General features: G+C 55.5%; 229 protein-coding genes and 2 tRNA genes (1 of these 231 running past the window's edge). 125 read left to right on the top strand and 106 right to left on the bottom strand.

Going from position 1 to position 227672, the window contains the following annotated elements; genetic code table 11:
* The 5 genes from ACR0AK_RS14405 to ACR0AK_RS14385 form a co-directional block, all read left to right on the top strand.
* A protein-coding gene (locus ACR0AK_RS14405) for an ABC transporter permease (protein ID WP_170565271.1) crosses the window boundary here: on the top strand, positions 1-507 show its 3' portion. 471 nt of this gene lie to the left of the window's left edge; the window shows 507 of its 978 coding nt (coding positions 472-978); its start codon lies beyond the left edge, outside the window; its stop codon occupies positions 505-507.
* Entirely contained in the window at positions 504-1454 is a 951-nt protein-coding gene (locus ACR0AK_RS14400; RefSeq protein ID WP_170565268.1) for an ABC transporter permease, read from the top strand. The genes ACR0AK_RS14405 and ACR0AK_RS14400 overlap by 4 nt, the downstream gene beginning before the upstream one ends.
* 4 nt (positions 1455-1458) lie before the next feature.
* Positions 1459-3168: an ABC transporter ATP-binding protein gene (locus tag ACR0AK_RS14395; protein ID WP_170565265.1), complete on the top strand. Its 1710-nt coding sequence runs from the start codon at positions 1459-1461 to the stop codon at positions 3166-3168.
* Positions 3169-3299: 131 nt separating this feature from the next.
* Entirely contained in the window at positions 3300-6563 is a 3264-nt protein-coding gene (locus tag ACR0AK_RS14390; protein WP_480793810.1) for an adenylate/guanylate cyclase domain-containing protein, read from the top strand.
* Between the two features lie 16 nt (positions 6564-6579).
* Positions 6580-7743, top strand: coding sequence for a hypothetical protein (locus tag ACR0AK_RS14385; RefSeq protein WP_480793809.1), 1164 nt, complete (start codon positions 6580-6582; stop codon positions 7741-7743).
* Here the strand turns inward: ACR0AK_RS14385 and ACR0AK_RS14380 are convergent.
* On the bottom strand, positions 7740-11378 hold the full coding sequence (locus ACR0AK_RS14380; RefSeq protein ID WP_480793808.1) for a flavoprotein: 3639 nt from the start codon (positions 11376-11378) through the stop codon (positions 7740-7742). The genes ACR0AK_RS14385 and ACR0AK_RS14380 overlap by 4 nt on opposite strands.
* A 418-nt stretch (positions 11379-11796) precedes the next feature.
* Here ACR0AK_RS14380 and ACR0AK_RS14375 point away from each other — a divergent pair, with 418 nt between their 5' ends.
* Both ACR0AK_RS14375 and amaB read left to right on the top strand, forming a co-directional pair.
* The gene (locus ACR0AK_RS14375; RefSeq protein WP_480793807.1) at positions 11797-12903 is read left to right on the top strand and encodes a saccharopine dehydrogenase family protein; all 1107 of its coding nucleotides are present in this window, start codon (positions 11797-11799) and stop codon (positions 12901-12903) included.
* 18 nt (positions 12904-12921) lie between these two features.
* The gene (amaB, locus tag ACR0AK_RS14370; protein WP_438826368.1) at positions 12922-14418 is read left to right on the top strand and encodes an L-piperidine-6-carboxylate dehydrogenase; all 1497 of its coding nucleotides are present in this window, start codon (positions 12922-12924) and stop codon (positions 14416-14418) included.
* 34 nt (positions 14419-14452) lie between these two features.
* Here amaB and ACR0AK_RS14365 read toward each other — a convergent pair whose 3' ends face one another.
* Positions 14453-16030, bottom strand: a complete 1578-nt coding sequence (locus tag ACR0AK_RS14365) for a DUF5928 domain-containing protein (RefSeq protein WP_480793806.1) — start codon at positions 16028-16030, stop codon at positions 14453-14455.
* A gap of 144 nt (positions 16031-16174) precedes the next feature.
* On the opposite strand from ACR0AK_RS14365, the gene ACR0AK_RS14360 reads away from it, so the two are divergent.
* Positions 16175-16993 carry a sulfotransferase family protein gene (locus tag ACR0AK_RS14360; protein ID WP_170565243.1) on the top strand — a complete coding sequence of 273 codons (819 nt, stop codon included), beginning with the start codon at positions 16175-16177 and terminating at the stop codon, positions 16991-16993.
* Between the two features lie 8 nt (positions 16994-17001).
* Here the strand turns inward: ACR0AK_RS14360 and ACR0AK_RS14355 are convergent, their stop codons facing one another.
* Both ACR0AK_RS14355 and ilvD read right to left on the bottom strand, forming a co-directional pair.
* Complete coding sequence (locus tag ACR0AK_RS14355) at positions 17002-17451, bottom strand: NUDIX hydrolase (RefSeq protein ID WP_480793805.1); 450 nt, start codon at positions 17449-17451, stop codon at positions 17002-17004.
* A gap of 111 nt (positions 17452-17562) precedes the next feature.
* Positions 17563-19395: a dihydroxy-acid dehydratase gene (gene ilvD / locus ACR0AK_RS14350; protein ID WP_480793804.1), complete on the bottom strand. Its 1833-nt coding sequence runs from the start codon at positions 19393-19395 to the stop codon at positions 17563-17565.
* A 106-nt stretch (positions 19396-19501) separates the two neighbouring features.
* Here ilvD and ACR0AK_RS14345 point away from each other — a divergent pair, with 106 nt between their 5' ends.
* The 4 genes from ACR0AK_RS14345 (at position 19502) to ACR0AK_RS14330 (ending at position 22494) form a co-directional block, all read left to right on the top strand.
* Complete coding sequence (locus ACR0AK_RS14345) at positions 19502-20065, top strand: helix-turn-helix domain-containing protein (protein ID WP_480793803.1); 564 nt, start codon at positions 19502-19504, stop codon at positions 20063-20065.
* 26 nt (positions 20066-20091) lie between these two features.
* A complete protein-coding gene (locus ACR0AK_RS14340) occupies positions 20092-20361 on the top strand; it encodes a CBU_0592 family membrane protein (RefSeq protein WP_480793802.1) in 270 nt (89 codons plus the stop codon).
* A 94-nt stretch (positions 20362-20455) separates the two neighbouring features.
* On the top strand, positions 20456-21310 hold the full coding sequence (gene sseA / locus ACR0AK_RS14335; protein ID WP_058273039.1) for a 3-mercaptopyruvate sulfurtransferase: 855 nt from the start codon (positions 20456-20458) through the stop codon (positions 21308-21310).
* On the top strand, positions 21310-22494 hold the full coding sequence (locus ACR0AK_RS14330) for an amino acid aminotransferase (protein WP_480793801.1): 1185 nt from the start codon (positions 21310-21312) through the stop codon (positions 22492-22494). The genes sseA and ACR0AK_RS14330 overlap by 1 nt, the downstream gene beginning before the upstream one ends.
* Positions 22495-22563: 69 nt before the next feature.
* Here ACR0AK_RS14330 and ACR0AK_RS14325 read toward each other — a convergent pair whose 3' ends face one another.
* Both ACR0AK_RS14325 and ACR0AK_RS14320 read right to left on the bottom strand, forming a co-directional pair.
* The gene (locus ACR0AK_RS14325; RefSeq protein WP_480793800.1) at positions 22564-23874 is read right to left on the bottom strand and encodes an ammonium transporter; all 1311 of its coding nucleotides are present in this window, start codon (positions 23872-23874) and stop codon (positions 22564-22566) included.
* 33 nt (positions 23875-23907) lie between these two features.
* The gene (locus ACR0AK_RS14320; protein ID WP_058273036.1) at positions 23908-24246 is read right to left on the bottom strand and encodes a P-II family nitrogen regulator; all 339 of its coding nucleotides are present in this window, start codon (positions 24244-24246) and stop codon (positions 23908-23910) included.
* A gap of 259 nt (positions 24247-24505) precedes the next feature.
* On the opposite strand from ACR0AK_RS14320, the gene ACR0AK_RS14315 reads away from it, so the two are divergent.
* The gene (locus ACR0AK_RS14315) at positions 24506-26692 is read left to right on the top strand and encodes a transglycosylase domain-containing protein (RefSeq protein ID WP_480793799.1); all 2187 of its coding nucleotides are present in this window, start codon (positions 24506-24508) and stop codon (positions 26690-26692) included.
* Between the two features lie 48 nt (positions 26693-26740).
* Here ACR0AK_RS14315 and leuB read toward each other — a convergent pair whose 3' ends face one another.
* The 7 genes from leuB to ACR0AK_RS14280 all read right to left on the bottom strand — a co-directional run bounded on the left by leuB (position 26741) and on the right by ACR0AK_RS14280 (position 32993).
* Positions 26741-27844, bottom strand: a complete 1104-nt coding sequence (leuB, locus tag ACR0AK_RS14310) for a 3-isopropylmalate dehydrogenase (protein ID WP_480793798.1) — start codon at positions 27842-27844, stop codon at positions 26741-26743.
* A gap of 166 nt (positions 27845-28010) precedes the next feature.
* A complete protein-coding gene (locus ACR0AK_RS14305) occupies positions 28011-29042 on the bottom strand; it encodes an endonuclease/exonuclease/phosphatase family protein (protein WP_480793797.1) in 1032 nt (343 codons plus the stop codon).
* Complete coding sequence (locus ACR0AK_RS14300) at positions 29039-29869, bottom strand: hypothetical protein (RefSeq protein ID WP_170565215.1); 831 nt, start codon at positions 29867-29869, stop codon at positions 29039-29041. The genes ACR0AK_RS14305 and ACR0AK_RS14300 overlap by 4 nt, the downstream gene beginning before the upstream one ends.
* Positions 29870-30198: 329 nt before the next feature.
* Positions 30199-30804, bottom strand: a complete 606-nt coding sequence (gene leuD / locus ACR0AK_RS14295) for a 3-isopropylmalate dehydratase small subunit (RefSeq protein ID WP_170565212.1) — start codon at positions 30802-30804, stop codon at positions 30199-30201.
* 42 nt (positions 30805-30846) lie between these two features.
* Complete coding sequence (locus ACR0AK_RS14290) at positions 30847-31401, bottom strand: HdeD family acid-resistance protein (RefSeq protein WP_480793796.1); 555 nt, start codon at positions 31399-31401, stop codon at positions 30847-30849.
* A gap of 37 nt (positions 31402-31438) precedes the next feature.
* The gene (gene leuC / locus ACR0AK_RS14285) at positions 31439-32842 is read right to left on the bottom strand and encodes a 3-isopropylmalate dehydratase large subunit (protein ID WP_480793795.1); all 1404 of its coding nucleotides are present in this window, start codon (positions 32840-32842) and stop codon (positions 31439-31441) included.
* Between the two features lie 43 nt (positions 32843-32885).
* The gene (locus tag ACR0AK_RS14280; protein ID WP_082025160.1) at positions 32886-32993 is read right to left on the bottom strand and encodes an isopropylmalate isomerase; all 108 of its coding nucleotides are present in this window, start codon (positions 32991-32993) and stop codon (positions 32886-32888) included.
* Positions 32994-33094: 101 nt separating this feature from the next.
* Here ACR0AK_RS14280 and ACR0AK_RS14275 point away from each other — a divergent pair, with 101 nt between their 5' ends.
* From ACR0AK_RS14275 to ACR0AK_RS14260, 4 genes are all read left to right on the top strand, one after another.
* Positions 33095-34447: a mechanosensitive ion channel family protein gene (locus ACR0AK_RS14275; protein ID WP_480793794.1), complete on the top strand. Its 1353-nt coding sequence runs from the start codon at positions 33095-33097 to the stop codon at positions 34445-34447.
* Positions 34448-34611: 164 nt separating this feature from the next.
* A complete protein-coding gene (gene rsfS, locus ACR0AK_RS14270; RefSeq protein WP_058276550.1) occupies positions 34612-34971 on the top strand; it encodes a ribosome silencing factor in 360 nt (119 codons plus the stop codon).
* A 44-nt stretch (positions 34972-35015) separates the two neighbouring features.
* Complete coding sequence (gene rlmH, locus ACR0AK_RS14265; protein WP_480793793.1) at positions 35016-35486, top strand: 23S rRNA (pseudouridine(1915)-N(3))-methyltransferase RlmH; 471 nt, start codon at positions 35016-35018, stop codon at positions 35484-35486.
* 1 nt (position 35487) lies between these two features.
* The gene (locus ACR0AK_RS14260) at positions 35488-35973 is read left to right on the top strand and encodes a flavodoxin family protein (RefSeq protein ID WP_480793792.1); all 486 of its coding nucleotides are present in this window, start codon (positions 35488-35490) and stop codon (positions 35971-35973) included.
* Here the strand turns inward: ACR0AK_RS14260 and ACR0AK_RS14255 are convergent, their stop codons facing one another.
* The gene (locus ACR0AK_RS14255) at positions 35974-36321 is read right to left on the bottom strand and encodes a hypothetical protein (RefSeq protein WP_480793791.1); all 348 of its coding nucleotides are present in this window, start codon (positions 36319-36321) and stop codon (positions 35974-35976) included.
* A gap of 35 nt (positions 36322-36356) precedes the next feature.
* A complete protein-coding gene (locus tag ACR0AK_RS14250) occupies positions 36357-37067 on the bottom strand; it encodes a DUF599 domain-containing protein (protein ID WP_480793790.1) in 711 nt (236 codons plus the stop codon).
* An 81-nt stretch (positions 37068-37148) separates the two neighbouring features.
* On the opposite strand from ACR0AK_RS14250, the gene ACR0AK_RS14245 reads away from it, so the two are divergent.
* The 7 genes from ACR0AK_RS14245 to ACR0AK_RS14215 all read left to right on the top strand — a co-directional run bounded on the left by ACR0AK_RS14245 (position 37149) and on the right by ACR0AK_RS14215 (position 45166).
* On the top strand, positions 37149-38597 hold the full coding sequence (locus tag ACR0AK_RS14245; RefSeq protein WP_480793789.1) for an FAD-linked oxidase C-terminal domain-containing protein: 1449 nt from the start codon (positions 37149-37151) through the stop codon (positions 38595-38597).
* A gap of 25 nt (positions 38598-38622) precedes the next feature.
* Positions 38623-39723, top strand: coding sequence for an FAD-binding protein (locus ACR0AK_RS14240; RefSeq protein WP_480793788.1), 1101 nt, complete (start codon positions 38623-38625; stop codon positions 39721-39723).
* 4 nt (positions 39724-39727) lie between these two features.
* Positions 39728-41044 carry a glycolate oxidase subunit GlcF gene (gene glcF / locus ACR0AK_RS14235; RefSeq protein ID WP_480793787.1) on the top strand — a complete coding sequence of 439 codons (1317 nt, stop codon included), beginning with the start codon at positions 39728-39730 and terminating at the stop codon, positions 41042-41044.
* A gap of 118 nt (positions 41045-41162) precedes the next feature.
* Positions 41163-41957, top strand: coding sequence for a trypsin-like serine peptidase (locus ACR0AK_RS14230; RefSeq protein ID WP_254453112.1), 795 nt, complete (start codon positions 41163-41165; stop codon positions 41955-41957).
* Positions 41954-42769 carry a trypsin-like serine peptidase gene (locus ACR0AK_RS14225; RefSeq protein ID WP_480793786.1) on the top strand — a complete coding sequence of 272 codons (816 nt, stop codon included), beginning with the start codon at positions 41954-41956 and terminating at the stop codon, positions 42767-42769. Before ACR0AK_RS14230 ends, ACR0AK_RS14225 begins: the two co-directional genes overlap by 4 nt.
* A 122-nt stretch (positions 42770-42891) precedes the next feature.
* On the top strand, positions 42892-43359 hold the full coding sequence (locus ACR0AK_RS14220; protein WP_170565179.1) for an Hsp20 family protein: 468 nt from the start codon (positions 42892-42894) through the stop codon (positions 43357-43359).
* A gap of 229 nt (positions 43360-43588) precedes the next feature.
* On the top strand, positions 43589-45166 hold the full coding sequence (locus ACR0AK_RS14215; RefSeq protein ID WP_480793785.1) for a sulfatase-like hydrolase/transferase: 1578 nt from the start codon (positions 43589-43591) through the stop codon (positions 45164-45166).
* Positions 45167-45277: 111 nt separating this feature from the next.
* Here ACR0AK_RS14215 and ACR0AK_RS14210 read toward each other — a convergent pair whose 3' ends face one another.
* Both ACR0AK_RS14210 and ACR0AK_RS14205 read right to left on the bottom strand, forming a co-directional pair.
* Positions 45278-47461, bottom strand: coding sequence for an esterase-like activity of phytase family protein (locus ACR0AK_RS14210; protein WP_480793784.1), 2184 nt, complete (start codon positions 47459-47461; stop codon positions 45278-45280).
* 128 nt (positions 47462-47589) lie between these two features.
* A complete protein-coding gene (locus ACR0AK_RS14205) occupies positions 47590-49065 on the bottom strand; it encodes an NAD-dependent succinate-semialdehyde dehydrogenase (RefSeq protein ID WP_480793783.1) in 1476 nt (491 codons plus the stop codon).
* Between the two features lie 285 nt (positions 49066-49350).
* Between ACR0AK_RS14205 and ACR0AK_RS14200 the strand changes: the two genes are divergently transcribed.
* The 9 genes from ACR0AK_RS14200 to ACR0AK_RS14160 all read left to right on the top strand — a co-directional run bounded on the left by ACR0AK_RS14200 (position 49351) and on the right by ACR0AK_RS14160 (position 57133).
* Entirely contained in the window at positions 49351-50430 is a 1080-nt protein-coding gene (locus tag ACR0AK_RS14200; protein WP_170565170.1) for a coiled-coil domain-containing protein, read from the top strand.
* An 8-nt stretch (positions 50431-50438) separates the two neighbouring features.
* Positions 50439-50771, top strand: a complete 333-nt coding sequence (locus ACR0AK_RS14195) for a hypothetical protein (RefSeq protein WP_480793782.1) — start codon at positions 50439-50441, stop codon at positions 50769-50771.
* On the top strand, positions 50768-51886 hold the full coding sequence (locus ACR0AK_RS14190) for a hypothetical protein (protein ID WP_480793781.1): 1119 nt from the start codon (positions 50768-50770) through the stop codon (positions 51884-51886). Before ACR0AK_RS14195 ends, ACR0AK_RS14190 begins: the two co-directional genes overlap by 4 nt.
* A gap of 22 nt (positions 51887-51908) precedes the next feature.
* Positions 51909-53840 (top strand): AAA family ATPase, encoded by a 1932-nt coding sequence (locus tag ACR0AK_RS14185; RefSeq protein ID WP_480793780.1) that lies wholly within the window; start codon positions 51909-51911, stop codon positions 53838-53840.
* Complete coding sequence (locus tag ACR0AK_RS14180; protein WP_480793779.1) at positions 53837-54196, top strand: hypothetical protein; 360 nt, start codon at positions 53837-53839, stop codon at positions 54194-54196. The genes ACR0AK_RS14185 and ACR0AK_RS14180 overlap by 4 nt, the downstream gene beginning before the upstream one ends.
* A 116-nt stretch (positions 54197-54312) precedes the next feature.
* A complete protein-coding gene (locus ACR0AK_RS14175; RefSeq protein WP_480793778.1) occupies positions 54313-54876 on the top strand; it encodes a hypothetical protein in 564 nt (187 codons plus the stop codon).
* Positions 54873-56210, top strand: a complete 1338-nt coding sequence (locus ACR0AK_RS14170; RefSeq protein ID WP_480793777.1) for a DUF6638 family protein — start codon at positions 54873-54875, stop codon at positions 56208-56210. Before ACR0AK_RS14175 ends, ACR0AK_RS14170 begins: the two co-directional genes overlap by 4 nt.
* Positions 56211-56477 carry a hypothetical protein gene (locus tag ACR0AK_RS14165; protein ID WP_480793776.1) on the top strand — a complete coding sequence of 89 codons (267 nt, stop codon included), beginning with the start codon at positions 56211-56213 and terminating at the stop codon, positions 56475-56477.
* A gap of 11 nt (positions 56478-56488) precedes the next feature.
* Positions 56489-57133 (top strand): DUF1523 family protein, encoded by a 645-nt coding sequence (locus ACR0AK_RS14160; RefSeq protein WP_480793775.1) that lies wholly within the window; start codon positions 56489-56491, stop codon positions 57131-57133.
* Positions 57134-57194: 61 nt separating this feature from the next.
* Here the strand turns inward: ACR0AK_RS14160 and ACR0AK_RS14155 are convergent, their stop codons facing one another.
* The 6 genes from ACR0AK_RS14155 to ACR0AK_RS14130 form a co-directional block, all read right to left on the bottom strand.
* On the bottom strand, positions 57195-58289 hold the full coding sequence (locus ACR0AK_RS14155) for a flagellar basal body P-ring protein FlgI (RefSeq protein WP_480793774.1): 1095 nt from the start codon (positions 58287-58289) through the stop codon (positions 57195-57197).
* Positions 58286-59293: a flagellin gene (locus ACR0AK_RS14150; protein WP_480793773.1), complete on the bottom strand. Its 1008-nt coding sequence runs from the start codon at positions 59291-59293 to the stop codon at positions 58286-58288. The genes ACR0AK_RS14155 and ACR0AK_RS14150 overlap by 4 nt, the downstream gene beginning before the upstream one ends.
* A 2-nt stretch (positions 59294-59295) precedes the next feature.
* The gene (gene flgK / locus ACR0AK_RS14145; RefSeq protein ID WP_480793772.1) at positions 59296-60747 is read right to left on the bottom strand and encodes a flagellar hook-associated protein FlgK; all 1452 of its coding nucleotides are present in this window, start codon (positions 60745-60747) and stop codon (positions 59296-59298) included.
* 34 nt (positions 60748-60781) lie between these two features.
* A complete protein-coding gene (locus tag ACR0AK_RS14140; protein WP_282120925.1) occupies positions 60782-62077 on the bottom strand; it encodes a flagellar hook protein FlgE in 1296 nt (431 codons plus the stop codon).
* A gap of 98 nt (positions 62078-62175) precedes the next feature.
* Complete coding sequence (locus tag ACR0AK_RS14135; RefSeq protein WP_480793771.1) at positions 62176-63012, bottom strand: flagellar motor protein MotB; 837 nt, start codon at positions 63010-63012, stop codon at positions 62176-62178.
* A gap of 87 nt (positions 63013-63099) precedes the next feature.
* On the bottom strand, positions 63100-64434 hold the full coding sequence (locus tag ACR0AK_RS14130) for a FliI/YscN family ATPase (protein WP_480793770.1): 1335 nt from the start codon (positions 64432-64434) through the stop codon (positions 63100-63102).
* A gap of 86 nt (positions 64435-64520) precedes the next feature.
* Here ACR0AK_RS14130 and ACR0AK_RS14125 point away from each other — a divergent pair, with 86 nt between their 5' ends.
* The 9 genes from ACR0AK_RS14125 to ACR0AK_RS14085 are packed head-to-tail and all read left to right on the top strand — an operon-like array spanning position 64521 to position 69089.
* Positions 64521-64907 (top strand): FlgB family protein, encoded by a 387-nt coding sequence (locus ACR0AK_RS14125; RefSeq protein ID WP_480793769.1) that lies wholly within the window; start codon positions 64521-64523, stop codon positions 64905-64907.
* A gap of 12 nt (positions 64908-64919) precedes the next feature.
* Positions 64920-65306, top strand: coding sequence for a flagellar basal body rod protein FlgC (flgC, locus tag ACR0AK_RS14120; RefSeq protein ID WP_480793768.1), 387 nt, complete (start codon positions 64920-64922; stop codon positions 65304-65306).
* A gap of 11 nt (positions 65307-65317) precedes the next feature.
* A complete protein-coding gene (fliE, locus tag ACR0AK_RS14115) occupies positions 65318-65608 on the top strand; it encodes a flagellar hook-basal body complex protein FliE (RefSeq protein ID WP_170565121.1) in 291 nt (96 codons plus the stop codon).
* 4 nt (positions 65609-65612) lie between these two features.
* Positions 65613-65885 (top strand): flagellar biosynthetic protein FliQ, encoded by a 273-nt coding sequence (locus ACR0AK_RS14110; protein ID WP_480793767.1) that lies wholly within the window; start codon positions 65613-65615, stop codon positions 65883-65885.
* Positions 65885-66595, top strand: coding sequence for a flagellar hook-basal body complex protein (locus ACR0AK_RS14105; protein ID WP_480793766.1), 711 nt, complete (start codon positions 65885-65887; stop codon positions 66593-66595). Before ACR0AK_RS14110 ends, ACR0AK_RS14105 begins: the two co-directional genes overlap by 1 nt.
* Before the next feature lie 21 nt (positions 66596-66616).
* The gene (gene flgG, locus ACR0AK_RS14100) at positions 66617-67402 is read left to right on the top strand and encodes a flagellar basal-body rod protein FlgG (RefSeq protein ID WP_480793765.1); all 786 of its coding nucleotides are present in this window, start codon (positions 66617-66619) and stop codon (positions 67400-67402) included.
* The gene (gene flgA / locus ACR0AK_RS14095) at positions 67402-67818 is read left to right on the top strand and encodes a flagellar basal body P-ring formation chaperone FlgA (protein ID WP_170565111.1); all 417 of its coding nucleotides are present in this window, start codon (positions 67402-67404) and stop codon (positions 67816-67818) included. The genes flgG and flgA overlap by 1 nt, the downstream gene beginning before the upstream one ends.
* Positions 67818-68549, top strand: a complete 732-nt coding sequence (flgH, locus tag ACR0AK_RS14090) for a flagellar basal body L-ring protein FlgH (protein ID WP_480793764.1) — start codon at positions 67818-67820, stop codon at positions 68547-68549. Before flgA ends, flgH begins: the two co-directional genes overlap by 1 nt.
* 12 nt (positions 68550-68561) lie before the next feature.
* Positions 68562-69089, top strand: a complete 528-nt coding sequence (locus ACR0AK_RS14085; RefSeq protein WP_480793763.1) for a flagellar basal body-associated protein FliL — start codon at positions 68562-68564, stop codon at positions 69087-69089.
* A 36-nt stretch (positions 69090-69125) separates the two neighbouring features.
* On the opposite strand, the gene ACR0AK_RS14080 is transcribed toward ACR0AK_RS14085, so the two are convergent.
* The 8 genes from ACR0AK_RS14080 to ACR0AK_RS14045 all read right to left on the bottom strand — a co-directional run bounded on the left by ACR0AK_RS14080 (position 69126) and on the right by ACR0AK_RS14045 (position 76144).
* Positions 69126-69470, bottom strand: a complete 345-nt coding sequence (locus ACR0AK_RS14080) for a hypothetical protein (RefSeq protein WP_480793762.1) — start codon at positions 69468-69470, stop codon at positions 69126-69128.
* Entirely contained in the window at positions 69470-70555 is a 1086-nt protein-coding gene (gene flhB / locus ACR0AK_RS14075; protein ID WP_480793761.1) for a flagellar type III secretion system protein FlhB, read from the bottom strand. Before flhB ends, ACR0AK_RS14080 begins: the two co-directional genes overlap by 1 nt.
* A complete protein-coding gene (locus ACR0AK_RS14070) occupies positions 70552-71325 on the bottom strand; it encodes a flagellar biosynthetic protein FliR (protein ID WP_480793760.1) in 774 nt (257 codons plus the stop codon). The genes flhB and ACR0AK_RS14070 overlap by 4 nt, the downstream gene beginning before the upstream one ends.
* The gene (flhA, locus tag ACR0AK_RS14065) at positions 71322-73409 is read right to left on the bottom strand and encodes a flagellar biosynthesis protein FlhA (RefSeq protein ID WP_480793759.1); all 2088 of its coding nucleotides are present in this window, start codon (positions 73407-73409) and stop codon (positions 71322-71324) included. The genes ACR0AK_RS14070 and flhA overlap by 4 nt, the downstream gene beginning before the upstream one ends.
* 9 nt (positions 73410-73418) lie before the next feature.
* Entirely contained in the window at positions 73419-74108 is a 690-nt protein-coding gene (locus ACR0AK_RS14060) for a transglycosylase SLT domain-containing protein (protein WP_480793758.1), read from the bottom strand.
* A 73-nt stretch (positions 74109-74181) separates the two neighbouring features.
* The gene (locus tag ACR0AK_RS14055) at positions 74182-74658 is read right to left on the bottom strand and encodes an Lrp/AsnC family transcriptional regulator (protein ID WP_480793757.1); all 477 of its coding nucleotides are present in this window, start codon (positions 74656-74658) and stop codon (positions 74182-74184) included.
* A complete protein-coding gene (locus tag ACR0AK_RS14050) occupies positions 74645-75877 on the bottom strand; it encodes an MFS transporter (RefSeq protein ID WP_480793756.1) in 1233 nt (410 codons plus the stop codon). The genes ACR0AK_RS14055 and ACR0AK_RS14050 overlap by 14 nt, the downstream gene beginning before the upstream one ends.
* Before the next feature lie 3 nt (positions 75878-75880).
* The gene (locus tag ACR0AK_RS14045; protein ID WP_480793755.1) at positions 75881-76144 is read right to left on the bottom strand and encodes a metal-sensing transcriptional repressor; all 264 of its coding nucleotides are present in this window, start codon (positions 76142-76144) and stop codon (positions 75881-75883) included.
* A 134-nt stretch (positions 76145-76278) separates the two neighbouring features.
* Here ACR0AK_RS14045 and ACR0AK_RS14040 point away from each other — a divergent pair, with 134 nt between their 5' ends.
* From ACR0AK_RS14040 to ACR0AK_RS14010, 7 genes are all read left to right on the top strand, one after another.
* Entirely contained in the window at positions 76279-76893 is a 615-nt protein-coding gene (locus ACR0AK_RS14040) for a ribonuclease D (protein WP_480793754.1), read from the top strand.
* Positions 76890-77852, top strand: a complete 963-nt coding sequence (locus ACR0AK_RS14035; protein ID WP_480793753.1) for a KpsF/GutQ family sugar-phosphate isomerase — start codon at positions 76890-76892, stop codon at positions 77850-77852. The genes ACR0AK_RS14040 and ACR0AK_RS14035 overlap by 4 nt, the downstream gene beginning before the upstream one ends.
* A 14-nt stretch (positions 77853-77866) precedes the next feature.
* On the top strand, positions 77867-78466 hold the full coding sequence (gene lptC, locus ACR0AK_RS14030) for an LPS export ABC transporter periplasmic protein LptC (protein ID WP_480793752.1): 600 nt from the start codon (positions 77867-77869) through the stop codon (positions 78464-78466).
* Between the two features lie 3 nt (positions 78467-78469).
* Complete coding sequence (locus ACR0AK_RS14025; RefSeq protein WP_170565077.1) at positions 78470-78961, top strand: LptA/OstA family protein; 492 nt, start codon at positions 78470-78472, stop codon at positions 78959-78961.
* Positions 78961-79719 carry an LPS export ABC transporter ATP-binding protein gene (lptB, locus tag ACR0AK_RS14020; RefSeq protein ID WP_170565074.1) on the top strand — a complete coding sequence of 253 codons (759 nt, stop codon included), beginning with the start codon at positions 78961-78963 and terminating at the stop codon, positions 79717-79719. Before ACR0AK_RS14025 ends, lptB begins: the two co-directional genes overlap by 1 nt.
* Before the next feature lie 253 nt (positions 79720-79972).
* Positions 79973-80536, top strand: coding sequence for a ribosome hibernation-promoting factor, HPF/YfiA family (gene hpf / locus ACR0AK_RS14015; RefSeq protein WP_058273067.1), 564 nt, complete (start codon positions 79973-79975; stop codon positions 80534-80536).
* 60 nt (positions 80537-80596) lie between these two features.
* Positions 80597-81061 (top strand): PTS sugar transporter subunit IIA, encoded by a 465-nt coding sequence (locus tag ACR0AK_RS14010; protein WP_170565071.1) that lies wholly within the window; start codon positions 80597-80599, stop codon positions 81059-81061.
* Between the two features lie 67 nt (positions 81062-81128).
* Here ACR0AK_RS14010 and dalA read toward each other — a convergent pair whose 3' ends face one another.
* Complete coding sequence (dalA, locus tag ACR0AK_RS14005; RefSeq protein ID WP_170565068.1) at positions 81129-81644, bottom strand: divisome-associated lipoprotein DalA; 516 nt, start codon at positions 81642-81644, stop codon at positions 81129-81131.
* 169 nt (positions 81645-81813) lie between these two features.
* Here dalA and ACR0AK_RS14000 point away from each other — a divergent pair, with 169 nt between their 5' ends.
* Complete coding sequence (locus ACR0AK_RS14000; RefSeq protein WP_480793751.1) at positions 81814-82413, top strand: L,D-transpeptidase; 600 nt, start codon at positions 81814-81816, stop codon at positions 82411-82413.
* Positions 82414-82552: 139 nt separating this feature from the next.
* The gene (locus tag ACR0AK_RS13995) at positions 82553-82735 is read left to right on the top strand and encodes a hypothetical protein (protein ID WP_010442520.1); all 183 of its coding nucleotides are present in this window, start codon (positions 82553-82555) and stop codon (positions 82733-82735) included.
* Positions 82736-82811: 76 nt separating this feature from the next.
* Here ACR0AK_RS13995 and hemH read toward each other — a convergent pair whose 3' ends face one another.
* Both hemH and ACR0AK_RS13985 read right to left on the bottom strand, forming a co-directional pair.
* Positions 82812-83861 (bottom strand): ferrochelatase, encoded by a 1050-nt coding sequence (gene hemH, locus ACR0AK_RS13990; protein ID WP_480793750.1) that lies wholly within the window; start codon positions 83859-83861, stop codon positions 82812-82814.
* A 57-nt stretch (positions 83862-83918) separates the two neighbouring features.
* Positions 83919-84749 carry a methyltransferase domain-containing protein gene (locus tag ACR0AK_RS13985; protein ID WP_480793749.1) on the bottom strand — a complete coding sequence of 277 codons (831 nt, stop codon included), beginning with the start codon at positions 84747-84749 and terminating at the stop codon, positions 83919-83921.
* Positions 84750-84765: 16 nt separating this feature from the next.
* Between ACR0AK_RS13985 and ACR0AK_RS13980 the strand changes: the two genes are divergently transcribed.
* From ACR0AK_RS13980 to ACR0AK_RS13965, 4 genes are read left to right on the top strand one after another with little or no spacing between them, the layout of a single operon-like run.
* Positions 84766-85494 carry a ComF family protein gene (locus ACR0AK_RS13980; RefSeq protein WP_480794520.1) on the top strand — a complete coding sequence of 243 codons (729 nt, stop codon included), beginning with the start codon at positions 84766-84768 and terminating at the stop codon, positions 85492-85494.
* 37 nt (positions 85495-85531) lie between these two features.
* Positions 85532-85789 (top strand): glutaredoxin 3, encoded by a 258-nt coding sequence (gene grxC / locus ACR0AK_RS13975; protein WP_170565054.1) that lies wholly within the window; start codon positions 85532-85534, stop codon positions 85787-85789.
* Positions 85789-86619, top strand: coding sequence for a carbon-nitrogen hydrolase family protein (locus tag ACR0AK_RS13970; RefSeq protein ID WP_480793748.1), 831 nt, complete (start codon positions 85789-85791; stop codon positions 86617-86619). Before grxC ends, ACR0AK_RS13970 begins: the two co-directional genes overlap by 1 nt.
* Positions 86620-86633: 14 nt before the next feature.
* A complete protein-coding gene (locus tag ACR0AK_RS13965; protein ID WP_170418232.1) occupies positions 86634-87074 on the top strand; it encodes a MarR family winged helix-turn-helix transcriptional regulator in 441 nt (146 codons plus the stop codon).
* Between the two features lie 105 nt (positions 87075-87179).
* Here the strand turns inward: ACR0AK_RS13965 and ACR0AK_RS13960 are convergent, their stop codons facing one another.
* Together ACR0AK_RS13960 and ubiG are read right to left on the bottom strand one after the other, a co-directional pair.
* The gene (locus ACR0AK_RS13960; RefSeq protein ID WP_480793747.1) at positions 87180-87638 is read right to left on the bottom strand and encodes a hypothetical protein; all 459 of its coding nucleotides are present in this window, start codon (positions 87636-87638) and stop codon (positions 87180-87182) included.
* Between the two features lie 125 nt (positions 87639-87763).
* Positions 87764-88510, bottom strand: coding sequence for a bifunctional 2-polyprenyl-6-hydroxyphenol methylase/3-demethylubiquinol 3-O-methyltransferase UbiG (gene ubiG, locus ACR0AK_RS13955; protein WP_480793746.1), 747 nt, complete (start codon positions 88508-88510; stop codon positions 87764-87766).
* A gap of 48 nt (positions 88511-88558) precedes the next feature.
* On the opposite strand from ubiG, the gene pip reads away from it, so the two are divergent.
* The 9 genes from pip (at position 88559) to aspT (ACR0AK_RS13910) (ending at position 99151) form a co-directional block, all read left to right on the top strand.
* A complete protein-coding gene (gene pip / locus ACR0AK_RS13950; RefSeq protein WP_480793745.1) occupies positions 88559-89536 on the top strand; it encodes a prolyl aminopeptidase in 978 nt (325 codons plus the stop codon).
* Positions 89533-90354 (top strand): ABC transporter substrate-binding protein, encoded by an 822-nt coding sequence (locus ACR0AK_RS13945; RefSeq protein ID WP_480793744.1) that lies wholly within the window; start codon positions 89533-89535, stop codon positions 90352-90354. Before pip ends, ACR0AK_RS13945 begins: the two co-directional genes overlap by 4 nt.
* A 93-nt stretch (positions 90355-90447) precedes the next feature.
* Positions 90448-91275 carry a hypothetical protein gene (locus ACR0AK_RS13940; RefSeq protein ID WP_480793743.1) on the top strand — a complete coding sequence of 276 codons (828 nt, stop codon included), beginning with the start codon at positions 90448-90450 and terminating at the stop codon, positions 91273-91275.
* An 18-nt stretch (positions 91276-91293) separates the two neighbouring features.
* Positions 91294-91464: a hypothetical protein gene (locus tag ACR0AK_RS13935; RefSeq protein ID WP_480793742.1), complete on the top strand. Its 171-nt coding sequence runs from the start codon at positions 91294-91296 to the stop codon at positions 91462-91464.
* Between the two features lie 164 nt (positions 91465-91628).
* Entirely contained in the window at positions 91629-92219 is a 591-nt protein-coding gene (gene rimP, locus ACR0AK_RS13930; protein WP_170565030.1) for a ribosome maturation factor RimP, read from the top strand.
* The gene (gene nusA, locus ACR0AK_RS13925) at positions 92219-93832 is read left to right on the top strand and encodes a transcription termination factor NusA (RefSeq protein WP_170565028.1); all 1614 of its coding nucleotides are present in this window, start codon (positions 92219-92221) and stop codon (positions 93830-93832) included. The genes rimP and nusA overlap by 1 nt, the downstream gene beginning before the upstream one ends.
* 22 nt (positions 93833-93854) lie before the next feature.
* The gene (locus ACR0AK_RS13920) at positions 93855-94478 is read left to right on the top strand and encodes an RNA-binding protein (RefSeq protein ID WP_170565024.1); all 624 of its coding nucleotides are present in this window, start codon (positions 93855-93857) and stop codon (positions 94476-94478) included.
* Between the two features lie 8 nt (positions 94479-94486).
* A complete protein-coding gene (gene infB / locus ACR0AK_RS13915; RefSeq protein WP_170565022.1) occupies positions 94487-96964 on the top strand; it encodes a translation initiation factor IF-2 in 2478 nt (825 codons plus the stop codon).
* Between the two features lie 486 nt (positions 96965-97450).
* Positions 97451-99151: an aspartate-alanine antiporter gene (gene aspT, locus ACR0AK_RS13910; RefSeq protein ID WP_480793741.1), complete on the top strand. Its 1701-nt coding sequence runs from the start codon at positions 97451-97453 to the stop codon at positions 99149-99151.
* Positions 99152-99154: 3 nt separating this feature from the next.
* Here the strand turns inward: aspT (ACR0AK_RS13910) and aspT (ACR0AK_RS13905) are convergent, their stop codons facing one another.
* The 8 genes from aspT (ACR0AK_RS13905) to ACR0AK_RS13870 form a co-directional block, all read right to left on the bottom strand.
* Positions 99155-100828: an aspartate-alanine antiporter gene (gene aspT / locus ACR0AK_RS13905; RefSeq protein WP_480793740.1), complete on the bottom strand. Its 1674-nt coding sequence runs from the start codon at positions 100826-100828 to the stop codon at positions 99155-99157.
* Between the two features lie 29 nt (positions 100829-100857).
* Positions 100858-102489 carry a bifunctional aspartate transaminase/aspartate 4-decarboxylase gene (locus ACR0AK_RS13900; RefSeq protein ID WP_480793739.1) on the bottom strand — a complete coding sequence of 544 codons (1632 nt, stop codon included), beginning with the start codon at positions 102487-102489 and terminating at the stop codon, positions 100858-100860.
* Between the two features lie 309 nt (positions 102490-102798).
* Positions 102799-103626: an alpha/beta hydrolase gene (locus ACR0AK_RS13895; protein WP_480793738.1), complete on the bottom strand. Its 828-nt coding sequence runs from the start codon at positions 103624-103626 to the stop codon at positions 102799-102801.
* Between the two features lie 23 nt (positions 103627-103649).
* The gene (locus tag ACR0AK_RS13890) at positions 103650-103904 is read right to left on the bottom strand and encodes a tryptophan 2,3-dioxygenase family protein (RefSeq protein WP_480793737.1); all 255 of its coding nucleotides are present in this window, start codon (positions 103902-103904) and stop codon (positions 103650-103652) included.
* 45 nt (positions 103905-103949) lie between these two features.
* Positions 103950-104978: an L-threonine 3-dehydrogenase gene (gene tdh / locus ACR0AK_RS13885; RefSeq protein WP_480794519.1), complete on the bottom strand. Its 1029-nt coding sequence runs from the start codon at positions 104976-104978 to the stop codon at positions 103950-103952.
* Positions 104979-104997: 19 nt separating this feature from the next.
* Positions 104998-105948: a PLP-dependent cysteine synthase family protein gene (locus ACR0AK_RS13880; protein WP_480793736.1), complete on the bottom strand. Its 951-nt coding sequence runs from the start codon at positions 105946-105948 to the stop codon at positions 104998-105000.
* On the bottom strand, positions 105948-107132 hold the full coding sequence (locus tag ACR0AK_RS13875) for a glycine C-acetyltransferase (RefSeq protein ID WP_480793735.1): 1185 nt from the start codon (positions 107130-107132) through the stop codon (positions 105948-105950). The genes ACR0AK_RS13880 and ACR0AK_RS13875 overlap by 1 nt, the downstream gene beginning before the upstream one ends.
* A 110-nt stretch (positions 107133-107242) precedes the next feature.
* Positions 107243-107806 carry a helix-turn-helix domain-containing protein gene (locus ACR0AK_RS13870; RefSeq protein ID WP_170564999.1) on the bottom strand — a complete coding sequence of 188 codons (564 nt, stop codon included), beginning with the start codon at positions 107804-107806 and terminating at the stop codon, positions 107243-107245.
* 118 nt (positions 107807-107924) lie between these two features.
* Here ACR0AK_RS13870 and ACR0AK_RS13865 point away from each other — a divergent pair, with 118 nt between their 5' ends.
* Entirely contained in the window at positions 107925-109100 is a 1176-nt protein-coding gene (locus tag ACR0AK_RS13865) for an acetyl-CoA C-acyltransferase family protein (protein ID WP_480793734.1), read from the top strand.
* Between the two features lie 96 nt (positions 109101-109196).
* Here the strand turns inward: ACR0AK_RS13865 and ubiB are convergent, their stop codons facing one another.
* Both ubiB and ubiE read right to left on the bottom strand, forming a co-directional pair.
* Positions 109197-110726, bottom strand: a complete 1530-nt coding sequence (gene ubiB / locus ACR0AK_RS13860) for a 2-polyprenylphenol 6-hydroxylase (protein WP_480793733.1) — start codon at positions 110724-110726, stop codon at positions 109197-109199.
* Positions 110726-111478, bottom strand: coding sequence for a bifunctional demethylmenaquinone methyltransferase/2-methoxy-6-polyprenyl-1,4-benzoquinol methylase UbiE (ubiE, locus tag ACR0AK_RS13855; protein ID WP_170565284.1), 753 nt, complete (start codon positions 111476-111478; stop codon positions 110726-110728). The genes ubiB and ubiE overlap by 1 nt, the downstream gene beginning before the upstream one ends.
* A 165-nt stretch (positions 111479-111643) precedes the next feature.
* Between ubiE and ACR0AK_RS13850 the strand changes: the two genes are divergently transcribed.
* The 7 genes from ACR0AK_RS13850 (at position 111644) to recF (ending at position 118901) form a co-directional block, all read left to right on the top strand.
* Positions 111644-112324: a hypothetical protein gene (locus tag ACR0AK_RS13850; protein WP_480793732.1), complete on the top strand. Its 681-nt coding sequence runs from the start codon at positions 111644-111646 to the stop codon at positions 112322-112324.
* Positions 112282-113133, top strand: coding sequence for a bifunctional DNA-formamidopyrimidine glycosylase/DNA-(apurinic or apyrimidinic site) lyase (gene mutM / locus ACR0AK_RS13845; RefSeq protein ID WP_480793731.1), 852 nt, complete (start codon positions 112282-112284; stop codon positions 113131-113133). The genes ACR0AK_RS13850 and mutM overlap by 43 nt, the downstream gene beginning before the upstream one ends.
* Before the next feature lie 66 nt (positions 113134-113199).
* Positions 113200-113976 carry an enoyl-CoA hydratase gene (locus ACR0AK_RS13840; protein WP_480793730.1) on the top strand — a complete coding sequence of 259 codons (777 nt, stop codon included), beginning with the start codon at positions 113200-113202 and terminating at the stop codon, positions 113974-113976.
* Positions 113977-114208: 232 nt separating this feature from the next.
* Entirely contained in the window at positions 114209-114472 is a 264-nt protein-coding gene (gene rpsT / locus ACR0AK_RS13835) for a 30S ribosomal protein S20 (protein ID WP_170351928.1), read from the top strand.
* Positions 114473-115011: 539 nt separating this feature from the next.
* Entirely contained in the window at positions 115012-116397 is a 1386-nt protein-coding gene (gene dnaA / locus ACR0AK_RS13830) for a chromosomal replication initiator protein DnaA (RefSeq protein WP_480793729.1), read from the top strand.
* Positions 116398-116622: 225 nt separating this feature from the next.
* Entirely contained in the window at positions 116623-117744 is a 1122-nt protein-coding gene (gene dnaN, locus ACR0AK_RS13825; protein WP_170564977.1) for a DNA polymerase III subunit beta, read from the top strand.
* A 59-nt stretch (positions 117745-117803) separates the two neighbouring features.
* Positions 117804-118901, top strand: a complete 1098-nt coding sequence (recF, locus tag ACR0AK_RS13820; protein WP_170564974.1) for a DNA replication/repair protein RecF — start codon at positions 117804-117806, stop codon at positions 118899-118901.
* On the opposite strand, the gene ACR0AK_RS13815 is transcribed toward recF, so the two are convergent.
* Positions 118898-119464: a carboxymuconolactone decarboxylase family protein gene (locus tag ACR0AK_RS13815; protein WP_480793728.1), complete on the bottom strand. Its 567-nt coding sequence runs from the start codon at positions 119462-119464 to the stop codon at positions 118898-118900. The two genes, recF and ACR0AK_RS13815, sit on opposite strands and share 4 nt — an antisense overlap.
* Positions 119465-119562: 98 nt before the next feature.
* Between ACR0AK_RS13815 and ACR0AK_RS13810 the strand changes: the two genes are divergently transcribed.
* Positions 119563-120135 carry a TetR/AcrR family transcriptional regulator gene (locus ACR0AK_RS13810; protein ID WP_480793727.1) on the top strand — a complete coding sequence of 191 codons (573 nt, stop codon included), beginning with the start codon at positions 119563-119565 and terminating at the stop codon, positions 120133-120135.
* Between the two features lie 125 nt (positions 120136-120260).
* Positions 120261-122678 carry a DNA topoisomerase (ATP-hydrolyzing) subunit B gene (gene gyrB, locus ACR0AK_RS13805; RefSeq protein WP_170564964.1) on the top strand — a complete coding sequence of 806 codons (2418 nt, stop codon included), beginning with the start codon at positions 120261-120263 and terminating at the stop codon, positions 122676-122678.
* 352 nt (positions 122679-123030) lie between these two features.
* On the opposite strand, the gene ACR0AK_RS13800 is transcribed toward gyrB, so the two are convergent.
* The gene (locus ACR0AK_RS13800) at positions 123031-123987 is read right to left on the bottom strand and encodes a helix-turn-helix domain-containing protein (protein WP_480593641.1); all 957 of its coding nucleotides are present in this window, start codon (positions 123985-123987) and stop codon (positions 123031-123033) included.
* A 107-nt stretch (positions 123988-124094) separates the two neighbouring features.
* Here ACR0AK_RS13800 and ACR0AK_RS13795 point away from each other — a divergent pair, with 107 nt between their 5' ends.
* From ACR0AK_RS13795 to ACR0AK_RS13780, 4 genes are all read left to right on the top strand, one after another.
* Positions 124095-124250, top strand: a complete 156-nt coding sequence (locus ACR0AK_RS13795) for a plasmid mobilization protein (RefSeq protein WP_170680733.1) — start codon at positions 124095-124097, stop codon at positions 124248-124250.
* 14 nt (positions 124251-124264) lie between these two features.
* Positions 124265-125938: a sulfatase-like hydrolase/transferase gene (locus tag ACR0AK_RS13790; RefSeq protein WP_480593643.1), complete on the top strand. Its 1674-nt coding sequence runs from the start codon at positions 124265-124267 to the stop codon at positions 125936-125938.
* A 95-nt stretch (positions 125939-126033) separates the two neighbouring features.
* Positions 126034-126771, top strand: a complete 738-nt coding sequence (locus ACR0AK_RS13785) for a hypothetical protein (protein ID WP_480593645.1) — start codon at positions 126034-126036, stop codon at positions 126769-126771.
* Between the two features lie 33 nt (positions 126772-126804).
* On the top strand, positions 126805-127620 hold the full coding sequence (locus tag ACR0AK_RS13780; RefSeq protein WP_480585028.1) for a hypothetical protein: 816 nt from the start codon (positions 126805-126807) through the stop codon (positions 127618-127620).
* A 267-nt stretch (positions 127621-127887) separates the two neighbouring features.
* On the opposite strand, the gene ACR0AK_RS13775 is transcribed toward ACR0AK_RS13780, so the two are convergent.
* Positions 127888-128709 carry a hypothetical protein gene (locus ACR0AK_RS13775; protein ID WP_170746949.1) on the bottom strand — a complete coding sequence of 274 codons (822 nt, stop codon included), beginning with the start codon at positions 128707-128709 and terminating at the stop codon, positions 127888-127890.
* Positions 128710-128833: 124 nt separating this feature from the next.
* On the opposite strand from ACR0AK_RS13775, the gene ACR0AK_RS13770 reads away from it, so the two are divergent.
* Genes ACR0AK_RS13770 through ACR0AK_RS13755 form a run of 4 tightly spaced genes read left to right on the top strand, consistent with a single transcriptional unit; the run spans position 128834 to position 134198 of the window.
* Complete coding sequence (locus tag ACR0AK_RS13770) at positions 128834-129487, top strand: hypothetical protein (protein ID WP_480793726.1); 654 nt, start codon at positions 128834-128836, stop codon at positions 129485-129487.
* Positions 129484-131436, top strand: a complete 1953-nt coding sequence (locus ACR0AK_RS13765; RefSeq protein WP_170408649.1) for a Mu transposase C-terminal domain-containing protein — start codon at positions 129484-129486, stop codon at positions 131434-131436. Before ACR0AK_RS13770 ends, ACR0AK_RS13765 begins: the two co-directional genes overlap by 4 nt.
* Entirely contained in the window at positions 131417-132397 is a 981-nt protein-coding gene (locus tag ACR0AK_RS13760) for a TniB family NTP-binding protein (protein WP_170790470.1), read from the top strand. Before ACR0AK_RS13765 ends, ACR0AK_RS13760 begins: the two co-directional genes overlap by 20 nt.
* Positions 132369-134198, top strand: a complete 1830-nt coding sequence (locus ACR0AK_RS13755; RefSeq protein WP_170790469.1) for a TniQ family protein — start codon at positions 132369-132371, stop codon at positions 134196-134198. The genes ACR0AK_RS13760 and ACR0AK_RS13755 overlap by 29 nt, the downstream gene beginning before the upstream one ends.
* Here the strand turns inward: ACR0AK_RS13755 and ACR0AK_RS13750 are convergent.
* Positions 134195-137563: a DEAD/DEAH box helicase family protein gene (locus ACR0AK_RS13750; RefSeq protein WP_480793725.1), complete on the bottom strand. Its 3369-nt coding sequence runs from the start codon at positions 137561-137563 to the stop codon at positions 134195-134197. The genes ACR0AK_RS13755 and ACR0AK_RS13750 overlap by 4 nt on opposite strands.
* Before the next feature lie 431 nt (positions 137564-137994).
* Between ACR0AK_RS13750 and ACR0AK_RS13745 the strand changes: the two genes are divergently transcribed.
* From ACR0AK_RS13745 to ACR0AK_RS13720, 6 genes are all read left to right on the top strand, one after another.
* Positions 137995-138816, top strand: coding sequence for a prephenate dehydrogenase (locus ACR0AK_RS13745; RefSeq protein WP_331252663.1), 822 nt, complete (start codon positions 137995-137997; stop codon positions 138814-138816).
* Between the two features lie 258 nt (positions 138817-139074).
* Complete coding sequence (locus tag ACR0AK_RS13740; RefSeq protein ID WP_480794518.1) at positions 139075-140817, top strand: sigma-54-dependent Fis family transcriptional regulator; 1743 nt, start codon at positions 139075-139077, stop codon at positions 140815-140817.
* A gap of 148 nt (positions 140818-140965) precedes the next feature.
* A complete protein-coding gene (locus ACR0AK_RS13735) occupies positions 140966-142765 on the top strand; it encodes an NAD(P)/FAD-dependent oxidoreductase (protein WP_170790466.1) in 1800 nt (599 codons plus the stop codon).
* Between the two features lie 387 nt (positions 142766-143152).
* Positions 143153-144712, top strand: coding sequence for an acetolactate synthase large subunit (locus ACR0AK_RS13730; RefSeq protein WP_170790465.1), 1560 nt, complete (start codon positions 143153-143155; stop codon positions 144710-144712).
* A gap of 449 nt (positions 144713-145161) precedes the next feature.
* Positions 145162-145419: a YjhX family toxin gene (locus tag ACR0AK_RS13725; protein WP_170790464.1), complete on the top strand. Its 258-nt coding sequence runs from the start codon at positions 145162-145164 to the stop codon at positions 145417-145419.
* 9 nt (positions 145420-145428) lie between these two features.
* Positions 145429-145962 carry a GNAT family N-acetyltransferase gene (locus tag ACR0AK_RS13720; RefSeq protein WP_170790463.1) on the top strand — a complete coding sequence of 178 codons (534 nt, stop codon included), beginning with the start codon at positions 145429-145431 and terminating at the stop codon, positions 145960-145962.
* A gap of 73 nt (positions 145963-146035) precedes the next feature.
* Here ACR0AK_RS13720 and ACR0AK_RS13715 read toward each other — a convergent pair whose 3' ends face one another.
* The 4 genes from ACR0AK_RS13715 to ACR0AK_RS13700 form a co-directional block, all read right to left on the bottom strand.
* Positions 146036-146605, bottom strand: coding sequence for a carboxymuconolactone decarboxylase family protein (locus tag ACR0AK_RS13715; RefSeq protein WP_142639617.1), 570 nt, complete (start codon positions 146603-146605; stop codon positions 146036-146038).
* 137 nt (positions 146606-146742) lie between these two features.
* Positions 146743-147228, bottom strand: a complete 486-nt coding sequence (locus tag ACR0AK_RS13710; protein WP_480793724.1) for a YHS domain-containing (seleno)protein — start codon at positions 147226-147228, stop codon at positions 146743-146745.
* A 48-nt stretch (positions 147229-147276) separates the two neighbouring features.
* Positions 147277-148143 (bottom strand): cysteine hydrolase family protein, encoded by an 867-nt coding sequence (locus tag ACR0AK_RS13705; protein WP_480793723.1) that lies wholly within the window; start codon positions 148141-148143, stop codon positions 147277-147279.
* 161 nt (positions 148144-148304) lie between these two features.
* A complete protein-coding gene (locus ACR0AK_RS13700) occupies positions 148305-149315 on the bottom strand; it encodes an AraC family transcriptional regulator (RefSeq protein WP_170790460.1) in 1011 nt (336 codons plus the stop codon).
* 194 nt (positions 149316-149509) lie between these two features.
* On the opposite strand from ACR0AK_RS13700, the gene ACR0AK_RS13695 reads away from it, so the two are divergent.
* Entirely contained in the window at positions 149510-150382 is an 873-nt protein-coding gene (locus ACR0AK_RS13695) for a bile acid:sodium symporter family protein (protein ID WP_170790459.1), read from the top strand.
* A gap of 521 nt (positions 150383-150903) precedes the next feature.
* Here ACR0AK_RS13695 and ACR0AK_RS13690 read toward each other — a convergent pair.
* A complete protein-coding gene (locus ACR0AK_RS13690; protein ID WP_170790457.1) occupies positions 150904-151485 on the bottom strand; it encodes a TetR/AcrR family transcriptional regulator in 582 nt (193 codons plus the stop codon).
* A gap of 124 nt (positions 151486-151609) precedes the next feature.
* Between ACR0AK_RS13690 and ACR0AK_RS13685 the strand changes: the two genes are divergently transcribed.
* From ACR0AK_RS13685 to ACR0AK_RS13675, 3 genes are all read left to right on the top strand, one after another.
* Positions 151610-152200: a YceI family protein gene (locus ACR0AK_RS13685; RefSeq protein WP_170790456.1), complete on the top strand. Its 591-nt coding sequence runs from the start codon at positions 151610-151612 to the stop codon at positions 152198-152200.
* Between the two features lie 65 nt (positions 152201-152265).
* Positions 152266-152805 (top strand): luciferase domain-containing protein, encoded by a 540-nt coding sequence (locus tag ACR0AK_RS13680; protein ID WP_170790455.1) that lies wholly within the window; start codon positions 152266-152268, stop codon positions 152803-152805.
* A gap of 478 nt (positions 152806-153283) precedes the next feature.
* Positions 153284-154648 (top strand): alpha/beta fold hydrolase, encoded by a 1365-nt coding sequence (locus ACR0AK_RS13675; RefSeq protein WP_480793722.1) that lies wholly within the window; start codon positions 153284-153286, stop codon positions 154646-154648.
* Between the two features lie 361 nt (positions 154649-155009).
* On the opposite strand, the gene ACR0AK_RS13670 is transcribed toward ACR0AK_RS13675, so the two are convergent.
* The 8 genes from ACR0AK_RS13670 to ACR0AK_RS13635 form a co-directional block, all read right to left on the bottom strand.
* Entirely contained in the window at positions 155010-155606 is a 597-nt protein-coding gene (locus tag ACR0AK_RS13670; protein WP_480793721.1) for a hypothetical protein, read from the bottom strand.
* 4 nt (positions 155607-155610) lie between these two features.
* Entirely contained in the window at positions 155611-155799 is a 189-nt protein-coding gene (locus tag ACR0AK_RS13665) for a hypothetical protein (protein WP_480793720.1), read from the bottom strand.
* Positions 155799-156113 (bottom strand): hypothetical protein, encoded by a 315-nt coding sequence (locus ACR0AK_RS13660; RefSeq protein ID WP_480793719.1) that lies wholly within the window; start codon positions 156111-156113, stop codon positions 155799-155801. The genes ACR0AK_RS13665 and ACR0AK_RS13660 overlap by 1 nt, the downstream gene beginning before the upstream one ends.
* Complete coding sequence (locus ACR0AK_RS13655) at positions 156113-156265, bottom strand: hypothetical protein (protein WP_480793718.1); 153 nt, start codon at positions 156263-156265, stop codon at positions 156113-156115. The genes ACR0AK_RS13660 and ACR0AK_RS13655 overlap by 1 nt, the downstream gene beginning before the upstream one ends.
* Complete coding sequence (locus tag ACR0AK_RS13650) at positions 156258-156422, bottom strand: hypothetical protein (RefSeq protein ID WP_170334772.1); 165 nt, start codon at positions 156420-156422, stop codon at positions 156258-156260. Before ACR0AK_RS13650 ends, ACR0AK_RS13655 begins: the two co-directional genes overlap by 8 nt.
* Positions 156415-157476 (bottom strand): hypothetical protein, encoded by a 1062-nt coding sequence (locus ACR0AK_RS13645; protein ID WP_480793717.1) that lies wholly within the window; start codon positions 157474-157476, stop codon positions 156415-156417. The genes ACR0AK_RS13650 and ACR0AK_RS13645 overlap by 8 nt, the downstream gene beginning before the upstream one ends.
* Complete coding sequence (locus ACR0AK_RS13640; protein ID WP_480793716.1) at positions 157466-157627, bottom strand: hypothetical protein; 162 nt, start codon at positions 157625-157627, stop codon at positions 157466-157468. The genes ACR0AK_RS13645 and ACR0AK_RS13640 overlap by 11 nt, the downstream gene beginning before the upstream one ends.
* 19 nt (positions 157628-157646) lie before the next feature.
* Positions 157647-157740: transfer RNA gene (locus ACR0AK_RS13635), tRNA-OTHER, on the bottom strand.
* 465 nt (positions 157741-158205) lie between these two features.
* Between ACR0AK_RS13635 and ACR0AK_RS13630 the strand changes: the two genes are divergently transcribed.
* The 3 genes from ACR0AK_RS13630 to ACR0AK_RS13620 all read left to right on the top strand — a co-directional run bounded on the left by ACR0AK_RS13630 (position 158206) and on the right by ACR0AK_RS13620 (position 161566).
* The gene (locus tag ACR0AK_RS13630) at positions 158206-159180 is read left to right on the top strand and encodes an adenylate/guanylate cyclase domain-containing protein (RefSeq protein WP_480793715.1); all 975 of its coding nucleotides are present in this window, start codon (positions 158206-158208) and stop codon (positions 159178-159180) included.
* Positions 159181-159444: 264 nt separating this feature from the next.
* Positions 159445-160680 carry an adenylate/guanylate cyclase domain-containing protein gene (locus tag ACR0AK_RS13625; RefSeq protein WP_480793714.1) on the top strand — a complete coding sequence of 412 codons (1236 nt, stop codon included), beginning with the start codon at positions 159445-159447 and terminating at the stop codon, positions 160678-160680.
* Positions 160681-161116: 436 nt separating this feature from the next.
* Complete coding sequence (locus ACR0AK_RS13620) at positions 161117-161566, top strand: DUF411 domain-containing protein (protein ID WP_170791779.1); 450 nt, start codon at positions 161117-161119, stop codon at positions 161564-161566.
* Between the two features lie 72 nt (positions 161567-161638).
* On the opposite strand, the gene ACR0AK_RS13615 is transcribed toward ACR0AK_RS13620, so the two are convergent.
* The 3 genes from ACR0AK_RS13615 to ACR0AK_RS13605 all read right to left on the bottom strand — a co-directional run bounded on the left by ACR0AK_RS13615 (position 161639) and on the right by ACR0AK_RS13605 (position 163406).
* A complete protein-coding gene (locus tag ACR0AK_RS13615; protein ID WP_214648147.1) occupies positions 161639-162286 on the bottom strand; it encodes a periplasmic heavy metal sensor in 648 nt (215 codons plus the stop codon).
* Between the two features lie 74 nt (positions 162287-162360).
* Positions 162361-162849 (bottom strand): RidA family protein, encoded by a 489-nt coding sequence (locus ACR0AK_RS13610; RefSeq protein ID WP_170791780.1) that lies wholly within the window; start codon positions 162847-162849, stop codon positions 162361-162363.
* A gap of 140 nt (positions 162850-162989) precedes the next feature.
* Positions 162990-163406 carry a MerR family transcriptional regulator gene (locus ACR0AK_RS13605; protein WP_170520077.1) on the bottom strand — a complete coding sequence of 139 codons (417 nt, stop codon included), beginning with the start codon at positions 163404-163406 and terminating at the stop codon, positions 162990-162992.
* Between the two features lie 74 nt (positions 163407-163480).
* Between ACR0AK_RS13605 and ACR0AK_RS13600 the strand changes: the two genes are divergently transcribed.
* Positions 163481-164125, top strand: a complete 645-nt coding sequence (locus ACR0AK_RS13600) for a cation efflux transmembrane domain-containing protein (RefSeq protein WP_170734126.1) — start codon at positions 163481-163483, stop codon at positions 164123-164125.
* Positions 164126-164362: 237 nt separating this feature from the next.
* On the opposite strand, the gene ACR0AK_RS13595 is transcribed toward ACR0AK_RS13600, so the two are convergent.
* Both ACR0AK_RS13595 and ACR0AK_RS13590 read right to left on the bottom strand, forming a co-directional pair.
* Positions 164363-165139 (bottom strand): 2-keto-4-pentenoate hydratase, encoded by a 777-nt coding sequence (locus ACR0AK_RS13595; RefSeq protein ID WP_170791781.1) that lies wholly within the window; start codon positions 165137-165139, stop codon positions 164363-164365.
* Positions 165140-165348: 209 nt separating this feature from the next.
* On the bottom strand, positions 165349-165969 hold the full coding sequence (locus ACR0AK_RS13590) for a cysteine hydrolase family protein (RefSeq protein ID WP_480793713.1): 621 nt from the start codon (positions 165967-165969) through the stop codon (positions 165349-165351).
* Between the two features lie 286 nt (positions 165970-166255).
* Here ACR0AK_RS13590 and ACR0AK_RS13585 point away from each other — a divergent pair, with 286 nt between their 5' ends.
* Positions 166256-166741, top strand: coding sequence for a GNAT family N-acetyltransferase (locus ACR0AK_RS13585; RefSeq protein ID WP_170791783.1), 486 nt, complete (start codon positions 166256-166258; stop codon positions 166739-166741).
* 475 nt (positions 166742-167216) lie between these two features.
* On the opposite strand, the gene ACR0AK_RS13580 is transcribed toward ACR0AK_RS13585, so the two are convergent.
* From ACR0AK_RS13580 to ACR0AK_RS13560, 5 genes are all read right to left on the bottom strand, one after another.
* Entirely contained in the window at positions 167217-167984 is a 768-nt protein-coding gene (locus ACR0AK_RS13580) for a DUF302 domain-containing protein (RefSeq protein ID WP_480793712.1), read from the bottom strand.
* A gap of 106 nt (positions 167985-168090) precedes the next feature.
* The gene (locus ACR0AK_RS13575) at positions 168091-168465 is read right to left on the bottom strand and encodes a DUF4345 domain-containing protein (protein ID WP_480691591.1); all 375 of its coding nucleotides are present in this window, start codon (positions 168463-168465) and stop codon (positions 168091-168093) included.
* A 235-nt stretch (positions 168466-168700) separates the two neighbouring features.
* Entirely contained in the window at positions 168701-168997 is a 297-nt protein-coding gene (locus ACR0AK_RS13570; RefSeq protein WP_480793711.1) for a hypothetical protein, read from the bottom strand.
* A gap of 922 nt (positions 168998-169919) precedes the next feature.
* The gene (locus ACR0AK_RS13565) at positions 169920-171464 is read right to left on the bottom strand and encodes a ShlB/FhaC/HecB family hemolysin secretion/activation protein (protein ID WP_170334787.1); all 1545 of its coding nucleotides are present in this window, start codon (positions 171462-171464) and stop codon (positions 169920-169922) included.
* A 219-nt stretch (positions 171465-171683) separates the two neighbouring features.
* Positions 171684-172616 (bottom strand): SdiA-regulated domain-containing protein, encoded by a 933-nt coding sequence (locus tag ACR0AK_RS13560; protein ID WP_170334789.1) that lies wholly within the window; start codon positions 172614-172616, stop codon positions 171684-171686.
* Positions 172617-172797: 181 nt separating this feature from the next.
* Between ACR0AK_RS13560 and ACR0AK_RS13555 the strand changes: the two genes are divergently transcribed.
* Positions 172798-173556, top strand: coding sequence for a DUF4956 domain-containing protein (locus ACR0AK_RS13555; protein WP_170520100.1), 759 nt, complete (start codon positions 172798-172800; stop codon positions 173554-173556).
* On the opposite strand, the gene ACR0AK_RS13550 is transcribed toward ACR0AK_RS13555, so the two are convergent.
* The 8 genes from ACR0AK_RS13550 to ACR0AK_RS13515 all read right to left on the bottom strand — a co-directional run bounded on the left by ACR0AK_RS13550 (position 173557) and on the right by ACR0AK_RS13515 (position 178894).
* On the bottom strand, positions 173557-174498 hold the full coding sequence (locus tag ACR0AK_RS13550) for a metallophosphoesterase family protein (protein ID WP_480793710.1): 942 nt from the start codon (positions 174496-174498) through the stop codon (positions 173557-173559). It abuts the gene before it with no gap.
* Complete coding sequence (locus ACR0AK_RS13545; protein WP_480793709.1) at positions 174488-175921, bottom strand: hypothetical protein; 1434 nt, start codon at positions 175919-175921, stop codon at positions 174488-174490. The genes ACR0AK_RS13550 and ACR0AK_RS13545 overlap by 11 nt, the downstream gene beginning before the upstream one ends.
* Positions 175922-175940: 19 nt before the next feature.
* Positions 175941-176573: a hypothetical protein gene (locus ACR0AK_RS13540; protein ID WP_480793708.1), complete on the bottom strand. Its 633-nt coding sequence runs from the start codon at positions 176571-176573 to the stop codon at positions 175941-175943.
* A gap of 132 nt (positions 176574-176705) precedes the next feature.
* Entirely contained in the window at positions 176706-176879 is a 174-nt protein-coding gene (locus ACR0AK_RS13535; RefSeq protein ID WP_480691601.1) for a hypothetical protein, read from the bottom strand.
* 42 nt (positions 176880-176921) lie between these two features.
* Complete coding sequence (locus ACR0AK_RS13530; RefSeq protein WP_480793707.1) at positions 176922-177227, bottom strand: hypothetical protein; 306 nt, start codon at positions 177225-177227, stop codon at positions 176922-176924.
* A 52-nt stretch (positions 177228-177279) separates the two neighbouring features.
* Positions 177280-177894 (bottom strand): hypothetical protein, encoded by a 615-nt coding sequence (locus tag ACR0AK_RS13525; RefSeq protein WP_170575347.1) that lies wholly within the window; start codon positions 177892-177894, stop codon positions 177280-177282.
* A gap of 55 nt (positions 177895-177949) precedes the next feature.
* On the bottom strand, positions 177950-178249 hold the full coding sequence (locus tag ACR0AK_RS13520; RefSeq protein ID WP_480793706.1) for a hypothetical protein: 300 nt from the start codon (positions 178247-178249) through the stop codon (positions 177950-177952).
* Positions 178250-178594: 345 nt separating this feature from the next.
* Positions 178595-178894, bottom strand: a complete 300-nt coding sequence (locus tag ACR0AK_RS13515) for a hypothetical protein (protein WP_058282225.1) — start codon at positions 178892-178894, stop codon at positions 178595-178597.
* 571 nt (positions 178895-179465) lie between these two features.
* Between ACR0AK_RS13515 and ACR0AK_RS13510 the strand changes: the two genes are divergently transcribed.
* The 9 genes from ACR0AK_RS13510 (at position 179466) to ACR0AK_RS13470 (ending at position 185349) form a co-directional block, all read left to right on the top strand.
* Complete coding sequence (locus tag ACR0AK_RS13510; RefSeq protein ID WP_480793705.1) at positions 179466-179981, top strand: DUF805 domain-containing protein; 516 nt, start codon at positions 179466-179468, stop codon at positions 179979-179981.
* A 73-nt stretch (positions 179982-180054) separates the two neighbouring features.
* On the top strand, positions 180055-180825 hold the full coding sequence (locus ACR0AK_RS13505; RefSeq protein ID WP_480793704.1) for a hypothetical protein: 771 nt from the start codon (positions 180055-180057) through the stop codon (positions 180823-180825).
* Positions 180826-180862: 37 nt separating this feature from the next.
* Positions 180863-181345 (top strand): hypothetical protein, encoded by a 483-nt coding sequence (locus ACR0AK_RS13500; RefSeq protein ID WP_480793703.1) that lies wholly within the window; start codon positions 180863-180865, stop codon positions 181343-181345.
* A gap of 384 nt (positions 181346-181729) precedes the next feature.
* Complete coding sequence (locus ACR0AK_RS13495; protein ID WP_170564961.1) at positions 181730-182113, top strand: nuclear transport factor 2 family protein; 384 nt, start codon at positions 181730-181732, stop codon at positions 182111-182113.
* Positions 182114-182249: 136 nt separating this feature from the next.
* Positions 182250-182753 (top strand): aggregation factor core, encoded by a 504-nt coding sequence (locus tag ACR0AK_RS13490; RefSeq protein ID WP_170564958.1) that lies wholly within the window; start codon positions 182250-182252, stop codon positions 182751-182753.
* A 13-nt stretch (positions 182754-182766) separates the two neighbouring features.
* Positions 182767-183219 carry a TspO/MBR family protein gene (locus tag ACR0AK_RS13485; RefSeq protein ID WP_480793702.1) on the top strand — a complete coding sequence of 151 codons (453 nt, stop codon included), beginning with the start codon at positions 182767-182769 and terminating at the stop codon, positions 183217-183219.
* Between the two features lie 65 nt (positions 183220-183284).
* Complete coding sequence (locus tag ACR0AK_RS13480; RefSeq protein WP_480793701.1) at positions 183285-183785, top strand: CIA30 family protein; 501 nt, start codon at positions 183285-183287, stop codon at positions 183783-183785.
* A 259-nt stretch (positions 183786-184044) separates the two neighbouring features.
* Entirely contained in the window at positions 184045-184215 is a 171-nt protein-coding gene (locus tag ACR0AK_RS13475) for a hypothetical protein (RefSeq protein ID WP_159453907.1), read from the top strand.
* 366 nt (positions 184216-184581) lie between these two features.
* Entirely contained in the window at positions 184582-185349 is a 768-nt protein-coding gene (locus ACR0AK_RS13470) for a hypothetical protein (RefSeq protein ID WP_480793700.1), read from the top strand.
* Positions 185350-185386: 37 nt separating this feature from the next.
* On the opposite strand, the gene ACR0AK_RS13465 is transcribed toward ACR0AK_RS13470, so the two are convergent.
* The 5 genes from ACR0AK_RS13465 to ACR0AK_RS13445 form a co-directional block, all read right to left on the bottom strand.
* A complete protein-coding gene (locus ACR0AK_RS13465; RefSeq protein ID WP_480793699.1) occupies positions 185387-185836 on the bottom strand; it encodes a MarR family winged helix-turn-helix transcriptional regulator in 450 nt (149 codons plus the stop codon).
* Positions 185826-186926: an Acg family FMN-binding oxidoreductase gene (locus ACR0AK_RS13460; RefSeq protein ID WP_480793698.1), complete on the bottom strand. Its 1101-nt coding sequence runs from the start codon at positions 186924-186926 to the stop codon at positions 185826-185828. The genes ACR0AK_RS13465 and ACR0AK_RS13460 overlap by 11 nt, the downstream gene beginning before the upstream one ends.
* Before the next feature lie 215 nt (positions 186927-187141).
* The gene (locus ACR0AK_RS13455) at positions 187142-187819 is read right to left on the bottom strand and encodes a GntR family transcriptional regulator (RefSeq protein ID WP_480793697.1); all 678 of its coding nucleotides are present in this window, start codon (positions 187817-187819) and stop codon (positions 187142-187144) included.
* Positions 187816-188847 carry a Gfo/Idh/MocA family protein gene (locus tag ACR0AK_RS13450; protein ID WP_480793696.1) on the bottom strand — a complete coding sequence of 344 codons (1032 nt, stop codon included), beginning with the start codon at positions 188845-188847 and terminating at the stop codon, positions 187816-187818. The genes ACR0AK_RS13455 and ACR0AK_RS13450 overlap by 4 nt, the downstream gene beginning before the upstream one ends.
* Positions 188844-189932, bottom strand: a complete 1089-nt coding sequence (locus tag ACR0AK_RS13445) for an isocitrate/isopropylmalate dehydrogenase family protein (protein ID WP_480793695.1) — start codon at positions 189930-189932, stop codon at positions 188844-188846. The genes ACR0AK_RS13450 and ACR0AK_RS13445 overlap by 4 nt, the downstream gene beginning before the upstream one ends.
* 135 nt (positions 189933-190067) lie before the next feature.
* Here ACR0AK_RS13445 and ACR0AK_RS13440 point away from each other — a divergent pair, with 135 nt between their 5' ends.
* The 7 genes from ACR0AK_RS13440 to otnC are packed head-to-tail and all read left to right on the top strand — an operon-like array spanning position 190068 to position 196391.
* Positions 190068-191075 (top strand): Bug family tripartite tricarboxylate transporter substrate binding protein, encoded by a 1008-nt coding sequence (locus tag ACR0AK_RS13440; protein ID WP_480793694.1) that lies wholly within the window; start codon positions 190068-190070, stop codon positions 191073-191075.
* Positions 191076-191132: 57 nt separating this feature from the next.
* Positions 191133-191882, top strand: coding sequence for a hypothetical protein (locus tag ACR0AK_RS13435; protein ID WP_480793693.1), 750 nt, complete (start codon positions 191133-191135; stop codon positions 191880-191882).
* 4 nt (positions 191883-191886) lie between these two features.
* Entirely contained in the window at positions 191887-193398 is a 1512-nt protein-coding gene (locus ACR0AK_RS13430) for a tripartite tricarboxylate transporter permease (RefSeq protein ID WP_480793692.1), read from the top strand.
* Positions 193398-193685 carry a putative quinol monooxygenase gene (locus ACR0AK_RS13425; RefSeq protein WP_480793691.1) on the top strand — a complete coding sequence of 96 codons (288 nt, stop codon included), beginning with the start codon at positions 193398-193400 and terminating at the stop codon, positions 193683-193685. Before ACR0AK_RS13430 ends, ACR0AK_RS13425 begins: the two co-directional genes overlap by 1 nt.
* Positions 193682-194479, top strand: a complete 798-nt coding sequence (locus ACR0AK_RS13420) for an N-acyl homoserine lactonase family protein (protein ID WP_480793690.1) — start codon at positions 193682-193684, stop codon at positions 194477-194479. Before ACR0AK_RS13425 ends, ACR0AK_RS13420 begins: the two co-directional genes overlap by 4 nt.
* A complete protein-coding gene (gene otnK, locus ACR0AK_RS13415; protein WP_480793689.1) occupies positions 194476-195753 on the top strand; it encodes a 3-oxo-tetronate kinase in 1278 nt (425 codons plus the stop codon). The genes ACR0AK_RS13420 and otnK overlap by 4 nt, the downstream gene beginning before the upstream one ends.
* Positions 195750-196391 (top strand): 3-oxo-tetronate 4-phosphate decarboxylase, encoded by a 642-nt coding sequence (otnC, locus tag ACR0AK_RS13410; RefSeq protein ID WP_480793688.1) that lies wholly within the window; start codon positions 195750-195752, stop codon positions 196389-196391. The genes otnK and otnC overlap by 4 nt, the downstream gene beginning before the upstream one ends.
* 447 nt (positions 196392-196838) lie before the next feature.
* Here the strand turns inward: otnC and ACR0AK_RS13405 are convergent, their stop codons facing one another.
* Entirely contained in the window at positions 196839-197714 is an 876-nt protein-coding gene (locus ACR0AK_RS13405) for a LysR substrate-binding domain-containing protein (protein ID WP_480793687.1), read from the bottom strand.
* A gap of 121 nt (positions 197715-197835) precedes the next feature.
* On the opposite strand from ACR0AK_RS13405, the gene ACR0AK_RS13400 reads away from it, so the two are divergent.
* Both ACR0AK_RS13400 and ACR0AK_RS13395 read left to right on the top strand, forming a co-directional pair.
* Positions 197836-198585, top strand: coding sequence for an SDR family oxidoreductase (locus ACR0AK_RS13400; RefSeq protein ID WP_170564916.1), 750 nt, complete (start codon positions 197836-197838; stop codon positions 198583-198585).
* Between the two features lie 15 nt (positions 198586-198600).
* On the top strand, positions 198601-198990 hold the full coding sequence (locus ACR0AK_RS13395) for an ectoine synthase (RefSeq protein ID WP_170564912.1): 390 nt from the start codon (positions 198601-198603) through the stop codon (positions 198988-198990).
* A 196-nt stretch (positions 198991-199186) separates the two neighbouring features.
* Here the strand turns inward: ACR0AK_RS13395 and ACR0AK_RS13390 are convergent, their stop codons facing one another.
* From ACR0AK_RS13390 to ACR0AK_RS13335, 12 genes are all read right to left on the bottom strand, one after another.
* Positions 199187-200743 (bottom strand): ATP-binding protein, encoded by a 1557-nt coding sequence (locus tag ACR0AK_RS13390; RefSeq protein WP_170564909.1) that lies wholly within the window; start codon positions 200741-200743, stop codon positions 199187-199189.
* Entirely contained in the window at positions 200737-201420 is a 684-nt protein-coding gene (locus ACR0AK_RS13385; RefSeq protein WP_480793686.1) for a response regulator transcription factor, read from the bottom strand. Before ACR0AK_RS13385 ends, ACR0AK_RS13390 begins: the two co-directional genes overlap by 7 nt.
* Complete coding sequence (locus tag ACR0AK_RS13380; RefSeq protein WP_480793685.1) at positions 201395-201577, bottom strand: hypothetical protein; 183 nt, start codon at positions 201575-201577, stop codon at positions 201395-201397. The genes ACR0AK_RS13385 and ACR0AK_RS13380 overlap by 26 nt, the downstream gene beginning before the upstream one ends.
* Positions 201574-203658: a VIT and vWA domain-containing protein gene (locus tag ACR0AK_RS13375; protein ID WP_480793684.1), complete on the bottom strand. Its 2085-nt coding sequence runs from the start codon at positions 203656-203658 to the stop codon at positions 201574-201576. The genes ACR0AK_RS13380 and ACR0AK_RS13375 overlap by 4 nt, the downstream gene beginning before the upstream one ends.
* Positions 203655-205109, bottom strand: coding sequence for an exosortase T (xrtT, locus tag ACR0AK_RS13370; protein ID WP_480793683.1), 1455 nt, complete (start codon positions 205107-205109; stop codon positions 203655-203657). The genes ACR0AK_RS13375 and xrtT overlap by 4 nt, the downstream gene beginning before the upstream one ends.
* A 383-nt stretch (positions 205110-205492) precedes the next feature.
* Positions 205493-206620, bottom strand: a complete 1128-nt coding sequence (locus ACR0AK_RS13365; protein ID WP_480793682.1) for a saccharopine dehydrogenase family protein — start codon at positions 206618-206620, stop codon at positions 205493-205495.
* Positions 206617-207318 (bottom strand): DUF4166 domain-containing protein, encoded by a 702-nt coding sequence (locus ACR0AK_RS13360; RefSeq protein WP_480793681.1) that lies wholly within the window; start codon positions 207316-207318, stop codon positions 206617-206619. Before ACR0AK_RS13360 ends, ACR0AK_RS13365 begins: the two co-directional genes overlap by 4 nt.
* Before the next feature lie 42 nt (positions 207319-207360).
* The gene (locus ACR0AK_RS13355; RefSeq protein WP_480793680.1) at positions 207361-207924 is read right to left on the bottom strand and encodes a GbsR/MarR family transcriptional regulator; all 564 of its coding nucleotides are present in this window, start codon (positions 207922-207924) and stop codon (positions 207361-207363) included.
* Positions 207925-208101: 177 nt separating this feature from the next.
* Positions 208102-209496: an alpha/beta fold hydrolase gene (locus ACR0AK_RS13350; protein WP_170564884.1), complete on the bottom strand. Its 1395-nt coding sequence runs from the start codon at positions 209494-209496 to the stop codon at positions 208102-208104.
* Between the two features lie 82 nt (positions 209497-209578).
* On the bottom strand, positions 209579-209944 hold the full coding sequence (locus ACR0AK_RS13345) for a cupin domain-containing protein (protein WP_170564881.1): 366 nt from the start codon (positions 209942-209944) through the stop codon (positions 209579-209581).
* Positions 209945-210016: 72 nt separating this feature from the next.
* Positions 210017-211549 (bottom strand): phospholipase D family protein, encoded by a 1533-nt coding sequence (locus ACR0AK_RS13340; protein WP_170564878.1) that lies wholly within the window; start codon positions 211547-211549, stop codon positions 210017-210019.
* Between the two features lie 145 nt (positions 211550-211694).
* A complete protein-coding gene (locus tag ACR0AK_RS13335) occupies positions 211695-211910 on the bottom strand; it encodes a hypothetical protein (RefSeq protein WP_170564876.1) in 216 nt (71 codons plus the stop codon).
* 270 nt (positions 211911-212180) lie between these two features.
* On the opposite strand from ACR0AK_RS13335, the gene ACR0AK_RS13330 reads away from it, so the two are divergent.
* Positions 212181-213080 carry an autotransporter domain-containing protein gene (locus ACR0AK_RS13330; RefSeq protein WP_480793679.1) on the top strand — a complete coding sequence of 300 codons (900 nt, stop codon included), beginning with the start codon at positions 212181-212183 and terminating at the stop codon, positions 213078-213080.
* 66 nt (positions 213081-213146) lie between these two features.
* On the opposite strand, the gene ACR0AK_RS13325 is transcribed toward ACR0AK_RS13330, so the two are convergent.
* The gene (locus tag ACR0AK_RS13325) at positions 213147-214163 is read right to left on the bottom strand and encodes a Fe(3+) ABC transporter substrate-binding protein (RefSeq protein WP_170564870.1); all 1017 of its coding nucleotides are present in this window, start codon (positions 214161-214163) and stop codon (positions 213147-213149) included.
* Positions 214164-214434: 271 nt separating this feature from the next.
* Here ACR0AK_RS13325 and ACR0AK_RS13320 point away from each other — a divergent pair, with 271 nt between their 5' ends.
* Together ACR0AK_RS13320 and ACR0AK_RS13315 are read left to right on the top strand one after the other, a co-directional pair.
* Positions 214435-215646 (top strand): GTP-binding protein, encoded by a 1212-nt coding sequence (locus ACR0AK_RS13320; protein WP_480793678.1) that lies wholly within the window; start codon positions 214435-214437, stop codon positions 215644-215646.
* Positions 215643-216296 (top strand): DUF1826 domain-containing protein, encoded by a 654-nt coding sequence (locus ACR0AK_RS13315; RefSeq protein WP_480793677.1) that lies wholly within the window; start codon positions 215643-215645, stop codon positions 216294-216296. The genes ACR0AK_RS13320 and ACR0AK_RS13315 overlap by 4 nt, the downstream gene beginning before the upstream one ends.
* 106 nt (positions 216297-216402) lie before the next feature.
* On the opposite strand, the gene ykgO is transcribed toward ACR0AK_RS13315, so the two are convergent.
* Both ykgO and ACR0AK_RS13305 read right to left on the bottom strand, forming a co-directional pair.
* Positions 216403-216528: a type B 50S ribosomal protein L36 gene (gene ykgO / locus ACR0AK_RS13310; protein WP_005648635.1), complete on the bottom strand. Its 126-nt coding sequence runs from the start codon at positions 216526-216528 to the stop codon at positions 216403-216405.
* Positions 216529-216618: 90 nt separating this feature from the next.
* Positions 216619-216693, bottom strand: a tRNA-Val gene (locus ACR0AK_RS13305).
* A gap of 149 nt (positions 216694-216842) precedes the next feature.
* Between ACR0AK_RS13305 and ACR0AK_RS13300 the strand changes: the two genes are divergently transcribed.
* The gene (locus tag ACR0AK_RS13300) at positions 216843-217703 is read left to right on the top strand and encodes an N-formylglutamate amidohydrolase (RefSeq protein ID WP_170564860.1); all 861 of its coding nucleotides are present in this window, start codon (positions 216843-216845) and stop codon (positions 217701-217703) included.
* A gap of 2 nt (positions 217704-217705) precedes the next feature.
* Here ACR0AK_RS13300 and ACR0AK_RS13295 read toward each other — a convergent pair whose 3' ends face one another.
* Positions 217706-218959 carry a DNA polymerase IV gene (locus ACR0AK_RS13295; RefSeq protein ID WP_480793676.1) on the bottom strand — a complete coding sequence of 418 codons (1254 nt, stop codon included), beginning with the start codon at positions 218957-218959 and terminating at the stop codon, positions 217706-217708.
* A gap of 87 nt (positions 218960-219046) precedes the next feature.
* On the opposite strand from ACR0AK_RS13295, the gene ACR0AK_RS13290 reads away from it, so the two are divergent.
* Complete coding sequence (locus ACR0AK_RS13290; RefSeq protein ID WP_480793675.1) at positions 219047-219454, top strand: NUDIX domain-containing protein; 408 nt, start codon at positions 219047-219049, stop codon at positions 219452-219454.
* Between the two features lie 263 nt (positions 219455-219717).
* Here ACR0AK_RS13290 and pyrF read toward each other — a convergent pair whose 3' ends face one another.
* Complete coding sequence (gene pyrF / locus ACR0AK_RS13285) at positions 219718-220422, bottom strand: orotidine-5'-phosphate decarboxylase (RefSeq protein WP_170564851.1); 705 nt, start codon at positions 220420-220422, stop codon at positions 219718-219720.
* A 148-nt stretch (positions 220423-220570) separates the two neighbouring features.
* Here pyrF and ACR0AK_RS13280 point away from each other — a divergent pair, with 148 nt between their 5' ends.
* Positions 220571-220891 (top strand): hypothetical protein, encoded by a 321-nt coding sequence (locus ACR0AK_RS13280; RefSeq protein ID WP_170564848.1) that lies wholly within the window; start codon positions 220571-220573, stop codon positions 220889-220891.
* Positions 220892-221018: 127 nt separating this feature from the next.
* A complete protein-coding gene (clpB, locus tag ACR0AK_RS13275; protein ID WP_480793674.1) occupies positions 221019-223637 on the top strand; it encodes an ATP-dependent chaperone ClpB in 2619 nt (872 codons plus the stop codon).
* Between the two features lie 63 nt (positions 223638-223700).
* On the opposite strand, the gene ACR0AK_RS13270 is transcribed toward clpB, so the two are convergent.
* Both ACR0AK_RS13270 and ACR0AK_RS13265 read right to left on the bottom strand, forming a co-directional pair.
* A complete protein-coding gene (locus tag ACR0AK_RS13270; RefSeq protein ID WP_480793673.1) occupies positions 223701-224627 on the bottom strand; it encodes a class I SAM-dependent methyltransferase in 927 nt (308 codons plus the stop codon).
* Between the two features lie 130 nt (positions 224628-224757).
* Positions 224758-225573 (bottom strand): cyclase family protein, encoded by an 816-nt coding sequence (locus ACR0AK_RS13265; protein ID WP_170564839.1) that lies wholly within the window; start codon positions 225571-225573, stop codon positions 224758-224760.
* Between the two features lie 334 nt (positions 225574-225907).
* Here ACR0AK_RS13265 and msrP point away from each other — a divergent pair, with 334 nt between their 5' ends.
* Positions 225908-226810, top strand: coding sequence for a protein-methionine-sulfoxide reductase catalytic subunit MsrP (gene msrP / locus ACR0AK_RS13260; protein ID WP_480793672.1), 903 nt, complete (start codon positions 225908-225910; stop codon positions 226808-226810).
* A gap of 4 nt (positions 226811-226814) precedes the next feature.
* Entirely contained in the window at positions 226815-227429 is a 615-nt protein-coding gene (gene msrQ, locus ACR0AK_RS13255; RefSeq protein WP_480793671.1) for a protein-methionine-sulfoxide reductase heme-binding subunit MsrQ, read from the top strand.
* The last annotated feature ends 243 nt before the right edge of the window (positions 227430-227672 follow it).

Below are 227672 nucleotides of genomic sequence, written 5' to 3'. Positions count from 1 at the left end.
CTAGACCTCTTACCCAGCTTCGGGAGGGGCGAAACCGTTATGATTGGCAACTGGTCCACCGGCTTCTTGACGACTTCTGGTCTCAAGGCGCTGATTTTGCCTGCGATTACGCTGGGTCTGTATCAGATGACGCTGATCATGCGGCTGGTGCGGTCGGAAATGCTTGAGGTTCTGCGTGCCGATTACGTCCGGTTCGCCCGCGCCCGCGGGTTGTCGGATCGTGTAATCAACTTCCGCCACGCGTTGAAAAACACCATGGTTCCGGTGATCACGATTACAGGTCTGCAGTTGGGCTCGATCATCGCGTTCGCCATCATCACCGAGACGGTGTTCCAATGGCCCGGTGTTGGCCTGCTGTTCATCAACGCGATCCAGTTTGTCGATATCCCCGTCATGGCCGCTTATCTGATGCTGATTTCGGTCATGTTCGTCTCGATTAACCTGATCGTTGATCTTCTTTACTATGCCATTGACCCGCGCCTGCGTGTCGACGCGAGGGCCACATGACCGATACCATCGAAACCCCTTCCGCCCCCACCAAGTCGCGTTTCTCTAAGTTCTGGGACGGCGATTTTGCCTGGTCGTTCCGGCATTCGCCGGTTGCGATCATCGCCTCTTTAGTGGTGCTGGTCCTTGTTCTGTCGGCTGTTTTTGCGCCACTGATTGCACCGTACAACCCGTTCGACCCAGCGTCGCTGAACCTGATGAACGGGTTTACACCTCCGGGCACACCAAACGCCTTTACTCAGGACACGTTCCTGTTGGGCACCGACGATCAGGGGCGGGACGTTTTCTCAACCATCCTATACGGTATGCGTATATCGCTGTTTGTCGGTGTGTCGGCGGTTCTGCTTGCGATGATCATCGGTATCGTTCTTGGCCTTGTTGCTGCGTATTTTGGGGGCTGGATCGAAACGCTGATCATGCGGGTTGCGGATGTGCAGCTGACTTTCCCTGCGATCCTGGTGGCGATGTTGATCTTTGGGATCGCCAAGGGCGTAACACCCCCGGAATACCGCAATGAGATGGCGATCTATGTTCTGATCATCGCGATCGCGCTGTCCGACTGGGTGCAGTTCGCCCGTGTGGTGCGCGGTGCCGCGCTGGTGGAAAAGAACAAGGAATACGTTCAGGCGGCGCGTCTGATTGGCCGCGGTTCGTTCCCGATCATGTTCCGCCACATCTTGCCCAACGTTCTCAGCCCGGTTCTGGTGATCGCCACGATCTCGCTGGCGCTGGCGATTATTGCCGAGGCAACGCTCAGCTTCCTGGGTGTGGGTGCGCCTCCGACGCAACCATCGCTGGGTACACTGATCCGCATTGGGCAGGGCTTCCTGTTCTCGGGTGAGTGGTGGATCCTGTTCTTCCCGGCCTGCACCCTTCTGGCGCTGGCCCTGTCTGTAAACCTGCTGGGCGACTGGCTGCGCGATGCGCTGAACCCAAAGCTGCGGTGATTACATGAGCCTTCTGACAATCAATGACCTGACGGTCGAATTCCCGACGCGCCGCCAATTGTTCACCGCCGTGGACCATGTGGACCTGTCCGTTGAACCGGGCGAAATCCACGGTCTGGTGGGTGAATCCGGTGCGGGTAAATCTACTATCGGTGCGGCCATCATGGGTCTGCTGGACCGGCCCGGCCGGATTGCCAGCGGCACCATCAAGCTGAGCGGCGACGAGATCAGCGGTCTGGATGCCGACGCGATGCGCGGACTGCGTGGCAAAAAGATTTCGATGATCTTTCAGGATCCGCTCACATCGCTAAACCCGCTGTTCACCGTGCGCGAACAGCTGACCGAGACGATTCAGGCCCATCTGGGCGGCACGGATGCCGAGGCGAACCAGCGCGCCCGTGACCTGATCGACCGGGTTGGTATTCCTGATCCGGACACGCGGCTGGACCAGTATCCGCACCAGTTCTCGGGCGGGATGCGGCAGCGTGTTGTGATCGCTCTGGCGCTTTGCACCGAGCCGGACGTGATTATCGCGGACGAACCGACGACTGCGTTGGACGTGTCCGTTCAGGCGCAGATCCTGGACCTGATCAAGGAACTGGCGCAGGAACGTCAGGTCGGCGTAATTCTGATCACCCACGACATGGGCGTGATTGCAGATACCACGGATAAGGTGACGGTTATGTATGCGGGCAAGGTGGTAGAGACCGGCCCGACCTCGCAGGTCATGGGCCAGCCAACGCACGAATATACCAAATCGCTGATCGCCGCGGTTCCGCGTCCGACCCTGAAACTGCACCGCTTCCCGCAGATCAGCTATGGAGGGCGCGAGACCCGGTTCGCTGTCGAAGATATGGCCCGTCACTGGCCCAAGGTGGACAACGACACCAGCAAACCGGTGTTCGAAATTCGCAACCTGACCAAGAAGTTCCTGCAGCGCAAAGGCCTGCTGCCTTGGGACCGCACCTATTTCACCGCCGTTGACGACGTAAGCTTCGACATTCGTGCAGGTGAGGTATTCGGCGTCGTGGGTGAATCCGGCTCGGGTAAATCCACGGTCGCTCGGATGATTGCGGGGCTCTACCCGGTTGACGGAGGCACGATCACTTTTGACGGACAGGTGGTCAGTGATCTGACGAACAGAGCTGCTCTGGATGCGTATCGCAAGAATATCCAGATGATCTTCCAGGATCCTTATTCATCTTTGAACCCTCGGATGCGGGTAGATGATATCGTGGCCGAACCAATCCGCCACCACAAACTGATGGAAGGGGCCGATGTAAAACGCCGCGTGGACGAATTGCTGGATCAGGTTGGGCTGGGGCATGAGGCCGGGCTGAAATTCCCGCACGAATTCTCAGGCGGTCAGCGGCAGCGTATTTCGATTGCTCGTGCTTTGGCGACACAGCCGCGGTTCTTGATCTGTGACGAACCGACCAGCGCGTTGGACGTGTCCATCCAGGCGCAGATCCTGAACATCCTGAAAGACCTGCAGGAACATCTGGGCCTGACCCTGCTGTTCATCAGCCACGACCTACCGGTGGTGCGCCAGATGTGCGACCGGGTGGCTGTGATGAAACAGGGCAAGGTGGTTGAGCTTCAGGAAACCAACGCGCTTTTTGCCAACCCACAGACCGAATATGCAAGCGAGTTGCTGCGGCTGATGCCAAAACTGGACGATCTGTCGACTGACGGATTGGAGGCCGAGGTCTAGTTCCAAAACCCAATTGCCCGCCGCTCGGGCAATTGGATGTACATAAACATTAAAATATTCAAACTTTGCAGACTCATCCGGGTTTTTTGTGCTACGTCTGTCTTTGGAGTTGGGGGCTTCAGAGGGGCGACATGTCTCAGGACCTTAGGGACTGGCTAAGCGCACTTGGACTATCTGACTACGCGCAAGCCTTTTTGGATAACAAAATTGATTTTGGAATTTTACCCGATCTGACGGGTGAAGACCTGATCGAAATCGGAGTCACTGCTGTCGGCGATCGCCGACGGCTTTTGCGCGCGATTGCCGAACTTGAGACGGTCGAAGTAGTTCAGCCCTATGAACCGGACGATCCGCTGGAGCCTGCAAAGCGGCAGGTGACCGTCATGTTTGCTGACCTGACCGGATTTACCCGGTTGACCAGCGAACTGGATGCCGAAGACATGCATGCGCTGCTGAACGCGTTTTTCACCAAGGTGGACAAGGTCGTCGAAAAGTACGGCGGCCGGATCGACAAGCATATTGGCGATGCGGTTATGGCTGTGTTTGGCGCGCCGATCTCGCACACTAACGATACCGAACGGGCCGCCCGGGCCGCGCTGGAAATTCACGCGGTCCTGCCCAGCCTGACCCCTCCGCTGACCTGCCATATCGGGATTGCGTCAGGGCAGGTGATTGCCAGTACGACAGGCAGTCAGGCCCATACGGAATACACGGTGACCGGTGATGGTGTGAACCTTGCGTCGCGTATCACCGATCTGGCAGCGCCTGGTGAGACTTTGGTCTCTCACGATATTCAGCGTGCGTTAGGGCCGCTTTTTGTCGGCCAATCGATGGGCGAAAAGGCGATCAAAGGTCTCAATGATCCGGTCGAATTGTGGCGACTGGACAGGATGGCGCGAAACATACGGTCACGCCGGCATCGTTTTGTGGGCCGTGAACGAGAGCTATCTCTGTTTTCGGCAACGTTCGATCGATGTCAGCGGCACGGCAAGGGCGAGGTTCACATTATTCTGGGTGAGCCGGGCATCGGCAAAACCCACCTGTCTGAACAGGTGGCTGAGCTGGCGCACAGCCTCTCTTATTCCATCCATAACGGTGTGGTCATGGATTTCGGTGCGCGCGAGGGGCATTCGGCCATCCAATCGGTGACACGCAGTATTCTGGGGTTGGAGCCGACGGACGATATGGAAACCTGTGCATCCGTCGCGAAGGATGCAATCGGCAAGGGATGGGTGACAGCGGCGAACGCCGCGCATCTGAATGCATTGTTGGAGCTTGAGCAGGACCCAGGCCTGGCAGAGGTTTATGCGGTGATGGACAATGCAACCCGGCTACGCGGCCGGCGTCAGGTCATCGACGATTTGATTTCAGCCCGCAGTCAGGAAACGCCCCTGTTGATCCATATCGAGGACATCCATTGGGCCGCACCCGAGATCCTGACCGCGTGCGCCCATATCGCAGCGATGACGCGGGACCTGCCCTGCGTGTTACTGATGACCAGTCGCGTGGAAGGCGATCCCATCGACCGCGAATGGCAACTTGCAACGGACGGTGCCTTAATTTCCAAGCTGGAACTGGCGCCGATGGGGGACGAACACGCCCGAAAGCTGGTCGAAGAATTTACCGGGATCGACCCGGAGCTATTGGACGCTTGCGTGAAACGTGCCGGAGGAAACCCGCTGTTTCTTGAGCAGCTGTTGCGCAATATCGATGTCCTGAAACAGGAATCTGTTCCCGGCAGCATTCAGGGCATCGTTCAGTCCCGTTTGGATTCACTGGATCGGACCAGCCGAACATCGATTCAAGCTGCCTCGGTACTGGGGCAGAGATTTTCGCCCGAGGTGCTGAACTTCCTTTTGGGTGAAGGGCATCTGGATACCTCGACCCTGATCAGGTCGGCCCTGATACGCGAGGCAGAGGCCGATCTGATGTTTGCCCATGCGCTAATCCGCGACGGGTCTTATGCGACATTGGTGAAATCGGAACGCGCGCGACTGCATCGTCAGGCCGCGAAATGGTTCGAGGACCGTGATGCCACTCTGAGGGCGAAGCATCTAGATCGTGCGGGCGCGACCAATGCCGCCCAGGCTTATCTGGAAGCCGCGGAAAACTTGATCCAGGCATTTCAGTTCGACGACGCCAGCACGTTGATCGAACGGGCTTTGGAACTGCCCGCGCCCGCTGGCGTACGCTTTGATTTGTTCTGCGCCCGCGGTGAGACGCACCGGTTACAGGGTCTGTCGGATGATGCGCTGCGTGAATTCAAGGAAGCTGCGGACCTGGCCGAGACGGATGAACAAGTCTGTCGGGCCCAAATTGGTCTGGCTCAAGCTGCGCGGCAGGCCAGCCTGTATCAGGAAGCGCTTGAAAGTCTGGATATTGCAGAGGCGGCTGCGGAACGCTGCGGATCCGACCGCGACATTGCCCAGATAAACTATGTGCGTGGCAATGTGTACTTCCCTTTAGGTCAGGTGCAAAAGGCGCTCGAGAGCAACGAAACGGCTCTAACACTGGCCAGAAAGCTTGAATCCGCGCGGCTTGAGGTCGGCGCGCTCAGTGGATTTGGTGATGCCAACTTCATGAATGCCACGATGCAGACCGCGACGGGATTCTATACTCAGGCAGTCGAGCGGGCGCGGGAAAAGGGGTTGGTTCGTGATTTGGCCGCGAACCTGCATAATCTGAGCGTCGCGCGCAGCTATACAGGCGATGTGGCGCAGGGAAAGCTGGATGCGCAGGAAGCCATTGAGGTGTCTCAGAAGTATTTCGCCTTTGTCCCGGAATGCGTGGCGCAGACCTGTTTGGGCGTTGCGCACACCTTTTTGGGGGAGCTGGACCAAGCATTAGACTCTTTTACTCTCTCAGCGGAAATCGCAAACCGCGTTGGCGCAAAACGCCTCGAGGCGCAGGCGCTGGAACATCTTGCGCGCTCGCAAGTGTATGCCGGGCAACTGGAACTGGCACGTGAAACGGGGCGTCGCGCAGTCGAAATTGCCCTTGAACACGGCCGGAATTTTGTCGGGCCAAAGGCGCTGTCCGCCCTGGCTATGGCCGAAGAAGACCCCGCAGCCCAGGATGAGCATCTGAAACGTGGCGAGAAGATCATCGCAGAAGGTTGTGTTGGCCACAGTCACCTGCATTTCTACACGGATGCCGTCGTCGTCATGCTGGCACGCAAGCAGTGGGACGAAGCCATCCGATACGCAGATGCCCTGGCCGCATTCACAGCGGATGAGCCATTGCCGATGGTAGATTTGTCGATCCTGCAGGCCCGAACACTGGCAGAATGCGGGGGTTGGGGCATTCCTTTAGCATCGCATGAGTGCGTCGGCGAACTGAAGGCGCGGTTTCACGACCTGGGCATCAAACAGTCGTTGGTCGGGCGACTGAACTAATCAGGCGAGGGGCTGAATGAGCATAGAAAAGAAAGTCTGGCTGATTTCGGGTTTGATCACGCTGGGCCTAGCCCTTCTTCTTATAAAACTCTGGATTGATCTTAACCATTTTGACGAGGACCCGACGCAGTTGCCGGATCAGGCGTCCGTCGACGCGTATCTGCAAAACCTTCCCAATTTGCCAGAGTATCAAGTCAGGACTGGCATCTTTATCAAGTCCTTCAGCTTCACAGGTGCAAGTGACGTCCATATCAGCGGCTATATCTGGCAGCACTATGAGGAGGGTGTACATGACGCCATCAAACCCGCCCCTGGCGAAGTGGGTTTCATCCTGCCGGAAGCTGCCGAGGCGGCGAATGGCCTGATTGAAGAGGCGTACAGGATTGATCAGGATGGTTCCGAGCTGATCGGTTGGTACTTTGAACAGACCTTGCGCCAGACCTTTGACTACACCAGCTACCCGTTCGACCACAAAACCGTCTGGGTTCGTTTCTGGCCGGGCGGGTTTGACGTAAATGTGGCTCTAATACCTGACTTTTCGGCCTATCCGGCTACGGGGCCGGATGACATTTTTGGTATCGATAGCCAGATCGTCCTGGGAACTTGGGAGCGTGAAAACACCTATTTCGACTATCGTCTTTCCAATCTGGATACGACGCTGGGCATCGGTCAGAACGAGTTTCAGACGAACCTGCCCGAGCTGCATTACAACTTTGTCATCAAACGAAACTTTGCGAATGCCTTTATCGTCCACATGATTCCGCTGATCGTAGTGACGATGTTGCTGTTCGGGGCTGCCATGATCGTCACACGCCGCCCTGATCTGGTCGAACGGCACGATTTCAGCACGTCCAGCGTCATCGGCACATGCTCGGTCCTGTTTTTCGTGATCCTGCTGGCGCATGTGCAATTGCGCGAAGGCTTCGCCGGATCTCCTGTGATCTACATGGAATCGTTCTTTTTCCTGATGTACTTCCTGCTGCTGGCCGTGTCGGTAAACACCTACTTATTTGCGGCCGAGGCTGTGCCGTCCCTGTGGTTCATCCACTATAAGGACAACCTGATTCCCAAGGCCGCATTCTGGCCTTTTGTCCTTTTGTGCATGGTGATCATCACGGCCTACAACCTCAGCCTCAAGGAAAGCCCCGAGGAAGAGGTCGTGATACAAGCTCAAAACTAGGCGGGCGGCTGCCATCCGGGTTTTGGCGTGCCTGTGGCCATGTCCAGCGTGTATTCCCTGACAATACCGGCGGTGCCTTGCTCTAGCTGATCCAAATATTTGGTAGGCTGAGCGATCACGTAGGCATATGCGGGTTTCATCACACCGTCGATCAGCACGTTGATCCGCTTGCGAACGTAAACATTATCCGGTGATCCGGGTCCGTGAAACCCTTCGAGCTTGTCGAGCTCTTTCATACCGGAGGAGGTCACCCGATACACTTCTCCGTGGATCGGCTTGCCGCGCCCCTTCTGGTCGACCAGCGTGGCCATCCGATGCAGGTATCCACAGTTTGGATTGTCGCAATGGGGCTCATGCGGCACGATCAGGGGCATTCGCTGCCGGGTTACCGCCTCACCGACGAAATCGTCCAGCACGTTTGTGTGGGCTTCGTGGTTCGGGAAGCCTTTCTTCAACGAGCCATAGGTGAAGTAGAGATAGGTGCGTTCACGATCATCAACGACATCGTCTTCGCTCTCTTCCTCGATCTCCGTCAGGGTGTGGCTGTTGGCCCAGTCATCCAGCATGGCCAGAACTTTTTTTGAGATTTTGGCTTGCTTGACGTCCCCGGAGTTTTTGGGACTTTGCAGGAAGTGGATGCAAGAACTTGCGTCGATGCCATCTGCGGCCAGCAGAGTTTTGACCATTTCAACCGAGTTGTTCATCACTGCCACGTGCAGGCTGGTAAACCCGTGATCGTTGGTTGCGTTCACATTGATGCCGCGCCTTATCAGTTCTTGTGCGGCCTCAATGTCAGGTTTGCCCAAGTCCTTTCCGTTTTCATGCAACTCACCTTCGCCGCCAGCAGCGAAATGCAGCAACGTATCGCCATTGTGCTCATCCACAATGTCGATCCCGGCCATACCGCTTTCGATCGCGTCGAAAACACGGCGCCACTGCGCGAACTCATCCGATGCGGCGGCTTCTTGCGCCCATTTGCAGATATTGTGTTCCTGATCGGCCAGTTCCTCAAAAGCTTCGTCCAGAACTTCCATGATCTGGTCCGGGGTCGCCATCATGCCTATCCCCATCATGCCATTTGATAGCCGTCCTTTGCGGGGACCGACCAGATCAACACCCAGATCGCGCAGTTTCTCGACATTCCTTTGGGTCGTGACATTGTTCCACATATTGGTGTTACACGCCGGGCAAAGGATCGCCGGTTTGTTCCGGTACTGCCAGGCCACAAAGACCGAGGTCAGCAGGTTGTCGGCAATCCCGTTGGCGATCTTACCCATCGTGTTGCAGGTCACGGGTGCCACGATCACGCAATCAGCCCAGTCACACAACGCAAGGTGCGACGCGCGTAGAGGCATGCCGAACTTGGTATAGCGGAAGTTCCATTCGTCATCGTCGCGGTAGTAGTCGTTGTGCGAGATGTAGTCCTCGACCTTTTCGGGCTCATATCCCCTTTCAATCTCTACATCCGCTTCGATCTCAATATCGCGAAAGAACTTTTCAGCAGACACGGAAGGGATCAGTTTCACATTGTGACCGGCATCGGTGATTTTCTTTATCAGCTGCGGCACCTTGTCTGCCGCCGATGACCCGCAGGCACACAGCAATACGTTGCGCTTTTCGCTGGGCGCATCGGTCAGACCGCCTTTGGGATAGCCAAAGATGTTCTTGTCTAGGCTGGGGGATTCATGACGCAACAGAACCGGCAGCCCCGCTTTTTGCACTTCCCTTTGAAACTCACCTTTCAGGATACTGTCCACAATGTCGTTTCGCCGGCCCAGACAAACGCCATTGAAAAACAGATACGGAACAGTTTCCTTGCCGGTCCGAGCGATCAGTTGCCGGCGCATTTTCATGACATTTGCGCCATGCCCCTCAACATCAATCAGTTTTATGTCGGTGATGCCTATGTTGGCCAGAATGCTGCTCAGCATGTAGGACCAGGGGTCTTCATCCGCATAAAATAGAACAAGTGGATTGTTTTTGACGATCTGGTCTACATCGCTGGGGTCTTCGGGCGGATCATGTTTTTCGATCACCAACAAGGCGGGGTCGTTAAGGTCCCGAAGACCGCGGAATAAATGCCCGCGCGGCGCTTGCCAAACCTGTGAGGTCGCGGGGCTCATGTCCACAACCGTCACCATATCGGTTGCTTCTTTGTACGCGATACACAGGCACCAGAATTCTTCTAACAGAGCCGTTTCACGGTACGCATTCTTAGGGGGGCGAATGACCTCAGATCCCAGGACCTTATTGAAATCAATATTGATCATCAGATGACGAAGATCTTTGTGTTCGTTCAGACTTTGCAATTGGTGGTGGAACCAGTCTTCGGGTGAACTGACGCTTTTGTCCGAGCGATTGGCGTAGCTGCGGAAAGTGCTGCCCAGATGCACGTCCGGTTCCTGACTGAGGTAGCGCTGCGCCATCGCGTGCATTTCGTGGGCTGTCGACACACGGCTAAGCGCTTCGGCCAAATCGGTTTGCGTCGCCCTCAGTAGTTTGTCTTCGTCGACCTGTTCATCCCCAAGGATGGCTAGGCTTTCAGCAAGTACGCCCATCGAATTCATGTTCGGGCTGGCCCGCCTGAACAGGTTGCGCCGCCTTTTGGGGTCCTTGGCCAGGTATTCCGTGCTGTCGACGTAATTGCAGTCCTGCTTCAAAGTTTGCAGGTACGTTTTGACAGCGTCCCGTGCTGAGAACCGCAACATCCCCCGTGATCGCATCGAGGTCCCGTCCCGGTCCGTCATCCCGGCCCACAACCGATCGATGGTTGTCACCCATAGCTTGCCGTACTTTTCCGGGTGAACGTCCATCATATGCACAAGGCCGGTGCTTGGGTTGCACTTTGCGATAATGGCAAAATGGCCACCCGGCATGTTTTCCTTGCCATGTGCGACGCCGACTTGAAAGTTCGCCACAAGGATATCGTTCTTTCCACCCAGCCGATTGGATTCGTCTATTGCCTCAAGCAACAGATCCACGGATGTCGTGGCCTCATCCATGAAATAGGCCTGAACCTGAATGACATCGCGCAGGTCCTGCGTATGGATGAATGTGCAGGCGACATCAAAAAGTTCGCCCAGCGATATTCCGTCGTTTACGACAAACGACGTTGGCAAGCCGCATTCGCGAAAGATGTCGTTGACTTCGTAGCTGAATCCAAGCGCTGACATGCTAAGGGCTGCAGCAGTCACGCTGCAGCAATTGATCGGTTGTTGATAGTTCTTCAGATGCACACTGACCAAATCGCCGAACAGCGTATCTTTGCAGGCATCCTTGATCTTTTCCGGGATTGCTTTCCATTGATGTACGGACAGATAGGCCAACCTGGTGCCCGGAGTGGCCAGAGCCTGCAGGCTGACGGGAATGTCTTCTATTTCAAGATGTTCTTCATAAAAATAATCCCCAGTGTCTGCTGTCGCCAGAACCGCTTTGTCCTGCCTTAGCTGGACCAGACCGCTAAGAACCACGAACATCCCCCGAGAAGGCAAAATTGTTTCTTCGGATACTTCGTAAAACTCGAATTTCGAATGAATAACCGATGGATCCTGCGCTGGCAGGACTTCGTCTATCAATTTCAGATCTTCATGGGTTGGGTTGAATGATTTAGAGCTTTCAATTGGATCTTTAGGCACGCCTTGTCCCCCCCTGAACTTCGCCGTGAAAATTGTCAAAAACCCAACGCATTGTCTTGGTCGTTGCGCAGGCACCCATCAGTCAAATGGAATGATAAGGCCGGTCTGACGTAATTTCCTGCGCTGGGCGGGCCGCTTGAACACATTGATATGCGCGAACAAAATGGCCCAATTGAGCGTACTGTATAATATTTGAATATAAAAATCACTGACGTTGTTAGCTTGGTCAATGGTGTTGCCGCCAAAGGGTGGTCGCATAGGTCATCGACCGGCATAAATAGGACGGCCTAAGGATCAAGTGACAAAATGACAAATTAGTTGTCATTACGACGAATCTAACATCGATTTCGTCAAGATTGCCCCTGCTTTTCGGACAGACGCGGCCTCATACTTTCTAAAACGAAAGAGGAGGCGCGTTTTGAGCTGGAACATTTGTGTCATCGGAGCAGGCAAGATCGGTCAGATGATCGCGACCCTGCTGAAGTCATCGGCCAACTACTCGGTCACGGTGGCTGATCGGGATTTGGCCGCTTTGTCGGCGCTGAATAAGCAGGGCGTTTCGACTCGTCAGATCGATGTGGATGATGATGCCCAGCTTGCCCAAGGACTGACCGGGTTCGATGCCGTGATCTCGGCCGCTCCGTTCTTTTTGACGCCCAAGATCGCCAAGGCGGCCAAGATCGCTGGCGCGCATTACTTTGACCTGACCGAAGATGTCGCGGCCACGAATGCCGTACGCGAACTGGCGCAGGACAGTGAAACGGCATTCATGCCGCAATGTGGCCTGGCGCCGGGTTTTGTTGGCATCGCAGGGGCATCACTGGCAGCAGAGTTCGATGAAATCGACAGCCTGCATATGCGGGTGGGGGCGCTGCCGCTCTATCCGACCAATGCGTTGAAATACAATCTGACCTGGTCGACGGATGGTTTGATCAACGAATACTGCAATCCCTGCGATGCCATCGTAAACGGTGAACGGGTCAAGACCGCTCCGCTGGAAGACTACGAACTGCTTGGTCATGACGGGGTGGAATACGAATGCTTCAACACGTCCGGTGGCTTGGGCACCTTGCCCGAAACGCTGGACGGCAAGGCGCGGGCGGTGTCTTACCGTTCGATCCGGTATCCGGGTCATTGCGACATACTCAAACTGCTTCTCAAGGACCTTGGGCTGGAGCACCGCCGCGATCTGTTGAAGGACATTTTTGAAACTGCGCTCCCGCGCACGGATCAGGATGTGGTGCTGGTCTATTGCACGGCAAAAGGCATGATCGACGGCGCGCTGCGCGAGAAGTCCCTGATCAACAAAAGCTTTGCCCGCACGATCAACGGACAGGTCTGGAGCGCAATTCAGGTCACCACAGCCGCAGGCGTTCTGGGTGTGGTTGATCTGATGCGGACCGGCGCACTGCCTGCGAAGGGCTTTGTCCGGCAAGAACAAGTGAACCTGTCCGATTTCCTCAATACCGAATTTGGCCGGCTCTATCGCGCCGGCGACGTAACCGAACAGAACAAGGCGGCCTGAGATATGAAAGACATCGTGATGACATCCCAAACCACCCTCGCAAATCTGGATCTGACCGAGGCCGAACTGTCGGGCGGCACACTTAAGGTCACTTCACCGATTGATGGCAGTCTGCTGGCAGAGGTGCATGAAACCCCGGTAGCGGACATGGGTGCCATCTTTGCCCGGTCAAAGGCGGCCTTCAAAGCGTGGCGAACAGTCCCGGCCCCGCGCCGCGGTGAACTGATCCGATTGCTGGGTGAGGAATTGCGCGCAGCAAAAGACGATCTGGGCGCTCTGGTAAGCTGGGAAGCCGGTAAGATCACATCCGAAGGCCTGGGTGAAGTGCAAGAGATGATCGATATCTGCGACTTTGCCGTGGGTCTTTCACGCCAATTGTATGGTCTGACCATTGCGTCCGAACGCCCCGGTCACCGGATGATGGAAACATGGCACCCGGCAGGCCCGGTAGGGGTGATTTCGGCCTTCAACTTCCCTGTTGCTGTGTGGTCGTGGAACGCCGCTATTGCGTTGGTGTGCGGTGACTCGGTGATTTGGAAACCGTCCGAGAAGTCCCCGCTGACCGCGATGGCGTGCCAGAAGATTTTTGAACGTGCGCTGGCACGGTTTGGTGATGCGCCGGACAACTTGTTGCAGACCCTGATCGGCGGTGCGGCGCTGGGCGAAGCTCTGGTGGCCAGCGAAGATGTTCCGGTCATCTCTGCCACGGGTTCCACGCGCATGGGCCGCGCAGTTGCGCCTATCGTGGCGCAGCGCTTTGGCAAGTGCATTCTGGAACTGGGCGGCAACAACGCAATGATCGTTGGCCCGTCGGCCGATCTGGAAATGGCTGTCCGCGCGATTGTGTTCTCTGCTGTCGGCACGGCTGGTCAGCGCTGCACCACGCTGCGCCGCCTGATCGTACATAACTCGATCCGCGAAGAATTGGTTGGCCGTCTGAAAAAAGCCTATGCAGGCTTGCCCATCGGCAACCCGCTGACCGAGGGAACGTTGGTCGGCCCGTTGGTCGACGAAGCCTCGGGCGCGGCAATGACCGCAGCGTTGGAGGCGGCCAAAGCGGAAGGCGGAACAGTGCACGGTGGTCGTCGCGTGACCGAAGGGGTGCCAGACGGCGTCTATATGGAGCCTGCCATTGTCGAAATGCCCGGCCAGACCGCGGTGGTGAAAACCGAAACGTTTGCACCGATCCTGTATGTCATGGGCTATGACGATTTCAACGATGCGCTGGATATCCAGAATGACGTACCGCAAGGGCTGTCGTCTTGCGTGTTCACCCTGAACATGCGCGAGGCCGAGCAGTTCCTGACTGCAGCCGGGTCGGATTGCGGTATCGCCAACGTAAACATCGGCCCCTCGGGTGCCGAGATCGGCGGCGCCTTCGGTGGTGAAAAGGAAACCGGCGGTGGGCGGGAAAGCGGCTCGGACGCGTGGAAAGCCTATATGCGACGTCAGACCAATACGGTGAACTACTCAGCCGAGCTGCCTTTGGCACAGGGCGTCAAGTTTGACATCTGAACTATTGACCGGCGGCGTGTTGGTGCGTCGCCGGTTAATCTGCAAAAAGATAATCAAGGCTCATGATGGCTTGCGCCTTGTCCAGCGTCACCCCTAGAAACTCGGCAATGGCGGTCTCATTCTCAATGCGCGCGCTGGTTTCACGAATGCGCAGGTAACCGTCGAACTCTGCCTCGCGGATCAGTTCGGATTCGTGCGCCAGCGAACTGCGCAGCGTAGGGATTAGACGGGCCACGGTTTCCCGAGGGCTGTTTTCCCCGGCCAGACCCACACGGCGCGCGTGCCCGATTAAATAATCGTCAGAATACTCGCACTCGATTTCCAGAATATGGCTGCGGGCCTGAACCGAACAGAAATCCCGAATGATATCCAGATTTGCGGGATCCACGCACAGGACCAACTTACCGGATTCAAAGCTTTCAAACAGCATGCGCGCCACCGCGCGCCTGTGCCGCGTGCGCTTAGCCAGAGATGTTTCAATGCCACCCAGATCGGGCAGGGCCGTGTCTTCTTCGTTGAACAGATACTCCACGCACGGAATGTCGGTTTCCGAGACGATCTGGTCCACCAGCCGCTTGGCGACGTGCCACTTCTTGGACACGATCAGAAACACTTCGCGTTCGGGGCCAAGCGAATTGCCCGCTTCCCAGAAGCGCTGCGCGTAACGTCGCCCGACCCGACCGCGCCCGGTCAGAAAGCTGTACAGATTACGCCCTTCATCCGAGATATGAAACGTCATCCCTTCGGTTGCATACATCTGCCCCAGCCTGTCTTTCAGTTCGTAGGCTTCGGGGCTGATCTTGCGAGCGAACAGATAGTCTTGCGCCAGCAGCAAGTCATAGTGATCGTTGTAGAACGTCACCGGCATTCCGTAGTCCGAGAACATCAGGAAAGTAGGTGTGCGATTGTCAATCTCGGTCTTGGGGATCAGATGGCGGACAAGTGTCTGAAAAAAGGTCTCGTCCGGAATCCAGGTGGTCGAAAAAAACCTTTTCACATCCGGACGCTTTTTCAGGAACTCCAGGATCATTTCGATAGTCCTGCGGCGCAGGCACCACCATTGGCTGCCTATCATGATCTGAACGTCTGACGGAACCTCACGTGTCAAACCGAACCATTTTTGCAGATTGTAAGAGCCATAAAACAGCTTGGCCTGCGTGCGTTCGTTGAAATAATGCCGATAGATCAGACGATCCTCGACCATACCGGTCTTGATCCAGTTGCTTTCCAGGAAATCGTGACTTTCGATGAAGTCCACATCGTGTTGGTTCAGAAAGTCGTGGATGAATTCCGCCGATTTGATCGGCATGCAGTCACCCGACACCATGTAAAAATGGGTGGCACGAGGAAACGCATCCACAGCGGCCTGCAAAGCATTCAGCGTGGCCTGAACCAGTGACCATGCCCCCCATCCGCATTTGATGCGCTTTTTTGCAAAGGTCACATTGGGGTTGTTTTTCAGGGCCTCGCGGATCCGCGCGTAGGCTGTCGCACTGGCCCGCGCATCAAAATGGATCGCCATACAATCCCCGGCGGCGGTCAGTTGCTCAGCCTGTGCGATGATCGCATCAGGGTCTTTGTGACATAGCAATATGTAGGCAATTCTTGCCATTTCGGCCTATTGTTTTCCGTTTTTGCCCATTTGCAACCGTGATACTTAGGATGAGCGATTGAATAAACAGAATATTTTTGGTTTTTTGGTTTCAAATGCTGGCGCGTCATATTTGAGACCAGATCGGCAAAGGAGGCACAGCAGATGGGTTTTCCCGGTACATGGATGACCGAAAGCGAAAGCATGGTTTACCGTGTGGTGCCGAAATGCGCCTGCTCGACCATTGGCCAGATCATGTTTTATTCCGATCACGGGCAGTTTTTTGATGGTGATATCCACGACGCAAAAGACGGGATGCACAAATGGGCATTTGGACCCAGTCAGGAGCAGATCTCGGGAAATGTCCGAAATCACAAGTCATTGGCCTTTACTTGCGTACGCAATCCCTACACCCGAATTCTGAGCTCGTTCTTCGACAAGATCTGCGGCATTCAGCGCAACGGCAAGCGGTACCGGGGCAATCTGGTGCCCACGCTTATCTATAATTACGGGATCGAAGTTGGCGGCGACGATGGCAAGGGGGAGTTCGATCAGATCGCCAGCTTTCGCAGGTTTCTGTTGTTTGCGCGCGATACGATCCGTTGGCGCCGTCCGATGGACCCTGATATCCACTGGTCGGCCATGTCCGGCCATGTGTCGACCTTCATCGTGAATGGCGGACAGTACGATCAGATTTTCTGGACTGAACAGTTCAATGAAGGAATGCAAAGTGTCCTTGATCGGCTAGAAACACCTCACGCCGTGAACCTGTCCGAGATCCCGCGTTTCAACGAATCCGAGGGACACGGACCTAAACGCGCGCACCCGGTTGAGGATTACTTTGACGACTTGTCGATGCATCTTGTCTACGAAATCTACAAGCACGATTTCGAGCTGTTCAAATACGATTTTGAGAACCCAGCGAACAAAATGCCGATTGGTGAGATTGATCTGGACGAGGTTCACGCCAAACTGGGCGATTGACTAAGGCGTCAGCGATTAATCAGGCGTCCTTTCAAGCCAGTTGGGAAAAGCTCCGGACCGCCGATATCCAGAGCATCCAGGCTGAACCAACGCGCCGTCCAACTCAGGCCGTCGTCTTCTGAAAATGAAATCGGCGCGTCCGGCCGGTTCAAAAGTTCGGGACACTGAATATCAGCCACAAAGATAATCTCATGCCCATGATGGCCTTCATGCCGGTAGAGGTTCTCGATCACCAGCGGCTGCCCACTGATTTCAATTGTCACATCAAGCTCTTCCTTGAACTCACGTTTCAGAGCATCATGCCATGTTTCGCCGAATTCGACCGATCCGCCTAGTGGACGCACGCCCTTGATGTGACCGCTGTCATCCGGAACTTCCGCTGCGAGGAGTTTGTTCCCACGCCAATGCAAGCCGATGGCTTTAACGCAAATACTGTTATGCGGGCGCCAGAATGTCATTTTTCTCACCGATTGAGCTGTGGATATTTTTGAATGAAAAAAAGGCCCCGCTAACCGTGTTAGCGGGGCCTGTGAAGCTATTGGAATTTTTACGGCTTGGAAACCACTTCGTCACACTTGACGTACGGCACCTTTCGCAGCGCTTGTCGCCAGCTTGGCATAGGCTTTAAGCGCGGTGGACACCTTGCGCTTGCGTGGTGCCGCGGGGACCCATCCTTTTTCTTCCTGCTCTTCGCGTCGCGCGGCTAATTCTTCGTCAGACACGGCCAGATGAATGGTCCGGTTTGGGATGTCGATCTCGATCTTGTCGCCTTGCTTGACCAGCCCGATCTCACCACCTTCTGCCGCTTCGGGCGAAACGTGGCCAATCGACAAGCCTGATGTACCGCCCGAAAAGCGACCGTCGGTCAGAAGCGCGCATGCTTTACCCAGACCTTTGGATTTCAGATAGGACGTCGGATACAGCATTTCCTGCATCCCCGGACCACCACGCGGGCCTTCATAGCGGATCACCACCACGTCGCCCTCTTTGACCTTGCCGGTCAGGATGTCGTTGACCGCCTGATCCTGGCTTTCGCATACATAGGCCGAGCCAGTGAAAGTCAGGCTGTTGGGATCGACGCCTGCTGTTTTCACGATACAGCCATCTCGCGCGATATTACCGAACAGAACCGCCAGGCCGCCATCTTGGCTGAAGGCGTGTTCCTTGGACCGGATCACGCCACCTTCGCGGTCGGTGTCCAGTTCTTTGTAGCGGTTCGACTGGCTGAAGGCCTGTGTCGTGCGTACGCCGCCCGGCGCGGCCTTGAACAGGTCCTGCGCCGCCGGGTTGTTGGCAACTTTGATGTCCCAGTTCGCAATCGCCTCACCCATTGTGCCTGAGTGTACGGTGCTGCAGTGTTCGTGCAGCAGTCCGGCCCGGCTAAGCTCGCCTAGGATCGAGAAGATGCCACCGGCGCGGTGCACATCCTCCATGTGAACGTTTTCGGTGTTGGGCGCGACTTTACAGAGACACGGCACCTGACGGCTCAGGCGATCCATGTCGGACATGGTGAAATGCACCTCACCCTCATGCGCGATGGCCAGCAGGTGCAAAACCGTGTTGGTCGAACCGCCCATGGCAATATCCAGCGACATCGCATTCTCAAACGCGTCGAACGTTGCGATTTCGCGTGGCAGGAAGCCTTTTTCGTCCAGATCATAGTGCCGTTTGGTGATCTCAACGATCCGGCGACCGGCCTCAAGGAACAGCTCTTTTCGGTCAGCATGCGTTGCAAGCGTGGAACCGTTGCCCGGCAGGGCCAGTCCCAGAGCTTCGGCCAGACAATTCATCGAATTTGCCGTGAACATACCCGAGCATGACCCGCAGGTGGGGCAGGCGTTTTCTTCGATATGCTGGACCTGCTCGTCGGTGAACCTATCGTCGGCGGCAGCGACCATCGCATCCACAAGGTCGATCTTTTTGGTATCCAGATCCGCGATGTCGATCTTGCCGGCCTCCATCGGGCCGCCCGAGACAAAGATTGCCGGGATGTTCAGGCGCATGGCGGCCATCAGCATACCGGGGGTGATCTTGTCGCAGTTCGAGATACAGACCATCGCATCGGCGCAGTGCGCATTGACCATGTATTCGACCGAATCTGCGATCACCTCACGCGAGGGCAGCGAATACAGCATCCCGTCATGGCCCATGGCGATGCCGTCATCCACCGCGATGGTGTTGAACTCTTTCGCAACACCGCCTGCGGCCTCAACCTCGCGCGCGACCATCTGGCCCAGATCCTTCAGGTGCACGTGGCCAGGCACAAACTGGGTGAACGAGTTGACGATGGCGATGATCGGTTTGCCGAAATCGTCGTCACCCATACCGGTGGCGCGCCATAGGCCGCGGGCACCGGCCATGTTGCGGCCATGGGTTGAGGTTCTGGATCGGTACATTGGCATGATGCTGTTTCCCTTTTGCCCCGGTTGCGATATTCGGGATGCGTACGTTATAGCGCACGTATCACATGTGCGCTATAACGCACAAGGGGATTCGAGAGACGACAAGATGGCACCGGACGAAATTACGCTGAAACTAAGGGATGTGCGGGCGGCCTCGGGGCTGAGCCTGTCCAAGGTTGCCGACATGACCGGGGTCAGCAAGGCCATGTTGGGCCAGATCGAGCGCGGCGAATCCAGCCCGACCATCGCGACCCTGTGGAAGATCGCAAAAGGGTTCCAGTTGCCGCTGAGTGCCCTGATCGGGCCTGCTGCGATGCGCGATCCGACTGATGCCGATGTATTCCGCACGGTGACCTTCCCGGGCAGCATCGAAGTCAAGATTGTCTTTCCCTACGATCCAGCACTTGGGGCTGAGACCTTTCATGTCGAGCTTTCGCCAAACCAGAGCCATGAATCGGCTGCTCATGCGACTGGGGTAACCGAAGAAGTGTTCGTTCTGAACGGAACGCTGGACGTTCTGCGTGACGGTGACTGGGTACCGCTACAGGCTGGGCAGGGGCTGCGGTTTGCCGCCGACCTACCGCATGGCTACCGGGCCGGGGCAACCGGCGCAGCCTTTCTGAATATGCATCACTACGGACAACCGGCGAACGCGGCGCCGGGCGCCTGATCTCAATTACCATTCGGAGGCAGGCAATGGCCGCTTTTCTTGATAGTCTGACGTTGGCTGATGCTGTCGGATCCTTCGGTGCTATGGTCGTCGTGGCTGCTTATTTCGCGACACAAATGCGGATGATGAACTCCGACGATCTGGCCTTTCCGATCCTTAATCTGGCCGGGTCCGTTCTGATCGTCTATTCGCTGCTGCAGAACTTCAATCTGGCTTCAATGCTCATCGAGTGCTTTTGGATCGTGATCAGCATCATTGGGATAATCCAGTTCATCAGATTGCGGCGCGCCGGTTGAATGCGACCTGATCTGGAATGGTAGCGCCATCCAGTCTTGAACCCGCATGCGCGCGCGTATAGGGACAAACCAAGCGCGTTTAGGGGAGACTTTGATGCAGGACGATCCGAAAACCCTCGTTTCTACCGAATGGCTTGCCGCCCATCTCAAGGACCCGGATCTGCGGGTGCTGGACGGGTCGTGGTATCTGCCTCAGCAAGGGCGGGACGCAAAGGCCGAATATGACGCGGCCCACATCCCCGGTGCGAGGTTCTTTGATATTGATGACATCTCGGACCACCGCTCGGACTTGCCGCATATGGCGCCACCGGTTGAAAAGTTCATGTCCCGCCTGAGGGCGATGGGCGTGGGCGACGGCCATCAGGTTGTCGTCTATGATGGGGCCGGTTTGATGTCTGCCGCCCGTGTATGGTGGTTGTTCCGGTTGATGGGGCAGGAAAACATCGCCGTTCTGGATGGTGGTCTGCCGAAATGGCAGGCCGAGGGACATGAGATCGAAGATCTGCCGCCGGTGATCCGCGACCGCCACATGACCGTCCGGGTCCAAAACCATCTGGTCCGTGACGTCACGCAGGTATCTGCCGCCGCCAAGCTGGGAGATCATGAGATCATCGACGCACGCTCTGCCGATCGTTTTGCCGGAACCGGAACGGAACCGCGTGAAGGTCTGCGAACGGGCCGCATTCCCGGATCGCGCAACGTGCCTTTTGGCACTTTGCTGAACAAGAATGGCACGATGAAATCCCCCGAGGAATGCCGCGCCATCTTCGAGTCCGCAGGTGTGGATCTGTCGAAACCAGCCATCACATCCTGCGGGTCGGGTGTGACCGCCGCAATCCTCAGCCTTGCGCTTGAACGCATGGGCAAGAAAGACCACTCGCTTTATGACGGCTCCTGGGCTGAATGGGGTGCCTTCCCGACCCTGCCCGTCGCAACCGGAGAGAACTGATGTTCGAAAACCTCAAACCGCAGCCTGCCGACAAGATTCTGGCGCTGATGCAGGCGTATCGCGAAGACCCGCGCGATCAAAAGATCGACCTGGGTGTTGGCGTCTACAAAAATGCCGAGGGCGTGACCCCGGTGATGCGTGCGGTGAAAGCGGCCGAAAAGCGCATCCTGGAAGAGCAAGAGAGCAAGGCCTACACCGGATTGGCGGGCGACCCGGCTTATGCCGATGCGATGATTGGCCTGATCCTGGGCACCTCGGTTCCGCGCGGCAACATCGCTGCCGTGGCGACGCCCGGCGGAACCGGTGCCTGCCGTCAAGCATTTGAGATGATCCGCATGGCCAACCCCTCGGCCCGCGTGTTCGTGTCGAACCCGACATGGCCCAACCACCTGTCGATCCTGAACTATCTGGGGATAGAGACAGTCCAATACCGGTATTTCGACGGTGAAACCCGTGGGGTCGATTTCGACGGCATGATCGAGGACCTGAAAACCGCGAATGCGGGCGACGTGATCCTGCTGCACGGTTGCTGCCACAACCCGACCGGTGCCAACCTGAACATGGTGCAGTGGCAGGAGGTCGTGAACCTGATCAACGAGCGCGGCCTCGTGGCAATGATCGATATCGCCTATCAGGGCTTTGGCGACGGATTGGAAGAGGATGCGCAGGCGACCCGCCTGGTGGCCTCGTCGGTCAAACGTTGCCTGATCGCAGCGTCCTGCTCTAAGAATTTCGGTGTCTACCGCGAGCGGACCGGCCTGTTGATGGCGATCAGTGATGACCCGGCGCAGACAGCCTTGAACCAGTCCACGCTGGCATTCCTGAACCGTCAGAACTACTCGTTCCCGCCGGATCACGGCGCGCGGGTCGTGACGACGATCCTGAACGACGAAGCCCTGCGCGCTGACTGGGCGGCTGAGCTGGAAGAAGTGCGCCTGTCCATGCTGGGCTTGCGCCAACAACTGGCAGACGAGCTGCAGGCCCAAAGTGGGTCAGACCGTTTTGGGTTTGTGGCACAGCACCGCGGCATGTTCTCGCGTCTGGGGGCGGCACCTGAACTGGTCGAAAAGCTGCGCGCGGATCACGGCATCTACATGGTTGGTGACAGCCGGTTGAACATTGCTGGTTTGAACGCGACGACGGTTCCGATTCTGGCTAAGGCGATCGTTGACGTCGGTGTCTGATATAATCCAATAAATCAGAAAACCCGGGCGCGAACGCCCGGGTTTTTTTTGTTTTCGAGTGGCAGGCTATTAGCCTTTCGAAAACTCTGGATAAGCTTCCATACCCAGTTCTGCCATGTCGAGGCCGTTGATCTCGTCTTCTTCGCTGACGCGGATGCCGACCGTCGCCTTCAGAATTGTCCACAGGATCAACGCGCCAACAAATGTGAACACACCGTAAGCTACGATACCGGTCAGCTGTGTGATCAGGTTTGCTTCGCCGTAGAAGATCACGGCGATGGTGCCCCAGATGCCTGCGAACAGGTGAACCGGGATGGCACCGACAACGTCGTCGATCTTGAACTTGTCCAGCATCGGAACCGCGAAGACCACGATGATGCCGCCAACTGCGCCGATCCACAGCGCTCCGAACAGGCTCGGGGCAAGTGGTTCTGCGGTGATCGAGACCAGACCGGCCAGCGCGCCGTTCAGCACCATGGTCAGGTCAGGTTTCTTGTACAACACCTGCGTCATGATCAGGGCTGCGATAGCACCAGATGCGGCGGCCATGTTGGTGTTGGCAAAGATGCGGGACACGTCGGATACGTCTCCCACAGTGCCCATTGCAAGCTGCGAGCCGCCGTTGAAGCCAAACCAACCCAGCCACAGGATAAACGTACCCAGGGTTGCCAGCGCCAGATTCGAGCCGGGCATCGGGTGAACTTTGCCGTCTTTGTACTTGCCAATGCGGGGGCCAAGGATCAGGCAGCCCGCCAGAGCGGCCCAGCCACCGACCGAATGCACAACTGTCGAACCGGCGAAGTCGGAAAAGCCCATGGCATCCAGCCAGCCGCCGCCCCATTTCCAGGAACCGGAGATCGGGTACATGATACCAGTCAGAACGATCACGAATATTAGGAAGGGCCACAGCTTTATGCGCTCGGCCACGGCGCCGGACACGATGGACGCGGTTGCCGCCACAAAGACCAGCTGGAAGAAGAAGTCCGAACCGATAGACGCGTAGTCTAACGCCGCGTCTGCGGGCGCAACACCCACGGCATCAAGCACGGTCGGACCGCCAAGGGCAAAGAAACCATTAAAGTCGCCTGGATACATCGTGTTGAAGCCGACCAGCCAGTACATGATCGCGGCAATCGAAAACAGCGCGATGTTCTTGATCATCTGCATGGCGACGTTCTTGGAACGCACCAGACCGCCCTCGAGCATGGCAAATCCTGCAGCCATGAAGAAGACAAGGAAGCCTGCCATCAGGAACAGCAGGGTGGTAAAAATATACTGGGTGTGCAGCGCAGCTTCGCCCTCGGCGGCCTCTTGCGCCAGACCCATCTGCGGCAGCACGACAAGCGCGGCGGCAGGGATGAGAGATTTCATCAGGTTCATGTGACTTCCTCGAATGTATGTGAGTGGCGACGCTTACAGCGCCTCTTCGTTCGTTTCCCCGGTCCGCACGCGCAGGGCCTGCTCGACATCGAGGACGAAAATCTTGCCGTCACCGATCTTGCCGGTTTTGGCGGTTTTGGTGATGGTTTCGACGATCTGGTCGGCCATCGTGGCAGGTACCACAATTTCCAGTTTGATCTTGGGCACGAAGTTCACCGCATACTCGGCCCCGCGATAGATTTCAGTGTGACCCGATTGCGAGCCGAAGCCCTTGATCTCGGTCACCATCATGCCGCGCACGCCGGCCTCGGTCAGTGCCTCACGCACCTCCTCAAGCTTGAACGGCTTTATTGTTGCAATGATCAGTTTCACGTCTTTCCCCTCTTCCTGTCCGGCGGGACCGGCTTGTTTGCACCTGCAGAAAAAGAGCGTGACTGACCGTCGTAAGAAACGGTATGGGCGGCCGAACGCAGGGGAAATTGGGGGTCAGGTGCACAATTTTTGCACAAAAAAGCGCTTCTGCCCGATTTATAGGCAGGTTATGGAGGCGGCATAGGGGAAATTCATACCTCTACTTCATGTCTATGGCAGGGTATGGTGCCTCAAAACGATAACCGGGCAGAGTTTGAGCATGACTGAGTCCAAGCGCCGCAAGACATCGCTTGTTGCGGACAAAAGATACCCTTCCAAAGGGCGCAAACCCGCGACCACAAAGCGGACGACAAAGCCCGCTGGCAAGAAGGCGACGGCGCGCAAGACGTCGACTCGCAAAACCGCCCGGAAAAAAACCCGTAAATCGTCCGGTGGCGGCGGAGGATTCTTTCGACGTCTTTTCCGTTGGTTGTGGCGACTGATCTGGGGCGTGACCTGGCGGGTGGGCGCGGTGGCCGCCATGCTGTTGGCTTTGGCGGTCGGTGTTGTCTACTCCTCACTCCCAGATGTCGATGCCTTGCTGGACGGCCGTGCGCGCGGGTCGGTGACCCTGTTGGATCGGGATGGCAAGGTCTTCGCCTGGCGCGGTGATCAGTTCGGTGGTGTCATCACGGCCGATACCGTATCGCCCCATCTGAAGAACGCGGTCGTCGCGACCGAGGATAAACGATTCTATCGCCATTTCGGCGTCAGTCCGCGCGGCGTCGCGAGCGCCGTACGCATCAACCTGAGCGAAGGACGCGGGCCGCTGTCCGGGCATGGCGGTTCGACCATCACGCAGCAAACCGCAAAGCTTTTGTGCCTAGGCGTGCCTTATGAACCCAGTGAATGGGAGTCCGAGGCGGCGTATGAGGCGGATTGCCGCCAGGGCTCGTTGTGGCGCAAGGCCAAGGAAGCCGTCTATGCGATGGCGATGGAGGTCAAATACTCCAAGGATGAGATCCTGACCATCTACCTGAACAGGGCCTTCCTCGGTGCGGGTGCGCGTGGATTCGAGGCCGCAAGCCAGCGCTATTTCGGGATGTCGGCGGCTGAGGTCAGCCCGTCACAGGCCGCTATGCTGGCTGGTTTGTTGGTCGCGCCGACGCGCTATGCCCCGACGAACAACTTGAAACGCTCACAGGACCGGGCGCAGTTGGTGGTTGGCCTGATGGAGGCGCAGGGATACCTGACCGCGGCGCAAGCCAGCAGCGCACGCAACAATCCCGCGCAATTGTCCGAAGCGGCTGCCGCGCGTGCCGGCGGTTACTTCGCTGACTGGGTAATGGCCAGCGGGCCCGAGTTCTTTACACGCAACACAACCGAGGATGTGGTGATCCGTACCACGCTGGATCAGCGTATCCAGAAATCAGCCGAAGAGGCGTTGCAGTTCATCTTTCAGGAGAAAGTCCGCGAAGGTTCCAAGGCTCAGGCCGCGATCGTGGTGATGTCAGCGGATGGGGCCGTGCGTGGAATGGTCGGTGGGCGAAAAACACGCGTGTCCGGTGCCTTCAACCGGGCCACGCAGGCGCTGCGGCAAACGGGATCATCATTCAAACCCTTTGTTTATGCCACTGCGCTGGAGCTTGGCTATTCGCCATTGGATACGGTCGTAGATGAACCCTACTGCGTGAATATTCCGGGGTCCGGTCAGTGGTGCCCCAAGAACTACACTAACAAGTTCTATGGGCGCGTCACGCTGGCGGACGCCTTAAAGAACTCGCTGAACATCCCAGCGGTGAAAGTGGCTGAGATTGCTGGGTTGGACAATGTCCGCACCGTGGCCAGCGAGTTTGGCATCGATAGCGATCTGGCGCAGGGCCCCGCATTGGCGCTGGGCGCGTCGGAAAGCACGCTGATCGAGATGACGGGGGCCTATGCGGGTATCCTGAACGGCGGCTCGGCGGTGGAACCCTATGGGCTGACGGAATTGAAGCTGTTGGGTGATCAAACCCCGGTCATGGTTACGACAACGGGCATTGGTGAGCGGGTCATCAACGACAAAGCCGCTAAGCAACTGACGTGGATGATGGCGCGTGTCGTGTCCGAAGGCACTGGCGCGCGCGCTCAGTTGCCCGGATGGCAGGTCGCGGGAAAGACAGGGACGACTCAGGCCGCCCGCGATGCCTGGTTCATCGGTTTTACGGCAGACTACGTGACGGGCATCTGGATGGGGTATGACGACAACACCCCATTATCCGGTGTGACCGGAGGCGGGTTGCCGGCAGAAATCTGGAAAGAAACCATGTTGCGCGTGACCGAAGGCATGACACCGACGCCGTTGCCGATGCTGGCCCCGGACCCACCGGTCAGAACAGCGCAACCTCAGCAACAGCGTCGAAAGAACCAAACCGGGTTGGACCGGGCCATCAACAATCTGCTGAACAACATTTTCGGTGGAAATTAAAAAAGGCGGTGCGCTGGGCACCGCCTTTTGAATTGAATGAGCGTCTGATCAGAGGCTGTCGTCAAGGGCGGCCAAAATCGCATCACCCATCTCCGTGGTCGAAACTGGCGTGACGCCTTCATCTGCCAGCAGGTCGCCTGTGCGAACACCGTCGGCCAGCACTTTCTCGATCGCAGCTTCAAGACGATCTGCTTCTTCAAGCTGATCAAAGCTGTAGCGCAGCGCCATGGCGAAGCTGAGGATACAGGCGATTGGGTTAGCTTTTCCCTGACCGGTGATATCCGGGGCAGAGCCATGGACGGGTTCGTACATCGCCTTGGGACGGCCGTTCGCCATCGGAGCACCCAAGCTGGCCGAAGGCAACATACCCAGCGAGCCGGTTAGCATCGCGGCGCAATCCGACAGGATGTCGCCGAACAGGTTGTCGGTCAGGATGACGTCGAACTGTTTGGGCGCACGCACCAACTGCATCGCACCATTGTCGGCATACATATGGCTCAGCTCTACCTCTGGGTATTCCTTGGCCACACGTTCTACGACCTCGCGCCACAGGATGCCGGATTCCATGACATTGGCCTTCTCCATCGAGCAGACCTTCTTGCCCCGGCGCATCGCCAGTTCAAAGGCCGAGCGCGCTGCGCGTTCGATCTCGGATTCAGTATAGCGCTGGGTGTTGATGCCAACACGCTCATTGCCTTCCTCAAAAATGCCCCGCGGCTCTCCGAAATAGACGCCCGAGGTCAGCTCGCGCACGATCATGATGTCGAGGCCGGCAACGATATCTTTCTTCAGCGACGAGAAATCGGCCAGCGCGTCAAAGCACTGGGCCGGGCGCAAATTGGAGTACAGGTCCATTTCTTTACGCAGGCGCAGCAGACCACGCTCAGGCTTGAGGCTGAAATCCAGATCGTCGTATTTCGGGCCGCCAACGGCACCCAGAAGAACCGCGTCAACCTCTTGCGCTTTGGCCATGGTCTCGTCGGACAAAGGCTTGCCATGCGCGTCATAGGCCGCACCGCCAACCAGATCCTCGCTCACGTCGAATTCCAGGCCGCGTTTCGCGCCGAACCAATCGATGACTCTGCGCACTTCGGCCATGACTTCGGGGCCAATTCCGTCTCCGGGCAGGATGAGGAGCGAGGGGTTGGACATGAAGGATCTCCTTGCGTTTTACAGCACAGGCCCTAGCGCCTGTGCGGCATCGGGTCAATGAGACGATCTCGCCTGAGGGCAAGGAAAATACAGGTTTGTTTCCGTTAGCGTCTGAAAATTGCGCCGGGCCTGTTTGTCAGGCCAGAACAAGGCGCACGCCGCCGTATCAGCGCGGTAATTTCAGGTCGACCCAGATCAGCCGGTGACGACTGGCAGTTTCCGCAGTTTTGCGTTCATTGGTGCCTGCGGCAGGCCAGTGCACACCTGAATCTGCCACCTGCCAATGCGCGGACGGCAGGACATAATCAACCCGCATCGCGCCAACCGCTTTCCAGACCACTGTCGTCAACTCACCTGAAGGACTTTCAGGTGAAGGGTCCTGAACGCGCGGGTCATTCAAAAGGTTTCGGATCGCTTCTTTTCGCCCATCGCCCCGTTCTGGGTCCAGATTGACATCCCCGGCGATGACAAACGGGCCACTGGGTGCGCGCCCGACATCCCCGTCCAACACTGCAGACCAGAGGCGAATCTCATCCCGGTTTCGCAGACCGTTGCGATCCTCGGGCCCGTCAAACACGGGGGGTGAGGCATGAAAGGTCAGCAAATCCAGCGGCCCCCGGGGAGTTTCGATGGGCACAACCCAATGAGCTACCGAAGACAGTCGCTGAACGTTTTGGGCCTGTTCTGATGGGAAGGGCGCCGTGCCGCGGTGGGGAAGTTCAGCGCCGGGAAGGTCCCGCCATAACAAATCTGAATGGTCCTGAACCTGATCCAAAGCGATAGGATAACGGGACATTACAGCCAGGCCACCCTGACCGGTGAATCGCCCCCAGCCCTGTGCGTCGCCGGGGCCACTGGTGCGGCCGTCTCCGTCCATATCCAGCTTCGTTTCCAGACCGGAATTTGGCTGACCTGCGAACGTGTAGGTATAGTCTAAACCGGCTTCGCGTAACCGACTTGCCAGGGCTGCAAGCGCCTGCCCCTCAAAATCCCAGTCGATACCCTGCAGCGCAATGATATCGGGACGAGTTTGCGCCAAAACCCCGATGACTGCCGTAACCTGATCATCTCCGCGGCGAATATCCCGCAGCAGCAACCCCGGTCCATCGCGGCTGAGTTCTGTGTTGTAGGTGGCAATACGGATCGTCTCTGCCTGCGCCATAACGGGCAACAGAAGCAGGATTATGATGCGGATCATGCGGTCTGGGTAGACTCGGCTGTGGAATAAGCGCGCCGCTTCTCGACGATCAGGTTGGCAATTCGCAGGGTTGCCATGCCACGCATGATCATGCTGGCTGGCAGGAAAGCCCAAGCGCTGAGCGTCCAGATCAGTGTCTGAGGATTGCTCAGTGAGATCGGCTCGGCATAGTCGGTCAACAGTTTGATCAGCGCCGGGATCAGGAACGGCAGCAGGATACCGATACAAATGTTCAAACGCCCGTCGCGCTGCAGTCGCGTGACCACGTCACCGCCTTTGGTCGGGTCGAACAGAGGTAGATTGGTCCAGACATTGAATGCGCCGTTCCCGGTTGGCCAACCGCGCACTTTCACCGCATAGGCAAAGCTGGCAATCGTCACCAATGCAGCGACATATGCGACGCTGGCGGAAATGCGAACCAGTTCGATCAATGGTGTACTTGCATCCGCCGGCAGCATCAGGATGATCAGTCGAACCGGCGAATAGGGAAAGTCGACCACATTCGCGACACCCACACCAAAGGAATAGAATGTCGTCGTCAAAGTAGTCGGCGTATAGGCGTTCTTGCAGATGAGTGTCAGGAACGTGATCATCGACATCAGCCCGACAAAGCGCAAACGGTTCACAGGCGGTGCATCACGGAATTCGATAAAGCTGGGAAAGGCAGAGTTATATTCGGCGAACGTCAGGAAAAACGCGAGAATGGCGAGAAAGACGACAATCTCGGTCCCATTCGTAGACGATACAGGCAGGTACAACGCGGGCGTCAGCACCATAAGTGCGACCAATATTCCCCGAATCGCCGCCCCTGTTGTGCGCGCAATCACTATCCAAACCCTTTCAAACCGGATTGACCGCTTCTTTGACGGTTTCGTCCCAACTTGTGCCCGACAATTAATTTTCTACGGGTGCCTCTTTAATCGCCAACACTGACGATAAGCGGCATTCCGCTCAAGCCAAGCTGCAGAAAACACGTGATTTCGGGCAAAAAGATGGCGAAACTGGTGCGCCTTTGCATCATTTTCGTCGCAAATTCGGCGTGCATCACAAGGTCGACACTACATGTTGTGGTTGTTGGATTGATAACCCCAAGAATGCGAGCGGGGCCGCCAAGGCGACCCCGATAGGTTGAGTATCCACAGATTCGTTCTTGGAATCAGACCCAGGGGCGAGCCTGGCTTGCGTGATCCTCAAACTTGTCGATGTGGTGATCTTTCTCCATCGTCAGGCCGATATCGTCCAGACCGTTCAGCAGACAGTGCTTACGGTGAGGGTCGATGTCGAACTCGATCACAACGCCATCCGAGGTGGTGATCTGCTGATCTTCCAGATGAACGGTCATGCGGGCGTTTTCGCCCTTATGTGCGTCATCCATCAGAATAGCGTGATGTTCCTCTTCCACCACGATGGGCAGGATGCCGTTCTTGAAGCAGTTGTTGAAGAAGATGTCGGCAAAGCTGGTCGAGATCACGACTTTGATGCCGAAATCCTTGATTGCCCATGGCGCGTGTTCCCGCGATGAGCCACAGCCGAAATTGTCGCCTGCAACCAGAATCTCAGTCTGGCGATAGGCGGGCTTGTTCAGAACGAAATCCTCGTTCTCGCCGCCATGATCGTGATAGCGCATCTCGTCAAACAGCACGACGCCAAGGCCGGACCGTTTGATGGTTTTCAGGTGCACTTTCGGGATGATCATATCGGTGTCGATATTGATCAGCGGCATTGGGGCGGCCACCCCGTGGACTTTGTCGAACTTTTCCATGTCTACACTCCTGCGGGAGAGGGCCGCGCCCATGCCCCGCGTTTAAGCTTCTTTCGCTTCAGTTGTTGCGTCGTTTGGTGCGTTTCTGATGAAGAGCGCCATGAAGACCAATCCGAACCCGTTGAACAGCATCTCAATGCCCAGGAAAATGCCCAGAATGCTGAGCAGCACCTGAGGATCGCTTCCTACATATGTCCAGATGATACCGGCAAGGACGATCGACAAGATGCCCGAGACCATCGTGGGCCAGAAAAACTGTGTTCCTTTCATCTGGAACGACAGAATAACCCGCGCGATGCCGCCTGCCATGAACAGGATCAGCATCACGGTCGCCAAGGTCAGGGTTCCCTGCAACGGGTGGTCCAGGAAGGACCAGCCCAGAAACAGCATCACCGCACCCATGATGAGTGACAGAATTTTGTTGCCGGTGCCTTCAACCGTAAAGCCGCCAACAACCTGCAGCGCGCCTGATATCAGCAGCAACACACCGGTTACCACCGTCACCGCGACGGACGCCACAACTGGCGCGCCCAGTACAAAGATACCGAACGCTATGGATAGTAGCCCCAGCAGGAGCCATTTGACCCAGTCACTCATGTTTTCAATCCCTCAAATATCTAGATATGAGTGGACCTTACATCAATTCACGGACGTCTGTCAGCCGTCCTGTGATTGCCGCCGCGGCAGCCATCGCCGGGCTCAGCAAATGGGTGCGTCCGCCCCGGCCCTGACGGCCCTCGAAGTTGCGGTTCGAGGTCGCGGCACAGCGTTCGCCCGGCTGCAACTGATCCGGATTCATTGCCAGACACATCGAGCATCCCGCCAGACGCCATTCGAACCCGGCTTCTTTGAAAATCTCGGCCAGACCTTCTTCTTCGGCCTGCGCGCGGACCAAACCTGAACCTGGCACGACCATGGCGCGCATGCCGTCCTTGATCTTTTTGCCCTTCAGGATTTCAGCTGCAGCGCGCAGGTCTTCGATACGGCCGTTGGTACACGAGCCGATGAAAACAGTGTCGATCTCGACGTCGCTCAGCTTTTGACCGGCTTCCAGACCCATGTACTCGATCGAACGGCGGGCCGCGTCGACCTTGCCGCCTTCGAAATCTTCGGGCTGCGGGACGGTTGCGGTGATCGGCAACACGTCTTCGGGGCTGGTGCCCCAGGTGACGACCGGTGCGATGTCTTCGCCGCGCAGCGTGATGACCTTGTCGAAATGGGCGTCTTCGTCGGTGAAAAGCGTTTTCCACCACGTCAGAGCAGCTTCCCACTGGGCACCCTTCGGGGCATGTGGGCGACCTTTGACGTATTCGAAAGTGGTTTCATCAGGCGCAATCAGGCCTGCGCGGGCGCCGCCTTCGATCGCCATATTGCAGACGGTCATGCGGCCTTCCATCGACAGATCGCGGATCGCTTCACCGCAATATTCGATGACATAGCCGGTGCCGCCAGCAGTGCCGGTCTCGCCGATAACGGCAAGAGTGATGTCCTTGGCGGTCACACCCGGCTGCAATTTGCCGGTGATTTCCACCTTCATGTTCTTGGACTTCTTCTGGATCAGGGTTTGCGTGGCCAGAACATGCTCAACCTCGGACGTGCCGATGCCGTGGGCCAGCGCACCAAACGCGCCATGGGTGGCGGTGTGGCTGTCGCCGCAAACAACGGTCATGCCGGGCAGGGTCCAGCCTTGTTCGGGGCCGACGATGTGCACGATGCCCTGACGCACATCATTCACCGGGTAATAGTGAATGCCGAAATCCTTGGCGTTCTTGTCCAGTGCTTCGACCTGAATGCGCGATTCGGGGTTTTCGATGCCGTTCACGCGATCGGCTGTTGTCGGCACGTTGTGGTCTGGTACCGCAATGGTCTTTTCCGGTGCGCGCACCGGACGACCCGCCATGCGCAGCCCTTCAAAGGCTTGCGGGCTGGTCACTTCGTGAACCAGATGGCGGTCGATATAAAGCAGGCAGGTGCCATCATCGGCTTCGTGCGCGACATGGGCATCCCAGATCTTGTCATAGAGTGTTTTGGGGGACATCGGTCCTCTCCCGTATGTAATGAGAAATAGCTGGCGAGGTGGCTTAGGCCGCGGATAGGCGGGCCAGAACCGTGCGGGCAGCCCCAAAGAACCGTTCGCGCAGACGCGCGCGGTCTTCCAGATTCTGTTCTTGGGCCACATTGAGTCTCATGCGCTCCAGATATAACGGGGTTTGCCGTCAATCAAGGTTCAATCCCGCACCGGGCTTGCATCGCGCCGCATCGCTGTCCAAGCTGAGGTCAGGAGACGTGCATGAACCAAGACCTGATCCCCAGTTCGCTGTCGGACCTTTATGAAAACATGATCGCGGGATTTTCCGTTCAGTTCGCCAAACTTGCCGATCTGATTGTCACTCCGGGCTGGCGGCGGCACCAGTTGGTCATCATCCTCGTTCTCTGGGCTTTGGCATATGTGTTGAAATTGGTCACGCAACACCGGTGGGAGACCTGGGCACGTGCCCGGACCGGCTGGCCAAAGTGGCGGCTGCGCATTCTGGTACAGCTGATGCAGCGCCTGACGTTGGTCTATTTCGTTTTGTTGTCCTGGGCGCTGTACCTGATCATGCAGAATGTGACCTGGCCGTCGCACAGTTACATAATCGGCGTGATCGCGACCTTGGCCGCCGCATGGCTGGCGATTGCGCTGGTGGCCCGACTGGTGCGTAACCGCACGCTGCGGCGGATCTTCAAATGGGCAATGTGGGTCTATGCAACGCTGGTTGCGCTGAATTTGACGGATGACGTGGCCGAGTTTTTGGACGGCGTCGCAATTTCCATCGGTGATCTGCACATCTCGGCGCTGGGGATACTAAAGGCCATACTGTTAATTGGCGTGCTGCTGACGCTGGCCCGTATCGGGACCCGCACGGCAGAGCGGGGATTGCAGAGGAATGACGACATCACGCCTTCGATGCAGGTTCTGTTGGCCAAAGGCATTCAGGTTCTGCTCTATGGTGCTGTCTTTATGGTGGCTATTCGCACCCTGGGGTTCGACCTGACCGGCATCGCACTGTTGTCAGGTGCGATCGGTGTGGGCATCGGGTTTGGCTTGCAAAAGGTTGTGTCGAACCTGATTTCCGGAATCATCATCCTGATGGATCGCTCGATCAAACCGGGCGACGTGATCTCGTTGGGCGATACCTTTGGTTGGATCAATGCGCTTGGCGCGCGCTATGTATCAGTGGTCACCCGAGATGGGCGTGAATACCTGATCCCGAACGAAGACCTGATTACCAATCAGGTGGTGAACTGGTCGCATTCGGACCGGTATGTGCGTCTGGATCTCGATTTTGGCACCAGCTACGACGACGATCCGCATGAGGTGCGCGCCACGGCGATACGGTCGGTCAAAACAGTGAAACGTGTTCTCAGCGGGGGGTCGCATGAGCCGGTCTGCCATATCACCGGGTTCGGCGACAGCAGCGTGGACTATGTGTTGCGGTTTTGGATCAGTGATCCGACCAAGGGGCTAACCAACATTCGGGGCAATGTTTACCTCGCCCTCTGGGACGCCTTCAAGGCCGAGGGGATATCGATTCCCTTCCCTCAGCGCGAGGTTCGGTTGCTGTCGGACGGCGCAGACTCGCAACAGATCGACAAAGAGTGAGCGCCTGTGCGGCACCTAAAGCGCCCGTTCATTGAAATGTTGCATTCCCCTTGTTACCTTATTAGTACCCCTGCGCCGGGGTTTGGCGGCGCGCAGCAAAGGAGGACTATGTCCTGTCTCTACATACCCAGGCGGGTTTGCCCGCCGATGACGGGGCCGGTGTAATGGCCCACTCTCAGTCAATCAGCGACAAGCTGCTTGAACGTATCCTTTCCTCACTTTCCGATGACAAGGCCGAAGACGTCGTGCAGATCAACCTGCAAGGCAAATCCTCGGTTGCGGATCACATGGTGATTGCCTCGGGTCGCTCGACCCGTCAGGTCTCGGCCATGGCGGAAAAATTGACGGATCGCATCAAGCAGGAATTCGGTTTCACCTCGAAGGTTGAAGGCAAGGATGCCGGCGACTGGGTGTTGATCGATACGGGTGACGTGATCGTCCATATCTTCCGCCCCGAAGTGCGTGAATTCTATCAGCTGGAAAAGATGTGGCTGCCTCAGGGCGGCAGCGCCTCGGCGAACTGAGGCGCCATCCCGGCCTGCATTAACAGGCCGGCGGCGAGAGAAATATGCGTATAAGCATTTGTGCGGTCGGGCGATTGCGTGCCGGACCGGAGAAGACCCTGCTTGACGATTACCTGACCCGATTTGACCGGACCGGCCGCGCGCTGGGCCTTGGTCCCGCACGTGTGATCGAGGTTGAAGACAAGAAAAACGCAGGTATGGGCGCCGAGGGTTCGCTGCTGCGCAAGGCGCTGCCAAAAGGGGCTGTGATATGCACGCTGGACGAACGAGGGCGGGTGATGTCCTCGCCTGATTTTGCTAAGAAACTGGGTGCCTGGCGTGACGCCGGACGGCAGGATCTGGCGCTGATCATTGGCGGAGCCGACGGAATAGACCCTAATTTGCGGGCTGAGGCTGATTTTTCCATCTCATTCGGATCGATGGTCTGGCCCCATATGCTTGTCCGTGTGATGTTGGCCGAGCAACTTTATCGGGCCGCGACCATTCTGTCCGGCGGCCCTTATCACCGGGTCTGAAATGGCGCAGCTTTTGATCGTCTACCATTCGCGCACGGGCGGTGCCCGCCAGATGGCTCAAGAAGCCGCAGCAGGCGCGCGCGACGAGGCGGAAACCATCCTAAAAACTGCGGATCACACAACGCCTGAGGATTTGCTGGGTGCGGATGGGTATATCTTCTGTGCGCCCGAGAATCTGGCTGCGATTTCAGGCTTAATGAAAGAGTTCTTCGATCGTTGCTATTATCCTGTATTGGGCAAGATCGAAGGACGGCCATATGCGCAGATGATCTGCGCTGGGTCCGACGGTGAGAATGCAGCCCGTCAAACCGCGCGCATTGCAACCGGTTGGCGTTTGAAGGAAGTTCAGCCTCCGCTGATTGTCTGTACCCATGCGCAGACGCCCGAAGCTATTCTGGCTGAAAAAACCATTCCGCAGGATCAACTAGTTCAATGCCGCGATATCGGTGCCGCGTTGGGCGCCGGTCTGGCGCTGGGCGTTTTCTGATCAGTTCAGCGTGACCAGCGTGGTTTCGTTATCCCAACCGTCGACACTGCACCGCGCCTGAATCTGGACCTGCGTCACGCCATCTGGAACTGTCACTCCGGATAACGAGCGTGTAAACGGCTGCTCATTCTCATGCGGATGATGCAATACGCGCATGCCCAGTTCATTGCCGTCCATATCTAAAACGCGCCAGCCATCGGCATAGTGATCCCACCCGGTGTCTGGGTGCCGGATCGTCACGTCGAAACGCCATGTGTCACCACTTTGACTGGCCGCCACTTTTTCAATCACGGAAGGATCGGCAAGGGCCGGGCTGGTCAGAAGAAGGCTGAGAATCAAATACCGCATGGGGCGATCCTAGGCTGTGTCTGGGGACATCGCGATCACGAATTCGTGTCACCCGCTTGGGACATCAAAACCAGCCGGGAATGCGACGCAAACTCGCGCCGGTAAAGAACACCGAAGGTGACTGCCGTGACCAGTATCAGGGGTGCCGGGCCCAGAATCCAGGCAACGGATGCCAGGGCAAAATAGGTCACCCGCAAGCCGCGGTTAAAGCTGCGTGCTGCGGTGACGCAGATTTCGGCCGCCTGTGCCGCGCGTGGATAGGCTTGGGGGTCCGAGGGATCATTGGGTACTGCTGCCATCAGAACCGCGCAATACCCAAACAACCGGTGCGCCCAGACGTATTTCAGGAATGCATTGGCCAAAAACAGGATGATGATCAGAATCTTGATCTCCCAAACCATGGCCGGTGCGCTGCCGATGGCCAGATCATTGGCGACGCCGGCAAGGCGTTCGGTGTTGCCCAGTAAAGCCAACCCGCCCCCGATGGCAATCATCGTGGTCGAGGCAAAGAACGTGCTGCCCTGACGCATTGCCGCGACCACCTGTGCATCGAACATTCGGGGCTGCCGCGTGACCATTTCCCGCATCCATTCGCGACGATAATCATCCATCATCATCGCCACGGAACGCTTGGTGGGAGAGGGGTTTTCGATCCGCCACCCGATCCACAGCCAGGCGATCAGAAGCAAGGCTACGGCCGCATAGTCCAGCGGTGAAAATAGTTGTGCGCGATCAATCCACGTCATGCCGGCGACATTAGAGCCAGACATGGAAACTTGCCAGATGGAGAAATTGGTAATATTATTTTACCAAATGGAGGATCAGCCATGGAAATGCCAACGCCAAATCCTGACGTTCTGCGCCGCAAGGCCGTTGTTCTTCAGCGTTTGTTGCAGGTCTTGCCCGAAGACGCGGTAATTCACGAACCGTCAGAAACGCGCGCGTATGAATGCGACGCGCTGACGGCGTATAAGTGCCCTCCGATGTTGGCGGTTCTGCCGGCGACTACGCAAGAGGTCTCGGACATTTTGCGCATCTGCAACGAAGAAGGCGTTCCGGTGGTCCCGCGTGGCTCGGGTACTTCGCTGGCAGGCGGTGCATTGCCAACCGCGGATTGCGTTATCCTCGGGGTCGCCCGGATGAATGAAGTGCTTGAGGTCGATTATGACAACCGATTTATCCGTGTGCAGACAGGCCGCACAAATCTAAGCGTGACCGGAGCGGTCGAGGAAGACGACTTCTTTTACGCTCCCGACCCGTCTTCGCAACTCGCTTGTGCCATTGCTGGGAACATCGCCATGAATTCAGGCGGGGCGCACTGCCTCAAATACGGCGTAACCACCAACAACCTGCTGGGCGTAAAAATGGTGATGATGGATGGCAGCGTGGTCGAAATCGGCGGTGCGCATCTGGACTCCGGCGGTCTGGACCTACTGGGCGTTATTTGCGGGTCCGAGGGTCAGCTGGGTGTCGTGACAGAAGCCACCTTGCGCATTCTGCGCAAACCCGAAGGTGCGCGGCCTGTATTAATGGGTTTTGATGATAACGAAGTTGCCGGGCACTGCGTGTCGGACATTATCAAGTCCGGCATCCTGCCGGTCGCGATCGAATTCATGGACACACTGTGCATTAAGGCCTGCGAAAACTTTGCCCATGCAGGTTACCCCGACTGCACCGCTTTACTGATTGTCGAGGTCGAAGGCTCCGAGGCCGAGATGGACCATCAATTGTCCAAGATCATCGAAATCGCCAAGCGTCATAATCCTGTCGAACTGCGGGAAAGCCAATCGGCTGAGGAGAGCGCGAAAATATGGTTGGGGCGCAAGTCGGCTTTCGGCGCGATGGGTCAGCTGAACGATTACATGTGTCTGGACGGGACGATCCCGGTTTCTTCTCTACCGGAAGTGTTGCGCCGGATCGGCGAGATGAGCCAGGACTACGGTCTGCCGGTTGGCAACGTGTTCCATGCGGGCGACGGCAATATGCACCCGCTGATCCTGTTCGATGCCAACAAACCCGGTGATCTTGAGAAATGTGAGGCGTTTGGAGCGGACATACTGAAGCTCTGCGTTGATGTGGGCGGTTGCCTGACGGGCGAGCACGGGGTCGGGATCGAAAAGCGCGATCTGATGCATCACCAATACACACCTGCGGATCTTGAGGCGCAGATGGCGATAAAGGACGTGTTTGATCCGAACTGGTTGCTGAATCCTGCCAAAGTTTTTCCTCTGGATGCGTCGGAATCTCGGCGAGCCGCACGGATTGCTGCGGAATAGTCGGCTCTAACAAAGAAGAAATGTCATGAACCCAAAGACAGAAGCCGAACTGGCCGAGATGGTGGCCGGACTGAAAGAACCGGTCCGCATTAAGGGAGGTGGTACACGAGGTATTGCCGGGCCGGACATTGCGATTGAAACCAGCGAGCTTACAGGCATCACCCTATATGAACCCGGCGCACTAACGCTGGTGGCGAAGGCTGGCACGCCTGTGGCCGAAATCGAGGCTGCATTGGACGCAGAAGGTCAGCAATTGGCCTTTGAGCCCATGGATCATCGCGGATTGGTGGGGACCAGCGGTACTCCGACCATAGGTGGTGTCGTGGCAGGCAATGTTTCGGGACCTCGGCGCGTACAGGCATGCGCCTGCCGCGACTTTCTGCTGGGCGTGCGCTATGTCGATGGCATGGGTCAAGTCGTCAAGAACGGTGGCCGGGTCATGAAGAACGTGACCGGCTATGATCTGGTCAAACTGATGGCGGGGTCATGGGGCACGCTGGGGGTTTTGACTGAAGTGTCGTTAAAGGTTCTTCCAAAGCCCGAAGTGTCAGCAACTCTGGCCATTCAGGTACCCGATGTGACCAACGGAATCGCGGCACTGTCTGCTGCTTTGAAATCGCCGTTTGAAGTCAGCGGAGCGGTTTATGACCCGAACAACGCTTGCGCCTTACTTCGCCTTGAAGGTTTCGCGGGTTCGGTAGCTTACCGGTCTGACAAACTGAAATCCGCGCTGGCCGGTTTCGGTGACGTTAACAGGATTGAACAGTCCGATACATTGTGGGCCGGGTTGCGTGACGCAGCTAACTTCCACGAAGAAAGCGGTGATGTCTGGCGCATTTCGGTGAAACCCTCGGAAGCGCCAGAGATCGCCGGGCGGATCCAAGCGGACCGGACATTGTTTGATTGGGGTGGCGGGTTGATCTGGGCCTTAGTGCCGGATGGAACTGATCTGCGGGCGCGATTGGGCGCGTTTGACGGTCACGCAACGATCGTGCGAGCCGAACCTGAAACACTGTCCAACCTGGGGCGATTCCAACCTGAAATACCTGGACTTTCGGCTCTAACTAGGGGCATTCGCCATAAGTTTGATCCACGCGGTTTGTTCAATCCGGGACTGATGGGGTAGGCCGATGCAGACGACATTCACCAAGAAGCAGCTGCAGGATCCGGCGATCCAGCGATCGAATGAAATCTTGCGCAATTGCGTGCATTGCGGGTTTTGCACAGCCACTTGCCCGACCTATCAGGTACTGGGCGATGAGTTGGATAGCCCACGCGGGCGCATCTACCTGATCAAGGACATGCTGGAAAATGAGCGTGTGCCGGATGAAAAGACGGTCAAGCATATCGACCGCTGCCTGTCCTGCCTGGCCTGCATGACCACGTGTCCGTCAGGCGTGCACTACATGCATCTGGTCGATCACGCGCGGGAGTACATCGAAGAAAACTACAAACGCTCTTTCTCGGATCGTGCGTTGCGCTGGGTGTTGGCGCAGATCCTTCCCTATCCGACGCGGTTTCGCTGGGCCCTTATCGGCGCCAAACTGGGGCGGCCATTCCGCTTTCTGATGCCGGATGCCCGGTTGCGTGCCATGCTGGACATGGCACCTAAACACATTCCGCCCGTCAGTCGAAATGACGACCCGCAGAGTTTCATGGCAAAAGGAACGCAGCGCAAACGGGTCGCACTGATGACTGGCTGCGCGCAAAAAGCACTGAACACTGATATCAACGACGCAACCATCCGTTTGCTGACTCGGTTGGGATGCGAGGTCGTTGTAGCAGAGGGGGCGGGGTGTTGCGGCGCGCTGACCCATCACATGGGTAAGACACATGACAGTCATCTGGCCGCAAAGGCCAATATCAGAGCCTGGAGCGCAGAAATGAACGGCGACGGGCTAGATGCGATTGTCATCAATACCTCGGGCTGTGGGACCACGATCAAGGACTATGGCCACATGTTCCGAAACGATCCCCTAGCTGAAGACGCAGCACGGGTGTCTTCGATTGCGATGGATATTAGTGAGTTGCTGGTGCAACTCGAATTGCCCGAAGGCGAAAACAAGGACCTGTCCGTCGCTTATCATGCGGCCTGTTCTCTCCAGCATGGTCAAAAGATAAAAACGCATCCAAAAACTCTGTTGAAACAGGCCGGTTTCACCGTGTTAGAGCCTGCAGACAGTCATCTGTGCTGCGGCAGCGCGGGGACCTACAACCTGATGCAGCCCGAGATTTCGGGGCGGTTGAAGGAACGCAAGATCAAAACGCTGGAAGCTAAAAAGCCGGACATGATCGCGGCGGGTAATATCGGATGCATGATGCAAATCGGCTCTGGCACGGGCCTTCCCGTGTTGCACACCGTTGAGCTTTTGGATTGGGCGACCGGCGGGCCTGTGCCGCGGGCATTGGGCGACCGGAGTGGATCCGGGGTTCCGATCCTCAAATAGATAAGGCTGATGCAACTGCGCACCACTCGTCACGTTAAACGGACGCGGGCGTCATCGCCCTATTTTTGCCGCACCGGAGGCGTAGGAGAATACGCCAACAGCAAAGCCGGAGTGCCATTTGCGAAATTGGATCACAGCATTGGCGCTGGCTTTGATGCCGTTGTCCGCCGCAGCCCAGGATACCGGGTTGAAGAGTCTGGACACCACCGATGCCGGGCGCGCGTGGATGGCGGTCGGGCGCCTGGATTTCAAAGATGGTGCCGGGTTTTGTACTGGAACACTGATCTCTCCGACGCTTGTTTTGACGGCCGCTCATTGTTTGTTCGACAGAATGACTGGTCAGCGGGTTGATCTGGCCGAAGTTGAATTTTTGGCTGCCTGGCGTCTCGGACGCGCATCTGCTTATCGGGCTGCGCGTCGGGCCGTTGTGCATCCCGAGTATGAATTCAGCACCGAGGCGACGGCTTCTCGGCTGTACAATGACATCGCGCTGATCGAACTGTGGCAGCCGATCCGCAACACCAGCGTAATTCCGTTCGAAACAGGAGAGCGCCCGGATCGAGGGGCTGAAGTTGGGGTGGTGTCATACGCGCAGGACCGGGCCGAGGCCCCCTCGCTGCAAGAAGTGTGCTCGGTAATGACGCGCACATCAGACGTTTTGGTGTTGTCGTGTGATGTCGAATTCGGGTCGTCAGGGGCCCCGGTCTTTTCCTTTGACGGGGACCGGCCACGCATCGTGTCGGTCGTCGCGGCCAAGGCCGAATTCAACGGACAGCGCGTGGCGATCGGTACATCGGTCGAAAATTCCCTCGAACTGTTGCAGGCAGAGTTGTCGGCCGGGCGCGGATTTGGCGTGTCTTCATCCAATGGTGGGGCCCGCCGCAATATTGGAGCAAGGTTCATAAAGCCATGAGTCGCCTGTTTCTGAATTTTCTTTTGTTTCTTTCGATCTTTGCAACCTCAACGTACGCCCAAACTGGCAAGCGCAAGCTGACGGATCGCGATGACCTTTACGGGTGGGAGGCGGTCGGACGTCTGGATATCGGCAATCAGGGGTTTTGCACCGGCACCTTGATTGCGCAGGACCTCGTGCTGACTGCCGCGCATTGCGCGGTGGACAAGGCCTCCGGCGATCCTTACGAGCCCGGACAGGTGACCTTCCGCGCCGGATTAAGCCACGGTGAGGCGCTGGCAGACCGTAAGGTCGTACAGATTGCCGTGGATCCGGCCTACGTCAGCAACGCCCCGCTTTCAGCGGATACAGTCCGGGCCGACGTTGCGCTGATGCGTCTTGAGCAGCCGATCCCCTATTCCATCGCCAACCCGTTTGCATTGCACAAAGGTCGGGTTTCCGGGACCGAGGTCAGCCTTGCCTCGTATGGGCGGGGCCGGTCCGAGGCGATCACGCGGGAAAGATCCTGCCGTATTCTGGGCCGACAGCAAGGGTTGATCACCTTCAACTGCGATATCACTTTTGGCTCGTCCGGCTCGGCATTGCTGGCCAAAAACGGCCCGCGCTGGCAGATCCTGTCAGTCGTTTCAGCAATAGGAACCTATGGGGATCGTGTGGCCGGATATGGAATGGAACTTTCCGGTGTGGTGGCAGATCTCAAGGCGGATTTACGACGGGATGCCCCACGTCCACAGGCAACGATCCGTCGTTTGCAGGTTGGATCAGGAAAGTCGAATTCCGGCGCGAAATTCATCAGTCCGGGCGGGGGTTGAACTCGGTCAAATTGCTACCCATGTGAACTGTACCGGGTCGCCACGAACGGGGCCCGGCTTAACCAGATGCCCGTCCGAACGGAGGGCAGAACACAGATCGCTCTGATATGAGGATATGACACATGCGTAGTTTTGATTTTGCACCCCTGCACCGTGCCACCGTTGGTTTTGACCAGATCGCCGACATGATGGATCGCGTGCTGACCAATGATGTGGCTCAGCCGAGCTACCCGCCTTACAACATCGAAAAGACCGATGCCGACACGTATCGCATCTCGGTTGCAGTCGCCGGTTTTTCGGAAAATGACCTTTCGGTCGAAGTAAAAGAAAACGCCCTGATCGTCGCCGGCAAGAAAGCCGCTGAAGACAAAGAGCGCAGCTATCTGCACCGTGGCATTGCCACCCGCGCGTTCGAGCGCCGCTTTGCGCTGGCCGATCACGTGCGTGTCACTGGCGCCAACCACGAAAACGGTATGCTGAACATCGACCTGAAGCGCGAAGTGCCCGAGGCCCTGAAACCGCGCCGGATCGAGATCTCTTCGGCCAATGCCATCGAGAAGGACGTGGTTGACGCCAAAGCCGTGAACTAAGGCGACCTTAATACGCCGCGATAATCGTTCCTCTCTGGATTATCGCACCATACGCCCCGCGTTCCTCCAGACGCGGGGCGTTGTTTTTGTAGTAAGGGGATGTTCGCTAAGCGGACAAAGCCGTTGTTCAGAGTTTTGCGGCAACGGATTATTTTTACAAAACTTGACACAGATTGATGCCCTAGGTGACCTTATATTGTGTTTTTTGAATAACTTTGGGGAGGTCGCAATGAAATTGACAGTTACAATGGCATCAACGATCACAATGTTTTTCACTGTAGTGCCTGCATTGGCAATCGAACCTGATGCCCCACAATTGGACTTTGCAGAACGCAACGCTGAAGTTTGGGCAGTTGAAGATGGTGAGATAAACGCGAAACTAGAAGCGTTGGAGGAGCGCTTTGGGAAGAAACCCAACATAATTTACATTCTGACGGATGACATCGGTTGGGGTGAGTTGGGCTGGCAAGGTGGCGGTAAGCATCGTGGTATGCCTTCTGACGAACTTGACCAAATGGCCTTTGAAGGGATGCGATTTTGGTCAGCATACGCCGAACCATCCTGCACACCAACGCGGATAGCGATCAATACTGGCAGGCATCCTGTTCGCACCGGGCTATTGTCCGTGCTTTGGCCCGGAATGACGGATGGTCTTTCGCCAGAAGAGGTCACAACAGCAGAAATACTGTCTGAACAGGGCTATAGCACCGCAATGTGGGGTAAGTGGCATCTGGGCGACTTGCCCGAACATTCGCCAGAAAATCAGGGCTATGACTACGCCTACTATGGCCTGTTCAACGGTGCGCCGGATTGGTGGCAAGCAGCCTTTGAAGACGAAAATGGTACACTGCCATTTGCCGATTTTCCCGGCTACGAGACCTATTTCAAACGCACTGGGATCGACATGTCAGTCGGCGGATATGTCGGACGCAAGGGTGAAAGCCGTACACCAATTGAAGGAGTTGCCGGTATTCTGTCGCCGGAACGACAAGAGGCCTTTGAAAACGAGTCCATTGATCAAATAACGCAATACGTTGTCGACAAGGCTGATGACGAAAACCCTTTCTACATCTATTGGGCGTCCTACGCGCTGCAAATTTCAGCCTCGAAAGAGTTTCTGAAAGCGCCAGGCGTTGACAAGAACAACCGTCAGGCTTCTTTCATGGTGATGCACAGCACTCACGTCGGTCGGCTTCTGGATACGTTGAAAGCTGAAGGGATTGCTGAAAACACTTTGGTGGTTTGGATTAGTGACAATGGTCCGATGTATGCCTTTTGGCCGACAGCTGGTTACACTCTGTTGAGAGGTGCGAAGGGTGACATATTGGAGGGCGGCGTTCGAGTGCCCGCGATGGCGTGGTGGCCGGGAATGATCGAACCGGGGCAAGACCCGAAGGATGTCCTTCATGTCACCGACCTTTTCACCACAGCGGCGCGATTGGGTGGAGCTTTGGATGGAATTCCGAATGACCGGATCACCGATGGAGTTGATCAGACATCACTGTTGTTGAACGGTGAGGGCCATGGTCGGCGGAACTTTGTATCCTACTACAGCGGACAGACGCTGGGGGCGATTCGCTACGAAGATTTCAAAATCCACATCACTGAAGGTCATGGCGGATTGCCGGGCATGGACTTTTACAACATTCGACGTGATCCCGGTGAAAAATACGGCGAACTTTATCCTGCTCTTTTTGCCGTCGCGCCAATGCAATTTCTGTTGCAAAGCCACAATGAACGCATCGCTGAGTTTCCACACCGCCCACCAATGACCGTACAGGAGTCGACACTGACTGCGCACGACTGAAATTCGCGACGAAGTACCAAATCAACGTCCAATTTGGGTTCAAAGCTGACGTAAGAACTAGAAGGAACCCGCACAAATTCGCGCGGGGTCCCTCAACATTTTGCCAATGAATCAATTCCCGGCGGTAACCGACCCAATCGACCAGAACATCGTCTCGCCCGAGGCATCGTCGACGCCGTCATTGTCGGTCATCACAAACGCCTCGCCCGAGGGCAGGATGGCCAGACCTTCGATCTTGTCCAGAACGTAACCGCCGGTCGAGGTCAGATCGGGCAGCAGGTCGCGGACCTCTTGCTTGCTGACCACGGGCAGGGGACCTCCCAGCGGCGCCGGAGTCATTTCAGAAAGCGGGATACGGTAGATCTTTTTGGTCACGGCGCGGTGGTCGTGCTGATTGTCGCGCTCGATGACATAGACATGGTCACCAAATGCCACGATCTCCGACAGACCGACCCAGCCTTTTTCCGGGTCAGCCTTGGGATAGTGCACTGCACCCCATTCCTTGGTGTCCAAATTGTACGCGACCAGTTTCACGTGGTTTTCCGGGTCGTCCTTCCATTCGCGTTGAACGGCCATCCATAGGGTGTCGCCGACCTTGGTGATGCCCTCGAAACCGAAACGCTTCTCGACCGCCATCAGTTCCGGCGGCAGGCCGATTTCACCCTTGCGATCCTTGATCTTGCCTTCGGCTGAGACGTGGTAGATCGCGTGCGGGATAACGCGGTCGGTCCGCCCTTCGGAGGCAACGTAGAAGCCACCTTTGCCGTCCAGCGTGATGCCTTCCAGATCCAGCTTCTGCGCCGGGTTACCGTCCTGACGGTGGATGCGGATCACATCCACGATGCGGGCGGGCTGCTGGCTGGGGTCGATCTTGAAGATAGAAGGCTGGAAGCCATAAAAGCTGTCATTGACCGCATAGATCATGCCGTCCTCATCAGCGACCAGACCTGACAGAGCACCCCAACCGATCAGTTCATCCGCGCCTTCTGAGGTCAGATGCGGATAGTTGGCGGGGGCGTCCTGATACTCAAAAATCGAAACATGCGCGCGTGGGCCGCCATCTTCGATTAGGTCCTTTTCGTTTGCCGAGACCAGCAGATTGCGCTCGGGGATGGCAACATAACCTTCCGGCCCAACGCCTGAGGGCAGCAGCTGTTTCAGAACCGGGTTGGCCGGATCCGTGGCGTCATAAACACCCACGACCGAGGCGCGTTCGGCGCCTACAAAGATCATCGGTGTGCCACCGAAGGTGGCAGCGGTCACGCTTTCCGGCTCTACCCCTTTGGCGTCCGAACGTTTGTCGGGGTAGTGGCCGATCTGAATGATGGCTTTCTCGAAATCGGTGCCGTTCTCGTAAACAACGGTGCCGTCCTTGTGGAAGATGGTCCAGCCGCGCGAACCGCCCTGATAGTCACCTTCATTGGCGGTGGCAAAGTGGTTGTCGTCGATCCATTTCACCGCATCAGGCTCGCGTAGGCGGCCCGGCTGGCTTTCGGTAAAGATCAACGCGCCGCGTTCGTCAGTGGCGTCGATGCCCTCCAGGTCAACCGCGCCGGCCGAGAAATGGCTGATCACGTTGCCGTCTTTGTCGACGACCGCGATGTGGTTGTTTTCCTGCAGGGTGATGACCGTTTCACCCAGGGTGTTGATGTCTACGAATTCAGGCTCGGGATCGGTCGGGGCAACTTCGGCCAGACCGGTCAACGAGGCCATCTTCATGCCGCCACAATCCAACCCGCCGTCATTCAAAGGCACCAGCGCAAGAGACCCGGCGGGCAGCTGCGGGATAACGCCGTCGTTCAGGTCTTCGTCGCGCTCGTTCTCAATCGCAACAGCAACAAAGCTGCCGTCAGGGGCGATGGCGACGCTGTCAGGCTGACCGCCTAGATCGCAGGTTCCGGTTTCGGCCTTGCCTGCGATATCGACCGAGATCAGCTTGCCCGACGGGGCTGTATAGCTTTCCGATGTGTTCACGCCGACAAACGCCGTCGCACCAACGATCACAACCGAGGTTGGTTCGCCGCCCACCTCCATCGCGCCCAGAGGCGCCGGTTTCGCAGGGTCGGTGATGTCGACCATGCCGATTACACCCAACGGGCTGTCGGTATAGACCAGCGTCTTACCGTCCGCGGTTGTCGCGATGATCTCGGGCGAGGTCTCACGGGTGGTATCAGCTCCCTCAGCCATGTTTTTGACGACGGGAAAAGAAGCAATTCGGTTGAAGTTCATTTCTGCCGCAGCCTGACCGGCGGTCAGGGCAAGGGCAGATGTCAGGCAGACAAAGCGCAACGACATCGGGTGGTATCCTCTCTCACTTGGATGAGAGGGGGATGAACGCGGGTCATTGCAGGGATGTGACGGTTTGTTTGCAGTTTTGTGACAAACCAAATGGCCCCGGCGCTGTGCACCGGGGCCATTTCAGATCAGACCGACAGGCAGACGTATTTCATCTCAAGATAGTCTTCCATGCCGTGATGGCTGCCTTCGCGGCCTAGGCCGGACTGTTTGACGCCGCCGAACGGGCCAAGCTCGGTCGAGATGATACCGGTGTTCACACCGACGATGCCGTATTCCAGTGCCTCAGCCACTTTGTAGACGCGGCTCAGGTCCTTGGCGTAGAAATAGGACGCGAGACCAAAAATGGTGTCATTGGCCATCGCGATCACGTCATCTTCGTCTTCGAACTTGAACAGTGGGGCAAGCGGGCCAAAGGTCTCGTCCTGCGCAACCATCATGTCCTGAGTTACACCGGTCACGATCGTCGGCTGGAAGAAAGTACCACCCAGATCATGTGGCAGACCGCCTGTCAGAACTGCGCCGCCCTTATCGGTGACGTCTTTGATGTGTTCCTCGACCTTGGCGACCGCTTCTTCGTTGATCAGCGGGCCGGTGGTTGTGCCCTCGGCCAGACCGTCGCCGATTTTCAACGCTTCAACAGCGGCTTTCAGCTTGGCCGCGAATTCATCGTAAACGCCCGCCTGTACATAGATCCGGTTGGCGCAGACGCAGGTCTGGCCGTTATTGCGGAACTTGCACATCATCGCGCCTTCAACGGCTGCATCCAGATCAGCGTCGTCAAACACGATGAACGGCGCGTTGCCGCCAAGCTCCATCGAGCATTTCATCACCTGATCGGCCGCCTGTTTCAGCAGGATCCGACCGACTTCGGTCGAGCCTGTGAAGGTCAGTTTACGAACGCCGGGGTTCTCGCAGAATTCCTTGCCAATTTCGCTGGCGCTGGAGGATGGCAGCACGTTGAACACGCCCGCTGGGATGCCAGCCTGTTCCGCCAGTACGCCCATTACAAGTGCGGACAACGGAGTTTCCTTGGCCGGGCGCGCAACAAAGGCGCAGCCAGCCGCCAGCGCCGGGGCGGCCTTGCGGGTGATCATCGCATTCGGGAAGTTCCACGGCGTGATCGAGGCCGCAACACCGATCGGCTGCTTCAGCACCATGATCCGCTTGTCGCGCTGATGGCCGGGGATCGTCTCGCCGTAGACCCGCTTGGCCTCTTCGCCGAAAAACTCGATGAACGAGGCACCATAGCCGATCTCTCCAACGGCTTCGGCCAACGGTTTGCCCTGCTCGGCGGTCAGGATTTTCCCCAGATCTTCGGCGTTCTCCATCATCAGGTCGTACCAGCGGCGCAGAATCACGGCGCGTTCCTTGCCGGTCAGCTTGGCCCATTCCTTTTGCGCGGCCTCGGCCTGAGCAATCGCTCCGGCCACTTGTGCGCGGCTCAGGTCGGCGACCTCGGCCACGACGTCGCCGCGTGCCGGATTGGTGACGGCAAAAGTGCCATTATCCCCGTCGACCCACTGACCGCCGATATAGGCTTTGGTTACAAGCAGATCGGGGTTTTTCAGGATTGATTTCAGGTCGGTTGTCGCGTCCAGCATGAGTCAGCCTCCGGCAGTAAAAATTTGTTAGCACTCAAACATGTGCCTCCCGGACTGTCTATGGCCACCCGCAGGGTCATATCAATCCAGTTTTCGTATGGTAAACGTGACGTTTTTTGCCTACCGGGGCGCATTCATGCGATCTGAGGCCAAAGTGTCAACCCGCCTATCTTTTTTCTGCGGAGTTTGCCAAAGTTCCCCGTGATTGGATGCCCAAGGGGATGTAAATGTTTGTAACATTCCCTATCTTGTTGGGTGCATAATTAAAAAAAAGGAATAGGACAGATGTCGAACCAGCAGTTTGACGCGTTGATCGAAGAAACTCAGGCCAAAGTGCGCGAAAGCCAGTCGCAGATCGAAGGGCTGACATCGCGGATCGAAGCCGCGCGCTCCAAGATTGGCACCGCCGAGGCGGACATCGACATCGAAAACGCCACGCTTGAAGATGTGCACGCACATACCGAGGTGATGACCGCCAATATTGCTGAGTTGATCATGGGTCTGGACGACGTCACCAGTGCCTTTTCGAAAGATTTCGACGAGATGCGCTCGAAAACCGGGTGGGAGTCGTTTGTCGGCATCTTCTCGAAAGGCAAATCCGAGTCGATGCGGCAGGAACGCATGCGAACCGCCAATATCGACGACAAACTTCAGGATCTGATCGCCAAATCAGACGTGATTGTGAAACTGCTGGAAGGGCAGCTATCCGTGCTGGAGGAACAGCGCGTGAAGGTCGAAGAAAACCTGACTGGCACGCTGGACGACCGCGAGGCGACGGTGGCTGAACTAGAGGCGCTGCGTGCCGAAATTCAAGGCATGGATCCAACGATCATCACGCTGGAAAACAAGATCAGCGTTGAACAGGACGCCGCCGCGCGGACCCAGCTGGAAACCGAACTGGCCGAGCTCAACAAGCAATACAACGCCAAGGTTCAGGAAGAGCAGGTCAAACTGGCCAAATCCCAGACTCTGGAGCGATACATTGAAAAGGGCAAAACCTGGGTAGATTCACTACAAAACCAGGCTGCGACGCAGATGGTGCTGATCAACAAGCTGCAGACAGACACGCAACAGCGCGTGGTGCTGTATGACGCCCTGACCAAATCGCTGAAAACCGCGCAACAACAGGACGTGGCTCACCGCATCAACGAGATCGGCGTGCAGACGGATCAAGAGGCGCAAACCGCCATGGCCGCCATCGGCACAGCGACCAACCAGAAAATGGCCGACATGCTAGAGGCGCATGAGGACCACATGGTCTTTGCCCGCGACGTGCTGGAGAAAAAGGCCAAGGCCGATGAACGCTTTGCCCGCCGGTTTGCCTCGATTGTCGAGAAGCATGATAAGAATCTTTACGGTGGATGAAGTAAGCGTTGTACCAGAAACGAAACCAACCACTTCGCATAAAAAGCATCAGAGAGCTTGATCCGAAATTCAAACCAAGATGGTTTCGGATATTCATTCGGCTGGTTTTGGTCGGCATGATTTCAATGGTTGTTTTATTCCTTGGAGCAATCTTGGAAATTCAATGGCTTGCTTGGTCAGCGCTTGCTGTCGTCGGTGCGGTTGGAGCTTCGATCTTCGTTGTCGAGATCGGGTCTAAGTTATTATCCCTCGCGGGTTACTGGATTCCATGGGCTGGCCTTAAAGCTGCTCAGATAGAGGCTTGGCTGGAACGCGATTTGGATTGGGGTGGTTGGAAATGACCGACCCCACCCAAGACCATGTCGGCCTGACCGACACCTTCGCCTCGCGCCGCTATTTCCGCAAATTCGAGGTAATCACCGCCCACCTTCTGCGCGTGGCTGCGACGATGGAGGCCGAAGGGGCGATCTCGAAACAAGAAGTGCGGATCGTGTCGCGCTACCTCTCGGGGCTGCTCTACACCTTCCGCGCGCTCAGCATGAAGTACCTGCTGGTCGGGCGCGATACGGGGCGGTTCTTTGGCAGTCTCGCCATGGACAAGCGTGACAGCGGATTTCCGGTGGCGGCCGAGTTGCTGACAATGGCCAATGACGCGCAGCAGGCGCAGGTGCATCTGGAGAACATGCCAACCGAGGATGACCTGAAGACCGAGATGGTGCGCACCATCATCAGCGAACAGGAAATCCCCACCAAACTGCAATTCGCGCTGTCGCAAAGGCTCTATTACGAGGAATTGCTAAAAGGCCAGCTGTTCTGGGCCCGCAACGATCCAGAATGCAACTGGATCGAAAATGAGGGGGATCGGCGCAAGTTCATGATCCACTGGGCGGTTTACGACAGCCAGATCAACCTGCCGGTCATATACTTGATGCAGCTAGAAGACAGCGGCAAAACCGCCCTGCCTAAAGACCAACGCCGCTGGCCCGAGGTGCAAGCCCATCTGATGGCGCAATCCTTGGGCGGGCTGAAACTGGTGACCATTGCCAAGGGCTTCGATCAGGATTTCGACGACCTGCACCCCAAGCACTTGCGCCGGATCCACGTGGGGCCGATGTATTCCTCAGCCTTTACCGAGCAATCCGGTCCAATGCGGCAAGTTCTAGAGGACGCGCAGTCTCCGCAAGGTCAGGACTGGGCGCTGGCCTGGACCACAGAGGAACTGGAAAGCGAAGACGTCATCGAAGAACGCGCTGGATGGTTTTCCACCGTCGAGCGCGAGGTTTTCGCACTAGACCCGTTCGGCGGGCAGGGGGCCGAAACCGGGGCCACCCGCACCCAGCGCTCGATCATACTGCCCCAGCGTCCGTTTCAGGTGCTGGCCGAGCGCAACCCGCCGGGTTTTGCCGACGTACTTAAGTTCGTCGTCAGCAAGACCGGGCAGGTGTTGAGATATTGAATACAGCAAAGGCGATTGTGAAATGAGTTTGACGTCAGACCAGATGGAATTGCGCGAAGACGATATTCGCAAACATTATCCGGCAGCGACCGCCTTGCTAAACGGGTTCGAACACGCGCCTCGGATTGCCAAGGCGGTGGAGACGTCGACGGAACGGTCGCCGGGGGTGTCGACCGGACGTAGGTTCCGGTCCACCACGCCGGGTTTGGTGACACGGCGCACAGTGCGGACAGATGGGGTGCATCTCGTCGAGCGGATTGAGGCGTCGGATGATGGTGACATGCTGGTCTCGCCGCCTCAGGCGACTACACAGCGGGCGATCCGGCGCGCCATCGCCATCGCTCTGGCCGTGGGTGAGGCTTATGCGGAACAAACCCCGCTGGCCGACTTGAAACGTGCGAACCTTGCGGGTGATCTGCCTGCTGCGCGCAAGACCGAATTCTCGGAATTGCTAACCGCTGAGGCTCTGATCACCTCTCACACGTTCGGCAACGCACTGGCCTATCTGATGTCCTCGCATCTTGGTGAGACGACCGCCGATATCGGTGAGATCGAAGAGGTTCTGACCGACAATGGTCAACTCGCCCTGCACGGCGCGCTATGGGAGCTGGACCAAACGCTGGCCAAACACGCGCCTGACGACGCGCACCTGATCGCGGCCACTAGTGCCTATGCCGAGCAACTAATGGAAAAAGCGGCCCTGCGCGCGCAATCGTCTGGCCATCTGGCCCCGTTCCAGAACGCAGCTTGGCATATAGAAGCGGATGACCTGACAATCCGGGGGTTCGAACCTGCGTCCAAAGCCAAATCCACCACGCTGACCATGACGTTCAAGAAGCCGAACGAGGTGGTTGGCAACCATATCGCCAAGTATCAGGCGATGAAGCTGGCCAAGATGGTGATGGCCTATGATTTCGACCGCCGCCTGAACCCCTTCGCGGAACTTGGCGGGTTCATTTTCACCTTCATGGGCGACGGCAAACCGGGCACCGGCAAGACCACCTTGATCCAGATGATGGCCGGTCTGATCAACGACTACTGCCAGAACGCTGGCTATCCGTTTCGCTATCAGAACCTGAGCACCGACAATATCGACAGCTATCAGGGCAAGTCCGGCCAGAACGCCAAGGCCTTCATCAACACGATCATCGACCCCTCGGTCATCGGGTTCGGCACCATCGACGATATCGACCAGCTGGCGGGCAAGCGCGGCGACCGGCAATCGTCAGCCGGGCAGCTGGAAATCACCGCCGTGCTGATGGAGAGTTTTGCGGGCGCCAACACCGTCGTGCGCGGCAACTGCACCTTTGGCATGTTCTCGAATTACCCCGAGAATGTGGACGACGCCTTGCGTCAACGGGCGGGCGCGCGGTTCCTGGTTGACGGGCCGCAGACGCGCGAGGATTACATCGATATCCTGCACCTGCTGATGGGCCGCAACCACGACATCCCGTTGGGCGAACACGAGGCCTATGCCGCGCAGGAAATCAAAAAAGCCGTCGCCGCAAGTTTCGAAAGCCATTCCCGCCCGCATGAAGACGCTCTGCTGCAGGTCTATGAACAGGTTTCGGGCGATATCGGCCAGATGGACACGATTGCCAAGCTCGGCACCTATCTCAAGGCGATCCAACAGGCCGATGAGCGCTTTACCGGTCGCGCGATCAAGAACATCACCGACGCGGTCAAGGTCCGCGCGATGGATTTCGAACTGCCCGACGAGTGGATGGAGAACCCCGACCTGTTCCTGTTCCGCGACTACGACACCAAGAAAGCCATGATCGAGGACCTGCGCCAGCCGATCACCGTTGAGATGGTGATGCAGGAGATCAACCGCTACGCCGACAGCGAGTTCCGCTATGCCGACAAGAGCGACGAGGTTGCCATCGAGAACGCCGTCCGCGAGATGGGCCGGATGGAAGAGGCCAAGCGGCGGTATCTGGAGGGGAAGGGGTGACCGGAGGACTTTTTCTCGTCTTCACCAGCCTGATAGCGGCGTGTATCTTCTTCGGGATGTCTGTGGCCCGAAGGCGGCCGGGTACATTTGCCTCATTCGCCCAGCTTTGCCTGATCATTTTTACGATCTGTTATGTATGGAGTTCACTGTTTGAGATTTGGATTAACGGCGCTTCGTTGGACAATGCGGAGTCTTTACTGCACGCCTTTGGACCCGGTCGGATGCCTGCGTTATTTTTGAAATCGGCCCTCATCTGGTTCATACCGGCGATGGTAATGGCAGCCATCAGCTTTGGGTTGGCACGTGCGCGCATCGTAAACTCCCGTGACGCTTCCGAGCTGAAAGGAGAGGCTTGATGTTGGCTCGAGAGATAAAATGCAATGCCGACAAGAGCGACGAGGTCACCGTCCGTAAGATGGGCCAGATGGAAGAGGCCAAGCGGCGGTATCTGGAGGGGAAGGGGTAAACTTCCATGCTAATTGAGTTGCTGAAATCTGTTGGTGACGTTCTCGGAGCGCTTAATACGTGGCTCAGTGAAAACAAGCTACTGTTTTTCTCCGTGTTGATTCCCGCATTTTCATACATTTTGTCAAAGCGTTATGAGGAACGTTCAGCCCAGAGAGCGTTTAGTCAACGTCGGCATGAACGGAACCTCCAAAAAGAACTCAGGCTGTTTGATCTAAAAGAAAAAAGGATGGAAGAACTTCGACGGGATTTGGCCAAAGCGCTCGAACTAACCGCATTAGCAGTAGCAAAGACTACTTCTGAAGAAGACAAGACGAATGCCCTTGAAACCATTGCTAGTTTGCGACTTCGGGTTCCATTGGATGATCCAGATTATCAAAGTTTCCACGATGCTTGCAAAGCTTCGACGCAGACAATTCTGGGTGAAACAGTCAGTGACCAAAATTCTGCATCTCAGGAGAAGAAAAACCGTCCGCTAGTCTCAATAGGTCATGAAATATTGTGTAGATGGGAGCGCGACCTAGAAAGGAACCTACGTATGGCGGATGCGCACAAGGATAACTGCAGGTGATCCGCCTCATCAAAAAAGGCCTGATGTTCGGCAACCTCGTCCACATCTCCAGCCCGGCCTTAGTCGAGCGATATAACCGCGCGCTACAGCATTTGGCGGGCAAGACCACGGCGCTGACGGATTTCCATGTCGATATCTCGGGCTATTCGCCGGAGGTGGGGATTGAGCTGGAGGATGAGCTTTACCTCAATCCCAACGGGGTCAACCGGCAGTTCATCCTGCTGACGACCGAGCAGAAACGCGCGCCTTTGCTGAACGTCAAATTCTCGACCTCGCGCGATATCCTGCGCGACTTCATCGAGATGAACGAGGCACAGCTATTCGCCCTGACCGCCACCGATGCGGTGGCTGGAGAACTGGTGAATTCGGTCATTAAACTCACCACCCCACGCGACCTACTGAACCTGCGCAAGATCGAGATTGAGGCAGACACTGCCGGAGGTACTCTGCGCAAGGCACAGCAACTGGCGGGCATGGTCGAACAGTTCAAAACCGAAGAGGATGCCTGGTTCGACGATGTGCTGATCGCCAAGATGATCGAGACCGCCAGGGAAACGGGCGACGTGACCCGCAACCCGGTTCGTTTGCGCCATACCGCGTTTGAACAGCGCAACTTCTGGACGGCGCATTTTGGCGGCCTGTACCTGTTCCCGGATCTGGATCACCCGGCGGCGATCTGCATGAGCGAAAAACCCGATGAGATGCCAATAAAATACGTTTTTGATCCGTCTCAGCGGAACCAGATCGCCAAATTTCTTGGGCTCAATAATCTGGTCGAGACGATCATCGAGGCGCGCGGTGTCAATTCGGCCTCGATCTTGCAACAGAAGATGGATTTTCTGACCGTCGACGCCGCAGCCGATGCTGGCGTTGACCTGTCCGGGCTGGATCGGGGCGACATGCGACGGCTGGCCCGCAACCACGCGGATCGTCTGCCCGAAGCCTATCACGGCCTAGCGCAACTGTTGCGCTGGGCAAAAGATGGCGGTCCTTGGCCGCGTATCACCTCGGACCATCCTGCTTATTTTTACACGCTGCGTGCCACCGACACGCCGAACCGTGATCTGGTGAACATGCTGCTGGCCGAATTGGCCCCGCTGGACCCGCGCCAGATGTTTATTTGCCATAAAGAACTCTTCTACCGAACCTACGCCAAGTGGCCTGAGGCCAAGAAAGCCTATGTTGCCGACTTCCTTGCACGAGAGTATCAGGTGGACAAGGCAGGCGCTCGGGCTGCCCTGTTCGGCCATGAACCGGACATGAGCGGAAATGACCGGGTCAGTGATGACATCATCGCACGCGTTGGTCCCTGGGGCGCAGTAGGGAGAAGTTAAATGTTCGTTGCACTCCGCTTTCTGATCCCATTACTGATCCTACTGACTATTCTCTATGTAGGCGTGTCGATCTATTCCCGCCGGGTGCGGCGCGGTAAGCTGATTGCGCATTGGGAAAAAAAGGGGATGACCGGTGACCGGGATGCTTTTATTCAGCGCGGGCTGAAAAAGTACGACGGATCGTTTCGCCGAAAACTGATCCTCGGGATTTACGTGGTGCCGCTGGGCCTGATCGCGATCCTGATTTATGTTTCGAATTTCATGTGAGGGTTGCGCAGATGCGTTACATCAAATGGGCCATCATTATCCTGTTCTGGGGCACGATTGCGGCGGTGTTGAACTACACCTTACCGCAACATGACGTGGTTCGGATATCCGATACCTATGAGAAGCGGATCGACCCCGGTGAAAACAGCATCTTCTGGTCGGTTCATGACGTTGGCAGCGATGCGACAACGCCAAACCGCGATGTGTTTTTCATTCAGACGCGCAAGACCAACGGCAAGGTCATGGTTTATCGGAACGAAGACACCGGCTGGGGTTGGCCACCGTATTTCAAACTAAACTCGTCGAATCTTCAGGCCGAAGCCGCAGACTTGAAATCAACAACCGAAGCGCCTCGCTGGGTGGTTGTTCGCCACTACGGTTGGCGAAGTGAATTCCTGTCGATTTTCCCGAATGCCGTAAAGATTTGGTCAGTAGACAGCCAAGACGTTCGGATCATTCCCTGGTTCAACATCATTTTTCTAACCGTTTTCTTCGCGATTGTGTGGGCCCTTTGGGTCCGCTGGCGCCGGTTTCGCGAGGCGCGGGTCGATCCGGTAATCGAAAATATGGAAGACGGCTTCTACGCCGCCGGCGACGCCATTGAAGAGCAGGGCAGCAAGTTTCGGAAATGGCTAAACAGTTGGAAATCAAAATAAGATTGGGCGGGGCTAATGGCCCCACCACCAGCTTGGATAGTGACGTGCGCGGCTGAATCCTTCAGCGTACAATGAACTCCGCGTGCAGCGCTCCGGCGGCTTTGATCGTCTTCAGAATGTCGATCATATCGCGGGGCGAAACCCCAAGCGCGTTCAGACCGGCCACGACTTCGGATAGGGTTGTCGCTTCGGGTATCTCGGCCAGTCCGGTGCCTTCCTCTTCTTCTATGCCGGCGATTGTTCGCGGCACCACTACGGTCTCTCCGCGCGCGAAGGGGTTGGGTTGGACTGCGATCGGCGCTTCTTCGACCGTGAGCGTGAGATTTCCCTGCGAGACCGCCACACGGGATATCCGCACTTCCTGACCCATCACAATCGTGCCCGAACGCTGATCAACCACGACGCGGGCCTTGGTTTCGGGTTCGACCAGAATGTTCTCGATCCGCCCCAGTGCGTGGGCGGTTGAAATGGCCCGCGTTGCCGCGATGTTCAACTCGACTGTGCCCGAGTCGCGCATGATTGCCACCGCGCGATTGAACTCGTTATTGATGGCAGTCTCGATCCGACCCGCCGTTGTAAAATCAGGTTCCCGTAAGGCCAGACGCATTTGGGTGAGCGCCGAAAGCTCAAAGTCAATTTCACGCTCGACCCTTGCCCCGGACGGGATCACCCCAGATGTTGGAACGCCCTGCACAACCGAGGCGGCCTCGCCCTCAGCCGCGACGCCGCCTGCCAAAACGGTGCCCTGCGCCACCGCGTAAATCTGCCCGTCGGCGGCGTTCAATGGGGTCATTATCAACGTTCCGCCCAACAGGCTTTTGGAATCTCCTATGGCAGAGACCGTCACGTCGATTTGCCCGCCAACACGTGAGAAAGGCGGCAGGCTTGCTGTCACCAGAACGGCGGCTACGTTTTTGGGACGAAAGTCCTCACCGTTGACGTTGACGCCCAACCTTTCAAGAATGTTGGACATGATCTCTTCGGTGAAGGGTGAATTCCTGAGCCCGTCACCAGTTCCGTTCAGCCCCACGACCAAGCCGTAACCGACCAGATCGTTCCCGCGGACCCCGTCGAAATCCACCAGATCTTTCAGTCGGATCGTGCCGGCGGAGGCCAGGCCAGGAAGCAGCATCAAAAGAAAAACAAGAATTCTCATCTCAGGAAATTCACCAGCGACAGGTTCGCGTTGCGAACGGTGACGGAATACAGGCTTTCCAGTTGAAACTGCACGGTTTGCAATTGCGTGGCAGTTTCGTAAGGATCCGCTGAGATCAAGGTGCTTCGGCTGCTTTGCAAGCTTGTCCGTGCAGCGTTGTTTCGCGTTTGCGCCTGATCAATCCGAGCTTCGGTTGAGCCGACATCGGCGCGCAGCCGTACCAGCTGATCCTTGGTGTTGACCAGATCGACACCCAATTGTTTGAACAGGGCGGTTCTTTGTTGCGTCGGGACATTCAGACCGCTGTCCGCGACTACTGCCGCGACTGCGATATCGCGAAGTGCAGCTTTGATGGCCGGATCCGTCGCTGTCACGGGAATTGAGACGCTTTCATTCTCGGAAATCTGCATGGGGGCCAGTTCTGTGTCGGACCCTTGATAGATCACCGCGTCAAATCCGGTAGGGTCGTTGAACCAGTCTTCCGCCCTCTGCCTGATGTCTGCAACAGTGGCTGCACCTGTAAGCTCTGCTGTAAGTGCGGTGATCAGCGTGTCCGCGGATAGCAGCGGAGAGACATCCGTTGCCGTACCCGAAAAAAGGCTGCGCCCACCGGCGCGAGTGTTCAATGCAGAAACGATTGCATTCAGTTCGTTTTTGGCCTGGGTCGATGCGTTTTCGTGGGTCACGGCCTGATTTGACGTGCCGAAAGACAAAAGCGAGGCGGTAATCCCCTCAACAGCGCCGGCAACTGTGTTCAGGCTCAGTTGCATCGCATCAGTGAACAGTCCGGCTTCGGCTGTCGATACCTTAAACGCATCCAGTCTGGACAGGCTGCGATCCAGGTCCAACAGGTGGGAATAATCGCCGTCCAGATGTCCAGACAAATCTTGAACCCGCCCGGAAGACAATTCGTAGGACAGTGTTTCGATCTGATTTTTGATTTCGGTGGACCGAGATCTCAGCGTCAACCCACGCGCCAGATCACCAATGGATGTCAAATTCATCGTCACAACCTCAGCAGAGTGTCCATCATCTCATCCACGGTCGAGATGAGCCGTGCATTCGCGGCGTATGTCTTTTCGATCTGCATCAGGTTTTGCAGTTCGGTGTCAGTATCCACGCCACGTTCAGCTTCGATCTTGGCCATTTCCAGTTGCGAGTTCGTGGCGAATGTCATGCGCCCTTCGGCGGCATGGGCATCTGCCCCGGCCGTTGACAAAAGCGCCTCGGCAATTTCCGCAGCACGCAGGTTCCCGCTGCCATAAAGCCCCCCGGCAACGGGACGAGCATCACTCAGGATCTCCCCAAATGCCCTAAGTTGCGTTGCATCTCCCGGGTCACCTGGGGTGGCGGCACCAAGGCCTGTTCGCAATTTCCAACTGTTTCCCCCAGCATCTGGATCTACGGCGGTATTCAAGCTGAGGCGCGATGCCAAACCGGCCAGTCCGGCCGCATTGAAACGATTGCCATCATCGGTGAACAGGCCAGGATCGGTTACTGCGACAGTCGGATCCAGACCGGCGGTTTCGAACCGTTCGATCAGGTCTTGCGCCGCAGTATCCAAATGGACCTGTGCCTCAAGCGAAAGCTCATCGCGAATCTCGAACTGAGCCGCCAGAGCTCCACCGCGAAGCTGCGCATTGTTGCCGCTGGTGCGCACAGGTTGCCCGTTCATTTCAAGCCCTGATAGCAAGCTGTTGGCAACTGTCATGTGCGGTTTGGTTTCGCCAGTTGTCGTAAAACTGAATTCGGCCGCTTGCCCTTCTAGAAGAATTAAACCGCCGTCCGAGTAGAGGGAAACGCGGTCGTTTTCCCGCGCCACAACGTTGACTGGGATCAGCTCGTTCACTTGGTCAATCAACACCTGACGCTGATCCAGCAGGGCGTTGAATTCGCCGCCAGTGATCTTGATGCTGGGGATCTTGTTGTTCAGCTTTTCGATATCCTGCAACGATTGGTTCAGGCGATCGACCTGCTTGCCGATAGACCTGTCTGCGTCCGACCGCGCCTGACGCAGGCCTTCGGATGCCGCATTAAGACTGTCCGCCAATTCCCGTGCAGCGCGGGCCGCCTGATCCAGCCGTACTTTTGAATCGGGCAGGCTTGCGGCCGTGGTCATGCTGTTTTCAAAATTGGTCAACCGGGAAGCGAAGGATTTGGGATCATCAACTGAGCCCACGGCCTTTTCAAAACGCGTGTAGAACTCTGATATTGCGCTGGCACCGGCAAGATTAGCGTCCGAATCTCTCCGGTTAGCGATCAGGACCGGATCCTGATGGCGCGTCACTCCGACGGTACGCACGCCATTGCCAGAGATCGGACTTGTCGCCAACTCAAGCGAACGGCGTCCGTAGCCTGGCGTTAGGGCGTTGGCGATATTGCCCGACACAACCGCGGCCCCGCGGCTTGCGGCGGTCAGACCGCCCAACGCGTTGTTCAATGCTGTCGTCATGTTCATTGGACAGGTCCTTTCCCTAGTTCAATGCCCCGGATCAACGTTTGATATTCGTCGTTTCCTGCAGCATCTCGTCGACTGTCTGGATCACTTTGGCGCTTGAGGAAAATGCCCGCTGCGTCTGGATCATTGATGTCAGTTCAGTTGCAACATCTGTCGTCGATTCTTCGCGCGCAAAGGACACCAGATCGCCCGTTGGCCCATCGCCCGCGTTCCACAGGAAGAACGTTCCGCTATCGCGGGATGGGGCATAGGTCTGATTATCCAGCGCCGTTAGCCCATTTGGGTTGGGAACATCGACAAGTGGAATCTGGTACACGCGCCGGCTGACACCGCTGTCGTATTGTGCGTAGACATACCCGTTTTCATCCACCTTCACGCCTGTCATTGTTGCAACGGGGGCACCGTCGCGCGTGATCGATACAGGGGCAAATGTATCCGACAGCTGGGTAATCCCATCCTTGTCGCCAATCTGACCGATATTAATCTCCATCGGCCCACCATCTACGTTTACCACAAAACTGCCATTTGCCGGATCGTAAGCACCACCCGATATGGTGGTCACGCTGGCCAGCGTGCCGCCTGCGGTTCGGCTGTCGGTAAAGGTCAGGCGGTACTCTCCGATCACCGCACCGCCAGATGCGGTATCGCGCAGCGTCATGGTCCATTCATTGCTGGATCCTGTTCCAGGCACGGTCGGGACCAGTTCAATGTTTACGGATTCTGATTTTCCGAGGTTGTCAAAATACTCAACCGACAAAGGCTGTGCGTCACCCGGTGCGCCAGCATCCGTCGCCGTGGCCGGAAGGTTCATTCGAAGGTTCATGCTTGTGGTCGGCGAACCGGTTAGTTGGTTTACGCTGAGTTTGACGGGTTCCAGTGCAGCTGGAGTATCCCTTGGCACATTAGGGATCGATCCGTCGGGGCCAGCGGGCCAACCCAACAAAACAAGCCCCGATTGCGTTACCAGATGACCCTGCTCATTGGTGCGGAACGAGCCAGTTGTGGTCAGCAGCATCTCATTCGAGTTTGACGCCACCTGAGAGCTGGGCCGCACGGGCAGCAGGCCACGGCCGCGCACTGCCAGGTCGGTTGAATTGTTCGTTGTGACCAGCGATCCACGCTGGTCGATCATGCGCTGACTCGTGGTTCTGACGCCGCCTGCCGAATAGCTTCCGCCCTGACCGGAGGTGACCATCGAGTGAAAGTCGGTCTCGACCCGTTTGTAGCCAAAGGTGGACGAGTTGGCGATATTGTCAGAGATGGTCGCCAGCCGGTTCGCGTTGGCCTTCAAAGCGGCCACACCGGCATTCAGCGAAGAGGAAATTGTCATTGGCACGCCCTTCTGTTGCGTCAAAACGTGATGCAACAGCTAACGTGCTGGCCCTTAACAGCACGCTAACAGGTAAAATGCGTTCTATCCTTTTGGGTTTAGGGCGTGCGCAGAAAGATGATCTCGATCCGGTTGTTACGAACGGCCATCGGGTTCTTGGTCGTCAGTTCGCGGTCCGCGTGGCCCGTGACCCGATCCAGCCTTTCGGCGGCCAAACCCTTGCCCTGCAACATCTGGCGCACGGTTTGAGCGCGGGTCGTCGAAAGGTCCCAGGCCGGGTTGTTTACCAGGACAACTGGGGAAGCGCGAACATGACCCTCGACGGCGACGGCATTCTGTACCAGATCCGAAGACCGCGCCACCAGCAGCGCCAGTGCGCGCATCATGGCGGTAGGCTTGTCGGTTTCCGATTCGAACAGCGGTTGATCCTCTGTATCGAACAGTTCGACAATCAAACCTTCGTCGGTGACCCGCGTTACGATGTGTTTCAGGAGCTTGTCCGAGGCCAGGCTCTCGCCGGTTCGCCCCAAAAGCTTGGCTTCAAGCGTCGAGAAATCCTCAAGGTTTTCCTTGCCATCGTCGGCGTTAACACCGACCGAACCGTGTGCCTGCCGGGCAACCGTAGGGCTTTTCTGGCTGGCGCCCGAACCATCCATCACCATGGTCTTTTCCGAGAACATATTGTTGCCGCCGAAGGCGCCATCACCGCCGCCTGACACCGGATTCACCGGTATTGTTGGCGAAAAGTAATCTGCCAGTCCTTTGCGTTGTTTCTCCGTCGTTGCATTCAACAGCCACATCAACATGAAGAACGCCATCATGGCCGTGACAAAGTCGGCATAAGCGACTTTCCACGCGCCACCGTGGTGGCCATCGCCACCTGACACACGTTTCTTCTTGATGATGATTGGCGCCGCATTGGATTGCGTACCCATCTCCACCACCTTTTTATCACCCGCTTCCGGGGTAGCAGGGCAGGTCTTAAGGTGGGCTTAACGTTTAAAACTGTCGCGATATCGATGCTATGCCAAAGCGGTTCCTGACCGGCGCAGGATCAGTTGCAGGCGGTCAAAACTATTCTTGATTCCGTCCGTTTCGGATCGGGAAAAAAAGGCGTCCAACTCATCATGGACGCGCACGGCCTGGTCCAGCAAAGGGTCCGCGCCCTCGGAATAGAGCCCGGCCTTTATCATGACCTCGGATTGTTCATAGCTGCCAACCAGTCGGCGGGTTTGCGATATCAACAGGTTCTCCTCCTCGGTGGCCGCACTGGGCAGGCTGCGCGAGACTGAGCGGCTGAGGTCGATGGCCGGGAAACGGCCGCGTTCGGCGATCTCACGGCTCAGGACAATGTGGCCGTCCAGAACGCCGCGCAGAATGTCGGCGATTGGTTCTTCCATGTCCGACCCTGCGACCAAAACGCTAAATACGGCGGTGATGTCGCCCTGTTCGCCCTTGCCCGGACCTGCGCGCTCGCAAAGGCCTGCAATCAATGGAGTCACCGAAGGTGGAAACCCGCGCAGCGATGGCTGTTCTCCCGTTGCCACCGCAATCTCACGATGCGCTTCGGCAAAACGGGTGACGGAATCGGCCAAAAACAGAACGTTCATTCCCTGATCGCGCAGATACTCTGCCACCGACATCGCGGACCAGGCACATCGGCGGCGCGCCAGGGCGGACTGATTAGACGTTGCGGCCACGACGACTGACCGCCTCATTCCCTCGGAACCCAGTGCATGTTCGACAAACTCGTTGACCTCGCGCCCACGCTCGCCCACCAGCGCGAAAACAACTGCATCCGCCTGCATCGACCTAGCCAAGGTCGCCAGCAAAGTGGACTTTCCCACGCCCGAACCTGCGAACAAACCAACACGCTGCCCCTGAACCAATGGCAGCATGGTGTTTAGCATCGCAAGCCCGGTTTCCATTCGGGCACCCAGAGGTTTGCGATCGACTGCCGCTGGTGGGGCTTGCATGATGTCCTGCGTTTGGACTCCCTGCAGCAGCGGTTTTCCGTCCAGCGGCTGACCGAACGGGTCAATCACTCGTCCCAACCAGTGCATACCGGGCGCAAAGGCGGGCGTTTGCTGCAGAATCACCCTGTCGCCAAGGCAGACCCCGTCTGGTGCCATGGCGGGTAGCATGTGGATCAGATCCGATTCGACATGCAGAACTTCGCCGGCCAGAGCCAGTCCATTGCGTCGGCGTAAAGTCACATGATCCCCGATCCGCGCATGGGATTCTAGACCTGCTACCTCAATGACACCACGCGCGACGCAGGCTACGTGCCCCATATGGCGCGTAGCAGACAGGCGGTCGAATTCACATTTCAAAAGCATCGGGTCGAGATCGGACATCGTGGGTTCTCCAACGGTTTCTGAAAACGGTTTTTAAAGGAATCGGGGTTAAGCCTTGATTGAAATTGATCGAGGGAGAAGCCCCGATGTTCTATGACCTGAACGTCTTTAAATCTGCGTACGCAATGGCAACCCATGCCGGTCAACAGCAGGCAGTGATTGCGCGCAACATGGCCAATGCGGACACGCCGGGCTACCAGCCCCGCGATATCGAGGCTTTTCAAAAAGCGTTCGAAAACTCAGGCCGTGAGGTCGCCATGACCGCCACGCGGGCAGGACATCTCAACGGCTTCAGCAGCCCAAAACCCTGGGCTGAGTTTGAGACGACCCCGTCAGGTGACCCAAACGGCAATGGCGTTTCGGTTGAGGAAGAGATGCTGAAAGGTGTTGAGGCCAAGCGACAGCATGATCGTGCTCTGGCGATCTACAAATCTTCAATGAACATTCTGCGCAGCAGCCTGGGCCGGGCATAAGAGGGCAGCTGGATGAGCGATTTTTCCCATTCCCTGAGCGTCTCTGCCAGCGCTTTGCGCGCGCAGGCCGCGCGTTTGCGCCATGTATCCGAAAACATCTCGAACGCGGATACGCCGGGATATCGGCGCAAAACGGTGCCGTTTGAAACCGTAAACAAAGACGGCAAGGAAACGGTGCAGGCGGGGCGGGTCAAGCTGGATCGTCGCGCGCTGTCGCGCATTTATGACCCAAGTCACCCGATGGCCGATGACACCGGTCACTATCGCGGCTCGAACGTCGATCTGATGATCGAGATAGCGGATGCCCGCGAGGCGCAGCGTAGCTACGAAGCCAACCTCAAAATGTTCGATCAGACGCGCCAAATGTCGTCGAGCCTGATGGATCTTCTCAGAAAATAAAGGACACCAGAATGGATATCCGAGCTCTTAACGCGGTCCAGAGTTACGCGGGCGCGCGCCCGGCGACGCAGGCTGATCCAGACCATGCGGGAATGGCCCAGAGGCTGCGATCCGGGTTTCAGGACTTTGCCGAGACCTTGAAACAGTCCGAACAGATGTCGCAAGCCGCGATGACCGGACAAGCGGATCCGCATGCTTTGGTACAAGCATTGGCCCAGACCGAACTGGCCGTCGAAACCGCTGTAATCGTGCGCAATAAAGTGGTCGAGGCCTATCAGGAAATCCTGCGGATGCCGGTCTGACGACATGCTCAGCGAGGGTTTCTTTTATGACATCGTGCGTCAGGCGCTTTGGGTCGCGGTGATCACCTCCGTCCCGATCCTCGCCGTGGCGCTGGTTTCGGGCTTGATCGTTGGACTGTTCCAGGCGCTGACCTCGGTGCAAGAGATGACGCTGACCTTCGTACCCAAACTGATGGCCATCGTTATCGTGTTCTGGATTTCGATGGGCTTCATGACCCAAACGCTTGTCACGTTTTTCACAGGAACACTCATCCCTTTGATCGCAGGAGGTCGCTGATGGATACCGCCTATGTCACCCTATCCCGGCAATCGGGACTGATGAACGAAATGCGGTTGGTGGCGAACAACATCGCCAACGCCAATACCACGGGCTATCGCGCGCAAGGCCTGGTATTTTCGGAATTCGTGCGTGATATGCCCGGTAACCCGTCCCTGTCGATGAGCCGCGCGGAAGTACGTAACACGTCATTGCAACAAGGCGTGCTTACGGAAACTGGAGGGCAGTTCGATTTTGCCATCGAAGGCGACGGGTTCTTCATGGTCGAATCCCCCGCGGGCAACCGTCTGACCCGTGCTGGTGCGTTCTCATCCAACGCGGACGGAGATCTGGTGACAATGGACGGGCACCGTGTGCTGGATAGCAATGGCGCACCGGTTTTTATCCCCCCGGACGCGGTGGCCATTGATGTTGGCAGTGACGGCACGCTGAGCGTCGACGGGCAATTGCTGGGACAGATCGGTGTTTACCGCGTTGCCGATCCCAAAACGCTGGTGCGCGAAGGCAGTACGCAGTTTCGGGCCGAGGGCGATATTGAACCAGTTGAAGAGCCTGTGGTCGTTCACCGCTTTCTCGAAGGATCGAATGTGAATGCAGTCGCCCAGGTCTCGCGAATGGTCGAGATCCAGCGCGCTTATGAATTGGGTCAAAGCTTTCTGGAGTCCGAAGACGAACGGGTGCGTGGCGCGCTCAAGGCGCTGATGCGCTGATTTGAATAAGGAGGATTTTACATGCGGGCATTGAAAATCGCAGCGACTGGTATGACGGCGCAACAGATGCGGGTCGAGACGATCTCGAACAACCTCGCGAACATGAACACTACGGGCTACAACGCGCGGCGGGCTGAGTTTGCCGATCTGCACTATCAGCAGGTGGCACGCGCAGGCGCGGTCAACGCCAATGATGGTACGGTTTTGCCAACAGGTATCCAGTTAGGTCTTGGCGTACGCCCGGCTGCAGTGACTGTGCAACTGTCGCAGGGCGCGTTGTCTGCCACCGGAAGCGATCTGGACATCGCCATCGAAGGGCGCGGTTATCTGGAAGTGACGTTGCCCAACGGCCAGTCCGGCTTTACCCGCGATGGCAGCCTGAAACGATCAGCCGAGGGGCTGATCGTAACATCGGACGGGTTTGCTGTAGCGCCCGAGATCACCATTCCAGACGATGCGCGGTCGATCTCGATTAACCCCGCGGGTGAGGTTTACGCCTATTTCGATGACGCGCCAGAAGGTCAATTGCTGGGAGAGTTCACTTTGGCCAGCTTCTCAAATGCCAAGGGACTCGAGGCGATTGGCAGCAACCTGTTCAAGGAAACCGAAGCTTCGGGCGCGCCGGTGGCAGGCGCACCCGGAGAGGACGGGATGGGTACGCTACGGCAGGGTTATCTCGAGGACAGCTCGGTTGATGCGGTGCGGGAAGTTACCGAACTGATCGAAGCTCAGCGGGGGTATGAAATGAATGCCAAGGTCATATCGGCCGTCGATCAGATGATGGGCGCAACGACGCAGGTGCGGTGATGCGGTTTCTGGGCTTTGTTCTGGCTTTGATGGTGCCGATTCCGGCGATGGCTGAAATCGTGGTGTCGAAACGCACCATCCGTGCCAAAGAAATCATTTCCGCTGCTGACCTGGAAACCAAGGATCAAATGGTTCCTAACGCTGTGAGCAATGCAGACTTTTTGATCGGACAAGAGGCGCGTGTCGCCTTGTACCCGGGGCGCCCCATCCGCGAGGGCGATGTTGGTCCGCCGGCAATTGTGGATCGTAACGATCTTGTCGTTCTCGTCTTTGACCGCCGACCTCTGTCCATCACTGCCGAAGGTCGCGCCCTGGGGCGTGGGGCAGTCGGGGATCGCATCCGGGTTATGAACCTGTCGTCACGTACAACCGTCACTGGACGTATCCGGTCGAACGGCCAGATCGAGGTAAAATAATGTCAGCACTACCTAAAACCGTTTTAGCTGTCGCGCTGGCCTTGACCGCGTGTGGTCGTGTGGATCATCTCGGCAAACCGCCAAGTTTTACGCCGAATGAGGAGTCGCCGGAACATGTGGCAATGCTCTGGCCGGGTTTGCCCTTGCACACGCAGCCGCAGCGCAACGTCGACAAATCGTCGCTTTGGAGCGGTGGCCAGCAGTCCCTACTGGGAGATCAGCGCGCGATCAAAAAGGGGGACATCCTTACGGTCGTGATCGAATTGGACGAAAAGGCCGAGATATCGAACGACACGAACCGTTCGCGCAGCGGATCAGAAAGCCTTGAGGTGCCGGGTTTGTTTGGCTTGCCGCAACGCGCGGCCGAGCACCTGCCAGACGGTGCCTCGCTAGACGAAGCCGTGTCGATCGACTCTGCCTCGACCAGCAAAGGTAAAGGATCGGTGAAGCGAAAGGAAAAGCTGACCCTGCGGGTGGCTGCGACCGTGATTGATGTATTGCCGAATGGAGTTCTGTCGATCTCGGGTTCGCAGGAGTTGCGCGTCAACTTTGAATTGCGCGAACTCTTGGTTGCCGGCTACGTGCGTCCTCAGGATATCTCGCGCCAGAATGAGATTACCTATGACAAGATCGCGTCGGCGCGTGTGTCATATGGTGGCCGCGGTCAGATCACCGACGTTCAACAGCCTCGCTACGGGCAGCAAATCCTGGATTCAATTCTGCCATTCTGAGGGGCGAGAGTGATGAAAAAACTGATCCCCATCGTTTTTCTTATTGTGGGCTTGGGTAGCGGCATAGCGGCAGGCGTGTTTCTGGCCCCTTCGGAAAACAAGGCAGAAACTGCCAAGGATATGAGTGCAGACTCAAAGACAGAAAAGCCCAACAAGAAAGACACAAAAGCCACAGGCAAAAAACCGGGCGAGCGAAACAAAACGGACGGCACGGGCACCTATGAGTATCTGAAATTGACCAAACAATTCGTTGTTCCGATCGTGGAATCGGATCGGATCGCGGCGCTTGTCACCATGTCTCTTAGCCTTGAGGTCACTCCCGGCATGGCCGAGCCTTTCTACGCCTCGGAACCCAAGCTGCGCGACCGCTTTTTGCAGGTGTTGTTCGACCATGCCAATACCGGTGGGTTTGACGGGAACTTCACCCATTCAGACAATCTGGACGTCTTACGCGAGGCACTGTTGGATGAGGCGCGAAAGGATTTGGGTGACGATGTCTCAAAGATCCTGATCATGAGTGTGAATCGTCAAGACACGTGACGGATCGGCTGGCATTGATTGGACTATGGGCAGTCTTTATCGGCGTTTCTTGCATAATGTGGAAACCGCCTGTTTGCGCCCGAACGCGACGCGCAGGTTCGCAAGGGCTGTCAACTTTTGCGCTCTTAACCGGGCAAGCTGTGTGTTGAGTTGCCTGCGTGTCGCCGATTCCCACCCGTTCCAAAGCACATCTGTGCCGGTAACACGGTAGCCTTCAGAAGACTCCAAATCCTGCCGGGTTTGTTGAACTTGCGCATCAAGCCGGACCAATTGGTGCTGTACCCGCGCCTCGGCTTCGAGCACTGGGTGCAGGGATTGGTATTCTCGCTGAAACGCGGCTTCGGTAACTATTGCCAGATCCTGCAGCTGCTTACGTTTCATCAAATCTGCTCCTTCGCCCGTTTGCGCATTGCCTCGGCGAATCGGATAGCAGCGGCAACAGGTCGGTAATGCTCTTCAGATATCTGCTGTCCGATCTCGACCGTGGCATGCAGAGCACGCGCCGTCGGTGGATCAGGATGGATTGGGACGCCGGCCTGTCCGGCGGCCTCGCGGATGGCAGCTGCGACGGAATCCACACCCTTGGCCACACATACTGGTGCCGATCCGACGGTGCGGGACCATTTCAGCGCGACAGCGAAGTGGGTCGGGTTGACGATCACAACATCGGCTTTTGGCACCTCGGCCATCATTTGATTGGTTGCGATATCCTGGGCGCGCTGACGACGTTGCTGTTTTACATGCGGGTCGCCTTCGGCATCTTTGGTCTCATCCTGGATTTCCTTGCGCGACATCCGGTTTTTGCGCATGTGCTCGGCGTATTGCCAAATGTAATCGACCACACCGATGGCCAGGGCGACCGTAATCACGATGAACATGAACCGGAACAGAAGGTTCGTCATCAGCATCACGGACGACCGCGCCGGAGCGGTACTTGCCGACAGAATCTCGTTGAGGTTGGCCCGCAGGAAAAGCGCCAAACATGTGCAGTAGATCACCAATTTCGCAAAGCTTTTACCAAATTCGAACAACCCGCCGCGCCCAAATTTGTTTTTCGCATTGGACGGTATCGATATGCGCGACGGCTTGGGTTTCAGTTTGGTGGGCGCAAACACCAGCGCGCGCTGTGAAATTAGGCTGAGCAGAACAGCGGCAGCGGGAAGGCCAAAGAGGATCAAAACAGACAGTAAAGCCGTCTGCAGTATTCCCCCGACCGGGCCGGCGGCCGAGCCGGTGGTCAGCAATTGCCCAAAATCATCTGCCTGATCAATCAAAACGGCGAACAATGTACCCAATCTTTGCACCGCAAGTTGCCCTGCGGCCAGCATGGCAATCAGCAAACCAACATAGGAGGCCACGACGGACAGGTCGTTGGACTTGGCGACTTCACCTTTTTCCCGCGCTTTCTGCAGCTTTTGCGGCGTCGCCTCAAAGGACTTGTCACTGTCGTCGTCCTGACCATTCATCTTATGAACTCAAGCGGGTTGGTCATGAATGCGAACAGGGCGTCGGACCACACCGACAAGATCAAAGGTGCGCCTGCAAAAAGCAGAAATAAGCCCGCGAAAGTGATCGCGGGCGCGCCAACAAATGCCACCATCAACTGAGGCATCGCCCGGTTGATGACCCCAAGCGCAAGGTTATAAATCAGCGATGCGATGACAAAGGGCATGGCCAAGCTGAACGCCAGACTAAAACTGCGCGCAATTTGTTGCACGCCCCATTGCGACATATCCGGTGCCAGTGGGGCAATGCCAATCGGAAACATCGTGTAGCTGTGTATCAGAAATTGCGCGACACGGATATGCAGGCCCAGTAGTACAGCCAGCGCCAGACCTGCAAGGGTCAACAAATACCCCATTGCCGGAACAGGATCGACAGCGGCCCCACCTAGAATTTGAGACAGCGATGTCGATTGCGCCGCAATGGATCCAGCTGTTTGCAAGGCCAGAACGAACAGACGTAATCCAATGCCCAGTGCCAGCCCGACAAGTGTTTCTGTGCCAATCAACTGCACCAGCGGCAACAATCCTTGCCCGTGGTCGGGCGCAGGAACGGCAGGCGTGACAATCAGCGTAAAAGCTGTGGCGATCCCCAGCTTGACGCGGGTTGGAATGCTGCGTTCCCCAAATGCGGGCAAGAGGGACACCAAGGCCGACACCCGCAGGAAGACGGCAAAGAAGTGCCACAGACCATCGGCCAATTCCGGCAATAAAGCTGGTGGCAAGGTGATCATGCGGGGACTGTTCCGACCAAAGCGGGTCGCGCCTCAAGCCCGATTTCCTCGAAGGATAGAACTGGATTCGACACGCCCCGCGCTTGCATGATCGTACGCAGCAACCGCCGTCGGCGCGTCGAAGTCACGAGTGCCGGGAACACCCCGTGATCGGCGGATTGTGTGACAGTGTCGACGACACCATCTGCCAGTCTGTTGAACAGGTTCGGCGGCAAGGCCACATCCAATCCGGCGTTGGGCGCGTCGATCTGGTACGAGGCAAACGTGTCCTCCCACTCGGGCGCAAGCTGGATCAACGGAATGGATCCGTCGCCCCGTTTCATGTCGGCAACCAACTGGAACCCCAATCTTTGCCGGACCAGCTCGCAAATCCCCTCTGGCTGGGTTGTGGTCAGGCGCGCCTCGGCAACGCTTTCCAGAATCAGGGCCATGTTGCGGATCGAGACCTTCTCTTCCAGCAGCAGACGTAGAACCGAATGTAGCGTGTCGATTGGCACCTTGTCCGGGATCAGTTCGTCCAGCAGTTTGCGGTTGGCTTCAGCCCGAACCGGATCGCTAAGCCGTGTCATCTCGGACAGCAGGCGGCGCAGGGATTTCAGGGTCAGCAGACGTGCGAAGTTTTGTTTGATGATCTCTAGCAGGTGTGTCGCCAATATTTCGGGCGGTGAGACGATGGTTGCGCCGCTCAGCGCTGCGGCCTCTTGATCCTTGGGCAGAATCCAGCGGGCCGGGGCCCCATAGACGGGTTCGGTGACATCATTGCCGTCGGGCAGCATGTCGTGACCGTCCTGCACCAGCGCCAGTACAAGATCGGGATTCAGGACACCGCGCGCCTGCTCGACCCCCTGCACCTTGATCACATAGGTTCCCAGCGGCAGTTCTGCCCGGTCGGTCAGGCGGATGTCGGGCAGGATCAGCCCAAAGCTGGAGGCGACATAGGTGCGCATATTGGCAATCCGGGCATCCAGCCCGGTGCCGGGGTTAAGAACCATACTGACAAGATCAGGGGCGAATTCCAGATGAACGTCGTCCAGATCCAGAATGTCCCCGATGGCCTGCGAGACCGGGGTTTCATCCTGTGACGATGGCGCATGGTCCGCGTCGGCCTCGGCCTTCTGTTTTCGGTTCACCGAATAGGCCGCATAGCCCAGAACGCCTGCGCCTAGGATGAAAGGCAAAAAGGGCAGGCCAGGCACCAATGCAAATAACACCATCAGCATCGCCACTGTGCCCAGCGCCGCAGGGTGACGACCCAGTTGAGAGAAGATCGCGCTGTCCGTCGCGCCTTGGGTCCCGCCTCGGGCCAGCAACAGAGCCGACGCGATTGAGATGATAACGGCAGGGATTTGCGACACCAATCCGTCGCCGACGGTCAGGATGGCATAGGTCTCGAAAGCGGATGAGATGGGCATGCCGTGCACGATCACACCCATGATCAGACCCATCACGAGGTTCAGCAGGGTGATCAACAGCCCCGCAACTGCGTCTCCCTTGACGAATTTCGAGGCCCCGTCGAGGGATCCGAAGAACGTCGTTTCCTGCTGTTCCCGCTCTCGCCGTTCTTTAGCCTGCTGATGGTCGATGGCGCCGGCGGACATATCGCTGTCGATGGCCAACTGTTTGCCGGGCATTCCGTCCAGCGCAAATCGTGCACCGACCTCGGCCATACGGGCCGCGCCTTTGGTGATGACCATGAAATTTACGATCAATAGTACGCCAAACACGACAAGGCCCAGAAAGATGCTGCCGCCCATGACGAAATTCGCAAACCCCTCGATCACATCTCCGGCCGCATTTGGGCCGGTATGTCCCTGACCGATGATCAGTTTGGTCGAGGATACGTTCAGCGATAGCCGTAGCATTAGCGAGGCGAGAAGGATCGTCGGAAAGGATGAAAAATCCAGCGGGCGCTCTATGAACAGCGTCAGGGTAAAGATCAGGATCGCCAGTGCAAATGAGGTGGCCAGTCCGACGTCCAGAACCCAAGCGGGCATCGGCAGGATCATCATCACGATGACCGTCATCAACGCCAGCGCCAGCAGCACGGTCGGAGAAAATAGCGAACGGGCGTCGATCTTGGGCACGAGAGGCTCCTAGTTGAACTGGATAAAGGCTGTTGCTGCGCTGGTCACCGGCACCAAAGACCCCATCGCGCCAGTGTCGGCAGGCTCTGCCCGGGGCGGAAACAGCGGGCTTGCGGCCCCGGTAAAGGGATCGCGCGACGCAAATGCGGTCGGGGCTTGATCATCCAATTGGGACAGAACGGTTTTAAAACGCTCCATGTAAGCGTTCGCCAAAGCCGGTGTGCGCGAGTGATAGGCGCCGGCGGCGGCGTTCCATGAACCCAGCTCAGCATACAACTCTTTCAGAAACTGCGCTGCATATGTTGCGTTTTCATCGGGGTTGAACATGGCGTCTATCGACCTGAAAGCCTTGCCATGCCAGCGGTAATTGATCTGGAAACATCCAACGTCAAAGCTGCGTTTGCCTGCTTTGAAGATACCGAAGACATATGATTTTGCCTCTAGTTCTGAGGCGAACCAAATGCCCTTCCCTTCGACATTGATCGTCCAGGGCCAGGGTTGCAGCGCCCCGTCCACCGTGCGGCCCGTTTCAACCCGGGCAATGGCGCGCATGATATCCAGCGGTACGCCTTCGGCCAGGGCGGCGCGCTGGGCGGCGTGTTCGCATACATGGGCTGTTCGGGTGCTGGGCATGGCAAAACCGTGCGGCGCAGCCAACAGCGCCACAAAGGTCAGTGCTGAGATCGTTCGATTTGGCATTCTGCCGGTCCGGGATTCTGATCAGTCCCGGCCAAGCTATCGGTTTCAGGGTTTACAGAGAGTTATCGACTACTCAGTTTCGGTCGATCCGCCGCCCAAACACGACACTGGTATTGGTCCGCAGGATACCGGGTATCCTGGCCAGATCGTCGACCAGAATGTCCAGATCCTCGATCCTCGGGGCTTCTGCGGACAAGAGCAGGTCGAATTCTCCGTTGATCGACAGGCAGAGTTTGACCTCGGGATAGGTTTCAAGACGCTTGATGATCCGCGTGGTCTCTTTTTGCTGAACCTCAAGCAGGACAACGACCTGAACGCGCGGTGCGTCTTCCGGGGCGTTCAGACGCACCGAGTATCCGGCAATAACGCCGCGCTCTTCCATCCGTTGAATGCGTTCATGCACGGTGGTGCGGGCCACGCCAAGTTTCGCTGCGATCTTGGTCGTGGATTCGCGGGCGTTGTGCTGAAGGGCCGAAATGATGCGACGGTCAAGCTGATCCATAGGACCAAGGTTTAGTGCAAAGCCCGTGGAATACTCAAGGTTTGTCAATATCTTTGCCCGGCGCGGTTTCCGGGTTGGACCGCGGCCAGATCAGAGGCGCAACACCAAGCCCCAAAAGGGCTGCAATCGTCATCCAGATCAATGCGTGCTCGGTCCCTTTTGAGGTCATCAGCCATCCGGCCAGCGGGTAAAGAGCCAGCCAGCAGGCATGGGACAGAGTGAACTGGGCCGCAAAAACTGCGGGGCGGTCTTCGGGTCTTGCCGTGCGCGTCAACAGTCGACCAGAAGGGGTCATAATGGCCGAATAGCCCAGACCAGCACCCGCCCATAGCGCCGCAAGACCCCACAAGGTCATCGGAATTAATGCGAACAACCCGGCTGCAAATGCCATTGTTAACGTCCCGAGCGCCGCGCCGGTAAGCATGACGCTGCGGTCCTCGTATCTGTTTAGAAGTGAGGGCAGTATGAAGGCAGCCAGCATCGAGCCGCCACCATACCCAGCCAAGGCGACGGCCACGGCACTCTCGGACAGTCCAAGATCGGCGCGCACGATGACGACCGTGTTAACGATGACCATCGCGCTGAGCGCGGCGGCTGTCCAAGTCAAAGCCAGTAATCCGCGCAACCGAGTCGCGCCAAGATAAATGCGAATGCCCCGCGTCGTCCGGTCGTAAATCCCTCGGCGTTCAGTTGGTTTGGGTGAGGGCAGGGTAACCGACACAACCAGGATCGCGGAGGCAACGAATCCGAGGCTTGTGCCCCAGAAAAGGCTATCAAAGCTCATGATCAGCAAAAGCGCTGCAGCCAAAGCCGGGCTGAGCAGGCTTTCAAGGTCATATGCCAGCCGGGACAGCGACAAAGCTTTGGTATAGTCCTGTTCATCTGTCAGAACATCCGGAATTGTTGCCTGGAAAGCGGGCGTAAACCCGGCAGAGGCTGATTGCATAAGGAATATCAGCACATAGATCTGCCAAATCTCGGTCACAAACGGCAGGCACACCGCAACAGCGGCCCGCACAAGATCAAGAACCACCAGCATTTTGCGCCGGTCCAGTCGCTCCGCAAATGCAGCGGCGAGCGGTGCGATAACCACATAGGCCACCATCTTGATGGTTAGTGCGGTTCCCAGAACCATACCTGCTGCGTCACCGGCCAGATCAAAGGTAAGCAATCCCAAGGCAACGGTTGCCAGCCCGGTTCCCGCTAGAGCGACAACCTGAGCGGCCAGTAAATGGCGGTAAACGCGGTTTTTCAGGACGCTCAACATCGCTCACAGATACTTTGTGATTGCTTTGAAGTCTTCCACGTCCGGGTCTTTCGCATCGGTCGTCGGTGCCAGGCAGTGATCAATATGATCATGGATCAATGCCCGCTTGGCGTTAGTAATAGCCTTTTCTACTGCAAAAAGCTGTTGTGCGATGTCGGTGCAGGGCGCCTGATCTTCGAGCATGGATATTACTCTGGCCAGATGCCCGTGCGCCCGTTTCAGGCGCGCGTGGATTTGCGGGTGCGAAGTGTGTTTGTGCTGCGTCATTCAATAACCCTATCCTCCCCATAGGGATAAGATCAACACAACCTGCGGGTCCCTGCCGCAGAAGTGTGGATGGCGTTGAGTTTACGAGTCAAACCTCCTATCTCGGGGGCGATACCGGACAAAGGACAAGCCCCGTGGCAAACCATCTGTACAAAAACGACCTGCCGGACGGGTTGGATATGGGCCCTGTTGTGGCCATCGACTGCGAAACCATGGGTCTGAACCCGCATCGCGATCGTCTGTGCGTGATCCAGATGTCGGGCGGCGACGGAGACAGCCATATTGTTCAGGTCGAAATAGGCCAGAACAAGGCCCCGAACCTGTGTGCGATGCTGGAAAACCCTGACGTGCTAAAGCTTTTCCACTTTGGCCGTTTCGATATTGCCGCGATGTATCACGCATTTGGTGCGCTAGCGGCCCCGGTCTATTGTACCAAGATCGCCAGTCGGCTGGTTCGCACCTACACCGACCGGCACGGGCTGAAGAACCTGTGCCAAGAACTGATAGGCGTCGATATCTCAAAGCAGCAGCAGATGAGCGATTGGGGCGCCGAAACCCTGACGAACGCGCAGTTGGAATATGCGGCCTCGGACGTTCTTTACCTGCACCAGTTACGCGACGCGCTGGATGGACGCTTGGCCCGCGAAGGCCGCACTGAGATGGCGCAGGCCTGTTTTGAATTCTTGCCGATGCGTGCGAAACTCGACCTCGCCGGTTGGCCCGAAACGGATATTTTTGCGCACTCATGACCGATACCGAAGCATTCCTGAGAACCGCCCGACAAGTCATCACCGACGAGGCCCGTGCCTTGGACGTGCTGGCCGAAAGCCTGGATGACCAATTTGCCAAAGCCGTGCAGATGATCCTGCAGGCTCCGGGCCGCATCATAATCAGTGGTATCGGAAAGTCGGGCCATATCGGCCACAAGATCGCTGCGACACTCGCTAGCACCGGCACACCCGCCTATTTTGTGCACCCGGCCGAGGCCAGCCATGGCGATCTGGGGATGGTGTCCAAGGGCGATGTTGTTCTGGCGATTTCGAACTCGGGTGAGGCGCCGGAGCTGGTCAATCTTCTGGCCTTTACCCGCCGTTTCAGCATTCCGCTGATTGGCCTGTCCAGCAAGCCGGAAAGCACGCTGATGAAACAGGCCGATGTGCATTTGCTGATCCCCTCATTGGGCGAAGCCTGCGGTTTCGGCATGGTGCCCTCGATTTCGACCACACTGACTCTGGCGATGGGCGATGCCTTGGCCATTGCTTTGATGAAGTACCGCGATTTCAAGCCCGAGGACTTCCGTGCCTTTCATCCCGGCGGCAAGCTGGGCGCGCAGCTGTCTACTGTGCGCGATCTGATGCATGTTGATCTTCCCGTGGTGTCCATTGGGACACCGATGAGCGAAGCATTGCTGGTCATGAGCCAGAAAAGCTTTGGCGTCGTGGGCGTGGCCGACGAGGCCGGCCGCCTGATGGGTATTGTCACAGATGGCGACTTACGCCGGAACATGGACGGTCTGCTGAACAAGACCACTGAAGAGGTGATGACCCGTGATCCCCTGACCATTTCGCCCAATGCCATGGCGGAAGAGGCGGTTGCGATCATGAATGACCGCAAAATCACTTCCTTGTTCGTGGTTGATCCGGAAGCACAGGGGCAGGCAGAAGGGCTGCTGCACATCCACGATTGCCTGCGCGTCGGGCTGGGGTAGGCGGAGGGCTGAGAGTGGACGGACATTCACGCAGGGTTCAGTTCTTCAAGGTGGTGCTGCCGTTGGTGGCCATCGCGATGCTGTCGACTGTGTTCTTGCTATCGCGCAGTATCGAAACCAATGTGTCCGTGCCCTTCAGCCAGAAGGATATTGATGAACGTTTGGCTGATCAGGTGGTAACGCAGCCCAACTATCAGGGAACCACCCGCAAAGGCGAAGATATTCAGATCGAGGCTAGCCGGGCAACGCAAGGAACAGAAGGCGAAGCGCCCACGGCAGCCGAGTTTCGGGGGCGTATGGGCCTGTTGAGCGGCGGCGTGATTACTTTGGATTCCAACTCCGGCATGATCCGTCCGGACAAGAATACGGCTACCTTTATTGGCGATGTGGTTATAACAACTACGGACGGCATCGTCGTTACGACCGATCTGTTGAACACTGCGCTGGATGAAATACAGGGCGATACGCCAGGTCAGGTCGACGGAACTGGTATTATCGGTGATTTTACTGCGGGCAGAATGACGTTCGGGACTGAAAAAAAAGATGGACCGGTCCATATTATTTTTACAGATGGCGTGAAGTTGGTGTATGAGCCAGAAAAAGCAGAAAGATAACCTGTGTTCTATTTTCGTTTAGCCCTTGTAAGCTGTGCTCTGGTAACCGGTGCGATCTCTGCGTCCGCGCAGGAAACTCAGGTCGCGTTTGGCTCAGCGAATGCTGACCCCAGCCTGCCGGTTGAGGTGACCTCGGAAAAGCTGAACGTAAATCAGGAAGATGGCTCGGCCGAATTTCTGGGCAACGTGATCGTGATTCAGGGCGAAATGCGTCTGACCGCAGAACGCGTGCTTGTCATCTATAACGAAGAACGTTCGGGCATCGAGCGCATGGAAGCGACCGAGGATGTGGTTCTGGTCAGCCCGCCAGACGCGGCTGAAGGCGATTGGGCGGAATACACCATCGACTCAGGCGAGATCGTCATGAAGGGCAACGTTTTGTTGTTGCAGGGACCCAGCACGATCAGTGGCGACCAGATGAACGCCAATCTGACCACCGGTAAGGCGACAATGACCGGCAATGTAAAGACCATCCTGCAACAGGGGGCCAACTGATGGCCCAGCCAAACCTGACGGTGTCCGAAGGTGCCTCTGGACTGAAAATCGAGAAACTCCGTAAGTCTTATCGCAAAAAGACTGTAATCCGTGATGTCTCGATGACGTTGGGCCGGTCCGAGGTGGTGGCATTGCTGGGGCCGAACGGTTCGGGCAAGACCACAACATTCTACTCGGTTGCAGGTCTGGTGTTCCCCGAGGCGGGGACCGTTACGATTGACGGTCAGGTTGTTACGACGTTGCCCATGTATCGCCGCGCACGACTTGGAATCGGCTATCTACCGCAGGAAATGTCGATTTTCCGTGGTATGAGCGTTGAAGACAACATTGCCGCTGTTTTGGACATAACCGTCAAACACGCCCACCGTCGCAAGGAACGGTTGGAAGAATTGTTGTCTGATTTCTCAATCGAGCACTTGCGCCGCGCACCCGCATTGGCCCTGTCGGGCGGTGAACGACGCCGGGTTGAGATTGCGCGTTGTTTGGCGGCTGATCCCAAATATCTGCTGTTGGATGAACCTTTTGCGGGCGTTGACCCGATCAGCGTCGGGGATATCCGCCATCTTGTGGCAGACCTGAAAAAACGTGGAATCGGCGTGTTGATCACCGATCACAACGTACGCGAAACGCTCGAAATTGTGGATCGTGCCTACATCCTGCATGACGGTCAGGTCTTGATGTCCGGGACGCCCGATGAAGTGGTGGAGAACGAAAACGTTCGTCGTGTCTATCTCGGCGAAAATTTCCGGATTTCATGAGCTTGCGCAGATTTGCGCCGAGAGCATGGCGGAAATCACGTATATACACGCCTGTTTTGATTGACTCTTCCGCCGTCTCTTGCCTCAATTGGGGCATGGCATTTCTTCGGTTCCCGTCTGGATCACGACGCCCCTTCCTGGAAGGGGAGCCGGTGCGGTTACCGCAGGATTTGCCGATGTCCCCCACCCGATAAAAACAAGCGCGTCGCATTACGTGACGTCAGAAATGGGTGTGAATTGTGAAGGAGATCACATGCGTTACCAAATCAGCGGAAAACAGATCGACATCGGTGCGGCCCTGCAGACACACGTGCAGACCGAACTGGGCGAGGTCGTGGGCAAATATGCCCAACGTCCGACGGATGCCAACGTCGTCTTTTCCCGTTCAGCGCATGAATATGTATGCGAAACAACTGTGCATCTTTCGACTGGCCTGACTGCCCAGGCGAAGGCACATGCAACCGAGATTTACGCGGCGTTTGAGGGATGCTGCGACAAGATGGAGACGCAATTGCGTCGCTACAAGCGCCGCCTGAAGGACCACCACAAGGATCGTTCTGAGCCTGTTGAACTCTTCGGAGCGTCGTCATATATCCTCGCCTCTGACGAATCGGAGACGGCTGACGAACCCGATACTCTGCAGCCCATGATCGTGGCTGAGATGGAAACCAAGATACCATCGCTGAGTGTAGGGGAGGCGGTCATGCAGATGGAACTTGCCGGCGCACCGGTGTTGGTGTTCCGGAACGAAAACAAGGACGGATTGAATGTCGTGTACCGTCGCGAAGACGGGAATATCGGCTGGATTGATCCGTAACAGGCAAGACTAGCAAGGCACGCCCCTGCAAAGGCAGGGGCTTCGCCATGGAGCGTGATGATGGAGCTTTCGAGCATTTTAAAGCCCGAAGCAGTACGTGTGTTGTCCGCCGCTTCTAGCAAGAAGCGGTTGTTTCAGGAGATTGGCGATGTCGCCGCCGGGACTTTGCACCTGGATGCGCAGACAGTGGTCGATTGCTTGCTGGAGCGCGAAAGCCTAGGCCCAACCGGGGTTGGTCATGGTGTGGCATTGCCGCATGCTAGGTTGGGAGATTTAGAATCGGTTTCGGGTGTATTTGTCATGCTCGAAAAACCGATCGATTTTGGATCAGTCGACCGCCAGCCAGTTGATATTGCTTTTGCGCTTTTCGCGCCCGAAGAAGCGGGAGTAGACCACCTTAAGGCGCTAGCATTGGTGTCCCGGACACTGCGCGATACATCTGTGTGCACCAAGCTGCGGGCAAACCCTGATCCGGTCAAATTATATGCGATTCTGACCGAAGCGCAGTCCATGCAGGCCGCTTGAACCAACCAGATTAAAAAAAGAGCCCCCGAAAACCAGGGGCTCTATTTTTGTTCGAAACGGCTTTTGGTTACCCGCCTGATCCCATTTCCAGCGTCCACCAAATTTTCCCGCCGCCTTCCTGATGCCAGGCAAAGCCCATTTGTGTGGCTTTGGGGTCCAGGATCACCGCACGGGGGCCGGGTTCCTGCATCCAGGCGGCTAAGGTTTCGGTTTCGGTCTCATAGGTTTCCGAAATTGCCTCACCCAGGAATGTTCCATAATATCCAACGCGTTGCGCTCGATCTATGGGGGACGATCCGTCCGAACCAAAGTGCCAGGGGCGGTTTTGACGCGCCATGTCCTTGGAGTGAGTCGCGGCCGCAGCGTTCAGCTGCGAATTTAGCTGAACCGATTGTAGACCCTGCGCCTGGCGCAGTGCATTCACGGAATCCAGCATCCGGAACTGGAGTTTTTCCGGGTTTCCTCGGATCTTGTAGACCGTCGGCAGTGGGCGCCCATCGGCCCCATATGTCGGGGTGCTGCTTGGGGTACATGCAGCCAGCGCTACAAAGCAAAGAAACAGTAATGTGAGAATACGCGTCATGATCGACCTGATTATTGTGTCGCCCTACGGCATAGCGCGCCATGCAGCCTTGGGCAAACCTGCAATGGCTGATTCTTGCATGTTTCTGCCGGTTTGATTTGCGATTGACGCATTCTGGCAATAAAATACGTCGAAATTTCAGGACATCTTTCGCAAAGGACCGTTCGCTATGGTCAAGAAACCAATTCTTCAATCCAGTCGCCGTGGATTTCTGGCCGGTGCTTCGGCCCTGTTGGCCTCGCCCGCTATTGCCCAATATATCCCTGGGGATCCATTGCGCCCAGCACCGGAGCCCGAACCTCAGGTGCGCCGGAACGTATCGGGGTTCCGCGCCCTGGACTGGCAGCCCTATTTCTCGAATACTAGAAATGGAGCCATTCTGGTCGATACGGTGTCTCGGGCGTTACATTACTGGTCAGATGACCAAACTGTCTACAAACTCTATCCGTCCTCAGTTCCGTTGACCGAAGAATTGACCCGCCGGGGCCGCACCAGCGTTATCCGCAAAGTTGAAGGCCCCAGCTGGTCGCCGACACCGTCGATGAAGAAACGTAATCCCGAATGGCCCGACCATATTCCGCCGGGTCCAGATAACCCATTGGGAACACACGCTTTGTACCTGAGCTGGAAGTATTACCGGATTCACGGAACGCACGATACGCGTAAAATTGGTCGCCGGTCGTCGAACGGATGTATCGGTCTGTTCAACGAGGATATCGCCGAACTATTCTCGATGACCAAGGTCGGCACGCAAGTGTTGCTAATTTGACGACATTTTCGCGCGCGAACCCGCTTGTGGCTCAAGTTCCAATTGCATTCCAGCCGGATAGCTGATTAGAAAAAAACACGAGGTAAGTCTTGAGTGTGCGGCTTCGCTATATGGAGCCGTGCGAATTCTGGAGGTTAATATGAAGAAACTCGTTCTCGCCGCTGCACTGACTGCTGCTGCTTCGACCGCTTATGCTGGTAACCTGGAAGAGCCGGTTGTTGAAGCACCGGTTGTTGTAGAGGAAACTCAGGGTTCGTCGCAGGGTATCATCCTGCCGCTGATCCTGCTGGTCGTAGTTGCCGCAGCTGTTGCAGCAAGCTAATTTGACGAGCATTATCTAGAGAAAAGGCGGTGGATCGCTCCACCGCCTTTTTTCATGCCTGGATGATAGGGGCCGGTCAGTCGAGCCAACCCTTCAGATTATCTTCGATTACCTTACCCAATGCGGAAATGTGCGAATCATCGTCATTGAGGCAGGGGATATAGGTGAAGCCTTCGCCGCCCGCTTCTTCAAAGCTTTCCTTGATCTCTTCGTTGATCTCTTCCAGCGTCTCGATGCAATCAGCTGAAAAAGCGGGTGCGATTACCGCGATGTTCTTCTTGCCCTGCCGCGCCAACTCGGCCACGTGCTCGACGGTATAGGGTTTCAGCCATTCCTCGGGACCGAATCGCGATTGGAAGGTCGAGACCAGCTGATCGTCTGACCAGCCCAGCCGTTCCTTCAACAACCGGCTCGTTTTCGCGCACTGGCAATGATAGGGGTCACCTTGCTGCAAATACCGCTCGGGCATGCCGTGGTAGGAGCAGACAAGTATGTCGGGCTTCGTCTCCATCTTGGCATAGGCCTTTTCCACCGATCCAGCTAAGGCATCAATGTAAGCAGGCTCGTCAAAATAAGCGGGAACGGTCCGTGAGGCGGGTTGCCAGGCTTCGTCCATCAACGCGCGGAAGAACTGATCATTGGCTGTTGCTGTCGTCGCACCGGCGTATTGCGGGTAGAGCGGGAAGAATAGAATGCGATCACAGCCCGCGGCCACCATTTCACGTACTTTGGATTTGGTTGAGGGGTTGCCGTAGCGCATGCAGAAATCCACCATCACCTGATCGCCGTACCGTTCTTGCATCGCATTGCGCAACTTGGCGGTCTGTTCCTTGGTGATCGTCATCAGCGGGCTTTCGCCCTTGTCATGATTCCAGATCGACTTGTAGGCCTCGCCCGAGCTGAACGGACGTTTTGTCAGGATGATTCCCTGAAGTATCGGCTGCCATTTCCACTTTGGATAGTCGATCACGCGCTGATCCGACAGAAACTCGTTCAGATACCGGCGCATTGGCCAATAGCTGTAGTCGTCAGGCGTGCCGAGATTGGCCAGCAGAATGCCGACGCGGCCCATTCTGACCTTTGGGTGGTCTGTGGGTGCATGATCGGGGCGAGTGGCGTCAAACATCTGAAGCTTCCTGAGATTTCTCTGTACTGGCCTGAGATAACCGGAAAAGCCCGGCCGTCAATTGGACAGTTTGCCTTCTTTTGCGCCCAGCGCATCTGCCAGCCGCGTTTTGGCCGATCCGGGGCGCAATGGTTTCTGTTGACTGTCATCGGGCGACCAGCCAGTCAGACAGATCAATTCAAAAGTGGCGGTCAGTCGCCTCTCAGGCGTTTGGAAATTGTCAGCATAAATCTGCTGCGCACGGGCAAAAACCTGCCGCTTTGTGGGCTGTTTTATGCGCCCCGACATGCTGTTGGCTTCACCCATGGCGCGCAGGTCGTGCATCAGGTGCAGTATGTCGCGATATTCCGCCGTCAGACGTGCGGTGTCGGCGACCGGCAGCGCAAATCCCGCCCGTTGCAGCAAACCGCCCAGATCGCGCAACTCAGCCATTGGGGCGATGCGGGGGCTGAGCCCTCCGGTCACTTCGATTTCGGCTTCTCCCAATGCTGCGCGTAGCTCGTGCAGGGTTTCTCCGCCCAGACACACGACCAGCAGCAGCCCGTCAGGGCGTAAGGCGCGGCGGCATTGGATCAATTGCCCGACAGGGTCGTTGGCCCAATGCAGCGCCATCGCGTGAATCACCAAATCATGCGTGCCAGGTTGCAGAGCCAGCACCTCATCATCAGGTACGAATTCAGCCTCTGGGATCACCTCGCGCCAGATATGCGCAAACGGCGTCACGATCGCTGGGGCCGTAAAGGTTTTGTTAACCATAGAGAGCCGATCCTGAACCTCGTCCACTGTAGCGCGATGCAGGAACAGGGCTTCGTCCTGTGCACGGGCGCGATGCAGGGCAAGGGCCCGGCGATCAAACAAAGAGGGTGCGTTGGATTCAGGCAGTTTCATAGGGCGCAACTATCGCATGTGGCAGCGGATTCAAACCGCCGTCTCGCTGATCTACCCGCCGCGATGCCTGGGATGCGGTGATCTGACCGAGACGGATTTCGGCCTGTGCGGATCCTGCTGGCGAGAAACACCCTTTATCGGCGGTGTTGTTTGCGAAAGCTGCGGAGTACCGTTGCCGGGGATGGCAGACGGGCATCGGATTGAATGCGATGATTGCATGGCTGCCCCCCGACCTTGGCGGGAAGGGCGTTCGGCCTTGTTGTATGATGGCAAGGCGCGGTCGTTGATCCTGGCTTTGAAACACGGTGACAGGCCCGAACTGGCGCGCCCTGCTGCGCGCTGGCTGGCACAGGCCGGGCAGGATCTGTTTCGGGACGGCATGCTGGTCGCGCCGGTGCCTCTGCACTGGTCCCGGTTGCTGAAACGCCGCTACAACCAATCCGCCTTGTTGGCGCAGCATCTTGGGAAAGAGGTTGGGCTTGAGGTGTGCCCGGACCTTTTGCTTCGGTGCCGGAAGACACCTGTTCTGGATGGCAAAACAGCCGTTGAGAGGGCTGAAACCCTGAAAAACGCAATCATTGCCCATCCCAGGCGGAAAACCCACCTGTACGGGCGCGATATCTTGCTGGTGGATGATGTGATGACGTCCGGCGCGACACTGGCGGCATGCGCGCGCGTCTGTCTTGCATCCGGGGCAAGTCATATTTTCGTGTTGACCCTAGCGCGCGTTGCCAAGGATAGCTAATTCGCTCAAGATTATGCGAAACGCGAAGGTACGGAATATGAAACCGGTAGAAATCTACACCTCGCCGCTGTGCGGTTTTTGTCATGCGGCCAAGCGCCTGCTGAAGCAGAAGGGCGTCGAGTTCAAGGAAGTCGACGTGCTGATGCACCCCAAGCGCAAACCCGAGATGATTAAGCGCGCAGGTGGCAAGCGAACCGTTCCACAGATATTTATCGGTACGCAGCATGTCGGTGGCTGTGATGAGCTTTATGAACTGGAGCGCCAGGGCAAGCTAGATCGCCTGCTCGCGGCCTGATGAAAACCGCGCTTCTGCAGATCACCTCGTCGGATGATCCGGCCGAAAATTTGGACGTGGTGCGCGCCATGATGGCTGATGCAGCGGCGCAAGGCGCGCGGTTCATCCTGACACCCGAGGTGACGAATTGCGTCTCCACCAGCACCACGCGGCAGCGCGAAGTCCTGCAGCACGAAGAAGATGACCAGACGCTGGCGGGCCTGCGGGATCAGGCCGCCGCGCTGGGCGTCTGTTTGCTGATCGGGTCGCTGGCGATCAAAACGCATGATGTGGACGGTCGGTTTGCAAACCGCTCCTACATGATCGACCCGCAGGGGCAGATCGTGGCGCGGTACGACAAGATTCACATGTTCGACGTGCAGGTCACCGAGACCGAGACCTTCCGCGAATCGAAAAACTACCGCCCTGGTGATAAGGCGGTGATTGCCGACACCGCATTCGGCAAGGTCGGCATGACCGTCTGTTATGACATCCGGTTTCCGGCGCTCTATGCGGCTTTGGCGCAGGCGGGTGCACGTATCCTGACAGTTCCGGCGGCGTTTTCACCGGTGACCGGGGCCGCGCACTGGGAATCGCTGCTACGCGCGCGGGCGATTGAAACTGGCTGTTGGGTTTTGGCACCCGCCCAGACCGGCGAGCATCCCAAAACACGCGGAAAGACGCGCCATACCTATGGCCACAGCATGGTCGTTGCCCCGTGGGGAGAGGTTGTCATCGACGCAGGGACCGATCCGGGCATTCACATTTTCGATTTGCATGATAGTTCTGTGTCTGAGGCGCGCCGTCGCGTGCCCTCTTTGACTCACGTCCGTCGCTTTGACGGGCCCTGATCCAGAACCGGACCATGACTGACGAACACAATGCCCTTGCGGTCACGCTGTTCAGCGAAATCCTGACCGCCGATCAACTATTGCGCAACCGGCTTAGCCGGGTGCTGCCCAAGGGTATGGAGATCTCGCACTTTTCAGTTCTGAACCATCTGGTTTTTGTCGGGGGCGAACGATCTCCCGCGCAACTGGCCAGCACCTTTCACGTCACCCGAGGGGCGATGACCAACACCTTGGCTAAGCTGGAATGGGCCGGATACATCCATATCCGCCCCGACTGGGACGACGCCCGCCGCAAGATGGTCGCAATCAGCCCTGCGGGTCGTCGTGCACGAGATCAGGCGATTTCCTCGATTGCCCCGCTGATAAACCGTGTCGTCGGAGAGTTGGGGCTTGAACGGGTGCGCAGCACGTTACCCGTGCTGCGGGATTTGCGGTTGCAGTTGGAGGGGGAGTAGGGATCAGCGAACCGTTGTCCCAAGGTGGATCCAGGACTGGTGTGGTCGGGCGCTGGCAGGCTTGATGCTCATGCAATGTGCCGCGGACTGAACGGCCACTTCATTCTAAGAGCATTCTATCCAGAAGCTGCCGTAAATCACGGGGATCCAAAGCTGAAAATCACCCAACCAAATTCCGGCCGAAGCCGCCGCCGCGAAAAGAAGACAAGATTCAATTCCTTCTTTGCCCTCATATTGCCCACCATGAACAAGCCATACCAAATACTCTCCTTTTTCTTCTTCAATCGTGGAGAATATTCTCCCTACATTGCATCCTTCGTCAGAGAGTTCGTGTTTGGAAAATGGTTCTGTCATCTCCTCCGTCAGTTCTAATTCGACTGGTTTCACAAACTTGCCATCCGAAACTATCTCGGGGTCAATAAAGACGAAAAAATACAACGCCCTTACTAGATCATAGTTGTTCGAGTTCGAACCCAAGTAACGATCTGCTATTTCCTGAGTCGCCTCAGAAACCTTAGGATGGCTTACATAGCCATACAGCGGAACGCCTTCATGCTCGTACACGAACCCGCCTGCTACCTCTTGTGCTGTGGCTAGCGGGCTATTGAATATGGTAGCAGTGGAAATTGCGGCTCCATAAAATACTGCGCCACAGCGCGTAACTTAACGATCGAGCCAAAAAATCTTCCTTAACTCGGCTTCACACTCGCCGTCACATAATTCACGCTCAGGTCGCGGTCCGAGATCGACCAACTCCACAGGATCGGGTTGAACACGAAACCCTTGCGGTCCACCGGCCCCAGCCCGGCTTGGCGCAGTAGGTCAAACAGCTCATCGGGAGTGATGAACTTGTTCCACTCATGCGTGCCGCGGGGCAGCCAGCGCATGACGACCTCGGCCCCGAAAATGGCCATGGCATAAGATTTCGGATTGCGGTTGATGGTCGAACAGATCAGCAACCCGCCCGGTTTCAGTAATTGCTGCGAGGCTGTCAGAAATCCCAACGGGTCGGCAACATGCTCGACCACTTCCATGTTCAGCACCACGTCGAACTGTTCGCCTGCAGCGGCCATGTCCTCGGCAGTGGCGTGGCGGTAGTCGATCTCCAGCCCGGATTGTTCCGCGTGGATTCTCGCGACGGGCAGGTTGCCTTCGGCGGCATCTGCTCCGACTACTTCGGCTCCAAGGCGGGCCATTGGTTCGCTCAGCAGCCCGCCGCCGCAGCCGATATCCAGCAAACGCAGACCCTCGAACGGCTTTGCGGCCTTCAAATCGCGATCGAATTCGCCTGCAATCTGCTGTGTGATATAATCCAGCCGACAGGGGTTGAGCATGTGCAGTGGTTTGAATTTTCCATGCGGGTCCCACCATTCTGCGGCCATCGCTTCGAATTTTGCGATCTCAGAAGGGTCAACCGTGTTCGGATGCGCTTGCATTCCTGTCTCCGTATGCTCTTTTACGCTTAAGGACTATATAGGGCCATAATGGACAAGTACCCGGACCAAAAGCGCGCAGTTCAATATCTGTACCCGCCGATCGACCCATTCGATCAGCGGATGGTCGATGTGGGCGACGGGCACCGTATCTATATGGAACAATGCGGCAATCCCAATGGCCTTCCTGTGGTGATTCTGCATGGGGGGCCCGGTGGTGGCTGCAGCCCGGCTATGCGGCGTTATTTCGATCCGAACGTCTATCGGGTGATTCTTTTTGATCAGCGTGGGTGTGGTCGTTCGAGGCCTCATGCTTCGGTCACGGATAACACCACATGGCATCTGGTGGACGATATCGAACGACTGCGTACGCTGCTGGATATAGACGAATGGATCGTTTTTGGCGGCAGTTGGGGGGCAACGCTTGCGCTGGTCTATGCGCAATCCTACCCAGATCGCGTCAGCAGACTGGTGCTGCGCGGTGTGTTCCTTGCAACGCAGGCCGAGCTGAACTGGTTTTATGGTGGCGGTGCGGGGAAGTTTTGGCCCGAACAATGGTCCAAATTCACTGCTCTGCTGTCGGAAAGTGAACTAAGCGACACGATCGGCGCGTATAACAAACGCCTGTTCTCGGGTGATCGCGCGACCGAGATTCTGTATGCGCGCGCTTGGTCCAGTTGGGAAAACGCCCTGGCGTCGATCCATTCGCATGGCGCAACCGGGGAAAGCCCGGGGGAATACGCGCGCGCCTTTGCGCGGCTTGAGAATCATTATTTCATCAACAACGCGTTTCTTGAGCGCGACGGGCAGATTCTGGACCAGATGGACCGGATCTCTCATATCCCCGGCCACATCGTACAGGGGAGGTATGACATGATTTGTCCGCCTCTGGCGGCGTGGAACCTTGCCGAGCGTTGGCCCAATGCCGAGCTGAAGATGGTGCGTCAGGCAGGGCATGCGTTGTCCGAGCCCGGAATCAGTGCTGAATTGGTTCGCATCATGGACCGAGTGGCAGAGGGTGCATTATGACCCGGATTGACCGTCGCGCTCTGTTTGCCTCTGGTGCCGCTGCCGCATTGCTGGCGGCGACGGGGACTTCTTTGGCCGATACACCGAAAGTGGGCGGAACGTTGCGCCTGGCGGTGCCGCGCGACGACAGTTTGGAACAGGTCGCCCGTGGCGCTGTGTTCGACACCCTGACCGAGATTGCACCCGACGGCACCCTGCGCGGAGAGCTTGCGACCGATTGGCAGACTGATTCCCAAGCCCGCAACTGGAGCTTTGATCTGCGCGAAACAGCCCGGTTTCACGATGGGGCGGCACTTAACGTTAACGACGTGATGGCTGTTTTGGGCGATGTCGGGCGGGTCGAAGCCTTGTCAGATAACCGCGTGCGTTTGGAACTGACCCAGGCCAACCCGGGTCTGCCCTTCCTTCTGGCTGACAGCAGATTCGTTATCACGCGCACCGGACAAGGTGTAACGCCGCTACGGGCTGCGAACGGCACCGGTTGCTACAGTGTTGAGCGGGCTGAAGATGATCGTCATTTCCTCGGGCGCCGTGTGGCGGGCCATTATAAGGACGGATCGGCCGGTTGGGCTGAAACCCTTGAGGTTATCGTCATCCCCGACGCACGAGTGCGCACTGAGGCGTTGCGGGATGGCTATGTGGATATCGCTGTGCAGCCTGCGGGCGAGGGGTTAAGCCCGAAACGTGGATTGCGCTTTTTCCCAAGCGAATCCAACATGGCGCTGGCTGTTGCAACGCATGTCGGTATGCCACGCCAAATCGGAACGGATCGCGTTTTGGATGATGGCCGAATTGCCGAGCGCTGGTGGTTGATTTAAACCGCGAAAACTCGCCTGCCTTCTAATTTGCACCAATTTTTGCTATAATGCGCGCCGTATTGGTTTAATTGTTTCGCAAGTGGGAGAATTCCCATGAAGGTTGAAGCTCTAAAGAGTTTAACGATATTCATTTTGTCAGGTGTTATGGCATTTGTCGCTGTATCTGCCCTGAAAGCAGGTAAAGACCTGACCGTTACAGTCAAAAAAAACGGGACGATAGGGTTGGACGCCCTCGACGGACAGTCACTGACGCAGTTGCTGGACAATGGTTTTGAGGCGGTACAGCCGGCACCGGAAGATGACGCAGAGAAGACGGCGCGAAAACTGTCCGATATGCGGGCTCTGACCCGCACTTTGAAATCGCTTGGTTACTATGCGCTGAACGATTCGGAACTGGTTCACGAGATTAAAGGGCTGGAAAATTACAAACCCGTGTCGGTCGGGATGCGCGGCGTTCTGCTTGAGGTTATTAAGACCGAACCGCATGACGACAGTCTGTTGTTTGCGACGCTCTACACCAACTTCATTCAGCAAGAGACCGTGTTCAACCCACTCAAGCATGAGGTGACCGCCGAGGGCGTGTTGTTGCATGACACAAATGAGAATGAAAAACCGGTGGTGTACACCTGCCCCGACAGTTTTTTGACACCGGGGATCACCGTCCGGATCAAGCCGACGGGTGGGTCATCCAGTATCATGCCTCAGTTCACGGTGGGGCAAGATCCTGTTTTTCACGTTTGCGCCGCGCGGACGCCGTTCGAGTTTCTATCCGGCTCGGAAAGGAAGCTGGGGCTGAACCGGGTGATTTTTGACCAGCTTTTCCCGCCGCGGATGGCGGATGCCGAGCAGTTTCAGGGCAGAGGCACGTTGTCGGTGATGAAATTCCCGTGCAACACGCAGCCTGCACTTTTTACAACTTAGGCGGAATAGGAGGCTTCAATGAAAAAATGTACTGTTCTGGCCGCTACAGTCGCGCTTTTAGCCGTCGCTTTGTCAGGCAGCGTAGACGCCCAGGGACGGGAATGTCTGTTTGATGGCGAGGTCTATGAAGATGGGGACCGCGTTGGTCCTTATGTCTGTGAAAATGGTGAATGGATTCTCCCAAACTGATATTGTGATTGACCATCCCGGTGCTTGGGCTTGCAATCTTGCGGTTGCTTGGCTATATCGCCGTTAACAGCGGCGTGTCGGGCTTCGGTCCGGGGCTCCACCGGAAAAGATCGACGGGCCGCGCGCCCGTTTTTTTGTGCCCGACTGACAGGGTAGAGTACCAGATGACAAATGACCTGATAGCCAAAGCAGCCATTGATCGGCGACTGGCCGAGATCATCACCCCCGTGATCGAGGATCTCGGGTATGAGCTTGTGCGTATTCGTCTAATGAGCGGCAAGACGACCACGATGCAGATCATGGCCGATAAGCCAGATGGCGGTATCGAAGTGGACGATTGCGCCGAAATCTCGAACGCGATCAGCGCCACATTGGATGTCGAGGACCCGATTCTTGATGCCTATACGCTTGAGGTTTCAAGCCCCGGCATCGACCGCCCTCTGACCCGCCTCAAGGATTTTGAGATGTTCGAGGGGTATGAGGCCAAAATCGAAACCTCCGAACTGATCGACGGCCGCCGCCGCTTCAAAGGCGAGCTGGCCGGGGTCGAAGGGGATGAGGTTCTGATTAATATCCCCGAGGGGGATGAGACCATTACCATCGGCCTGCAATTCGACTGGTTGAGCGATGCAAAGCTGGTCCTGACCGATGACCTGATCAAAGAAATGCTGCGCCAGCGCAAGGACGCCGGTGCCCTGAACGAAAACGCTTTCGACGAGATTGAGACCGAAGGGTCCGAAGAGGAGACGAACTGATGGCAATCACCTCAGCCAACCAGCTGGAGCTGCTACAGACCGCCGAGGCCGTGGCCCGCGAAAAGATGATCGACCCCGGTCTGGTTGTCGAAGCGATGGAAGAATCGCTCGCCCGCGCCGCCAAGAGCCGTTACGGCGCCGAGATGGACATTCGCGTGTCGATTGACCGCAAGACCGGCAAGGCGACCTTTACCCGCGTCCGCACCGTGGTCGAGGATGAAGAGCTTGAGAACTATCAGGCCGAAATGACGGTTGAACAGGCGAAACAGTACATGGAATCGCCCGAAGTTGGTGACGTCTTTGTCGAAGAAGTTCCGCCGGTTGAAATGGGCCGTATCGCTGCGCAGTCCGCCAAGCAGGTCATTCTGCAAAAGGTTCGCGAAGCCGAGCGTGACCGTCAGTACGAAGAATTCAAAGATCGCGCGGGCACCATCATCAACGGTGCCGTCAAGCGCGAAGAGTTTGGCAATGTTATCGTCGATTTGGGCGGTGCCGAAGCCGTTCTGCGCCGCAATGACAAGATCGGCCGCGAAAGCTATCGCCCGAATGACCGCGTGCGCGCGTACATCAAAGAAGTGCGTCGCGAGGTTCGCGGCCACCAGATCTTCCTGTCGCGCACCGCACCGGAATTCATGGCCGAACTGTTCAAGATGGAAGTGCCGGAAATCTATGACGGCATCATCGAGGTTAAGGCCGTGGCTCGTGACCCAGGTTCGCGTGCCAAGATCGCTGTGATCTCGTATGACGGCTCAATCGACCCGGTTGGTGCCTGCGTAGGTATGCGAGGAAGCCGTGTTCAGGCCGTTGTGAACGAGCTGCAGGGTGAAAAGATCGACATCATCCCGTGGAACGAAGATCAGCCGACCTTCCTGGTGAACGCGCTGCAGCCCGCCGAGGTTTCCAAGGTGGTTCTGGACGAAGAAGCCGGCAAAATCGAAGTTGTGGTTCCCGAGGAACAGCTGTCGCTGGCTATCGGTCGTCGCGGTCAGAACGTGCGTCTGGCCAGCCAGCTGACCAATCTGGACATCGACATCATGACCGAAGCCGAGGAGTCGGCACGTCGTCAGAAAGAATTCGAAGCCCGGACAAGCCTGTTCATGGAAACCCTCGATCTGGACGAGTTCTTCGCTCAGCTGCTGGTCTCCGAAGGCTTTACCAACCTCGAAGAGGTGGCTTACGTCGAGATCGACGAACTGCTGGTCATCGACGGCGTTGATGAAGGTACTGCGCAAGAGTTGCAGACCCGCGCCCGGGAATACCTGGAAGCACAGGCCAAGGCGGCGCTGGAAAGTGCCCGCGCGTTGGGTGCCGAGGACAGCCTTATTGAATTTGAAGGCCTGACACCCCAGATGGTTGAGGCGCTGGCCAAGGACGATGTCAAAAATCTGGAAGACTTCGCCACCTGTGCTGACTGGGAACTGGCCGGTGGCTGGACCACGGTCGACGGCCAGCGAATCAAAGATGACGGTGTTCTGGAGCCTTTCGGTGTGACGCTGGAAGAGGCGCAGGATCTGGTCATGACCGCTCGGATCATGCTGGGTTGGGTTGATCCGGCTGAGCTGGAACAGGCCGAAGAAGATGTTGAAGTTGCTGAAGAGGAGGCCGAGGCCTGATCTCAGGCTTCGGGTGGCGCGTATGGGTCGCGGTGGCGTCCATAAAGATCGGTCCGATGGACCTGAACGCAAGTGCATCGCCACGGGCGAGATTCAACCTAAATTTGGGTTGATCCGCTTTGTGACGGGGCCGGATGGTCAGGTCTTTCCGGATGTCGCGGCGAAACTGCCAGGGCGTGGCGTCTATGTCGCGGCCGAACGCAGTGCGTTGGACAAAGCCGTGGGAAAAAAGCTGTTTGCGCGCGGATTCAAGGCGCAAGTAAGCGTGCCGAGTGATTTGACGGACGAAGTGGAACGCCAGGTTGCACGCCGTGTGATCGAGTTGGTGAGCCTTGCGCGCAAGTCCGGCGATGCGGTCGCCGGTTATGAAAAGGTCAAGACGTGGCTGGACCGGGAAGAGGCCCAGGTACTGATACAAGCCTCTGATGGATCGGGGCGCGGCAAGTCGAAACTCAGCACGCCGCACTTCGGAAAATACATCGGTTGGCTGACGGCGGACGAGCTGGGACAGGCATTTGGGCGCCAAACCGTGATTCATGCGGCGCTGGCCTCTGGCGGTCTTGCCAAACGTGTTGTAGAGGAAGCGCAGCGCCTGCGTGGCTTGCGCGAAACGGATGACGGCGGCAGGGGCCGCGCGGAAGGGTAAGAAGCTTTATGAGCGATAATGACGGCAAAAAGACATTGGGTCTTCGTGGCGGGGCACGCCCCGGAAATGTGAAACAGAGTTTCAGCCACGGACGCACCAAGAATGTCGTGGTGGAAACCAAACGCAAACGCGTGGTGGTTCCCAAGCCGGGCGCCGGCAAACCGGGTGGCGGAGCAACGCCCTCGGGTGATCCGTCGCGCCGCCCTGCCGGGATTTCCGATGCGGAAATGGCCCGCCGGATGAAGGCTCTGCAGGCCGCCAAGGCCCGCGAGGTCGAAGAGGCCGCTGCGCGCGAAGCCGCAGAAAAGGCGCGTGAAGAAGAACGCGCCCGTCGTCGTGCGGAACAAGAGGCCAAAGAACGCGAACAGCGTGAGGCCGAAGAAAAGGCACGCGCCAAGGCCGAAGAAGAAGAACGCAAGCGCAAAGAGGCGGAAGATGCCGCCAAACGCGCAGCTGCTGCCCCGGCGGCCGTCGAAGAACCCAAAGCGGCACGCAGCCCGGCCAGCAAACCTGCCCCAGCGGCGGCTCCGCGTAAGCAGGATCGCGAACGCGAACAGCGTGGTCGTGGCAAAGGGCGCGACGACAACCGCCGCTCTGGTAAGCTGACACTCGGTCAGGCAACCGGTGGTGAAGGCAACCGTCAACGCTCGATGGCGTCGATGAAGCGCAAGCAAGAGCGTGCGCGTCAGAAAGCCATGGGCGGCCCGGTCGAGCGGGAAAAGGTCATCCGCGACGTTCAGCTGCCCGAGGCGATCGTGGTCTCGGAACTGGCCAACCGTATGGCCGAGCGTGTGGCTGACGTTGTCAAATCGCTCATGAACATGGGCATGATGGTTACCCAGAACCAGACCATCGACGCCGATACCGCTGAACTGATCATCGAAGAATTTGGCCACAAGGTTACACGTGTCTCAGATTCGGATGTTGAAGACGTCATCAAAGAAGTCGAAGACAGCGATGATGACCTTCAGCCCCGTCCGCCGGTCATCACAATCATGGGTCACGTTGACCACGGTAAGACCTCGTTGCTGGATGCGATCCGCGACGCGCGCGTTGTGGCGGGTGAGGCCGGGGGCATTACCCAGCATATCGGCGCCTATCAGGTGAAAACTGACGGCGGCACCACGTTGACCTTCCTGGACACACCGGGTCACGCGGCCTTTACCTCGATGCGCTCGCGCGGTGCTCAGGTCACGGATATCGTGGTTTTGGTTGTGGCTGCCGACGACGCGGTGATGCCGCAGACGATCGAGGCGATCAACCACGCGAAAGCGGCTGAAGTCCCGATGATCGTGGCGATCAACAAGGTCGACAAGCCGGATGCAAACCCGGACAAGGTGCGCACCGATCTGCTGCAGCATGAAGTCATCGTCGAGAAAATGTCGGGTGATGTTCAGGATGTCGAAGTATCCGCCATCACCGGTCAGGGTCTGGACGAGCTGCTGGAAGCTATCGCGCTGCAATCCGAAATTCTGGAACTGAAGGCCAACCCGAATCGTGCCGCTCAAGGTGCCGTGATCGAAGCGCAGCTGGATGTGGGCCGCGGTCCCGTGGCGACTGTTCTGGTTCAGAACGGCACGCTGCATCAGGGCGATATCTTCGTTGTGGGTGAGCAGTACGGTAAAGTCCGTGCGCTGATCAATGACAAGGGTGAGCGCGTCAAAGAAGCGGGTCCCTCTGTTCCTGTCGAAGTTCTGGGTCTGAACGGCACACCCGAAGCGGGTGACGTTCTGAACGTGACCGAGACCGAAGCGCAGGCCCGTGAGATCGCGGAATACCGTGAACAAGCCGCCAAGGACAAACGCGCCGCCGCCGGTGCCGCGACCACCCTTGAGCAGCTGATGCAGAAGGCCAAGGAAGACGAAAACGTCACCGAGTTGCCGATTCTGATGAAAGCGGACGTGCAAGGCTCTGCCGAAGCCATCGTTCAGGCGATGGAGAAGATCGGCAACGAAGAAGTCCGCGTACGCGTTCTGCATTCGGGTGTTGGTGCGATCACAGAGACGGATGTCGGCCTGGCCGAAGCCTCTGGTGCGCCAATCTTCGGGTTCAACGTTCGTGCCAACGCATCGGCGCGGAACACCGCGAACCAGAAGGGTGTCGAGATCCGCTATTACTCGGTGATCTATGACCTCGTGGACGACGTGAAAGCCGCCGCATCCGGCCTGCTGAGCGCCGAGATCCGCGAGAAGTTCATTGGGTACGCCGAGATCCGCGAAGTCTTCAAGGTTACCGGTGTTGGCAAGGTTGCTGGCTGTCTGGTCACCGAAGGCGTTGCCCGTCGTTCCGCGGGCGTCCGCCTGCTGCGCGACAACGTGGTGATCCACGAAGGCACGCTGAAGACGCTGAAGCGTTTCAAGGACGAAGTAGCCGAGGTTCAGTCGGGTCAGGAATGCGGTATGGCGTTCGAGAACTACGACGATATCCGCGCCGGCGACGTGATCGAGATCTTCGAGCGCGAAGAAGTGACCCGCACGCTGGATTGATCCGGTTCTCAAGAGAAACAGAAAACAGCGGCTCTTCGGAGCCGCTTTTTTTATGGATTGCCGAAAGTCATTGACAGAAAACGTGCAGTTTTTAGAGCAAAATCATTTCGTGGGAACATGCAATCCTTGCTAAAACTCTGAGTAAATCTGACCTCAGCGTCGGCTTTGTGGGCAAAGATCCCATCGCTTAAACAAAAAAGAAGGCAAGCGCGGAAAGGTTGGCCGCAACACGAAGAAAGCGAGCACGAATGTCTTTCGGTTAGTCAAAAGATCATTTCTCAACATAACAAAGAGAAGGATGCGTGCCCCAAAATTCCAAAATCAGAATTTTCGGTCACCAAACGCATTTGCCTTTTCGTGAATTCTTTCCAGATGCCTTCCTAGTGTTCGCTCAACTCCGGCCATCTAAAATTTACTGTTTCCAAGATAGTTAGGCGCTGTATCTTGTGCAGAACGGATCAGTGTTTAGACGCAGAGGGTTTCATTATGGAATTAATCACTGAACAGCTCCGCACCTATCCTATAATGGCTCTCTTTCTGTGTCTGGGTCTGGGATACGGTGTCGGAAAATTCCGGGTCGGCAAGTTCGAACTTGGGGGAATTGCCGGCACATTGCTGGTGGCGGTTTTCGTAGGTCAGATCGGCGGGATCAACCTCAGCACCGATGTGCAAAATATCTTCTTTTCTCTGTTCATTTTCATGGTCGGATATAACGGAGGACCGCAGTTCTTCGCAGCCCTGAACCGGACTGCCCTGACCAAACTACTCGCCGCATTCATGATGACCCTGTGGGGTTTGTTCTTCGTGATTGTCGTTGCCAGGTGGGCGGGGCTGGACAAAGGACTGGCCGCGGGTCTGGCTGCCGGAGGGTTAACCCAGTCCGCAATTATCGGCACGGCCGGAAATGCTATCGACCTTTTGGGGTTGGCGTCGGATGAGGCTGAAAAGCTAAAGACCAATATCGCGGTTGGCTATTCGGTCACCTACATCTTTGGATCAATCGGTCCGATTCTGGCCGTCAGCGTACTTCCTATCATCATGCGGTGGAACCTGCGGGAAGAGGCGATCAAGCTGGCTCAAAAGCTCAGTGGCGGTGGTCGCTCGCTCGAAGAGGGTGAATTCCTGCCCATGAACCGATTCGATGCGCGGGCGTATCGGGTTCGCGATGGTGCGTCAGTTGTCGGCAGTTCGGTAACAGAAATAGAAGCTGGGTCTAACGAAGATATCTTGGTCGAACGGTTGCTACGCGATGGCGTTGCCACGGATCCAACGCCTGACATGGTGATCAACGCAGGCGACGTAGTAGTTGTGTCCGGGCTGGTTTCTGGGCTGGCAAAGTTCGAAAGTTCGGCCGGAAGCGAGGTCGGAGAATTCCCGCCCGAACTAGTGGTCGTCGAAGAACGGCGCAATGTCGTAATCACCAACCCCAAACTTGCAGGCAAAACCCTTTTACAGCTGCGCGACGCAATATCTGCCGATCAACGCCGGGGCGTCTACATCTCCAAGATTACCCGCATGGGCCATGATATTCCGGTTCTGCACGACACCGAGATTCACGCTGGCGACGAAGTCAGCATTGTTGGCCACAAGGATGACCTGACCCGTGCGACCAAATTTGCGGGCTATGTGCCGCCATCCGCTTCTGTCACCAACTTCATCGCATTGGGGATCGGTGTCGCGGTCGGATATCTGATCGGTGAGATCAGCTTTACCATCGCCGGAACCAAAGTAGCGCTGGGGTCGGGCCTTGGGTGCCTCGTGACCGGACTGATTATCGGATACTTGCGTATCCGCCGTCCTAAGATCGGCGGCATCAATCGCGGTGCTGCGAATTTCCTGCAAAGCTTCGGTTTAGCGGTTTTTGTGGGTGTTGTCGGCCTGAACGCCGGTCAACCTGCGCTGCAGGCGATTCAGGAATATGGGATTACATTGCTGTTGCTTGGGTTCGTTGTGACGCTGATGCCGATGATCGTTCAATTTCCAATCAACTACATCGCCCTGCGTATTCGGAACCCGATCGAAGCTTGTGCAGTTGTCACCGGATCTCGATCGGGTAACCCGGGTTTTGCAACTCTGCTTGAAAAGGCAGGAAACTCGACCCCGACCCCGGCTTTCACCATGACCTATGCAGTTGCGAACATCTTCCTGACACTTTGGGGGCCGTTGGTCGTGGCTTTTGTGCCGTAGGGGTCAGAGCAGCAAAAGGATGATGACCGAGCCCCATAGCGCCAACAGCACGTTGCCCACGGCGTAACCCAACCCATAACCAAGCGTGGGTACCTGACTTTGCGCCGCTTCCTGCACGGCGGCCAGTGCTGGGGCCGAAGTTCCAGCTCCGCAACAAGTTCCGGCCAGTACGCCTTCGTTGATCTTGAACACTTTGTAGCCGACAAAAATGGCCGAGCCGTGGGCGAGGAGGACGATGGCTAGCGATCCGATAATCAGCGATGGACCGCTTTCCAGAACGCCTGCCACGAAACTGGTGCCGGACGTGATGCCGACGCAGGCCACAAAAACGCATAACCCGACGGAATCGAAAATCCAAAGCGTTGCTTCGGGGACAAAGCCGAATGTTCTGCGAACCGAGCGCAACCAACCTGCAACCAGCCCGCCCAGAAGGACGCCGACGGACGTGCCAAGGCCCAGTTCCACCGCTCCGTATTTCAACGCCGGAATACCGATCAGGCCCCCGATCAAAATGAAGAACGCCACAAAGACCATGTCGGTTTTGCTTGTTTCCCGGTCTAGGTAACCCAGCTTGGCGGCTGCGTCCGTGATATGGCTACGTGTTCCGGACACCGTCAGCACGTCGCCTTTGTGCAATGTTACGCCTCGAAAAATCGGCAGCCGTTCACCGCTGCGCATGATGCCGCGCAAAAACACCGTACGGGCTTCGGGATAGGTCGACAACTCGCCGAGGGTCCGGTTGACCAGCTCGCTATTGGTCACCACGATGTCGTCTGTTTCGACCGGCAGGTCCAGCAATTCGGGATCTTCAACTTCCTCCCCAATCTCATTGGCATGGTCGATCAGGAATGAGCGCATGCCTGCAATTGCCGCGATATCATTGTCCTGCAGAACCATGTCGCGCGACGTGGGCAGGATTTTGTCTCCGCGCCGCACACGGTCGATATAGGCGCGGACATGATCCGGGACGCGGGCTTCCACATCGGCTACGGTGTGGCCCGCGAATTTTGGTGCGATGCGATATGCACGGGCTTCGAAATCGCGGTGTTGAGGAACGATCGGAGTGGATTCGTCATCCAGCTTTGCCTCGTATTCGGAACACGCCTCTTTCAGCGACCGTCCATAAAATCGGGGGGCCAGTTGAGTGTGGAAGAAGATCGTGGCGATGACGCCGACGAAGTATGCTACCGCAAAACCGGTTGCGATTTCGGCGTCAAATATCTGTTGGGCAGCCTCGTCGGCACCGGTCTTGGCAAAGGCATCGATGGCGACGCCCAATGTTGCACTTTCCGTAGCGCCGCCCGCCAAAAGCCCGGCCGCTATGCCAACCGATAGCCCCATCAAAGGCGCCAGCAGAGCGGCCGCCACCAACGCTACGACACAGAGCAAAACTGTGATCGCGATCTGGGGCAAGGCGCTGGCGTTCAAAGATCGGAAGAACTGTGGACCGGTCCTGTAGCCAATGGAAAACAGAAACAGCATGAAGAACGCCTGCTTCAGGTCGTCCGAAATTTCGACTCCGGTCTGGCCGACAAGAACGCCAGCCAGAAGACAGCCCGCTACCGATCCAACGGTAAACGAGCCGATAGTGATCTTTCCAATCGCATAGCCAAGGGCAAGGCTGCAAAACAAGGCCAATTCGGGGTGAGCGCCGAAGATCTCTCCGATCAGTTCCATGCAGTCCTACCTATTACTACCGAACGACCTCAACCATGGAGCGGTAATCCTTTCGAAGCACGGTAGGCCTGCACATATCCGGTAGCCACGGCCCGCACCGCCCGCCCGATCTGACGATAGGCGCTGTCGTCGAGATTGGCGAAGGACACGCGCGCCGACCAATTCGGTGCGTCAAAGCCCGAGCCGTTCAGTAACACGATCCCGTGGTCCTGCGCCAGTTTGAAGGAGATATCCAGAGGATGAACGTTTTCCTTGATCCACTCGACCACTTCTTCGCCCACGTATTTGCGCAGCCAGAACTCGAAATCGATGATCCCGTAATATTTGTCGAACAACGGGTTGTCTGGAACTTCGATGCCCAACCCTTCGACCAGTTCATCAAAGCGATGCTTCAGAATGCCCCAACAGAACTTCTGATAGGCTTTGTCCTCGTCCATCAATTCAACCAGCGAGAACAATGTCATCATCACTTGTTGAGGCAGCGACAGCCCGGCGGTGTGGTTGAGCGCTACATCCCGGCTGTCGGCCACGATCCGATCGATGAACTTGAAAGAGTCGGGATCCGGGGTCAGTGCCTCGTAACGTGCGTTGACAACGGATTTTACGTCATCCGGTGCGTTGGCAATCATCTTGTCGAAGATGTTGTTTTCAGCCACGAGGATCGCGCCGAGGCGCCAGCCCGTACAGCCGAAATACTTGGAGTACGAGTAGACCCCGATGGTATTTTCCGGCAGGTGGCCCATCACCGACTGAAAGTTTGGAACAAAGGTTCCGTAGACATCATCGGTCAGGATGATCAGGTCAGGACGCCGGGTTTTGACAAATTCGACCAGACGAGCCATGACCTCGGGGCTGATCGCGACCGAGGACGGGTTGCCCGGGTTGACCAGAAACAGCGCTTTGACCTTGGGATCGGCCAGTTGCTCGAGATCGTCATCGGTCAGCTGGAAATGATCTTCTTCTTCCGAGGACACATCCACCACGTTCAACCCATAGTCTTCAAGCACGGGCATTTCGAGGTAGGGGGTAAAGATTGGCGTCCCCAGCGCGATGGTGTCACCCGCATTAAGCAGCCTTTGGTTCTTCAGCGCCTTAAAGATGTAGCACATCGCAGCGGTTCCACCTTCGACGGCGTAAATGTCGAACTTGGCATCAGGCCGATGGCCTGAACACATCGCCCACATCACGTATTCATGGACAATCGCCTCGTTGTGTTTCATGCACCGGTCCGGCATCGGATAGTGATCCCCGACAATGCCATCGGTCAACTCCAGAACGAAATCGTCCGAGGTGAAGCCGAATTTTTGAATTGCAAAATCCACCATGGCGACAAGCGTATCCGCGCCCGGAGGGCCGTTCTTGCCTTCGGACGTCTTGCAATAGGCCTTGAGCCTTTCGTAGCACCCGGGCCCCTGCGGCATCCCAGCCAATCCTACCTGCGGTTCATTGCGATGGCGCTGCGCCTCGGTCATCGCGAACTGGCCCAGCAGGAAGAACGCCTCGCGGGCCTTGGTGGCAATCCAGTTCGGATTACCTCGCCCGGCATTCAGATACGGCAATGCCATCTGGCGCGACTCTTTCTGAGCCAGCTTGATGAGCTCGTCTTTAATTTGGAAAGGGCTTAGATTTTCAAACTTATGCAGGTCGAGAGATTCTGGCATGACATCAAATCCTTGCGCTAAAACACGTCGAGTAATTTACCGGACCGTATACGAGGCAATGTGTCAACGAAAACAATAGTATTGGAACGGAACGCCGAATAACCGAAGAATATGAAGCTTCAAAACGGGCCTTAGCTCTGACCATTGTTTCGAAGTAAGCAGAGTAGTGGAAATTGCGATACTCGGGCTACCGGTCAAAGTCTGCTTTGAGCTTGAAACAGACGACGATGGGTTTGCCACAAACCTGCTGTGCGCCGGGGCTGGTATCCGATGCAAAGGCCACGCCTGTCTGAGGTTTGATACGTGTGACTAGCGCGCCGACGGCAGAAACGTGCCGGGATGCATGATGATGTCGAAATGCTGCATCCCCGTTTTCAATTCGAAACTAACGGAATGCCCGGCTTTGCGCAGCAATTCAGCGTAAGCCCGACTCTGGCGGATGAACTCCGGCGTGTCGCGCTCGGCCACTGTCACGTGGTACCGTGGGCCCGGGGCGGGCGGGTGCAGCATGGGGGACAGATCATGTACTTCGACCGGGGTCAATTGCAGCGGGTCGTTCACCGAGGTCTGGCTGATCGGTTCCAGATCATAGATACCACTAATCAGGATCACATCCCGCACGCGCAGCCCTGCACGGGCCAATGCATCAGCCGAGGTCGACAGGACCATCGCCACCAGATGCGCGCCTGCACTGTGTCCTGACAGGGTGATCCGTGAGGGATCGAATCCCAGCGTACCGGCCTGGGCGGCCAGCCACAACAGCGCATCGCGGCACTCGTCGATCATCTGATTCAGTCGCGCGTCGGGGGCCAGCGTATAGTTCAACGTTGCAAAGGAATGCTCTGCTTCGATCAGGGCGGGCGCCATCGTCGCGGATTCGCGCTGGCTGAGCGCTTGCCAATAGCCGCCGTGGACAAAAACATGCAGCGGCGCACCTGTTCCCTTTGCTGGAAAGAAATCCAGCACCTGCGCCGGAGCATCGCCGTAAGCGAGGTTCTCCCTCACCTCCATCCTGGCCCGGTGTTGCGCGCTCAGCGCGGCATAGCTGTCCAGGAATGGCGTCAAATCACCACCGATCATGGAACTGGGAGAGTATTCCCGCTCCAGCTCATCCTGAGTGAACCCTCGGTACAGCATCGCCTACTCCTGCTCCGCAAACATCAATTCGGGCGTACATCGAAAAGATCATGGAAGCATCGCAAATCCAAGGCCCTACGCAGAAAGGACACGCCGCTGGAACTGCCGGTGCCAGTTTGGTCACCGATCACGCAATCCACTGCTGGGACATCGTCAAAGCGCCAGCGCTGGAACAGGGATTCGACACCCATCCGCTTATTGGCCAAGGCGCGAAGGTACCAATACCGGCCCTTGTCGCGGAATATTTCTCCCCATTCCATTTGCTCCTCCAAACGCATGAGTTCACTCCTGTTTAGGGTCTGAACTCGCGCAACTCCAGAGCGTTAAGTCCAGTCCAGAACAACCTTGCCGGATTGACCAGATTTCATCGCAGCAAAACCTTTGGCAAAATCGTCGACCTTCATTTGGTGTGTGATCACTCGGCTGACATCCAGACCGTTCTGCAGCATGGCGATCATCTTGTACCACGTCTCGAACATCTCACGCCCATAAACGCCCTTTATAGTGATGGCCTTGAACACGATCCGGGACCAATCCACGGGGGATTTCCCGGGTGGAATACCCAACAGTGCGATCTTGCCGCCCATCACCAGCGCCTCGACCATCTGGTCTAGCGCAACTTGGGAGCCGGACATTTCCAGGCCGACATCAAATCCCTGCTGCATGCCGAGTTCTGTTATGACGTCCTGCAGATCTTCTTTGCTGACGTCCACAGGCCGCACGGTGGGCACGACATGTTCGGCCAGTTTCAGACGATCCGGGTTGATATCGGTGATCACGACATGCCGAGCCCCTGCATGGCGTGCGACGGCGGCGGCCATGATTCCAATCGGGCCAGCGCCGGTAATCAGAACATCTTCGCCAAGCAAGTCAAAGCTGAGCGCTGTGTGAACGGCGTTGCCCAACGGGTCGAGGATGGCACCGATCTCGTCCGGAACATCCTCGGGCAATGGCACCACATTGAAAGCAGGAAGCTTCAGGTATTGGGCAAAGGCCCCCTGTTCGTTTACTCCGATCCCGCGTGTACCGGGATCCAGATGGAACTTTCCTGCGCGACTTTGGCGGCTGTCGGTAGTGATCAGGTGGCCTTCGCCGGAACAACGCTGGCCAATCTCAAGGCCGGTTACATTGCGGCCCATCTCGACGATCTCACCTGCGAATTCGTGGCCGGTGATCATCGGAATCGGCACGGTGGCGGCAGCCCAAGCATCCCAGTTCCAGATGTGGATATCCGTCCCGCAAATGCCGGTTTTGTTGATGCGGATCAGAACCTCTTCCGGGCCGATCTCTGGTACGGGGGCCTGCACCATCCACAGGCCTTCTTCGGGTTTGGATTTCTCAAGCGCTTTCATGTTGTTGGGTCGCATTTGGTCACTCCCACAAATCGGTCGACAGGTACTTCAGCCCACTGTCACACATCACAATCGCTACGCAGCCGCCCTTTTCCGGGCCGCGCAACAGTTCAATCGCCCCGGCAAGGTTTGCGCCTGCCGAGTAGCCTGCGAAAATGCCTTCGGTTCGGGCCAGCATCCGCGCCCCGTCCCGCGCCGCCTCGCCCGACACCGACAGATGCCCGGCCAAAGATGTCCCGTTCAGATGAACCAGATCGTCCATCGCGTAGCCGCCGCCCTGAATCGGGTGATCGGGATTGATGATGGCTTCGCCAGCGATAGCCCGCGCGCCTTCGGGTTCCATGGCATAACAGCGCACTCCGTGCGGGGTGAGAAAGGTAGCGACGCCGGCCAGAGTGCCGCCGGAACCTGCAAAATCGCAAAAGGCCGTAACGGTGCCGCCGGATTGCTCCCAGATTTCCGGCCCCGTACCCGTGGCATGGGACTTGGGATTGCCGGAATGGCCGAATTGATCGGCCCGAAAGGCGTTCCGGTCGGCTGTAATGTGTTGTGCGGCCTCGTCCACCAAAGCCAGATCCGCGCCCGAAACCTCGCCGGGTTTACTGCCTTCGGCCTGTGGGACAATGACGACTTCGGCCCCAAGGGCACGCATCATCCGCGCCCGTTCGACCGAGTTTCCGGCGCTCATCACTGCCACAAAAGGATGCCCCAGAATGCCGCAGACAATCGCCAGCCCAGTGCCCATATTCCCTGAGGTCAGTTCAACAACCGTCTGCCCCGGTGACAGGGTGCCTTCTGCGCGCGCCAGTTCGACAATTGACCTTGCTGCGCGGTCCTTCTTCGAGAAGCCCGGCAGCAGGTAATCCAGCTTGGCCAGAATGCGGCCATCCAGATCCAGTCGCTGGCAAATGCGCGACAGGTCGACTAAAGGTGTGTTCCCAATCGCGGGGATCACAGAGGGAAGGATCATTAAATCACTCCCAAGTCTTTGCCGACCTTGCCAAAGGCGGCCAGCGCGCGGTCCAGTTCATCCTTTGTCAGAGCTGCATTCATCTGCGTTCTGATCCGCGCCTGACCGCGTGGAACGACAGGAAAGAAGAAGCCGGAGACATAGACGCCTTCGTCGAACAATCTTGATGCCATGTCTTGCGCCAACTGCGCCTCACCCAACATGACCGGGACAATCGGATGCTCGCCAGGCAGAAGATCAAAGCCCAGCTTCTCAAGCCCTGCACGCCAGTATTTCGCGTTGCCGAACAGTTGTGCGCGCAGCATGTCGCCTTCTTCGACCAGTCGAATTGCCTCGAGACCAGCAGCGACGATGGACGGTGGCAGCGAGTTTGAGAACAGATAGGGCCGCGCCCGCTGCCGAAGCAGATCTATCACTGGCTGCGGCCCGGCGATGTAACCGCCGATTGCCCCCCCAAGTGCCTTGCCCAGGGTTCCCGTCAGAATGTCCACATCGACGCCGAAGTGATCCGGTGTGCCCGCGCCGTTCGGCCCCATAAAGCCTGTCGCGTGGCAGTCATCCACCATGACGATGGCGTCGTATTTGTCGGCCAGCTCTCGGATTTTCGGCAGGTTGGCCAAATAGCCATCCATCGAGAACACACCATCGGTCGCGATCATGATATGCCGAGCCCCATCCTCGCGTGCCTGTTTAAGCCAAGCCTCAAGATCGTTCATGTCATTGTTCAGGTAGCGATAGCGCTTGGCCTTGCACAACCGAACGCCGTCGATGATCGAGGCGTGGTTCAGACTGTCCGAGATGATGGCGTCTTCAGGCCCTAACAAAGGCTCAAACAGTCCTCCGTTCGCATCGAAACAGGCGGCAAACAAAATGGAGTCGTCCTTGTTCAGGAAGTTTGCCAGCCGTTGTTCCAATTCACGGTGAATGTCCTGCGTGCCGCAGATGAACCGGACCGAGGCCATGCCGAATCCCTTGGGTTCCATAGCATCTTTGGCGGCGTCGATCAGAGCGGGGTGATCGGCCAGACCCAGATAGTTGTTGGCGCACAAGTTGATGACTTGTTTGTCGCCCACCGTAATCTCACCGCCCTGAGGCGAGGTGATCATTCGTTCGCGTTTGTACAGACCCTCAGATTCGATCTGCGCGAGGGTGTCCGTGATGTGGGACAGGAATGCATCAGCCATGGCGGTCTCCGTTTGTCTGAGTCGCATATCTAACATAACGGATGTAATTCCTGAATGGGGGAATTACAATATACGAGAAAAAAATCCGTGAAGGCGGATTTTTTCCGGGGTCAGGCGTTTTTGACGATCAGGAAGACCCGCGCAGGTCCATTGGCGATGATCGAATGCGCCACATCCGCCGCATAGCGTGCGGTGTCACCCTGCTGCAGGTCACTGACAGCAGTGCCGGATGTCACGCGTACGGCGCCCTCCAGCACGGTCAGTTGCTCTCGTGCGCCTCGGGCATGGGGCTGACTGTTCAGTGCGCCGTCTTTGTCGAATTCAATGTCGTAGACCTCGTGCCCACCTGCCTCTTCGGGCGGTGACAGAATGCGAATCCGGCATTTTTGACCCATGTTGTCGATGCTGGGCACTTCGGACTTCCTGAGTACTTCGATCTGGTCCGCGCTGTTCGCTTCTTCCAGCAACCCGGCAAAATCCACCTGCAAGGCACGGGTCAGATTCCACAGGGTCGAGATCGTCGGGCTGCTTTCACCCCGTTCGATCTGGCTGACCATGGATCTGGATACGCCGCTCAGGTTCGCCACGGCTTCGAGCGACAGGCCTTTGGCCCTGCGCGCCTCTTTCAGGCGAGCGGGCAGTCGTGTCAGGATATCGTCTGGGTTTTCCGTCATGACGGAATCTCATGCGCGTTTGCCCGCCTTATGTCAATTCTGCTTGTGACGGTACGTTCCATGGGACAGCCTGATGCCGCAGATGCATAGTTCCGCCAAATCCCAGAGGAGAAGAGACATGAAAGACATCGTGATTCTTGATGGTGCCCGCACCGCGATCGGCACATTTGGCGGGGCGCTGGCCTCAACCGCACCGATTGATCTTGCAACCGTGGTGACGGAAGCGGCTATGGAGCGTTCGGGGGTCGAGCCAACCCAGATTGGCAGCGTGGTTTTTGGTCATGTCATTAACACTGAGCCACGCGACATGTACCTGTCACGCGCCGCTGCAAAACAAGCGGGAATACCAAACGAAACACCTGCGATGAACGTGAATCGCCTGTGTGGTTCGGGCGCGCAGGCGATTGTATCGGCAGTGCAATCGCTGATGCTGGGCGACGCAGAGTTTGCCGTGGCCGGAGGGGCCGAAAGCATGTCGCGCAGCCCGTATATTGTCCCTCAGGCGCGTTGGGGCGCGAAGATGGGGGACGTCAAGTCTCTGGACATGATGCTCGGCGCGCTGAATTGCCCCTTTGGCACCGGACATATGGGTGTGACGGCCGAAAATGTTGCGGATGAACATCAGGTCACCCGCGAGCAGATGGATGAGTTTGCCCTGACAAGCCAGACTCGCGCAGCAGCGGCCATCGAGTCGGGCTATTTCGAAAGTCAGATCGCTCCGGTTCAGGTCAAAGTGAAGCGGGACATGGTCGATTTCATGGTCGACGAGCACCCGAAAAAAACCTCGGCTGAGGCTCTGGCTGGTCTGCGTCCGGCATTCAAGAAAGACGGTCGCGTGACCGCTGGAAACGCATCGGGCATCAATGATGGGGCGGCCGCAATGGTTCTGGCCACAGCGGAAGCTGCGGAAAAAGCGGGTCTGAAACCCAAAGCGCGCATTCTGGGATATGGCCACGCTGGTGTTCGCCCGGAGGTCATGGGAATCGGACCGGTTCCCGCAGTTCAGAACCTGATGGCGCGCACGGGTCTGTCGGTCGAGGATTTTGATGTGATCGAAAGCAACGAAGCCTTCGCGTCTCAGGCATTGGCCGTGAACAAGGAACTGGGTCTGGACGCCGCTAAGGTAAACCCGAACGGAGGCGCGATTGCTTTGGGGCACCCAGTGGGCGCCACGGGAGCAATCATCACCTTGAAGGCGCTGTATGAACTGGAACGCATTGGCGGGTCCAAAGGCCTGGTCACCATGTGTATTGGTGGCGGACAGGGCATCGCCATCGCCTTCGAGCGGCTCTGATCTGAACTAGGGCCGGGGGGCACCGCCCCCCATCGCCCCCATTGGCGCAATTCCCAACGAGGATACTCTCGGCCAGATGAAGCTGGCGGGTCGGTTCTATGTGAAGGCTGTGATGATCAGGACAAATACGGCGCCTGCAGCGGCACCGATCGTTGCGGGCAGGATGGCTGCTGGTAACCCTTTGTTCTGGGTGTCGTCCTTTTGCGTCTGCGCGATCAGTACATTTTCCACCAAGGCGGGCAGGCGTGGGCCAAAACGGGCCAGCACCATGGCGGTTTTTCCAAAGTCCCGCAGGGCCGCGCGGGGGCCGATGGATTGCTTGATGTAGTCCTCGACAACCGGGCGGGCGACCTCCCAGATGTTGATATGCGGGTCCAGGGAACGTGCGACGCCTTCCACGACCACCATCGTTCGTTGTAGCAGGATCAGTTCGGTGCGGGTTTCCATGCCAAACCGCTCGGTCACTTCGAACAGGTAGTTCAGCAGACGACCCATCGAAATGTGGGTGGCGTCCATGCCAAAGATCGGTTCTCCGACTGCGCGCAGAGCGCGGGCAAATTCGTCGACATCCTGATTTGCGGGTACGTATCCTGCCTCGAAATGAACCTCGGCCACACGTTTGTAGTCGCGGCGGATGAAGCCGAATAGAATCTCGGCATAGACCCGGCGGGTATATTCGTCGATATGGCCCATGATGCCGTAGTCATAGGCGATGATGTCCCCGTTGGCCGCGACCTTCAGGTTGCCCTGATGCATGTCGGCGTGAAAAAAGCCGTCGCGCAGTGCGTGCAGCAGGAACAGACGCAGCACACGTTCCGCGAGATCGCGGCGGTTGTGCCCGACCGCATCTAGCGCCGCATTGTCGCCCAGCGGAATACCGTCAGCCCAACTGAGCGTCATTACTCGGCGGGCTGACAGAGACCAGACGACGGGCGGCAACCAAAACCCGGCATCGTCCTTAGTATTGGCTGCGTATTCCGACGCGGCGGCGCTTTCCAGGCGCAGGTCCAGTTCACCGCGTACCACGCCGTCGAAATGTTCGATCACTTCCATTGGGCGCAGGCGGCGCGCGCCGGGGGCGAACAGTTGAACGATACGGGCTGCGAAATAAAAGGCGTCCACATCCTTGCGAAAGGCGCGTTCGATGCCTGGGCGTAGAACTTTGACGGCTACGTCTTCGCCGGTGCTGACCAGTTTGGCCTTGTGGACCTGAGCAATGGATGCTGCAGCGATGGGTTCGCTGAATTCGCTGAAGATTTCAGAAACCGGCTGACCGAGTTCCTTTTCCACTTCGGCCATAGCTTCGGAGCGGGAAAACGGGGGAAGCTTGTCCTGCAGCACGCGCAGCTGTTCGGCCAACTCATCGCCGACCACGTCGGGACGAGTCGACAGAACCTGACCAAACTTGATGTACGCCGGCCCGAGCGCTGTCAGCGCCCGTGTCGCAGGCGGCATGTCAGGATCGCCTTTATAACCAAGCCATTGAAAGGGTTTGCCCAAAGCATGAGCGACAATGCGCAGGGCACGCGGGGCTTCGAATGCGTCCAGTACCACGTTCATCGCGCCTGTGCGCTCGAGTGTGGCGCCTGTGCGGATCAGGCGGATAATGTTGTGAGGGCCGCGCATCAGATCTTCCAGCCGGAATGCAGTGCGGCGATGCCCATACTCAGGTTGCGGTACTTGGCGTTCTCGAAACCGGCCGCGCGGACCATGCCCAGGAAAGTCTCTTGATCCGGAAAGTTACGGATCGATTCGACCAGGTACTGATAGCTGTCGTAGTCATTGGCGATGAGTTTACCCATGCGCGGGATGACGTTGAAGCTGTAGAGATCGTATAGCTTTTGCAGCCCGTCATTGGGCAACTGGCTGAACTCCAACACCATCAAGCGGCCGCCGGGTTTCAGCACGCGGAAGGCTTCGTTCAGCGCTTCTTGCGGGCGTGTCACGTTCCGGATGCCAAATGAGATTGTGTAGACGTCAAAGGTGTTGTCGTCGAAGGGCAGCGACATAGCATCGCCAACTACCCAGTTCAGGCTGTCAGCCATTTGGTCGGCCTCGGCCCGCTGGCGACCTTCGACCAACATCGGCTCGGTCAGGTCCAGCACGGTGGCATGGCCGTGGCCCGCGCGTTTGAGGAACCGGAATGAGATATCTCCGGTGCCACCAGCCACATCCAACAAACGCTGACCGGGGCGCGGGGCAAGCCAGTCCATCATCGCGTCTTTCCAGACCCGGTGAATGCCCATCGACATGACATCGTTCATCACGTCGTATTTCGAGGCGACCGAGTTGAACACGCCCTGCACGCGCCCGGCTTTTTCAGCCTCACGCACGGTTTCAAACCCAAAATGAGTGGTCTTGTCGCTGTTGTCGGACATTGAACGGACGCCTTTGCCTGTGTTGCTCATCCTTATAGGCCTCCGCGCCGGGAAGACAATCGCGCGAAATGGTAGCAGGGGCGACGATTTGAAGGGCGCGTCACAGATTTTCCTTAGTCCAGCACTATGACGGAATCAGATGTCCAAACCTTCGGAGATGTCTTGTTGGCAAGCATTCTCGCAGCTTTGCTGTCCATATTTTTGGTATTTTTTTACTTTGGCTGGCGGATCAGGGCTGTCTTGCACACAATCCGGCGGGTGTGGCGTGCTGAAGGGCTGGGGGACAAGCTGGACGCGGCGGCCCGGCACTTTCCGAACGATCCGGTAGAAGAAGCGGTGCGCCAGGCAGGCAGCGCATTCCCCGCCCAACGCACCCTGACGCGACGGACGTTCCGAACTGCCCCGGGTACGCTTGTGCTGATTGTTTTTGCGATCGCTATGCTGTTTGGCATCAGTATTGTCCGGCCCGATCTGGCACCAAATAGAGAAGTGTTTCCGGGTGTCGGTACCGAAACTGTGGTTTGGATCAAGCTGGGACTTGTCGGATTCGCGATCTATTCGCTGATCTATCATCTGAATGCCACCGTCACGATTGATGGCGACGAGCTGGTTACGAGGGGCCCACTGTTTCAGCGCCATTATTTTGATCTTACAAAGCTGACCAAGATCAGCCTCCGACACCACGGGGCCTACGTTCTGCGTTTTTCCGATGGGAAGACGGCACGGATTCTGAAATATGTAACCGGACATGATGAAATGGTGCGGGCGTTTGAAAGCGCGCTGGCAGCAAATCAGGAGAGAACATGCCGGAGCTTCCCGAAGTCGAAACGGTCCGCCGAGGGCTGACGCCTGCGATGGAAGGCGTGGTGATCGAACGGGCGGATGTGAATCGCCCCGATCTGCGCTGGCCTTTCCCTGATCGAATGGCCGAGCGATTGACCGGGCAGACAATTCAACAATTGCGTCGGCGGTCGAAGTACATACTGGCCGATCTCAGCAGTGGGGAAACACTGCTGATTCACCTCGGCATGTCGGGGCGAATGACCGTGTCGGGCGACCCGTTGGGCCAATTCGTGCACGACCACCCAATGCCGGAGAAACATGACCATGTCGTCTTTCATATGGCCAATGGTTCACGGGTGACTTTCAACGACCCTCGCCGGTTTGGTGCGATGGACCTGTTGCCGACGGCGACAGCCGAGGATCACAAATTGCTGTCGGTTCTGGGGCCGGAGCCATTGGGCAATGATTTTCACGACCAGCATCTGATCAGCGCGTTTCGTGGCAAGAACACTCCGGTCAAATCGGCGCTGCTGGATCAGGGAATCGTTGCCGGATTGGGCAACATCTATGTTTGCGAGGCGCTATTTCGCGCCGGAGTGTCGCCACGTCGCAAAGCCGGACAAATTTCTGCGCCCCGTGTCGCCGCACTGGTTCCAATCATCCGGAAGGTGTTGCAGGACGCCATCGAAGCGGGTGGTTCATCCTTACGTGATTTCCGCCAAGCTGATGGAGAACTTGGATATTTTCAGCACAGCTTTGATGTTTATGGCCGCGAAGGCGAACCCTGCAGGACCGAAGGTTGTGGTGTGCCGATTAAAAGAATCACCCAGTCCGGTCGCTCATCCTTCTACTGTGCGCAATGCCAAAGATAACTTGATCCAGCGAATTCGCGTGATAAGGAATCGTACCTGAACGGAACAACCGGAAGCTTTCACCTCATGGCTTTTGAGACGATCATCGTCGAAATCGAAGACCACGTCGCACTTATCAAGCTCGACAGACCCGATGCGCTGAATGCGCTGAACTCACAGCTGGCGCAGGAACTTTGCACCGCGTTGGAAGATGCGGATACTAATGACAAAGTGCGTTGCATTGTCATCACCGGTTCGGACAAGGCGTTCGCTGCTGGCGCGGACATCAAGGAAATGTCCGAGTTGAGTTTTGTCGACGTCTACAGCTCAAATCTGTTTGGCGATCTCAATGATCGGGTCTCCGCGATCCGCAAGCCTGTCATTGCGGCCGTTGCAGGCTATGCGCTGGGCGGAGGTTGCGAACTGGCCATGCTGTGCGACTTCATCATTGCGGCCGATACGGCCAAGTTTGGCCAACCGGAAATCAACCTTGGTGTCATTGCGGGCGTGGGCGGCAGCCAGCGGCTTACGCGGTTTGTCGGCAAGTCCAAATCCATGGACATGAACCTGACCGGCCGTTTCATGGATGCCGAAGAAGCTGAGCGCTCGGGCCTTGTCAGTCGAGTCGTGCCTGCCAAGAAGCTAATGGACGAGGCGATGGGCGCGGCCCAAAAAATCGCCGAGAAATCCCAGTTGACCGCAATGGCGGCCAAGGAAGCGGTCAATCGCAGCTATGAGTTGCCACTTAGCGAGGGGCTGTTGTTCGAACGTCGTGTTTTCCATTCGATGTTTGCGACCGAGGATCAGAAAGAAGGCATGGCTGCATTCCTGGAAAAGCGCGCCGCGCAATTCCGCGACAAGTAAGCAATGTCCTAACCAAGTCGAAACCGGCGGGCCTATGCCCGCCTTTTTCATACCCGACATGTGCGGCGAAAGAATCGGCTTGGCAAACCTGGCCAACTTGGATAGTAAGCGCCGCTATACATGCGCGTGCGGCCCGCCTGGCCCGACTCACACTCGTGATTTCTGATCCGGTGCGGATATTCCGTGGCGCGCAACCCTAGATAACGTACCGAACCAAAGGTCAGAGACACACATGGCTAATTCGCCCCAAGCAAAAAAACGCGCTCGTCAGAACGAGAAGCGTTTCGCAATCAACAAAGCACGTCGTTCGCGCATCCGCACCTACCTGCGTAAAGTAGAAGAAGCGATCGCATCCGGCGACAAGGACGCGGCAACCGCGGCACTGCGCGCAGCTCAGCCTGAACTGATGCGCGGCGTCACAAAAGGCGTTTTCCACAAGAACACCGCGTCCCGCAAAATGTCGCGCTTGTCGGCACGTGTAAAAGCGTTGGGCTAAGGCTCGGGTTGACCTTGGGTCAATCAAGCAAGGTAAATTGATAAAAAAAGCGCCGCGGTCTGTGGCGCTTTTTTTGTGCTGTTGCCGGAAAGCCGCGCCTTCACAAATCCGAGAGATTCTTTCGGCGAAAGATACGAGTCAACATCAGAGTTTCGTTGCCGGATGCCTTGGCCTCTTGCTACCACTGTTACAGCGATTCACTCGCTTGGGGGGACAGGCTGTTCCAACGACCGGACTGACGGGCATCAGAATGGTCAGGAACGAATGTTGGCAACTGGTTTGCTGATCTGCTGCGGTCCTTGGGTCACCAGGGAACCAAGCCCTGTCGAATATGAGATTGCGTTGCGCAACCCTGTTTTCAGGGCGTTTCGGGTATGGAGCGCCGGCAAATAAGGTTGTGCGGACTTTCTGAGACACACCCGCCAAACTACTGCGGTTTGGTGACGGTATCCCTTTGCGTGTGAGTGCTTAAACCGGGCAACCGGAAAATAGCAATAAGGCCGACAGGCCAATAAAGAATGGGATGCGTGAGGCGCTTAATGACACAAGAGAAATGGGGACTACTACGAAACAAGTTGCTCAAGGCCATTGGAAAAAACAACTACACGACCTGGATCGAACCTCTTGAATTCCAAGAGTTGCAGGATGGCGTAGCGGTATTTTCCGTGCCGACAAATTTCATGGGCAACTATGTCAGTCAGAACTTTGCGGATCTCATACTCTATGAGATGAACACCGCAGGGGAAACGGTTCAACGACTGGCCTTCCGCGTCGCTGCCAACTCACCGGCGCGCCCTAAGACCGAGACCGATTCCAAACCGACCGTTGTGCGGGATGCACCAGTTTCGTCGCAAGCGGACGTCACGAACGACGCGCTTGAATCCTTGCAGGCCGCTCCGCTGGATTCCCGTTTCACGTTCGACAGCTTTGTTGTTGGCAAGCCCAACGAACTGGCCCATGCCGCTGCGCGTCGTGTGTCCGAAGGCGGACCCGTCACGTTCAATCCTTTGGTTCTTTATGGTGGCGTCGGTCTGGGTAAAACGCACTTGATGCATGCCATCGCATGGGAGTTGAAAACCAAGAGCCCCGAGTTGAACGTTCTGTATTTGTCGGCGGAGCAGTTCATGTACCGGTTTGTTCAGGCCCTGCGCGAACGTCGGATGATGGACTTCAAGCACTTGTTCCGCTCGGTTGACGTGTTGATGGTGGATGATGTCCAGTTCATTGCTGGCAAGGATTCAACGCAGGAAGAGTTCTTTCACACGTTCAATGCGCTGGTCGATCAGAACAAGCAGATCATCATCTCGGCCGATCGCGCGCCAGGTGAGATCAAGGACCTTGAGGATCGTGTTAAGTCTCGTCTGCAATGTGGTCTGGTCGTCGACCTGCACCCCACCGATTATGAATTGCGTCTGGGCATCCTGCAGAACAAGGTTCAGCAGTACAGCAGCACATATCCCGACCTGACCATTGCCGATGGCGTTTTGGAGTTTCTGGCACATCGCATCTCGACCAATGTCCGCGTGCTGGAAGGCGCCCTGACCCGTCTGTTTGCGTTTGCGTCGCTGGTCGGCCGCGAGATCGACATGGAGCTGACGCAGGACTGTCTGGCCGATGTTCTGCGCGCGTCCGAGCGCAAGATCACCGTCGAAGAGATTCAGCGCAAGGTTTCGGACTATTACAATATCCGCCTGTCGGACATTATCGGACCCAAACGCTTGCGGTCCTATGCTCGCCCGCGTCAGGTTGCGATGTATCTGTGCAAGCAGCTAACCAGCCGGTCCTTGCCGGAAATCGGTCGCCGCTTTGGCGGTCGCGACCACACCACCGTCATGCATGGCGTAAAACGCATCGAAGAGCTGAAAACCACGGACGGTCAGATCGCCGAAGATGTGGAAATGCTGCGTCGAGCGCTGGAAGCCTGACTATACGCCTGAGCACAGAAAACGCCCCGATCCCTCACGCCCGGGGCGTTTTCTTGTGCGCTATTATCCACGGTTGGAAACGAACTGTGCCCGTCGGGCAACGCGGCCCTTGACCCTTTGCGCATTCCGACCGAGAAATCCGTAAAAAATCCTTGTGCCTCAGGGCGGAACCGCTAACGTGCCAGTCCCGCCCATTTCGGCACGCAAGTCAGAGGAATTGAGGGTATGAAGATCAGCATCGAACGCGGCACCCTTCTCAAGGCCGTTTCCCAGGCCCAATCTGTTGTCGAACGTCGCAACACCATTCCCATACTTGCCAATGTTCTGATCGAAGCCGAAGGCGATCAGGCGATGTTCCGGGCGACTGACTTAGATATTGAGGTGGTCGACAAAGCGCCTGCTCAGGTCGAAAAGGCCGGGGCCACCACTGTTGCCGCAACCACGTTGCACGAGATCGTACGCAAATTGCCGGATGGTGCGTTGGTGACGTTGACTGCTGACAGCGCGGCTGGTCGTCTTACCGTTGAAGCCGGGCGATCGAATTTTTCACTGGCGACGCTGCCGAAAGAAGATTTCCCTGTGATGGCGTCCTCGGAATACCAGTCGAACTTTACTGCCTCGGCAGCCCTGCTGCGGCGTCTGTTCGACAAATCAAAATTTGCAATCTCGACCGAAGAGACGCGGTATTATCTGAACGGCGTCTACATGCACGTGGCCGACGGGTCGGAAGGCGGCAAGGTGCTGCGCTGTGTGGCCACAGACGGCCACCGTCTGGCACGCATCGACGCGGATCTGCCCGAAGGGGCTGCAGACATGCCAGGTGTGATCGTGCCGCGCAAAACCGTGGGTGAACTGCGCAAGCTGCTGGACGACGATGAGATGGATATCGCTGTGTCGGTTAGCGAAACGAAAGTGCGATTTGCAACCCCGGACATCACGCTGACCTCAAAAGTGATCGACGGCACGTTCCCGGATTACACACGTGTTATTCCGCAAGGTAATACGCGCCAACTGGAAGTTGACGCGGCCGAGTTCGCACAGGCTGTAGACCGGGTTGCAACGGTGTCGTCCGAACGGTCTCGCGCCGTAAAGCTTCAACTGGATACCGATAAACTGGTGCTGTCGGTTAATGCTCCGGATAGCGGCGCGGCCGAGGAAGAACTGGCCGTGGCCTATGGCGATGAGCGGCTGGAGATCGGGTTCAACGCCAAGTACCTGCTGGAAATCGCCTCTCAGGTGGATCGTGAGAACGCAGTGTTCCTGTTCAATTCAGCGGCTGATCCAACCCTGATGCGCGAAGGCGGCGATCAGAGCGCGGTATACGTCGTCATGCCGATGCGCGTCTGATCGCACGGACGTGCGATGCCTCCGGTGGGAGTATTTTTGAAAAGATGAAGGGAGGGGTCATGGGTTTGGCCCTGACCGAGCTTACCGTCTCGCATTTTCGGTCCCACAAGCTGGCGCGATTGTCTTTGGATGGTCGGCCTGTTGCGATTCACGGACCAAATGGTGCAGGTAAGACCAATATCCTGGAAGCGGTGTCCCTGTTTTCGCCCGGTCGCGGTATGCGAAGGGCCAGCGCGGCTGAGATGACCCGACGCCCCGAGGCGCTGGGTTGGAAACTGTCAGGTTTGCTGCAGGCCCAGGGGCGGCAATACGAAATCGAAACCTGGTCCGAGGGAGGTGCCGCGCGTCAGGTTCGCATTGATGGCAAGGCGTCCAGTCAAATCGATCTTGGTAAACTGGCGCGGATTGTCTGGCTGATCCCGTCCATGGACCGGCTTTGGATCGAGGGGGCCGAAGGACGGCGGCGTTTTTTGGACCGGATCGCGCTGAGTTTCGACCCGACCCACGCCGAGGCGTCTTTGACCTATGAAAAATCCATGCGCGAACGGAACCGTCTGCTGAAAGAGCAGGTCCGCGATGCGCATTGGTATTCCGCTCTTGAGGGGCAGATGGCCGAGACGGGCCACCGGATTCACTCGGCACGGCTTTCGGCGCTGGACCACCTGCGCGAAGCGCAGGATAAGGCCGAAACCGCGTTTCCTTCTGCTGATCTCGAGCTGGTTCAGACCGAAGGTGCGATGCCGGAAACAGCTGGCGATCTGCGGGAAGCACTGAATGAGAGCCGCTTTCGCGATCTGGCGTCGGGCAGGACTTTGGTGGGTCCGCATCGATCGGATCTGTACGGTGTGTTTGCGGCCAAGGGGGTTCCGGCAAAGGATTGCTCGACCGGAGAGCAGAAGGCGCTGTTGGTGTCTTTGATCCTGTCAAACGCGCGTGCGCTGGCGGGAATGGTCGGCGCTCCCCCGATAGTGCTACTGGATGAGGTGGCCGCGCATCTGGACGCCGACCGGCGTGCGGCGCTGTATGATGAGATTTGCGCGTTGGGCGCTCAGGCCTGGATGACGGGCACCGGGCCTGAGCTGTTTGCGGAATTGGGCGACCGGGCCCAAACGTTGATCGTGAGTGACGGCTTTGAGGGGTCGGTCGTTTCCGCTTAGGCCGGTTCGCCGACTTTACGTTCCCACAGGAAACCGCGCATGACTTCGTCGACCGGGGTTTTGGCCATGTGATTGACGTAGTTTGACATGGTTTTCTGCGCCAGACCCAGCACCACATCCAAAACCGCGCGGTGCGAGTAGCCTGCGTCAAAGAAGGCCTGCAGTTGTGCCTCGGTCGGGTTGCCGCGGGTTTCCATCACTTGCAGGGTGAAGGTGCGCAGTGCTTCGAGCTTGGCAGAGGGCAGCGGGGTTTCATCCCGTAACGCGTTCGAGATGTCGTCCGACACCTTCATCATTTTGGCAATGCCGGTATGAGCGGGCACGCAATAGTGGCATTCGTTTTCCACATTGATGGTCTGCCAGACGACAGTTTTCTCATCATTGTCGAAGTCGGTCTGCATGAACAGGCCATGCAGCACCTGATAGCCTTCCAGATGCTGGGGGCTTTCAGCCATGACCTTGTGCAGGCCCGGCAGTCGGCCAAAAGCAGCCTGCGATTTTTCCAGCAGTGGTTTGGACCCTTCGGGGGCGGTTTCGAGGTCATGAGACGGGAAATTGGCCATGTTGGAACTCCTTTTCTGGCGGGTAAGGCAGAAATAGTCTTTCTTGAGTGATCACTCAAGTATATATTTGAGCAACCGTTCAAGAATTGGTGAAGATGATGCCGCGCAAGCCCGAATACGACCGTGATGACCTGATTGCCCGGGCAAGGGATATTTTCTGGCGCCAAGGTTGGGCCGGAACATCGTTGAAAGACCTTGAGCGCGAATTGAAGTTGAAGCCCGGCAGCTTTTACGCGGCATTCGGATCCAAGGACGCTTTGTATGGATTGGCACTGGAACGCTACGCCCAAGAGGGTGTCGCGCGTCTGAAGGCTCTGGCTGACCGGTTAGGACCATTGGAAGCTTTGAAAGCGCAGCCGCGTTTGGTGATTGAGGCCAGCGGAGCGCCCGCGAAAGCCTGCATGTTAGCTAAGACCTATGCTGAATTGCAGGCCAAGGATCACGAACTGGCGGGGCAGGCGGGTGTCCTCATGTCCGAGATGAAGGCCTGTTTTGCGGACCTGTTTCGTCAGGCGCAGGAGGCCGGAGATATCGCCGCCAAACATGATCCGAACCGGCTGGCTACACGCTACCAATCTGACCTTTTGGGCCTGCGTTTGTCCGCGGAACGCAGTGATGTCGACGCTCACGAAATCGCAGCGGATATAGCGGCAGATATCGAACGTCTGTAAGGATTCGGCAGCCGGTTGCCGAAAGAAACGAAATCCTGCGTAACCAACACAAAATGTTGGGGTAGCGCGTGACATTCCCCCCCAGAAAACGTATAAGTTACCAAAATAATATAGGTACTGACGGCATGTCCGAAGACGCACAGGCACCCCAGGAATACGGTGCAGATTCCATTAAAGTTCTCAAAGGGTTAGAGGCGGTTCGCAAGCGCCCCGGTATGTATATCGGTGACACGGACGATGGCTCGGGCCTGCACCATATGGTGTACGAGGTCGTGGACAATGGAATTGACGAAGCTTTGGCCGGTCACGCCGACCATGTAACCGTCAAAATTCACGCCGACTCCAGTGTGTCTGTCAGCGATAACGGCCGCGGAATTCCCGTCGATATTCACCCCGAGGAAGGTGTTTCTGCCGCCGAAGTGATCATGACCCAGCTACATGCCGGAGGTAAGTTCGACAGCAATTCCTACAAGGTTTCGGGCGGCCTGCATGGCGTTGGCGTTTCGGTGGTGAACGCGTTGTCGAACTGGCTGGAATTGCGCGTCTGGCGTAACGGCAAGGAACACGTCGCACGGTTCGAGGGCGGTGAGACGGTTGAACACCTGAAAGTCGTGGGTGAGTGCGGTGAACGGACAGGAACCGAGGTCCGGTTTTTGGCCTCGACGGATACGTTCTCGAACCTTGAGTACTCGTTCGAGACCCTGGAAAAACGACTGCGCGAACTTGCGTTCCTGAACTCGGGCGTGCGGATCATCTTGATCGACGAACGCCCTGCGGAACGGCTTGAAACCGAGTTGTTCTATGAGGGCGGCGTCAAGGAATTCGTCAAATACCTCGACCGTTCGAAATCCGCTGCGATGCCTGAACCGATCTATATCAAGGGCGAGCGCGACGAGATCGGTGTCGAAATCGCGATGTGGTGGAATGACAGCTATCACGAGACGGTGTTGCCCTTCACCAACAACATCCCCCAGCGCGATGGCGGCACTCATGTGGCCGGTTTTCGTGGCGCGCTGACCCGTACGATCAATAACTACGCACAATCCAGCGGGATCGCGAAAAAGGAGAAGGTCAACTTCACTGGCGACGATGCGCGTGAAGGCTTGACCTGCGTGCTGTCGGTTAAAGTGCCCGATCCAAAATTCTCGTCCCAGACCAAAGACAAGCTGGTCTCGTCCGAGGTACGTCCGGCAGTCGAAGGTTTGATGAACGAAAAACTGGCCGAGTGGTTCGAAGAGAACCCTAACGAAGCTAAAGTTATCGTTGGCAAGATCATCGAGGCTGCTCTGGCCCGTGAGGCCGCCCGCAAAGCCCGCGAACTGACCCGTCGCAAGACGGCAATGGATGTGAACTATCTGGCTGGAAAGTTGAAGGACTGTTCTGAGAAAGATCCATCCAAGACCGAAGTTTTCTTGGTCGAGGGTGACTCAGCCGGCGGATCGGCGCAAACCGGGCGGGACCGCCTGACACAAGCAGTGTTGCCGCTGCGCGGGAAAATTCTGAACGTTGAGCGGGCACGGTTCGATCGGATGCTGTCATCTCAGGAAATCGGCAACCTTGTCATGGCGCTGGGCACCGGTATTGGCCGCGATGAGTTCAACATCGAAAAGCTGCGCTACCACAAGATCGTCATCATGACGGATGCGGATGTTGACGGCGCACATATCCGAACACTGCTGCTGACGTTCTTCTACAGGCAGATGCCGGAACTGATTGAAGGTGGATACCTGTATATTGCGCAGCCACCGCTGTATAAGGTTTCACGTGGTAAATCAGAGGTTTACCTTAAGGATCAGGCCGCGTTGGATGATTACCTGATCAATCAGGGGGTCGAAGGTGCTGTCCTGAAACTGGGATCGGGTGAGGAAATCATCGGTCAGGACCTGACCCGCGTCGTGGACGAAGCGCGTCAGTTGAAACGCGTACTGGATGCTTTCCCGACACATTATCCGCGTCACATCCTTGAACAAGCTGCGGTGGCGGGCGCCTTTGTGCCGGGCGCGGTTGACGCAGATCTGCAAGGCGTGGCCGACAAGGTTGCTGCCCGTCTCGACCTGATCGCGCTGGAATACGAACGTGGCTGGCAGGGTCGGATCACTCAGGATCACGGCATTCGCCTGGCCCGCATTCTGCGTGGCGTGGAAGAGGTGCGCACACTGGACGGCCCCATGCTGCGCTCGGGCGAGGCCCGCAAAACCGGCAGCTTCACCCAAAGCCTGCAAGAGATCTACAACACCCCGGCAACGCTGATCCGTCGCGACCGGTCGCAGGCCATTCACGGCCCGCTGGATCTGCTGCGCGCTATTCTGGAAGAGGGCGAAAAGGGCCTGTCTTTGCAGCGCTACAAAGGGCTGGGCGAAATGAACCCCGATCAGCTGTGGGAAACCACGTTGGACCCCGATGCCCGAACACTTTTGCAGGTACGGGTGGACGACATGGTCGAAGCGGATGATTTGTTCACCAAACTAATGGGCGATGTGGTGGAACCCCGCCGTGAGTTCATTCAGCAAAATGCCCTAAGCGTCGAAAACCTGGATTTCTAGGCTTGTTGTAGGTGCGCCCATAGCTTTGCATTTCGCCCAAAGAGTTACATTTTTAGCCCAAAACTTTGGGCGCATTAACCTTCATCTTTCTTGGTTCGAGGCTCCATATCTTCGGGTCTCATTCTTTGCTTGTTTCGCGCCATCGCCGTATTGCCGGGGAAGGTTTTCGGATGGCCGCTTCCAGCCCGAAGCGGACCTTCAAATTCCAACTTTGCAGTTCTCGTGTTGCGGATAAGTTAGGCCTCGTTCTGCCAATATCTCAGCGTCGCTAACCACGGAAATCTGACATTGGCTCCGCAACAAGAATGGCTTAACATAAACTTTGCGCCTAAGACTGCTACCAAGCTCTGTTTCAGTTCATTCTGCCGGATAACGTTTGAGTCGGTAGTTCCCCAAAGAATGCCTTGTAGTCTCGTGCAAACTGCCCCATGTGCCAAAACCCAAAGGAATTTGCGACGTCCGATATACTCTGATCTGGCGAGCAGGATACCAATTCATGGCGTACTGCACCGAGACGGGCTCTTAGATAAAACTGTTTGGGGCTTACACCGAAAGTTTCCTGAAATGCGCGACGAAGAGTACATGCGGATACTTGGGTGTCTGCACATACTTCTCCAATTGAAACGTTGTCCATCAAATGGGCACGCATGAATTCAACTGCCTTTTGCGCCAAGCGGGTTCTGTTCTTGCTGTTGCCTCTATCACTCCATTTCTCATCGTTCACTAGCATTTCCAGAAGCTCTAGGATCAGATCGCTCTCTTCACCTTCAGTGCTGGGGCCTGTCTCGGAACCTATGAGAAAACGTGCTTTGTTTTTGATCTGAGAATGAAATCTGCCAGCATCACCCACGAACGAACGCGAAGCATTTTTTCGCACAGTGCTGATATCAAGGCCGCAATCGTCGGCGACCCGTTCCGCCCTTCGGATGTCGATGCCAAAGGTCAGGCCTGTGAGCGTTGAATTGCTCACGCCTTCAAAAGGGTCCCCGCTACCAAAATTCATCAGAGCGGTGTCTGAGGGGTAGCCGTTAAGCCAAGTCCGTACACTCCCTTTGTCTGGTAGTCCAAACGCCAGAATGTCGGGGCGAGATACACCGGTTTGGTACACGGCTTTGTCAAACGACAAATCTATCATTTGGAGACCAGTCCCCGCCCAAACAGATACCGCCGAATTCATGTTTCCTTTTTCGAGTTGGCGTAATTCGACATCCCATTGGGAAAGCTCGCGGAACTGCGAAGGATCCTGCAATAAAAGAGTATTTGGGTTGCAGGTTTTTTCTTCCACTGATCGTTTTTTGATGTGGTCCATTCAGCAGCTCGCGTAATTGTCATGCAATGTTATCTCGCAAACGTAGGCTTAGGCAATTGCAAGACAAGGCAGACAAATCGGGGGAAAAAAGGTTTGGACGCCCATCCTTGCCTGATGACATAGCGCGCACTGAACGTGTCGTAACACTGCTTACCAAGAGCGAAAAAGAGATGTTGCGCTCTCAGGCTGAGGACAGCGAACTCTCGCTTTCGACCTACTGCCATCACCTGATCCTTGAAGGTCTGAAAACACAAAAATCATGAAATAGGGGTATCTCATGAAATCAAAACTGTTCCTTTCCACACTGGCCTTTGCTGGCTCTGCTTTCACGGCGACAGCTCAGGACAGCAACATCGTGCATGATGCGGAGTACTATGTACTTAAGCAGCAAAACGAGGCCGTTTGGGTCGAGAACGACGCGCAGGTTGATCAACTGTTGGCCGATTTTCGTGAGAAGAACGGAGGGAACCCTCCAAACATCTTCTACATCCTGATTGACGATATGGGCTTTGGCGACATGGGTATGCCCGAGATGAACGCCATCCGCGGGTATTCGACGCCCAATATCAACGCGCTGGCAGAGGAAAGCATGCGGTTCGCGCGCATGTACACTGAGCCGTCCTGCACACCGTCGCGCGTGGCCTTCATGACGGGTCGCCAGCCGTATCGCAATGGGATGGGTGATACTGCCGTCGATATTTCAGGTTTTGGCCTTGCCGACGAAGAGGTCACCCTCGCCGAAGTTTTGAAATCCGTAGGCTACAATACCTCGCATGTTGGCAAATGGCACATGGGCGACATTCAGGAATCCTGGCCGACTTATCAGGGTTTCGACTACGCCGCGTTTCCGATCCATCAGCAGGGCCAGTTGGCCATCTTCAACGAAGACGCGGCTAAAGAAGAAATCACCATGGCCATCGGTGAAGACAACTACAATTCCAAGTACACGCTGGATGATTGGTTTCGACCTGATCCGGGACACATGATTACAGGGCTTGAAGCTGTCATTGGTGGAGAGGTCCGCGAAGTCCATATGGAACCAGGTGAGAAATGGACCCAGGACAAATACAATGAAATGAACATCCGCTATCAGGCACAAGCGATGGAACAGTTGCGCCTGCTAGCAGAGCGGGATGAACCGTTCTTCCTGCAATACTGGCCTCTTGTCCCTTTGTCGACAACGCGCACGACGAAAGAGGCGTTCACGACACCCAACGGCGGTACATTCGTTGAAAGCATGGAAGAGCTGGATGAATGGATCGGCGTCATTCTTGAGGAAGTCGATACGCTGGGGCTCAGAGACAATACCCTGATCGTTTTGATGGGCGATAACGGTCACTTCACCAAATATGCTCCCGGCAGTGGGTTTTCACCTTTGGTCTTCCGCGGCGGCAAGGCCGATACCTCTGAGGGAGGGGTTCGGGTGGACGCGTTTGCCCGCCTGCCCGGCCTGATCGAGGGAGACTCGATAGTATCGGACATCATTCACATCTCTGACTTGTTCACGTCGATAGCACGTATTGGCGGAGCGATGGATGCCATCCCCCGCGACCGGATCATTGACGGTGTCGATCAGACGTCCCTGATGTTCATTGGCGATACGCATGGGCGCCGAGATCATGTTCTGATCTACTCGATCAACTCGCTGAAAGAGGTGGTGAAGGAACACATCAAGCTCAAGGTTCCGGCCAAAGGTGAAAACGCCATCGTGGCCAAGTTCTACAACCTGTTCCGAGATCCTCGCGAAGAACAGAGCGTATCGACAGAGATCGGCGCGTGGGCAGGTCATGAGTTCAACCGGATCATTGCCCGCCACCTGAAATTCAAGGAAATGTACCCCGATCAACCTGCCGCGACGGGACGCCCCTATGAAGGTATCGCGAACCTTCGTCCCGAAACTGTCGCAGCGGTGGATGCCTTTGTCGCCAAGCGGGACATTCAGCCTGAGTAATAGGTGACTCTGATACGAGTAACGCAAACCCCGCGCCGCAAAACGAAGCGCTCAACGCGGGGTTTGACATCTACTTCAAAGATCATGGGAACAGTATGAAACTCCAAGCGCTTGCCCTAGCATTGGCAACTGGCATCGTCGCGACCCCTTCAATGGCAGACGAGAACGCCTCGAACCCGTTGGCCGCAGTCAACAACACGGACATCCGGTATCAGTATTTTGATCTGGGCAATGGCGCTGATCGGCAGGACGCCTTTATCGATGGTGCCTATATGCTGCGGCCCGATCTGAAACTGAAATATGAGTTGCACTACAACTCAACAGATGTGACCGGAACGCGGTTCACTAATTTCGAGAAAGCGAGCCTCAAAGCGATCTACTTTCCTTCTCAGAGGCCGCTCAACGACACATGGGCCATCAAGTCGGCCATTGGTCTGGAGTGGATACTGGACCTTGGCGATCCGGAAAAAGGAATCGGCACCGGGTCCGATCAAATTGCGCCTTTTGGCGGGTTCGCCTTTGCAAACACAAAATCAGGGCTGACGCTGATCCCCTTGCTCCAGCATTTTGCTTCGTACAATGGCCCGACCGACATCAGCCAGACCGCAATGCGGTTGATTGCGCTGCAACCGTTTGGCGATGGGTATTGGGCCAAAGCCGATATCAAAGCGCCATATGACTGGGAAAACGATGCTTGGCCAGCGACCGCAGAGTTGCAGATCGGCAAGAACCTCAGCTCCGGAATAGCGATTTATGCCGACTTTCTCATCGGTATAGGTTCCGACCGCCCTTACGACAAAGGTGCGGGCCTGGGCCTGCGGTTCAACTACTAATATATCCTCAATCAACTTCGGTGGAGATCATCTATGCCAAAGTCCGGAACCCTGTTCAGCCTTTTGTTTTCTGCGTCCATCCTGGCCTGCCCAGAGACCGTCGTCGCGCAATCCCTGCCTGCCGCGGGACAGGATGAAGCAAATTGGCGTCACGCCGCATCATTCTATCTGTTCACTCCGCTCCGCACTCGGGGAACCTCAACGGTCGCTGGGCAATCCGCTGAGTTGGATTTGAGCCTGGGAGATGTTCTCGACGTCTTGGATTTTGCAGCAGCAGGCCGATACGAGGCGTGGAAAGGTGATTTCGGTATCATCGTTGATGCGAATTATGTCGGCATCGAACAAGATGCCAGCCTACCGGGACCACTGAACGCAGATGTAAATGTTGACGTCCGACAAAAATGGTTTGGTATCCTCGCTGCGTATCGCGTTGCGGACGGGACTTACGGGGGAAAAAATCAAAGATACGCAGTCGATATCCAAGGCGGTGCGCGCTTGAATTCGATCCGACAGGAAATTTCAGTTTCAACCCCTGGTCCCATGACGCTTCCGGTTCTGGGGGGCGATGAAGGCTGGATAGAACCTGTCGTGGGCGCAAGGGGTATGTGGCGCTTGAATGAAAAATGGACCTCTATCGCATCTCTGGAATTGGGTGGCTTCGGCGCCGGAGGAAACGATTTGCAAATTGGGGCCAACGCGGGATTCGACTACCAACCCTGGGAAAAGGTCGCGCTGACGTTCGGCTATCGGTATTTCAGTATTGATTATAGCGACACACTCAGCTCAGGCGAGTTCGCATATGACGTCACGCAGCAGGGGCCGTATTTTGGGCTGAAATATTTCTTTTAGATTGTATGCCCGATTGTAGATCGGCGAGATTCAATGTCTCTTTCTGAAACCCTTGCCGCGTTGCACGCTACTTGCCACATCGGCAACTCTGGGCTCAATGTTGCTGTCCTGTGCAGTTTAAATGATTTGCGGAACGCAGCTCAAAGCCGCATACGCTGCTATTGGAAGGAATACCCGCTTTGAGCAGTCTGCTACACTTTGCAAAGTCCGCTTTCTGCGCATTGCAGACCTTCGCGCACGGCATAACACCCAACATTAGAGAGTGCATCATCCCAGAACTTTTAGATCTTTTGGTGCGAGCCGACTTTTCTCCGGCAATGTCCCAAATTTAATTCCTTCGATTTCGAGTTTGTCTCGTATCGCTACAAGTTCACCCAGTTTGTACTCAGATTGCTCAGGAACAACGTATAGTACTTGAGGAACCTTTCTCAAAAGAAGTGCTGCTCTTGCCAGTTGGTCAATCAAGTAGCCAGGATCAATTCTATTCCTCGGGCCTTTGATCTCAATCGCCGCAAAAGGCTCCGAGCCTTTGTATACGATTAAGTCTGTGGCAAGAGGCTCGAACGTTCTGCCTTCTCGAACAGTCAAATTTTCCACATTGAAGATGTCACTAGTGTTCTGTTTGAAAAGCATTTTTGCGTTTACTTCGAAGTCTCGGGCTCTTCGCTGGCCGCCAAAACCACCTCTAGCAATCACGACCGCAGGCTTCTCCGCCAATCGAACTTCATCAAGAATAGACTTAGTTTCCGCCTGAGATAACTCCCCTGAAAGAACGGCATCAGCTATCTCTTTGGATTTCCTAGGGTCATACCGATCTATCCTTGAAAGCAAAATAACTTGCATCATGGCCAGCCAGTCGGGCTTTGATTCAAAAAGATCGGGTCGGTTCTGTTCTAACCATTTCGCCGCGGACATCGGATTGCGAAGGCTTGCAGGCTTTGTGCCTCTAATAGCGGCAACGCTTTGGAGTGCATCGTCCGGAAACGCGTACCCGCAGGCTTGGCTGTCTTGGACAACGCGATTCAGCCACGCTCCGAGGGCAATCCAGTTTTCAGTTTTGGCCAAATCTTGAAATTCGTCTTCAGTCATCATCGGTCGCAATCATTTTATTCGCATCGAGCCCATTGCCAATGCGAATGGATGCATGTATAGAGCCCGTATGAGGATAGATCGACACGCACCCCCGACGGCCCGACGCGTTCACAAGCGCGGAATGAAAAAACGCGCTGGCAAAATGTCTGGCGTCAAGTTCCCAGGCGTCATTCAGCTCGAAAGCCAAATGGAAGCAGCACTGGTTCGTTGCATGCAGGTCGACCCTCGTGTGGTCTCGCTTAAGCCACAGCCTTGCACAATCGACATGGGAACCGGAAGAGCATTTGCAAACAAAGAAACGGCGCTAGAGGCTTATGAAGGGCGTCGGTACAGGCCTAAGCTTTATACACCAGACCTAGAAGTCACACTTGTCGACGGCCGTTTGTTCTACTTGGACGCCAAGCACAGCGCTCACATAGATAAGAAACCTGAGTACCTGGACTATCCTTCACTTCTTGCCGAAGTCGGAATCTCGCTTGTCATTGTAACTGAGTCCTTATTGCAGGGGCCGATTGATCGAAATGCTTGGCTGCTATTGCAAGGACAAGCCGAAGAGACCGCCCCTAAACTTGCAAGCAAAATAGCGTGTCTCAAACAGCAACGTGTGACGTTCAAAGAACTAAGAGAGAACATTGGCATCCCCCAAGCGAAGATTCTTCGCCTTATTCTTGATGGCTATCTGGTGTTCGATTTTTCATGTGAAGCTCTTGGGCCATCCACGAACCTGAATACTGCGAACCGCGACCAAAGACATCTGGAGGTAATCGAATTTTGAAGCAGATTGTCAAAAGGCGGCACCAGAGAACCATCAAATATAGGGGAGAAACCTATGCTGTCGATGGAGCGATAGCTGGGCGGGATGCATATCAGATATCGAACTCCCAAGTTGATCCTTTTGAGATATCTGGACAAGAATATCGAGACCATGTGCACGATGGGCTAGTGAAGGAAGAAGGCTTCGACAAACGTCCTCGTAATGTAACCGCTAAAGATGCACGTGAAGCTCAGCTCAGACTACGCATTGTGGAAAATGCACTAAAGCTTGGGGAGGAAGGCGTTCATTGGGCAAAACGCATACCGATACTTCAACGCGAGTTCGCCGAAGAACCCACCTTCAAAATCAAGGGTAACCGTTTTCCGAGGCAATCGACTGTTCAGAATTGGGTCAAATTGTATCGGCGCGGCGGGCCGGACGCGCTTTTGCCCAAGCACAGCAATTCAGGAAATCGTATGCCAAGGTTTGACAGCGTTTTCCACGAGATAGTGCTCGATCTATTGGAAATGCAATATACGTCGTCGGACAGACAAAATCTAACAAGTCTGTCTAGCGACGCTTATAATCAATACCAGTTGGTTTGCCATGAGAATGGCATAAAACCTGGGTGCTGCGGACGCAAGGCAGTCGAAGCGATTGTGCACACAATCCCTCATTTTGACGTTCTAAAGTGGCAACTGGGCAGTAACGAGGCGCGCCAACACATGCGAATTGCCCAAAAATACTATGATATAACAGCACCTTACGATCAAATAGAATTGGACTGCACAAAAGCTGACATAATGCTGGTTGATGATAGCGGGGAGGTAATAGGTCGGCCGTGGATTTGTGCAGCGATTGACTGTGCTACTAGTTGGATTGTCGCATTTCAAGTCTTCCTACCAGATCCATCATCAGAACATGTGGCCAAAGCTCTAAAGGAGATGATTAGCTACCCAGAGGAAGACTTTTTCGAACAGCACGAAATTGTAAACAGGAAAAAAATCGCCGCACTGCCGAAAGTGGTTGTAATGGATCAGGGTTCAGAGAACGTGGGCGAACCCATCGATGCTTTTATCGAAGTTGCTGGTGTCCATGGCCATTGGGCGCAACCTCGAAAACCCCAGGAAAAGCCGTTTATCGAAAACTTGTTCGGGGCAGTACGAAGCAAAGTCAGCCAGCTTCCGGGTGCGACTAAGTCAAAGGCATATCCCGACCGGGATCGAACCAAAAAAGCAATGGATGAAGCCCGCCTGACGCTAAGAGTGTTCAATTCAATAATGCAACGCTGGCGCTACGACGAATATGGAAGAACTCCGAGGAGAAAAGTCCAAGACATCTTTAAACGGGGTGAAACACCTAGCGCCGCTTGGGACAGATTGGCAGATGAACACATAGTGCCAGAACCCCCGTCTTTGGACGAGCATCACGCAGCGCTGATGATCCAATCCGAATCTCGAACTCTGTGGCACTACGGTATCGAATTCGAGAGTATGCAATACAACTCTGAAGACTTGGCAAGGCTGTACCGACGACTAGGCCCGCGCCAGCGTGTTGAAATACGCTATGCTCCACTTGATGCTAGGGAAATTTTGGTCGTGGATCCGCATACAGGCGAGTTGGTGCGCGCGTCCAACAAAGCAAAAGACTTGGCAGCACTTTCTTATCGTGAGCTAAGAGAATGCCGGTCACCCAAGGCGAAACACAACGGACCAATCAAAACGGCTTTGGAGATCCACAAAGATATCCAAGCGCGCAGGACGTATAAGCAGGGCAAAAAAACTAAACTGCAAAGGAACCGCTCTGCGGAAATCGACAAGTTGCGGGCCGCTGATATGCAGAACAGAAGTTTGAAAGAACCACAACTAATTGACCAAATACGGTCAGAGGTTGGTCACAACAAGCTCGCAGTTACGAGATCAAAGAACTTGCCAAGGGTCGAAAGAAAAGATGCTGGACCAAACAACTAGTAGAGCTCTGCAAGGTGCATTCATCCGACATAGCCGCCACGAATGGGCTGTCTCGGAGATAAAACGTCTTTTGAATATTGCAGCAACCGAGGGTGGACGGATCATACCAATCTTGGGGCCGACGAGATGTGGAAAGACAGAACTGACAAAGGACTTGAAGGCACAAGTTGAAAATGACCGCCACGGCCCAAGTGCTATTCTGGTATCATCAGATGTCATTCTGGGCCGACTTGCGCCACGGCCTTCCGAGCGGGATTATTACGGTTCCTGCTTGCGAAGCATGGGCTTTGATTTCGTAGAACGAGAGCGACCTGCCCAAATTCGAGAACGTCTCTTTCGGCTCGTAGCTGAGCACGGCATTCAAACAATCATTATCGACGAAGTGAACCATTGCGCCGAAACTCTGACTAGGCACTCGCGTCGACAAGCCGCTGATCACTTCAAGACTATTGTTGATGAAACCTCAGTCACTCTGATTTTAGCTGGGTTGCCAATGTTCGAAGCGGTTATGGACAGCAACGAGCAGTTTGCGGGACGCTGTTTGAACACCATTCGAATGAACCCCTATTGGTGGAGCGTTGAGGCTGATCGTATCGCGTTCTGCGATGCAATCTTTGCTGCCTTCTATTGTCTTGAGGAGTCCGGCATCCTTTTGGAGTTTGACCAAGACGATATGGTACGGCGATTGTACGGTGTTTCCGGCGGACGTGTGCCAGTGGCGTTGGAAGTGCTGCGCGCGCCCCTGGCATTGGGTGCCCAAAATTCACAATACAGCACCAAAACGATTGCCAGGGCAGCGACGGATTCAGGCCTGGAGCGAGATCCGTATCAGTCGTTTTTTCAAGAAGAACCACCATCGGATACTGAGCTGATCAGGTCATACATCAGAGTCATGGCAGATGCTGGTCTCGAAGTAGAGCCTATGACGTCGCATGAGCTTGCGATTATGCGAGGTGTTTGAGGTGCCGGGTTTGTTTGCAGTACCACCATTGAAAGGCGAGAGCCTTATCGGATACTTGCGTCGTCTAGCCCATGTAAATGGATACAGAGATGTCTCTGAATTTTTGACACGGTTCCGGCGGAAGTATGGGCGAATTCTAGTCGAGAACATCGAGCACTTTGAGCAAGAGATGGGCTTAGAGAAAGGTTTGTTGGTTGCTATCTCCCCTTCTGCCAAACCTGAGTCACCCAGCTTAAACTGGCGTTTCGAGCGGCATCATAGCGATCCGATTTGCCCTTCATGTCTTGCCGATGGCTTACCCTTTCAACAAACTTGGCGTCATTACTTGGTGACAACCTGTCACCATCACAAAACGCGTCTTCAAGATGTTTGCCCTGTCTGCAAAACCACATTGCGTCCGACGTCCGGCGGCTTTGATAAATGCAGATGTGGCTTTAGCTACTCCAATTTCCCACGGGTGGCAGCAAAGGACCACGAAGTGATCATTTCCGCCTTGATTGCGGGAGATTCAACGGTTGGCAAGCGGTTTCTTGACCTTGCAGAAGGGCGTCAGGTCCCAAAAGACATTGGCGCTTTTATTAATTTCCTAGCGAGTGGTTTCGCTCAGAACCGCACGGGCAAGTCTGGGAAAACACAAACACCCAAAAGCGTTGCAGATTCGTTGGAACTGATTGAGCCGTTGGCAACTGTATTTGACCATTGGCCAAATGGGTTCGAAGAACACGTTCGAGGGTTGATACTGGCAGGAAATTCAGAATCCAACTCTGTGCCGTCCATGCTCGGAAGCTGGTATCAAAGACTTATGAAGTTCGAAGATGATGCGTACCAGCCTTTCAGAGATGCAGTGTCGCGTGCTGCTTCAACCGAGTTCAAGGGAACCTACCTGGGAAAGCTAACGCCGTTGCAAGCTCGGGAATGGGTCTCGGCTAAACAAGCAGCCAAGGAACTGGGAATTTCTGCACAGCGCTTGGTGGCTGAGGTTCAGTCAGGTCAAATTGCCGGAAAGCAAGCCCGTAGCGGGTATGGGCACAGGCATACGATGATTCCACGCTTCGAAATTTCGAACATCTATCTGGATAGGAAGCGGTATTGGGATGGGTTGCAGGCCAGAGACTACCTTGGTGTTACAAGAAAGCAATTTGATCTGCTTCGCGCGTCAGAATTGATCCACGAGGTTGCTGCTGAATACCGTCCTCCACTTGTTGATGGCTGCATTGACGGTGAAAGCCTAAAAGAGCTCACAACAAACATTCGAAACTGCACTAAAGTTCAAGCGGGAGAAACTATTCCGTTCAATCAGCTCAACCTGAGGCGCACAACTGATCGAGCTGCTTTGATGCATGTTCTTCAGAAAATCTCCACAGGCGTTATCAAACCTGTTGTTGCGGAAGAAAACATGCGACTTGGTGAGTTTCATTTTTCAGTTTCCGACATCGACCGCGAACTTGGGACGCAGCGGTTGTCAAAAGACTGGACCGCAAATGATGTCGCAAAGTTGACGGGTTGGAAGGCTCAGGCGGTGACACATTGGTGCAAGCTGGGCCTGCTCGGATCTCGCAAAGTTCCGCACGGCCCAAGCGAGTCTTTCTTGGTCAGACCACAGCAGCTTGCGATCTTTCAAAGCGAGTACATGCCCGTCGCGACACTGGCGAGGTCAAGAGGTACAACATCCCGAAAGCTACTGTCCGATTTTGAGAGCAAAGGGATTGAGACACATGGCGCGCAAATTGAAGGTAAGACGATGCGAGGGCACCTAGTAAAACTAAGTGACCTGGCTTCGCTGCTGTCTGAGGCCGCCTAGTGCTCGCCTGCACCATCCGAAAAGAACACCACTGAAATGCGCTGTCCAATTGCAGGTTCATGGTCGCGTGAAACCTGTTCAGCTTCCTCGATGACCCGGACCATCTTCTCATGGATCTCTGCGGACGCCTGATGATCGCTTTCGAGCTTTTCCAGGATAACTTGAAGCGCGATGTACCCCTTGGGAAGACCCTCATAGGCGAAGCTGTCACGCACTTCGTGTTTCGCTTTTTCCCAGAAGGGATCAAGCTCACGGCTCCACGCCTCGCACACCATTTCCACGGCAGGCAGTGACATATGGCCAAACAATTCTTGATCACAGAGTTCGACACCACCTTTGCGTCCCATGAACTCGGCGCCAGCTTTCATGAGACTCTCAACGCGAGCGGGGCGCAAGTCCCACTCGGTCAGCTTGCCAATTTGCTCTGAAATCGTCTCTAGCGCTTCAGAGAGATCTTCCAGTGACATGTGGGCGTGCTCCATGCCAAGGCTTCTGGTCCGTTCGTATGCAGTCTCCAGCGATTGGACGCAGGCTAGCTGGTCGCGTTCCAGTATAAGGCCCGGCGCAGTATCCTTAAGAAGCAGCAGGCGAGGCGGAAAGAAGCTATTGCTCTTGCTAAGTCCTTTGAGATGTAGCGCCGTGAATTTCTCACGGGCCGATAGGAGCGCCAACTCGGCGCCCCAGGTGCCTTGGATTTTAGCCTTGTCGATGAGTTTGTAGCGGTCTTCGGGGATTGTTTGCTTGGTGCGTTCCAGCACGTCGTGAAAGTTATTGTCGCGAAGCCGCCGCGGGGATCGCAGATATTCAACAACGCTATCGAGGATCAGTTCTGCGTCTTCGGTGCTTTCTTCTAAGACGGCGTCGATTAGCGCCTCCCCAGCCAAAGTTTTATAGTTCTCTATGCGCTGGGCGGTTTTTTCATCGGACGCAAATTGCCCGACGGGTACGTCAACCAGATGGTAATTTACGATCCCAAATTCGCTGTCGATCCTGTCGATCCGACCCAGACCTTGGATGAGCTCTTTCAAGTTTGAGGTCAGGCCAAGCAACACCAACGTATCTGATGACTGTAGGTTGATGCCCTCCGCCATTTTGTAAGTCAGAAAGACCGACGCCGGTCCATCTGGAGCGTTTTTTCCTCCTGGCCGGAAATAAGACTCTACAGACTTGCCTTGTGTGATGCGTTCAAAGGTGTCCGGTCCCTCACCAAAGATTGCCTTCACGGCGCGATCTTCACCCTTGGTTTGGTTCCCCACGACATAGTTGATATGGTGACCTTTGCGCGACAGTGCCTCTGCGAAAATCTCAAGCGTGTCTGTTCGCTCCGCGAGAAACACAACCCGGTCTTTTTCACTTTGAATTCTCAGGCAGGCCTCGTACCGCTTTTCGTCGAGTTCTTTTAAGACGCTCAGTCCAAGCTTCTGGATTAGCGCGTCACATTTTTTTGCGGGTGCGGGCTCGTCAATTCCTAGTGCGGCGAACATGTTTGATTGTTTGCCTTGGAGCACCTTTTTCTTCGATTTTACTCCGCGTTCGAAGTCGCGGAGGGAGTTGCCAATGGCTCCGTGCGACATCTCCCAATGGGCTTGGGCGGCATTCACACGCAGGATGTTCAATAGGTTGCGGATATAGAGTTGATCTTGCGTGCTTTGTTGCGTGCTCACATGCCCGAAGCGGCTTTTCTCGACCGCGGTCACCCTACCACCTGGTGCAAGTTCTTTGCAGAGGGCCACAATCTCATCCAGGCGCGTTTGCTGAGGTTTTGTCGCCTTAAGTTTCTTCGGGCGGCCGTGGTTTTCAAGTCTCGGGTAGCTGTGCTTGCTCGGATCTTTGTCTTCGCCAATGCATCGCCTTTGTCTGCGTGTCAAAAACGGCGCAACGAGCTGAGCGAGTTCGGTGCGAGCCTCTTGCGTCAGCGTCGTGTCAGGCTCTGATAGGACGGCCAGTTGCGCATCCTGGTTGAAGATATCCTTAGGAACTTGGGTTTCGCGCTCGAACAACTCGCCCATGGCCTGAATGAAAGTCGGCGTCATGAAAATGGACGCGCGTTTCTCCTGCATATGGGTCAACCAATCGACATCGCGGTTCCCAAGTAGGGTTGCGGACAGGCAAACATTCCAGCTCGGCGGGGCAAGCTCAATAGCGGATGCCATTTGAGATGCCTGCTCAAAGCCCGGTGTAACAGTATGGCTCTCATCAATGATCAGAATGCCATATTGTTCGAGCCTGAGCCCGGGTTCCTTGTCATCCCCAGCGCCTCGCAGGTTCTGTTTTGCCAACTTGGTATTCGGCTTCGCGTCCAGAGATGGAGTTGAGTATTTTTCCCAACTTGGGATGACCTTAGGGGGTGCAATCACCACCGCATTATTGCGCGCGACACCATGCACCGGAGAGCTGGGCACGACCTTTGAGTAGGTCTTCGTCAAAGCTTCTCCCAAGTGACATCCGATCTCGGTTTTGCCCGAGCCGGTTGGCGCTTCTACGAAAGCGATACCATGGTCATAGACGATGGAACACGCCTCATAGGTCAGGTCCTGTTGATACCCAAACAGGGTATGACCCGTGATCTCTTTTCGATCACCGGTGAGCCAGGGTTCAAACCCCTTTTGCTCCGAGATAGTTCGCGCTATCGCATCTTCAGCGGTCACCGGTTTGATGAGTTTTTCGAGTATCTCCAGCGCTTCGGTATTCCAATCGACAGATACATCCCAAGCCTGCTCAGCTGCTTCTGTGCGTTCGACCTGAAGTTCATGAGTGCCCGCATCCAGGTCATCGGCGTACTCGATGTTTCTGTAGAGCCCTGAGTAGGAAAAGTTTGCGGATCCGGCGACGGCACCTTTTGGCGAGCTGACGATTTTTGAGTGTAGCCGCCGATCCCCAGATATCCCCAACTTGCGTTTTGCGAGTTTCGGATCGAAGACACGCAAATCTATTTTCCCGGTTTTGATGGCGTGTTTTGCTAGCACCGCGATAAGATCGTGGTCCTCTTCCACTTGAAGCCCGGAGCGCTCCAGCCAGTAGAGTTTCATTTCTTCGGTGACTGGTGTGGGGTTGGTCAGCCTTTTGGTATTCGCTGTGTCGATCCCGAACGATATCCGTATCCGGATATCGCTGTCGTTTTCCAGAACCCGCAGTTCGGGCAATTCTTTCATCAAAATCGACAGCGAAGACAAGAAATCCTGATACCCGGTGACAATCAGACAATCCCCGGAGGTGATATGGGGTCGATAAAGATTGATGACGGGCCGGTCGATATTGGTGCCGACCTTCGCAACCGGTTCGGCATCAAGCTCGCTTGCGGACTTTTGATTTGCTTCGGTGAGCTGCTGTGGCTTGGAACGCAGCCAATCAGGGAGTGAAAACAATGAACAAGACTTAGTTTTAGGACGCTTAGTCTAATAGTGATACTGCGGGCATCGTCCTTCAAGACATCACCGGAAGAAACATTCGTTTTCCTGAAACTGTCGAAAACGCGCACCGGTTTTGTGGCAGAAAGCCGGGAGTTCGAGATTTAACATAAGTCGCAATTATGCAGCCTTTGCAGTCTCGCGATCCGAAGCGGCAATTCGTTCAGAAAGCGACACATGTTCGGATTGAGCCCATTCCTAAAGAGTGCTGCATCATAGCCTATAGGCAGCAATATCGTTGACTCTGCGCTCTTGGGTGCCTTATCGCTGACCTCATGGTGAAATCGTTCTTCGCATCGCAGGACTATTATCCTCAGCTTCGATAGCTGCGGGCAATTTATCATTGGTTTTCCGCTGCCCCTGACAGCGGTCAACATGCAAACGACCTTGTGCCGGGCGGCAAATTCAAAGGTCGCAAAATGAACAACAACAGCAGTAGTCAAAATACGTCGCTAGGCATCGTGGGGTTTGGTGCGTTCGGACAACTTGCAGCACTTCATCTCGGACAGCACTTCGAGATATCGGCCTACGATCCGTCGCCGGACCTTGCCAAGATCGCAAAGAAACTCGGCGTGCGTCTATCATCCTTGCACTCAGTATCGCAGGCTGATGTGATCCTCATTGCGGCACCAGTGTCCTCTTTCGAGCCGGTTGTCAGAGAGATCGCGGTTGCTTGTAAACCCGGCGCGCTGATTGTCGATGTTGGCTCAGTTAAAGTAATTCCCGCAGAAATCATGCGGCGGCTGATGCCGAACCATGTAGACATCGTCGCAACCCACCCCTTGTTTGGTCCTCAAAGTGCCGCGACAGGTATTGAGGGTCTAAAGATCGCGGTCTGCCCCATTCAGGGAAACCGGCATACAAGGCTGGCTGCGTTTTTACGCAAAGCGCTCGGACTGACCGTCATCATGACAACACCAGAAGATCACGACCAAGAAGCAGCAGTTGTCCAGGGACTCACGCACCTCATTGCCAAAGTGCTACTGAGAATGGGACCGCTGCCAACGCGCATGACAACGAAAAGCTTTGACTTGTTATCTGAAGCGATTTCCATGGTTCAACACGATGCGCCTGAAGTATTCGAAGCGATTGAGAAGGCCAATCCTTACGCCGAGACCGTGCGACGACAGTTTTTCGATTTGGCCGCAAGTTTGAGTGTCGAGCTGGATACAGCATCGACGACGCTACCGCACACCGAAAACGGAAATTGATGGAGCAGCATCGAAGGGCAGGTTTGTCCGCGTCTTATCAGTTCATGCCGCGTGCAGCGAACGTCGATCCTTATCAGACCGGCCCTTGGCGCAGATCGCGGCGAAGGTGCCAGGAGAGTCCGAAAGGGCTCAATGCTGCGCGTTCAACGAAGGTCAGCTTGACGAAGCAAAGCGCCAATACGTTTGCCAGACGAAATTTGAACATAGGCGCGAAGCCATCCTCATGCTAATTTTAGAGAGGATTTGTAGGGCGGGAAGCTGTTGGATCGCCAGCACACAAAAGAGATTGACCGTGTCTTAAGCGGGTTCGATACAGGGAGAGACCGGCTTGTCGCGGACAGCTGGCAGCGCTGCGTTGAAACCTATGGTATGGATCCCTCACGGCAGGAACCCGCGCATATCCTGCCTGACACCAAATTCCGTGAACATCTGGAGCAATCGGAACGTCTGATCACAACAGCGCGCTCGGGGCTGCAATCTTTGTTTGCGCAGGTTGCAGGGCAGAACTACGTCCTGCTGCTTGCTGATGCGGATGGCGTCTGCGTCGATTTCTTTGGCGACCGGAACTTTGAGGACGAACTCAGAACTGCCGGTCTTCATCTGGGATTCAAGTGGACGGAAGAGTTGGCAGGAACGAACGGGGTAGGGTCGTGCATCGTTACAGGTCAGCCGGTGACGATCCATCAGGGGGATCATTTTTCGATCACGCATACGCCGCTGTCTTGTACGGCAGCGCCTATTTTCGATACCAAAGGTGGTCTTGCGGCTGTTCTGGATGTTTCGTTGTTGCGTGGCCCTTCGCCTAAGGCGTCGCAGAATCTGGCCATGACATTGGTGACGAATTCCGCCCGTCGCGTCGAGATGGCAAACCTGATGGCATCGACCAGGCGCGATTGGGTCCTGCGCTTTTCAGCTAGCCCCGAATTTCTTGAGGTCGATCCTGAAGCGGCGGTTGCAGTGGACGGAAGCGGCAAGATCATTGGTATGACCTCGGGGGCCCGACGCGCACTGGACCCGGACGGTTCGGGCCACCTGATCGGGTCGCAATTGCAGGACTGGCTTGAAATCAGTGTTGATGACATGCCCGAATTCATGCGCGGCAGGCCCTCAGAAGACCGGGTATTGCGCCTCAAGGACGGGCGCGCGCTCTATGGTCATGCCGTTGCGCCACAGACGTCGCAGATGACAGCGGCCCTGCGCAAGCGAGAACAGGTTCTGCCCGGAGCCCTTGGCAGTTTTGCTGGGCCGGATGCAGACCTTCAGCAGCTTTTGAACAATGCTGCACGTCTTGCACCGACCAGCCTGCCGCTTTTGCTGACTGGTGAAAGCGGCACGGGCAAGACCAAACTGGCGCGTGCGATCCACATGGCCGATCCTGCGAGACAGGATTTCCACACAGTGATCTGCTGCGATACCGAGACATTCGATTTCTGCCAAACCATCGACCCCGGCACGCTGTACCTGCGCGGTGTTGAAGACCTGAGCGAGCCTGCACAGGCCTCTCTTTTAGCAGTGCTTGAGCGGCGGGCTGATCTGAGGATCATTGCCTCATGTCGGCAGCCCCCGGCGGGATTGCAGGGCGGTCTGCGTGAAGATCTGCTGCACCGGATTGCGGGGGCCACATTTTCTCTGCCGCCTTTGCGCCACCGAGCGGATCTGGATTGGCTAATTGATCGCCTGCTTCGACGGTTTGCAAGCCATGATATTCACCTGTCGACAGTCGCGCGCGCCGATCTGAAATCACGACTATGGAGCGGCAATATTCGTGAACTGGAACATCTGCTGCACAGCGCGGTCGCCCTGTGTCAGGACAACATCATCGACTTGACGGATTTGCCAGCCCCGGCGCTCGCCCCTGCGCAAAAGCTGGACTCAGATGATCTGGAAGCACTGCTGCGTGCTTGCGATTGGAATATGTCTCAAGTGGCGCGACGCCTTGGCGTGAACCGGTCGACAATCCTGCGCCGTGTGCGAAAGGCCAGGCTTATTCCACCTGCATAAACGCACATGCCTTCGTGTTGCGCCCTTGTTGCGCGCGCAACAAGTCTTGGGTTTTTTGGCCGAAGTCAAGCGTTGAGCCGCCAAATCGACTTGCCCGAAGGGACGCGGATTTGTCAGCCTTTTGCTCCGTGGAGATAGGGAGGATGACATGCTCGACACAACACTCTCGGATCAGGTGCAGGGGTTCCTGGATGACTTCGGTGCGGCTTTATCCCAAGGCGATATCGATGCCGCCTGCGATATGTTCCAGGACGATTGCTATTGGCGCGATCTGGTCAGCTTTACCTGGAATATCAAAACGGTCGAAGGCAAGGCGCAGGTGGCAGATATGCTCGCGCACCAGTTGGCCACAACAAAGCCGAGCGGTTGGAAAATAGCTGAAAGTGAAGTGCCCACTGAAGATGGCGGAATAACCACCGCATGGATCAAGTTCGAAACCGAAGTGGCACGCGGCTTTGGGTTAATCCGCCTCAAGGATGGCAAGATATGGACCTTGCTGACCACGATGGTCGAGCTGAAAGGTCATGAAGAGCCCAAAGGGTTCAACCGCCCACTTGGGGCCAAGCATGGTGCGGGTAAACACAGGACCACATGGGCGGAAGAACGGGCCCAAGAAGAGGCTGAACTGGGTTACAAAACACAGCCCTACTGCGTCATCATCGGCGGTGGTCAGGGTGGGATCGCCATGGGCGCGCGGCTGCGACAGCTCGGCGTTCCGACAATCATCGTTGAACGGAATGACCGGCCTGGCGACAGTTGGCGCAATCGCTACAAATCCCTCTGCCTGCATGATCCGGTCTGGTATGACCATCTGCCTTACATCAAGTTCCCGGAAAACTGGCCCGTCTTCTCGCCCAAGGACAAGATCGGTGACTGGCTTGAGATGTACACCAAGGTGATGGAGCTGAACTATTGGACGCGAACGACGGCCAAATCCGCCACGTTTGATGAAGACAAGGGCGAGTGGACCATCACGGTGGACCGGGACGGCGAAGAGGTTGTACTGCGGCCCAAGCATTTGATCATGGCGACCGGGATGTCCGGCAAGAAACGCATGCCTGATTTTCCGGGTATGGATGTTTTCAAAGGCGAGCAGGTGCATTCCTCGGAACATGAAGGTCCCGACAAATGGGCCGGTAAGAAGGTCGTTGTGGTGGGGTCCAACAACTCGGCCCACGACATCTGCGCGGCGCTTTGGGAAAACGATGCCGATGTAACAATGGTGCAGCGGTCATCAACACATATCGTCCGCTCGGACACCCTCATGGAAATCGGACTGGGCGATCTCTATTCTGAACGTGCGGTGCGTTCTGGTATGACAACCGAAAAGGCCGATCTGATTTTTGCATCGCTGCCATATCGCATTCTGCACGAATTCCAGATTCCGGCCTATGCCGCGATGAAAGAACAGGACAAAGAGTTCTATGATGGGTTGGAAAAGGCCGGGTTCTGGCTGGATTGGGGCGACGACGACAGCGGGCTGTTCATGAAATACCTGCGCCGCGGATCAGGCTATTACATCGACATTGGGGCCAGCCAGTTGATCATTGATGGTGAGATCAAGCTGAAACGCGGTCAGGTCACTGCGCTTGATGAAACCGGAGTTATCCTTGATGACGGAACGCATCTGGATGCTGATCTGGTGGTCTATGCGACCGGGTATAATTCGATGAACGGCTGGGTTGCTGACCTGATGGGTCAGGACATGGCGGATCGGCTTGGGAAGTGTTGGGGTCTGGGCTCTGACACAACCAAGGACCCGGGGCCTTGGGAAGGCGAGCAACGCAATATGTGGAAGCCGACACAGCTTCCAAACCTCTGGATGCATGGTGGTAACCTGCATCAGTCCCGACATTATTCACAATTCCTGTCGCTGCAAATAAAGGCCCGAATGGAGGGTGTACCAACGCCGGTCTACGGCATGCAAGAAGTGCATCACCTCAGTTAAAGCATGTGCCGCGACCGAGAAGCAGACTTTCAATTTATTCGACTGAAAGTCTGCTTTGGCCGCATCTTGCCAGTTCGTGCGCCACGCCGCGAAAGGCGCTCCTTCCCGAAGCCGTCGTTCATGGATCTCGCGGCGAATGTGCCGGGAGAGCCCAAAGCGGGCGTGCTCGCGCGGTGTCTATCTCACCAAGTGTTTGACTGCTTTCGCTCTAAGTTTTGGCCCCGCCAAAAGGCACGGTCTTAAGTCCGGTGACTGCTCCACGTCGCGAGCGGTTGCGGTGCCATGCGTCGTAAAGTGTAGTGTCGAGAGGAAAATATGTTCAGAAAGAAGGTCTTTTCGTGCGAGCATTGTCATCAAATGATCGCTTGAAATCAGGCTAGGGTTAAAATGAACGGCGCTCAATCACTCGTAAAAACCCTTTTGAACAATGGCGTGGATACAGTCTTCGCAAATCCCGGCACCTCTGAAATGCACTTTGTCGCTGCCTTGGATGAACACCCGGAGATGAATTGCGTTCTTTGCCTGTTCGAAGGAGGAACGACAGGGGCGGCGGACGGATATTTTCGCATGAAACGTGATGTTGCGGGCACGCTGCTGCATCTTGCACCAGGCTTTGGCAACGCATTTGCTAATCTGCACAATGCCAGAAAAGCAGGGTCCGGGATCGTTAACATCGTGGGCGATCATGCAACGCAACATCTGCGCTACGAAAGCCCTTTGAAGGGAGACATCCTCGGTATCAGCCAAGCGGTCAGTCAGTGGACGCGAGTATCGTCTAATGCCACCGACGTAGCTACGGATGGAGCGGCAGGGGTTCAAGCAGCCCGCGCGCAAAACGGCCAGATCGCGACCCTTGTCCTGCCTGCCGACACAGCTTGGAACGAAGCGAACGCAGCGGCAAACCGTTTGGACAACAGAGAAAGACTCCATCGACCGTCAATAGGCGAGATAGAGGCCGCGGCAGCCCGTCTTGTAACGCCGAACGCCGCGCTGATGATTGGCGGATCAGCCCTGTTTGGACCACAGCGTGAACTAGCGGGACAAATTGCTGCCGCGACGGGGTGCCGGTTGTTGGCCGATACTCTGATACCGCGCATTTCCAAAGGCGCAGGAACAGCAAAGCTAGACCAACTGGCCTATCCGATATCGCCCAAGATCGCTCAGCTTGAAGCAACGTCTTCGATCACTCTGCTTGGCACAGACAGGCCAGTCGCCTTTTTTGCTTATCCCGGGAAACCAAGCGTACCCGAACCTCCGTATTGCCCCATTACCGACTTGTGTACGCCCACAGATGATATCGAGTGGACGCTGCAAGCGCTCGCCGACGCGGTCGGGGTCACAAGCAAAACGGTGGCAAAAACCCATCCGCTCGATCTGCCGGACATTCCCAGCGGGCAGTTGACCCTCGAAAAAGTTGGTTTGGCGTTGGCAGCACTGATCCCGGAAAACGCGACCATCTGTAATGAGTCCGTGACGTCCGGGTTTCACGTCATTCCACCGACAGCCACCGCTCGACCGCATGACCTACTCGCAGGCACCGGCGGCGCGATTGGGTTGTGTTTGCCTTGTGCGACGGGTGCGGCTATCGCCTGCCCCGACCGAAAAGTCATCGCACTAACCGGCGACGGGTCCGCCATGTATACTCTTCAATCATTGTGGACCATGGCCCGCGAAAATCTGGACGTGACAATCGTTGTGTTTGCGAACCGCGGTTATCAAATCCTGCGCGATGAACTCACAAATGTCGGTGTGGCGAGCTATGGCCAGAATGCTCAAGCTATGTTTGACGTGGATAACCCGACACTGGACTGGGTATCTCTGGCGAAGGGCCATGGTGTTCCGGGGACACGCGCAGATGACATGGACAGCTTTGCGAAGGCGCTCTCTGCCGGTCTCTCCAGCGACGGGCCATCTCTGATCGAAGTTGTGTGTCCCACGCCAGTATGAGTATTGTAACACGGAACCTGAAGAGCAGATGAGACTAGGGGTGCAAATTGCGGATCAGTTTAATGTGATACTGTGAAATGACTTTGCGATGGACCGAACGGCGGTCAAATTACCGCTTTCTACACAATGCAGTCAATCACACACCGCACAGCGAACGACTGGAACGAGCCCATTCCTCCCACAAACGCGTGTCGCGGCGAAAGACTGCATTGAAACACGCCGCCTCCCCAAAAAAGGCCGCCGTCCATATTGACGCGACTCGTTTGAATGCCTATTTGACCGTCTCGTCTGAGGCGTAGCGCCTCGCATTATGGAGATTTTATGAAAGAGTCCCGGGCCTAACGCCCGTTCCTGGCGAAGCAAATTCAGGAACACCAACATTGATAGGCACACTCAAGCGCAACGCTGAGTGCCCTGTTTCTGTACTTTCGTAAAATCGAGACATCCCAATGAACATCTCAAAGCACGAGCAACGTGTTTTGCATGAACTCGCCCTTGGCGGGTCCATCCAATTTGAACGCCAGCCGAACGGCAAAGTACATGATGTCACCTGCTATACGCGCAGCGGTCATGTGTTGTCTGACTGCACCCTCAATATCTTTCAGCGCCTTCTTAAAAAGCGCCTGATCCGCTCGAAAAACGGTGCCCCCTATCGCGCGTCTGCGCTGGGGATCAAATCCGTACGAGCCCAAATGAATCAACGATAGGAGAACACTATGAAACAAACAGACATCAACGCCATTCTGGGCATCCACCGACAGGCCTTTGGTCAAGCGGATGGAGAAGCTGAGGGAGAGGCGATTGCACAGCTTGCCAAAGCCTTTCTCGACAATCCAGACACAATCTCGATCAGTGTTGAACGAGAGGGGAAACTAGCGGGCAACGTGCTGTTCACGCCATTTGTCTTTACGGACCACCGCGACACCAAATGCTACCTTCTGGCCCCGTGCGGCGTGTCACCACACCATCAGGGTACAGGTGTCGGGAAAGAATTGATGGAGACCAGCATCGGGCACCTAAAGTCTATCGGGGCTGACGCCGTGTTCGTGTTGGGTGTCCCGACCTTCTATCCCCGCTACGGGTTTGTCCCAACCGACAAGCATACGCCTTACCCCGATCTGTTGACGGCACCCGAGGCATGGATGGCGCTTGAGTTGACTGAAGGCACCGTCGGGAAACTGAGCGGTAAAACGCAGGCGATCCCGCAGTTCATGGATGCGCATTGGTGGGATACGTCGCAGCACGACTGATCGAATAGCGTATACTCAACGCAAAAACTGAACCAGACATTCGCCTCGATTGGAGAATGTCTGGTTTGGTCCGCTATTCAGCCACTGCCGCGACCGAGGCGATCCATGCATTTGGCACAAAGGCATCATCCAACGCGGTTTCCGCCACATGGTTCGTATAGTTCGACAGGGTTTTCAACGCTGTGCCGAGGATGACTTCCAGCATAGATCGGCGTGTGTAACCAGCCGTCAGAAACGCCTCGACCTGTGCGTCGCTGGGCCAGCCTCGGCTTTCGTTGATCACGATGGCGAATTTGCGCAGCGCTTCCAATTTGGGGTCGGCGATAGGGCTGCCATCGCGTAACGCTGCGATCACGTCTTCGGGGACACCGGCCATCTGTGAAAGAGTGGTATGGGCGGCCATGCAGTACTTGCACCCGTTCAACCGGTTGTTAGTCATAAGGATGATCTGGCGCTCAGTCTCTGACAGGCTGGTCTTTCCAAAGATGCTGGAAAGTGTCGTATAGCCTTCCAAAATTGCGGGCGCTTCGGCCATGGCCGCATAAAGGTTGGGTACAAAACCATATCCTTTCAGCGATGCTTCCAGAATTGGTTTCGCGGCATCAGGGGCTGAGGCGATTGTATATGTCTCAAAATCAGTCATGTCTGGTTTCCTTTGGGAAGAGTTTTCGACACACGAGAATTGTCATTGCGGACAGGGTGTCTTGGAGAAATGCCGGCCTTTTGGGGAGGGGAGAGGCAGCGGTGGCTCCGACCGGCAAAAGCCACCAAATTCCTCGATCAAAGGCTGCCGACAGGCGTGTGGTGGATGTCTGCCCACTTGGCATGGGCGCCTTGGATCACGGTCTCTTTGTCCTCAAGGTACTTCTTGAAGATTTCCTCATTCACAAAGAGATAGAGCTTGTCGTCCACGATATCGGCATACCGAACATCGCCATCAAGCTTCTTGCCTACATAGACGCCAAAGGCGCAGAACCCGCCGAATTGAGGCAGATGTGCCGTCGGATCCGCCTCGAATGTGGCTTTCGCTGCCTGCGACGCAAAATAGTAGTCCACTCCATCATGGGCCGATGTAAAAGTGGCGTTGCCCATTTCGGGTATTTCGGCTTCAAACATCGATACAGGATCGACGCCATGCATGCCGAGGGGCTGCCCAGTCAAGGTAAGACTGTTCGAAACGTTGTATTCATCGTCAGCCAATGCCGCCGCCGCCAGGGTGAGAGTCAACGCTGTTGTAAGCGCGGGAAATGTAAAGATGCGTGTCATGATATGTCCTTTCAGGATGCTAGGATCAAATTTGAAGATCGATTTGGGTCAGGCCGATTGGCCAATGCGCTCAACCGCGTCGTCGGTCCACCAGACGCCGTTGGCGACCATGCGGAAGTTGATGATGGCGGCGAGATACCCGTCACCTTCAGGCACCTTGGCCCCGGCTGTGGCATCGCGAACGACAGCGACTTCGTAGCCCAGCTCCAGCAGCTCGTAGAGATGCGCCTGCGTACACAGGTTCGCCGACATCCCCGCGAGGATCACCTTGTCGATCTTGCGTTTACGCAATTGCAGGTTCAGGTCATTCTGAGCAGGGCTGTAAACCTTGTGTGGCGAGCAAATGATGGTTTCGCCATCCTCGATGTACTTCTTGTATTGCGGCATCCAGTCGGCACCTGAGCTCTCGAAGTTGTCCAAATTGAGCGGTCCCAGGCGGTCAAACATGCCGATGCTGTGCATCGTCGCTTCCAGAGTGCCCTCGAACTCCCACTTGTGGTCATGTGGGTAGTAATAGTGGGGCGAGATGAAGACCGGCATCCCCGCAGCCTTGGCGGCAATGAAAAGCCGTTCGATATTGTCGACCGTGTCCTGTTCGGTCACGCTTTCGCCAACGACGCCCCACGTCACACCGTCCTCTGACAAAAAATCAATCTGGGGGTCGGTCACCACAAGCGCAGTACGCCCCGGCTCGATGGTCATGTCGATTTGGGGAAGGCCTGGATTTTCCGGGTCAGCATAGTAGGCGCGTGCTTCGCCGGTCGCGGCAAGGGCCTGCCCGCCAGCCACTATTGTTGTACCTGCCGCGGCCGCACCGGCGGCTTGTTGCAAGAGTCGCCGGCGCGCCATATCAACGCGTTCGGGCGTGACGTCGCAAGCGCAGCTTGCTCCATGTTTGTGGTCATGATTGCTCATTGCAAATTTCCTTTGTCTGAGAGGGGCAAATGGGTTTGCTTTACTCGGCGGCGCCCCAGGTGGATCTGACAAAGAAGAAGTTATGCACCACATCGATTGAGGTATCGGCCCGCCCTGCCAAGGTTTTGGCCGAACCTGCCATGTGGTCTTGAGGTGTGTGCCTAGTCGGAGGTCGCTTGCTGCCTGAATCGTGCCGGAGCCTGGCCAACCCAGCGCTTGAAGGCGCGGCTGAACGTGCTCTGTTCCGAAAACCCGGTCATAAAGGCGATCTCGGCTATGGAAGCCTTACCGTCACGGAGCAGGTCACGAGCAAGTGCAACTTGTGCCTGACCAAGAACGTCGCGATAGGTCAGCCCTTCCTCGGCCAACCTGCGGTAAAGCGTGCGCTCGCTCATTCCCATCTCTTGTGCGACATGCGCTGCTTGCGGCGCGCCGTTACTCAGGGCCGGTGTAAGCCGGTGGACAATTGCTTGGCTCAGTGAGGTGTCGTCATCGCGAGAGTTGAACTCCTCATCCAGGTGCTTCGTCATGAAATCTGACAACCCCGGATCGCCAAGACGATTTTCGCTTTCCAGCATAGCAGGGCGCATAGCAATGGCGTTGTGGGTGCTCCCAAATCGAACCGGGCACCCGAAATATTCGGCGTAACGTTCTGGTTCTTGTCTGCATGGATGCTGAAACGAGACATATGCGAGCGACAACCCATCACCCACAAACCGATGCATGTTCCTCGCAAAGGCCGCAAGCGCGCATTCGTTGCGCAGCTCCAAGGCAGCGCGATGTGATGTTTGTCCCTCAAAAATCCAAAGGACCGGATCGCTGGTTTCATCAAGTCTGTAAACTGCGGTGTCCGTTACGAGACGAAAATAACGCTCGATCCGTTGCAAAGATTGCCGCAAGGTCGGAGCTGTCTTTACAGCTAGGCCAAGGACGCCGAGATCATCGGTCCCAATCGCGTTCGCATAGGCCTCAACCAACGCGGCCTCGTCCGCTTGTTGCGCACGAATCCAATCGATCAGATCGAAATACGCATCATCCGCCAATTGGCCGTCTTGAGCTTCTGGTAGACGCAGCACGACAGCGCCATTCGAAATCAGGGCGCCATCGTCGTTTAGCGTCATCCCGGCGGCGTTGGCCATCGCGCGGGCGAATGCGTAAGTTACACTTGCCATACAGTGAGATTAGCACTGGAAAGCTCTTTCACGCCAGATCGTCCAACCCTGTGATAGGTATAATAAATAGAGACAGCCTCGATCTTTGGGCGCTTGAGGATAAATGCGCCAAACTGATAACACTCGTCATCAGGTTTTCTGAACGGTATCGTCCGAAAGCGTGCGGAAGCATGCAGCCATAGAGGTCATGGTAGATGGGCGAAATTTTCATATCTGTGCTGCTGCCGCTCGCAGTTGTTGTCATCATGTTCTGCCTTGGCCTCGGACTCACAGCGGCTGACTTTCAACGCATCGGACGACGTCCACGGGCCTTTTGCGTCGGCGCTCTCAACCAGATCATTTTGCTGCCTTGCATCGCTTTGATGGTGACTTTTATCTTTGGGATTTCCGCTGAGGCAGCCGTTGGCATCATGATTTTAGCGGCCTGTCCGGGCGGGGCGATCAGTAACATCGTGACCAAGCTTTCGAATTGGGATGTCGCTTTGTCCGTTACTCTTACAGCAGTCTTCAGTCTGACTTGTGTCGTTACCGTACCGCTCATCCTGGGGTTTTCGATGCAGATGTTCATGGGGGCAACTGCGCCCGCTATCGACATTTCTTCGACGGCTTTAGCAATGTTTTTTTTAACAGCTTCACCGATCCTAGCCGGGGTGATCGCGCGATCCTTGGCGCCGCGAATTGTAGCTGCGGTCGAACCAATCTTTAGCAAGGTCTCTACGCTACTTTTTGCGATGGTCATCGGAGGCGCTATCATTTCAAACTGGGTGGTGGTCGCGGATAACTACCTTAGGCTTGGACCCGCACTTTTTGTTGTAGGTGCGTCACTCACGTTTATTGGCATCATGAGTTCAGGGATGCTCGGATGCACAGACATCGAGGCGAAGACGATTTCAATTGAGACCGGCGTTCAAAACGGAGCTTTGGGAATCGCAATTGCCACTTTGCTGTTGCCTAACACCAATGGGTTAAGCGAATATGCCATACCATCCGCAATTTATAGCGTGGTCTGGATCGTAACAATGTTGCCTGTCTTCGCCCTACTTGCGCGAAGAAGCCCAATTTCATGATCCTGACGCCTATTCTCTAGCTTTGGTTATGCGCTGAGCCAAGCCCCTTCGTTTCCATGCCAGAGCGCCGTCTGGTCAAAGAGCGATCAAGGAGCTCCAAAGCCCGTTGTGGAACGGCCGCTTTGGCGATTTTCCCTGTTGAAGGGAAGAGCTGTTGCTGCCAGTGCGGTGGATCCTGCGTCAGCGAAGGTGTAGACGCCAAGGTCAGTTTTGTCCGCAAGTCGGAATTGCAAAGTCTTGGATTAAGTGTCCGGATTGGGCTGGACCTGCCAAACATGCAAGCCGCGGAGAATGGCCGCATCGAGCCCACTTTGGCCGATGCCGCGCGTTGCCCGAATTACAGAAATGCGCAGAACGCGGACTTTGCAAAATTCGAAGAACGATCATTGCGAGTCTTTGCCGAGACCTTTTGGAGCAACCGCTATTGGGAACTAGCTGGACAGGCTATTGATCATAACTTGTTGTTCTGTCGAAATCTCGCGCCAGTTGCAGGTCGCGTTGATTTCTAAGTCAGGTGAAGGTTACTGTCCCGAATTGGTTTTCGCGATACTGCAAAGCAGATCAACATGTTGATCCAACCAGTCTTCGTCCAGGGCCTCGTGACGTATGAGCTTGCGAAAATAAGGGGCAGCGACTGCTAGTTCTATAAGCTGTTCAACCGGAACATCCGCGGCGATCTCACCGCGGTCTATTGCGGCTGCAAACACTGCTTCAACACTTGCGAACCTGTCTTTCATGAATTCAGTGATCACCAACCGCGCTTCTTCGTCGGTGGACGCAGCAGCGGCCACCTGAGGCGCGATTTGGCCCCATGGTGTGTCATTCAAGGCTCCCATCAGTACGCCGAGTAAACAGCGCAGGTCAGATCGCAGCGGGCCATCGGTTTTGGGCGGTATGTTCGGCGGTGTTGCGACGCGCCTGAATGCTGCATCACGCAGACTGCGCGCATCTGGCCAGTGCCTGTAAAGTGTGCTCCGCGAAATACCCGTTGCCTTTGAAACCGCGCCATGAGTTACGTGCAGTACGCCCTCATCCCTCAGTATCCTTTGCGCCGCATCAAGCGCGGCCTGCCGTGTGGCGATCAGCCTGGGATCTTCTTTCAATCGCCCCTCCTGTAGAACACTTTGTTGCGCTATAGAACATTTTGTTCTATTAATATGATCAGCTAAAAACTAAAGCTCAATACTCAATTCCGCAAACAAGTCTTGTCAAAATGGGAGCGTATCAATGTTCAATGTGGCAGCAACCCCGCTGGCGGTACTCTTATCGATGGGCGCGACAACCGCATTGTCCGAGAGTGGCACCTACGAGCTGGATCCTGGACACAGCCAGGTATTGTTCAGCTACGACCACATCGGGTTCTCAGAAACATTTGGAATGTTCTCAGGTTTTAGTGGCGAGATAGAGTTCAACGAAGATGATCCGTCTGCGTCATCTGTCACAGTGTCTATGCCTGTAAAATCCATGATCACGGGCTGGGATGCCCGTTTGCAACACTTCATGTCCGATGACTTTTTCAGCGCGAGTGACGGTGACGTGGTCACATTCGCCTCAACCAGCATTGAAGTGACCGGGGAAAACACCGCGGATATTTCTGGCGACCTGACCATGAATGGCGTCACCAAACCTGTTGTTCTGGAAACAACGCTTAACAAGTCAGCGCCATACCCTTTTGGCGAAAAGGAGGGTACGCCGACCTTGGGGCTGGCTGCCACGGCGACTATCGCGCGGTCTGAATTCGGACTTGGGGCATTTGCGCCAGCGGTGAGCGACGAAATAGAGCTTTTGATCAATATCGAAGCATTAAAGGCTGAGTAATGTGTGCAAGGGCGCTGATACTGCGCTGAGCGCTCATTCTAAACTTTTGACGGGCTGGCAACAAAATGAATGTGTTCTTTAGACTACTGGCAGTCGCTACAACAGCAGTTACATTGACCTGCCCGTTGGCATTCGCACAAGAGCCCTACTTGCCGGAGCGTACCTCACCCCGTCCTGCAACGACAAGCGGCGTACCGCATACTCAGATCGGTGTCGAAATTGATGCCGAGTTAGCCCAGCTATTGCTGGAGCGTGTTGCGCAATTCCCAGGGGTCGCGCTTGGCCCGACACGCATATCGCTTCCTGGGACAATTGGTTTTCAGCTTGATCCCGACATGTTGTTGTCTCAACCGAGCTCTATCGTCGGTGGGTTTGAATTTGCGCATATGCATCCTGATGGCAGCTTGCACGCTTCGCTGCACCCCGCAATGGCGCGACGGGCAATTGAGGCTGGTTGGGCCGTTGCACACCCTTGGGCCAAGCAACGTCCTGGGTGGAGTGGCTTTGTCATGATATACACACCGACCACACCAGAAGAGTTGGATGTCGTCATCGATTTGGTCGAAAGCTCGTACACCTTCATCACCGGAAACACCTTGGACTAAGCTCGAATTGCGCGAAAGTGTGCGGGGACGCCTGTTTTCTGTCTGAGAGCAGTTTCAGCCACCTTGTTTCTCGCAGTCATTTTTTTCTTAAATTGTCGCCGTGGCGAATGCTCGATACCTTCAAGCCATTCACACTAATGGTAGCTGCCGTCCGCTTGTTAGATTTTGCAAAGCTCGGAGTCGAAGTTCCGCTTCGGGCTGCCATCGTTCACAGATGAGAAGAACTACGGACTGATACCATTAGATTGGATATTTCGAAGTGAACCTTCGTTAGCGACGTGAAATGCGTTAATCATTCACCTTAATTCTAGGTTTCGCCAGCCAGTAAGACGTTTTGCTCGGCTTTGTGTTTCAGCGCAAGTTTGGGAACTTGCAGGCTTAGCAAAATGCCCAGGCACAAGTTTTGGTCACAAAAATCTATTCGTCTGTTAATTTTGGTTCAGAGGAATTGGTTTAGCTAAAAGGATCACATCGACTGATGAAGCGGAAAATTGCTGCGATCCTAAGCCTCGATGTCGTCGATTATACCAAGCGCATGTCAGAGGATGCTGAGACCACGCTGAACACTCTACAACGCATTTTGGACGATGTGATCAGACCGTTGGTCCATGAAAACAAAGGACGAATATTCAAGCTGATGGGAGATGGTGCTTTGGTTGAGTTTGTTGCAGCCACAGACGCAATTAATGCTGCCAGCCAGATTTTCAATCAGATGAGAGATGAAGACGTAACACTTCGAGGAGGTCTCCACGTTGGCGACGTAATGCCAAATGGCTCAGACTTGTTCGGAGAGGCCGTGAATGTTGCGTCGCGCCTTCAGTCCAGCGCGCATATTGGAAGTTGTCTCGTCAGCAAGACAGCTGCTGAAGTTGCGGGAACTTCGCTGGCGGTTGCTTTGCGACCAGAAAGCTCGATACGGTTGAAGGGAATTCCAAATCCAGTTGAAGCCTACTCTATTGATTTAGATGGTGACAAAAGACGCGCAAAGAACAAGCTGCTGGCTAGCTCTCAAGACGTCCGCTTTGCAAAATCAAAAGACGGTACAACGCTTGCCTGGACATCCACTGGAAGTGGTAGAAAGTTACTGGTCACACCAAACTGGCTTAGGCATCTGGAATACGATTGGACGATGAACACCATCGCCGGGTGGTTGCCGCTGCTTTCTGAAAATCACTGCCTTTATCGGTTTGATGGTAGAAACAATGGCTTGTCCCAGAGGGGCGTGCAGGATGTGTCTTTGAATCGGATCGTCGAAGATGTTGAGGCCGTACTGGACGCAGCCGGGATCGAAAAAGTTCCACTGTTTGGCATTTCTTTTGGGGCAACCATTGCCGCGGCTTTTGCCGCAAGTAATCCTGACCGTGTTTCGGGGTTGGTTCTACTCGGTGGATTTGCACAAGGACTCGCGGTGCGTTCACAGCCCGGAATTGCCGCGCTTGGGCAAGCAATGATGGATATGAGTCTTGAAGGCTGGAACGATGAATACCCTTCTGCAAGAGACTTGATGGCGCAATCATTTGCTCCAACCGCAAGTCCGCATGACCAGCGCACTTATGCAGAATTTATGAAAGTGGCAATGGACCATCAGGATTGGCTCAAGATTGGACCACTGGTCGCAGGGGTCGACGTAACCGATCTACTTCTGCGGATCACCTGTCCGGCTCTGGTTATGCACGCTAATCGAGACAGGATGCACAGTGTTGAACAAGGTAGGATTTTCGCCTCCGGCATCCAGAAGGCGCGCTTTATTGGCCTTGAGACAGCAAACAATACGATGCCAGAGTATGATCCTGCCTGGCCTAAAGCCCTAGTGGAAATAGAGCGTTTTTTGAATTCAATTTGAGCAGTGTACGTTGTTCATCGCCAAAACTTTATTGTTCGAAGGTAAGAGGATGCCGTGCGCCCTTCGATTTTCGGTACTGGAATTTAAAAACTCTAGGCTTCTCATCATCGACCGCTTTGTCCTGATCTCGGAAATTGCAAAGTCTTGTTGCGAATGTCCGGTTTGGGCTGGTTGCGGTCAACCATGCTTATCGTAAAGACTGGTAGTACATGGTTCCGCAGAGCAGTGTTGGGGAAATACTTATCCGGGACGCTTTGGTTCCTAGCAGGAGAGGCGCTTAGAAGAAGCGCGCACTACTACAACGACAGTCGCCATAGACTTCTTATGTTAAACTTTGGGTAATGGCGGCAGGTAAGCTGTACTAGCGGTCTGGGTCTGTATCGAGTTTGCCCCAGAGATCATCAACCAGATCTGAGAAGCCATCATTCGAGGCCTCCTTGGGCAGTAGACCAGCTCTTCGCCGGCATTCGACCTCGGCCATTAGTTCCTCCTCTGTTGCTGTCTCAACCACATCACATCGAAGAGCTTCAATCTCGTCCGCTGTCCATGACTCAAATTTTTCAGCGTAGAAGCCCAGGGAATACGGTTCGTCATCAGAAATCTGCTTGATCACAGCATTCCAATCTTCGCTCTGGTTCGATTCCTTTTCGACCCTCTCATCTAGTTCGCGGACAGACTTGCGGATCATTGGCGGCAGCTCTGCCTCAACGCCTTCTTCGCCCGCGCCAGTCCCCGCAAGCCAAAGGTCTGCGATCTTGCGGACGAGCGCCCAGGCCGTCTGATTTCGAGGGTGGCCTTTAATCCGGCCGCCAAGGCCTTTTTCCTGAATGCCCAGCTGTTCAGCGGCCCGTTCGCTCATTCGAATATTGTAATCAGACACGTCCGAGAGCTCTGAATCGTTCTCAGCTACAGCTCGAGCGACTTCTTGATCACCGACGTAAACAACCACCTTCAACATCCCGCTAGCCCTTCCTTCGCAGGTTCATCACCCGGTCCAGGTGGCTGTAGTCCAGATCTCGCATGATCTTCTTCACTCGCTCTGGATCGACTTCGCGATCTTTTCCAGCAGTGTGAACGATGTGTCTGACGTAGAACGTCAAAGCGACAATGATCACGGCGGATAAGATCAAGCTGAAATGCTCGGCCCCCATCACCAAGTCTTCTTCCTTGGGTCTTCGATCCCGAGGTCGTCGAACACGTTGCCGCTACCATCAGTGATCTCGACATCATGGTCTTCAGTCACTAGATCCCAGGTGTTCTCTTTGACCCATTCATCCCGCCATTTGGGCGCATCGGCCGGATGCTGTGCAAAATCGGCGATTTGCTCGAGAATCATTTTGCGCAATGCAAGCCAGACCTCCGGACCCTCTCTGCGACGAGCTTGCAACTCTGCGATCAAGGCATCCAGAGGAACATCCTGTAACGGGCGCCCGAAGATCTCTTCTTCTGAAAAATCATCTGTCATCACTCAACATCCTCGACACTGATCGCCAAGGCTAAGATCTTGTTTGGTTTTACAGTGATTTCTTTTCCTTCAATCGCTCGAAGTTGGCCGTTCACCAAAGTCTCGCAGATTACGAAAATTGGGATTTCCTCTTTTGAAGTCTCGTCACTCATCTGGCTTACCCTTCGGATCAGGCACCTTTCGCGACCGGATCTCATCCGAGGTAATCGGCTTGGTAAGTTTTGCTCGACCGGCCGCAATTTCAGCCTCCCGAAGCCTAAGCAAACGCAAGGTTTGTTCATCCAGCTCAACGTCGTCGTCATCACCCATCAGACTTCTCCCGAGTACAGTAACAGTGAGAACAGAGCACTTGAGACCTGTCGGCTGTCCGAACGATGTCACCAACGTGGCCACACTCTTCACACGTCACACCGCATCGAAATTCCATCCAGTCAGCGTACTCCTGAATGAGATCGTGGTATCGACTGAAACCGATGGAAATCTTGCCATCCCGGCCTTTCCTAATTTCCGAGATCTGAATAGTTCCAGGGTCCAGTGCCCTGAAATCCCGACTGGAGGAAAGCTTGTGGAGTGCTTGCGAAATCATGACGAGCCAGCCCTTTCCGACAGCAGGAACAAGAGATGCGCAATCCGGAGAAACGAGGTCTGGATAGTTTTCCACAATGTCCAGCCTCAGGCTGTCGGGCCAGGATTCTTCAGCGCCCTCAAATCGCCGCCGCAGAGCATCATTGTAGCACCAGCTGCAAAGCGTCGTCACAAACCCAAGGAAGTTCTGGCGTTGGGCAGAATTAGAACAACCTTCACAGGTTTGCTCAATCTGATCGACTCGCCATTGAATCTCTTCACTCGCAGCCTGGCTGCAGTCCGGGCCCTCATAGACGCGCAAGCCTCCCCATTTCTGTTTGATCTGAACGATGGACGGGTGTTCATCACCAAACAGGTCGGGCTGCTCGTCGATCAACCTCTTCACTTTCTCAAGTGCAAGCGTAAGCTGCTCCGCCCACCCGGCACGATACTCACCAAGCTGCTTGAAGACGCTTCCATGAATATCGTTCCAGTCGACAACACTGCTCATCACTGACCTCCCGGCCCGCGCCTCTTTGAGATCATGTGAAACCTCCGCCATAGCAGTCATCATACGGTCGACCACTTCGCGGTCATCACACTCGACATGCAGAACCTCGGTCGACCATGTGACGTCAGAGACGTGCGGAGCTGGGTAGTTGTGCGCCATCACCAAACGCATCTCTTCGGCGTACCAGGCGTCAAATGAGCGGAGATCATCTGGCGCTCCATGGTTCTCGATCACACCTCGGACCTTTTCCCGAAATTCCTTCCAGCTCTTTTCGACATCATCCATCATTCACATTCTCCAGAACTTGGTCTTGTTGAGATGGAAGACCACTCTCGAGACCTGGCAAGCCGGACCAGCCTTCGGGTGTGCTGTCGAGGTTCTCCTCGACCGATTGATTGATATCGTTGAAATCAATTGTGTTCTTCACGTCGTCCGCCATGTCGGACTCCTCCTGAGAATGGTAGGAGGCGTCGGAATCGAACCGACTCGTGCACTCTAATCTGGAGCAATTACAAGGATATAAGCCTCGCCCGCATACCAATGCTGCCTCCCACGGATTTTGCGTGGGTTATCGACCTTAGGCCGATATTCGATGGCAGTGGATGCGTGTGAACGTCATGTCCGCAAGCTGAACCAGTTCGCATAACCATGTCAAGACAGAGCGTGCTGCACTTAGAAATTCACCGCGTAGTTCTGGGAACCTTCTAGCTTAGCGTGTGCCCGATACACTGATGCATCTTATTTTGCGGGTCAGTACAGCGTCGAGTAGCTCTCAGACAGCGAATCGATTCGATACCCTGTGATCCAGACTCGAACTCAGAAACTCTGTCGATAGTTCGCTCTGAACCGACGCGCGTCTTTTGATCTGCGTCTGAAGCGCTCCATTCTGGAGAAATACAAAAGTCTTGATCTGACCAAACCCCAGCGGCAGCATTGGCCTGCATCTTTCGAAAAATGGAGATACCGGTTGCAAGACTTTGTAAGTCTCATTCCATTTAGCGTCTCGAGTAATTTGTGATGATACGTTCCTCACCTGAACTGCTGGCAGTTTCGAGGCGTTGGTATGAAATACTCAGAACCAAGAAGAATACTGACGAGTTGCAGGATTTTCTGTCGAAAGCAGATGAACTACGGTTCGTTGGGACAGGCGAAGGAGAGTTTTGGAGCGGGCAAGCCGTTCGCGATGGGGTTAGCGGCTTTTTCGCGGAGATCCCTGCTCCCGTCGTTTTCGACGAAGTTGAAGCTGAGGCCTTCGAAAACGGAGAAACGGGATGGTCATCCTTCGTCCACAAGATTCAGTTTGTCGGCTTTGATGAAGCCGTCTTCTACCGCACCGTTCTGATTTTTGTCCTGGAGGGAGCAGCCTGGAAGATCATCAATCGCCACGCTTCAGTGCCAACCCCAAATATTGAACTCGTGGGTAAAGAGCAGCTGGCCATCCAAAAACTGGTTGATGCTGCACGCGAAGATGGACCCGAGTTGAACCAAACCGAAGGTTTGGCTTCAGTACTTTTCACTGATGTGGAGGGCAGTACAACGTTGGCGGAGGCGGTGGGCGATCAGCGTTGGTCGGTGCTGATCGAGAACCACTTCCAAGTCTTGGCGGCGATCATTGAAATGCATCATGGCCAGTTCGTGAAATCCCTTGGAGACGGAACGTTGTCCGTCTTTCCGTCCGCGAAGGAAGCGCTAACGGCCGCTGTCAAGATTCAGAAGGCCATTGCATCGGTTTCCGAGGAGCCGTCTTTCGGTGTGCGGATTGGGATTCACACTGGTGAAGTCGTGCAATCTCGCGGGGATTTTTTTGGCACTGTCGTCAACAAAGCGTCACGCATAACCACGGTTGGTGCGGCAGGCGCGATACTCGTTTCAGATGCGACTCGCGCCATGGTCGGAGGACGAACCGATTTCTCATTTTCTGAAATTGAACCCAGACTTCTGAAAGGTCTACGCGGTCACCACGTCTTGTATCGGTTGGAGTGGCAAGATTGAGTATTTCGGTTGCCTCAACGCCGACAGATCACACAGATACCCCGCAGAGCTCAGTCGCAAAAGTCTTGCGGTATGCGCCACAGCTCACATCGCCAGCAATTCCTGATGAATTGCGACCATTGCCCAAGTGTCGCGCGTGCAATACGCTACAAGATCAGCATATACCTTAGGGCTGCAAGCGCAGTGGGAGAATTGAATTTGATGTGTCCTTGAAGTGAATTAGACTAAGAGCCAACTGTTCAGATAGCTCATTAAGAGGACATCATGGCAGCTCCTTTAGTCCAAAACTGGGAACTGACTGCCGCCATCCAGGACATAGCAGATTGGCTGGTTCAACAGGGCTTAGAGAATGCGCCTGTGGAGCTCTGGCTTGAAGCATTCTGCAACCGTCTTGTTTCGGCAGGAATTCCGCTTCAAAGAGCAAACATCACTGTTCGCGCTCATCATCCCGAGATTGGGACTGTCGCTTTTCGCTGGCACAGGGATGGCGGTCATGAGCGAGAGAACTTTGTCCGAAGAACGGATGCGCCTGAGGAATACGTTCTAAGCCCAATTTATTATCTTTTGGCAAACAACGTTGAAGAGATCAGACAAGATCTGACAGTCGAAGAACCCGCGCTCAACTTTCCGATCTTCGACGAACTACGCGAGCGCGGTGCAACTGACTACTTCGCTGTTAAACGGTTTTTCCTTATTCAGGACAATACTACGCCAGTCGATCCAATGCAGGCCTATGAAGGTGCCATAATCTCGTTGACAACCGACGCGAACGGGGGCTTCACAAGCGATCAACTTGATGGTTTGCGTCAACTGATATCTCCACTTTGCCTGACGCTGAAATGTGGGGCGAACCGATTGATGGCTGAAGACATTACAGCCGCATATCTGGGCAAAGACGCCAGTAGGCGCGTTCTTTCCGGGGACATCACCCGAGGTTCATCGGAAACTATTTCAGCGGTGATTTGGTATTTTGACCTGCAAGGATTTACCAAATTGTCAGAGGCGCTTCCGGGGGACTCAATCATAGAATTGCTAAACGACTACTTCGCGGAAGCTGTTGACGTAGTCGAACGCAATGGCGGTAACGTTCTGAAATTCATGGGAGATGGAATGCTTGCCATCTTCGATATCAATCAAGTTCCGGACGCTCGCCGCGTCGCAATTCACGCGGCAGCGGAGTTGCGAGATGCCTTTGAGGAACTCAACCAACGACGGCAAGTGGACGGTTTACCAACGACCGGCTTCACTCTTTCGTTGCACGCAGGCAATGTTCTTTATGGCAATATTGGCGGTAGGTCTCGCTTGGATTTCACAGTGGTCGGCCCAGCGGTAAATACAACTTCGCGCATTTTAGGCATGTGCAGCGCGCTTGATCAGAATATTGTGGTTTCCGATAAGGTGGCGGGCGACTTGGTGGGCTCCATTCCAAGTCTTGTTTCCCTGGGGCAATACAGATTGCGCGGTGTTGCTGAAAGACAGGAGCTGTTCACGATAGACTAACTGCCGCTATTTGGAAGCTGCCTCAATGGGGTGTTGACCTGCGTCAAAGCAAAGGTAGCCGGATTGCTACTAGGTTGGTTTGCACATGGAACAGAACTGTTGGATCAAGCACCCGCGAAGAGCGGCATTCTTGGTCATAGTGATTGCATTGTCAGGGTGCACGGGCAGGCACCACCAAGGCAATTGGCATGGCCACGGCTTAGAAGGTTGCTATGGACCTCACCACGACGTTGATCGCGAGGTCCATTGCCGAACGCTCGAGTGAACTTGAGCCATACGCGACGCAACTCACAAAACGTTTGGCGACCAGTGTTACTTGGATTGAGATTCAGATCTTGTATCGAAACTGCCCGTTTGATGCTCAGTCCGGTAACATTGAAAAGTTTGGCCTTGGCACAATATTTTTGTGTCCCATGAGGAAGCGGAGAAGAGACCAATGAAACGACGCGAATTTTTACTAGCGGGTACAGCAGCAGTGTTAGCCACTCCTTCCGTCGGTCAAGAAGCCCCACTCATCAAAGTCTACAAGACGCCAACCTGCGGCTGTTGTGCCGCATGGGTAGATCACCTGATTTCCGCAGGATTTCGCGCCGATATGCTAGACGTGGAGCAGGAGCAGCTGTGGTCGCTTAAAGAACAAATGAAAATCTCAGATGTGCTTTCCAGTTGCCACACTGCAATTGTTGGGGACTATTTTGTCGAAGGTCATGTCCCGGCAGAAGATATCTATCGACTTTTGTCCGAACATCCTGAAGGCCTCGGCCTGACAGTTCCCGGCATGCCAATGGGATCACCCGGCATGGATTTTTCAGACGAACGAGAGCCCTATGAAACCTTGCTCGTTGGTCTGGATGGGACGACGAGTGTGTTTGCTCGACACAGCTGAGAGATTGGATGAAGGGCAATCAGATTTCCCAGCTCCATGTCCAAAATTAGTTTGCGCTGATTTCAGAAGGATTCAGCTGCAACCGTTGTGTTTTTTCCACATGGTTGGGTCGTGGCCTTCAGGCACACTAAAACACGGGTCGTTCGCATACCCTCTTAGAATGTTGTATTGCTGGATTTGATCTGCGCTCAACAGCGGCGTTGTTTGCAGGTGCCGGGACAGATGAATCAGTCGCAATTCGGCCCTGGCCGTTTCTGCCGCTTTAACAAGTTTGTTTAGCTCGGCTAAGTCAAGCTGGTCACCGGCAAACGCTTCACTTAACGCCGCTTCGGCCTCAATAAACCGCTCGCCTGCGACGATTGCCTGTTTGCGCATTTCTGAATAGATCGCTTCAATTCTTTCCACCTGATCCTTCGAAAGTCCAAGTTCATCTTGCAATTCGAGCAAGTGTGCTGGGCCTGGTTTGCCATTCAGCTCCGCAGGTAAAGCAAAACCCCAACCTCCGCCGCGCCGCAGCTCTTCTAAATCGGTCTCTGATAAGCTTTTGATGGTCCGGGATTGCAGACCGGCGTACGGTGTGACTTCAGCGTCGTGGGTGTGACTTTGCGCGAGTGCTTCTTGAGAGTATTGGATCGTACAAAGCGCCGTTACAATCAGAAACTTAGGCATAAACTTAATCATGAAGTCTCCTTTCTGGCTCACCCAGAAGCCTTCTTCCATACAGTACTTCTGCCCGGCGAAGCGACATTCCTGCTACTTTTTGACCAGTATGTCGTTCCGGATCCACGTGTATTCTAGGCCGTTGAGACAATAACCTCTGCTTCGATTTCAATTGGGAAGTTGATTGGTAGACCTGCCACCCCGACCGCCGTACGTGAATGGCGGCCAATCTCTTCTCCAAAGACGTCAATGATCAAATCCGTGAAACCGTTGAGAACCGCAGGCGTATCGCTGAAGCCAGATTTGCAATTGATCATCCCATGAACTCGGCACCACCCCGTTATTCGGTTTAGACTGCCAAGTTCGCGCTTTAGACTGCCGAGAATAGAAAGCCCGACTTTGCGTGCTGAGGCGTAGCCCTCTTCCACAGACACATTTTCTCCGACTGCTCCAAATGGCCCGGCCGGAGTGCCGTCTGTTTCTTGTGGTCCATGACCAGATACGAACGCCCGGTCGCCCCGAACGTTAATCCACGGAAATGGCAACACCATACCAACAGGCAATTTTAGCGGCGCAGGTAAAATGATGTTGTAGTCTATCAATCGCTGTTCAGCGTCGATCATGGTACTCCCCCTCGCAGGACATGCAAGGACCTTACCATAAACCATGCCCAAAGTTGGCCTCGACCACCAAACTTTGCAATGTCCGCTTCGTCCGCCAAGCGGCCGTTCAAAATCAGTGAAAAGATGTCTGCTTTTGTGGGTCAGTGATCTCGACCACAAAGGTCATGGTCTGCAAGCGAAGCCAGGACGTAACAGTCTTCTGCCACACCCCGTCCGTCACATCCCTGTGCGATACGCTTCAATTCATATTCGAGAGCTTTGAGGCGTTTGATCTTCGCGCGTACTTCGGACAACTGACCTTCTGCGATTTCGGTGGCCGCTTCGCACGACCGATCCGGATGGTTCTGTAACTCAATCAAAGAAGAAATTGCTTCGATGGAGAAGCCGAGATCACGCGCGTGCCGTATAAAGCTCAGGCGCTCCAAACCCTCATTTGTGTAGCGCCGCTGGTTGCCTGCCGTCCGTTCCGGTGCGGCCAGTAGACCCATTTCTTCGTAATAGCGGATGGTGGGCACTTTGACCTTCGTCCGCTTCGAAAGCTCGCCAATCGAGAACATGTGAAAAACCTCTTGAACCTCTAGTCACTAGAGACACTACATTGGATCTGACGCGATTCTGAAGAGGTTTTGAGATGGCAGGGTGCTGCGGCAACGAGGTGAAATTCGACGGAATGTCGAACGAATACAAACGTCGGCTTTGGATCGTCATCGCGTTGAATGCGACGATGTTCGTGGTCGAGATGACCGCGGGACACTACGCGAAGTCTCAGGCACTTCAGGCCGACGCGCTCGACTTCCTTGGTGACGCACTGACCTACGGCATTTCCCTCGCTGTGATCGGCGCGTCTATCCGCGCTCGAACGAATGCCGCCTTGGCAAAGGGGATCAGCCTCTTTTTTATGGGTGCGTGGGTGTTTGGGTCTACCGTCTACCGTGTTTTTTACGTGGGCGTTCCAGAGGCCGAAATTATGGGCATCATCGGCGCGTTGGCTCTCGCAACAAACCTTGCGAGCGTATTCTTGCTTGTTAGCTACAAGGATGGAGACGCCAACGTGCGATCAGTCTGGCTATGCTCGCGGAACGACGCCATCGGTAACGTAGCTGTGATGATTGCCGCGTTGGGCGTCTGGGGCACGGCAACAGGTTGGCCTGACCTAATAGTTGCTGCTATCATGGCAAGCCTGTTCTTGTCATCTTCGTACCAGATCATTCGTCAGGCTCTTGAGGAACGGCACGAGGAAGCAGCACACGAGCATAGAACAGCTCGGACAAGCTGACATTCGCTGCGGAGGGCAAACTACACAGGTATGGGCTCCACGCGGTCATTCGCTCAGTCGCGATGCATGTCCGCTTTCCGGACATTCGCCGCGACTGTGCGAACGACGACACCGAGCCTAAACCGGACCTGGTTAAATTGCGTCCCAGATTTGATGAAACCAGTGGAAGACCATCATGGTCAGCTATTGAGAGTAACTTTTCTTTGGTGCGGTCGGCGTCACCACTCTACCAAGGCCTCATGTAAATCGTACTGATAGCTCGGTGTCCATCACGCCACCAAAACCAGCTGACCATTCTTCACCCGGAGACACTGGCCATGCGTCTGTCAAAGTACCGGTTGTAACCAGCTCGCCTGCCTGAAGCTGGTCGGCTTGTGAGAGTAGAGACACAAGATGAGCCAGGACTTCAATTGGGCCTCCAAGCGCGTTTTCACCTTTGCCGGACTCGATGGCCTCGGCGCCCTTGAACAATGCTAGTGGCACTTCGGCTAAGCCGGTCAAGACATCATGCGTAGCCGCGATTTTGTCGCCAAGAACAAGGCAGCCGTGCAATCCTTGTGCAGCGATTGAGTCTTCGACCGAGAATTTCCAGTTGGGATAAATCGATTGAACAATTTCAAATCCCGGGGCCACCCATTCCACGCAACCTGCCAACTGCTCATTGTTCATTTCAGTTGTTGGTGCATGTTTAAGGCCCAGTACGATTTCTGGCTCGATTCTCGGTTCTGAATAACTTGCCAAGTTTACCGGCTGATCAGTCGAAAACAGCCCATCTGCGTGGACCTCTCCCCAAATGGGTTGATCCACACCGTAAACAGGCCAAATCGTGCGGTTCGTGAAGCCGACTTTTCGGCCGACTCTTTCTTTGCCCAGAATCTCGCGGACACAACTAGCAATCGAATATGCGTCATCCAGCGATAGCTGTTCTGCCTCTGAAGACAGTTTAGGTATCTGCTGGGAAGAGGTCAGGGCATCAGCAATTGTCTGAGCGTTAGATTCAATATCTCTTGTCATATTCGCATTATACGCGCCGACGGCTGGATTGCGATGCAAGCGAGGTTTTGAAGGGCCATCGTCGCACACTCAAAGGCTTGCACTGAAAGTGTCGGTATCTTCTGCTTCAAGTGGGCAAGTCCAAGGCGATCAAGCAACAAAAATCTCCACCCGTTTGTGCACCCTAAATAATTGTGCGCCCCAACTGCTAATAACAGTTCGATTGCAATTTAGAGCGAGGTGATCGCGTTGATCACTGCTTCTCGGCTCTGAACAGCGCCGGTTTGTAGATACTCCATAGCTTTGAGAGCAGCTTCATGGGCTTGGACAGATGACCCTCCAACGCAGTCCTCTACAACGCGGCAGAAGTAGTCTGATTGGTGGCCATCGACGAATGTGTAGTGCACACAAACATCCGTCAAACCGCCGCACAATAAAAGTGTGTCTACTTTTAAACCGCGCAGCAGGATTTCGAAATCGGTTCCAAAAAATGCAGAATACCGTCGCTTCGGTACGATGTAGTCACCTTTGCGATATCCCATCTCATCTTTTGCAACTTCCGTTCTTGGATCACCTTCGAGACAGTGTATGTCTTCGTCACCATCCAGTTCACGGCCGAAGTCTATCCTATCGGGACGATGGACTTCTTGGATGAAAATGACTGGCACATCGTAATCATGTGCGGCATCAACCAAATCACGCGCAGCGATCATGCGCTCTTTGTAGCCCGGCATGTTGTCGATGGAGCGTACTTCGCTGTCATCAATAAACGTGCTCTTTTGAATGTCGATTACGATTAGGGCAGGTCTACCCTCGATCAGTTTCCTGGCTTGTTTGGCTTTAGTTGCCATGTTCGACCTCTAATTTGCCAGGTCGTCCTGAAAAAACGCCCTTGCTTGGCCGGGTCGTCCCAGCGGGCAGATCAAACTTGACTAAATGTGCAAGTGATTACGGTCAAGGGTGTGCTGCGTTGTTGTGGAATGAAAAGCATGTGTTCGCGCCTGGGGCAACATTGCTCGCAAAGCTGCCGCTAGATGTGAGCGCAGAGAGAGTCTGCGCCGAGCGCAGATTGAGCAATGGTGCGAGCAAGACCGACGGCGGCTATACAACTTGACCCATCGTTCATAGTGTAAATGCATGAACAGATTTCGAAATGCCCAACCCTATGATGCAATTCGATGCTTTGAGATCGAGACTGATGCCTATGAAGGCGACGAAGCGGCTACCCTCGAAAAGATAGCAAAGAGAATCGAGGTCTATCCCGATGGTTTCCTCATTCTCGAAATCGAAGGCGAGATTGTTGGCTTTGTGAATTGCGGATGTGCGTACAACGTTGAAATGTCTGACGAGGAATTCAAAGAACTTGCTGGGCATGACCCTGACGCGCCAAATGTCGTTATTATGTCTGTCGTCGTGGATCCGGAGCATCAAGGAAAAGGCCTATCGCGGGCATTGATGACTGAATTCGTCGGCCGCATGAGAAAAATGGGTAAATCCGCGATCTACCTTATGTGCAAAGAGCATCACGTTCCGCTTTATCAGAGATTTGGGTACAACTATCTTCGTCCATCAACCTCTGATCATGGAGGAATGACTTGGCACGAAATGTCTATGGAAATATGAACCGTTGGTTGAGCCACGGTGAGTGGACATTCAAGGCCGACCAAGCCGCGCTACATTGAAAGGGATTTGCCGCGACCTCGCGATTGAGTTGTGTGTTCGGTTTGGGTTGAATTATACCAGTCAGAATGCACTTTTGATTGAGTTTTGATGCGTTAAAGTTGATCGTATTACGCTACGACAATCGAATTTTGAACGTGTATAGTGAACCGTGCAAACTTATGGGCAAATCGTGCAAACTTATGCGCAAATGCTGCGCAAAATTATGGGCGAAGACCCCGAGATTTTCTGAATAAAATCAATGTTAGGAATGCAGCGTTATGCGCGTCCCTACACTTGTGTATACTCGCGCCCAGGGCAACATTGCCCGCAAATTGCCGTTAGGGGTTAAGTGTAGCGATGGTCTGTACCCAGCCCAGAATGGGCAGCTAAATACGGAATATAGCAATTCAGAAAAATTGTGACTTCCGACCAGCGGCTACTCAATTGCAGTGCGAAATGTTGAGGTAAGCCGTTTGTTCAAACCGTAATGAGGTTCGGCTGAAGAACCGTAGTGCAATTCCGCCAATGCAGCGATGTCATTGAAAATCACTACGGAGCCGCCTTCTTCATTCGCGTAAACTAGTAGTTTTTGGCAAAAGGCATCCAAACCAATTGCCGGAAAGCCCGCCATAGCTACGCCACCGGGTGCTGGTCCGCCGAACAGTAAAAGTACCGCCTCCGGCAGGTCCACCCCCAGTTGGGACGCTTCGGTCGCAAAATCGATTTCCCCAAACCAGACAGTATCGTCCTGCCCCATCACGGCTGTCCTGAGACGTTCGACTGCCTCTGGTACGCTGAGCTGAGATCGCAGTTCGATGACCCCATAGTCGGCAAACAATCCGCTGATTGGCGCTGGTGCTGCATCCAAGCCGTTCAGAACTTCGAGCAGCTTGCTTTCAAATGTATTTAACGCTTGGGTGTCATTCAGACCATGCCGCACTTTGAGAAACTGAGAGTCTGTATAGGCGATCTGCGGGCGATCATCCTGATCGAAGGAAAGAGCGCGAAAAGGAAGGTCCAAACCTGCTCGTATGTTCTCTTCCAGAATGGGCGTGTTTACCTCTGGATCAGAGAAAATGAGTACACGTGATGCTGGCATTACTACGCCTTCAGCTTTGGCCAAGCGCGCGTGATCTATCGATGCGATTGGAGTAGCTCCCGCTTCGACAACGGCAGTCTCAAGCTCTAAAAAGTTTTTGTCCACCGCAGTCTGGACAGATGACGATTGAGCCAGACCGGATGTCGAAACCGACGCAGTTGTAATGATCGAGAGAACAAAGAAAAACCTCAGCACTTTAACACTTCCTGTTTCATTGTACTTTTCTCAGGGAAACCGCCGCCAGAGCTGCAAAAGCTATCTCGGCCGCAAGGTAAAATAGAAGCAACCCGTTTGGAACTCCATCGATAAGAATGCTTAGCATGCGTCCAACAGCCAGTCCCGACATAAACAAAAACAGAACCCAAAGCGCAGGGCGTTGTAATTCTGGTTTCGAAGCAGCCGCCAACCAAAACAACGCGTTTGCCAGGTAAAGACCCATAATCGCTCGGAACACGTGGGTTTGGTTCGTTCCTTCCACTGGAAATCCCAGTAAAACTGGGATCGAACTACCCGGCATCAGGCCATATGATAACGCAATTGGCACGAGGCCGACAGCAGCAAGCAGAAGGACTAATCTGGCACTCATGGAGGACTCCTTCTCGTAGAGGTTTCGCTTTGTTGCGAAATTCCTAGTCGGTTTTTTGGGCACCCGATGATCCGAGCCGGATGCCCAAACAGCACTCAGAAAAGCATATTGTATGCCTCATTAACCTTCTGAGAGATGACACCTTCGGTTGATGTCTATTCGTCAACTTAACCTTGGTTGGATACCAGCTTCCCACTCGGAAGAATTCCTCTAAGGCTTCAAGATGTGCCTGGCGCTACTGCTGCTTTCGTTTGACCGAAATAATGCAGCCAGAGTGTTTTGGATGCCGAGCAGGTACATCCCGTGCCATTGCGTCCACGTTTCCGAGGTGCCGCAACGCTCCGTTGTTCAGCAACACGCCTCGTCCAGCATCATACCGGCGCTGTCCAAATCCGCTGGCTACGCATTCCCAGTCTTCCTTGGCTGCCGCGTCGCGGAATCTCGGTAGGTCGTGCGGGTCATGTCGTCCAGGTGTTGCTGCGACGTGATCGTGTTTCTTCGCATTGCTTTGGTGGGTTAAATGGTGGGTCACTTGTGTTGTGCCAGGTTGCTGGACAGTACCGGTTGTCGGCCTCGGCTTAGGGCGCATGATTGTCACGACGCCTTGTGGTTTCGGATGTCCTGGGACTGCCACGTGAGTTGCCGTAGGTTTTGGTGTCAACTGTGGAACCTGACCAGGAACCGCCGTGGGAACCTGATTGGGGGTTGCGGTTGGGACAAGCGGTGGTGTCGCCGTAGTACCGCTGGGTTGCGGAACACGGCCGGGCACTGCGACCGGAATCTGGTTTGGTGTTGCAGTCGGGACGAGCGGTGGCACAGCAGTTTGTCCAGTGGGCTGAGGTGGGACCTGACCAGGAACTGCGACTGGTATTTGGTTTGGTGTTGCGGTGGGCACAAGTGGCGGCACCGCTGTTGGGCCGGTGGGTTGAGGCGGAACCTGGCCAGGGGTAGCGACCGGAACTTGATTGGGAGTTGCAGTCGGAACTTGCGGGGGCACCGCGGTGGGACCAGTAGCCAATGGCGGAACCTGATTTGGAACAGCTGTCGGAACCCGGTTTGGTGTCGCGTTTGGTGCCAGAGGCGGAGTTAGGGTCGGCGCTACTACCGGCGTGGGAACCTGACCAGGAACCGCTATTGGTGTCGCAATAGGAACCTGACCGGGAATTGCGTTCGGGACCGCGCCCGGCGCAAGGACTGGAACAGTAACGGACGTGGGCGTTTGCTGCGTTCCCTTAGGCGGCAACTGATTTGCCACCGGCTGAGTTGGGCCAGTAACTTGATTACCTGCCCCTTGCCCACCAGCCTGCCCGCATCCTTGGCTCGACTGGTGTGGGTTCCCTACGCCTCGGCACCACCCGTAGTGATTTCCGCGGGCAAAGACCTGAGTAGCGGCCAGTTCTGCAATTAGACAAGTTGCGGTAAGTACAGCAATTCGGTTCAGTTTCATAACATCCTCACCAACTTGTTGTCAGAGCAAGATACGCGCCAGGATCGCCAGAGTCGGTCAAAGGGCCGTCTCTCAAAGGGACACCGACATATCCGGACAGGAATAGATTTTGCTTAAACTCAATGTCCAACCCGAGACCTGTCGATGCCAGTGTAGCATTGTCAACTTCAAAACTCGCAGGGTCATTGTTCGAGATGTAACCCACGTCGAAAAAGGCAAAGGGTGTTAAGCGATGGATGCTCTGGGAACTGGGGAAGTAGGAATGAGACACTTCGAAAATCGCGGAAATCCCGGAATCACCATCCACTTCGTCAAAACGATATCCGCGCAAAGCGTAGCGATCACCAAGGAAGTACTCTTCGACAGAGGGCAGCCGGTCTGTTGTGTACTGCCCCCAGATCTCGGTGCGCCAAGCTGTGTTGGGCGACAAGCCCGTTAGTGGGCTTTCGTATCCGATGCCGCCTCGTAGATGCCAGAACGAAGAGTCCCCGTCGTCAAAATTCGCGTCTGTCGTTTCATTGTCATTATCGCCAAAAGATAAGGTTAGCCCCGCTTCCAGAGCTTGTCCCTTTGGATAGTTTTGCCCGTAAAGATAAGTAAGGCCAACGACACTCGCGTCACTGGATAATGGAACGCCGCCACTGACTGAGTCCGCTTTTGAAAGGCGATAATCCAGCAGAAAGTATCCATATCGGGCTACATCTCGGATTACGGGGTAACCCATCGCGACGGTGAAGTTTTCGCCGTCAATATCTGTTCTAGCAAAATTTCCTGAGAGGTCACGTTTTGCGTTTATGTTCCCGTAGAAGATCTCACCGTACAGACCATTACTGTTCAGCGGGGTGCGATAGGTAAGAGCGCCCCATAAAGAGTGTTCATCGTCTTTGTCCCAATTGTAATTGCCTGAACCCTCAAATCGCAGCAGATCCCCAACGGTCAGTGTCGAATAAAACTCTTGTACGACATAGAAACTGAGCGCTTCCCCAAGCTCACGCGGAGGGTTGTCTAGTGTCGCACTACCGGCTTGTTTGCGCAGAGGTTCTCCCAATACTCTCAGCCGAGCACCAGCCTGATCCGGGTAATCAAGTTCGGTCGACACGTCCAAATCGGGTATGTCCTCGGCTAGCATAACCGCCCGCTCAAATCGTTTGAGAGTTATTGGATATGCGGTGGTGAGGGGCTGAAAAATCTTCTCTAGTGTTTGGAACGTGCGAGTATCTACGCCTTCAATTTCGATGGTTTGAATGCGCCCTTCATCAACAATTATGCTCTGCCCATCGGGACCGGGCCAGGCCTCAGCCAAAAAGTAACCGTCTTCTCGGTAGATCTGAGTAATCGTTGATGCGACCTCCACCGCTGTGATGCGCCCAGACCGATTGAAGGCCAATTGACCGGCAAAAGTTAACAGCTCATCCGCATCATACACCGTTACGCCGCTGACCGAGTGCTGGGACGCGATGTCCCAGGTTTGGGCAATGCTACTTCTTGGAACTGATGCAGTGGCCACAAGAGTGCAAATGATCGCAAAAACAACTGAGCTGAATACGCGCATTTTTGACAACCTTAAAGTGACTGAGCATGTTGAAGTCCAATGTTATTATGTGGTTCGCATGTGTGAACCTGACGCTACTCGAATATATTGATGGGTGATGTTTTTAAGAAACACAGTGAACAGAACGCAGATTTACTTAATATGCCGCACATACGACGGCGCTCAATTACACAACCCGGCTTTTCAACAAGTTAGAGTAGAGAACTAGTAGAACAGTCCTCACAATTCCGGTTGCTCAAAAACATAAAGCCGCGATTTCTTGGCATCGTCTGTCAGGATATAGAGAAGCCCTCTGGTTTCATCGAGGGCGATCCCTTCGGGATGTTTAACTTCTTTTTGTTTTCCATCTTCTGTGAACGTCAAACTGATAGACTTTACGGACTTGGACTCTGGATTGTAGACGAAGATCTGACGGCTTTTGTCACTCACAATCCAAAGAGAACGCGAGGACCGGGACCATGTCAGGCCACTCAAATCCAGTTCATCATCATCTACACGCTCGGAGATAAAACCTGCATCGCGGGCTAAAGGAATGATCTCAATAATTTCGTCTAGCTCTGGCGATAACACCATTAACAACCTTGGTTGTCCCTCAATGCCAACGAAGACCCGCCCGGATTCCGGGTCAACGGCGATGCCTTCGGGTCCCTTGTTCAATGGGTTGCCGACGAGTGATGCAGCGGCGGTCGGGTAACCTTTAAGAGATGCGAGAGGTATTGTCGTCAGTTGAATGGGGTCAGTTGGGTGAACGACTAGGATTGATCGGTCAGTTTCTTGAAGCACCAAAACAGACCCATCTTTTCGAGGTGCAACACCCTCCAAATCTGATCCTGCCAATGCTGGTAACTTGAAAGAGTTTCCTAATACCCCGTCGACTCCGAGTAGGTGCAGTTTAGGTTCGGCATCACTTACAGACCACAAGAAGCCTTCAGCGTTAGACATTGCCAAACCGGAAGGCTCTGAAAATCCCTCTGATTTGTCTGCCACCTTGAATTTATCGACCAGAACCAAACCAGCACTTTCAGCGTAGGCAAAATCGGTCCAAGGCAAGAAGGCTGCCGCAACCAAGCTGGCCGTAAAAGCGAGTCGTCTAAGTTTGCAGAAACACCGTGAAATTTCAGCTTTTGACGAAAACACTCTGTTTTCTGTCATTGGATTCTCTCGCGCTTGGACCACATCCCTGTATCAGCGTTCGTATCACAGTCCGGATACGATGTCCGAAGAATGCACTGTAATCTCTTTACCTGATCCCGCCTGTTGCGATTGAATTGAATAGGGCACGATGTGCTTTTGTTAAGCTTAAGCCTTTGGCTTGAGCAGGAAGGAAGACAAGTTGAATACGACCCTCACACTTGTGACCGTGTTGTTGATGCTGCTGTTGCCAGGTGCTGCGGTGTCACAAGTCGACCCTGCGACGATGCTGGCCGGGGCTTCGGGGTCAGAAATCGTTATCGAACGCCGGTGGACGCAGTTTCGTGGCAAACAGGAACTGTATTTCTTTACTCTCGATGTGATCGTCACGATCATTCTGGCTGGCTTGATCGTCTATCATCCGGTGAGACGTAAAGCCCGTAGAAGCGTCCGCGACATAGTTATGCCAAGGCTTTTCTTCCTGTATGCGCTTATCGGCATGGCGGTTGGTTTTCTGGTGGTTCAGCACGGGTCAATGATCGGTTTTGTCATATTTGGAATCGGAGCGTTGCTCAGGTTCCGCTCCAATCTCGATGATCCGGTGGACACTGTCGAAATGATAATCGTGACTGTTCTTGGTCTTGCGGTCGGTTTGGGCTTGCCGCTGATGGCCACACTGGTGGCGGTTGTATGTTGGTGTTTCATTTGGCTCGGTGGACGAAACAAGGGTGTGGAAATTTCGCTCAAAGCTTCAGACGAAGAACACTCATTGAACGTCAGCGGTGCCATTGAAGCTATGGCCGCAGACGCTGGCTGGAAGCTGGTCAGAAAACACCACGTCCCCGGAAAGTCTCGCGTCTCATTGCTTTTCATCACCTCGGGAGGGCTTTCAGAAGCCCGGATAGAAGAGATGATAAACGATCTGGTCCCTGATAAAGTTGAGCTGAAACTCAACCTCTAGTCATTTCACAAGGTCTAAGCGTTTCAACACCGCATTCGGGGATCTGATCTCTTTCGGGAGCGACTTGAAGTTTACCGACCTTTCGAAGTCAGGGCCTCGATATACTGCTATCCCAAACTCTCCGTTCGGCTGGAACGTAACATGAGTGAAGCTGTGAGGTGATCTGGCGCTATCGCCAATAAGCCGCCGCGGACCACCTCCCAAACAAGCTTGAGAGACATAAGCCACACCGTCTTTCCAACCGGGGTAGAAGGCATGATGGTGGCCTGACAGATGCAAAACAACACCGCTTTCCAGATAGATTTTTTCAAGTGTAGGGTCACCGATGATTTCGCGTTCGCGCTGGATCGCGAACGGCCAAAGTGGGAGGTGACTGAAAGTGACAATCGGGTCCCCGTCTGCACCCAATTCCTGTAGCCGGTCCTGCTGGTCACCGGATAGCGGACCAAGGGTCGTTGCATCCAGAGACGCAAACACAATGCCCTGCATCTCAAACGCGTAGAAGAACGGGTAGTCATCTGAAACTAGGAAATCAACGTCTGGTTTTCTCGGAGCCCATTCCTCGGCGTATATTTTTCTTTCACGCTCGAACCCACGGTAAGCAGAGGCATCATGGTTTCCTGGCGTGACCGCAAATGGAATGCCGGCAGCCTCTAAAGGATCTGATACGGCCTCGTGAAACGCCTTCCACATCTCCCTGACCTGTTTGTCGGACAAGTTGGGAATGCGCTGTCCCGCGACCATATCTCCGGTCGAAATAACCAGATCTGGATCAATCTCGACTATCCGCTTAATCGCCTTGTCGACGCGCGCATCGTATTTTACCGAGCCATAGCTTCCGTTCAGATCCGATATTACGATGACATCCAAAGCCACGGCTTTGCAGGCGAGCAGCGCGGTCCAAATGAATGCCGCAAAGAGCGTAGAAAGCTTACGGGTCACTACAGTTCACCGCCTTTACTTCTGTGTCGCCTCTCAAAAAGAGTGCGACAGGATCCAAGTCGAACATCAAATCACCATTAGAACAATTGTCCTGGAGGATGGATGTTGCCAGCGCGGTGTTTTTTACAACTTGTGCAATCTGCCTATCTGACAACCCAAGGCTCTGCGACAACCATTCATAAACCGGGCCTTGCGATTGAAGGTCATTATTCAATGCAACCAAGCGCCGATACGTACTTGGAGAGAAGTGCCGCATTTTCTCTAGCATTTGAGTAGATTTTGCGAAATTGGCATACTCTACCCGCCCACCAGCATCGTTGTCGTTTAGATTGCTGCGACGGATCAATAATGCGTCGGCGGGAACATCTCCATCGTTTGGCTCATGGTGCTTGGCCTTCCTATGCTTCAGGCCTCCGTCTTCGACCCAATACCAATAAGGTGTGAAGTCTATGTTTCCTACGCGGTCCTGCTGGCTAAAGATGAAGTCGAGTAGAACAATCTCGGTGAGTTCTTGCATCCAAAATGCCATCTGTTGGTCACTGACATCGGGGCCGAGATCCTTGTTGATCATCCGGTCTTTTCGTCCTTCTCTGACGCCCTCTGCGATTGCCTCTGACAATGGTTTTGAAGAACGCAAAGCCAAGAAAGCGGGCGTTTCCTGAAAATCGCGGTTCTGACCTTTCCCCCAACCGGATTTACGGGTGCCGTTGATTTCCGAGCCGTATCGATGGCCAGGGCTATCAAGCAGCACACCGTATATTTGCGTGCGATCCGATGTGAATAGATCATCTGTCGGTTGGTATGAGTTCGGGTCGGTATCCGCAGCTGCGAAGACCCGCCAGCCTTCGTGGTTCATGCGCCCGCCATGAGAACCACCGGAAATCGCAAGGCCAGGCTCGGCGACCTCGGAGAAATGCGCCTGGGCGTCCATGCTACGCCAAACGGCTACTGGAACTTTGACAGTCGCGTCGAAATATCTGGAGAAATGATAGTAAAGCAGTGAAGACGTGGAAAACGTGCCACTGGTGCCTTTTTGGTTCATGGTGGACTTGAATTTAGCCACCCTGTCCTTGGCCAGATCTTTTGCCGCCTTTCCCTCCTTGCAAGCGTTTCTCTCGAATTCAGAACGGTTCCCCACGTAAGGTCCTTCCGAAATATCGTAGACGGCCATTCCTGGGCTGGTGCTCCAGGTTTTCGGGCAAATAGCAATTTCGGAGGCATAGAAATCGATCTCGCAATAGGCAGTTTCTTCTTCAAGATCGCTGTTCCTGTACTCGCCCGTTGGAACTTTTTCGATCCGAATACAGCGTTCCGTAACACCATTGGGACTATCAAATGTCGTGGTTTCACCTAGAACATCGTCGTTCGCCCACAAGACAGTGGGTGCAATGAGAGCAAGTGACCCCAGAAGATTGAACTTCATTTGGATAGTCCTCCCGGTATCATTTAGGGCAAATCGCTGCCTGTTGTTCGGTGGAGATTTTCAACTTGGGGTCGACACTAAAGTTGGAGAATTTTGAGTCGATCCACTGGTCGCACCCGCCTGAACATGGGGCCCCGTTTCGGGCATCATTCCAATATTCCTTGGCCCTTTCTTCTGTCCAACCGCAAAACTGAACGAGCGCCATCGCCGACAATGCACCTGAGGAATGAACCCCCCACATACAGTGCACCAGAACAGGGCCCTTTCCAGGGTTTTCAATCACCTCGTGTATGGACGCCATGACAGCACCGGGTCGGGAGGATCTGGCGCTTTGATAGTCAAAGGATCCGTTTCCACAACTGGTGCGACCGTATTCAGTGTTTTTGCCAAAGTCGGCATAAAACCCGGTTGAAAACCCTTCACCGCACAGAGTTTCGCGTTGACCCTCACTTAGGCCCGTTCGATCCTTGTCGCCGCCCTTGAAACCGGATCGATACAGGACACCGCTTAAGACCGGGCGAAAAAAAGCGACACCATCAACACCGCCGTTGCTACCCTTTGAAAGCAATTGACTGTCGCTTGGGCCACCGTTTCGACTGGTCACGTCAGAATTGGCAGCGGTTGCGAGAACACCAATGAATATGAGGGACATCAAAAACCGCATGCCAGCTCCTTCCTATTCTTGAGCACTTGATGGTTACACTCTTCCGACCTGATAATCTCTCGGAAGGGCTAGTTCACGATAACCATTTCAAGTGGGCGATTAGCTTTCCGCTGTGAAACTTTAGATGGGCCACACCAGATTGATGATAACAACGACTACGAAGTAGGCTAGAACAACTTTCCAGTTCCATTGTTGCTTGTTTTCTTCATTGATCACCCCCGCCGATTTCAATGCCATGTTTGTGATAACTAGAGCGGCGATGATGACCGCCGCATGTGCCAGGTCGAAATGCAAGTGTGAGCTCCTTCTTTCAGATTTGGGATTGATGGAATTTTGTCAGCAGTCACTTGATGGCAGCATTGCTACATCTGAGTACCTTCCCTCGGATGTCGTGATCCGAGCACATGCACCAGTATCCTTGTTAAACCAGTACGAGGTCAGACCTTCGCTTCGGATGAGTTCAAACCCGAGACTTTGAATGCCCATTTCAGCTTGGCCCGCTCTTGCCCCTTCAAATGAAGAAAGATCGCTAGAGCTGCCCACAGTAGGTGCACTTGCATTCACCGAACCGCTGCTCTCATCGCATGCTGCAAGCGCAGAAATGCACATCGTGCCTATCACCAATAGTACTTTGGATTTCATCTGTTTTTCCTAGCATTTTGGGGGTTACGTTTCGGGGTTTCTAGTCGATCACCTATTCAATTCCGAAAATTACGTTGTAGCTGACGGAAGAGTTGCTGCGATTGATAACCTCCACAACATGATCACCAGATTGCCAAAGCTGTCCTCGATACTCCTTGTCCGCCGACATCAATCCCAACAGTTCAGAACCATCGGGGTTACGAATAACGTAGTCCAAGGAGCCATTTCGCGGAGCAACGCGGACGTAGAGGAACTGTTCGTTTTTGGCACCCAGAACATATTGCTGAGAGGCGCCGGGCGCGAGTTCACCAACGAGTTCTGCGCCGGTGGAGCCAGCATCGAATTTGACACGTTGGCTACCGGTAGAACCGGCGGCGCCTGCCATTGCTCCACCGCCATCATCCATCGCTTCGACAACCGACATCTCGCCGATGCTTCCATCCTTGTACGCGATGCAGCGCCAAAGTGTTCCACCTGCGTCTCGCAGCATGACGAGCGTACCAGCTTCCGAGAACTGAGAGCTTTCAATTGTACCTGATTGACCGTCTGGTCCACCAACCTGCCGCAAATGGTCGATACACGCGTCGTCGGCTTCTGACATTGCAAAAGCAGCTGTGCCCGCGATTGCGAACATGGGTGCGAGGAGTTTGAGTAAAACGAGTTTCATCAGATGGTTCCCTGTTGGCTTGTCCTTACTGTTTTGTTCCGTGCAAAGCGGAACCTCACTTCGCGTCTCTTAACTTTGACAGAAATTCATCGCATGCCTGTGCGCTGCCGACGATCTCGCCCGTCGTTTCCATTCCTTGCAGTGACGCCATTTCGGAATTTACGCGGTTGAGGATCTGATCCGCTTGCTCGGCGGTGATCAGGTTCTCGGCTTGTGCTCCTTTCAATGTTGTGCAGACACCGGCGGACAAGCCTGTCGCAACGCCAACACCCACCGCGGCCCCGCCACCCAAGGTCATAGTCCCAACCACGCCGAGGACGAGCCCGATCACAACACCCAAGATCACTTTTCCCATGTTTTCCTCCCTATTGGTGAGAAAGAGTTCAGTCTTCACTATTGGCGCAAACTGCGTGCCCATCTACAAATCAAGACCAGCGCTAACAGGTTGAGCACAGGCGCAGTCGCCGCGAACCACGGCTTGGCGGACTCCGAAATTAAGTCCGCTACAAGTATCCAAGGCAATCCCAACGGTAGCAGGAACACTCCGGACAAAGGGTCTCGTTCCTGTCCCAACCAGCCAAATGTACCCGTCAAGAATGCAACCAACGCCAACAGGTACATGACCGCGAATACGATGATGGTGGTTCTACAAACCAAGTCGAGCCTCAGCAGATCAAGCCAGTGCTGCGCAGCAGACTGCTCACAATGCGCCTTCGTCGCCCAGGAACTCGATACCAGCTGTCGCGCCATCACTGTAAGCAATGCAATTCCAAGGAGCACGATCCTCGCCAACGCCGACTGTGACCTGTGTTCCCGCCTCGCTAAACGCGGATGAGAGCACCACGACTTGCGAATTGTTCGTCGTGTTGGCTACATCTCGCAAACACGCCTGCTGAGCCGGCGTGAGCTCGGCGGACGCGCTTGATGTACTCGTATCGTCGCAGGCCGCAAGCAGTGCGAAACATGTCGTGCCTGCAATCATCACCATCTTGTTAGACATTTTCTTCTCCCTCTGGTTCCCTTGAAATTAGTGAAATTGGATGGGCTTGTTTGAAGTTCTCGCGTCAGAGCGGGCTATGGAACATACTTCGACCCTGTGATTTCCCTTTCCAACAACTTGTCGCGGGGGGCTTGGCGGGCAGAGCGATTTTACTTTGACTACCGAGACCGCCGACGACGTGTGAAAGCTGAATGACGACACTGGCAAAAGCTCGAGCGAATTCTGGAAATAGGGCGAGTACGTTTAGTCTGAGCATCGCGTCCTCCCAGCGCTCAATCATTGTAAAGTGCCTTCCGACCGCCAGCACTCACTCCAGCAGTCGGAAGGGCTCGGCACAGCGAGCAGCAACGACAACAACGGAGGTAAAATAAAGTTGTGTCGAATTCGCATGTTTGAATCTAATTTTTAATAAATCAATATTTTTTCCGCGCGTAAAATTCACTACGCTTTCGTGCGATAGGCTTCTGCTTTCAAACAAAAAGGTAAGTGGGAGCGTCCATAAGGGCGAATGTGATCTTTTGGCTCGGCGAGGCGTTCTGAGGCCGCACAGAAACTGAAAAAGGATTGAAAGATGGGATTTGGTGAAGCCGTTAAGACGTGTTTCTCGAAGTACTTCCAGTTCTCCGGCCGGGCTTTACGCTCAGAATATTGGTGGTTCTTCTTGTTTGTGGTTGTCGTGAGTGCTGGTTTAGCTGTGCTGGATACGATCATATTCGGGACCAACCCTGAAACAGGGCAGGGATCTCGGGTTCTGTCCTCTGTTTTCCAACTGGCCGTTCTCATACCTATGCTGGCCGCCGGTTGGCGGAGACTGCATGATACAGGACGACCTGGCTGGTATTTGCTGCTGCCGATGGCGCTCAGCATTACAACGCTTTTTGTTATGCTGGGTGGGGTAGCGTTCTTTTCAGTATTGGAGCAAGGGACCGAAAATCCCGATGCCTTGCGAGGACCTGCGGCCGTCCTGGGTGTGACCGGTATCGTTGTTGTCTCAATCCTTCAATTGGTTCTGTCCATTCTGATGATCTGGTGGCTGACACGACCTTCCCAAGAAGGCGCAAACGAATACGGCGCACCTGTTTCCTGATCTGGCTGTCCGGGCAATTGGCTGGAACTTCTGCTGAACGACAGTGCGAACCGTAACTCAATGGAGAGAAAAAATGAGCTGCAATACCATTTCCATTGGAATGCTACTGATGGCAGTGGCGACCACAGCATCAGCGGAGTGGTCGTTCAGCTCCGGGCCCAACCCCAATGCGTTTATTCAGACAGGAAACATGACGCTGGAACTTCAGTGTGACCGTATTCGCTTTGCTCCGGCTGGATTTGAGGACAGCCAGGACATTGCGGACAAGCAGGGGCTTTCCATTCGTTTCTTGAAGAACGGCACCACCGAAGTTGGAGCATTTCAGGTTGGCGCAGAAAACGCTGCCGTGCAGATAGTCGACAACTATCCCGTCGAGGTCAGTTTCAATAGTCTGCCGGACTATGGTTTTGTACTGGACCAGCTTGCGGCCAATGCATCGGTTAATCTGTCGATGATTGATCAAGATGTCAGCTACGGAATTTTTGACTTGAAAGGTTCCGGCGCAGCAATTCGGTCCCTTCGTTCTGCGTGCGATTCAGTAGTTAGCCAAGAGACCTCCTACGAAGCGCCCGAAGGCATCGTCTATTGTGGTGGCGGAGCGAAGAAACGCGTGATCGAACCCGTAATTTTGGACAATCCAGAGGGGGAGTGGGACGCGCGAGTAATGGTCAACGGCGAGTCGATCAGAGCCATGACAGCCTACAGCTACTTCGGAAACTCTGAGCCACCGGCCGGATTTGTCGTCGCCCTTCTTGGTGAAGACAGGTCTGAATTTCTGATTTTTAACGAAGGCTCGGCAAACTGGCTGGAATACGGGGACTACAGGTATGAACAATGCAACTGAAGCCACCTTCCAACCGGCTTCCCAATTGGCAAGCTACTTGAAACGTTTGGTATCTGCGATCCTGCTTGGTTCGGGCCTGGTTTGGACCTCACCAGTTGTCGCGGCTGACGTTTCGCAACTTCCAACCGGTTTGCGAGCAAAGGTTGATCTGGCGGCGCAGGTATGCGCGGAGTTCAACAACGGTCAGTTTGACTTAGATTGGGGCGCGGTTGAAAGGGTCGATCTCGACGGAGATCTACAACGCGACTGGGTTTTGAATGAGTCTGGTTTTGCGTGTTCGAGCGCCGCATCTCTTTACTGCGGAACTGGCGGATGCATGTCGCACTTCTTGATTGAAGAGGAGGTTCAATCCTTGCTCAACCAGGGCTGGATGGTTGTTGATTTTGGGCGTCAACGCGTTGTCGTTGCGGATATTCATGGATCCAATTGCGACGGAATAAACCCAACGCCTTGCGTCACCGCCAGTGTTTGGGATGCGGACGCTAAGACGTGGCGCTCGTCTGCTGGCGATTGGGAATAAGTCGCATTTGAGAATTGCAGATAAGCCATAGGAGCTGGTTTGTTCGATGGGTTCTCTGTGGCACGCAAACTTATGGGCAAATCGTGCAAAGTTATGCGCAAATACCGCGCAGAGTTATGGGCAATCTTCCAAGATTTTCTTCAATGAAATCAATGTTGGGAATGCAGCGTTATGAGCGCACCTACAGCGTGTGTGGCCGATCCTGATGGAAATCATATTCACATTGGCTTCGAGGAAGGCGAGTGAGTGACCAAACCTCGAAATAGTAGGAACACAAAATCAAGCTTGCAACTACTTGCCAATCAGTGATCGAGATCCTTGCCGGCTTGCCTCCAAGTACTTCACAGGTCAACAGTTTCAGTAAACGTCGATCTGGAGATCAGCATGCCGGACCTCGAAACAAACAAGAAAAACGTCATCGCTTTCTACGAAATGATGTTCAATGATTGTCGACCGGCCGAGGCCATAGCGACCTTTGTTGGCGAAACCTATACGCAGCACAACCCACATGTTGGCGACGGCAAGCAAGCCTTTATCGAATATTTCGAGCGCATGGCTGCTGAATACCCGGGAAAGCGCGTGGACATAAAACGTGCCTTTGCTGAAGACGACCACGTTATTCTACATTGCCACCAAATCTGGCCGGATGGTCTCGAGTACGCAGGGATCGATATTTTTCGCCTGGATGCTGATGGTAAGGTTGTCGAACATTGGGACGTTCTTCAAGAAGTTCCAGCAAACAGCGAGAATGACAATGGCATGTTTTGACTTAACCGTTCTGACAGCGGTGCAAGGAACTTCGAAAGGCCCTGTCGGCTGAGCCACTATAGTCAAAAGTCATAAGTCTGATCCAAGAAACCCGCCGAAGCGTATTTATCAAGAACCCTTTAGCAAGGAGATAAATATGCTCCCAAAGAGTATTCTTGCGGCGACACTTGGATTAATTGCAGCTACTTCGCTTCAAGCTGGTGTACAAATTCGCTTTATAGAAGGCGCACCCAAAGACCGTTTTGTTCTGACAAATGTCGGAACGTGCCTAGTTGAAGCTTCGACGGTCAAAATTGATTTGTCGCAATCTACCGGACGATTGATTTTCGACGTTACCGAAAAAGGTGCGGGCGTAGAGGTCTTTCAACCTCTCGAATTCGTTGAGGGTGTGGATGCTCTGCGGCAAATTCCAGTGGTCTTGGACGGGCAAAATACAATTGAACTTGAGATCGCATCCCTCGCAGCCGGGGACAAACTCGCCTTTACCATCGATGTGGATGACACCATCGGGCAACGCGAAATCACCGTAACAGGGTCGGAGATCGAAGGCGCCACGGTATCATATTCCGATGCGGACAAGGTCAGTACTGCAACATTCTCTTCCGAAGCGCTTGTCAACGTGACGACCAAGGATTGCTGAAAGCAGTCCCGCAATGTCGAATTTGTTGATCCGCATAGCATTTCTTGCGCTCATGTTGGGAGGCGGCATCCTGATCGGGACACTGACCGCACCTGGCGAATGGTACGCGCAGCTTTCTAAACCGGTTTTCAATCCACCAAATTGGATTTTTGGGCCGGTTTGGACGGTGCTTTACGTCTTGATCGCTTTGGCGGGTTGGCGCCAGTTCGAAGCAGACCGAAGCTCGACCGCCATGACGCTGTGGTGGGCGCAGATGGGTCTGAACTTTCTGTGGTCCCCAGCCTTTTTCGTACTGCAACTGCCATGGTTTGCTCTTGTGATCATTGTCGCGTTGTTGATTGTCATCGTCATGTTCATCGCTCGGGTCAGGAATTCAGATCGGGTTTCCGCACTGGCCTTCCTGCCGTACTTTGCGTGGGTCGCATTTGCCACGGCCTTGAACTTTTCTATCGCGATACTGAACTGAGAAAGAACGATATGCGTGGAAACTTCGCTGGGCTTGTTTCAAGTCTTTTTATCATCGGATCTACAATGGCACAGGCTGGTGAAAATCTTGCAGAAGACTTCTCCGAGTCTCCGGAGACGCGTTGGGACTACGTTGCCGACACCGTCATGGGAGGAGTTTCCTCAGGGCAGGTGCAGTTTCGTTCAGACGGTGATGTTGCATTCGCGCGGTTGACCGGATCCGTCAGTACAAAAAACAACGGTGGCTTCATCCAGTTTCGACGCAAGTTGCCTGATCGGCCAGATGCGAGTGTTTCGGGCGTCAGGCTCTTGGTGCGGGGCAACGGCGAACAGTACTTTGTTCACCTCAGGACGCGTGGCACGGTGCTTCCGTGGCAATACTATCAGGCCGGGTTCGCGACTTCTGACAAATGGACCGAAGTCTCTTTACCTCTGTCAGGCTTCAAGGCTTCAGGTGCCATGTTGCGCGCTATTCCCGTTGCTGACGAGATCACCTCAGTCGGAGTTGTAGCCTACGGGCGCGATCACGAGGCCCGCGTAGATGTCAGCGAGATTGGCTTCTATTGAAGATCTCCCAGGCGAGGGCTGTGATCTTCTAATAAGTCAGCAACGCCGGTATTTCTTCGTCTGCCAGTTCCTGAATGCGGATGTGCTGCTTCTTCTTATTAGATGCTGAACTTGTCTTTTCTGAGCGAATATTCAGAGTAGGCTGCTTTCTGAAGAGACAACTCGTCTGGCAGTCTAAAATTAAGAATACTTAATCAAAGCAAAGTACTTTCAGCAAAAAACAACTCCCACATGACGCTTATCTAAAGGAGTGAGTATCATGAAGAGGATTGCAGCTTTGGGCCTTGTTGCCCTGACCCTATCATTTGTTGGCACTGGTGCGTTTGCGGAGTGCTATTTTGGGAACGATGCGGTAACCGGGGCGGAGACGATCATCTGTGAGACAGAGAGTGGCTTTTCCAGCTGGGGCACAATGATCGCTGAAGCTTGAGCATTTCGGGGCACAACACCAGGCTTTCTGTGAGTTAGGGTGAATCAGATCGAACTCTGCAATTGGTAACACCAAAGCCGAGGAGCACGCAGCGCCGGGAGTGGTGACTCAACAGACTCTTTGATAGTTGTTGCACGACGCGGAACCTCGGGTTTCGCTGCGTTTCAAGAAGCTGCTCAAGTTCTTCACCTTGGTTTGCATCGCTGGAATTATCAAATTCACGCAACATTGCGCCAATTCTTGGCGTTCTCCGGCTCTCTGGCCAGGCAATGTGATGGCCTTTGTTGTCAGGAGTTCTATTGTTCTTTGTATTGACCCGTCACGACACCGTCCCACCTTTCTAACTCAGATTTAGGAGAATCCTGAGTGTTTGTGAGGATCACCGCCTTGTTGATTTTTGCTGTGTCGGCCCCGGCCATGGCATTGCAGCTTCGCGAAACAGGGCGTTATGAGCTCAATCAACCCGCAAGTCTGGACTACGATCCAACGTTTTGCGGGTTGTGGATTGCGAACGAGGGACCCGAGGCCATTCTCGTTACTTTGCAAGGTGATGAGTTACGCCGCATATCCAGCGATCTCTTCCGTATCAAGGCAATTGCTATCGAAGGGGATCACTTGTTGGTAGGCGACGGTTTTGGCAGCCTCCAACGTGTCACTAAGGAAGGAACCGCTTTAGGAACACCCTTTGAACTTGAAGGTGGATTTGCGGATACCGAGGGGATCGCGATCAATGCCAAAGGGCAGATTGTAACCGTAGAAGATGACCCCGAACGAATATCTTGGTTCACTTCAGAGGGTGCTTTGACGGCAAGGTTGGATACCATGAAGCTGTCTCCCCCCTTAAGCGAGGCACAGGGCATCGCAATTGACCCACGCACCGGTCACATGTTGATCGTTGATGACTGGGAAGGGTCAAACAGCCTGTATGAGTTCACGGCAGATGGCCAATTGCTTGCTCAGCAAAGCTTGTTGGAGTTCGGAACCGACCCGGAAGGCATCGCCATTAGGCCGGGGTCCAACCAACTGTTCGTTGCATTCGACGGTGGCGCGAAGATCGTGACATTTGACTACACACCCACCTTGCCTGAAGGATCGCCGCCGCTGCCTCCGGGCGCGGATTGTATGATCTTTTGAGAATTTGGCTGCTTGCTTGGGGCGACGCAGGTTTCGGCTAGTCGCGTTCGTTGTCTAGAGTTTCACGTATGAGCGTCAAATTGGGCAAAGACCTATGGAACGGTTCGGGCCCGAGTTCGGACAAAACTGGAGCCAGTGCTTCAGACATCCGCTCCATACAAGCTTCCAAAAACTCCGCGCCTTGCGGTGTGGACCGGGCAATTTTTGAACGCTTGTCATTGGGGTTGGTTTCAAGGGTAATCAGTGCATGATTTTCAAGACTGGAGAGCATGTGCGTCATCGACGTCTTGGGCACTTGAAACGCGTTTGATAGCTGTAGTGGAGTTTCTCCGACGGGGCGCCGGACCAGGTGGCCCAATATGCCAAATTGGGTTGCGGTCATTCTGCCAGGTAAGAACGCTTCTAGCTTGGTCGAGATCAACTGATTGATGATCCCGACCTCGGTGAAGAACCGGTAGACTTCGTTGGTCTCATCTTCAGGCTTCATTCAGAATTCGTGTCTCCAGCGGCCAGCGGGGTGTGGCAATTGGATCAGGTCCATACCCCAAACGCAGCAACATTTGCACCGTGTGGCCCGGTGACGCAAGAAGCTCATGCGCCAGAGCGTATTCATCGGCCATCTCGGGATATTCCTGAAGTGCTTGACTGACCGGATGAACGCCCAGGCCCATTTCGGTTGTCTTCAGGTAAAAACGCATCAATTGACGTCCGGCATCGAGTTGATCGCTTCGTGTATTTGTGGCTGTCGTAAGGATTGCGTATTGCGGCGTCGCGTCTAGCATCGCGAAGTAGTCTCGCATGTGTGACTGAGTGCCTGGGTGGTCAACGTTCATCAGGGTCTCATTGTCCAATAGGCCGGTAAGTCGCAGTGTTTCCAGCATCGGATCGCGCAATTCAATCCCGTCCGGGTTGGCATTGATTTCTGCTTTCCCGATCCGCATCAGGTCGACGGATTCTTTCAGGGTTTGCGGCGTTCGCATTTCGATTTCAAAGGCGCGTTTCGTGAGGTCTCGAATACGAGCCACCAAATCTTCATCGGTAATCAGAGTGGCGTAGCTTTTAAGGGCCGACACTTCCGCCTCGGACAGCCGCTGTTCAGTGTACGGTTCTTTGTTTGAATGTCGGTTGAGGATTTGATCTGAAAGTGGATCGGATGCCCCGCCAGGAACAAACACCGCTTCTGCGATGGGTCCGTCATCCCCATCTGGCAGCAACTTGACCTCAGTATCAAACCCGAGAGCACTTGCCGCCAGTACCATCGTCTCAACAAAGGCGCCGAGGCCAATATAGAGCTGGCGGTGGTAAGGATCGGTTTCCGGAAGCTCGCGATCAGGATCACGGTGGATGCGCACCTTGTCTTGTCCAACCAACTCGACCAGCCAAGGTTGCAAGTTGTGCGGATTGGGGGCGAGAATTGCATAGGACAAAGCGGCTTTGCGTGGGTCGTCATACGGTTTTGGCGTCCACGGAGCCAGCGCGTCATGCGGTGTGCGTGTAGCTAGGAACGCAACCGCGCCCGTTGCCGCCAGTATTGTGCCTCCGCCTAGAATTTTGAGAAAACGTCTTCGGTTTGGCATATTGACTCTCCAATAGTACGATATCGTACTAATTTAATACGAATTCGTACCACATCAACCCCAATCGATGCAGTGATTGGTTGAGTGATTTGAAAAAAGAAAATCAGAACAGCCGGACGCAACTGTGGAGTGCCGTGGCACGCAATTGTTCGGAGCGCCTTTAATGCCGAAAATAGGCAGTTATTTTAGTTGATTAACGACCGGATAAGAGAAGGTCAGAGGCTGTTGAGCCGATGTTTTTCGAGTATCCCGCAAAGCATAGCCTGTGCTTGCAGCCTGTGTTCTCGATGACGTTCACGGGCAACATTCGGTCGACCTTCACTAATTGCTTGAAAAACAACACGGTGATCTTCGTTGGATTTGACGGGCAGGGGCCTGATGAACAACGTCGTTGCGCGCGCGCGACGCACCTGATCGCTCATCATGGCGACAATCGCTTCGACCCGTTTGTTGCCACCCAACCGAACGAGCTCTTGATGAAACAACTCGTCGGCCTCGGCCCAGGCTTCAAGGTCTTCGGCTTCGATGGCTTGGTCCATCTTTGCAATTGATCCGGCAAGTACTGCCAGTTCATCTTCTGAATAACCCGCTTCGGCAGCGCGCTGTGCTGCGAGGCTCTCGAGTTCCGTCAATATGTCGTAAATTTCACGCATATCGTCTGATGAAACAGGCAGAATCCGAACGCCCTTACGGGGCCGCATTTCCAGCAACCCCTTACTCTCCAACATCAGCGCAGCTTCCCGTATCGGAGTGCGGGACATGCCCAGAGTTTCGGCGAGTTCCGACTCCAGATGGTCAGTCCCGGCTGCAAGTTCGCCGGACAGGATCATCTGTCGCAAATCCCTAACAGCGCGTTGCGTATTGGAAAGAGTTTTTGCTTCCTGATCCTTCACGGCGTCTCCAGGTTGATCTTTCGTCCCTCCGCGGCCGAGAGATAGATATTCTCTTCGATGCGGATCACGTCCATATAGTCTCGAGCCGTGTTCTCCAACGGCGTGCCTCTTAGAAGGCCTGAAACGACGTGACTTTGCAAGGCGTGGACGCAGTCGCCTCCAAACCCATCGTGATCGCTTGGAGGTAGAATCTGCTGTCGCTCCTGTTTTCCAAAAGCGCGGAGTTCTACTGAACCGTCGCCGTTAAGAACAAGTGATCCTTCCGTTCCCTCGATGAGAGCCTCGCCCATGGTCTGACGCAGGTTTTCGGCACTGTGGTCAAGGCATCTGTTGCCATCGAACAGAGCTTTCAAACCGTTGGGGTGGTCAAACAGGATGTAACCTGCATCCTCGCCCGCGATAACGGGGTTAACTTGGCGCAAGTCCGCATAAACTGCGCTGGGCGCATCGAACAAAAATCGGAATGTGTCTACCCAGTGAACCGCTGTTTCATGCACCAGAAAACGTTGCATGTTCTGAAAGTACGGCTGCCGGTCAAGGTAGGCGCGTGGTCCCTGTCCGTCGCCGGGCCGAAGCCGGAAAGTCGCTTGGAGAGGTGTACCAATTCGACCCTCGGTCATCGCCTCTTTGATTGCGCGATACCAAGGCTGGAAGCGAAAGTTCTCGTGCACAACAATAGTTGCGCCTACCGCTTCAGCCTCGGAGACGATCTTCTCCGCTTCATCCAGAGACATGCAGAAAGGTTTTTGGCAGATCAGCCACTTTATGCCCGAATGCAGCGCAGTTCGAATAGCCTCGGCCTGCGCCACAGGCGGAAGGATGATGTCCACGAGATCCGGTTCTTCCGTCTCCAGCATTTTTGACAGATCATCGTAAGCGGCCAGTCCTGTTTCTTTCGCCTTGTTGATATCACGGTTGCAGGATGCAATCGGAACCGCTCCGGGCATTCGGGACCAGCTTTCGTAGTGGAATTTGCTGAAGTATCCCGCTCCAACACACGCAACCCTGATAGCTTGTTGAGTATTCATGCCCGCAATGCTTCCAATACCGACGCGGCTGCATCCTGCGTACCGGCGGTGCCACCTAGGTCACGGGTCAGGTTCTGTCCGTTCGCCGTCACCTTTTCCACGGCTTCACGCAATCGTTCGCCGTCGCTGAACAGGTCTGGATGATCGTGGGTCAACCCTAACCATTCCAGCATCATTGCTGCGGACAGGATCATCGCAAAAGGGTTGGCAATACCCTGTCCCGCAATGTCCGGAGCGGAGCCATGGCAGGGTTGGAATACAGCGTGATTCAACCCGATATCCGCTGACGGAGCCAGTCCAAGACCACCCATGAGACCCGCGCCAAGGTCGGAGAGAATATCTCCGAACATGTTCTCTGTCACCAAGACATCAAATTCCCAAGGCTTCTGGACCATCCAAAGGGCGGTAGCATCGACGTATGCATGGTCTGCCTGCAAATCCGGATGGCTGGCTGCTTCGGCGTCAAACATTGATCTGAAGAATGCAAAGGCTCTGAATACATTTGCTTTATCGACACAAGTAACCCGTCCTGGCCCGCGTCCGGATGCTTTCCGGTTTTTGGCGAGGTCAAACGCAAACCGGAATAGTTTTTCGGATACATCGCGGGTGATCAGAAGAGTTTCGCGCGCCTCATCTTCTAAGACTTCTCCCGTTCCTTGCGTGAAAAACAATCCTTCGGTGCTTTCACGGATCAAGACAAAGTCGATCTCTTTTCCGGGAGGCAGTGCCAAGGGGGTCATTTGTCCGCTGCCTACCTTTACTGGCCGTACACCAGCGAAGAGTCCCAGTTGCTTTCGCAGATCGATCTGAGGTGAAATCTCGGTTCCGTCAGGGTAGCGAACATCCGGCAAACCCATTGCAGATAGCAGAATCGCGTCGGCGTGGCGTGCAGTTTCGAGTGACCCAGCCGGAAACGATTCTCCAGTTTTGGCGTAGTGGCCTGCGCCCGCCGGAGCGTCTGTAAACACCAGTTTGTAGGAAGGACTGCCGCGCGAAAGCTGGTGCAGAATTTCAAGCGTAGGGGCCATAATTTCAGGGCCGATTCCGTCCCCTTGGAACACTGCCACATGATAACTTTTCTTCATCTTAGCCCGCTTCCTTCCCGTTTCACATTCATAGCGCGATAGCAGCTTTCACTACAGTCCGTTGACAACGCATTCTTTAATGTATACGCAAATAAATGCAATAATAAACGCAAAGATGTTTGGGAGGACTTGGAAATGAAACTGAAGCTAGGGCGGTTGGCGGCCGCAGCCGTGATGGCGACCGGCATTGCAGGCGCAGCTGCGGCGCAGGATTACCCCTATCGTGATATCACCACGGCTGTGGTCTGGGGGGCCGGGGGTGGCACGGACACGATCAACCGAATGATTATGGCCGAGATGGAAAAACACCTTCCGGTCTCGATCAATGTGATCAATCAAACAGGTGGGGTCGCGGGCTCCAACGGCATGGTCTACGTCATGAACCAACCAGACGATGGCTATACATTGGTTGGTCTGTCTGAATCAAACGTCACCGCTGCTGTGCAGGGTGGTTGGGATAAGAAATTTGACTTTTGGTATCCGTTTATTGTCGGTGGATCACCTGATCTGATCTCGGTCCCGGCGGACAGCCCTTACAATACTCTGGAAGAACTGGTCGACGCCGCAAAAGCTGCTCCTGGCACTATTCCGGCTGCGGCTTCCGGCGCGGGTTCGATCCATCATTTGAATCTTCTGGCCATCGAAAAAGGGTCAGGGACTGAGTTCAAATTTGTTCCCTACAAAGGCTCAGCGCCAGGTCAGGAAGCAGCGATAGCGGGTGAAGTCGCGTTGGTTGTGACCTCACTGGCTGAACAGGCCCCGTTGATCGAAGGCGGTCAACTTAAACCGCTTGCGATGTTGACGCCCGAAGATGCACAGATTGCAGGGGCAACAGTGCCTTCTGCCTTTGGCATTTATGACGGTCTCGATCAGTATTTACCGCTCAAACAGGCCATCGGGTTTGCAGTTCACAGTTCAGCCGGGGACGACGTAAAGGCCGCACTTGGTGATGCTTTCGAGCAAGCGATTGCCTCCGACACCGTCGCTGAATGGGCCGTGGCAAACAATTACGATGTCGGTGGTCAACACGGCGAAGAGGCTCAAGAGCTGTTTGCGAACCTCGAAGCTACCTTTGCCTATACCTTGCAAGATCTGGGTGCAGCGACCGTCGATCCGGCGTCGCTGGGTATCGAGAAGCCATAATCCGATCACTTTTGAAAGGGCGCGCTTGATCGCGTCCTTTCCGACAAGAGGCAGGCAATGGACAAACCTGACGATACACTGATCATGCGGGCGCGCGATTTCTGGGCATCGATTGGTCTGATAGCAATTTCCACCTTTTTCCTTTGGAAGACGTTGGACATCCCTCTTTGGGGTGAAAACCGCGCAGGCGTAAGTGGATCGGATTGGTACAACTCGGCTGCAATTGTACCGCTGTTCATCTTCGGGGGATTGCTTGGCTTGTCCTTCGTTTTGTTGGCTATTTCAATCCGTTCAGGTGGAGCCCAAAACGCGCTCAGTGCCTTGGGCATCGGGTGGGATAAGTCTGAAGCCTATCGAGCTTCAACCATAGGGCTGATCCTTCTTGCATATGTCTTCGGGTTGGTACCCAGAGTGGACTTCATTCTGTGCTCTGGGTTGCTGATCACGGCTTTGACTTACGGCTACTACGGGGGTCATGCGCGGCGTGCTTTGGTGGCCTGTGTTGCAGTTGTCGTTGCCGGCTTGTTTGCGTCCGCCGTGTTTCCTGTTCAGGCGGATTGGAATGCACACGGTGATGATTGGTTCACACTGGCCTTGTGGGTGGCGTTAACACTAGTGGTGTTGACCAAAGCGGCTTCCGAACGTGTTTTGCGGTTCGTTCCATTGGTCGCAATACTTGCCCCGCTCATCCTTGTTTGTGCGATGGCTTTTGTCTTTCGCCAAAACGTGCCCGCGCGCGGTGGGCTGATCTTCAAGCAAATCGAATATCACTACTACGTGACGCTTCGTCCGTTATGGAAAGACTGACCGGATGGACTTTATCTTATCGCAACTGGCTGGATTTGGGGCGGCGTTCGTTGGTCTCACAGTGGACCCGCTGACCTATCTGTATTTGATTGCATCCGTGTTCCTGGGCATCACGTTCGGCGCATTGCCCGGCCTTACGGCAACCCTGGCTGTGACGATCCTGACGGGATTTTTTGGCAACAAAATCCCGCTCGACTATTCGCTCATCGCTTTGCTCGGCGCCTATGTTGGCGCGATTTACGGCGGCTCTTACCCGTCTATTCTGCTGAACATACCTGGCACAGCCGCCAGCGCGGCCACGGCCATGGATGGCTACCCTCTGGCCAAAGCGGGTCGAGGGGGCGAAGCACTTGGGCTGACCACAACGGCCAGTTTCATTGGCACAGTAATCGGAACCATCACGCTTTTGATTTTCGTCTGGGCGCTGCTTTTGGTCTCAAAGAACATCGCAAGCCCGGAGAAAGCATTGCTGGCCCTGTTCGGCATTCTGCTTTCTGGAACTTTGATGAGCGAAGACCTGGTGATCAAGGGATGGATCGCCGGTCTGATCGGGCTTGCGATGTCCATGGTGGGGCTTGACCCTCTGTTGTCTGAACCGCGCTATACTTTCGGCTGGTCTTACCTGTTGAGCGGGTTTCAGGTCGTGCCAGTTTTGATGGGGGCCTTTGCGATCCCCCAAATCATTGATGGTTTGAGGCACGTTGAGGCCGGGAAAGTTCTGGCCCTGAAAGGCCGCATTCTTCCGAACCTTCGCTCCATCCGACGCTACCTGCCCACCATTGGCCGGTCAGGAGTGATTGGAACTGGGGTAGGAGCACTTCCCGGCGTCGGCGAAGATGTTGCCGGTTGGGTCAGCTACGGTGTCGGTAAGACTGTATCTGCCGAGGGCGATAAGTTTGGAAAAGGGTCATTGGAAGGTCTACTGTGCTCTGAAACAGCAAACAACGCCTGCATTGGGGGCGCGCTGATCCCGCTTTTGGTTTTGGGTATTCCCGGTTCACCACCCGCCGCGGCTTTGATGGGGGCTTTCAAGATCAACAACGTGATCCCAGGTCCGACGATAGACCCCGAGATTATTCTGCGTGTGGTTGCAATCTTGGTGCTGGCCTCCCTAACAATGTTCTTGATGGGGCTGTTCACTGCTCGGGTTTTTATCAGGATTCTCGCCATACCGCAGACCATCTTCTTGCCAGTCGTAATGGTTCTGACAACAATCGGGTCTTTCAGTGTTGGTGGTGGCATCAATGATCTCTACCTGATGCTTGGAGTAGGCGCCGTTGCCTATTTCATGAACTTGATGATGTACCCAATAGCGCCGTTGGTTATCGGAGTTATTCTGGGCAGCCTGTTTGACGAAACCTTCCGCCGGTCGCTGTTCTTGGCGGATGGGGATCTTGCGGTCTTCTTTTCACGACCTGGTGCCGCCATTCTGCTGGTGCTCAACATTGGTCTGATCCTAAGCCAACTGCCTGTTGCAAAGCGCGCTTTCTCACGTCTGAAAGGACTTTCCGTCTGATGTTTGTGGTTACTGTCACTTTCACTCTCAAGCCCGGTACGCGGGACACCTTTTTGCCGCTGATGGTCGAAAACGCTTCAACTTCTTTGCGTGAAGAACCCGGATGCCATCAGTTTGACGTTTGTCTCGGCGACGAACCCGAGACAGTTTTTCTCTATGAGGTTTATGATGACAGCGCGGCGTTCTCTGCCCACCTAGAAAGCGCGCATTTTCAGTCCTTTGATACGGCAGTGGCTGATATGATCGCCACCAAGGTGGTTCACCAATACTCCGAGGTCATCCGATGAACGATTGGGAAATCCACGCCGTGAAATACGCGGATCGAAATGCCCGGACGCGCGCTGATAGTTTCATCATCGATGATAATCACGACGCTCCCCATGCGATGGACTATTTCGTTTGGGTGCTCAAACGCGGCAACAAAGTCATTCTGGTCGATACTGGCTACGACTCCGACGAGGCCGCTGCCCGTGGTCGTCCCATCGCGATGGACCCTCGCGAAGCTCTGCGGCCCCTGAGCATTGCGCCAGAAGCGGTGACTGAGGTCATCGTGACCCACCTTCATTATGACCACGCAGGGGGGCTGCATATGTTCCCTAACGCGAAGTTGCACATTCAGTCAGCGGAAATGGCCTTCGCCACAGGCCCCTGCATGTGCCACGACCATCTGCGCGCGCCTTTCACGGCCGGCCATGTCTGCGAGGTCGTAAAGCGACTCTATTCAGGGAAGGTCGTGTTCTACGATGGAGATGCCGAGATTGCAGATGGGATCACGGTGCACTGCATCGGTGGGCATTCGCGCGGGTTGCAATGCGTTCGCGTGAGAACGGCAGCCGGGTGGATGGTACTCGCCTCTGATGCCTCACACTATTACGAGAATTTCATGGCGCGCAAAGCGTTTCCCATCGTCGTCGACCTGCAGGATATGATGGATGGTTTCGAGACACTCGAGAAGTTAGCCTCGCATCCTCGACTTATCGTGCCCGGCCATGACCCGCTTGTGCGAGAAGTTTTTCCCGTCGGAGCGGCACCGCATATCCATAGACTGGATCCTGGGCCAACCAGGGACATCAAACTATGAGGATCGGCGTCATAGCGGACGACTTCACTGGTGCGAGCGATATTGCGAACACATTGGCGAAGGGCGTACAGCCGGAAGGTGGATTACGAACTGCTCAGTTCCCGGGTATTCCAACAACCCCAGCCGACGAGGAGATAGAAGCGGGTGTGATCTCGCTCAAAAGCCGAACTGCACCTGTCGAAGAAGCTGTTGCGGACAGCCTGCGAGCCCTGCGATGGCTCAAAGATCAAGGGTGCCGCCAGTTCATCTTCAAGTATTGCTCGACCTTTGATTCCACTAGGCAAGGAAATATCGGCCCGGTTGCGGAAGCGTTGGCCAACGAACTGGGCGCGCAAAAGGTGGTTTTCTGCCCGGCCTTTCCGACAACGGGACGCACGGTCTATCACGGTCATCTATTTGTGCTCGGTAAGCTTTTGCACGAGTCTGGGATGGAAAATCACCCTCTTACTCCGATGACGGATGCGAACATCAAGCGCTGGTTGCAACATCAGACCGAAGAAGCGGTTGGATTTGTGCCAGTTGACGCCGTGAAGCAAGGATCAGAGGGGATTGCTGCTGCTTGGCAGAACGCCGACGAACGATTTGTGATTGGCGATGCGATTTCGGATGAAGATTTGTTGGCCTGGGGCGAAGCTCTAAAGGATGCCAAGCTCATTACTGGCGGATCGGGTATAGCGCTGGGTCTACCAAGAAACTTCCTGAGAGAGACTTCATCCAAAAGTGCTGGCAGAGCGTTCACTGGTATCGCAGGGCCTGCCGCGATCCTTGCGGGTTCTTGTTCAGGTGCGACCCGCGGGCAGATTGAGATTCATGCGAAATCCCATCCAACCTTCGCCATTGATGTTCCGGGCGTGATGTCCGGGGATGTGACCGCGCAATCGCTTCTGGATTTCTTTGAAGCGCATCCGGGTCAAGCACCGCTCGCGTATTCATCGGGAAGCCCGGAAGATGTTCGCGCGATCCAAGGTCAATTCGGCCAAGAAGCCGTGGCGGAAAAGCTGGACAATCTCTTTGCAGATACAGCACGGGAACTTGTCCAAACGGGTTATAAGCGCCTTGTCGTGGCCGGAGGAGAGACGTCGGGAGCTGTTGCCCAGGCCGTATCTGAGGCACTGGGGTCACCGGCCATGTCAATTGGGCCAGAAATTGACCCGGGCGTGCCTGTCCTGAGCGTGGGAAAATCTGAGCCCGTTGCGCTGGCACTAAAGTCTGGAAACTTTGGCGCTCCGGACTTCTTCGCTAAAGCGCTCAGAATGATGGAGGCAGGAAAATGAGTTCTGAAGAAATGGCGCTGCGGCAGCAGATGTCCGAGCTGTGCGCCTCGCTGTTTGCGCGTGGCTTTTCCGTTGGCACTGCGGGCAATGTCTCTGCCCGTCTGCATGACGGCATCCTTATGACACCAACCAACTCCACCTTAGGGAATATTGATCCTGATCGCGTCGCCAAGATTGATTTGGATGGCAACCACGTCTCCGGGGACAAGCCGACCAAAGAGGTTTTCCTGCATCAAGCCTTCTATGAGACGCGGCCAGAAACGGGCGCCGTGGTTCATCTGCATTCGACCTGGGCCACTGCTTTGTCCTGCTTGGAAGACACGAATCCAGACGACTGTATTCCACCGCTTACACCATACGTGGTTATGCGAGTCGGCACGGTCAAACTGGTTCCATACGCCAAGCCTGGTGACCCGAAATCCGGTGATTTGATCCGCGAACTGGGCGGCAAATGTAGTGCAGTTCTATTGGCTAATCACGGACCTGTCGTGTCGGGAAAGGACCTGTTCTCAGCGGTCTGTGCCGCTGAAGAGTTGGAAGAAACAGCCAAGTTGCTCGTGGCACTGCGGGGTGTTCCAACCCGGATGTTGGATGCAGAACAAGTCGCAGAACTTAAAGAGACTTTCGGAAGGATGTAATCCGACACCGAAACTGGCGACATGCAAACTTATGGGCAAATCGAGCAAAATTTTGCGTGAATACCGCGCAAAGTAATGAGCGCGCCAACAGCTTGTATGGGTGCGCCCGCAATCGCTCGCGGGCGGTTACGGAAAATTGCTTTTGACCAACCTTCCAAGTACCCAAATTTCTGCCTGGGGCAGAGGTCGGGCCAGTCTGTATTTGAGATTGGTTCTCGGCCGCCTAATAATACGGGGTCGTTCCGCCGGAAGAGACTTTTATGAAGAAATTCGCCTGCGTTGACGGAGGGTGAAACGTATCTTCGCAGCTTCGAAAATATCTTTTTTAGTTTCAAAAAATGCCCGTGTTTCTTTGGCAAGACAGAAGTCTTTCTGTCGAGAGTAGCCGACTTCTGTAATACATGGACTAGTGACCGCTCTCGCGGACATTCGAATTAGGTTCAAAATTCAAATCGATATGAGCCATTTCTTGAAAATCCTTACTGTGACCCGCTCTTGATCACCCGGACGACAAACAAAGTAGAGTCCTCGATCCAATGGAACACGGGTTTCATCCAGACGGATCAACCGGCCAAGTTCCAAGTCCCTGGCTGCCAAAAGATGTCTCGCCAATGCCACGCCTTGCCCGTCAATCGCGGCCTCCAATAGAACGGCACTGTCGACATACTTGATGCTCTGCGCATTGATCCGATCAGAGCTCAAACCAACTTGCGCGGCCCAACTTTCCCATCCGACATTAAAGGCGTCGTGCAAAAGGGGAAGACTAGCCACGTCCTCGGCGCGCATTGGCACCCGGGTTTGATCAACAAGAGACGGCGCAGCCACGACAACCAGTTCCTCTTGCCGTATTTGCTCATGATATAGTCCGTCCCAGCCGGGCTCGCCAAAGCGCAGGGCGACATCAACTTCGGACGCATCGAAATCTGCAAAGGCATCATTCGTGTCCAGCAACAATGCGATACCCGGATGTTCTTGTTGAAACGAGCTGAGTAACGGCACAAACCATTTGAGCGCAAGCGATGTGGACAAAGACACCGTAATCGACTGGCGGTGATGAAGTCGTTTCACCTCCATCACGCCCAGCTGCAATGTCGAAAATGCCCCGCGAGTCGATTGATGCAGGCGTTCCCCGGCCTTGGTCAGTTCAACGCCATTTGGTCGGCGGTGAAAGAGCGTCACACCAAGATGCAGTTCCAGCAACTTGATTTGTCGACTGATCGCGCCGTGGGTGACGTTCAAAGCATCCGCTGCCCTGCTCAGGCTGGAGTGGGTAGCGGTCTCGTCAAAAGCCTGAAGTGCGCGAAGGTGTCTGAGGTTCTCCATGATGTGAGAAAATCTATCAGCAGTGTTCAATAAACTCGATAGGATTAACTAATTCCAAGAAGGTAAACTGCTATCGACGCAAAAATTCTCACATACTATGCATCGGAAGAAAGGGGATAACATGCCCGATACCAAAGTCGCGCTGATGACAGGTACAGGACAAGGCATTGGCCGGGGTTGCGCCATTGAAATGGCAAATGCGGGTTACAAAGTTTCGCTAATGTCCCCGTCAAACCGCTCTATTGAACTGGCGGAGGAGCTTGGGGGAATTGGTCGTCGTGGCTCTGTTTTAGATGTCGACGATCTCCAAAAGATGATCGACGACACCATGAGCAAATATGGGCGAATTGATGCAATCGTCAGCAATATGGGCCACGGTGGTACGGTGCCAGAAGCCATCAAGACGGTAGGGTTTGATCCCGACTTTGACGGGCCGCTTTTGGAACTCAGCGACGCGTTGTGGCACGAAAGTCTGGATATGTACGTGCTGAACGTCGTCAAGATCGCCCGCATTGTCACGCCCATATTGATCGAACAGGGCGGGGGTGCTTTCGTAAACATTTCGTCCATGAACACAATCGAGCCGCGTGCGCCTTATCCCATGAGCATGCTGCGCGGCGCGCTGCACAGCTTCTCAAAGCTTTATGGGGATCGCTATGCACGGCATAATATACGCATGAACAACCTGCTGCCCGGGTTCTGCGAAAACGTAAACCTATCCGAACAGGCCCGTCGGGAAATCCCAGCTCAACGGCCGGCAACGTTCGAAGAAATCGGGCAAGCCTGCGTATTTCTCGCCAGCGAAGGAGCCCGGTACATTAACGGTCAGAGCATCCTTTCCGATGGCGGGATGAACCGCGCGGTACGATAGCAAAGAGGCGTTAAAATGATTGTTACGGAACTCAAAGATATCCTTGGCACAGAGCGGGACGTTTCCGGGCCGGGTTGGAACAGCAGAAGACTGCTGCTCGCGTCGGATGGTATGGGGTTCTCGCTGACGGATACGATCATCAAAAAAGGCGCAGTGCTGGAGCTGGAATATACCCATCATTTGGAGGCATGTTACTGCATCGAGGGCAAAGGGCAGATCAGAGCGTCTGAAGATGAAACGTGGCATTCCCTTGAACCATTTACCCTCTATGCCTTGGATCAACATGACCGGCACTTAGTGAGGGCTACAGACGCTGATCTACGGCTTGTCTGCGTCTTCAATCCGCCGCTAAGCGGGCGCGAAATACACCGCGAAGATGGAAGCTACGCCCCACCTGCATCCTGATGAGAGCGACGGTGTTTGCGTGAACTTAGAACTTATGCCGTGTGCCGCATCAGGGCAAATGGGCTCGTTTGAGACCCTCATCATCTGGGGAAGCAAATTCTCCGGTTCGGACAACCAGCCCGATTTTGTTTCCTTTGCGTGTGGAAATCAGAAACCGGCATAAAGCTACCCGTATTTGGTGAATTCTAAGAAAGTGTCAGAACCTGATCCGAAAACTGGCACCTCGCTCAGGAGCCATTGCTTCGATGGTTGTATCGGCTTGTTTCAGGACAGCAGCGACAATGGATAAGCCCAGCCCGGTGCCGCCTTGGTCCCGTCTGGTCGTGAAGAATGGGTCTGTGACACGAACGTTGTTTCGCGGGGAAATTCCAGTGCCGTTGTCGGCAACAATCAAGCTGTTCGAAGTTGCCTCAAAGGTTATGTCGACACGCGTTGCCTCGTGCTGAAACGCGTTTTGCAAAAGGTGATGCAGAACGATAAGCCCCTGGTCCTTGGACAAAGGCAGTTGCGTGTCGGACGGCGCGTGCAGCACAATTTCCTGGTTCGGAAACTCGGCTGAGGCAGCTTGAACAATTTCTGCAAGTGACGTTGGGGTCGGGTCGGATTGAATGCTGGCCCGTGCCAGTTCGCGAAGCCGAACCAGCAGAGCGTTCATGCGCAGGCCTTCTTCTTGAATGTTGCGAACCAACTTCTGATTGCGATCCCCGGACACGGCAGACGGTCCGTCGGACAACAACTCGGCGGCACCCAATATTGCGGTGACGGGCGATTTCAACTCATGTGTGACGTGGCTCGTATAGGTCTCGATCGCAGTGGACCGTTCTGACAAGGTTGCCGCCATCGAAACAACATTATTGCCCAAATCTGCCAGTTCCTGCACCCCATAGTGCCGCACGGGATCGGGTGTCGGTTTCAATCCGCTTGCGACATCCCGGCTTTGACTGCTGAGATCGCGAATTGGTTTTGAAATCAGTCGCCACATCATCCAACCGACCATGGCCGCAGACGCCAGCATGAATACCACGACAGAGCCAAGCGTGAACCGTTCCTGAAACAGGAACTTCCGAAGGTCCATGGGAGTGCGCGACAGGTAAACCGCGCCGATGACCCTTTCATTCAACACCACCGGGTGGGCAACAAACACGCGGTATGAGGTGTCTCGGCTGATCGAGTTCAGCAGGTGCTGCTTGGACAAATCATCTCGATACCGCAGCAGTGAAACGGTTTCGCCCTGCAGGGCCTGCGTCACTTCCGGCACATGCAGAAAAGACCCGCTGACTGATCCGCTGCTAGCAATGACCCGCCCGGCGTGGTCCACGAAAACATACCCCGACAGAGTTGTCTTCTTTGCGGAACGCGCCAGCTGTGACAGCGTTTGCGAGATCTCCATATATGGCGTGTTCAGCGGTTCATCACTGGAAACCGCGTTGGGGCGCGGCGGCGAGACCTGACCGCGAAACAGGTCCAAACTGGCCGGGATGGGGTGAAAGTCCTGCGAAAGGCGTTCCGCCTGCTCGGCAGACAAGCTGTGGCCGACATCAGGTGAGGGCTGAAGCCGGGAAAAAGCATCGGCATACACCTCGGCAAAGATAACGGCCTGAGACAGCAGACTGCGTTCGGTTTCACGCGCGAATTGGTTGCTGGACAGGCGGGCACCAAGAACACCAATGATCGGAAGCGTGACCAGGGCGACGCAGACCAGCGCAATCACCAGCGCAAGCGGCGGCCGCCATTTTCGCTTGATGGTCAGCACTGGCAAACACCCAGTTTTACCCCAACCCCATGTACCGTCTGGATCAGGTCTGGATAGCCCAAAGCGCGCGCCTTTTGGCGAATGTTGCGGATGTGACTGTCGACCGTTCGGCCGGACAGATAGGTGTTGTGACCATAGACAAGCTCGATCAATTGCGCGCGTGAATAGACCCTGCTTGGCGCTTTGGCGAGGATCGACAGGACCGCGAATTCGATCCTGGTCAGCTGAACCTCGGCTTTGCCAAGGGTACAGCGATGCGCACCATGATCCAGTTGCAGGTCCTCGAAAACCGTCACGTCGTTCCGCGATTTCGGGTCTGCCGCGCGGGCAAGGATAGCCTTGATCCGCAGTACCAGCTCACGCGGGCTGAAGGGTTTGGTGACATAGTCGTCGCCACCAAGCTGAAACCCCAGAATGCGGTCGATCTCATCGTCCCGAGCCGTCAGAAACAAGATTGGTACGGTCGAGGTTTTTCGCAGTTCCCTGCAGGCCTCCAACCCATCCATTTCGGGCATTCCGATATCTAAGACGACGAGGTCAGCCGGGGTCGTGCCCAAAAGTTCCAGTGCGTCCTGACCTGTGGATGCCTCGGTCGTTCGAAAGCCGGAGTCTTCCAGTGCAAAACGTACGACATCGCGAATACGTGCGTCATCATCTACGATCAGGATGTTGTTCACTGTGTGCGTCCGCCATCGAAGTTTCACCGAAGTCACGATCAAAGATCATACCGCCATTGGCCGGGTCAAGTGGAGCGTTCACCTGTGGGCTGCGCCGGGTGAAATCGTCCCCCAGCCACCAGGCATCTGTCCGCAGTTTGTAAGGTATGCCTCTCATGCCCAAACCCTCCGGCCTCTGCTCAGGCGCAATGCGCCGAGCGCCATTAACAATATCAACCCAAAGATGGTTTGAGGCTCGGGTGTGGAAGACCCGCTGAACGCGGTTTTTGGATAGGCTGCGGGGCCTACACCCGCCACCTGTGGCAAGGGGACCGGCTTGTTAGCTGCCGGCGTGTCACTGTCGTTTACGATCTGTCTTGAGACAGCAACAAATGAGGTGAACTGCGTCTGTAGGTTGAATTCCAGACCAAGATTGGTGATCTGCGCCTCAAGCTTTTGTGGATCACCGGTCTGCACCGCCATTGCGCGGCCAAGATCGGCAATTTTTGTGCGGGCCCAGGTCAGGGGGATCGCATTACCCTGTTGCGTATCGTCTTCGGATACGCGGGGCGAGGGTAAGGTCGGTGAAAGCGGCATCTGCGCTTTTCTACCCTGAACCAGCCCGTTGATTGTGATGTCAGTTGGCCCGCCACCTTCGTATCGGGCCAGAACCCGGACCGAGCCTCCGTCGAACAAGTCGGGGATGTGTTGCGGCACCACATTGGTGACGTTCAAATCTCCCCAATCAATGGATATATCCGTCAGAACCGGCGATTTCAGATCCCGGGCCAGTGTGTCGGCGACATCCGAGGCGCGCTGGGTCGGATCAACATAGCGGGCATAACCGCGGCCTTCTTCGGCCATCGCATCCAGAAGGTAACGGTTCACCGCAGTGCCCACACCGAAGGCATAGATGCGCGCATCGCCGATCTGCTGCCGGATCGTTTGCAGAACACGGGCTTCCTGCCCGATATAACCATCACTCAGGAACACGACGATGCGCAGCGTATTCGCGGGTTGCCGCGTCGCAAAGGCATGACGGATTGCATTGTCGACTTCGGTTCCACCCCCGGCACGAAGACCGCCCACATAGCGCAAACCGGACCGGATGTTGCTGCGAGTGGCGGAAACGGCTTGGGATGCGAACTCAGACGAACCCGAGGAAAAACGGATCACCCGAAAGTAATCCTCGGGGCGCAGTCCTTTCAACGCGGCTTCCATAAACCGTTTGCTGGCATCCAGGGGGGCACCGCCCATTGATCCAGAGGTATCCAGAACAAAGACCAGTTCCCGCGCAGTGATCTGATCCGATTGCGGGATTTTTGGCGGTTCGACCAGCAACGAGACGAAGCCGCCGCGGTCATCATGATGGGCCAGCACTCCGGCTGAGGTTTGATCGTCGCCGAGTTCATAGCGCAGAACCAGATCGCGATTGTCGATCACCCGCCCATCCTGAAAAGTTGCGCTGACTACCTCCTCTGTCTGCTGGATTTGCAAATCATGCGTCGCGCTTGTCAGATTGGAAACAGGAACGGCGCTGCGCAGGTTCAGATCCAACGAGACCCGAGCGGAGTCAATTGTATCGGGGTTCGAAAGACGCGGAACCGGCGGGTAGGCCGGCAGTTCGGAAACCGCCCAGCCATCAGCCTCGGTGACGGTGGAAGGGGACGCCTCCTCTTCGTTGAATTCAGCCAACACAACGTCCCCTGATGTCGGATCAAAGCTGACTGCCCCCTGATAGCGTGGTCCAACGATCAGTGGCAGCACCAGTTCATACCCGCCGTCCATCTTTGGAACGGCCTGCACATAGCTGAGCGTCACCGTGATCGGTTGCCCCGGCATCAGATTGGCGACGTTCTGGGTGAACATGTTTGGACGATGCTGGGTTAAAAGGGCGGCGGCTTTGCCCTCTTGCTTTGCCGTCTCAAAAGTTTGCTCAGCCTCCTGCTTTTGTTGAATCTGCGCGTCTACGACTTCGTCGCCCACCTGCATCTGCATCGCGTAGACAGCTGCCTTTTGGTTTAGCGGGAACAGGTATTCCGCGGACATCGGATCACTCGAGGGATTAACGAACACCTGTCGCACCTGAACGGTTGCCATGTCGCCCTGAATATCAACCGAAAGATCCGATTTTAACAGTGGCAGGTCCAGATGTCCGGCTGTTCCGCTACCGATCAAACGGCCTGCGATCCGGTCGTCGGGCTGGGCAATCACTGCCCCGGGCAGCAGCAGGAAAACAAAAGTAAAATGCCGTATCATATGTCCGTTCCTTCGGTGGTGTGAATGTCGAGCGCTGCAATCGCAGCAGCGTCCAGTTGGGCACGCAGCGCGGTGTCCAGGGTCCATGGGGTGATCCTCTGCACGCTGCTCCAGGTGCCGCCTGATCCGTTGAGCCAGCGCCAAATCGCTTCACCGACGCTGGGTGTGACTTGCCCGCCCTGCGAGACATAGCTGACAGCGACCAGCCATTTGTCCCCATCCGGGCCAGAGGCCTGGTAATAGGCGCTGGGAACGCCGTCATAACGGGTACCCAGAAACCGAACCCTGTAGCCAAGGCCCCGCAGGCAGACTTCGGGGGCATGCAGATGTCGCAGCGGTGCGCGCGTGCTGACAACGTTCAAGCCCAGCGGACCAAACTGAGCCTTTTGCGCCTGACCGCCGTACGCTTCAAAATAGCGAGCCTCCATCGCTGTCAGGGGCATTTTTTGTCCCAGAAAACCTTGAATTTGCGTGGGCAAGTTGGGCGTTTGCACACGACCGGAAACATCCAGCGGGTTGGCCTTGAGGGACACGATGGCAAGGCTGCCGATCAAGCATGCAACCCCCGCCAGCGCTTTGATGGGATTGGGCAGAATGAACGGATTGCGCTGTGGGCGGCCTTTGCGCGCGTTTCTGCTGCGGGGTCTGTAGAACAGTGCAAAGGGCGCAACGGTCAGGCCAAGCGTCACGATACCGATCAGGCTGTGCCAGGGTTCGGCCATCACATCCAGATCGTTGGCAAGTCCAATCGCCAGCAGCGAAATGCGCAGGCTATTGCCCAAGGTGGCGCATCCAATTACGGCCAATAGGCTGAGGCCACCGATAGGCCAACGCGGGCGCATTACCGCGTTTTGCGTGACCACGAAGGCCAGCGACAACAACAGACCCGATGCGCCGGAACAGGGCAGGTCGACCAGAATGTCCTTCTGATCCAACGTAATCCGCACTCCGTCGCAGATCACATTCGAGAAAACAGCGCCCAGCATTGTACAGGACACTTCCGCTGAAACCATCTGCAGCGGAAATCCAAGTGTCCGCTGCAGGACCATTTCGGTTGGCAGGGAAAACAGGAACAGCGCCGCCACCCAAAACGGCGACAGCGAAAAAGGGCGGCGGTTCAGTTGTAGCAACCCAACCAGCGCAAAAACATCCAGAGCAAGCGCAAAGGCGCTGAGGATATTGATCGCCAAAATCTGACCCAGAAACCGGATCAAAGCCGCCAGTAGCAATAAGGCAATCGCTGGGGCCTGAGAGGCTGCTTCCTTCGGGCGCCCGCTCAGCAAGCTCATCCCGGCCATACCTAAAATCAGCAGGACATAGATATACCCGTAGGACCCATAGGCCGGGCTAAGCCAGCTTTGAACCAGCCATTGCACGGGCTGCGCTGCCAGAATAACTGAGGCAATCGCAAAAGCGCACCATGTCAGGGTATCTGCGGTCAAATGTTTCATGCCGCCATATGTGACTGGCGGATGCGCATTTCCTCTGCCCAAGATGTGCAGAATTTGATGAGAGATCCTTAACCGAGATCCTCGCTGCAACTGATATCACAGCTGAAACACGAAGCGTCGCATCGCCCCATTGGTTATAAGAACACCAAAAAACTGGCTTCTCTAACGCTTAGCGAAATGGTCATTTTAAGCACTTAGCGAAGGCGCATCGAATAGCTTACTGCGCACACACAGCCAATGCCCGCAAATGTGGATTATGATACAGCCGTGTTTGTAACCGTAAAAAAGATAAGCAAGACCGGTACGCGGCACAGTTAACATTTCCAGTTTCGGCGCTTTCAATAGGATGCTGGTTTTAAGCTCTGCCCGCCCGAATTTCCCGACTACTTACCCCTTCGCATTTCGCCATTTGGATCAGGGTTGCGCTGATCAAACAGGTCGACGATGTCGGTGTGGACTTCCAGATCGGTCATTGCGCTTTCGACCTTGGGTCTTGTTAGCTCTGCCAGGCAAGGTCGCGCACCTGCATTTATGGTTTCGTGCTCTCGTAAGATCGCGCGACACATGATCCCGGGCACAAATGGACCATGCCCTTTTTCCGCGATCAGCCTCCATCGTCGGGTCAGATTACGCCCGCCGCGCTTTCCCGAAACTGTCACCTGCATACCACCTCGGTCACTCCCGAAGGGGTAAAGCGCCTTTGAGAAGATATAGAGCGCAGAGTACACAATGTCGGGCAATTCAAAATGCCGATGCTGCCTTATTTTGGCCAGCAGGCTTAAGGCCCAATTCATCAACGGAAGCTCCAGGCCTGCCCGAAACATTACACTTTTTGCGCCCGTCTTTTCCGGAAGCAGCGCGATGTCAGGCACTTCGACGCTATATCCTGCACGCTGCATACCAGGCTCCAGCTCATACATCCTGCGATCGGTCCATCCGGTCATTGTTTGCCAGACGCCGTCACGCCACACCTGATATGGCCGCCCGACCCCGCTGGTAATACTCTTTATTACGGACATGCCTCGCGGTGCCCGATTGCCCGGCAGGATTGCGATGTCGATATGATGGATCTCATCCAGAGGGCGGATCAAGTCTTCGACGACGCATGAAGACAGGCCGGGCACGCTGGATGCGCCAGAAAGTACGAAAACACCTGCGGTCTTTGCTTTGTTGTTCAAGGCGGCGATACCTTTCGTGAAACTCGCGCTGTCTGACAGGTCAAGATAGTGGCAGCCATGGGCGATGCAGAGCTTGGGGACACTGTAAGGATCGTCGCCATAGTTTTGGAAAGGCCCTGCAGCGTCGATGACAACGTCTGGTGCGACCTTAAAGACAGCCTCTGGTGCTTTGTCGATGTCCAGCTTCAGCGTCTGCGCCCCGAGGTCTTGAGCCAGAGCGCGGCCCTGTTCAGGGCGTCGTCCGGCCAGCCAAAGCTGGTGCCCGTCACGTGCCAGCAATCGGGCCGTCAATGATCCGAAAACACCGTACCCTCCGATGATCACGATCTTCATGACCGAACGCCTCCGATGATCTCGGCATCGTGGAAAGTTGCATCCTGCCGGATCAGTTCACCAAATAATGGATGCGCCAGTTCCAGGGTGAACCGGAACTGCCCACCCCCAAGCTCTTCGTGTCCAACCACAAGCGCCCCAGGGCCCGCCCATCGCGGCAGAGGTAGTCGTTTTTGCCCCAGTTTCAGAAAATACCGGTCACTGAGGAAGTAGAGACCGTTCGTTGTACTCTTCAGCCTCAGCGAGATACCGATCCCGAAGCCGATGTATTCTTCCAATCCGGTGGGGCCGGCAAATCGTTTGGAACTGCCAACCATCTGAGGAAACCCGGCGGCCCGGCCGTATTGCCGGATCCAGAATTGCCCGCCCGTTGCCGCATCTTCAGTGACGGTAACCACGGCGGATCGCCCGACAGAGGTACGATCAAATGGCAGCGGCGCCCCGATAACACGTAAGGCAAAGGCAAGTGCGCGCCCAACAGGGTTCATCCGCATCCGGGTCACGCGGCCCTGATAGGCAAGACTGGCATCACCCAGCAGACGCTTGCTAAATCGGCGCTGGATTGCTTTGGGCAAGCGAGTCCAACCTGCGACACCCAGCAGGTTTTTGAACCGATCATCCGGTCTGACGGCAACATCGAATTGGGGTTGAGCTGGCTTTGCACCCGGCGGGGCTACACTCTTGCTGCTTACGATCATTCTGTTGTTTCCGTCATGAGAGAAATGAATGGTTAAATTTTTTTAGCTGCTTTTTTTGCCTCCGGCGAAGCTGAGAAGAGACACAACTTTGGTTCCCATTTTCATCAACATCTTCAGCTTTGGACGAGGCACTGTAAGCATATCGCGGAACCACGTGTCGGCTGTTGCCAGAAACTCTTGCATGTCCTGCATCCGCCGCAGCGCAGTTGGGTCCAGTTCGCTTTCGGTTTCAGCTTGGGCTACGCAGGCACGCAGGGCTTGTGTCGCCGGGTCAATCTCGCGTTCCTTACGGCCCTGAGCAATGCGGATCCCCATTTCCCAGACATCCACTTCGGCCTCATAATGCTCGCGCCGATCCCCGGGCACAGGAACACGGCGAATGAGCCGCCAGCTCACCAGTTCTTTGAGCGAATTGGACACATTGGATCGCGCGATGCCCAAAGACTCGGCGATCTGTTCGGCGTTTAGGGGTTTGGAGCTGAGGTAAAGCAGCGCGTGAATCTGCGCGACTGAGCGATTGACACCCCATTGATTGCCCATGTCGCCCCAGTAAAGAATGAACTGGCTTGCAGCATTTGATTTCGCTATGTCATTAATTTCTGTCATGACAGAAATATCAGACACGATAGTTTTAAAGTCAAGACCCAAGTTGCTTCAAGGATATTTGGCTTCTTAGGCGATGGATCAGGGTCGTGACTGTGCGGCGTGGCGTGCCCCAGTGCAGTACCGGATCAACAAATGCCTGAAGTCACGTATCTGTGTTTTAGTATTTGGTCCGAGTGTTTAGTATTCAGATTGTTCATTTAGAAATGGCCCGATTTCCTGAAAGAACTCGTCGAAACCAGGATGGCCACGTATCATGCAGTGGTTTGCACCGGGCAGTTCTACGAATTCAGAAGTTGGGATTTCCCGCGCCGTTTCGCGTCCTTCGCTTACCGGTGCAGCCATATCGCCCTTGGCGTGCAGCACCAAAGTAGGAACGGTCAGGCGCTGCGCATCAGCCCGCGCATCTACGTAGGCATTCATTTCCATAATCCGCAACGCCGTTTCCGAACTCGCTGAAATACGCTGCATTTCGTCAAAGCTGGCGCCTTCTTCCGGCGTCGCATCAGGCATGTAGCTGGATGTGAAGAAATGGCGATACACAGGGTTTGGTGATCCCCAACCGGCCGAAACCATGGCACGTGATGCTGTGTAGAATTGTTCGGCCTCGGCGTCGCCTCGCATCATGCGACCGCGGACATAGCCACCCAGCAAAACCAGAAACTTCACACGATCGGGGTGTCTTGCGGCAAATCTGATCGAAAATGCGGCCCCCTGACTGACGCCAAACAGGCCAAAACAATCCAGTCCGGCAGCATCGGCGACTGCAACCATGTCATCAATCATGCGATCTTCGGAAATGTCATCGACATCCCAGTCAGAAAGACCGTTGCCGCGCTGATCAAATCGAACCAGCCGACAAAGCTTGGACATCTCGGACAGGAAGTCGCCCCAGACCGGGCTGGTCCATTCGTACTCAATGTGATTGAGCCAGTTTGGAGCCTTCAGCACTGGCGTGCCGTTGCCTGTAGACGCCCAGGCAAGGTTGGTCCCATCCGCCGATTTGCAGAATTTCACACGTTGCTGGAGTGAAACTTCCGGCGCTATTCGCACTGGTGCCGCTTTTGGCGACCACTGCCAAACACGAATAGGGCGAGAGATGTTCTTTACCCTTTGCCCGCCCATATCCCGGAATGGCGTATCCACTCTGTCCTGAATGGCCTGATGTACGATGTCTGAAACGCAAACGCCCCCGGGTTCAGCCAGGCCTTCCAACCGTGCCGCGACGTTTACGCCGTCGCCGAATATGTCGCCTTCATCAAAGATCACATCCCCAAGGTTGATGCCGACCCGAAACCGAATTCTCTGGTCGTCATCCAATTCGGCTTCGTTCAGGTTCATCACTTTCTGGATTTTGACGGCGCATTGCACTGCGTCCTGTACGGACTCAAACGTTGCCAGCATTCCATCGCCTGTGGTCTTGACGATGCTTCCACGTCGACGCGAAATCTCTGGATCAATCAACTCGCGCCTGTACTTCTTTTGGCGCGCCAACACTCCCAACTCGTCCGCTTCCATCAAGCGCGAGTATCCGACCATGTCGGCCGCCATAATAGCCGAGAGGCGTTGTTCCATGACCCTCCCCTTTGCGCCGGGTCAGGTGCCAGCGCGAAACCTTTTGGTCAGTATACCCTGAAACCGCGCCGGATCACCGAAGTTACTCGAACTGAATGATTACGGCCTCAAAGTCCTGATCGCTTGTGACCCTGGTGTGGTGGCCTTTTCCGATTTTGTCTTGCATGTCCCACACATCGCCGGGACCGATATCGCGGAAGTCTCCATCACTCGCGGTGACGCGAATTGCGCCTGCGAGGCACACCAGTCTTTGCACCACCGGGGTCGGATGGACCGGTTCATTCCAACCGGATCGAAGCCGCAGAAACAGGGTTTGCTTGACCGGCTCTGGCTGGGATACCTCAATGGCTTGCGCAGGTGGGGCGAAACTCCGCTCTTCGACTTTGATTTCAATGTCATCCCAATGGCTTTCGCCGGCGGCATCCGTGTAGAGTTTGTAATACTTCACAGTGAAATTCCTTTCCGCTATTTGGTGCGGTCAAATCAAGAATGATGGATCGCATTGATCCCGCCTGTGATCTTAAAGCTGCGAACCGATAGGCAAAATCCCGAAGAACCCAGAGACGATGTGATCCCAGACCGATCCTGTGGGTTCGGATCCGTACTCCAGAACTTCCCCGTCCGCGCCTCGCGTTTTCCATTTAAGCTGGCCGGCACGTTCCAACGTCACCTGGTATGTGTAGGCAGGCAGGGCTTCGTCCAATGCGCCCATCGTTTGAATAGCCAACGCGGGCGAGTCGATCAGAATGCCCATTTCGGTATTGATATTCACGGAACGTGGATCCCAATTGAAAGAGCCTACAAAGAGATACCGATCATCAATGGCAAAAGCTTTGGAATGCAGGCCGGACCGGGATTGTGCCCAATTTATTCCGCGACGCTGAACCTGATATGCGTCTGGTCGCAATTCATAAAGTTCGACCCCACCACGCAGCAGTGCCCTGCGTTTCTTGGCATAATGTGCGTAAACTGGCACCACGTCATTTGAACCGAGCGAGTTGGTCACGACCTTGACGTCTACACCGCGATTTTCCAATTCTGTCATCCAACGGACGCCATTGTTGCGCGGCACGAAATAGGCTGAAACGATATTTACCTCGGTGTTGGCGTTCTCAAAATACGGCAGCAACTGAGACGCAAGAATAGGGCCTGACGTATCATCGCCAGCAGCTTTTGAGGGCGGGTCTGCGTATAGCCGTGCGGGAACCCAATTCAGCCTCAGCGCACCGTCGGCAAAATTCTCTTTCGCAGATTTCCTGAGCGCCGCCCCGTACTGAGTCTTTTTTGCCTCTTCTACCAGCTCACTCAGCCTTGTCCGTGCATCGTTCAGATCAAACGTGTCCGGCTGTCCAACAACCGCGCGGGCAGGAACGGCGAATTCGCTGTTCCAATAGGCGTCGAAGCTCTGGGAAACCTCATTTACGACCGGGCCTGCCGCTAACACGTCCAGGTCGGCATAGTTCATATCTTCGCGGGCCAGGAAATACTCGGCGCCGATGTTGCGGCCCCCGACAATCGTGAAGGTGTTGTCTGCGGTCATGGACTTGTTATGCATCCGGCGATTGATGCGCTTGAAGTCTGTCAGTCCAGCAATCAGCAGGCTTTGATCCCGCCAAAAGGGATTGAACAAGCGGATCTCGATATTCTCGTGGTAGTCCAGCGCAGCGGTCATTGCGTCATAGCTGGACGTGTCCATGTCATCCAAAAGCAGCCGGACGCGCACGCCCCTGTCTGCCGCCTGTAACAGGCTGGCCGCAAAAATATGGCCCGTGGGGTCGTTGTGCAAAAGGTAATATTGCGCGTCGATTGTATGCTCGGCTGCAGTCGCCAGCAGAAGCCTGGAAACCAGTGCTTGTTCTCCATCACTGATCAGCTTTACCCCGGACCGACCGTCCTTTGGATCGCCCAGCCGATTGGCCGCGCGCGACAGGGAACTGTTCGTCGGGGCGGCAAATGACGAAGAAGCGGTCCGTTCGTAGCTGCGTGTTTTAGGGGCGCAGGCAGCAAGCGCCAGCGCACAGCACAGACAAACCACGACAGTCCATGGCTTCATCGATTTCCTCCCCGTTCTGTCTCAGGTGACTACGCTCAGGGGGGCGATTGCAAGTTTGTTTCCGGATTTGCCGGATCGTTTCACACAGCCTGTGTTGTTTCAGCGAAGCCTCAGGAGGCCAGCGCAGGGTGTGGTTAGAGAAACCTCAGGTCCGGGGTTTGCGGCTTAGCAGCCCGTATTTCATTGCCCAAGATCGGAATGAACGACGTTTGCGTTTCTCCGTCTTTAATGCGTTTTTTGACTGCGCGCCGCCTCGCCGGTTGAATTCGAACACATCAATGATCCGTTCGGCACACCCGCAGGCTTCGCCCATGCCAACTTTGGCAAAGTAGAATTTTTCAAAGCTATCCGGGTTTTTCATGGCAAACCTCCTGATGCGATTGAACCCGTTTCGGAGATAAAAACCAAATCACATTCCGGATGGTTGCTGAAAAGGCCGTCGCAAACGAGTGTTTCCAAAATACAAGTCTTCAGATTTCGTGACTGAGAAATTGTGGTTTTGGTTTTTCGTAAACAAAGACTGGGCTACGATCAGTTAAACGCCAAGCACGTCAACAAAGACGCGCTTGGCAGTCAAAAAAACCGACAGGCGAACCTGCGATTGAAAAGACTTGTTGCGTACACATCGTTTTTGATCTGGATTTTCGCCCCGCAAGCCAATGCGCAAAACCTTGATCCAGACGCATCTGAAGCCGCCGCCCGGGCCGCTCTTGCGGTGCTGAGCGTCGCGGCCACGCCGAACGAAACACTTTCATCTCTATCTTTTCTAAGCGCATCCGGAGACGCGAGAAACTTGCGATCCACGCAGCTGCGCGGTGGGTTCAAGCCGTTGGAAAATGGCCTGTATCTGGAAGGTCAGCTTGCCTACCAGAGCTACAACCCAGTGGTGATTTTCCCCGAGATCGGAACTGATACCGAGTTGGATGTAAAATGGTCAAGCATCGCCGCGACCCTTGGTGTCGGGTGGGAGATTCCGATTAACAAAGATTGGTATCTCCGACCAACCGCGCATCTTTCCCTTGGTCACGTCACCACGGACGCGGTGTTTTCCAATTTTCCGCTGTTTCCGTCCCGCTCGAACGGGGCTGGCGCGGTGGACGGCAACCTGAACGCCTATGGTTTCGGGGCCTCCTTGAGCCTCTTTCGCGAGGCGCAATTCGGCCGTTGGGAGGCCGAATACAGGCTGCGCCAGACTTTTCTGGAGTTCCATCCGATAAATGAACCACAAGCAGGAGATGCACGCGCGAACTCGAACCAGACGACCTTGTTCTCGCGCTATCGCTATCCGCTTGAAAACGTCAAGCTGCTGGGTCGCCCGTCAAAGCTGGTTCTGGACGGGGGGGTTGTGCTCTACCACGGCGACAGCGCGGCGGTTTTGGAGACGAGTTGGCTGGCCACACTTGGTTTCGGAATTGAGGTCGATACCACAAAGATCGGGTTACCTGCGGTCGAGGGCGCGCGCGTCATGCTGAACGGTGTTGTTGCGGACTCGTTTTCGGGGTTTTCGGTCGGGTTTGGGGTACGGTTCTGATCTCGGGGCCATATGAAAAGGGCGCAAAAACACTGCGCCCTTCATACTGCTCTGGTTTCGCTAGGATTACTTCCAGCCGACTTCGTTGAAGATTTTTTGTGCTTCGGGCAGGTTTTCGGCGACGTCGGACAGTACGACCTCATCCGCTTTGAACTCACCCAGCGACTTCACAGAGTCCGCAAGTGCGGCGCCTTCAACCGCGGGGAATTCGTCATTCCCGGACGAGAAATACTGCTGGGCGCTGTCGCTTGCCAGATATTCTAGAAAGAGAATAGCGTTCTCTTTGTTTGGAGCGTTGGCCGCGACACCGGCACCTGACAGGTTCATATGCGCGCCATAGCTGTCCTGGTTCGGGAAAACCCAACCGATCGCGTCGATGTTTTCAGACACCCCTTTGACGTCCTTACGTATTGCGCGGGCAAAGTAGTAGGTGTTTGAGACCGCGATATCGCATTCACCCGAGACGATACCCCGCAACTGGTCGGTGTCGCCGCCCTGCGGTGCACGGGCCATGTTGGCCACGATACCTTCGGCCCAGGCCTTTGCTGCCTCAGGGCCTTCATGGGTGATAATCGACGCAAGAAGGGTCTGGTTATAGGTGTTGGCGGAGGACCGAATGCAGATTTGCCCTTTGTATTCGGGCTTGGCAAGATCGGCATATGTTGCCGGCGGGTTGGCGACGTTCTCCTTGTCAAAGAAGATGATGCGGCCACGCTGCGAAAAGCCGAACCATTCGTTGTCGCTGTCCTGAAGGTTGTTCGGGATGCGCTCTTCCAGAACAGCACTTTCGATCGGTTGTAGAATTCCTGCATTCTTGGCCCGGGACAGGCGCGAAGTGTCGACAGTCAGCAGAATATCGGCGGGCGAGTTCGCACCTTCGGCTTCCATCCGTGCGATCAGCTCGTCGGCCTTGCCTTCGATGCGGTTGATGGTGATGCCGGTCGCCTCTTCGAAATCACCGTACAATTTTTCATCGGTGTCATAGTGGCGCGAGGAATAAAGGTTCAGCTCACCCTCGGCGGCAGCAGAAGTGGCGATCAGGGCCGTCAGGGCGGCGGCGACACAGGTAGAGGATTTGAGCATCATATCTCCCAACATTAAAAGTTGTGGCGGGTCGTAATCCGACTGAATTTGTCAATTAAACGATTCTGAGGGAGTTTCAAGAAATTCCGACGGAATTACTTGGGCAAATGGTCGCTGCCCTCTTTTCTAGTTTCAAGACAGCCTTGATGTGCAACGAATGCCTACTTGACTTAATGTAATAACATAACGATAAACTGTGCGCCGTATCAGAGGTGTTTCGCCAAAACCGATGCGCCTTTTCGCCTGAGTCCTTCAAATAGGTAGACACCCAATGACCGACACCCGCCTTCCCGTAACTGTTCTGTCCGGATTTCTTGGCGCAGGCAAAACGACATTGTTGAACCGCGTTCTGAACAACCGGGACGGTCGTCGCGTTGCCGTGATCGTCAACGATATGTCCGAAGTGAACATTGACGCTGACTTGGTGCGTGCCGACACTGAACTGTCCCGCACGGATGAGACGCTGGTTGAGATGTCAAATGGCTGCATCTGCTGTACCCTTCGCGACGATCTGTTGGACGAAGTTCGGCGATTGGCTGGCGAAGGTCGCTTTGACTATCTGCTGATCGAATCCACCGGGATTTCTGAGCCATTGCCTGTCGCCGCGACGTTTGATTTCCGGGATGAGGCCGGCGTAAGCCTGTCGGATGTCTCGCGCTTGGACACAATGGTCACGGTGGTCGATGCGGTTAACCTGTTGGAAGACTTCTCTAGCCACGATTTTCTGGCCGATCGCGGCGAAACGCTCGGTGAAGAGGATGAACGCACGCTGGTCCATCTGCTGACCGATCAGATCGAATTTGCTGACGTGGTTATTCTCAACAAGATCGCCGATGCCGGAGCAGAAAGAGTAGACGCCGCGCGGAAAATCATTCGAAGCTTGAACGCTGACGCAAGGATTATCGAAACGAACCACTCGGACGTGTCAGCCGATGAAATCCTGGATACCGGCCTGTTCGATTTCGAAAAGGCGCATGAACATCCGATGTGGGCCAAAGAACTGTATGGTTTCGCGGATCATGTACCCGAAACTGAAGAGTATGGCGTCACCAGCTATGTATACCGCGCGCGACAACCCTTTGTGCCAGAGAAGATTCTGACGATCCTGAATGGCGATCTGCCGGGCGTCATCCGTGCAAAGGGGCATTTCTGGATCGCGACGCGCCCAGATTGGGTTGCCGAATTCTCATTGGCCGGTGCGCTGTCCTCGGTGCAGCCACTGGGCACCTGGTGGGCGACAGTACCCGAAGAACGCAGACCAGATCACGAAAGCGCGCGGGCCTATATGCAAGCGCATTGGCAAGAGCCCTGGGGCGACCGGCGGCAAGAGATCGTTTTCATCGGCAGCGGAATAGATTGGCCCGTGCTCAAAGCCCGGCTGGATTCGGCGTTGGTTCCGGCAGCAGCCGCGGGACGCCTAGAAGATCTTCCCGATCTGCCCGACCCATTCCCGGTTTGGCGTCGGGCAGAGGCTGCAGCATGAATTTGGTGCGTGAAGTCGTCAAAGATGCCGCAATAGGTGTCGGCATAGCAGAAACGCCCGGGGACTTGTCGGTCATTCACAACCCCGGTTGCGCCGCAGCGATTTGGCGGCGCGACCCCTTGCCCGGCTTTCAGAGCTGGATCAACGGGTTGGATCCCGCACGCCTGCCCAAAGCGCGCATGATCCTGCGCCCCGAGACAGTGCGCAGCGCGATGGTTGAGCTGAGCGACGCGCATGGTACGCCCGAAGGTCCGGAACGTGATCTATTGGTGGATGATGTTGCCGCGATGGCAACCTTGTTTGCTGGTCTTATGGAATCAAAATGGCTTCGGCTGCGCTTGGATGTGGTTACCACAAATGCCTGCCGCAGGTTTCACATCGACGCAGTCACGTCGCGTTTGGTCTGCACCTATCGAGGGACTGGAACGCAATACGGTGTCTCGAACGATGGTAACGAGCCGAAACGTGTTTTCACCGTACCAACAGGTGCGCCGATACTGTTGCGCGGAACGCTCTGGCCGGAAAGTCCGAAGTCCGGGCTTCTGCATCGTTCGCCACCAATCGAGGGAACGGGTGAAACACGGCTGGTGCTTGTTCTTGATCCTGTGGCGGACCCGGATAATGAACCCGACCAACTGTTCGCCCACTGATTTACGCGTTTGCCTTTGACCGTTCCGGTCTTTTTTGCGCATCAATCGTTCGAACAAAAAAACCGCGCTGAGAAGCGCGGTTTTTCTTTAACGGTATGTGCAGTTCTTAGCCCTGGCGAGCTTTGAACTTGCGCTGCGTCTTGTTGATCACGTAGACGCGGCCTTTGCGACGCACAACACGGCAATCACGGTGCCGGTTCTTGAGCGAGCGGAGCGAGTTCTTGACCTTCATGGGTCTGTCTCCAATCTGCGGCGCCTTCATCAAGGACGTGGCCAGCGCCTGGGTTAGCGGGTGCCCCGGAAACCCGGAACAGTGAAACGATGGTGGGCGGTACAAGGATCGAACTTGTGACCCCTTCGATGTCAACGAAGTGCTCTACCGCTGAGCTAACCGCCCACGTAACCTTTGCGTTGTCCTGCCCCATAACGAAATGGGGCGCGGAACCCCGCGCCGGTAGCGGGGTCTATAAAAGGAGTCGCAAAGGGGTTCAAGGGGTTTGGTAGAACTATTTTCCGGTCTATGTTCAATGCGAACAAGGAGTCACCATGAAGAACGCTGCTTACGTATTGGATATGCCCGCCAAGCGCACGTCTTGCGTTGTATTTTCTTCTCCGCACAGTGGCCGGAACTACCCAGAAGGGATGCTGAAACGCACGGTGCTAAGCCAAAATGTGATTCGGTCATCCGAAGATGCTTTCGTGGATCAGTTGTTTTCCGCAGCGAATGAGTATGGCGCGCCCCTGATATCGGCGACAAAGCCACGGGCTTATCTGGACCTTAACCGCAGTGCAGAAGAGCTGGACCCGGCCTTAATTCAGGGCGCGCGCCGTCACGGGCACAACCCACGCGTCGCCTCGGGCCTGGGCGTGATTCCCAGGGTCGTTGCCAATGGGCGCGCAATCTACCGTGGAAAACTGACGATGGACGAGGCGCGCCTGCGCATCGACACATGCTGGCGACCTTATCATGCGCGCCTCAAGTCTCTACTGGCCGAATCGCATAGCGCATTTGGTCAGGCGATTCTGATTGACTGCCACTCGATGCCCCACGAAGCGGTTTCGATGGCCAGCACGTCCAAGTCCCAGCGTCCGCAGATCGTGCTGGGTGACAGATTTGGCGCTTCGGCTTCGGCCGGGATTGTGGATCGGATCGAATCCGCCTTTGCCTCGGCGGGTCTGGTTGTCGCGCGCAATGCGCCCTTCGCTGGCGCATACGTGACGCAGACCTACGGTCGACCCGGACGCAATCAACACGCGATCCAGATTGAAATTGACCGCTCTCTCTATATGGACGAGGTCAAAATAGCGCCGAGTGAGAATTTTAAGGCATTTCAGGACCTATTGCGGCAAGTCATTCAGGAAATTTCGGACATTGGCCGTGATTCATTGCGTCTGGCTGCCGAGTAAACTCAGCGCAGAGCCCGGCCTTTGACAATCGCGTCGGTCCCAAACCTGCGCCGGATTTCATCCGTAGCGCGTTCGGCTTGTGACCGCTTTGCCGCGCCGGGGTCCAGCAGATCGCCAGAGATATCTGCCTGATCTTCGGGGCAAAGATCGGATATCCCGCACCCCAAAAGGCGGTATGGTCCTTTGTCGCCGACCTGATCGAACAGCCCCCGCACAGTACGGTAGATTCGATCTGCGATCTGTGTGGCGTCCCGCAAAGAGACACGCCTAGTGATGATCTTGTGGTTTGATTGCTTGAGCTTCAGCGTCACAACCCGACCAGCCAGCCCTTTGGCTTTGGCGCGATCCGCGACTTTCTCGGACATGCGCCACAGGTGACCGTCAAGGATGTCGAGGCTGGCGGTATCCTCAAAAAACGTGGTCTCATTGCTGATCGATTTCATTGGCCCATGCGAAGATACGCGCCGTTTGTCCTGACCGCGCGCCAGATGCCATAGCCGATATCCCATTGCGCCGAACCGCGCAGTCAATGCCTCTTGATCCCAGCGCAACAGGTCTGAGAATGACCGGATACCAGCGCGATCCAGCGATTCCTGTGCCGCCGGGCCGATGCCCCAAATCAGGCGCACTGGTTTGTCGTATAGAAACTCGGCGGTCTCAGCTTTGCCAATCACTGAAAACCCACGCGGCTTGTCCAGATCCGAGGCAACCTTGGCCAAAAACTTGTTATGCGACAGACCGATCGAACCCGTGACACCCAGTTCGTCTTTCATTCGTTTCACCAGACGCGCCAGCATGATCGCCGGCGGCGCGCCGTGCAGGCGCTGCGTGCCGGACAAATCCATGAAAGCTTCGTCCAGTGAAAGAGGTTCGATCACGGGGGTCATTTCGTCCATCATGGCCCTGATCTGTCGTGACACCTCGGCGTAGACCGACATCCGCGGCTTTATGACAACGGCATCCGGGCACAGCTGCAAGGCTTTGAACATCGGCATCGCAGAGCGGACCCCACGAATACGGGCCACATAGCACGCAGTTGACACAACGCCACGTTTGCCGCCCCCGATGATCACCGGCTTATCGGCCAACTCGGGATTGTCCCGCTTTTCAACCGAGGCATAAAACGCGTCGCAATCCATATGGGCGATGGACAGGTCGAACAGTTCGGGATGAGTCTTGATCCGCGGACTGCCGCAGGTGGGGCATCGCGCTTCCTGTTCCAGCATCGAATAGCAGTCGCGGCATAAAGCGGGCATCACATTCACATCTCAGTTTTATGCGCTTTGTCATATCAGGCGGGTTGGCTAAAATTTATCCGTTCGGGAAACAAAGAGAAAGCGTTCATGCAGTTCACAGGGGCAAAGGTCGCACTGTTTCTTGGATCAGACCTTTTGGTGATTCAAAGGGACGATAAAAAGGACATCCCGTTCCCGGGCCATTTCGATTTTCCCGGTGGCGGGCGCGAAGGGGCAGAGACACCGCTGCAATGCGTGAAGCGTGAAACACTGGAAGAAGTTGGGTTGCATCTTGGTGACGCCGATTTTGCCTGGTCACGCAAGTATGGACAAAACTGGTTCTTTGCAGCGCGCCGACCACCCGGCGATGTCGATCTGATCAGGTTTGGCGATGAAGGGCAGGGTTGGTTTTTGATGTCGCCGGAATCATACCTTGCGAATGCGCTTGCGGTTCCGAATTTCGCACTCCGCTTGCGCGATTACCTAGCAGAGGCAAGGCCGGTTTTTGACAAGTAATGCTTCTGGAAGAAGACCCCCCGCAATTGGCGGGGGGAGGTGACGGACCTCAGGAAGATGTGGTCCGCGGGGAGTATCACGCCCCTAGAATCGCGCAAATTCCGGGATTTAGATAGGATCGAGGTCACACAACGAAAACTCGCATGTTTCATGTGTGTTTTGGGGCACAGGGACGATTTGGCGCGGATCGCTGGAAAAGTGACGTTAGGTCAATCATTTGACCGCGTCAGTTAAGCGTTTTTACTTCACTTTCCGGCAGGGGTTCAGTGGCGTGTCAACGTTTTTAACTCGTCCAAAACCGCCTCGGCCGCCGCCTTTGGGTTCTTAGATTGATAGATCGGACGGCCGACGACGATATGATCTGCGCCGTCTCCGATCGCGCTGGCAGGGGTTGCGACGCGTTTCTGATCTCCCAATGCTGCGCCAGTGGGGCGAACGCCAGGAGTTACAATCAAACGCCCCTCGGCCTGGGGCAGGGCACGGATCAAGGCAGCCTCTTGCGGGCTTGCGATAACGCCGTCCGCGCCAGCCTCCAGTGCTTTGGCGGCGCGTTCGACGACAAGGTCCTGAACGTCGCCCTCTTTCAAAAGGCTGGCATCCAGATCATCGCGGTTGAGCGACGTCAGAATGGTCACTGCCAGAATCTTGAGGTCTTTGCCCGCAGCCCCCTCTTTTGCGGCGCGCACCACATGCGGGTCACCATGTACCGTAAGGAAATCCAGGTCGAACTGCGCCAACCCGCGAACGGCGTTTTCCACCGTGTTGCCGATATCGAACAGCTTCATGTCCAAAAAGATGCGCTTGCCGTGGTCCTGTTTCAATTCATTTGCCAAAGCCAACCCGCCACCGGTCAGCATCCCCAGCCCGATCTTGTAAAAGGAAACGCTGTCGCCCAGCTGTTCTGCCATTGCCAGACCCTGAAGGGCATTGGGAACATCTAGGGCTACGATCAGGCGATCATCGGACATGGTGCGGGCTCCTTTTTGGCAAACGTCTGCGTCCTAGCGGTTTCGGGCGGCCGTGTCCATGCAGCGCGCGCGTGATCGAGATCACGCAGGTTTGGCCGGACTGTGATATGGTGCCGATCATTCATAAGAGTTTTTCGATGGGGGGACTATGAAACAGGTATTTAGTGTTGGGATACTTCTGGCCCTGATGGGATGTCAGGATATGCCATTGGAAAATGAGGCCGCGGATACGGTCATCAAATCCCCGACAAATGACAATTTGCGCCTGGTGGGGGGGTATCGTTCGACCGACGATGATTGCCAATTGACCGGCGAGACGTCTTTTACAGTCAATTTTCTGGATGATGCAGCAGACCTTGTTTCCTGCCCGACGGGCAGCGACGCCGCACAATCTTTGGTGGAAATGTACCCTGCGCGCGAGGTCGCGCAGACGGGCGGATACACTGTCTACACCGTACCCCGACGATAAGTCTGAATCTGCGCTCCAGCCTCTTGAACGGGCAAAGATATTTCCCAGATTGAATGTGAGGCCCAGACCGACGCGTGCCGCCAAGCGGGCGCATCACATTCAGGGCGCTTAGGAAAAGGAGAATACTATGGACTTAAACAAGTTCACCGAGCGGGCACGGGGCTTCGTGCAGGCAGCGCAGACCATTGCGCTGCGTGAGGGGCACCAACGATTGATGCCCGAACACCTTTTGAAAGCATTGATGGATGACGATCAGGGGCTGGCCAGCAACCTGATCACACGCGCGGGCGGCGCGCCAACCCGTGTGGTCGAAGCACTGGACGCCGCGCTATCCAAGATTCCAAAAGTCAGCGGTGATGCGAGCCAGATTTACATGGATGGCCAGACCGCCAAGGTTTTTGCAGAAGCCGAGAAAATTGCGACTAAGGCAGGCGACAGCTTTGTACCGGTCGAACGCGTTCTGATGGCGCTGTGCATGGTGAAATCCAAAGCCAAAGAGGCTTTGGAAGCCGGTGCCGTATCTGCGCAAAAGCTGAACGAAGCGATCAATGACATCCGTAAAGGCCGTACCGCTGACACCGCGTCGGCGGAAGAGGGCTATGACGCCCTCAAAAAATACGCGCGTGACCTGACCGAGGCTGCGGCTGAGGGTAAGATCGACCCGATTATCGGACGAGATGAAGAAATCCGCCGCTCGATGCAGGTTCTGTCACGCCGTACCAAGAACAACCCGGTTCTGATCGGGGAACCCGGCGTCGGTAAAACCGCAATCGCCGAGGGTATGGCCCTGCGCATCATCAACGGCGATGTGCCGGAATCGCTGAAAGACAAAAAGCTGCTCGCGCTGGACATGGGCGCGCTGATTGCCGGTGCGAAATACCGCGGTGAATTCGAAGAACGCCTCAAGGCCGTTCTGACCGAAGTCACCGAGGCTGCCGGGGAAATCATCCTGTTCATCGATGAGATGCACACGCTGGTCGGGGCAGGGAAGTCCGACGGCGCGATGGATGCGGCCAACCTGATCAAGCCTGCTTTGGCGCGGGGGGAACTGCACTGTATCGGCGCAACCACGCTGGATGAGTACCGCAAATACGTCGAAAAAGACGCGGCCCTTGCGCGCCGGTTCCAGCCCGTTGTCGTGGCTGAACCGACGGTCGAGGACACGATCAGCATCCTGCGTGGCATCAAGGAAAAGTACGAGCTGCACCATGGCGTGCGCATCTCGGACTCGGCGTTGGTGTCGGCTGCGACGCTGTCGCACCGCTATATCACCGACCGGTTCCTGCCCGACAAAGCCATCGACCTTGTCGATGAGGCCGCGTCGCGTCTGCGGATGGAGGTGGATTCCAAGCCCGAAGAACTCGACCAGCTGGATCGCCAGATCCTGCAAATGCAGATCGAAGAAGAGGCGCTGAAGCTGGAAGACGACGCGGCCTCGAAGGATCGTCTGGAAACCTTGCAAAAGGATCTGGCCGACTTGCAAGAGCAATCCGCCGAGATGACCGCCCAGTGGCAGGCCGAACGCGACAAGCTGGCCGGTGCGCGCGATCTGAAGGAACAGCTCGACAAGGCACGCGCTGATCTGGAAATCGCCAAGCGGGAAGGCAACCTCGCCAAAGCGGGGGAGCTCTCCTATGGCGTCATCCCCGAGCTTGAGAAAAAGCTGACCGAGGCTGAAAACGCCGAAAGCAACGCCATGATGGCCGAGGAAACGGTGCGTCCAGAACAGATCGCTTCGGTGGTCGAGCGCTGGACGGGTATCCCGACCTCGAAAATGCTGGAAGGCGAGCGTGAGAAGCTGTTGCGGATGGAAGACGATCTGCATTCCCGCGTGATCGGTCAGGATGCGGCGGTCACCGCCGTCGCCAACGCCGTGCGCCGTGCGCGCGCGGGCCTGAACGACGAAGGCCGCCCGCTGGGTTCGTTCCTGTTCCTCGGGCCGACCGGTGTCGGTAAGACAGAACTGACCAAAGCCGTGGCGAATTTCCTGTTCGACGACGACAACGCGATGGTGCGCATAGATATGTCCGAGTTCATGGAAAAACACGCGGTCGCCCGTCTGATCGGTGCCCCTCCGGGTTATGTCGGCTATGACGAAGGCGGCGTGCTGACCGAAGCCGTGCGGCGCCGGCCCTACCAAGTGGTGCTGTTTGACGAGGTCGAAAAGGCGCACCCGGATGTGTTCAACGTGCTGTTGCAGGTTCTCGATGACGGTGTGCTGACCGACGGTCAGGGCCGCACCGTGGATTTCAAGCAGACGCTGATCATCCTGACGTCGAACCTTGGGTCTCAGGCGCTCAGCCAGTTGCCAGAAGGTGCCGACAGTGCGCAGGCCAAGCGTGACGTGATGGACGCGGTCCGGGCGCATTTCCGGCCTGAGTTCCTGAACCGTCTGGACGAAACGATCATCTTTGATCGCCTCAAGCGGGCCGATATGGATGGTATTGTCGACATCCAGATGGCTCGTCTGCAGAAACGTCTGTCCGCCCGCAAGATCGAGCTGGCACTGGACGATGGGGCCAGAGAGTGGTTGGCGGATGAAGGCTATGACCCGGTCTTCGGCGCACGCCCGCTAAAACGCGTTATCCAGCGTGCCTTGCAAAACCCGCTGGCCGAGGCTCTGCTTGCCGGTGAGATCAAGGATGGTGAAACCGTCCCTGTGACCGCAGGCTCAGACGGTCTGATTATCGGCGACCGGCTGGGTACGTCAGAGCGGCCACGCCCGGATGATGCCGTAGTGCATTAAACCAAACAAAGGCCCGCCACACCGGCGGGCCTTCTTTTTTTAGTTACTTCAAAAGCAACTTGTTCAAGTGGGGCGCAGCTGAACAAGTGAGAAAGAAGAGGCGTCCAAGGCATCCATAGGGAAATCCATCGTCTCTGGACCCAGCCCTAATCCGCTCAAGTATTTTTCGGTCCCTCTGCGCCCAAATATGTGCTCGAGCACAGAAAACCCTTGTTCAAACGCGTAGTCGCTGACCTCACTGGGAGAGATGTTGAAACGAAAGGGTTCGCCGACTCCGGCCACCGCATTTCCGATACTGTCGACTTCCTTTTGCGCTTGCGATGCTGCGGCGGTTGACGCGTATGTCGTCAGAAAACGCGTTTCCATGCCGCCATTTGACCGGATCATCGCGTACACGTCTGCAACTTCGGGCGGTGCTACATATTCCAACGAAACCTCAGCAATAAAGACCGTGCCCAGTTCATGGTCGTAACCGAGCGACTGCAACTTATCGAGCGTTGTCTCACGAGAGAAATCAACCGCCGTATATCGAACGTTTGGTGGAACGCCAAAATTTGAACTGACCAATGATCGCTTGGCTTCGATAGTCTCGGGGCGGTCGACCTCGAAAACCGGAATGTGGCTGTGACTGTTGGATAGCCTCAGACCCAGCGTATCAAGACCTGCGCCAAGTACTACGATCTGACGTGCACCATTCTTGATTGCAGTAAGCGCGCGGCTTTGCATGAATGTCTTGCGCCACAGGACCGACGCGACCAGACGGCGCGCCACTGAACGGTCATCGGCAAACTTTAGTACGGCATCCCAGTCGGTAGCTTGGTCCAGGACCTCGGGTCCCTCGGTAGAACCGTTGCGAAATAGCTGCTCGGCAAATGGGTCATAGAATACGCGTCGATATGTTGGGTTGCGGTTGACCAAAGCGCAAAGTGCGCAAACCCCAAGAGCGGTGCGGCTTAGTTCAGGAAAGGCACTTTGCGGAACATAAAACATGAAAAGCTCGCCTCGGTTGTTTGTATGACAAGATAGCCTGAATACTCTGCCAATTGGCAGAGTTCAGATTACCCGGTCAAAGTCGCCAGTCTTTTGAAGGTAAGGCCCGCCAAGCAAGCGGGCCACTTTGTCAAACCATCGCAAAAATGCGCGCAGGCCCGCCGGTGCCACCGGCATGTTTCGGTGCACCGATCACCAGCGTTGCGCCAGCGGCCGGTACGCGATCCAGTCCCGCGATGTTCTCAATCCCGAAACGGCCCGTGGGCAGCCATGCATAATGGGTGGCGAAGTCGGTCGATATGCCGTGGTCCAGGGACAGTGTGTCCGATGCGATCGAGCGCGCCCCGGTTTCTTCGATCAGCATCATTGCGGCTTCGGGGTGGAAACCGGGGTAATGTTGTGCCTGACCGTCAAATCCGCGGTATTCGTCGCTGTCGGCTTTAGCGGCCCACCCGGAATACAGGGCTACGCAAGAGCCGTCCGGAATGTCTCCGTTGGCAGACATCCATGCCTTCAGGTCATCTGGTGTCAGCAGCGTATCGACATCCTCGGCTGCGCGGGCGGCAATGTCGACAACGCAAAGCGGTGCCACAAGATCGGACACGGGGATTTCGTCCACCGAAGCACCATCCGCTGAAAAGTGCAGCGGCGCGTCGATATGTGTGCCTGTGTGTTCATTGACTGTCAGGCGCTGCAGGTTAAAGCCGTGTTCGCCAAAATTGAAAACCTGTTCGGACGCGTACCCTGGTTCGCCAAAATAGGTTGGGAAATCGGCACTGATCGTATGGGTCATATCCTCGACCTTACCCTCACCAGCGGCAAGGGCGAACGATGCGCTGGTGCCAGTTGCGGCAACAGCCACACCAGAGGCAGCGGCAGCTTTGAAGAACCCTCTTCTAGAAAGCATACGGTCTTTGACCGCGTTCATCACACAGATGTCACACATTCGTCTTCTCCCTATAGTCTTTCCCGACAATCGGGTGGACAGCGGATCTTTGGGCCAGTCGGCCGATCCTGACAAGAAGACTGCAAGTTGCGCGAAGCAATTGTAAAGATTGAAGGCCCGGTGTTCCGCCTGAATTGGGCGGGATGCGATAAACTTGGCGTGACAGGTTCTAACGATTTTGGCGCAATTCGCCCCGGGGATGTCCGAGGTGGTTTGGTACGGACTTGCCATGAAACGTTACAGTCTCTTCTCCCAATCGTGACGCATGTTGCCTTGGCGGTGTGTTATCAGCGGATTAACTGGAATCTCAGGCTAGCTTACCAAGGAGACTTAAATGGCGCATCGCTGGACCAATACACTGACACATGCCGACGTCACGCCACAGGAGGCGTTCTTGAACCGGCGGCAGGTGATGGCTGGCCTTGCGGGTGTCGGATTGGCGGGACTGGCCAGACCGGCGGCGGCGCAGGAAGTTCTGGAACCCAACACCTGGGAAGAGATCACCTCGTACAATAATTTTTACGAGTTCGGGACGCGCAAGGACGATCCCGCGAAATACGCGCATACTCTGGTGACCGAACCCTGGAGCGTCACAATTGACGGTTTGGTCGAAAAGCCGGGTGACTATGAGTTCAAAGACATCATGTCCGAAATGACGGTTGAAGAGCGCATCTACAGATTCCGGTGTGTTGAGGCCTGGTCGATGGTGGTCCCGTGGAACGGGTTTGAACTGGCCGATCTGTTGAATATGGCCGGTGTGCAGGAAGGCGCCAAATACGTGGCCTTTGAAACTGCGTACCGTCCCGATGAGATGCCGGGCGTTCAATTTCCAATCCTCGAATGGCCTTACCGGGAAGGTTTGCGCCTGGACGAGGCGATGCACCCGCTGACCATCATGGCGACCGGCATCTATGACAAACCCATTCCCAACCAGAATGGTGCACCGCTGCGTCTGGTCGTTCCGTGGAAATATGGCTTCAAGTCCATCAAGTCGATTGTTCGCATCACCCTTACGGATGTCGAGCCGCCCACCAGTTGGAACATGTCCGCTCCGCGCGAGTATGGTTTCTACAGTAATGTGAACCCGAACGTGGATCACCCACGCTGGTCACAGGCCTCGGAACGTCAGATTGGCGGCGGTCTTTTTGCCAAACGAATCCCGACGCTGATGTTCAATGGATATGAAGAAGAGGTCGCCGGGCTTTACGACGGTATGGATCTAAAGGAATTCTACTAAGGCCATGCAGAGGCTAAATCAGATATTGCGCCGTGTTCCGGTCTGGCTGGTCTACCTGTTAGGGGCGCTTCCCGCCCCCTGGCTGTTCTATCAGGGTCTGACAGGCGGTCTTGGCGTGGATCCAATTGAGGCATTGGAACACAGATACGGTGAACTGGCACTTCAGCTATTGATTGCCGTTCTTGCAATATCACCGCTGCGGCGGTTCCTTGGCCTGAACCTGTTAAAGTTTCGACGCGCGCTGGGCGTTCTGACCTTTGCCTATGTCAGCCTGCATCTTTTGGTGTGGCTCGCGCTGGATGTGCAGCTGCCCAGTCAGATTTGGGCGGATATTGTGAAGCGCCCTTATATAACAGTCGGCATGGCAGCGTTTGTCCTGATGATCCCGTTGGCGGTGACGTCAAACAATCTGTCGGTACGCAAATTGGGGCCCCGGTGGCGCAGCCTGCAGAGGCTTGTCTTTCCCGCGGCGATTCTGGGTGGGCTGCATTACGTTATGCTTGCCAAGGGATTTCAGATCGAGCCGCTGGTCTACCTGTCTCTGATCGTCAGCCTGATACTGTTACGCATTCCAGTTTCTGGACTGCTGACTCGGTTTCGCCCAGTCGATTCCGCCTGACTCGGTGCCGAGTCTGTAGGTAACTCTGTTGAAAACGCCGGATTCAGCGCTGCTTCACTTGCTTGTGGCGTATTTTCATTGGGAAGGCGTAAGTTAACTAACTGTTTTATAATCATAAAATTAAATCTCGCGGTTTTTTGCAAGTTTATCGAATTTTCCGCTTGCGGACTTATGCGGTTATACTTAGAACCCCCTTCACCGGCGCTGCTGAGGCGCTTGGGACGCTGCGGAAGCGGCGGAGAC

The sequence above is a fragment of the Ruegeria sp. BI12 genome, assembly GCF_056537985.1.
Note: the sequence above shows the minus strand (reverse complement) of the source record. Positions and strands in the feature narration are given on the sequence as shown.

Coding starts and splice junctions, on each gene's coding strand:
- ACR0AK_RS14400 (WP_170565268.1), top strand. CDS start 504: ATGACCGATACCATCGAAACCCCTTCCGCCCCCACCAAGTCGCGTTTC.
- ACR0AK_RS14395 (WP_170565265.1), top strand. CDS start 1,459: ATGAGCCTTCTGACAATCAATGACCTGACGGTCGAATTCCCGACGCGC.
- ACR0AK_RS14390 (WP_480793810.1), top strand. CDS start 3,300: ATGTCTCAGGACCTTAGGGACTGGCTAAGCGCACTTGGACTATCTGAC.
- ACR0AK_RS14385 (WP_480793809.1), top strand. CDS start 6,580: ATGAGCATAGAAAAGAAAGTCTGGCTGATTTCGGGTTTGATCACGCTG.
- amaB (WP_438826368.1), top strand. CDS start 12,922: ATGACATCCCAAACCACCCTCGCAAATCTGGATCTGACCGAGGCCGAA.
- ACR0AK_RS14365 (WP_480793806.1), bottom strand. CDS start 16,030: ATGGCAAGAATTGCCTACATATTGCTATGTCACAAAGACCCTGATGCG.
- ACR0AK_RS14360 (WP_170565243.1), top strand. CDS start 16,175: ATGGGTTTTCCCGGTACATGGATGACCGAAAGCGAAAGCATGGTTTAC.
- ACR0AK_RS14355 (WP_480793805.1), bottom strand. CDS start 17,451: ATGACATTCTGGCGCCCGCATAACAGTATTTGCGTTAAAGCCATCGGC.
- ilvD (WP_480793804.1), bottom strand. CDS start 19,395: ATGCCAATGTACCGATCCAGAACCTCAACCCATGGCCGCAACATGGCC.
- ACR0AK_RS14345 (WP_480793803.1), top strand. CDS start 19,502: ATGGCACCGGACGAAATTACGCTGAAACTAAGGGATGTGCGGGCGGCC.
- ACR0AK_RS14340 (WP_480793802.1), top strand. CDS start 20,092: ATGGCCGCTTTTCTTGATAGTCTGACGTTGGCTGATGCTGTCGGATCC.
- sseA (WP_058273039.1), top strand. CDS start 20,456: ATGCAGGACGATCCGAAAACCCTCGTTTCTACCGAATGGCTTGCCGCC.
- ACR0AK_RS14330 (WP_480793801.1), top strand. CDS start 21,310: ATGTTCGAAAACCTCAAACCGCAGCCTGCCGACAAGATTCTGGCGCTG.
- ACR0AK_RS14325 (WP_480793800.1), bottom strand. CDS start 23,874: ATGAACCTGATGAAATCTCTCATCCCTGCCGCCGCGCTTGTCGTGCTG.
- ACR0AK_RS14315 (WP_480793799.1), top strand. CDS start 24,506: ATGACTGAGTCCAAGCGCCGCAAGACATCGCTTGTTGCGGACAAAAGA.
- leuB (WP_480793798.1), bottom strand. CDS start 27,844: ATGTCCAACCCCTCGCTCCTCATCCTGCCCGGAGACGGAATTGGCCCC.
- ACR0AK_RS14305 (WP_480793797.1), bottom strand. CDS start 29,042: ATGATCCGCATCATAATCCTGCTTCTGTTGCCCGTTATGGCGCAGGCA.
- leuD (WP_170565212.1), bottom strand. CDS start 30,804: ATGGAAAAGTTCGACAAAGTCCACGGGGTGGCCGCCCCAATGCCGCTG.
- ACR0AK_RS14290 (WP_480793796.1), bottom strand. CDS start 31,401: ATGAGTGACTGGGTCAAATGGCTCCTGCTGGGGCTACTATCCATAGCG.
- leuC (WP_480793795.1), bottom strand. CDS start 32,842: ATGTCCCCCAAAACACTCTATGACAAGATCTGGGATGCCCATGTCGCG.
- ACR0AK_RS14280 (WP_082025160.1), bottom strand. CDS start 32,993: ATGAGACTCAATGTGGCCCAAGAACAGAATCTGGAAGACCGCGCGCGT.
- ACR0AK_RS14275 (WP_480793794.1), top strand. CDS start 33,095: ATGAACCAAGACCTGATCCCCAGTTCGCTGTCGGACCTTTATGAAAAC.
- rsfS (WP_058276550.1), top strand. CDS start 34,612: ATGGCCCACTCTCAGTCAATCAGCGACAAGCTGCTTGAACGTATCCTT.
- rlmH (WP_480793793.1), top strand. CDS start 35,016: ATGCGTATAAGCATTTGTGCGGTCGGGCGATTGCGTGCCGGACCGGAG.
- ACR0AK_RS14260 (WP_480793792.1), top strand. CDS start 35,488: ATGGCGCAGCTTTTGATCGTCTACCATTCGCGCACGGGCGGTGCCCGC.
- ACR0AK_RS14255 (WP_480793791.1), bottom strand. CDS start 36,321: ATGCGGTATTTGATTCTCAGCCTTCTTCTGACCAGCCCGGCCCTTGCC.
- ACR0AK_RS14250 (WP_480793790.1), bottom strand. CDS start 37,067: ATGACGTGGATTGATCGCGCACAACTATTTTCACCGCTGGACTATGCG.
- ACR0AK_RS14245 (WP_480793789.1), top strand. CDS start 37,149: ATGGAAATGCCAACGCCAAATCCTGACGTTCTGCGCCGCAAGGCCGTT.
- ACR0AK_RS14240 (WP_480793788.1), top strand. CDS start 38,623: ATGAACCCAAAGACAGAAGCCGAACTGGCCGAGATGGTGGCCGGACTG.
- glcF (WP_480793787.1), top strand. CDS start 39,728: ATGCAGACGACATTCACCAAGAAGCAGCTGCAGGATCCGGCGATCCAG.
- ACR0AK_RS14225 (WP_480793786.1), top strand. CDS start 41,954: ATGAGTCGCCTGTTTCTGAATTTTCTTTTGTTTCTTTCGATCTTTGCA.
- ACR0AK_RS14220 (WP_170565179.1), top strand. CDS start 42,892: ATGCGTAGTTTTGATTTTGCACCCCTGCACCGTGCCACCGTTGGTTTT.
- ACR0AK_RS14215 (WP_480793785.1), top strand. CDS start 43,589: ATGAAATTGACAGTTACAATGGCATCAACGATCACAATGTTTTTCACT.
- ACR0AK_RS14210 (WP_480793784.1), bottom strand. CDS start 47,461: ATGTCGTTGCGCTTTGTCTGCCTGACATCTGCCCTTGCCCTGACCGCC.
- ACR0AK_RS14205 (WP_480793783.1), bottom strand. CDS start 49,065: ATGCTGGACGCGACAACCGACCTGAAATCAATCCTGAAAAACCCCGAT.
- ACR0AK_RS14200 (WP_170565170.1), top strand. CDS start 49,351: ATGTCGAACCAGCAGTTTGACGCGTTGATCGAAGAAACTCAGGCCAAA.
- ACR0AK_RS14190 (WP_480793781.1), top strand. CDS start 50,768: ATGACCGACCCCACCCAAGACCATGTCGGCCTGACCGACACCTTCGCC.
- ACR0AK_RS14185 (WP_480793780.1), top strand. CDS start 51,909: ATGAGTTTGACGTCAGACCAGATGGAATTGCGCGAAGACGATATTCGC.
- ACR0AK_RS14175 (WP_480793778.1), top strand. CDS start 54,313: ATGCTAATTGAGTTGCTGAAATCTGTTGGTGACGTTCTCGGAGCGCTT.
- ACR0AK_RS14165 (WP_480793776.1), top strand. CDS start 56,211: ATGTTCGTTGCACTCCGCTTTCTGATCCCATTACTGATCCTACTGACT.
- ACR0AK_RS14160 (WP_480793775.1), top strand. CDS start 56,489: ATGCGTTACATCAAATGGGCCATCATTATCCTGTTCTGGGGCACGATT.
- ACR0AK_RS14155 (WP_480793774.1), bottom strand. CDS start 58,289: ATGAGAATTCTTGTTTTTCTTTTGATGCTGCTTCCTGGCCTGGCCTCC.
- ACR0AK_RS14150 (WP_480793773.1), bottom strand. CDS start 59,293: ATGAATTTGACATCCATTGGTGATCTGGCGCGTGGGTTGACGCTGAGA.
- flgK (WP_480793772.1), bottom strand. CDS start 60,747: ATGAACATGACGACAGCATTGAACAACGCGTTGGGCGGTCTGACCGCC.
- ACR0AK_RS14140 (WP_282120925.1), bottom strand. CDS start 62,077: ATGACAATTTCCTCTTCGCTGAATGCCGGTGTGGCCGCTTTGAAGGCC.
- ACR0AK_RS14135 (WP_480793771.1), bottom strand. CDS start 63,012: ATGGGTACGCAATCCAATGCGGCGCCAATCATCATCAAGAAGAAACGT.
- ACR0AK_RS14130 (WP_480793770.1), bottom strand. CDS start 64,434: ATGTCCGATCTCGACCCGATGCTTTTGAAATGTGAATTCGACCGCCTG.
- ACR0AK_RS14125 (WP_480793769.1), top strand. CDS start 64,521: ATGTTCTATGACCTGAACGTCTTTAAATCTGCGTACGCAATGGCAACC.
- flgC (WP_480793768.1), top strand. CDS start 64,920: ATGAGCGATTTTTCCCATTCCCTGAGCGTCTCTGCCAGCGCTTTGCGC.
- fliE (WP_170565121.1), top strand. CDS start 65,318: ATGGATATCCGAGCTCTTAACGCGGTCCAGAGTTACGCGGGCGCGCGC.
- ACR0AK_RS14110 (WP_480793767.1), top strand. CDS start 65,613: ATGCTCAGCGAGGGTTTCTTTTATGACATCGTGCGTCAGGCGCTTTGG.
- ACR0AK_RS14105 (WP_480793766.1), top strand. CDS start 65,885: ATGGATACCGCCTATGTCACCCTATCCCGGCAATCGGGACTGATGAAC.
- flgG (WP_480793765.1), top strand. CDS start 66,617: ATGCGGGCATTGAAAATCGCAGCGACTGGTATGACGGCGCAACAGATG.
- flgA (WP_170565111.1), top strand. CDS start 67,402: ATGCGGTTTCTGGGCTTTGTTCTGGCTTTGATGGTGCCGATTCCGGCG.
- flgH (WP_480793764.1), top strand. CDS start 67,818: ATGTCAGCACTACCTAAAACCGTTTTAGCTGTCGCGCTGGCCTTGACC.
- ACR0AK_RS14085 (WP_480793763.1), top strand. CDS start 68,562: ATGAAAAAACTGATCCCCATCGTTTTTCTTATTGTGGGCTTGGGTAGC.
- ACR0AK_RS14080 (WP_480793762.1), bottom strand. CDS start 69,470: ATGAAACGTAAGCAGCTGCAGGATCTGGCAATAGTTACCGAAGCCGCG.
- flhB (WP_480793761.1), bottom strand. CDS start 70,555: ATGAATGGTCAGGACGACGACAGTGACAAGTCCTTTGAGGCGACGCCG.
- ACR0AK_RS14070 (WP_480793760.1), bottom strand. CDS start 71,325: ATGATCACCTTGCCACCAGCTTTATTGCCGGAATTGGCCGATGGTCTG.
- ACR0AK_RS14060 (WP_480793758.1), bottom strand. CDS start 74,108: ATGCCAAATCGAACGATCTCAGCACTGACCTTTGTGGCGCTGTTGGCT.
- ACR0AK_RS14050 (WP_480793756.1), bottom strand. CDS start 75,877: ATGTTGAGCGTCCTGAAAAACCGCGTTTACCGCCATTTACTGGCCGCT.
- ACR0AK_RS14045 (WP_480793755.1), bottom strand. CDS start 76,144: ATGACGCAGCACAAACACACTTCGCACCCGCAAATCCACGCGCGCCTG.
- ACR0AK_RS14035 (WP_480793753.1), top strand. CDS start 76,890: ATGACCGATACCGAAGCATTCCTGAGAACCGCCCGACAAGTCATCACC.
- lptB (WP_170565074.1), top strand. CDS start 78,961: ATGGCCCAGCCAAACCTGACGGTGTCCGAAGGTGCCTCTGGACTGAAA.
- hpf (WP_058273067.1), top strand. CDS start 79,973: ATGCGTTACCAAATCAGCGGAAAACAGATCGACATCGGTGCGGCCCTG.
- ACR0AK_RS14010 (WP_170565071.1), top strand. CDS start 80,597: ATGGAGCTTTCGAGCATTTTAAAGCCCGAAGCAGTACGTGTGTTGTCC.
- dalA (WP_170565068.1), bottom strand. CDS start 81,644: ATGACGCGTATTCTCACATTACTGTTTCTTTGCTTTGTAGCGCTGGCT.
- ACR0AK_RS14000 (WP_480793751.1), top strand. CDS start 81,814: ATGGTCAAGAAACCAATTCTTCAATCCAGTCGCCGTGGATTTCTGGCC.
- ACR0AK_RS13995 (WP_010442520.1), top strand. CDS start 82,553: ATGAAGAAACTCGTTCTCGCCGCTGCACTGACTGCTGCTGCTTCGACC.
- hemH (WP_480793750.1), bottom strand. CDS start 83,861: ATGTTTGACGCCACTCGCCCCGATCATGCACCCACAGACCACCCAAAG.
- ACR0AK_RS13985 (WP_480793749.1), bottom strand. CDS start 84,749: ATGAAACTGCCTGAATCCAACGCACCCTCTTTGTTTGATCGCCGGGCC.
- ACR0AK_RS13980 (WP_480794520.1), top strand. CDS start 84,766: ATGTGGCAGCGGATTCAAACCGCCGTCTCGCTGATCTACCCGCCGCGA.
- grxC (WP_170565054.1), top strand. CDS start 85,532: ATGAAACCGGTAGAAATCTACACCTCGCCGCTGTGCGGTTTTTGTCAT.
- ACR0AK_RS13970 (WP_480793748.1), top strand. CDS start 85,789: ATGAAAACCGCGCTTCTGCAGATCACCTCGTCGGATGATCCGGCCGAA.
- ACR0AK_RS13965 (WP_170418232.1), top strand. CDS start 86,634: ATGACTGACGAACACAATGCCCTTGCGGTCACGCTGTTCAGCGAAATC.
- ubiG (WP_480793746.1), bottom strand. CDS start 88,510: ATGCAAGCGCATCCGAACACGGTTGACCCTTCTGAGATCGCAAAATTC.
- pip (WP_480793745.1), top strand. CDS start 88,559: ATGGACAAGTACCCGGACCAAAAGCGCGCAGTTCAATATCTGTACCCG.
- ACR0AK_RS13945 (WP_480793744.1), top strand. CDS start 89,533: ATGACCCGGATTGACCGTCGCGCTCTGTTTGCCTCTGGTGCCGCTGCC.
- ACR0AK_RS13940 (WP_480793743.1), top strand. CDS start 90,448: ATGAAGGTTGAAGCTCTAAAGAGTTTAACGATATTCATTTTGTCAGGT.
- ACR0AK_RS13935 (WP_480793742.1), top strand. CDS start 91,294: ATGAAAAAATGTACTGTTCTGGCCGCTACAGTCGCGCTTTTAGCCGTC.
- rimP (WP_170565030.1), top strand. CDS start 91,629: ATGACAAATGACCTGATAGCCAAAGCAGCCATTGATCGGCGACTGGCC.
- nusA (WP_170565028.1), top strand. CDS start 92,219: ATGGCAATCACCTCAGCCAACCAGCTGGAGCTGCTACAGACCGCCGAG.
- ACR0AK_RS13920 (WP_170565024.1), top strand. CDS start 93,855: ATGGGTCGCGGTGGCGTCCATAAAGATCGGTCCGATGGACCTGAACGC.
- infB (WP_170565022.1), top strand. CDS start 94,487: ATGAGCGATAATGACGGCAAAAAGACATTGGGTCTTCGTGGCGGGGCA.
- aspT (WP_480793741.1), top strand. CDS start 97,451: ATGGAATTAATCACTGAACAGCTCCGCACCTATCCTATAATGGCTCTC.
- aspT (WP_480793740.1), bottom strand. CDS start 100,828: ATGGAACTGATCGGAGAGATCTTCGGCGCTCACCCCGAATTGGCCTTG.
- ACR0AK_RS13900 (WP_480793739.1), bottom strand. CDS start 102,489: ATGCCAGAATCTCTCGACCTGCATAAGTTTGAAAATCTAAGCCCTTTC.
- ACR0AK_RS13895 (WP_480793738.1), bottom strand. CDS start 103,626: ATGCTGTACCGAGGGTTCACTCAGGATGAGCTGGAGCGGGAATACTCT.
- ACR0AK_RS13890 (WP_480793737.1), bottom strand. CDS start 103,904: ATGCGTTTGGAGGAGCAAATGGAATGGGGAGAAATATTCCGCGACAAG.
- tdh (WP_480794519.1), bottom strand. CDS start 104,978: ATGAAAGCGCTTGAGAAATCCAAACCCGAAGAAGGCCTGTGGATGGTG.
- ACR0AK_RS13880 (WP_480793736.1), bottom strand. CDS start 105,948: ATGATCCTTCCCTCTGTGATCCCCGCGATTGGGAACACACCTTTAGTC.
- ACR0AK_RS13875 (WP_480793735.1), bottom strand. CDS start 107,132: ATGGCTGATGCATTCCTGTCCCACATCACGGACACCCTCGCGCAGATC.
- ACR0AK_RS13870 (WP_170564999.1), bottom strand. CDS start 107,806: ATGACGGAAAACCCAGACGATATCCTGACACGACTGCCCGCTCGCCTG.
- ACR0AK_RS13865 (WP_480793734.1), top strand. CDS start 107,925: ATGAAAGACATCGTGATTCTTGATGGTGCCCGCACCGCGATCGGCACA.
- ubiB (WP_480793733.1), bottom strand. CDS start 110,726: ATGCGCGGCCCTCACAACATTATCCGCCTGATCCGCACAGGCGCCACA.
- ubiE (WP_170565284.1), bottom strand. CDS start 111,478: ATGTCCGACAACAGCGACAAGACCACTCATTTTGGGTTTGAAACCGTG.
- mutM (WP_480793731.1), top strand. CDS start 112,282: ATGCCGGAGCTTCCCGAAGTCGAAACGGTCCGCCGAGGGCTGACGCCT.
- ACR0AK_RS13840 (WP_480793730.1), top strand. CDS start 113,200: ATGGCTTTTGAGACGATCATCGTCGAAATCGAAGACCACGTCGCACTT.
- rpsT (WP_170351928.1), top strand. CDS start 114,209: ATGGCTAATTCGCCCCAAGCAAAAAAACGCGCTCGTCAGAACGAGAAG.
- dnaA (WP_480793729.1), top strand. CDS start 115,012: ATGACACAAGAGAAATGGGGACTACTACGAAACAAGTTGCTCAAGGCC.
- dnaN (WP_170564977.1), top strand. CDS start 116,623: ATGAAGATCAGCATCGAACGCGGCACCCTTCTCAAGGCCGTTTCCCAG.
- recF (WP_170564974.1), top strand. CDS start 117,804: ATGGGTTTGGCCCTGACCGAGCTTACCGTCTCGCATTTTCGGTCCCAC.
- ACR0AK_RS13815 (WP_480793728.1), bottom strand. CDS start 119,464: ATGGCCAATTTCCCGTCTCATGACCTCGAAACCGCCCCCGAAGGGTCC.
- ACR0AK_RS13810 (WP_480793727.1), top strand. CDS start 119,563: ATGCCGCGCAAGCCCGAATACGACCGTGATGACCTGATTGCCCGGGCA.
- gyrB (WP_170564964.1), top strand. CDS start 120,261: ATGTCCGAAGACGCACAGGCACCCCAGGAATACGGTGCAGATTCCATT.
- ACR0AK_RS13800 (WP_480593641.1), bottom strand. CDS start 123,987: ATGGACCACATCAAAAAACGATCAGTGGAAGAAAAAACCTGCAACCCA.
- ACR0AK_RS13790 (WP_480593643.1), top strand. CDS start 124,265: ATGAAATCAAAACTGTTCCTTTCCACACTGGCCTTTGCTGGCTCTGCT.
- ACR0AK_RS13785 (WP_480593645.1), top strand. CDS start 126,034: ATGAAACTCCAAGCGCTTGCCCTAGCATTGGCAACTGGCATCGTCGCG.
- ACR0AK_RS13780 (WP_480585028.1), top strand. CDS start 126,805: ATGCCAAAGTCCGGAACCCTGTTCAGCCTTTTGTTTTCTGCGTCCATC.
- ACR0AK_RS13775 (WP_170746949.1), bottom strand. CDS start 128,709: ATGACTGAAGACGAATTTCAAGATTTGGCCAAAACTGAAAACTGGATT.
- ACR0AK_RS13770 (WP_480793726.1), top strand. CDS start 128,834: ATGAAAAAACGCGCTGGCAAAATGTCTGGCGTCAAGTTCCCAGGCGTC.
- ACR0AK_RS13760 (WP_170790470.1), top strand. CDS start 131,417: ATGCTGGACCAAACAACTAGTAGAGCTCTGCAAGGTGCATTCATCCGA.
- ACR0AK_RS13755 (WP_170790469.1), top strand. CDS start 132,369: ATGAGCTTGCGATTATGCGAGGTGTTTGAGGTGCCGGGTTTGTTTGCA.
- ACR0AK_RS13735 (WP_170790466.1), top strand. CDS start 140,966: ATGCTCGACACAACACTCTCGGATCAGGTGCAGGGGTTCCTGGATGAC.
- ACR0AK_RS13730 (WP_170790465.1), top strand. CDS start 143,153: ATGAACGGCGCTCAATCACTCGTAAAAACCCTTTTGAACAATGGCGTG.
- ACR0AK_RS13725 (WP_170790464.1), top strand. CDS start 145,162: ATGAACATCTCAAAGCACGAGCAACGTGTTTTGCATGAACTCGCCCTT.
- ACR0AK_RS13720 (WP_170790463.1), top strand. CDS start 145,429: ATGAAACAAACAGACATCAACGCCATTCTGGGCATCCACCGACAGGCC.
- ACR0AK_RS13715 (WP_142639617.1), bottom strand. CDS start 146,605: ATGACTGATTTTGAGACATATACAATCGCCTCAGCCCCTGATGCCGCG.
- ACR0AK_RS13710 (WP_480793724.1), bottom strand. CDS start 147,228: ATGACACGCATCTTTACATTTCCCGCGCTTACAACAGCGTTGACTCTC.
- ACR0AK_RS13705 (WP_480793723.1), bottom strand. CDS start 148,143: ATGAGCAATCATGACCACAAACATGGAGCAAGCTGCGCTTGCGACGTC.
- ACR0AK_RS13700 (WP_170790460.1), bottom strand. CDS start 149,315: ATGGCAAGTGTAACTTACGCATTCGCCCGCGCGATGGCCAACGCCGCC.
- ACR0AK_RS13695 (WP_170790459.1), top strand. CDS start 149,510: ATGGGCGAAATTTTCATATCTGTGCTGCTGCCGCTCGCAGTTGTTGTC.
- ACR0AK_RS13685 (WP_170790456.1), top strand. CDS start 151,610: ATGTTCAATGTGGCAGCAACCCCGCTGGCGGTACTCTTATCGATGGGC.
- ACR0AK_RS13680 (WP_170790455.1), top strand. CDS start 152,266: ATGAATGTGTTCTTTAGACTACTGGCAGTCGCTACAACAGCAGTTACA.
- ACR0AK_RS13675 (WP_480793722.1), top strand. CDS start 153,284: ATGAAGCGGAAAATTGCTGCGATCCTAAGCCTCGATGTCGTCGATTAT.
- ACR0AK_RS13670 (WP_480793721.1), bottom strand. CDS start 155,606: ATGTTGAAGGTGGTTGTTTACGTCGGTGATCAAGAAGTCGCTCGAGCT.
- ACR0AK_RS13665 (WP_480793720.1), bottom strand. CDS start 155,799: ATGGGGGCCGAGCATTTCAGCTTGATCTTATCCGCCGTGATCATTGTC.
- ACR0AK_RS13660 (WP_480793719.1), bottom strand. CDS start 156,113: ATGACAGATGATTTTTCAGAAGAAGAGATCTTCGGGCGCCCGTTACAG.
- ACR0AK_RS13655 (WP_480793718.1), bottom strand. CDS start 156,265: ATGAGTGACGAGACTTCAAAAGAGGAAATCCCAATTTTCGTAATCTGC.
- ACR0AK_RS13650 (WP_170334772.1), bottom strand. CDS start 156,422: ATGGGTGATGACGACGACGTTGAGCTGGATGAACAAACCTTGCGTTTG.
- ACR0AK_RS13645 (WP_480793717.1), bottom strand. CDS start 157,476: ATGATGGATGATGTCGAAAAGAGCTGGAAGGAATTTCGGGAAAAGGTC.
- ACR0AK_RS13640 (WP_480793716.1), bottom strand. CDS start 157,627: ATGGCGGACGACGTGAAGAACACAATTGATTTCAACGATATCAATCAA.
- ACR0AK_RS13630 (WP_480793715.1), top strand. CDS start 158,206: ATGATACGTTCCTCACCTGAACTGCTGGCAGTTTCGAGGCGTTGGTAT.
- ACR0AK_RS13625 (WP_480793714.1), top strand. CDS start 159,445: ATGGCAGCTCCTTTAGTCCAAAACTGGGAACTGACTGCCGCCATCCAG.
- ACR0AK_RS13620 (WP_170791779.1), top strand. CDS start 161,117: ATGAAACGACGCGAATTTTTACTAGCGGGTACAGCAGCAGTGTTAGCC.
- ACR0AK_RS13615 (WP_214648147.1), bottom strand. CDS start 162,286: ATGGAAGAAGGCTTCTGGGTGAGCCAGAAAGGAGACTTCATGATTAAG.
- ACR0AK_RS13610 (WP_170791780.1), bottom strand. CDS start 162,849: ATGATCGACGCTGAACAGCGATTGATAGACTACAACATCATTTTACCT.
- ACR0AK_RS13605 (WP_170520077.1), bottom strand. CDS start 163,406: ATGTTCTCGATTGGCGAGCTTTCGAAGCGGACGAAGGTCAAAGTGCCC.
- ACR0AK_RS13600 (WP_170734126.1), top strand. CDS start 163,481: ATGGCAGGGTGCTGCGGCAACGAGGTGAAATTCGACGGAATGTCGAAC.
- ACR0AK_RS13595 (WP_170791781.1), bottom strand. CDS start 165,139: ATGACAAGAGATATTGAATCTAACGCTCAGACAATTGCTGATGCCCTG.
- ACR0AK_RS13590 (WP_480793713.1), bottom strand. CDS start 165,969: ATGGCAACTAAAGCCAAACAAGCCAGGAAACTGATCGAGGGTAGACCT.
- ACR0AK_RS13585 (WP_170791783.1), top strand. CDS start 166,256: ATGAACAGATTTCGAAATGCCCAACCCTATGATGCAATTCGATGCTTT.
- ACR0AK_RS13575 (WP_480691591.1), bottom strand. CDS start 168,465: ATGAGTGCCAGATTAGTCCTTCTGCTTGCTGCTGTCGGCCTCGTGCCA.
- ACR0AK_RS13565 (WP_170334787.1), bottom strand. CDS start 171,464: ATGCGCGTATTCAGCTCAGTTGTTTTTGCGATCATTTGCACTCTTGTG.
- ACR0AK_RS13560 (WP_170334789.1), bottom strand. CDS start 172,616: ATGACAGAAAACAGAGTGTTTTCGTCAAAAGCTGAAATTTCACGGTGT.
- ACR0AK_RS13545 (WP_480793709.1), bottom strand. CDS start 175,921: ATGAAGTTCAATCTTCTGGGGTCACTTGCTCTCATTGCACCCACTGTC.
- ACR0AK_RS13540 (WP_480793708.1), bottom strand. CDS start 176,573: ATGTCCCTCATATTCATTGGTGTTCTCGCAACCGCTGCCAATTCTGAC.
- ACR0AK_RS13530 (WP_480793707.1), bottom strand. CDS start 177,227: ATGAAATCCAAAGTACTATTGGTGATAGGCACGATGTGCATTTCTGCG.
- ACR0AK_RS13525 (WP_170575347.1), bottom strand. CDS start 177,894: ATGAAACTCGTTTTACTCAAACTCCTCGCACCCATGTTCGCAATCGCG.
- ACR0AK_RS13520 (WP_480793706.1), bottom strand. CDS start 178,249: ATGGGAAAAGTGATCTTGGGTGTTGTGATCGGGCTCGTCCTCGGCGTG.
- ACR0AK_RS13515 (WP_058282225.1), bottom strand. CDS start 178,894: ATGTCTAACAAGATGGTGATGATTGCAGGCACGACATGTTTCGCACTG.
- ACR0AK_RS13510 (WP_480793705.1), top strand. CDS start 179,466: ATGGGATTTGGTGAAGCCGTTAAGACGTGTTTCTCGAAGTACTTCCAG.
- ACR0AK_RS13505 (WP_480793704.1), top strand. CDS start 180,055: ATGAGCTGCAATACCATTTCCATTGGAATGCTACTGATGGCAGTGGCG.
- ACR0AK_RS13495 (WP_170564961.1), top strand. CDS start 181,730: ATGCCGGACCTCGAAACAAACAAGAAAAACGTCATCGCTTTCTACGAA.
- ACR0AK_RS13490 (WP_170564958.1), top strand. CDS start 182,250: ATGCTCCCAAAGAGTATTCTTGCGGCGACACTTGGATTAATTGCAGCT.
- ACR0AK_RS13485 (WP_480793702.1), top strand. CDS start 182,767: ATGTCGAATTTGTTGATCCGCATAGCATTTCTTGCGCTCATGTTGGGA.
- ACR0AK_RS13480 (WP_480793701.1), top strand. CDS start 183,285: ATGGCACAGGCTGGTGAAAATCTTGCAGAAGACTTCTCCGAGTCTCCG.
- ACR0AK_RS13475 (WP_159453907.1), top strand. CDS start 184,045: ATGAAGAGGATTGCAGCTTTGGGCCTTGTTGCCCTGACCCTATCATTT.
- ACR0AK_RS13465 (WP_480793699.1), bottom strand. CDS start 185,836: ATGAAGCCTGAAGATGAGACCAACGAAGTCTACCGGTTCTTCACCGAG.
- ACR0AK_RS13460 (WP_480793698.1), bottom strand. CDS start 186,926: ATGCCAAACCGAAGACGTTTTCTCAAAATTCTAGGCGGAGGCACAATA.
- ACR0AK_RS13450 (WP_480793696.1), bottom strand. CDS start 188,847: ATGAATACTCAACAAGCTATCAGGGTTGCGTGTGTTGGAGCGGGATAC.
- ACR0AK_RS13445 (WP_480793695.1), bottom strand. CDS start 189,932: ATGAAGAAAAGTTATCATGTGGCAGTGTTCCAAGGGGACGGAATCGGC.
- ACR0AK_RS13440 (WP_480793694.1), top strand. CDS start 190,068: ATGAAACTGAAGCTAGGGCGGTTGGCGGCCGCAGCCGTGATGGCGACC.
- ACR0AK_RS13435 (WP_480793693.1), top strand. CDS start 191,133: ATGGACAAACCTGACGATACACTGATCATGCGGGCGCGCGATTTCTGG.
- ACR0AK_RS13430 (WP_480793692.1), top strand. CDS start 191,887: ATGGACTTTATCTTATCGCAACTGGCTGGATTTGGGGCGGCGTTCGTT.
- ACR0AK_RS13425 (WP_480793691.1), top strand. CDS start 193,398: ATGTTTGTGGTTACTGTCACTTTCACTCTCAAGCCCGGTACGCGGGAC.
- ACR0AK_RS13420 (WP_480793690.1), top strand. CDS start 193,682: ATGAACGATTGGGAAATCCACGCCGTGAAATACGCGGATCGAAATGCC.
- otnK (WP_480793689.1), top strand. CDS start 194,476: ATGAGGATCGGCGTCATAGCGGACGACTTCACTGGTGCGAGCGATATT.
- otnC (WP_480793688.1), top strand. CDS start 195,750: ATGAGTTCTGAAGAAATGGCGCTGCGGCAGCAGATGTCCGAGCTGTGC.
- ACR0AK_RS13405 (WP_480793687.1), bottom strand. CDS start 197,714: ATGGAGAACCTCAGACACCTTCGCGCACTTCAGGCTTTTGACGAGACC.
- ACR0AK_RS13400 (WP_170564916.1), top strand. CDS start 197,836: ATGCCCGATACCAAAGTCGCGCTGATGACAGGTACAGGACAAGGCATT.
- ACR0AK_RS13395 (WP_170564912.1), top strand. CDS start 198,601: ATGATTGTTACGGAACTCAAAGATATCCTTGGCACAGAGCGGGACGTT.
- ACR0AK_RS13380 (WP_480793685.1), bottom strand. CDS start 201,577: ATGAGAGGCATACCTTACAAACTGCGGACAGATGCCTGGTGGCTGGGG.
- ACR0AK_RS13375 (WP_480793684.1), bottom strand. CDS start 203,658: ATGATACGGCATTTTACTTTTGTTTTCCTGCTGCTGCCCGGGGCAGTG.
- xrtT (WP_480793683.1), bottom strand. CDS start 205,109: ATGAAACATTTGACCGCAGATACCCTGACATGGTGCGCTTTTGCGATT.
- ACR0AK_RS13365 (WP_480793682.1), bottom strand. CDS start 206,620: ATGAAGATCGTGATCATCGGAGGGTACGGTGTTTTCGGATCATTGACG.
- ACR0AK_RS13360 (WP_480793681.1), bottom strand. CDS start 207,318: ATGATCGTAAGCAGCAAGAGTGTAGCCCCGCCGGGTGCAAAGCCAGCT.
- ACR0AK_RS13355 (WP_480793680.1), bottom strand. CDS start 207,924: ATGACAGAAATTAATGACATAGCGAAATCAAATGCTGCAAGCCAGTTC.
- ACR0AK_RS13350 (WP_170564884.1), bottom strand. CDS start 209,496: ATGGAACAACGCCTCTCGGCTATTATGGCGGCCGACATGGTCGGATAC.
- ACR0AK_RS13340 (WP_170564878.1), bottom strand. CDS start 211,549: ATGAAGCCATGGACTGTCGTGGTTTGTCTGTGCTGTGCGCTGGCGCTT.
- ACR0AK_RS13335 (WP_170564876.1), bottom strand. CDS start 211,910: ATGAAAAACCCGGATAGCTTTGAAAAATTCTACTTTGCCAAAGTTGGC.
- ACR0AK_RS13325 (WP_170564870.1), bottom strand. CDS start 214,163: ATGCTCAAATCCTCTACCTGTGTCGCCGCCGCCCTGACGGCCCTGATC.
- ACR0AK_RS13320 (WP_480793678.1), top strand. CDS start 214,435: ATGACCGACACCCGCCTTCCCGTAACTGTTCTGTCCGGATTTCTTGGC.
- ACR0AK_RS13315 (WP_480793677.1), top strand. CDS start 215,643: ATGAATTTGGTGCGTGAAGTCGTCAAAGATGCCGCAATAGGTGTCGGC.
- ykgO (WP_005648635.1), bottom strand. CDS start 216,528: ATGAAGGTCAAGAACTCGCTCCGCTCGCTCAAGAACCGGCACCGTGAT.
- ACR0AK_RS13300 (WP_170564860.1), top strand. CDS start 216,843: ATGAAGAACGCTGCTTACGTATTGGATATGCCCGCCAAGCGCACGTCT.
- ACR0AK_RS13295 (WP_480793676.1), bottom strand. CDS start 218,959: ATGCCCGCTTTATGCCGCGACTGCTATTCGATGCTGGAACAGGAAGCG.
- ACR0AK_RS13290 (WP_480793675.1), top strand. CDS start 219,047: ATGCAGTTCACAGGGGCAAAGGTCGCACTGTTTCTTGGATCAGACCTT.
- pyrF (WP_170564851.1), bottom strand. CDS start 220,422: ATGTCCGATGATCGCCTGATCGTAGCCCTAGATGTTCCCAATGCCCTT.
- ACR0AK_RS13280 (WP_170564848.1), top strand. CDS start 220,571: ATGAAACAGGTATTTAGTGTTGGGATACTTCTGGCCCTGATGGGATGT.
- clpB (WP_480793674.1), top strand. CDS start 221,019: ATGGACTTAAACAAGTTCACCGAGCGGGCACGGGGCTTCGTGCAGGCA.
- ACR0AK_RS13270 (WP_480793673.1), bottom strand. CDS start 224,627: ATGTTTTATGTTCCGCAAAGTGCCTTTCCTGAACTAAGCCGCACCGCT.
- ACR0AK_RS13265 (WP_170564839.1), bottom strand. CDS start 225,573: ATGTGTGACATCTGTGTGATGAACGCGGTCAAAGACCGTATGCTTTCT.
- msrP (WP_480793672.1), top strand. CDS start 225,908: ATGGCGCATCGCTGGACCAATACACTGACACATGCCGACGTCACGCCA.
- msrQ (WP_480793671.1), top strand. CDS start 226,815: ATGCAGAGGCTAAATCAGATATTGCGCCGTGTTCCGGTCTGGCTGGTC.